General features: G+C 36.6%; 226 protein-coding genes, 6 tRNA genes, 4 pseudogenes, 2 riboswitches and 3 other annotated features (1 of these 241 cut by a window edge). Of the genes and pseudogenes, 58 read left to right on the forward strand and 178 right to left on the reverse strand.

Annotated elements, in window-relative coordinates; genetic code table 11:
* The 12 genes from MOK21_RS14630 to MOK21_RS14685 all read right to left on the reverse strand — a co-directional run.
* Positions 1-289: hypothetical protein (locus tag MOK21_RS14630; RefSeq protein WP_249074734.1), on the reverse strand; the 289-nt coding region annotated here is incomplete at its 3' end.
* 17 nt (positions 290-306) lie between these two features.
* A complete protein-coding gene (locus MOK21_RS14635) occupies positions 307-612 on the reverse strand; it encodes a late competence development ComFB family protein (RefSeq protein WP_249074735.1) in 306 nt (101 codons plus the stop codon).
* A 154-nt stretch (positions 613-766) separates the two neighbouring features.
* Positions 767-2,893, reverse strand: a complete 2,127-nt coding sequence (locus MOK21_RS14640; protein ID WP_249074736.1) for a heavy metal translocating P-type ATPase — start codon at positions 2,891-2,893, stop codon at positions 767-769.
* The gene (locus MOK21_RS14645) at positions 2,874-3,245 is read right to left on the reverse strand and encodes an ArsR/SmtB family transcription factor (RefSeq protein WP_249074737.1); all 372 of its coding nucleotides are present in this window, start codon (positions 3,243-3,245) and stop codon (positions 2,874-2,876) included. The genes MOK21_RS14640 and MOK21_RS14645 overlap by 20 nt, the downstream gene beginning before the upstream one ends.
* 541 nt (positions 3,246-3,786) lie before the next feature.
* Positions 3,787-4,887: a hypothetical protein gene (locus MOK21_RS14650; protein ID WP_249074738.1), complete on the reverse strand. Its 1,101-nt coding sequence runs from the start codon at positions 4,885-4,887 to the stop codon at positions 3,787-3,789.
* Positions 4,884-5,759 carry an ATP-binding cassette domain-containing protein gene (locus tag MOK21_RS14655; RefSeq protein ID WP_249074739.1) on the reverse strand — a complete coding sequence of 292 codons (876 nt, stop codon included), beginning with the start codon at positions 5,757-5,759 and terminating at the stop codon, positions 4,884-4,886. The genes MOK21_RS14650 and MOK21_RS14655 overlap by 4 nt, the downstream gene beginning before the upstream one ends.
* Positions 5,752-6,516 (reverse strand): hypothetical protein, encoded by a 765-nt coding sequence (locus MOK21_RS14660; protein WP_249074740.1) that lies wholly within the window; start codon positions 6,514-6,516, stop codon positions 5,752-5,754. Before MOK21_RS14660 ends, MOK21_RS14655 begins: the two co-directional genes overlap by 8 nt.
* Positions 6,503-7,063, reverse strand: coding sequence for an RNA polymerase sigma factor (locus tag MOK21_RS14665; protein WP_249074741.1), 561 nt, complete (start codon positions 7,061-7,063; stop codon positions 6,503-6,505). Before MOK21_RS14665 ends, MOK21_RS14660 begins: the two co-directional genes overlap by 14 nt.
* A gap of 128 nt (positions 7,064-7,191) precedes the next feature.
* Positions 7,192-9,555: a penicillin acylase family protein gene (locus MOK21_RS14670; protein ID WP_249074742.1), complete on the reverse strand. Its 2,364-nt coding sequence runs from the start codon at positions 9,553-9,555 to the stop codon at positions 7,192-7,194.
* A gap of 774 nt (positions 9,556-10,329) precedes the next feature.
* Entirely contained in the window at positions 10,330-11,085 is a 756-nt protein-coding gene (locus tag MOK21_RS14675; RefSeq protein ID WP_249074743.1) for an exodeoxyribonuclease III, read from the reverse strand.
* A gap of 55 nt (positions 11,086-11,140) precedes the next feature.
* A complete protein-coding gene (gene murB, locus MOK21_RS14680) occupies positions 11,141-12,055 on the reverse strand; it encodes a UDP-N-acetylmuramate dehydrogenase (protein WP_249074744.1) in 915 nt (304 codons plus the stop codon).
* 204 nt (positions 12,056-12,259) lie between these two features.
* Positions 12,260-12,565: a winged helix-turn-helix transcriptional regulator gene (locus tag MOK21_RS14685; RefSeq protein ID WP_249074745.1), complete on the reverse strand. Its 306-nt coding sequence runs from the start codon at positions 12,563-12,565 to the stop codon at positions 12,260-12,262.
* 659 nt (positions 12,566-13,224) lie between these two features.
* Between MOK21_RS14685 and MOK21_RS24010 the strand changes: the two genes are divergently transcribed.
* Together MOK21_RS24010 and MOK21_RS14690 are read left to right on the forward strand one after the other, a co-directional pair.
* Positions 13,225-13,329, forward strand: a complete 105-nt coding sequence (locus MOK21_RS24010; RefSeq protein ID WP_374110181.1) for a hypothetical protein — start codon at positions 13,225-13,227, stop codon at positions 13,327-13,329.
* Positions 13,330-13,491: 162 nt separating this feature from the next.
* Positions 13,492-13,860 carry a DUF2500 domain-containing protein gene (locus MOK21_RS14690; RefSeq protein ID WP_249074746.1) on the forward strand — a complete coding sequence of 123 codons (369 nt, stop codon included), beginning with the start codon at positions 13,492-13,494 and terminating at the stop codon, positions 13,858-13,860.
* Positions 13,861-13,890: 30 nt separating this feature from the next.
* On the opposite strand, the gene MOK21_RS14695 is transcribed toward MOK21_RS14690, so the two are convergent.
* From MOK21_RS14695 to MOK21_RS14705, 3 genes are all read right to left on the reverse strand, one after another.
* Positions 13,891-16,251, reverse strand: a complete 2,361-nt coding sequence (locus MOK21_RS14695; protein WP_249074747.1) for a bifunctional 2',3'-cyclic-nucleotide 2'-phosphodiesterase/3'-nucleotidase — start codon at positions 16,249-16,251, stop codon at positions 13,891-13,893.
* 301 nt (positions 16,252-16,552) lie between these two features.
* Positions 16,553-17,176 (reverse strand): FMN-dependent NADH-azoreductase, encoded by a 624-nt coding sequence (locus tag MOK21_RS14700; RefSeq protein WP_249074748.1) that lies wholly within the window; start codon positions 17,174-17,176, stop codon positions 16,553-16,555.
* A gap of 609 nt (positions 17,177-17,785) precedes the next feature.
* The gene (locus MOK21_RS14705; protein WP_249074749.1) at positions 17,786-18,493 is read right to left on the reverse strand and encodes a DsbA family oxidoreductase; all 708 of its coding nucleotides are present in this window, start codon (positions 18,491-18,493) and stop codon (positions 17,786-17,788) included.
* Between the two features lie 126 nt (positions 18,494-18,619).
* Between MOK21_RS14705 and MOK21_RS14710 the strand changes: the two genes are divergently transcribed.
* Complete coding sequence (locus MOK21_RS14710) at positions 18,620-19,999, forward strand: FAD-dependent oxidoreductase (RefSeq protein WP_249074750.1); 1,380 nt, start codon at positions 18,620-18,622, stop codon at positions 19,997-19,999.
* Positions 20,000-20,037: 38 nt separating this feature from the next.
* Here MOK21_RS14710 and MOK21_RS14715 read toward each other — a convergent pair whose 3' ends face one another.
* Positions 20,038-20,964: a manganese-dependent inorganic pyrophosphatase gene (locus MOK21_RS14715; RefSeq protein WP_249074751.1), complete on the reverse strand. Its 927-nt coding sequence runs from the start codon at positions 20,962-20,964 to the stop codon at positions 20,038-20,040.
* Between the two features lie 499 nt (positions 20,965-21,463).
* Between MOK21_RS14715 and MOK21_RS14720 the strand changes: the two genes are divergently transcribed.
* Entirely contained in the window at positions 21,464-22,267 is an 804-nt protein-coding gene (locus MOK21_RS14720; RefSeq protein ID WP_249074752.1) for a GNAT family N-acetyltransferase, read from the forward strand.
* A 93-nt stretch (positions 22,268-22,360) separates the two neighbouring features.
* Here the strand turns inward: MOK21_RS14720 and MOK21_RS14725 are convergent, their stop codons facing one another.
* Positions 22,361-23,227 (reverse strand): MurR/RpiR family transcriptional regulator, encoded by an 867-nt coding sequence (locus tag MOK21_RS14725; protein WP_249074753.1) that lies wholly within the window; start codon positions 23,225-23,227, stop codon positions 22,361-22,363.
* Between the two features lie 545 nt (positions 23,228-23,772).
* Positions 23,773-25,002, reverse strand: coding sequence for an MFS transporter (locus MOK21_RS14730; RefSeq protein ID WP_249074754.1), 1,230 nt, complete (start codon positions 25,000-25,002; stop codon positions 23,773-23,775).
* Between the two features lie 204 nt (positions 25,003-25,206).
* Between MOK21_RS14730 and thrC the strand changes: the two genes are divergently transcribed.
* The 3 genes from thrC to MOK21_RS14745 are packed head-to-tail and all read left to right on the forward strand — an operon-like array spanning position 25,207 to position 27,884.
* Positions 25,207-26,259, forward strand: a complete 1,053-nt coding sequence (gene thrC, locus MOK21_RS14735) for a threonine synthase (RefSeq protein WP_249074755.1) — start codon at positions 25,207-25,209, stop codon at positions 26,257-26,259.
* Positions 26,256-27,170, forward strand: coding sequence for a homoserine kinase (gene thrB, locus MOK21_RS14740; RefSeq protein WP_249074756.1), 915 nt, complete (start codon positions 26,256-26,258; stop codon positions 27,168-27,170). Before thrC ends, thrB begins: the two co-directional genes overlap by 4 nt.
* A gap of 27 nt (positions 27,171-27,197) precedes the next feature.
* Positions 27,198-27,884, forward strand: a complete 687-nt coding sequence (locus tag MOK21_RS14745; protein WP_249074757.1) for an MtnX-like HAD-IB family phosphatase — start codon at positions 27,198-27,200, stop codon at positions 27,882-27,884.
* A 137-nt stretch (positions 27,885-28,021) separates the two neighbouring features.
* On the opposite strand, the gene MOK21_RS14750 is transcribed toward MOK21_RS14745, so the two are convergent.
* The 6 genes from MOK21_RS14750 to MOK21_RS14775 all read right to left on the reverse strand — a co-directional run bounded on the left by MOK21_RS14750 (position 28,022) and on the right by MOK21_RS14775 (position 34,232).
* Positions 28,022-28,633, reverse strand: coding sequence for a phosphatase PAP2 family protein (locus MOK21_RS14750; protein ID WP_249074758.1), 612 nt, complete (start codon positions 28,631-28,633; stop codon positions 28,022-28,024).
* Between the two features lie 299 nt (positions 28,634-28,932).
* The gene (locus MOK21_RS14755; protein WP_249074759.1) at positions 28,933-29,832 is read right to left on the reverse strand and encodes a hypothetical protein; all 900 of its coding nucleotides are present in this window, start codon (positions 29,830-29,832) and stop codon (positions 28,933-28,935) included.
* Positions 29,833-30,267: 435 nt separating this feature from the next.
* Positions 30,268-30,882 carry a response regulator gene (locus tag MOK21_RS14760; protein ID WP_249074948.1) on the reverse strand — a complete coding sequence of 205 codons (615 nt, stop codon included), beginning with the start codon at positions 30,880-30,882 and terminating at the stop codon, positions 30,268-30,270.
* The gene (locus tag MOK21_RS14765) at positions 30,866-33,124 is read right to left on the reverse strand and encodes a sensor histidine kinase (protein ID WP_249074949.1); all 2,259 of its coding nucleotides are present in this window, start codon (positions 33,122-33,124) and stop codon (positions 30,866-30,868) included. The genes MOK21_RS14760 and MOK21_RS14765 overlap by 17 nt, the downstream gene beginning before the upstream one ends.
* 35 nt (positions 33,125-33,159) lie before the next feature.
* Positions 33,160-33,318, reverse strand: coding sequence for a competence pheromone ComX (comX, locus tag MOK21_RS14770; RefSeq protein ID WP_249074760.1), 159 nt, complete (start codon positions 33,316-33,318; stop codon positions 33,160-33,162).
* Positions 33,319-33,329: 11 nt separating this feature from the next.
* Positions 33,330-34,232 (reverse strand): polyprenyl synthetase family protein, encoded by a 903-nt coding sequence (locus tag MOK21_RS14775; protein ID WP_249074761.1) that lies wholly within the window; start codon positions 34,230-34,232, stop codon positions 33,330-33,332.
* A 404-nt stretch (positions 34,233-34,636) separates the two neighbouring features.
* On the opposite strand from MOK21_RS14775, the gene MOK21_RS14780 reads away from it, so the two are divergent.
* Positions 34,637-35,185 (forward strand): hypothetical protein, encoded by a 549-nt coding sequence (locus MOK21_RS14780; protein ID WP_249074762.1) that lies wholly within the window; start codon positions 34,637-34,639, stop codon positions 35,183-35,185.
* Between the two features lie 138 nt (positions 35,186-35,323).
* Here MOK21_RS14780 and MOK21_RS14785 read toward each other — a convergent pair whose 3' ends face one another.
* From MOK21_RS14785 to putP, 12 genes are all read right to left on the reverse strand, one after another.
* Entirely contained in the window at positions 35,324-35,638 is a 315-nt protein-coding gene (locus MOK21_RS14785; RefSeq protein WP_249074763.1) for an antibiotic biosynthesis monooxygenase family protein, read from the reverse strand.
* 1 nt (position 35,639) lies between these two features.
* Entirely contained in the window at positions 35,640-36,650 is a 1,011-nt protein-coding gene (locus MOK21_RS14790) for a siderophore ABC transporter substrate-binding protein (protein ID WP_249074764.1), read from the reverse strand.
* A 64-nt stretch (positions 36,651-36,714) separates the two neighbouring features.
* Positions 36,715-37,476, reverse strand: a complete 762-nt coding sequence (locus MOK21_RS14795) for an iron ABC transporter ATP-binding protein (protein WP_249074765.1) — start codon at positions 37,474-37,476, stop codon at positions 36,715-36,717.
* The gene (locus MOK21_RS14800; RefSeq protein ID WP_249074766.1) at positions 37,473-38,426 is read right to left on the reverse strand and encodes an iron chelate uptake ABC transporter family permease subunit; all 954 of its coding nucleotides are present in this window, start codon (positions 38,424-38,426) and stop codon (positions 37,473-37,475) included. The genes MOK21_RS14795 and MOK21_RS14800 overlap by 4 nt, the downstream gene beginning before the upstream one ends.
* On the reverse strand, positions 38,419-39,369 hold the full coding sequence (locus MOK21_RS14805; RefSeq protein ID WP_249074767.1) for an ABC transporter permease: 951 nt from the start codon (positions 39,367-39,369) through the stop codon (positions 38,419-38,421). Before MOK21_RS14805 ends, MOK21_RS14800 begins: the two co-directional genes overlap by 8 nt.
* A gap of 315 nt (positions 39,370-39,684) precedes the next feature.
* The gene (locus MOK21_RS14810; RefSeq protein ID WP_249074768.1) at positions 39,685-40,737 is read right to left on the reverse strand and encodes a YkvI family membrane protein; all 1,053 of its coding nucleotides are present in this window, start codon (positions 40,735-40,737) and stop codon (positions 39,685-39,687) included.
* A gap of 91 nt (positions 40,738-40,828) precedes the next feature.
* Positions 40,829-41,935 carry an o-succinylbenzoate synthase gene (gene menC, locus MOK21_RS14815; RefSeq protein ID WP_249074769.1) on the reverse strand — a complete coding sequence of 369 codons (1,107 nt, stop codon included), beginning with the start codon at positions 41,933-41,935 and terminating at the stop codon, positions 40,829-40,831.
* A 22-nt stretch (positions 41,936-41,957) separates the two neighbouring features.
* Complete coding sequence (locus MOK21_RS14820) at positions 41,958-42,782, reverse strand: GNAT family N-acetyltransferase (protein WP_249074770.1); 825 nt, start codon at positions 42,780-42,782, stop codon at positions 41,958-41,960.
* Positions 42,782-43,927, reverse strand: coding sequence for a M20 peptidase aminoacylase family protein (locus tag MOK21_RS14825; protein ID WP_249074771.1), 1,146 nt, complete (start codon positions 43,925-43,927; stop codon positions 42,782-42,784). The genes MOK21_RS14820 and MOK21_RS14825 overlap by 1 nt, the downstream gene beginning before the upstream one ends.
* A 197-nt stretch (positions 43,928-44,124) precedes the next feature.
* The gene (locus MOK21_RS14830) at positions 44,125-45,612 is read right to left on the reverse strand and encodes a peptide MFS transporter (RefSeq protein WP_249074772.1); all 1,488 of its coding nucleotides are present in this window, start codon (positions 45,610-45,612) and stop codon (positions 44,125-44,127) included.
* A gap of 407 nt (positions 45,613-46,019) precedes the next feature.
* Positions 46,020-47,306: a GTPase HflX gene (hflX, locus tag MOK21_RS14835; RefSeq protein WP_249074773.1), complete on the reverse strand. Its 1,287-nt coding sequence runs from the start codon at positions 47,304-47,306 to the stop codon at positions 46,020-46,022.
* Between the two features lie 133 nt (positions 47,307-47,439).
* A complete protein-coding gene (putP, locus tag MOK21_RS14840; protein ID WP_249074774.1) occupies positions 47,440-48,930 on the reverse strand; it encodes a sodium/proline symporter PutP in 1,491 nt (496 codons plus the stop codon).
* Between the two features lie 183 nt (positions 48,931-49,113).
* On the opposite strand from putP, the gene MOK21_RS14845 reads away from it, so the two are divergent.
* Positions 49,114-50,274 carry a class I SAM-dependent methyltransferase gene (locus MOK21_RS14845; protein ID WP_249074775.1) on the forward strand — a complete coding sequence of 387 codons (1,161 nt, stop codon included), beginning with the start codon at positions 49,114-49,116 and terminating at the stop codon, positions 50,272-50,274.
* 115 nt (positions 50,275-50,389) lie between these two features.
* Here MOK21_RS14845 and MOK21_RS14850 read toward each other — a convergent pair whose 3' ends face one another.
* Together MOK21_RS14850 and MOK21_RS14855 are read right to left on the reverse strand one after the other, a co-directional pair.
* Positions 50,390-51,706, reverse strand: a complete 1,317-nt coding sequence (locus tag MOK21_RS14850; protein WP_249074776.1) for an ABC transporter permease — start codon at positions 51,704-51,706, stop codon at positions 50,390-50,392.
* Position 51,707: 1 nt separating this feature from the next.
* Positions 51,708-52,394 carry an ABC transporter ATP-binding protein gene (locus MOK21_RS14855; protein WP_249074777.1) on the reverse strand — a complete coding sequence of 229 codons (687 nt, stop codon included), beginning with the start codon at positions 52,392-52,394 and terminating at the stop codon, positions 51,708-51,710.
* Positions 52,395-53,012: 618 nt separating this feature from the next.
* On the opposite strand from MOK21_RS14855, the gene MOK21_RS14860 reads away from it, so the two are divergent.
* The 3 genes from MOK21_RS14860 (at position 53,013) to MOK21_RS14870 (ending at position 56,894) form a co-directional block, all read left to right on the forward strand.
* Positions 53,013-53,633, forward strand: a complete 621-nt coding sequence (locus MOK21_RS14860) for a DUF47 domain-containing protein (RefSeq protein ID WP_249074778.1) — start codon at positions 53,013-53,015, stop codon at positions 53,631-53,633.
* Positions 53,634-53,653: 20 nt separating this feature from the next.
* Positions 53,654-54,670 carry an inorganic phosphate transporter gene (locus MOK21_RS14865; RefSeq protein WP_249074779.1) on the forward strand — a complete coding sequence of 339 codons (1,017 nt, stop codon included), beginning with the start codon at positions 53,654-53,656 and terminating at the stop codon, positions 54,668-54,670.
* 112 nt (positions 54,671-54,782) lie between these two features.
* Positions 54,783-56,894, forward strand: coding sequence for an MMPL family transporter (locus MOK21_RS14870; RefSeq protein WP_249074780.1), 2,112 nt, complete (start codon positions 54,783-54,785; stop codon positions 56,892-56,894).
* A 52-nt stretch (positions 56,895-56,946) separates the two neighbouring features.
* On the opposite strand, the gene MOK21_RS14875 is transcribed toward MOK21_RS14870, so the two are convergent.
* The 35 genes from MOK21_RS14875 to MOK21_RS15045 form a co-directional block, all read right to left on the reverse strand.
* Entirely contained in the window at positions 56,947-57,558 is a 612-nt protein-coding gene (locus MOK21_RS14875; RefSeq protein WP_249074781.1) for an alpha/beta hydrolase, read from the reverse strand.
* A gap of 18 nt (positions 57,559-57,576) precedes the next feature.
* Positions 57,577-57,768 carry a hypothetical protein gene (locus MOK21_RS14880; RefSeq protein WP_197143811.1) on the reverse strand — a complete coding sequence of 64 codons (192 nt, stop codon included), beginning with the start codon at positions 57,766-57,768 and terminating at the stop codon, positions 57,577-57,579.
* Between the two features lie 22 nt (positions 57,769-57,790).
* Positions 57,791-58,255: a P-loop NTPase family protein gene (locus tag MOK21_RS14885; protein WP_249074782.1), complete on the reverse strand. Its 465-nt coding sequence runs from the start codon at positions 58,253-58,255 to the stop codon at positions 57,791-57,793.
* 812 nt (positions 58,256-59,067) lie between these two features.
* Positions 59,068-59,691 (reverse strand): NUDIX hydrolase, encoded by a 624-nt coding sequence (locus MOK21_RS14890; protein ID WP_249074783.1) that lies wholly within the window; start codon positions 59,689-59,691, stop codon positions 59,068-59,070.
* An 11-nt stretch (positions 59,692-59,702) separates the two neighbouring features.
* Positions 59,703-60,791 (reverse strand): AI-2E family transporter, encoded by a 1,089-nt coding sequence (locus MOK21_RS14895; protein WP_249074784.1) that lies wholly within the window; start codon positions 60,789-60,791, stop codon positions 59,703-59,705.
* A gap of 234 nt (positions 60,792-61,025) precedes the next feature.
* Positions 61,026-62,723 (reverse strand): M3 family oligoendopeptidase, encoded by a 1,698-nt coding sequence (locus MOK21_RS14900; protein ID WP_249074785.1) that lies wholly within the window; start codon positions 62,721-62,723, stop codon positions 61,026-61,028.
* A gap of 74 nt (positions 62,724-62,797) precedes the next feature.
* Entirely contained in the window at positions 62,798-63,373 is a 576-nt protein-coding gene (locus MOK21_RS14905) for a YdcF family protein (protein ID WP_249074786.1), read from the reverse strand.
* 86 nt (positions 63,374-63,459) lie between these two features.
* Entirely contained in the window at positions 63,460-65,202 is a 1,743-nt protein-coding gene (locus MOK21_RS14910; protein WP_249074787.1) for a methyl-accepting chemotaxis protein, read from the reverse strand.
* A gap of 366 nt (positions 65,203-65,568) precedes the next feature.
* Complete coding sequence (locus MOK21_RS14915; protein ID WP_249074788.1) at positions 65,569-66,288, reverse strand: YebC/PmpR family DNA-binding transcriptional regulator; 720 nt, start codon at positions 66,286-66,288, stop codon at positions 65,569-65,571.
* Positions 66,289-66,764: 476 nt separating this feature from the next.
* A complete protein-coding gene (locus MOK21_RS14920) occupies positions 66,765-67,229 on the reverse strand; it encodes a low molecular weight protein-tyrosine-phosphatase (RefSeq protein WP_249074789.1) in 465 nt (154 codons plus the stop codon).
* 154 nt (positions 67,230-67,383) lie between these two features.
* A complete protein-coding gene (locus MOK21_RS14925; protein WP_249074790.1) occupies positions 67,384-67,992 on the reverse strand; it encodes a lysophospholipid acyltransferase family protein in 609 nt (202 codons plus the stop codon).
* Positions 67,993-68,071: 79 nt separating this feature from the next.
* The gene (locus MOK21_RS14930) at positions 68,072-68,908 is read right to left on the reverse strand and encodes a putative RNA methyltransferase (RefSeq protein ID WP_249074791.1); all 837 of its coding nucleotides are present in this window, start codon (positions 68,906-68,908) and stop codon (positions 68,072-68,074) included.
* Positions 68,908-70,266 (reverse strand): MATE family efflux transporter, encoded by a 1,359-nt coding sequence (locus MOK21_RS14935; RefSeq protein WP_249074950.1) that lies wholly within the window; start codon positions 70,264-70,266, stop codon positions 68,908-68,910. The genes MOK21_RS14930 and MOK21_RS14935 overlap by 1 nt, the downstream gene beginning before the upstream one ends.
* A gap of 368 nt (positions 70,267-70,634) precedes the next feature.
* The gene (locus MOK21_RS14940; RefSeq protein ID WP_249074792.1) at positions 70,635-71,402 is read right to left on the reverse strand and encodes a tyrosine-protein phosphatase; all 768 of its coding nucleotides are present in this window, start codon (positions 71,400-71,402) and stop codon (positions 70,635-70,637) included.
* A gap of 322 nt (positions 71,403-71,724) precedes the next feature.
* Positions 71,725-72,684 carry an ABC transporter substrate-binding protein gene (locus MOK21_RS14945; RefSeq protein ID WP_249074793.1) on the reverse strand — a complete coding sequence of 320 codons (960 nt, stop codon included), beginning with the start codon at positions 72,682-72,684 and terminating at the stop codon, positions 71,725-71,727.
* Between the two features lies 1 nt (position 72,685).
* Positions 72,686-73,228 carry a hypothetical protein gene (locus MOK21_RS14950; RefSeq protein WP_249074794.1) on the reverse strand — a complete coding sequence of 181 codons (543 nt, stop codon included), beginning with the start codon at positions 73,226-73,228 and terminating at the stop codon, positions 72,686-72,688.
* A gap of 198 nt (positions 73,229-73,426) precedes the next feature.
* A riboswitch (cobalamin riboswitch) is annotated at positions 73,427-73,634 on the reverse strand.
* Between the two features lie 226 nt (positions 73,635-73,860).
* Positions 73,861-74,409, reverse strand: coding sequence for a hypothetical protein (locus MOK21_RS14955; protein ID WP_249074795.1), 549 nt, complete (start codon positions 74,407-74,409; stop codon positions 73,861-73,863).
* A gap of 483 nt (positions 74,410-74,892) precedes the next feature.
* Entirely contained in the window at positions 74,893-76,122 is a 1,230-nt protein-coding gene (locus tag MOK21_RS14960) for a C40 family peptidase (RefSeq protein ID WP_374110184.1), read from the reverse strand.
* Between the two features lie 379 nt (positions 76,123-76,501).
* Positions 76,502-78,490 carry an ABC1 kinase family protein gene (locus MOK21_RS14965; RefSeq protein ID WP_249074797.1) on the reverse strand — a complete coding sequence of 663 codons (1,989 nt, stop codon included), beginning with the start codon at positions 78,488-78,490 and terminating at the stop codon, positions 76,502-76,504.
* 611 nt (positions 78,491-79,101) lie between these two features.
* Positions 79,102-80,046, reverse strand: a complete 945-nt coding sequence (locus MOK21_RS14970) for a c-type cytochrome (protein ID WP_249074798.1) — start codon at positions 80,044-80,046, stop codon at positions 79,102-79,104.
* 297 nt (positions 80,047-80,343) lie between these two features.
* Positions 80,344-81,048 carry a DsbA family oxidoreductase gene (locus MOK21_RS14975; protein ID WP_249074799.1) on the reverse strand — a complete coding sequence of 235 codons (705 nt, stop codon included), beginning with the start codon at positions 81,046-81,048 and terminating at the stop codon, positions 80,344-80,346.
* A 13-nt stretch (positions 81,049-81,061) separates the two neighbouring features.
* Entirely contained in the window at positions 81,062-81,838 is a 777-nt protein-coding gene (locus MOK21_RS14980; RefSeq protein WP_249074800.1) for a sulfite exporter TauE/SafE family protein, read from the reverse strand.
* A gap of 139 nt (positions 81,839-81,977) precedes the next feature.
* Positions 81,978-82,205 carry a sulfurtransferase TusA family protein gene (locus MOK21_RS14985; protein ID WP_249074801.1) on the reverse strand — a complete coding sequence of 76 codons (228 nt, stop codon included), beginning with the start codon at positions 82,203-82,205 and terminating at the stop codon, positions 81,978-81,980.
* Positions 82,206-82,412: 207 nt separating this feature from the next.
* On the reverse strand, positions 82,413-83,540 hold the full coding sequence (locus MOK21_RS14990) for an MBL fold metallo-hydrolase (RefSeq protein WP_249074802.1): 1,128 nt from the start codon (positions 83,538-83,540) through the stop codon (positions 82,413-82,415).
* Positions 83,541-83,628: 88 nt separating this feature from the next.
* Positions 83,629-84,024, reverse strand: a complete 396-nt coding sequence (locus MOK21_RS14995; protein ID WP_249074803.1) for a DsrE/DsrF/DrsH-like family protein — start codon at positions 84,022-84,024, stop codon at positions 83,629-83,631.
* Positions 84,025-84,036: 12 nt separating this feature from the next.
* Positions 84,037-84,591: a sulfurtransferase TusA family protein gene (locus MOK21_RS15000; RefSeq protein WP_249074804.1), complete on the reverse strand. Its 555-nt coding sequence runs from the start codon at positions 84,589-84,591 to the stop codon at positions 84,037-84,039.
* A gap of 64 nt (positions 84,592-84,655) precedes the next feature.
* Complete coding sequence (locus MOK21_RS15005) at positions 84,656-84,952, reverse strand: rhodanese-like domain-containing protein (RefSeq protein ID WP_249074805.1); 297 nt, start codon at positions 84,950-84,952, stop codon at positions 84,656-84,658.
* A 12-nt stretch (positions 84,953-84,964) separates the two neighbouring features.
* Positions 84,965-85,255, reverse strand: a complete 291-nt coding sequence (locus MOK21_RS15010; protein ID WP_374110193.1) for a rhodanese-like domain-containing protein — start codon at positions 85,253-85,255, stop codon at positions 84,965-84,967.
* Between the two features lie 94 nt (positions 85,256-85,349).
* A complete protein-coding gene (locus MOK21_RS15015) occupies positions 85,350-85,610 on the reverse strand; it encodes a metal-sensitive transcriptional regulator (RefSeq protein ID WP_249074807.1) in 261 nt (86 codons plus the stop codon).
* A 294-nt stretch (positions 85,611-85,904) separates the two neighbouring features.
* Positions 85,905-86,129, reverse strand: coding sequence for a sulfurtransferase TusA family protein (locus MOK21_RS15020; RefSeq protein WP_249074808.1), 225 nt, complete (start codon positions 86,127-86,129; stop codon positions 85,905-85,907).
* An 18-nt stretch (positions 86,130-86,147) separates the two neighbouring features.
* Positions 86,148-87,209, reverse strand: coding sequence for a YeeE/YedE family protein (locus tag MOK21_RS15025; RefSeq protein ID WP_249074809.1), 1,062 nt, complete (start codon positions 87,207-87,209; stop codon positions 86,148-86,150).
* A 408-nt stretch (positions 87,210-87,617) separates the two neighbouring features.
* The gene (locus MOK21_RS15030) at positions 87,618-88,670 is read right to left on the reverse strand and encodes an LLM class flavin-dependent oxidoreductase (protein ID WP_249074810.1); all 1,053 of its coding nucleotides are present in this window, start codon (positions 88,668-88,670) and stop codon (positions 87,618-87,620) included.
* A gap of 7 nt (positions 88,671-88,677) precedes the next feature.
* Positions 88,678-89,730: an LLM class flavin-dependent oxidoreductase gene (locus MOK21_RS15035; RefSeq protein WP_249074811.1), complete on the reverse strand. Its 1,053-nt coding sequence runs from the start codon at positions 89,728-89,730 to the stop codon at positions 88,678-88,680.
* A gap of 16 nt (positions 89,731-89,746) precedes the next feature.
* A complete protein-coding gene (locus MOK21_RS15040; RefSeq protein ID WP_249074812.1) occupies positions 89,747-91,162 on the reverse strand; it encodes a 4-hydroxyphenylacetate 3-hydroxylase N-terminal domain-containing protein in 1,416 nt (471 codons plus the stop codon).
* Positions 91,125-92,594: a 4-hydroxyphenylacetate 3-hydroxylase family protein gene (locus MOK21_RS15045; protein WP_249074813.1), complete on the reverse strand. Its 1,470-nt coding sequence runs from the start codon at positions 92,592-92,594 to the stop codon at positions 91,125-91,127. The genes MOK21_RS15040 and MOK21_RS15045 overlap by 38 nt, the downstream gene beginning before the upstream one ends.
* A gap of 550 nt (positions 92,595-93,144) precedes the next feature.
* Here MOK21_RS15045 and MOK21_RS15050 point away from each other — a divergent pair.
* The gene (locus MOK21_RS15050) at positions 93,145-93,978 is read left to right on the forward strand and encodes a MetQ/NlpA family ABC transporter substrate-binding protein (RefSeq protein ID WP_249074814.1); all 834 of its coding nucleotides are present in this window, start codon (positions 93,145-93,147) and stop codon (positions 93,976-93,978) included.
* A gap of 67 nt (positions 93,979-94,045) precedes the next feature.
* Here the strand turns inward: MOK21_RS15050 and hmpA are convergent, their stop codons facing one another.
* Positions 94,046-95,212 (reverse strand): NO-inducible flavohemoprotein, encoded by a 1,167-nt coding sequence (hmpA, locus tag MOK21_RS15055; protein ID WP_249074815.1) that lies wholly within the window; start codon positions 95,210-95,212, stop codon positions 94,046-94,048.
* A 191-nt stretch (positions 95,213-95,403) separates the two neighbouring features.
* On the opposite strand from hmpA, the gene MOK21_RS15060 reads away from it, so the two are divergent.
* Positions 95,404-95,841 carry an Rrf2 family transcriptional regulator gene (locus MOK21_RS15060; protein ID WP_249074816.1) on the forward strand — a complete coding sequence of 146 codons (438 nt, stop codon included), beginning with the start codon at positions 95,404-95,406 and terminating at the stop codon, positions 95,839-95,841.
* A gap of 50 nt (positions 95,842-95,891) precedes the next feature.
* On the opposite strand, the gene MOK21_RS15065 is transcribed toward MOK21_RS15060, so the two are convergent.
* The 5 genes from MOK21_RS15065 to MOK21_RS15085 all read right to left on the reverse strand — a co-directional run bounded on the left by MOK21_RS15065 (position 95,892) and on the right by MOK21_RS15085 (position 99,497).
* Positions 95,892-96,872, reverse strand: coding sequence for a GNAT family N-acetyltransferase (locus MOK21_RS15065; RefSeq protein ID WP_249074817.1), 981 nt, complete (start codon positions 96,870-96,872; stop codon positions 95,892-95,894).
* Positions 96,873-96,939: 67 nt separating this feature from the next.
* A complete protein-coding gene (locus MOK21_RS15070) occupies positions 96,940-97,317 on the reverse strand; it encodes a VOC family protein (RefSeq protein ID WP_249074818.1) in 378 nt (125 codons plus the stop codon).
* The gene (locus tag MOK21_RS15075) at positions 97,314-97,751 is read right to left on the reverse strand and encodes a DUF1801 domain-containing protein (protein WP_249074819.1); all 438 of its coding nucleotides are present in this window, start codon (positions 97,749-97,751) and stop codon (positions 97,314-97,316) included. The genes MOK21_RS15070 and MOK21_RS15075 overlap by 4 nt, the downstream gene beginning before the upstream one ends.
* Positions 97,752-98,216: 465 nt before the next feature.
* Positions 98,217-98,873 (reverse strand): YdeI/OmpD-associated family protein, encoded by a 657-nt coding sequence (locus MOK21_RS15080; RefSeq protein ID WP_249074820.1) that lies wholly within the window; start codon positions 98,871-98,873, stop codon positions 98,217-98,219.
* 129 nt (positions 98,874-99,002) lie between these two features.
* Positions 99,003-99,497 (reverse strand): DUF1648 domain-containing protein, encoded by a 495-nt coding sequence (locus MOK21_RS15085; protein WP_249074821.1) that lies wholly within the window; start codon positions 99,495-99,497, stop codon positions 99,003-99,005.
* A 313-nt stretch (positions 99,498-99,810) separates the two neighbouring features.
* Here MOK21_RS15085 and MOK21_RS15090 point away from each other — a divergent pair, with 313 nt between their 5' ends.
* Together MOK21_RS15090 and MOK21_RS15095 are read left to right on the forward strand one after the other, a co-directional pair.
* Complete coding sequence (locus MOK21_RS15090; protein ID WP_249074822.1) at positions 99,811-101,505, forward strand: methyl-accepting chemotaxis protein; 1,695 nt, start codon at positions 99,811-99,813, stop codon at positions 101,503-101,505.
* 344 nt (positions 101,506-101,849) lie between these two features.
* Positions 101,850-102,085: a binding site (T-box leader), on the forward strand.
* 119 nt (positions 102,086-102,204) lie between these two features.
* Positions 102,205-103,776 (forward strand): 2-isopropylmalate synthase, encoded by a 1,572-nt coding sequence (locus tag MOK21_RS15095; RefSeq protein ID WP_249074823.1) that lies wholly within the window; start codon positions 102,205-102,207, stop codon positions 103,774-103,776.
* A gap of 49 nt (positions 103,777-103,825) precedes the next feature.
* Here the strand turns inward: MOK21_RS15095 and metG are convergent, their stop codons facing one another.
* From metG to rsgA, 8 genes and pseudogenes are all read right to left on the reverse strand, one after another.
* Positions 103,826-105,460, reverse strand: a complete 1,635-nt coding sequence (metG, locus tag MOK21_RS15100) for a methionine--tRNA ligase (protein WP_249074824.1) — start codon at positions 105,458-105,460, stop codon at positions 103,826-103,828.
* A 113-nt stretch (positions 105,461-105,573) separates the two neighbouring features.
* Positions 105,574-105,840 (reverse strand) — a binding site (T-box leader).
* A 101-nt stretch (positions 105,841-105,941) separates the two neighbouring features.
* Positions 105,942-106,589 carry an NIF family HAD-type phosphatase gene (locus MOK21_RS15105; protein WP_249074825.1) on the reverse strand — a complete coding sequence of 216 codons (648 nt, stop codon included), beginning with the start codon at positions 106,587-106,589 and terminating at the stop codon, positions 105,942-105,944.
* A 113-nt stretch (positions 106,590-106,702) separates the two neighbouring features.
* Positions 106,703-107,002, reverse strand: a complete 300-nt coding sequence (locus tag MOK21_RS15110) for a hypothetical protein (RefSeq protein WP_249074826.1) — start codon at positions 107,000-107,002, stop codon at positions 106,703-106,705.
* Positions 107,003-107,117: 115 nt separating this feature from the next.
* Positions 107,118-108,146: a DUF4179 domain-containing protein gene (locus MOK21_RS15115; protein ID WP_249074827.1), complete on the reverse strand. Its 1,029-nt coding sequence runs from the start codon at positions 108,144-108,146 to the stop codon at positions 107,118-107,120.
* Positions 108,139-108,672, reverse strand: a complete 534-nt coding sequence (locus tag MOK21_RS15120) for a sigma-70 family RNA polymerase sigma factor (protein WP_249074828.1) — start codon at positions 108,670-108,672, stop codon at positions 108,139-108,141. Before MOK21_RS15120 ends, MOK21_RS15115 begins: the two co-directional genes overlap by 8 nt.
* 80 nt (positions 108,673-108,752) lie before the next feature.
* Positions 108,753-109,105, reverse strand: a pseudogene (locus tag MOK21_RS15125) (recombinase family protein); the annotation flags it as partial.
* 53 nt (positions 109,106-109,158) lie between these two features.
* Positions 109,159-109,578: pseudogene (gene fosB, locus MOK21_RS15130) on the reverse strand (metallothiol transferase FosB); the annotation flags it as partial.
* A 143-nt stretch (positions 109,579-109,721) separates the two neighbouring features.
* Entirely contained in the window at positions 109,722-110,795 is a 1,074-nt protein-coding gene (rsgA, locus tag MOK21_RS15135; RefSeq protein ID WP_249074829.1) for a ribosome small subunit-dependent GTPase A, read from the reverse strand.
* A gap of 461 nt (positions 110,796-111,256) precedes the next feature.
* On the opposite strand from rsgA, the gene MOK21_RS15140 reads away from it, so the two are divergent.
* Together MOK21_RS15140 and MOK21_RS15145 are read left to right on the forward strand one after the other, a co-directional pair.
* Positions 111,257-112,339 (forward strand): type III polyketide synthase, encoded by a 1,083-nt coding sequence (locus MOK21_RS15140; protein ID WP_249074830.1) that lies wholly within the window; start codon positions 111,257-111,259, stop codon positions 112,337-112,339.
* 1 nt (position 112,340) lies between these two features.
* Positions 112,341-112,883, forward strand: coding sequence for an isoprenylcysteine carboxyl methyltransferase family protein (locus tag MOK21_RS15145; protein WP_249074831.1), 543 nt, complete (start codon positions 112,341-112,343; stop codon positions 112,881-112,883).
* Positions 112,884-113,014: 131 nt separating this feature from the next.
* Here MOK21_RS15145 and MOK21_RS15150 read toward each other — a convergent pair whose 3' ends face one another.
* The 4 genes from MOK21_RS15150 to MOK21_RS15165 form a co-directional block, all read right to left on the reverse strand.
* On the reverse strand, positions 113,015-113,818 hold the full coding sequence (locus MOK21_RS15150) for a hypothetical protein (RefSeq protein ID WP_249074832.1): 804 nt from the start codon (positions 113,816-113,818) through the stop codon (positions 113,015-113,017).
* A 14-nt stretch (positions 113,819-113,832) separates the two neighbouring features.
* Entirely contained in the window at positions 113,833-114,129 is a 297-nt protein-coding gene (locus MOK21_RS15155; RefSeq protein ID WP_249074833.1) for a hypothetical protein, read from the reverse strand.
* Positions 114,122-114,697, reverse strand: a complete 576-nt coding sequence (locus tag MOK21_RS15160) for a hypothetical protein (protein WP_249074834.1) — start codon at positions 114,695-114,697, stop codon at positions 114,122-114,124. The genes MOK21_RS15155 and MOK21_RS15160 overlap by 8 nt, the downstream gene beginning before the upstream one ends.
* 134 nt (positions 114,698-114,831) lie before the next feature.
* Positions 114,832-115,470 (reverse strand): BMQ_0737 family morphogenetic spore coat protein, encoded by a 639-nt coding sequence (locus MOK21_RS15165; RefSeq protein ID WP_249074835.1) that lies wholly within the window; start codon positions 115,468-115,470, stop codon positions 114,832-114,834.
* Positions 115,471-115,865: 395 nt separating this feature from the next.
* Here MOK21_RS15165 and MOK21_RS15170 point away from each other — a divergent pair, with 395 nt between their 5' ends.
* Positions 115,866-117,062 carry a hypothetical protein gene (locus MOK21_RS15170; RefSeq protein ID WP_249074836.1) on the forward strand — a complete coding sequence of 399 codons (1,197 nt, stop codon included), beginning with the start codon at positions 115,866-115,868 and terminating at the stop codon, positions 117,060-117,062.
* A gap of 498 nt (positions 117,063-117,560) precedes the next feature.
* Positions 117,561-118,175, forward strand: a complete 615-nt coding sequence (locus MOK21_RS15175; RefSeq protein ID WP_249074837.1) for an exosporium glycoprotein BclB-related protein — start codon at positions 117,561-117,563, stop codon at positions 118,173-118,175.
* A gap of 146 nt (positions 118,176-118,321) precedes the next feature.
* On the opposite strand, the gene MOK21_RS15180 is transcribed toward MOK21_RS15175, so the two are convergent.
* The 12 genes and pseudogenes from MOK21_RS15180 to MOK21_RS24015 all read right to left on the reverse strand — a co-directional run.
* Entirely contained in the window at positions 118,322-118,834 is a 513-nt protein-coding gene (locus MOK21_RS15180; protein ID WP_249074838.1) for a YfiT family bacillithiol transferase, read from the reverse strand.
* Between the two features lie 151 nt (positions 118,835-118,985).
* Positions 118,986-119,468 (reverse strand): hypothetical protein, encoded by a 483-nt coding sequence (locus MOK21_RS15185; RefSeq protein WP_249074839.1) that lies wholly within the window; start codon positions 119,466-119,468, stop codon positions 118,986-118,988.
* Between the two features lie 73 nt (positions 119,469-119,541).
* A complete protein-coding gene (locus MOK21_RS15190; protein ID WP_249074951.1) occupies positions 119,542-120,192 on the reverse strand; it encodes a hypothetical protein in 651 nt (216 codons plus the stop codon).
* 6 nt (positions 120,193-120,198) lie between these two features.
* Complete coding sequence (locus tag MOK21_RS15195; protein WP_249074840.1) at positions 120,199-120,672, reverse strand: GNAT family N-acetyltransferase; 474 nt, start codon at positions 120,670-120,672, stop codon at positions 120,199-120,201.
* A gap of 94 nt (positions 120,673-120,766) precedes the next feature.
* Positions 120,767-121,546: an alpha/beta hydrolase gene (locus MOK21_RS15200; protein WP_249074841.1), complete on the reverse strand. Its 780-nt coding sequence runs from the start codon at positions 121,544-121,546 to the stop codon at positions 120,767-120,769.
* On the reverse strand, positions 121,543-122,325 hold the full coding sequence (locus MOK21_RS15205) for an ABC transporter ATP-binding protein (protein ID WP_249074952.1): 783 nt from the start codon (positions 122,323-122,325) through the stop codon (positions 121,543-121,545). The genes MOK21_RS15200 and MOK21_RS15205 overlap by 4 nt, the downstream gene beginning before the upstream one ends.
* A gap of 29 nt (positions 122,326-122,354) precedes the next feature.
* Positions 122,355-123,386, reverse strand: a complete 1,032-nt coding sequence (locus MOK21_RS15210) for a FecCD family ABC transporter permease (RefSeq protein WP_308221936.1) — start codon at positions 123,384-123,386, stop codon at positions 122,355-122,357.
* Entirely contained in the window at positions 123,379-124,386 is a 1,008-nt protein-coding gene (locus tag MOK21_RS15215) for a FecCD family ABC transporter permease (RefSeq protein WP_249074842.1), read from the reverse strand. The genes MOK21_RS15210 and MOK21_RS15215 overlap by 8 nt, the downstream gene beginning before the upstream one ends.
* A gap of 90 nt (positions 124,387-124,476) precedes the next feature.
* On the reverse strand, positions 124,477-125,451 hold the full coding sequence (locus MOK21_RS15220; RefSeq protein WP_249074843.1) for an ABC transporter substrate-binding protein: 975 nt from the start codon (positions 125,449-125,451) through the stop codon (positions 124,477-124,479).
* Positions 125,452-125,671: 220 nt separating this feature from the next.
* Positions 125,672-126,502 (reverse strand): AraC family transcriptional regulator, encoded by an 831-nt coding sequence (locus tag MOK21_RS15225; protein ID WP_249074844.1) that lies wholly within the window; start codon positions 126,500-126,502, stop codon positions 125,672-125,674.
* A gap of 13 nt (positions 126,503-126,515) precedes the next feature.
* Positions 126,516-126,980: a DinB family protein gene (locus MOK21_RS15230; RefSeq protein WP_249074845.1), complete on the reverse strand. Its 465-nt coding sequence runs from the start codon at positions 126,978-126,980 to the stop codon at positions 126,516-126,518.
* A gap of 84 nt (positions 126,981-127,064) precedes the next feature.
* Positions 127,065-127,235 (reverse strand): annotated as a pseudogene (locus tag MOK21_RS24015) (nucleotidyltransferase family protein); the annotation flags it as partial.
* Between the two features lie 246 nt (positions 127,236-127,481).
* Between MOK21_RS24015 and MOK21_RS15240 the strand changes: the two are divergent.
* Positions 127,482-128,234, forward strand: coding sequence for a sulfite exporter TauE/SafE family protein (locus MOK21_RS15240; RefSeq protein WP_374110195.1), 753 nt, complete (start codon positions 127,482-127,484; stop codon positions 128,232-128,234).
* Here the strand turns inward: MOK21_RS15240 and MOK21_RS15245 are convergent.
* Together MOK21_RS15245 and MOK21_RS15250 are read right to left on the reverse strand one after the other, a co-directional pair.
* Positions 128,231-128,590 (reverse strand): YybH family protein, encoded by a 360-nt coding sequence (locus MOK21_RS15245; RefSeq protein WP_249074847.1) that lies wholly within the window; start codon positions 128,588-128,590, stop codon positions 128,231-128,233. The two genes, MOK21_RS15240 and MOK21_RS15245, sit on opposite strands and share 4 nt — an antisense overlap.
* 27 nt (positions 128,591-128,617) lie before the next feature.
* On the reverse strand, positions 128,618-129,598 hold the full coding sequence (locus tag MOK21_RS15250; RefSeq protein WP_249074848.1) for a proline dehydrogenase family protein: 981 nt from the start codon (positions 129,596-129,598) through the stop codon (positions 128,618-128,620).
* Between the two features lie 113 nt (positions 129,599-129,711).
* Between MOK21_RS15250 and pdxR (MOK21_RS15255) the strand changes: the two genes are divergently transcribed.
* A complete protein-coding gene (gene pdxR / locus MOK21_RS15255; protein WP_249074849.1) occupies positions 129,712-131,109 on the forward strand; it encodes a MocR-like pyridoxine biosynthesis transcription factor PdxR in 1,398 nt (465 codons plus the stop codon).
* A 16-nt stretch (positions 131,110-131,125) separates the two neighbouring features.
* Positions 131,126-131,617 (forward strand): SRPBCC family protein, encoded by a 492-nt coding sequence (locus tag MOK21_RS15260; protein ID WP_249074850.1) that lies wholly within the window; start codon positions 131,126-131,128, stop codon positions 131,615-131,617.
* A gap of 265 nt (positions 131,618-131,882) precedes the next feature.
* Here MOK21_RS15260 and MOK21_RS15265 read toward each other — a convergent pair whose 3' ends face one another.
* Positions 131,883-132,713: a hypothetical protein gene (locus MOK21_RS15265; protein WP_249074851.1), complete on the reverse strand. Its 831-nt coding sequence runs from the start codon at positions 132,711-132,713 to the stop codon at positions 131,883-131,885.
* Positions 132,714-133,012: 299 nt separating this feature from the next.
* Positions 133,013-133,486: a transporter gene (locus MOK21_RS15270; protein WP_249074852.1), complete on the reverse strand. Its 474-nt coding sequence runs from the start codon at positions 133,484-133,486 to the stop codon at positions 133,013-133,015.
* Positions 133,487-133,649: 163 nt separating this feature from the next.
* On the opposite strand from MOK21_RS15270, the gene MOK21_RS15275 reads away from it, so the two are divergent.
* Complete coding sequence (locus tag MOK21_RS15275; protein WP_249074853.1) at positions 133,650-134,510, forward strand: endo alpha-1,4 polygalactosaminidase; 861 nt, start codon at positions 133,650-133,652, stop codon at positions 134,508-134,510.
* Between the two features lie 78 nt (positions 134,511-134,588).
* On the opposite strand, the gene MOK21_RS15280 is transcribed toward MOK21_RS15275, so the two are convergent.
* The gene (locus tag MOK21_RS15280) at positions 134,589-135,101 is read right to left on the reverse strand and encodes a DNA-deoxyinosine glycosylase (RefSeq protein ID WP_249074854.1); all 513 of its coding nucleotides are present in this window, start codon (positions 135,099-135,101) and stop codon (positions 134,589-134,591) included.
* A 246-nt stretch (positions 135,102-135,347) separates the two neighbouring features.
* Between MOK21_RS15280 and MOK21_RS15285 the strand changes: the two genes are divergently transcribed.
* From MOK21_RS15285 to MOK21_RS15295, 3 genes are all read left to right on the forward strand, one after another.
* Positions 135,348-136,934, forward strand: a complete 1,587-nt coding sequence (locus MOK21_RS15285) for an ATP-binding protein (RefSeq protein ID WP_249074855.1) — start codon at positions 135,348-135,350, stop codon at positions 136,932-136,934.
* Positions 136,903-137,616 (forward strand): response regulator, encoded by a 714-nt coding sequence (locus MOK21_RS15290; RefSeq protein ID WP_249074856.1) that lies wholly within the window; start codon positions 136,903-136,905, stop codon positions 137,614-137,616. The genes MOK21_RS15285 and MOK21_RS15290 overlap by 32 nt, the downstream gene beginning before the upstream one ends.
* A 105-nt stretch (positions 137,617-137,721) precedes the next feature.
* The gene (locus MOK21_RS15295) at positions 137,722-139,044 is read left to right on the forward strand and encodes a CitMHS family transporter (RefSeq protein ID WP_249074857.1); all 1,323 of its coding nucleotides are present in this window, start codon (positions 137,722-137,724) and stop codon (positions 139,042-139,044) included.
* 144 nt (positions 139,045-139,188) lie between these two features.
* On the opposite strand, the gene MOK21_RS15300 is transcribed toward MOK21_RS15295, so the two are convergent.
* Positions 139,189-139,980, reverse strand: a complete 792-nt coding sequence (locus tag MOK21_RS15300) for a DUF2268 domain-containing putative Zn-dependent protease (RefSeq protein WP_249074858.1) — start codon at positions 139,978-139,980, stop codon at positions 139,189-139,191.
* Positions 139,981-140,087: 107 nt separating this feature from the next.
* Here MOK21_RS15300 and MOK21_RS15305 point away from each other — a divergent pair, with 107 nt between their 5' ends.
* Positions 140,088-140,342: a hypothetical protein gene (locus MOK21_RS15305; protein ID WP_249074859.1), complete on the forward strand. Its 255-nt coding sequence runs from the start codon at positions 140,088-140,090 to the stop codon at positions 140,340-140,342.
* Positions 140,343-140,439: 97 nt separating this feature from the next.
* On the opposite strand, the gene MOK21_RS15310 is transcribed toward MOK21_RS15305, so the two are convergent.
* On the reverse strand, positions 140,440-141,177 hold the full coding sequence (locus MOK21_RS15310) for a polysaccharide deacetylase family protein (RefSeq protein ID WP_249074860.1): 738 nt from the start codon (positions 141,175-141,177) through the stop codon (positions 140,440-140,442).
* Positions 141,178-141,479: 302 nt separating this feature from the next.
* Here MOK21_RS15310 and MOK21_RS23795 point away from each other — a divergent pair, with 302 nt between their 5' ends.
* The 3 genes from MOK21_RS23795 (at position 141,480) to MOK21_RS15320 (ending at position 142,796) form a co-directional block, all read left to right on the forward strand.
* Positions 141,480-141,602, forward strand: coding sequence for a hypothetical protein (locus MOK21_RS23795; protein WP_256469487.1), 123 nt, complete (start codon positions 141,480-141,482; stop codon positions 141,600-141,602).
* Between the two features lie 162 nt (positions 141,603-141,764).
* Positions 141,765-142,067 carry a YunC family protein gene (locus tag MOK21_RS15315; protein WP_249074861.1) on the forward strand — a complete coding sequence of 101 codons (303 nt, stop codon included), beginning with the start codon at positions 141,765-141,767 and terminating at the stop codon, positions 142,065-142,067.
* A 105-nt stretch (positions 142,068-142,172) separates the two neighbouring features.
* On the forward strand, positions 142,173-142,796 hold the full coding sequence (locus MOK21_RS15320; protein WP_249074862.1) for a DUF2238 domain-containing protein: 624 nt from the start codon (positions 142,173-142,175) through the stop codon (positions 142,794-142,796).
* Between the two features lie 66 nt (positions 142,797-142,862).
* On the opposite strand, the gene MOK21_RS15325 is transcribed toward MOK21_RS15320, so the two are convergent.
* From MOK21_RS15325 to MOK21_RS15345, 5 genes are all read right to left on the reverse strand, one after another.
* The gene (locus tag MOK21_RS15325) at positions 142,863-143,510 is read right to left on the reverse strand and encodes a uridine kinase family protein (RefSeq protein ID WP_249074863.1); all 648 of its coding nucleotides are present in this window, start codon (positions 143,508-143,510) and stop codon (positions 142,863-142,865) included.
* 84 nt (positions 143,511-143,594) lie between these two features.
* Positions 143,595-144,140 carry a histidine phosphatase family protein gene (locus MOK21_RS15330; protein WP_249074864.1) on the reverse strand — a complete coding sequence of 182 codons (546 nt, stop codon included), beginning with the start codon at positions 144,138-144,140 and terminating at the stop codon, positions 143,595-143,597.
* Positions 144,141-144,451: 311 nt separating this feature from the next.
* The gene (locus tag MOK21_RS15335) at positions 144,452-145,312 is read right to left on the reverse strand and encodes a DUF4097 family beta strand repeat-containing protein (RefSeq protein WP_249074865.1); all 861 of its coding nucleotides are present in this window, start codon (positions 145,310-145,312) and stop codon (positions 144,452-144,454) included.
* Between the two features lie 22 nt (positions 145,313-145,334).
* Positions 145,335-146,033: an ABC transporter permease gene (locus MOK21_RS15340; protein WP_249074866.1), complete on the reverse strand. Its 699-nt coding sequence runs from the start codon at positions 146,031-146,033 to the stop codon at positions 145,335-145,337.
* Positions 146,026-146,949, reverse strand: a complete 924-nt coding sequence (locus tag MOK21_RS15345) for an ABC transporter ATP-binding protein (protein WP_249074867.1) — start codon at positions 146,947-146,949, stop codon at positions 146,026-146,028. The genes MOK21_RS15340 and MOK21_RS15345 overlap by 8 nt, the downstream gene beginning before the upstream one ends.
* 159 nt (positions 146,950-147,108) lie before the next feature.
* Between MOK21_RS15345 and MOK21_RS15350 the strand changes: the two genes are divergently transcribed.
* From MOK21_RS15350 to MOK21_RS15360, 3 genes are all read left to right on the forward strand, one after another.
* The gene (locus MOK21_RS15350; protein WP_249074868.1) at positions 147,109-147,834 is read left to right on the forward strand and encodes a response regulator transcription factor; all 726 of its coding nucleotides are present in this window, start codon (positions 147,109-147,111) and stop codon (positions 147,832-147,834) included.
* On the forward strand, positions 147,825-148,919 hold the full coding sequence (locus tag MOK21_RS15355) for a sensor histidine kinase (RefSeq protein WP_249074869.1): 1,095 nt from the start codon (positions 147,825-147,827) through the stop codon (positions 148,917-148,919). Before MOK21_RS15350 ends, MOK21_RS15355 begins: the two co-directional genes overlap by 10 nt.
* A gap of 244 nt (positions 148,920-149,163) precedes the next feature.
* Positions 149,164-149,409 carry a group-specific protein gene (locus MOK21_RS15360; RefSeq protein ID WP_249074870.1) on the forward strand — a complete coding sequence of 82 codons (246 nt, stop codon included), beginning with the start codon at positions 149,164-149,166 and terminating at the stop codon, positions 149,407-149,409.
* A gap of 45 nt (positions 149,410-149,454) precedes the next feature.
* Here the strand turns inward: MOK21_RS15360 and MOK21_RS15365 are convergent, their stop codons facing one another.
* The 8 genes from MOK21_RS15365 to MOK21_RS15400 all read right to left on the reverse strand — a co-directional run bounded on the left by MOK21_RS15365 (position 149,455) and on the right by MOK21_RS15400 (position 156,572).
* Positions 149,455-149,613: a DUF1540 domain-containing protein gene (locus MOK21_RS15365; protein ID WP_082172635.1), complete on the reverse strand. Its 159-nt coding sequence runs from the start codon at positions 149,611-149,613 to the stop codon at positions 149,455-149,457.
* A 139-nt stretch (positions 149,614-149,752) separates the two neighbouring features.
* The gene (locus MOK21_RS15370; RefSeq protein WP_249074871.1) at positions 149,753-151,015 is read right to left on the reverse strand and encodes an erythromycin esterase family protein; all 1,263 of its coding nucleotides are present in this window, start codon (positions 151,013-151,015) and stop codon (positions 149,753-149,755) included.
* A 135-nt stretch (positions 151,016-151,150) separates the two neighbouring features.
* Positions 151,151-151,888 (reverse strand): ABC transporter permease, encoded by a 738-nt coding sequence (locus MOK21_RS15375; RefSeq protein ID WP_249074872.1) that lies wholly within the window; start codon positions 151,886-151,888, stop codon positions 151,151-151,153.
* On the reverse strand, positions 151,888-152,598 hold the full coding sequence (locus tag MOK21_RS15380; protein ID WP_249074873.1) for an ABC transporter permease: 711 nt from the start codon (positions 152,596-152,598) through the stop codon (positions 151,888-151,890). The genes MOK21_RS15375 and MOK21_RS15380 overlap by 1 nt, the downstream gene beginning before the upstream one ends.
* Positions 152,595-153,506, reverse strand: a complete 912-nt coding sequence (locus tag MOK21_RS15385; RefSeq protein ID WP_249074874.1) for an ABC transporter ATP-binding protein — start codon at positions 153,504-153,506, stop codon at positions 152,595-152,597. Before MOK21_RS15385 ends, MOK21_RS15380 begins: the two co-directional genes overlap by 4 nt.
* 321 nt (positions 153,507-153,827) lie before the next feature.
* The gene (locus MOK21_RS15390) at positions 153,828-155,180 is read right to left on the reverse strand and encodes a HAMP domain-containing sensor histidine kinase (protein ID WP_249074875.1); all 1,353 of its coding nucleotides are present in this window, start codon (positions 155,178-155,180) and stop codon (positions 153,828-153,830) included.
* Positions 155,177-155,845: a response regulator transcription factor gene (locus MOK21_RS15395; protein ID WP_249074876.1), complete on the reverse strand. Its 669-nt coding sequence runs from the start codon at positions 155,843-155,845 to the stop codon at positions 155,177-155,179. Before MOK21_RS15395 ends, MOK21_RS15390 begins: the two co-directional genes overlap by 4 nt.
* A 280-nt stretch (positions 155,846-156,125) precedes the next feature.
* A complete protein-coding gene (locus MOK21_RS15400) occupies positions 156,126-156,572 on the reverse strand; it encodes a VOC family protein (protein ID WP_249074877.1) in 447 nt (148 codons plus the stop codon).
* A 279-nt stretch (positions 156,573-156,851) separates the two neighbouring features.
* Between MOK21_RS15400 and MOK21_RS15405 the strand changes: the two genes are divergently transcribed.
* Positions 156,852-157,697 (forward strand): aldo/keto reductase, encoded by an 846-nt coding sequence (locus MOK21_RS15405; protein ID WP_249074878.1) that lies wholly within the window; start codon positions 156,852-156,854, stop codon positions 157,695-157,697.
* Positions 157,698-157,766: 69 nt separating this feature from the next.
* Here MOK21_RS15405 and MOK21_RS15410 read toward each other — a convergent pair whose 3' ends face one another.
* Positions 157,767-158,150, reverse strand: coding sequence for a winged helix-turn-helix transcriptional regulator (locus MOK21_RS15410; RefSeq protein ID WP_197143893.1), 384 nt, complete (start codon positions 158,148-158,150; stop codon positions 157,767-157,769).
* A gap of 110 nt (positions 158,151-158,260) precedes the next feature.
* Between MOK21_RS15410 and MOK21_RS15415 the strand changes: the two genes are divergently transcribed.
* Complete coding sequence (locus tag MOK21_RS15415; protein ID WP_249074879.1) at positions 158,261-159,445, forward strand: MFS transporter; 1,185 nt, start codon at positions 158,261-158,263, stop codon at positions 159,443-159,445.
* Between the two features lie 49 nt (positions 159,446-159,494).
* Here MOK21_RS15415 and MOK21_RS15420 read toward each other — a convergent pair whose 3' ends face one another.
* On the reverse strand, positions 159,495-160,046 hold the full coding sequence (locus tag MOK21_RS15420; protein WP_249074880.1) for an SMI1/KNR4 family protein: 552 nt from the start codon (positions 160,044-160,046) through the stop codon (positions 159,495-159,497).
* 144 nt (positions 160,047-160,190) lie between these two features.
* On the opposite strand from MOK21_RS15420, the gene MOK21_RS15425 reads away from it, so the two are divergent.
* Both MOK21_RS15425 and MOK21_RS15430 read left to right on the forward strand, forming a co-directional pair.
* Positions 160,191-160,589: a YuzC family spore coat inner layer protein gene (locus tag MOK21_RS15425; RefSeq protein WP_249074881.1), complete on the forward strand. Its 399-nt coding sequence runs from the start codon at positions 160,191-160,193 to the stop codon at positions 160,587-160,589.
* 143 nt (positions 160,590-160,732) lie between these two features.
* Positions 160,733-160,837, forward strand: a riboswitch (SAM riboswitch).
* A gap of 110 nt (positions 160,838-160,947) precedes the next feature.
* Positions 160,948-161,685, forward strand: a complete 738-nt coding sequence (locus MOK21_RS15430; protein WP_249074882.1) for a cyclase family protein — start codon at positions 160,948-160,950, stop codon at positions 161,683-161,685.
* 55 nt (positions 161,686-161,740) lie between these two features.
* Here the strand turns inward: MOK21_RS15430 and MOK21_RS15435 are convergent, their stop codons facing one another.
* The gene (locus tag MOK21_RS15435; RefSeq protein ID WP_249074883.1) at positions 161,741-162,337 is read right to left on the reverse strand and encodes a DedA family protein; all 597 of its coding nucleotides are present in this window, start codon (positions 162,335-162,337) and stop codon (positions 161,741-161,743) included.
* A gap of 147 nt (positions 162,338-162,484) precedes the next feature.
* Complete coding sequence (locus tag MOK21_RS15440) at positions 162,485-163,258, reverse strand: Cof-type HAD-IIB family hydrolase (RefSeq protein WP_249074884.1); 774 nt, start codon at positions 163,256-163,258, stop codon at positions 162,485-162,487.
* Between the two features lie 601 nt (positions 163,259-163,859).
* On the opposite strand from MOK21_RS15440, the gene MOK21_RS15445 reads away from it, so the two are divergent.
* The 3 genes from MOK21_RS15445 (at position 163,860) to MOK21_RS15455 (ending at position 166,537) form a co-directional block, all read left to right on the forward strand.
* On the forward strand, positions 163,860-164,555 hold the full coding sequence (locus MOK21_RS15445; RefSeq protein WP_249074885.1) for a DUF2225 domain-containing protein: 696 nt from the start codon (positions 163,860-163,862) through the stop codon (positions 164,553-164,555).
* A gap of 23 nt (positions 164,556-164,578) precedes the next feature.
* Entirely contained in the window at positions 164,579-164,932 is a 354-nt protein-coding gene (locus MOK21_RS15450; RefSeq protein ID WP_249074886.1) for a hypothetical protein, read from the forward strand.
* A 180-nt stretch (positions 164,933-165,112) separates the two neighbouring features.
* Positions 165,113-166,537, forward strand: coding sequence for an erythromycin esterase family protein (locus tag MOK21_RS15455; RefSeq protein WP_249074887.1), 1,425 nt, complete (start codon positions 165,113-165,115; stop codon positions 166,535-166,537).
* Between the two features lie 56 nt (positions 166,538-166,593).
* On the opposite strand, the gene MOK21_RS15460 is transcribed toward MOK21_RS15455, so the two are convergent.
* From MOK21_RS15460 to MOK21_RS15470, 3 genes are all read right to left on the reverse strand, one after another.
* Complete coding sequence (locus MOK21_RS15460; RefSeq protein WP_249074888.1) at positions 166,594-167,769, reverse strand: DUF4272 domain-containing protein; 1,176 nt, start codon at positions 167,767-167,769, stop codon at positions 166,594-166,596.
* A gap of 17 nt (positions 167,770-167,786) precedes the next feature.
* On the reverse strand, positions 167,787-169,061 hold the full coding sequence (locus MOK21_RS15465) for an SMI1/KNR4 family protein (protein ID WP_249074889.1): 1,275 nt from the start codon (positions 169,059-169,061) through the stop codon (positions 167,787-167,789).
* Positions 169,062-169,473: 412 nt separating this feature from the next.
* A complete protein-coding gene (locus MOK21_RS15470; RefSeq protein WP_249074890.1) occupies positions 169,474-170,304 on the reverse strand; it encodes a MerR family transcriptional regulator in 831 nt (276 codons plus the stop codon).
* 99 nt (positions 170,305-170,403) lie between these two features.
* Here MOK21_RS15470 and MOK21_RS15475 point away from each other — a divergent pair, with 99 nt between their 5' ends.
* Both MOK21_RS15475 and MOK21_RS15480 read left to right on the forward strand, forming a co-directional pair.
* Entirely contained in the window at positions 170,404-170,871 is a 468-nt protein-coding gene (locus MOK21_RS15475; protein ID WP_249074891.1) for a GNAT family N-acetyltransferase, read from the forward strand.
* Positions 170,858-172,189, forward strand: coding sequence for an MATE family efflux transporter (locus MOK21_RS15480; protein WP_249074892.1), 1,332 nt, complete (start codon positions 170,858-170,860; stop codon positions 172,187-172,189). The genes MOK21_RS15475 and MOK21_RS15480 overlap by 14 nt, the downstream gene beginning before the upstream one ends.
* A 119-nt stretch (positions 172,190-172,308) precedes the next feature.
* Here the strand turns inward: MOK21_RS15480 and MOK21_RS15485 are convergent, their stop codons facing one another.
* Positions 172,309-173,361, reverse strand: coding sequence for an AI-2E family transporter (locus MOK21_RS15485; RefSeq protein WP_249074893.1), 1,053 nt, complete (start codon positions 173,359-173,361; stop codon positions 172,309-172,311).
* 928 nt (positions 173,362-174,289) lie between these two features.
* Entirely contained in the window at positions 174,290-175,690 is a 1,401-nt protein-coding gene (locus MOK21_RS15490; RefSeq protein ID WP_249074894.1) for an amino acid permease, read from the reverse strand.
* Between the two features lie 390 nt (positions 175,691-176,080).
* Between MOK21_RS15490 and MOK21_RS15495 the strand changes: the two genes are divergently transcribed.
* Together MOK21_RS15495 and MOK21_RS15500 are read left to right on the forward strand one after the other, a co-directional pair.
* Positions 176,081-176,839 (forward strand): IclR family transcriptional regulator, encoded by a 759-nt coding sequence (locus MOK21_RS15495; RefSeq protein ID WP_249074895.1) that lies wholly within the window; start codon positions 176,081-176,083, stop codon positions 176,837-176,839.
* A 126-nt stretch (positions 176,840-176,965) separates the two neighbouring features.
* Positions 176,966-177,901: an aldo/keto reductase gene (locus MOK21_RS15500; protein WP_249074896.1), complete on the forward strand. Its 936-nt coding sequence runs from the start codon at positions 176,966-176,968 to the stop codon at positions 177,899-177,901.
* A gap of 45 nt (positions 177,902-177,946) precedes the next feature.
* Here the strand turns inward: MOK21_RS15500 and MOK21_RS15505 are convergent, their stop codons facing one another.
* The 5 genes and pseudogenes from MOK21_RS15505 to MOK21_RS15520 form a co-directional block, all read right to left on the reverse strand.
* Positions 177,947-178,555 carry a flavin reductase family protein gene (locus tag MOK21_RS15505; RefSeq protein WP_249074897.1) on the reverse strand — a complete coding sequence of 203 codons (609 nt, stop codon included), beginning with the start codon at positions 178,553-178,555 and terminating at the stop codon, positions 177,947-177,949.
* A 14-nt stretch (positions 178,556-178,569) separates the two neighbouring features.
* Positions 178,570-179,508, reverse strand: coding sequence for a ring-cleaving dioxygenase (locus tag MOK21_RS15510; RefSeq protein WP_249074898.1), 939 nt, complete (start codon positions 179,506-179,508; stop codon positions 178,570-178,572).
* Positions 179,509-179,581: 73 nt separating this feature from the next.
* Positions 179,582-180,175, reverse strand: a complete 594-nt coding sequence (locus MOK21_RS15515; RefSeq protein ID WP_249074899.1) for an NADPH-dependent FMN reductase — start codon at positions 180,173-180,175, stop codon at positions 179,582-179,584.
* 477 nt (positions 180,176-180,652) lie between these two features.
* Positions 180,653-180,829 (reverse strand): annotated as a pseudogene (locus MOK21_RS24060) (YunG family protein); the annotation flags it as partial.
* Positions 180,830-180,897: 68 nt separating this feature from the next.
* The gene (locus tag MOK21_RS15520) at positions 180,898-181,422 is read right to left on the reverse strand and encodes a GNAT family N-acetyltransferase (RefSeq protein WP_249074900.1); all 525 of its coding nucleotides are present in this window, start codon (positions 181,420-181,422) and stop codon (positions 180,898-180,900) included.
* Positions 181,423-181,641: 219 nt separating this feature from the next.
* Here MOK21_RS15520 and MOK21_RS15525 point away from each other — a divergent pair, with 219 nt between their 5' ends.
* Positions 181,642-183,108 carry a serine hydrolase gene (locus MOK21_RS15525; RefSeq protein ID WP_249074954.1) on the forward strand — a complete coding sequence of 489 codons (1,467 nt, stop codon included), beginning with the start codon at positions 181,642-181,644 and terminating at the stop codon, positions 183,106-183,108.
* 43 nt (positions 183,109-183,151) lie between these two features.
* On the opposite strand, the gene MOK21_RS15530 is transcribed toward MOK21_RS15525, so the two are convergent.
* The 3 genes from MOK21_RS15530 to MOK21_RS15540 all read right to left on the reverse strand — a co-directional run bounded on the left by MOK21_RS15530 (position 183,152) and on the right by MOK21_RS15540 (position 184,691).
* Positions 183,152-183,715, reverse strand: a complete 564-nt coding sequence (locus MOK21_RS15530) for a cupin domain-containing protein (RefSeq protein WP_249074901.1) — start codon at positions 183,713-183,715, stop codon at positions 183,152-183,154.
* Between the two features lie 109 nt (positions 183,716-183,824).
* A complete protein-coding gene (locus MOK21_RS15535) occupies positions 183,825-184,040 on the reverse strand; it encodes a helix-turn-helix domain-containing protein (protein WP_249074902.1) in 216 nt (71 codons plus the stop codon).
* A gap of 12 nt (positions 184,041-184,052) precedes the next feature.
* Entirely contained in the window at positions 184,053-184,691 is a 639-nt protein-coding gene (locus MOK21_RS15540) for a DUF2975 domain-containing protein (RefSeq protein ID WP_249074903.1), read from the reverse strand.
* A gap of 311 nt (positions 184,692-185,002) precedes the next feature.
* On the opposite strand from MOK21_RS15540, the gene MOK21_RS15545 reads away from it, so the two are divergent.
* Entirely contained in the window at positions 185,003-185,842 is an 840-nt protein-coding gene (locus MOK21_RS15545) for a YitT family protein (protein ID WP_249074904.1), read from the forward strand.
* A gap of 349 nt (positions 185,843-186,191) precedes the next feature.
* Here the strand turns inward: MOK21_RS15545 and MOK21_RS15550 are convergent, their stop codons facing one another.
* Both MOK21_RS15550 and pdxR (MOK21_RS15555) read right to left on the reverse strand, forming a co-directional pair.
* On the reverse strand, positions 186,192-187,100 hold the full coding sequence (locus MOK21_RS15550; protein WP_249074905.1) for a D-alanine--D-alanine ligase: 909 nt from the start codon (positions 187,098-187,100) through the stop codon (positions 186,192-186,194).
* Positions 187,101-187,104: 4 nt separating this feature from the next.
* Positions 187,105-188,553: a MocR-like pyridoxine biosynthesis transcription factor PdxR gene (gene pdxR, locus MOK21_RS15555; RefSeq protein WP_249074906.1), complete on the reverse strand. Its 1,449-nt coding sequence runs from the start codon at positions 188,551-188,553 to the stop codon at positions 187,105-187,107.
* Between the two features lie 395 nt (positions 188,554-188,948).
* Between pdxR (MOK21_RS15555) and MOK21_RS15560 the strand changes: the two genes are divergently transcribed.
* From MOK21_RS15560 to MOK21_RS15570, 3 genes are all read left to right on the forward strand, one after another.
* Positions 188,949-190,046 (forward strand): ABC transporter ATP-binding protein, encoded by a 1,098-nt coding sequence (locus MOK21_RS15560; protein WP_249074907.1) that lies wholly within the window; start codon positions 188,949-188,951, stop codon positions 190,044-190,046.
* Between the two features lie 262 nt (positions 190,047-190,308).
* Positions 190,309-191,085, forward strand: coding sequence for an ABC transporter ATP-binding protein (locus MOK21_RS15565; RefSeq protein WP_249074908.1), 777 nt, complete (start codon positions 190,309-190,311; stop codon positions 191,083-191,085).
* A gap of 2 nt (positions 191,086-191,087) precedes the next feature.
* Positions 191,088-192,722 (forward strand): hypothetical protein, encoded by a 1,635-nt coding sequence (locus MOK21_RS15570; protein WP_249074909.1) that lies wholly within the window; start codon positions 191,088-191,090, stop codon positions 192,720-192,722.
* Positions 192,723-192,795: 73 nt separating this feature from the next.
* Here the strand turns inward: MOK21_RS15570 and MOK21_RS15575 are convergent, their stop codons facing one another.
* From MOK21_RS15575 to MOK21_RS15630, 12 genes are all read right to left on the reverse strand, one after another.
* Positions 192,796-193,467, reverse strand: a complete 672-nt coding sequence (locus MOK21_RS15575) for an ABC-2 transporter permease (RefSeq protein WP_249074910.1) — start codon at positions 193,465-193,467, stop codon at positions 192,796-192,798.
* 52 nt (positions 193,468-193,519) lie between these two features.
* Positions 193,520-193,897, reverse strand: coding sequence for a GntR family transcriptional regulator (locus MOK21_RS15580; RefSeq protein ID WP_249074911.1), 378 nt, complete (start codon positions 193,895-193,897; stop codon positions 193,520-193,522).
* 258 nt (positions 193,898-194,155) lie between these two features.
* Complete coding sequence (locus tag MOK21_RS15585) at positions 194,156-194,479, reverse strand: YfzA family protein (protein ID WP_249074912.1); 324 nt, start codon at positions 194,477-194,479, stop codon at positions 194,156-194,158.
* Positions 194,480-194,573: 94 nt separating this feature from the next.
* Positions 194,574-195,188: an ABC-2 transporter permease gene (locus MOK21_RS15590; RefSeq protein ID WP_249074913.1), complete on the reverse strand. Its 615-nt coding sequence runs from the start codon at positions 195,186-195,188 to the stop codon at positions 194,574-194,576.
* Between the two features lie 4 nt (positions 195,189-195,192).
* Complete coding sequence (locus MOK21_RS15595) at positions 195,193-196,050, reverse strand: ABC transporter ATP-binding protein (RefSeq protein WP_249074914.1); 858 nt, start codon at positions 196,048-196,050, stop codon at positions 195,193-195,195.
* 275 nt (positions 196,051-196,325) lie between these two features.
* Complete coding sequence (locus tag MOK21_RS15600; protein WP_249074915.1) at positions 196,326-197,270, reverse strand: alpha/beta hydrolase; 945 nt, start codon at positions 197,268-197,270, stop codon at positions 196,326-196,328.
* Between the two features lie 83 nt (positions 197,271-197,353).
* Positions 197,354-197,857, reverse strand: a complete 504-nt coding sequence (locus MOK21_RS15605; RefSeq protein ID WP_249074916.1) for a GNAT family N-acetyltransferase — start codon at positions 197,855-197,857, stop codon at positions 197,354-197,356.
* A 112-nt stretch (positions 197,858-197,969) separates the two neighbouring features.
* Positions 197,970-198,233, reverse strand: coding sequence for a hypothetical protein (locus MOK21_RS15610; RefSeq protein ID WP_249074917.1), 264 nt, complete (start codon positions 198,231-198,233; stop codon positions 197,970-197,972).
* Positions 198,234-198,498: 265 nt separating this feature from the next.
* Positions 198,499-199,074, reverse strand: coding sequence for a GNAT family N-acetyltransferase (locus tag MOK21_RS15615; protein WP_249074918.1), 576 nt, complete (start codon positions 199,072-199,074; stop codon positions 198,499-198,501).
* Between the two features lie 148 nt (positions 199,075-199,222).
* Positions 199,223-199,504: a CD3324 family protein gene (locus tag MOK21_RS15620; RefSeq protein ID WP_249074919.1), complete on the reverse strand. Its 282-nt coding sequence runs from the start codon at positions 199,502-199,504 to the stop codon at positions 199,223-199,225.
* A gap of 472 nt (positions 199,505-199,976) precedes the next feature.
* Entirely contained in the window at positions 199,977-200,996 is a 1,020-nt protein-coding gene (locus MOK21_RS15625) for a DUF4179 domain-containing protein (protein ID WP_249074920.1), read from the reverse strand.
* Positions 200,993-201,511, reverse strand: coding sequence for an RNA polymerase sigma factor (locus tag MOK21_RS15630; protein ID WP_249074921.1), 519 nt, complete (start codon positions 201,509-201,511; stop codon positions 200,993-200,995). The genes MOK21_RS15625 and MOK21_RS15630 overlap by 4 nt, the downstream gene beginning before the upstream one ends.
* 368 nt (positions 201,512-201,879) lie before the next feature.
* Between MOK21_RS15630 and MOK21_RS15635 the strand changes: the two genes are divergently transcribed.
* On the forward strand, positions 201,880-203,544 hold the full coding sequence (locus MOK21_RS15635) for a methyl-accepting chemotaxis protein (RefSeq protein ID WP_249074922.1): 1,665 nt from the start codon (positions 201,880-201,882) through the stop codon (positions 203,542-203,544).
* Between the two features lie 52 nt (positions 203,545-203,596).
* Here the strand turns inward: MOK21_RS15635 and MOK21_RS15640 are convergent, their stop codons facing one another.
* The 6 genes from MOK21_RS15640 to tlp form a co-directional block, all read right to left on the reverse strand.
* On the reverse strand, positions 203,597-205,369 hold the full coding sequence (locus MOK21_RS15640; RefSeq protein WP_249074923.1) for an oleate hydratase: 1,773 nt from the start codon (positions 205,367-205,369) through the stop codon (positions 203,597-203,599).
* Positions 205,370-205,738: 369 nt separating this feature from the next.
* Positions 205,739-206,953 carry a tyrosine--tRNA ligase gene (gene tyrS / locus MOK21_RS15645; RefSeq protein WP_249074924.1) on the reverse strand — a complete coding sequence of 405 codons (1,215 nt, stop codon included), beginning with the start codon at positions 206,951-206,953 and terminating at the stop codon, positions 205,739-205,741.
* Positions 206,954-207,026: 73 nt separating this feature from the next.
* Positions 207,027-207,268 (reverse strand) — a binding site (T-box leader).
* A gap of 180 nt (positions 207,269-207,448) precedes the next feature.
* On the reverse strand, positions 207,449-208,132 hold the full coding sequence (locus MOK21_RS15650; RefSeq protein ID WP_249074925.1) for a DUF554 domain-containing protein: 684 nt from the start codon (positions 208,130-208,132) through the stop codon (positions 207,449-207,451).
* A 63-nt stretch (positions 208,133-208,195) separates the two neighbouring features.
* On the reverse strand, positions 208,196-209,014 hold the full coding sequence (locus MOK21_RS15655) for a MerR family transcriptional regulator (protein ID WP_249074926.1): 819 nt from the start codon (positions 209,012-209,014) through the stop codon (positions 208,196-208,198).
* 173 nt (positions 209,015-209,187) lie between these two features.
* Positions 209,188-210,627: an MDR family MFS transporter gene (locus tag MOK21_RS15660; RefSeq protein ID WP_249074927.1), complete on the reverse strand. Its 1,440-nt coding sequence runs from the start codon at positions 210,625-210,627 to the stop codon at positions 209,188-209,190.
* Positions 210,628-211,178: 551 nt separating this feature from the next.
* On the reverse strand, positions 211,179-211,415 hold the full coding sequence (tlp, locus tag MOK21_RS15665; protein WP_249074928.1) for a small acid-soluble spore protein Tlp: 237 nt from the start codon (positions 211,413-211,415) through the stop codon (positions 211,179-211,181).
* Between the two features lie 589 nt (positions 211,416-212,004).
* On the opposite strand from tlp, the gene MOK21_RS15670 reads away from it, so the two are divergent.
* Positions 212,005-212,985 (forward strand): collagen-like triple helix repeat-containing protein, encoded by a 981-nt coding sequence (locus MOK21_RS15670; protein WP_283164722.1) that lies wholly within the window; start codon positions 212,005-212,007, stop codon positions 212,983-212,985.
* 242 nt (positions 212,986-213,227) lie between these two features.
* Here the strand turns inward: MOK21_RS15670 and MOK21_RS15675 are convergent, their stop codons facing one another.
* The 4 genes from MOK21_RS15675 to MOK21_RS15690 all read right to left on the reverse strand — a co-directional run bounded on the left by MOK21_RS15675 (position 213,228) and on the right by MOK21_RS15690 (position 215,695).
* Entirely contained in the window at positions 213,228-213,692 is a 465-nt protein-coding gene (locus tag MOK21_RS15675) for a DinB family protein (RefSeq protein WP_249074930.1), read from the reverse strand.
* Positions 213,693-213,720: 28 nt separating this feature from the next.
* Positions 213,721-214,275 (reverse strand): HPP family protein, encoded by a 555-nt coding sequence (locus tag MOK21_RS15680; protein ID WP_249074931.1) that lies wholly within the window; start codon positions 214,273-214,275, stop codon positions 213,721-213,723.
* 121 nt (positions 214,276-214,396) lie between these two features.
* Complete coding sequence (locus MOK21_RS15685) at positions 214,397-214,981, reverse strand: CGNR zinc finger domain-containing protein (protein WP_249074932.1); 585 nt, start codon at positions 214,979-214,981, stop codon at positions 214,397-214,399.
* Positions 214,982-215,446: 465 nt separating this feature from the next.
* On the reverse strand, positions 215,447-215,695 hold the full coding sequence (locus tag MOK21_RS15690; RefSeq protein WP_249074933.1) for a LapA family protein: 249 nt from the start codon (positions 215,693-215,695) through the stop codon (positions 215,447-215,449).
* 377 nt (positions 215,696-216,072) lie between these two features.
* Between MOK21_RS15690 and MOK21_RS15695 the strand changes: the two genes are divergently transcribed.
* The 3 genes from MOK21_RS15695 to MOK21_RS15705 all read left to right on the forward strand — a co-directional run bounded on the left by MOK21_RS15695 (position 216,073) and on the right by MOK21_RS15705 (position 219,087).
* Positions 216,073-216,720, forward strand: coding sequence for a response regulator transcription factor (locus MOK21_RS15695; RefSeq protein ID WP_249074934.1), 648 nt, complete (start codon positions 216,073-216,075; stop codon positions 216,718-216,720).
* Positions 216,721-216,722: 2 nt separating this feature from the next.
* On the forward strand, positions 216,723-218,120 hold the full coding sequence (locus tag MOK21_RS15700; RefSeq protein WP_249074935.1) for a sensor histidine kinase: 1,398 nt from the start codon (positions 216,723-216,725) through the stop codon (positions 218,118-218,120).
* An 85-nt stretch (positions 218,121-218,205) separates the two neighbouring features.
* A complete protein-coding gene (locus tag MOK21_RS15705) occupies positions 218,206-219,087 on the forward strand; it encodes a hypothetical protein (RefSeq protein WP_249074936.1) in 882 nt (293 codons plus the stop codon).
* Between the two features lie 227 nt (positions 219,088-219,314).
* On the opposite strand, the gene glmS is transcribed toward MOK21_RS15705, so the two are convergent.
* Positions 219,315-221,117, reverse strand: a complete 1,803-nt coding sequence (gene glmS, locus MOK21_RS15710; protein WP_249074937.1) for a glutamine--fructose-6-phosphate transaminase (isomerizing) — start codon at positions 221,115-221,117, stop codon at positions 219,315-219,317.
* A gap of 704 nt (positions 221,118-221,821) precedes the next feature.
* On the opposite strand from glmS, the gene MOK21_RS15715 reads away from it, so the two are divergent.
* Together MOK21_RS15715 and MOK21_RS15720 are read left to right on the forward strand one after the other, a co-directional pair.
* Positions 221,822-222,163, forward strand: a complete 342-nt coding sequence (locus MOK21_RS15715) for a PadR family transcriptional regulator (protein WP_249074938.1) — start codon at positions 221,822-221,824, stop codon at positions 222,161-222,163.
* The gene (locus tag MOK21_RS15720) at positions 222,153-222,725 is read left to right on the forward strand and encodes a hypothetical protein (protein WP_249074939.1); all 573 of its coding nucleotides are present in this window, start codon (positions 222,153-222,155) and stop codon (positions 222,723-222,725) included. The genes MOK21_RS15715 and MOK21_RS15720 overlap by 11 nt, the downstream gene beginning before the upstream one ends.
* A gap of 45 nt (positions 222,726-222,770) precedes the next feature.
* On the opposite strand, the gene MOK21_RS15725 is transcribed toward MOK21_RS15720, so the two are convergent.
* The 13 genes from MOK21_RS15725 to MOK21_RS15785 form a co-directional block, all read right to left on the reverse strand.
* On the reverse strand, positions 222,771-223,292 hold the full coding sequence (locus MOK21_RS15725; RefSeq protein WP_249074940.1) for a type 1 glutamine amidotransferase domain-containing protein: 522 nt from the start codon (positions 223,290-223,292) through the stop codon (positions 222,771-222,773).
* 203 nt (positions 223,293-223,495) lie between these two features.
* On the reverse strand, positions 223,496-224,848 hold the full coding sequence (gene glmM / locus MOK21_RS15730; protein ID WP_249074941.1) for a phosphoglucosamine mutase: 1,353 nt from the start codon (positions 224,846-224,848) through the stop codon (positions 223,496-223,498).
* A gap of 298 nt (positions 224,849-225,146) precedes the next feature.
* Complete coding sequence (locus MOK21_RS15735) at positions 225,147-226,232, reverse strand: CdaR family protein (protein WP_249074942.1); 1,086 nt, start codon at positions 226,230-226,232, stop codon at positions 225,147-225,149.
* On the reverse strand, positions 226,225-227,061 hold the full coding sequence (gene cdaA, locus MOK21_RS15740; RefSeq protein ID WP_249074943.1) for a diadenylate cyclase CdaA: 837 nt from the start codon (positions 227,059-227,061) through the stop codon (positions 226,225-226,227). The genes MOK21_RS15735 and cdaA overlap by 8 nt, the downstream gene beginning before the upstream one ends.
* Before the next feature lie 149 nt (positions 227,062-227,210).
* A complete protein-coding gene (locus MOK21_RS15745; protein ID WP_249074944.1) occupies positions 227,211-227,837 on the reverse strand; it encodes an anti-sigma factor family protein in 627 nt (208 codons plus the stop codon).
* Between the two features lie 13 nt (positions 227,838-227,850).
* Positions 227,851-228,414, reverse strand: a complete 564-nt coding sequence (sigW, locus tag MOK21_RS15750) for an RNA polymerase sigma factor SigW (RefSeq protein ID WP_249074945.1) — start codon at positions 228,412-228,414, stop codon at positions 227,851-227,853.
* Between the two features lie 133 nt (positions 228,415-228,547).
* The gene (gene rocF, locus MOK21_RS15755) at positions 228,548-229,453 is read right to left on the reverse strand and encodes an arginase (protein WP_249074946.1); all 906 of its coding nucleotides are present in this window, start codon (positions 229,451-229,453) and stop codon (positions 228,548-228,550) included.
* Positions 229,454-229,637: 184 nt separating this feature from the next.
* Positions 229,638-229,710 (reverse strand) — tRNA-Lys (locus MOK21_RS15760).
* Between the two features lie 10 nt (positions 229,711-229,720).
* Positions 229,721-229,795 (reverse strand) — tRNA-Gln (locus tag MOK21_RS15765).
* A 16-nt stretch (positions 229,796-229,811) separates the two neighbouring features.
* Positions 229,812-229,895 (reverse strand) — tRNA-Tyr (locus MOK21_RS15770).
* A 14-nt stretch (positions 229,896-229,909) separates the two neighbouring features.
* Positions 229,910-229,985 (reverse strand) — tRNA-Val (locus MOK21_RS15775).
* A gap of 73 nt (positions 229,986-230,058) precedes the next feature.
* Positions 230,059-230,133 (reverse strand) — tRNA-Glu (locus MOK21_RS15780).
* Between the two features lie 118 nt (positions 230,134-230,251).
* Positions 230,252-230,328 (reverse strand) — tRNA-Asn (locus MOK21_RS15785).
* Between the two features lie 269 nt (positions 230,329-230,597).
* Between MOK21_RS15785 and mbcS the strand changes: the two genes are divergently transcribed.
* Positions 230,598-230,686, forward strand: the 5' portion of a protein-coding gene (gene mbcS, locus MOK21_RS15790) for an acyl-CoA synthetase MbcS (RefSeq protein ID WP_249074947.1). 1,489 nt of this gene lie beyond the right edge of the window; the window shows 89 of its 1,578 coding nt (coding positions 1-89); its start codon is at positions 230,598-230,600; the stop codon falls past the right edge of the window.

Genomic DNA, 230,686 nt, shown 5'->3' on the forward strand with positions numbered 1-230,686 from the left:
TTGTAGCTGACGCTTCGCTTTCGCTACAGAAAACATTTGCTGCTGTCGCTTCGCTTTCGCGCAGATAAAACATTTGTAGCTGACGCTTCGCTTTCGCTACAGAAAACATTTGCTGCTGCCGCTTCGCTTTCGCGCAGAGCAGAGCTTCCTGGGGGCGTCCAGTCTCAACTCTAATCAACCACATTTCATAGCGTGTATTTTTTGGCATTTTTTTTATTATGATAAAACGAGACATAATAAATACTTTATTAATAAAAAGCTTAATTTGATTGACAATTTTGTTTTTCAAAACGTGAAGAACCAACTTCATATAGAAGTTGGTTCTTCCTTATGTCGAGGATACTTATTTACCACATGTAATGCATGAATAATCTCTTTATTGATTTGTTCGATACTATCAGGAGTATTCATCATTTTAAATGCTTCATCTCGGGCTTCCATAGATGTAACATACTTGCTAGGCAATGCATTTAGTGTAAGTGCCACTGTGTCAAGTTCACAGATTTCACATTTACAAAATGTTTGATATTCCGGTCCTCGTAGTAGAAAACTTACTAAACCACGCACAATTTCCTCTGTAACATTTACTAAAATAGGATCTGACATATTCAAACCTTCGCCTCATTTATATTTAATTGTTACATTAATTCCTGAAACCATAATAACGTTAACAAAGCTTTTTTTCAAGAATCGAGTAGCACCTATATCAACTACTATCTCTAGCTCCTTAGAATGAATAAATCCCTTCCTCCTGAATAAATCTTATTCACCATTTCTTAGTTTTGATTAATCGTAATGAGTTAAACACAACTAGTAATGTAGCACCCATATCTGCAAAGATTGCAATCCACAATGTTAGCCATCCTGGGATTACGAGTAATAGGGCAACTAATTTTAGAGCTAGGGCAAATATAATGTTCTCTTTAATGATGCGTAATGTTTTTCTACTTAAACCAATTGTATAAGGAAGCTTCGTTAAATCATCACTCATTAATGCAATATCTGCAGTTTCCAGTGCTGCATCCGTACCAGCACCTCCCATTGCAATGCCGACATTGGCTGAGGCAAGTGCCGGTGCATCATTGACACCATCTCCTACCATCGCCACTGCACCAAACTGTGCACGTAAATCTTTAATGGCCATTAGCTTTTCAGCTGGTAATAAACTTGCTCTCACATCTGTCATATTTAAAGACGTCGCAATTGCCTGTGCAGTTGGTTCTGCATCACCTGTTAGCATCACTTTATGCTTCACTTTTAAACCATTTAATTTATTTAACACATCGTTACTTTCTGGACGCAATTGATCAGCAATGCCAATCATCCCAATAAACTGATCATTACTAACAGCTGCTACAACTGTTTTACCCTGTTGTTGAAGTTTTTTAACCTGTTTGTTTATCATTTCATCAACAGTCGTTAATGTAGCAATCCATTTTAAGCTTCCCACATAGATTGTTTGACCGTCGACCGTCGCATAAGCACCCTTGCCTGTTACGGATTGAAAGTCTGTTGGTATTAGATCAGTTAAATTTTTATCATGTAATGCCTGTAAAATAGCTTTAGCTAATGGATGCTGTGATTGCTTTTCAACGGCCGCTACTAGTTGTAAAACATAATCCTCAGACATCTCCTGCGCTGTAATAACATCCGTTACAGCGGGTTGACCTTTTGTAAGTGTACCTGTCTTATCAAATGCTATTGCTTCAATATGACCAAGTTGCTCTAAATGAATGCCGCCCTTAATAAGAACGCCTTGTCTAGCAGCATTCCCAATTGCTGTTACAATAGCCACTGGTGTAGAAACGACTAATGCACATGGACACCCTACAACAAGGACAGCTAATCCTTGGTAAATCCAATGTTGCCAATCACCTATAAATAAAGGTGGTATAACCGCTACAAGTAAAGCAATAATCATAATTGCAGGCGTGTAATATTTCGCAAATCGATCCACAAACTGCTGTGAAGGTGCTTTTTCTGCCTGTGCTTCTTCAACAAGATGAATGATTTTTGCAATTGTTGTGTCCTCTACTCGCTTCGTCACACGAACCTCTAGGGCACCTTCTTCATTTAAAGTTCCGGCAAATACTTCGTCATCAATTGTTTTACTAACCGGAATTGATTCACCTGTAATCGCCGCCTGATTCACTGCCGACAATCCACTAATAACAATTCCGTCCATCGCAATCTTCTGACCTGGTTTAACAATTAGAATGTCACCAATTTCTATCTCCTCAGTCGGCAGCTCCATTTCGTGGAAATGCTCCCCATGTGCTCGTTTTATCGTGGCTGTCGGTGGAGCTATATCCATTAGCTGACGAATGGATTGTCGCGCCTTATCCATTGAATACGCTTCAAGTGCTTCACTTACTGCGAATAAAAAGACAACTACCGCTGCTTCTTCCCATTCTCCTATAATGGCTGCACCTAATACCGCAATGGTCATCAGCGTCTTCATATCAAATTCAAAGCGTGCTAAATTGCGGAAACCAGTTTTAAAAATTCCTATTCCACCAACTAAAATCGCGATAATAAACATCCCAATAGTTAGCGGATCCGTTTCACTACGCATTGCTCCAAACACATACCCGAGTACTACGAATAACAAAGAGATTCCCGCTAAAATATTTTCTGTTTTCCGATAAAAAGGTGTTGATTTTTCAATTGTTCTTGCAGTTGATTGGGATACCTTTATGCCATCGAAGGCACCTGCTTCTTCAAGTTGATCAACATCAATGCTGCCCACGACTGTTATTTTTGAAGCACCAAAATTCACTTGTGCATCCCGAACCTCTGGAATAGCTTTCACGTTTTTTTCAAACTTTGCTGCACAGCTAGCACAGGATAAGTTTTGTAGCCTATATTCTTGTTTAGTTGGAGTCGCTGCCATTTCCAATCCCCTCTTTCACATGTTCGTAAGCAACCGTTACAATTTGATACACATGTTCATCAGCTAAAGAGTAGTACATTTGCTTTCCTTTTCGATATGACTTCGCTAAGTTATTATCTTTTAAATATCGTAAATGATGCGATGCTGTTGCTACTGACGATCCGATAATGGAGGCAACATCGCAAACACATAATTCATCTTCGACCGTTAAGGCATACGCAATTTTAAGTCTTGTTTCATCAGATAATGCCTTTAAAAACTTTGCTACTCCTGATAGATCAGGCATTTGTTGTTGAACCTTAATGACCGCTTCTTCATGAACTTGTGTTATCTCGCATACTTCTTTTGGCATTTCCTCACCTCATTCAAATGTTCGTTTGATTGTTTTCACTATAACATAATATTCCATCTTATTCAAACAAATATTTGAATGTAAATGATTTATATCACAAATTTAAAAAATGTCTTTATATCAATGATGCCCCAGCATAATTGATTGTTATTTGCGATGCAGTAAAAAAATCGTATTTCCTTTTTAGAAAATACGATTTTTTATATTGTTTGAAAAATTATTGCTAACTAAGATTATAGTGTCATTAAAACAACAAATGGGTTTGTCTGTGCGAAAGCGAAGCGGCAGCAGCAAATGGGTTTGTCTGTGCGAAAGCGAAGCGGCAGCAGCAAATGGTTTTGTCCTGCGCGAAAGCGAAGTATTAGCAACAGGTGTGCAATCGCTTCACTGTTATAAGTCTTTTCTGTTTGATCACTGTGAGTAGCAATAGTGTTAGCTCTACGCTTGGTTGGAGTAGACTTGAACGGAAACCACCCTCATCTAAAGGAACCACAAAGAATATCTTAATCATTCTAAATAAAATAGGTTGATATTGCCTAACTCATATATATCGCCATTTCTTATTGTATATTTTTAAAAATACTATAGAGCTAATTATAATTACTAAAAGCAGTCCTAAGGCAATAAAAGGAGCTAGAATCACTTTGTTACTTATTTGCAGATAATAAAATGCTTCGAATAAACGTTTTGTTTGCATGATATATGGGATTGTATAAATGAATAGTTTAGCAATCCATCCTCTCTCCGCTAGCAAATTTAATAAATTTACAATTAGAAATGGCAAAAAGAATATAGCCATTGAAAATAAAAAGCTTATAAAGCTAGCTTTTACAACAGAGGAGATTGACAAACAAATTATCGAAAAACATATACTTCCCAAAAGTAGAAATAATAGCTGAATTAGCAGAAACTCGAATAATGTCAATGTGTATGGCGACATAGACAAACTAGAATGAAACTGTATCGGAGAATTAAAACCTTCTGCTATATACATCCAATAGTTTACGTGACTACCCGTTCTATATATATTAAAAATCACACTAAAAATCACTGTTCCAATATAAATAACCATTGTGTAAAGAAGTGTCACTACCAATTTTGCTTGCACCAATTTGCATCTTCCAAATTTTGATGTTAATGTATATTGAATCATACCCGTCTGTTGGTCACGAGCAAATAGATTATACAATCCAACTATTAATAATATTCCAATTGCTATTAACCCTTCACCGCCTAGAAATTCAGATAAAAATATTGGATACTCTGTCTTCTCTATATACATAGTATTTACCTGCTCACGCATCGTAATTTCTTTTTCTAATGCGGACGTCTGAGGTCGTGCTTTCAATTGATTTATGATTGTAGATTGCTTATCCATCAGCGTCTGTGCTTCATCTATTCTATAAAAGACATTCACTTCAGGGCCTATTTCGAATTCTTTAGTAGCTAAAATTTCCCGTGCTTCTTGGATATCCTTTTCTGTTATTGGATTCTGAATTTCTTCAAATGCATTAAGTTCTTCAATAGACATATTAAAATATGTTTTACTAATCCAAAGTAAAGATAGGATAGCCACTAACATAATATAAATGAGTTTTTGCTGCCAAAGTAATTTCCATTCCCACCAAATAAGCTGTTTCACGTTGATTGCCCCTCACTAAAATAATATAAATATAAATCTTCTAATGTCGGTTCCTTCATAACTGCTTGAGGTAATGGCTTTTTATGGTGATATAAGCGTACTCGAATTCGACCACCATGCTTTTCAATTGCTCCAACTTTGTACTGTTCTTCAATATAAATTAGCTCTTCGGGTAAAATATCAACTTCCCATACTTGTTTGGCTAATTTCTTAAGAACATTCTCCGGTTCATCTAACTGCTCCAAACAACCATTGTTTAAAATACACACATAATCTGTTAAGCCTTCTAGGTCACTAGCTATATGTGTAGTATAAAGAATAATGCGATTTACAGATAAATTAGCAATTAGAGACCTAAATCTAATTCTTTCTTTAGGGTCTAATCCAGCGGTTGGTTCATCCAAAATCAATAATTGGGGGTCATTTAACATCGCTTGCGCAATCCCTACACGTTGTTTCATTCCTCCAGATAAATTTTTTATCTTTTGATAGCGATCGTCATATAAATTAACTTGCTTTAGCCAGTACTCTACTTTCTCCTTTAAAGCATGATTAGCGATGCCCTTTAATGTGCCAATATACATCAGAAAATCATAAACCTTCATATTTGGATAAAATGGAACATGCTGTGGTACATATCCTATTGCATCACGATAACTCTCTCCTAATAACTCAATAGGTTGACCATTCCAATAAACAGCTCCTTTTGTAGGCTTGATTAAATTTAAAATAATACGCATTAAGGTCGTTTTACCAGAGCCGTTTGCTCCTAAAAAACTATAGACACCCGGTTTAAATATCATAGATATATTATCTAATACTTGCTTTGTTTTATAATTTTTATAGATGGATTTTAAACATAGTTCATTCAAGACTTGATGCCTCCTTGTATTTCCAAATTACTTTCATCATTATGGTTAATAGAAAAACAAAAACACAAAGATGAATAGTTATATCCATTTCAATCCATAATCGTAATAAATTTTGTTGCACTATTAATAATATTGAAAGCAATAGCCAAAAAGGCCCTATAATATAAACATTGTTCCAATGAATAGGTGTATATAATGAAATGATTAGTAGGAAAATAGCTACTAGCATTGCTGGAATAAGCCATACGATAAGCAATGTAACTAAATGTTTGATGGATAAAAATCCACTGACGAAAACGATTGGTGCAACAGCAATAAAATGTAATCCTAATGCAATTAACAGCCGTACAATAAATAATTGCCCTGTTCCGTATTTAAAAGTCCATTCAAGCTCGTTCATCCCAAAAGTTTTCGTTTTAAAGCATTCAGTTAAACAAACAACTATGGATAAAGGTGATAATAAAAAGATCACCTGAATTGTCATCTCAATTGATGCTTGTATACCCATCCATAAACCGAACAGTAAAATTAGAAATTGTAATGAAATAACAAGACGATTTGTGACTGTCCACTCTACTCTCAATTTTTTTAATAAAGACGGTTGTTTAACTTGATCTTCCTTATCAAGTAAAGTACCTATAAACTGAATTGTTTCTTCTATTCTTTTCTCATTCGGTGTCGGAACTGGGAATGTATCTAAATTGACTTCTACATCTTTCTTAACTTTTGTCATATTTTCATCATTAAACGATGTCATCCTCAGACTCCCTCCTTACCATACCTGCTAATTTTTTTAATCCTTGCGTGACACGTGATTTGACAGTATTTTCATTTGTTTGGGTTATTTGTGCGATTTCTCCATATTTATAACCGTGATAGTACTTTAAAATAATCGCTTCGCTTTGTTGTTCCGGTAAAATTCTTAATGCATTTTGGATTTCTTGAGATTGTTCTTTTATTTCGTAAATTTGAATAATATTCTTTTTTTCATCAATGATACGACCTTCCTCTATTTGTTCTTCCTGCTTGCGATTTTGAGCTATTTTAGAGCGTGTATAGTCTCTAACCTGATTTAAAGCTATTGTAATTAACCATTTTCTAAATTGATTTCTATATTCGTATAGTTTGATAGACTTGATCATCTTTACAAAAACTTCTTGTGTTAAGTCATAGGCAAGTTCTTGACTTTGCAATCTACGATAAATAAAGGAATATATTTCATGATAATAACGCCTGATTAATGTATCGAGAGCTGCTTTGCTATTATGTTGTTGAATCTCCATAATTAATTCATCATCTGACATCTCCTTACCCCCTTTCAACTAGAAGAACGAAGTGTGTAAATAAATAGTTTTAAATCTATTAAAACAAAAAACTCCTTTCTATATGAAAATAGAAAGGAATTTTAGTTGTTCACGTGTATAAAATTTTCCTATCGTGCTTTTAATCGTAAAGTTTTACCTTTAATATCTTCTTTCCTTACAAACGTTTGATGATAATCTCCGTTAGCCCAATCCATTACTTGATCTTGATACCAAGCAGATTTTACATGCCCACTTTGACCTGGGCCAACGATATGATAGGCTGAGCTTAAATCTCCAGCATCTACTACAAAGCGCCATGAGGCTCCGTGATTAACATTTCCAGCTAAATCATTATCAGCAGCTTGAACAGTAACCTTGGAACCACCAATAGGAACTTTTTTCGCATTAAAATATGCTGATAGAATTGGCGAAGCTTTACCTAATGTATGGTCAAAGGTAAGTTGATGGAAATCACCCCATTGCCATTTCGATACGTTTTTTCCGAACTGGTCTTCTAGTTGTGCGATTGTGAGCTCTAACGCCTTGTAAACTGTTTTATCGACTCCACCCTGCTCCTCAATCCATACGCTCTTCTTACCTGCATAAGCTGTACGTAAAAGCTGATCTGTAATATTAAATTTACCATACATTAATTCATACATATCTTCTGGCATCTGATCCTTAAATAACACTTCTTGTAACTTAACCATTAATGTATGGAACACTAATGGTGCCCCAGAATCCTTTGCATCTACCATATCCCAATTCTCTAATAATTTAATAACATCTTTATATTTCCCATCCCGATCTTGTGCTTTTATCGACGTTAATAAATCTGGTAAAAACTCACGGGCATATAGGTTGTGCTGATCCATTTGTAAATTCATCATGTCTTCCACTGTTAAAGAATCATTCGCCTCTAACACTTCCCTAATCCGTTCAAAACGATAAGGCTGTGCCCAGAAGTCTGTTATATGATACGGATATTCTTCCCCAATGACTTCATTATTTGCTGTTGCTAAAAAACCTTCATCTGGGTTTACTACTGTCGGAAGCTTATCCCACGGGATAAAGCCCTCCCAGCCATAGTCACTAGAATCACCAGGTACTGGTAATTGCCCGTCTCCTTTTTTCCGAATGGGAATTTGACCATTCGCTTTATAAGCAATCGTGCCATCCTTTGATGCAAAGACAAAGTTTTGCGCTGGTGCCTTAAAATCTTCTAATGCTTTTTCAAATTCATTCCAAGATGTTGCTTTATTAAAGCCTAGTAGTGCACGTAGCTCTGTCGTTGGTTGCAATGCCGTCCACTGCATCGAAAATTGTGCTGTCGGCTCAGTATCTTTAAAAGCTAAATCTGTCATGATTGGGCCGTGACGTGTAACAACGACTTCAAAATCTACCGTTTCGCCATCCTTTACCTTAATCGGTTCATTACGTACCTTTGCTTGCTCCCACTTACCATCATAGCGGAACTGTGTGGGATCATCTGGGTTTGGTATTTCAATATATAGATCCTGTACATCGGGCCCAACATTCGTTACCCCCCATGCAACGTTATCATTGTGGCCTAAAATAATACCTGGAACACCTGCAAAAATTACACCACTAACATTTTGTTCAGGAGATTGTAGATGCATTTGATACCAAATGGATGGTGTGCTTAACCCTAAATGCGGATCATCCGCTAAAATCGGCGTACCGTTTTTTGTTTTCTTCCCCGATACAACCCAGTTATTACTACCGTTAAATTCATTTGGTAAAAGGTCTGCATTAAAACGCCCTGCCACGGCTACTGGGTTTTCTTTATTTGCCTCTATTATAGATGAAGCGTTTTCAGGATATTTTATAAATAATTCTTTAGCTTTTTCTTCGTCAAAGTTTTGTAAAGCCCAATGACGGAACGCAAGCGTATTCCAGTTACCCCCTAAGTCATAAGCCATATATTTACCAATAGTAAGAGAGTCTACAACCGACCACTCCTCTGGTTCGTATCCTAGTAATGCAAACTCATAGCTTAATGTATTATTATTCTTTGCCTGCTCAATAAAAGCATTGACGCCATCTGCAAACCACTCAAGCACCTGCCTACTTTCTGCATCGTAAGTAGATAATGATTGTTCAGCAGCATCACGCAGGCTAAATGTTCGGAAAAATTTATCAGTATCAATCGTTGCCTCACCGATTATTTCCGACAAACGACCGCTAGCTTGTCTTCGCGCTAAATCCATTTGAAACAGTCGATCTTGCGCTTGAACATAGCCTTGTGCACGATACAAGTCTGCATCAGTCTTAGCAAAAATATGAGGAATACCTTTGTCATCCCTTGTGACAGTAACATCCTTTTCTAGCACATTCACCGAAAGCTCTCCATCAATTACTGGTTTCGATTTATTCATAAACCATGTAAATCCGATAAATACGACAAGAGCTACTACAGCTAAAAATCCTACTATAGCCAGTAGCCATTTTTTCCACGTTAACTTTCTCACAATCCCAACCCCCTTCTTTTGCAATATATTCTTCTACCCACTTGTCAAATCCTTTTAAAGACTCGAAATTTAATGGTAATTGCGTTGCAGTATATAAAAAAATCGTATTTCCTTATAGAAAATACGACTCTTTTACGTTGTTGAAAAACTATTGTATCAATTAAAATATGGCTCTTCGGCAAAGTGAAAGTGAGTAGTTGATTTCCGTTGCGGCTGGGCGCTTTCCTAGGGGCGTCCGATGAGCCGCTTCACTCGCGTTGCTCGCTCCAGGGTCTCATTTGTGACGCTGATCCCCAAGGAGTCGCCCAGCCTCCACTCCAATCAACCACTTTACTTAGCATATATTTCTTACCATATCACTCTAAATTATAGTGACAAAACGGAAACTTTAGCAAAATGTTTTCTCTGTGCCAAGCATAGCGCTAATAAAGCGACAGCAATGGCAGATGTACACTCTGTTTGGTTTGATTATGATGAGTAACCATATCGTTCACTTTTAAAATAAAATTCAAAGTTCTACGCTATTGTTGATTGGAGTGGAAGGCTACTCGACTCCCGTGGGAAAGCGAGACAGGCGAGACCCTGAGGCCAACACGATGTTGGTCACGAAGGCATTGTCACAGGACGTGACGCACTTAGCCTTCGTTCCGTTAGCGGAGGAAGCGGCTCGGCGCTCGCCCACAGGAAAGCGAGTAGCCTGGAACGGAAATCACCTCATTTAAAGTGCCATAATATTCGCAAAGGTTTCCTTGACCATTTTATTGTTCATAGATACTAATTATTAAGCTGTAATTCGATTGGACAATGATCACTGCCCATAATTTGTGAGTGGATATTTGCTTCATTAATGTTGTTCTTTAGCCTCTCAGAAACAATAAAGTAGTCAATACGCCATCCAATATTACGCTCGCGTACTTTATTCATATAAGACCACCATGTATAGTGATCTGTTGCATCTGGATGCTTGTAGCGGAATGAATCTACAAAACCACTTGCCAATAGCTCTGTCATTTTTGCACGTTCTTCATATGTAAAACCTGAATTACCAACATTCGATTTTGCATTTTTCAAATCAATTTCCATATGTGCGACGTTTAAATCACCACAATAAACTATAGGTTTTTTGGAATCTAGCTCTTTTAAATATAGCGCTAATCGATTCTCCCAATCTAAACGAAGAGGTAATCTAGCTAAATCACGCTGTGAATTCGGAGTATAAACATTTACTAAATAAAAATCTTCATACTCTAGTGTAATAATTCTTCCCTCTTCCTGCGATTCATCCTCACCAACGCCATAACGTACTGAAAGCGGGGTATGTTTTGTAAAGACGGCTGTACCTGAATAGCCTTTCTTCTGTGCATAATTCCAATATTGCTCATATCCTTCAAGTGAAATCTTCACTTGTTCTGCCTGACACTTTGTTTCTTGAATACAGAAAAAATCTGCATCTACCTGATTAAAGAAATCTAAAAACCCTTTACCTAAGCAGGCACGAATTCCATTAACATTCCATGATATAAACTTCATTCTCTGTTTCACTCCTCAAAAAACGCCCTTCACCATTAGCGAAGGGCGTAGCATTTTATAAGTCATCACCAACGATTTTTACTTCTGTTTCTAAATCGATGCCATACTTTTCTTTAACTACTCGTTGTACCATTTGAATTGTTGCAATATAATCAGTAGCCGTTGCATTACCTTTATTAACAATAAAGCCTGCATGCTTCGTTGATACCTCTGCATCACCTACGCCTTTTCCTTGTAAACCACTATCCTGAATAAGCTTGCCTGCAAAGTGACCTGGTGGGCGCTTAAAAACACTCCCAGCAGATGGGAATTCTAACGGCTGCTTAGATTCTCGCTGAAACGTTAAATCAGCAATTTTTGCATCTATTTCTTGTTGCACACCTTTAGCTAATTGAAATTCGGATGACAATACATAATACCCTTTCTTGGCAATGATACTTTGACGATAACCGAGTTCAAGATCTTCTTTCGATAAAATTAACATTTCGCCTTCTTTTGTTAACACTTTCGAAGAAATAATAATATCCTTAATTTCTCCGCCATATGCACCTGCATTCATTGCCATAGCTCCACCAACTGAGCCAGGGATACCACATGCAAATTCGAAACCTGTTAATGATGCTGCCGCTGCCAGTTTCGATACATCCTTAATAAGGGCACCACTTTGCGCGTAAACATGGTCTCCATTAATGCGAATCTCATCTAAAAATGAAAATGTAACAACGATCCCTCGATGACCGCCGTCACGAACGACCATATTCGATCCATTACCTAACATTAATAAAGGTATATTATTCTTATGGGCATAGCGAATAACTGTTGCTGCCTCTTCCTCTGTTTCAACGAGAACGAAAACATCCGCTTTACCGCCTAATTTTGTCATAGTATATTGCTGTAATGATTCATCTAACTTAATATTGGCTGGATTAACGCTCTGTGCTAAATCCGCCACCCATTGTTCTTTTGTCATGAGAGCTATTTCCTTTCTAACGTCCTTCTTACTATACACTAGTATGGATTTAGAACTCTAATTTGACAAGTAAAATGAAGGTTATTTTTTATCTCACCTTAACAAACTCCCCATACAGAGATAATGAATATATTAACGAAAATTAGTATTACATATGGCCGTTGACGATCCATTTATCAAAATTCCGAAATAGACCACATACTTTTAAAGCCAGTTTGTTGCCCATGATTCGATATTGTGGATTGCTCCCTCTAATGCCCGCCCTTTTTCCGTTAAAGAATACTCAACACGCACTGGTACCTCTGAATATACTTTTCGTTCAACAAGCCCTTCTTTTTCAAGCTCTTTTAAACGTTCGGATAATAAACGACCACTCACAGGTAATGCAGATTCAATCTCATTAAAGCGCTGTGGCCCGTCTAATAATTGATATAAAATTAGCCCTGTCCAGCGTTTTCCGATTAAATCCATTGCTTTAGCTAAACGAGGACATAAATTTGTCTCACTCATTTTTTTCACCTCTTATGTACTCTATTGTAACGATTATTTTAAAAAAAGTAAATTTAGAGTAACTTATTTACTTTAAGTAATTTATTTACGATTATTCATTTGATTACTAAATACAATTTTAACGTATTTTTTCATTCCTGGTATTTCTTTTGATTCAACATCTTATAAAAGCTTATGATGGCATAAAAAATTAACCACGGCTGCTCGATTAGAGAGTAGTCATGATAACTTAATATTTAATGAAAATGGCCACTTACTTCTATATAGATGCACATGATTTTATTATTATGACAACTTCTATTGTTGACCCTTTGTAGAAGAAAAGATTACATACTATTATTACATTATTTCAGCTAACCTGACTTTCATTGAAAGATTCACAAAATAAACTTGTACCAATGTAATATTCCCCCATTTTTTCTAAAAACTCATTGAATATCTGAATTTTTTACTTTATCATTCGTGTAAGATCTGTTTTAGGGTGGTTTTCCAAAGTAACGTTTGATTATAGTCATTCAACTATTGGCTTTTCTGTACGACATATAATACGGTGTATTTGAATCGAACACTTCAGAAATAGCCGTGTCAGATATTGAACAAATGGAGGTTTCAGAAATATCATTCATAATCGCTGTTGCTAGGAAAACATTGATCGTGATGTGCAACTTGTATCTATTGATTTTTTTGACGCGGACATTTATCCAAAAATTTCATTTACATCTACATATATTAGGAAATTAGCAGGGAATAGTGTAAATCCATAGGCGCAAGAAGATACATGGATTCATGCTAAGACACAGATTGAATTTAGTTTATAACACTCTCCTAAAACAGATGGTGTATTAATTAGTGTTGTAATTGATGTTATGGTGGATTTTGAAATATAACAACTTCAATTACAATATTTCGTAGATTGGAGGACTTTTATGGTTGGGTTTGATGAATTCTCTTTTGCAAATTCTTTTATTTCAATAATGTTTTTTATCGTCTTCGGTATTATAGCATTTACTATTATTAAAGGTATCTTTCAATGGTCGAAAAACAACAATGAACCATTATTAACAGTACCCGCTAAAGTCGTAACAAAACGTTCGAATACAAGTGGAGGTTCTGGTAACTCTAGTGCCCATACATCGTACTATGTAACGTTCGAAGTACAAAGTGGCGATCGTCTAGAATTAAAAATGAATGGGCATAATTATGGACAGCTTGCAGATGGTGACTATGGCTTATTAACATTTCAAGGAACACGTTATCATACATTTGAGCGACACAAAAAGGAGAGCAGCGTTTAACAACGCACTCTCCTTTTTAACATTTCATGATTACTTAATTAAATATTTACCAAAGCCGCCTTCAGTATCTCCTAAATATTCGATATTACTACCTGCAGGAATAACTTTCTGTGCATCCTTAGCTGAATTGTAAATAATTTTCGTATTTGCTGGGAACGGTACAAATGACCAATTGTTATCCGCAGCAGGATTAATTGTTTTGTTTTCAATAACGTAATCAATTACAGCTTGGCGATTTTCATAAGCATAGTTAGTGATGTTAGAGCCATCTGCATTTTTAAACGTGGCACCATAAGAACCACCAACGCGATAATTGTTTGAAATGATGATAAATTCTTGGTTTAGATCGATTGCTTTACCGTTGTATTGCACATTTTTAATACGATTCGCTTTTTCGTCTACTAAAATACCTCGACTATCGTATTTCGCTGGTGATGTTACATCGATTTGATATGTTAAGCCATCTAACACATCAAAATTGTAAGAACGTGCTTCTTGATCAATAATATTTTGTTCATCCGTTTTATTCGGATCAATTGTTGCAAAAATACCAGCAGCCATTTCTAACCATTCGATTGCTTGTGCACCTGTTACCTTAATCGTTGCAACCGTATTATCGTAAACATAAATATCTGCCATATTTTTAATTGCAAGCGGACCTACAGGAATGTTTGTATAATCTGTAGGGTTGTTACGAGAGCCTGCTTTGAATGGAGCACCAGCAGAAAGCAATGGTGTGTTTTCATCAGCAGTACCTTTTAATTCTTTTTCAATAAACCATTTTTGAGCTTGTGTCACAATTTGAATAGACGGATCATCTTGCACCATTGAGAAATAACTATGGATTGGTGCAGTAGTCTCACCAACAGGCTGACGAATATACTTTAACGTACCCTCATGTGCTTCTTTAATTGCATTTAATACTGTTTTAGAAGGTTGTAAGCCTTCTTGTTTGATAGAGCGAAGAGAACCTTGTCCATTCACCACAACCCATTTAGAGCCTTGTTGCTCTAGTTTTAAATCAATGACTCCAAGATAGCTGCCATAGCTTCCTGCCATTACAGTAGGTACACCGTTAATCGTCCCTTTTTCTTGATCAACGTTTTTTAGGTTTTTATAGTCACCTGGGAAAGTTAAATGAGAGTGACCTGTAATTAAAGCGTCAACCCCTTCAATCTCAGAGATTTGGTATCCAACATTTTCGGCACCTTTTTCGTAAGTATCTTCACCAATACCAGAGTGTGAAAGTACTACAATTACATCTGCGCCTGCTTTTTGCATTTCTGGTACAATTTCTTTTACTGCGTCAACCGGTTCCTGCATTTCTACTTTTCCTGCTAAATGGATAGCATCCCATTCAACAATTTTAGTAGGTACGATACCTGTAACACCAACTTTAAGTGTGTGCTTTTTACCTGTATTGTCTACAACCTCTTTATCAAGAATTACATAAGGTGTGTACATACGCTTTTTTGTTTTAGCGTCGTATGTGTTTGCATTTACGACAGGGTATTTTGCATCATTTAAAACTTCATCTAAAAACTCTAAACCATAGTTGAACTCGTGGTTCCCTAAAGTTCCACCATCATATTTCAATGCATTAAGTGCTGCAATAGCTGGATGAACTTCTCCTGGCTTTAAAATATTTTCTGATGCTTTATAAGAGCCTAATGGCGTTCCTTGAATTAAATCACCATTATCAAAAAGTAGTGTGTTCGGGTTCTCAGTACGTGCTTGTTCAATTAATGTTGCAGTGTTTGCTAAACCTAGGTCAGCAGATTCTTTATCTAAGAAATAATTATAATTTGCAAGGTTTGTATGAATATCTGTTGTTCCTAAAATTTGAAGATCTACATTAGTTGTAGATGTTGGTAATTTATATTCAGCTACAAAGCGTTTAATAATACTTTGCATTTGTTCAGTTGTTACATAGTCACGAGGACGAATTGTGTTATCCTCAAAACCTTGTAATATATTTGCAGCAACAGCATTTGCTAAATCTTGCTTATGTGTTGTTGCAACTTGATTTGCATCTTTAAACTTGTCTAATACAGAAAGTGGAGCGTTTTCACTGACTAATCCACGAGCAGAAATGACAAATGCTTGTTGACGTGTCAATTTATCATTTGGATCAAACAATGTGGCAGTTTTACCTTTAATAAGCTTCAATTCTACTGCCTTTTCTACATACGGGGCTAAATCCTTAGAGACGTCTGTGAAGGCAATTTTGGAGCCATCACCTAGCTCTACATTTAAGCTTTCTACTAATTCTTTCACGTAATCCCCACGTGTCACACCGCTTGATGCAGCATTTGCGGATAGTCCAAATGGTAACACTGTGAATAGAACTAGTAACAACGCTAAGAATTTAGTAACTAATTTCTTATTCATGAAACACCCTCCTTATAATTCTAATATTTTCCTACGTTTTCTATTATATTATACTAAATCTTTTATTAACTGAACGAATAGTCCTAATTGTATGTATTTTTAAATGAATAACAAAATACTTTACCGTAAAATGATAGAATATTATTTCATAACTATTTCACATAACGGGATGTTATTAAATGTAAATCGGAAATATGCGCATAATATCAATATTTCAGATCTCTGATCATTACATACCTCTATAGAAAAAAATAAAAAAGTTCCCTCAAATTAGAGAGAACTTTTAATAAATACTACTTTATTATGCATTTACAGTTTGTAAAGACTGAGCTACTTTCTTAACTGCTTCTAGGCCATTTGCAATAATCTCTTGTGCTTTATCTTGAGACGCGTTATGACCTTCAATGATCACTTCTTCAATAATTTCCATACCAAACATACCAACAACATTTTTGATATAATTAACTGACATTTCTATTGATTGTGCTTCTGGTGTAGAGTAGTAACCACCGCGAGCATTTAAAATAACTACTTTTTTGTCACCCATTAAGCCTTCTAATTGACCGTTTTCATTATATTTAAATGTATAACCAGCTTGGAATACATAGTCGATGAAAGTTTGTAATTTCGCTGGGATTGTTAAGTTCCAAAGTGGGAAAGCAAATACAACAACATTAGCTGCAGTTAAAGCATCCATAGCTTTTTGTTTTGCTGCTAAAAGACGTGATTCAACGTCAGTTAACGCTTCACCGTTTTGAACTTTACCAAAAGCATTGAAAAGATCTTGACCGAAATAAGGCATATCTTCTGCGAATACGTCAAACGTTGTTACATCTACGCCTTGTACATTTTCCATAAATGTGTCATACATTTTTGTTGAAATACCATCTGGACGGTTGTTAGCTTTTACTACTAATACATTCATTATATAAATTCTCCCTTAAAATCAAAGTTTATTATCTCGAATTCAAGATATATAAGTATATTAAAAAACTTTGTATGAAAAGTCAACGTTCGTATACTCAGACTTTTGACTGAAATGCAGGTGATTCCATTAAAATATATCACATCATAACTTAGAAATGATTTCCGTTCCGACTGGGCGCTTTGTAGCTGGCGCTTCGCTTTCGCGCAGAGCTTCCTGGGGGCGTCCGCTGAGCCGCTTGGGCCAACAGATGTTTTTTTGCGCGAAAGCGTAGTGTTAACGGAGCGGCAGCAGAGGGTTATGTTTGTGCGAAAGCGGAGCGGCAGCAACAGCAGGATGTTGGTCACGAAGGCGTTATCACAGGATGTGATGCCCTTAGCCTTCGTTCCCCTATCGCTAATCCCCAAGGAGTCGCCCAGTCTCCACTCCAACCAACTTACATACTTGCATACGTTTTAACAAAGCTCATCCCTTACTTTTGGTAATGAGCTAATAAAGCATATGTGTTAGTTTGTTAGTGTTGTTATACTGATCGGGTCCATCAGCAATCTGATCACCTTTGCTTCAAAAGAGATCAGGTCCAATATTCTTAACTTTTCTCCAACAAAATTAAAACTTACAACTATCGTCGGTACAAACCCCACCATCTTCAGAGCCTGCCATCTTTAATCCTGGTTGTAAGCCCTCTTCCTCTGCAACTTTACGTAAAGTTTCTTCAAATACTTCTTGAGGTTGTGCCCCAGAAATACCATACTTACGATTTAACACAAAGAATGGTACCCCTCTTACGCCAAGCTGTAGCCCTTCTTGTATGTCAGTCTCTACATCTACTTTAAAATCGTCGTTAGAAAGAACCTTTGCAACTTCTTCGCGATTCAGACCTACTTGCTCAGCAATATCGATTAATACATCATCCTGGCCAATACGCTTTGCTTCTATAAAATAATTATATAATAGCGCTTCAACAAGCTTTGAAACATCCCCTTGTTGTTCTGCCCATTTCACTAGACGATGCGCTTTTAATGTATTTTCCTCCATTAAATGATCAAAGTTATATTCTAGACCAACTTCTTTTGCGCGGGCAGCAACACCTTGTGTCATTTCCTTCGCTTTTTCTAGCGACATTCCATACTTTTTCGCCAATGCTTCATACGTGGACACATTTGTATCCACAGGTGTTGTTGGGTCAAGTTGATAGCTTTTATAAACGAGCTCCACCTGCCCAGCAAAACCTGTATCCTGAATCGCCTGCTCTAGTTGCTTTTTACCAATATAACAAAATGGACATACATAATCTGACCAGATTTCAATTTTCATAAGTAGTCACGCTCCTTTTGCTACATTGTAGCGATAATAATTACTGGAAGGCAATTTTTTAGCTTCATTGCATAAATTTTCAAATCAATCTACATACTGAACGTAAAAACAATGTGAGGGTTATGTATGACACAATCTCTTTGGCTCGGAACAATTGATCCTGTCTCGTTACCATCTCTTCCTGCATCAACAACTTGTGATGTATGTATTATTGGTGGCGGCTTGACAGGACTATATACAGCCTATATTTTAGCAAAATCAGGTGTAGATGTAGTCTTGCTTGAAGCAAATTCCCATATCGGTCATGGTACGACCGGTAATTCAACCGGAAAATTAACCGCTCAACACAGCTTAGTTTATGCCAACCTTATTGAAAAACTTACTGTAGACGAGGCACGCCTCTATTATCGGCTCAACCAAATTGCTGTTGAAAAAGCATTACAGATACTCCCTAAAAAAAGCATTCAGCAAGTAGATTCATTGCTTTATTGCCAAACAAAAGAAGGCTATGCCCAATTATTAAAAGAATGGAATGCCTATAAAGTATTAAATATTAAGGCTAATTTAACATCTGACACAGAGCTTCCCTTTCCGATTACAAAAGCGCTTAACATGTCCCAGCAAGCACAAATACATCCTGTAGAAGTTTGTAATTTCCTTGTAAAAGAAGCATTAGCAATGGGCGCAAAACTCTATACGAATACCCGTGTTCAACAATTAAACATACCTCAGAATAGCTTACATACCGCAAATGATATGTCGGTTCAATACAACAAGCTTATTTTGTGCACACATTATCCAATCGAAGCCTTTAGAGGTCTACATCTTTTTAAACTTTCTAACAGTCGCTCCTATATGGTTGCTAGCAAAATTACTGATACACTACAAGGTCAATATCTATGCGTAGATAATCCTACTCGCTCAATTCGGACTGCTACCATTAATGACGAGCATTATTTAGTGTTAGGTGGAGCTAATCATATTGCAGGGGAAACAACTAATACGGAGCCCTATTATGAGGCCATTCAAAATGAAATGAAGGCGCATTTCGATCAGGAGCCCATCTATCGCTGGTCAGCGCAGGACATTGAAACACCTGATATGGTCCCGTATGTTGGCAGGATTACACCGTCCTTGCCTAATGTTTTCATTGCAACAGGCTATCGAAAATGGGGGATTTCCAATTCTTTTGTAGCGGGAGATATACTATCATCCCTCATAACAGGAGCAGGGAATGAGGATGGTGCAATTCCTCTGTATTCTCCAACACGTACAAAATTCGGAGCTCAGTTTATGCAGATGCTAAAGGTAGGTGGCTTTGTAGCCAAAGAGTTCGTGACAGGTTATGTGAAACATGCAAATACACCGACTTGCACGCATTTAGGCTGCAAAACAAAATGGAATAAAGCCGATGAAACTTGGGATTGCCCTTGTCATGGCTCTCGCTTTAATGCCAAAGGTGAAGTTCTTGAAGGTCCTGCTGTCCACCCTTTAAAACTAGATTAAAAAAAGAGGTTGCCTTTTTCAGGACAACCTCTTTTTCATTATTTTAATGCATCAGTTAAAACTGGAACGATTTGTTTTTTACGAGATACAACACCTGGTAAAAGAACGCGATTATTCACTAGCTCTGCGCCAAATCCTTTTGCTGCAGCCTCCGCTACTTGTCCAATTGCAACAGCTGTTGAATCATTGTTTAAAATATCTGTTACAACAAAGAAGAATAAATCTAAGCCGTTTTCCGCTACATTTTTATTTAATAAAATTTCTAATTCCTCTTGGCGGCCAAGCACGTCGTTAATATCAACAGCGTTTACTTGAGCTACTACAGATTTATATTCACCGAACTGGAATTCTTTTGCATCTAATGATAAAAGATCTTCCAATGATTTATCTGAAAGGTCAGCACCTGCTTTAAGCATTGCTAATCCGTATTCTGCAGCATCAACACCTGCAATTTTCGCTAGTTCCTCCCCAGCTTTTACATCTTGCTCTGTGCAAGTTGGAGATTTAAATAATAATGTATCCGAAACGATAGCAGAAAGCATTAATCCAGCAATGTTTGCAGGAATTGCTACGCCATGTTCTTTAAAGATTTTGTTTAAAATTGTTGCCGTACAGCCTACAGGTTCTGCACGGTAGTATAGTGGATCAGCCGTTTGGAAGTTTGCAATACGGTGATGATCAATCACTTCTGCAATTTGTACTTCTTCAATGCCATCAGCAGATTGCTGGAATTCATTGTGGTCTACAAGAATTACTTTTTCTGCTTCTCCAACTACTGATGAAATTAATCGAGGTGCCTCGAAGCCAAATTTATCTAAAGCAAATTGTGTTTCGTTATTTACCTCTCCAAGGCGCACCGCCTCAGCATCAACGCCAATTTGTTGTTTTAAATATGCATATACAATTGCAGATGTAATTGTGTCTGTATCTGGGTTTTTATGACCAAAAACTAAAACTTTACTCATTGAATTTATTCCTCCTAAATAGCAATAACATTTATATTTTATTTTATCATACCTTATGATCAAACATATATAAATTGAAAGTTTATCTATAAAGGATCTATGCGAATTCATAACTAAAATCTACTATTCTAAAATAACTGTATCTTCTTATAGTACTCCTTTACCTATACTAAAGAAGCTAATTTTTGCAGATCACAAAACTTGGAAAATTATGAGTGTTGAATGGAGTGAAGATTTCTTGGAGGTCATAACGCCAGGAAAACGCCCAGTCGAAATGGAAATCAACCAAACATTATGATAATAACCCAAAGTTTTTTAATATATTTATCTACTTGAATCGCCCTATTTTTAACATTTAATAATAACAATGTATAGTTTGCTAAAAATATTTACCATAAATAGATATATAGTTGTGTTTTTATATTTAAGAAACCATAATTTTATGCTATCATCAGGTAGTCTATATATATACTAGGATATACAGGAAATGGGGATTACGATGACAAAGAAGATGGAAAAAAAGTATATTCCTTTAGCAAATTATTTTGATATAGCTACACAACAAGAAATTACTTTATCTTTTAGCGAACTCGAAAATATCATGGGACAAGCCTTACCAAATGCAGCTTATTTGAATAGGAGCTGGTGGAAAAAGACAAAGCCCCCTCTCTCTCACTTTTTGTCATGGACAAATGCAGGCTACTATGTCATTGATGTTAAACTTGGTACCAAAGTAACTTTCTCGCGCACACAAATTAAGACTACAAGTAATAATATTTCTAAAAATGATGAAAACCCACCTGCATACATAATTCGAGCAATTGAAGCATCAGATGCTAGATCATTTATTCATTTGCAAGAAGAAATTTTCCAACAGACGGACTTCATGTACAACATGAAAAACGAATTAGACCTTACAGTTCAACAGCTTCGTAAAGATTTAGGCTATTGGAAACAATTAAAAAACCGTACGATTTTACTTTGTATATTAAATGGCATTTTTGCTGGTTATGCCGTTATTCATGGATATAAACACTCTAAAACTAAGCATGTTGCATCAGTCCGCATAGCTGTTAAGGATGAGCATCAACGACAAGGTATCGGTTCAGAGTTGTTGAAGGCGGCTGAACGCTGGTCTAAACAGCGGGATATTTCGCGCTTAGAAGCATCTGTTATGGAGCATAATGAAAGTGCTTTAAATTTGTTTAAAAAACTAGGTTTTCAGCAGGAAGGTATCCGACAAAATGCCATTAAATTAAATGATACCTTTATTAACGAATATAGCTTAAGTAAAATTTTATAAGTTTCTTTTTCAAGGATGTCTAAAACTTATTTGGACATCTTTTTATGTTAATGTTATAGATCAATATCTTACGTGTTCTGCCCGATGCAAATTTTAGAAAACTTGCTTTTCTCTTGCTGAGTCTAAAAATAACAAGTTATTTTCTACTTGCTCATATGATTGCTGATATTTTTCATATTGTACTTTATCCTGGCTGACCATTTCCTCAATTAGCGCATGTAAAAACGAAAACAATACTGGAATAACGTCCAATGAAGATTGCTTTTTCAGACCAAGTGTAAATAACGCACTTGCATATTCCCGAATAGACGACAACGCCGAACCAGTGATAGCAATAATTTTAGCCTTTTTCTTCTTGGCAATTTCTACAATCGTTTGAATGTCGTTTGAATGCTTGTCCCATGAAAAAACTATTAAAGTCGTTTGCTCCCCCATACTGTTAATTTGTTGTACAATATCGTCGGATTCTGGTCGAAGTTGTTTTACATTTGGACGTAAAGTTTTCATTGTAGACGATAACCAATTTGCAATGGACGATGCTTGGCGGGTACCTAAAATATAAACGTTTTCCGCTTCATGCATCCATTTTGAGCTTTTTTGAAGCATATTATCGTTAATCAAATCAATCGTAGCTTGAATATTTTGAATATCACGCTCCATCACCTTACCGAAACTTGAGATATTCCGCTTACTTGAAAAGTATGTAGGTTGAATACTCACACCATCATTTTGAGTCATTAAATAACTTCTAACCTTGTCTTGAAGCTCTACATAGCCCGATAAATCCAGCGCATAACAAAAACGGATAACTGTTGATTCACTAACATTAGCCTGTCTACCAACTTCTGCAGCTCCGTTACCAATTATAACTGTAGGGTTATTCATAACAAATTGTGCAACTTTACGCTGCCCCTTCGAAAGCCTAACAAATCTTCTTTCTATTTCTTCATTTATATTCATTTCTAACAACCTTTCTTTCAATGAAATTATCACGAATGGCGATTGTTTCCTACTGACTCTAATTCGGATCAATTATGCCTTGGCATAATTACGTCCGGAATCGGCTATGTTAGACCGAGTTCCTCTATTTCAGGCGGGTATTTGGACACCTGCTAAAAGAAGTTAAAAATACAGTATCACGATTACAATCTGAATACAATGACTTTTCTGAAAAATCTTCAATGCTTTAACTTGCTAATGCGATAGTTCAAAATAAAAAACATAACATCGTTCCATTTTTAATTTCGATGGTTGATTTCCGTTGCGACTAACGCTTTCGATGAGGCTCGCTCTAGAATCTCGTAGTAGCATTGTATTTCCCAATGAGTCCTTAAACTACGCTCCTCAACTTTTCCACATGATGTACAGCAACGAACCTTATTGATTAATGATTTTAACAGATTTTTAAAAATATTTGTATAAAAATTAATAATTTCTAATTTTTATGTATATTAATTAGAAAAATGCCTTGGATTATCATTCATCCAAGACATTTTTAATTTTTGTTAATCTAATTCCATTTGTTTCGTTTCTTTACCTAGAAATATTACCCCAACAACACCGATAATAATCGCTCCACAGAAAATAGCAAAGATAAAGCCGATATCATAACCCGCTGTCAATAAAGTGCCGACTAACAAAGGTCCAAAAATACCCCCGATGCGCCCAACAGCTGCTGCCATTCCAGCACCCGTTCCACGAATAATGGCTGGATACTGCTCTGGTGTATAAGCATAAAGTGCACCCCATGCCCCTAAGTTAAAGAACGATAAAAACATCCCAGATATTAATAGTACTACTATTGTTTCCGCATTACCAAAAATGAAAGCACTTACAGCTGTACCAATTAAATAAGAAACAAGTACAAATTTTCGCCCGAATTTTTCAATAAACCATGCAGCGGTAAAATAGCCCGGTAGCTGCGCAAGCGTCATAATGAGAACATATTTAAAGCTCGTAATCATATCAAAGCCCTTACCAACCATGACACTTGGTAGCCATAAAAACATACCGTAATATGAGAAAACAACTGTAAACCATAACACCCATAACATAAGTGTCGAGCGTGCATATTTTTTTGACCATACTTCTCGAATATTTTGCCTAACACTTCGTTTCTTAGACTCAGCCTTTACTGCAAATTGTGGTGAATCTGGTAAGTGCCAGCGAAGATAAATTGCATAAATTGCTGGAATTGCGGTTAACAACAATGCACTACGCCATCCCCATGATGGAATAACAAAATACGAAATCAATGCTGCGATTAACCAACCTGCCGCCCAGAAGCTTTCCAGTAATACAACAACTCGCCCACGCTCTTTAGCTTCTACACTCTCAGAAACTAACGTCGATGCGACAGGTAATTCTCCACCTAGTCCCATGCCTACTAAAAAGCGTAGTGTCATAAAAGCGGCTAATGTAGTGGTAAATGCAGACAAGCCACTTGCAATCGAAAATAATACAAGCGTCCACATAAAAATTTGCTTACGTCCCACTTTATCGGCAAGCACGCCGAAAACAAGAGCTCCTACAGCCATCCCAATGGAGTTTATGCTACCTATCCAGCCTGATTGACTTGGCGTTAATCCCCAATCGACTGCTAATGCTGCAATTACGAATGATAATATCCCTACGTCCATTGCATCGAAAAGCCAGCCTACTCCTGCTACCCCCAAAAGCTTATTACGAGAAATAGATTGTTGAAACTTATTTGTTGTTACTGTATTTATTGTCATCTTAATCACCTGTCTTTACACTTGACTTTACATTACATATTTACTATACAGTTGTTTCAAGAAAGTGACAAGCGAAATTTAAATTACCGAATTGTTTCGACAATTTCTGAAATGCTATTGAAAATATGGGGTCATTTGCGTTAAAATGTCTTTTATACAAAAACAACTGTTCTTTCTATAAGAACAAAAGGAGATTGTAACGTTATGTGGAAAGGCCTAATTGAAGAATATAAACAATTTTTACCCGTAACAGAAAATACACCCGCTCTAACTTTAAACGAAGGCAATACGCCTCTTATACATTTAGTTAATCTATCTAAAAAACTTGGCATTGAGCTCTATGGGAAAATTGAAGGCGCAAATCCAACCGGTTCATTTAAAGATCGTGGTATGGTGTTTGCCGTTGCAAAAGCGATTGAAGATGGCAGCAAATGCGTTATTTGCGCTTCAACTGGTAACACATCAGCTGCAGCCGCGGCTTATGCAACACGTGCTGGAATCCAGTCCATAGTTGTTATCCCTAAAGGAAAAGTGGCCCTAGGAAAGCTAGCCCAAGCGACAATGTACGGTGCAAAGATTATCGAAATCGACGGTAATTTTGATGATGCATTAAATATTGTTCGTCAAGTTAGCGAAACAACTCCAGTAGCACTTGTAAACTCCGTGAATCCATTCCGTATTGAGGGACAAAAAACAGCATCATTTGAAATTGTAGATGCTTTAGGAAAAGCTCCAGACTATCTTTGCATTCCAGTTGGTAACGCAGGTAACATTACTGCGTACTGGAAAGGCTTTAAAGAATACGATGCAGCAAAAGGCTCTGGTTTACCAAAAATGTTTGGCTTCGAGGCTGAAGGTGCAGCAGCAATTGTAACAGGTGAACCTATTGCTAATCCTGAAACAGTGGCGACAGCTATTCGTATCGGTAATCCTGCAAGTTGGAAATTTGCAGAAGCAGCTCGCGATGAATCTGGTGGAATCATTGATTCGGTTACAGACGAAGAAATTTTGGCTGCTTACAAATTAATTGCTGGTACTGAAGGAATTTTCGTTGAACCAGGCTCAGCTGCCTCATTAGCAGGCGTTATTAAATCAGTTGAAAACGGCAAGATTGCAAAGGGCTCTAAAGTTGTAACAATTTTCACAGGTAATGGATTGAAAGATCCTGATACTGCCATGAATGTCTCAACTGTAGATGTTGTCTCACTTAAAAACGATGAGGAAGAAATTCGAACATATATCGAGGGCGTACTATGAGTAATATGTGGGAAATCACGGTTCCCGGGAGCACAGCCAATCTTGGCCCTGGCTTTGATTCAATAGGGCTTGGCTTAGCCCTTTACTTAAAGCTAACCGTGTCTTTACAGGATAGTTGGGAAATTATCCACCTCGATGATAATGGTCCTAAAGAGTTTGAGCTGGAAGAGCACTTACTATACGTAATTGCTAAAAAAATTGCGGATCAATATGGCAAGCAACTACCTGCCTGCCGTGTTGAAATGGCAAGTGAGCTTCCATTAGCCCGTGGTTTGGGGAGCAGTGCAGCGGTCATCGTTGCAGGAATTGAACTAGCAAATCAAGTCTGTAACCTAGGTTTAACTGTACAGGATAAACTCAATTTGTCCTCCCAAATCGAAGGACATCCAGATAATGCAAGTGCCTCAGTATTAGGGGGATTAACAATTTCTTCGATGGATGAAAATGGAGTAGTTGATACATGTCATGTCAATGATCTAGATGCTTCCTTTGTTGTGTTTGTGCCTGATGTCGAACTAAAAACGAGTGAATCCCGTTCTGTTTTACCAGAACAATTTGACCGTACATATGCAGTAAGGGCCTCTGCAAACGCAAATATGCTAGCAGCATCATTAATGGTTCAAGATTTTAAACGGGCAGGTCGTTATATGGAAGCTGATTTATTCCATGAACCTTTCCGTGCTAATTTAATACCACAATATACAGAAATTCATGCAGCAGCAAAGGCCAATGGGGCATTTGGAACAGCTTTAAGTGGGGCGGGACCAACACTGATTTCTATCATCCCTACTGCTATTGCGCAAGATTTCGTAAATGCCATGAAAAATCAATTTCCAGAGCACGACATTATCTTAACAAAAGCCGATGAATACGGTGTACAGGTAAAATTTGGACGTCTACTACAAAAGTAGACGTTTTTTCTTGAAGGGGGAAGTAGCTTGAAACCAATTATTTTCTGTGATTTTGATGGTACTATAACAGAAACAGATAATATCGTCTCACTAATGACTGAATTCGTTCCAGAGGAATCTGAAAAAATTGCTAAGGCAATGATGGAACAAACTATGACCTTTAAAGATGGCGTTTCAGCAATGTTTGGCCTATTATCGACTAAACAAAAAGATGCTGTTATTCAATATTTATTGGATACAGCCATTATACGGGAAGGCTTTGGTGATTTCGTTCGTTTCGCACAAGAGCACCATATTCCGTTTTATATTGTTAGTGGGGGTGTCGACTTTTTCATTGAGCCCATCTTAAAGAAATACGGGCCATTTTCTGATATATATTGTAACAGTGCTGATTTTTCCGGACAGCAAATAAAGCTCGTCTTTCCAAATGGCTGTGATGAAGAATGTACAAAATTTGAGACACAGGGTTGTGGTTGCTGCAAGCCAAGCGTTATGCGAAAGGTTTCACAGAGCCATCATTTTAAAATTGTGATTGGAGATTCACTTTCTGATTTTGAAGCAGCAAAACAGGCAGATTTAGTACTTGCGAGAGATCATCTTATAAATTGCTGTCAAGACCTTCATCTCCCTTATGAACCCTTTGAAACTTTCTATGATTGCTTAGAAATTATAAAAAACCTTATGGAAGCAGACAAGGCTGTTGTTTCAATATAATTGAACCAATTAAAGACATAAAGCTCATCACCATACCGTGTGTGATGAGCCAGAAATAAGGGCTATGTTCACATAGTGACGCCCTTATTTCTACATAAGAAAAGGAACCATCTTCAATTAGATGGCCCCCTCCAAGTTCATGATTTATTTAGCGCTTTAAAAAGTCTCTTTCGACGTTCATACCAAATAACACAAATGATAAACCACGAATAACCCATACTCCATCCAGCCAGTACATCTGACGCGAAATGGCGGGCCCCAGCAACTCGAGACAAACCAATAAGTACAGTTAAAACAATTGCCCCAAGCCAAAGCAATGTCTTACGACCCTTGCTATTGTTCTCTGAAAAAATATAGGCTATTGTAAATAAATACAAGATGCCGGTCATAGCATGTCCAGAAGGAAAGCTAAACGATGTTAATTGTTCTTCGATCTCAGGTCTTGTTCGATGCACCCATTTTTTCAATAATTGATTAAGTACATTCCCACCTGCAATGGTTAACAAAACAAATAATATTCCTCGGTTATTTTTTACCTTCCACGCTAAATACACTATTAAAACGATAGCTACAGACACTACAAATGCCGGTTCTCCTATATAGTGAAAAAATTCTATTAAACGATTCCCGAACAATAAATCTGCCATTTTCGTATCAAAAGTACTGATTAATTCACTTTGAAAAGTGACTCGTAACACAAAAAAGATAATGACCGTTAATATCGCTAAGGGATAAGCCCATTTTTTCATATACTACTTCACCCCAAAACTATACGCCGTTTTATGTTTCACATCATATCATATTTAAGTCAGCTAGAGGTAAATTTACTTTTTATCGACGCGTAATTTATGCAAGTAAAGAAGTTAGGTAAATCCCGATTGGTAAAACTTTATCTAACCCAATATGCCCCCTCTTTCTTGGGGTATAACAAATGATTCTTCTGGTTTATTAAAATAATTTGAAAGAGCTAATGCAACGATAAATAAGATGGCAATGATAGGTATTATTTTTCTAAACAAAATATACACTTCCTCATCTTCAATTAGAATTATTTTAATAACACTGGGTCGAATAACCAATCTTTCGGACCGAAGTTTTTATCCTTCTCTCCTCGTACCTCACGAGATATATTATTTTTAATAATTAATTCTCTAAATTTTCTGCTGAACAAAGTCTTTCGATATAAGTAACTTCCATCATGGCTCCATTCTGCAGATAAAAAAACGTCACTTTTTATATTGGTTAAATCTTCGCGATTATAAATATCAGGACCATTGATTACCCCGCTTAAGCCACAACAGCATGGAGGCTGTTCTGTTGCAAAATACAATTTAACTCTTTCAGTGCTACTCTTTGGCAATACTTGTGTCGGTATAATTTGAAAAGCTTTTTGCTTCCCGTCTTCTGGTCCTTGATGAATAACCTCTAAAAGTTCATAGCCTTTAATATTCTCTTGCTTCATTAATGTTACTAATTCCTGTGAAGCTACCCAATATCCGCTCACATGAACTAGATGTCGATCTTTCATTTCTGTTGTATCTATCACTAATGGTGAAAGTTGCTCTTTTGCCATTAGTCCGCAGTGCTGGCAATGGGTGCTGATAGAAAATAAAGTTCCTCGATCCTCTATAAACATATCAGGTGAATTACCTGTTGAGTTTAATGTGAACAACTGGGCTTGTTCATATTCACTATCTGAAAAGTCGAAATAAAAACGTTCTCCGATAGAAACAATTCCTAATTCATTTTCCAATGATTTATAAAGTGCTGCTACATGTTCATATGTAACATCTTCATTTAATGTAAAAATAGGATTAAACGAAGCCTTTAATTTTCTCTTTCTTATTTCAGGCGCACCGATAAAAATACCATGGCGATTATACACATTAATGACTTGATCTCGACTAGATTCATCTATAGAAAATAAATTTTCAAGTTCTACTTTCAAAATACACGCCTACCTTTATATAAAGTTTTATGGTGAAGTATGTTGACTAGCTAGTAACTTTAAAAAAATCTACAATCTCTACTTTATTCATAGATAGTCAGGCTCTTATCTTAAACGAAATCTCTTGTATAGTATTACTTACTATAGCAAATCTACTTAACCACGATTATCTTAAGCGTACCAGTACTTACACCGACATTTCAATGTTGTATTTACGCCAATTTTTTGGCGGTCTTAGACTTAATTTTTGGCGTGATTTGGCGGACATAAAAAAACACCGCCATTTTTTGGCGGTGTTACAACGAAAAGATAGGTATTTAGATTTATAATTTAGTTATAATTAACTAAGTCAAAATATGGAATCATAAAACCACCTAAACTCTCCCTTTTTATTGAAAAATATACCAACGGAAATAAGTATAACATATAGATAATCTATAGTAAATTCATTCTTTCTGCAAGATTTACAGCCTCTGTTCGCGAATCTACATTCAACAAAGAAAATAGCTGAGTTAAATATCTTTCGGTTGTTCGTTGAGGAATATTTAATTCTATAGCAATCGCTTTATTCGTATGTCCTTCCGCAATGAGTCTTAAAATTTTCTTTTCTTTTTCATTTAAGTGAATATCGAGTTTTGCATCCTGCAATTTAAATTTATTATCGAGAAAATCCAAGAAATTTTGAGGTAACACAATTTCACCATGTGCAATGGCTCGAACAGTTCGTAAAATTTGTTCCTTAGATGCTGTTTTAGCTAAAATCCCTTCTATTTTCCGTTCTAAAATAAGTGGATAATAATCAGTAATATCATCACCAGTATAAAGAATAATTGAAGCATTTGACTGGATAGCTTTAATGTTACGTGCTAAATTAATACCGTTTTCTAACGGCATATTTATATCAATTAAGTAGATATCATATGGTTTATTTTTAATTCTCTGGATGACATGCGTCGCGTTACTTTCTGTATCAACTATAATATCTTCATTTTCTTGAAATAAATTTTTCGTCCCCTCTAACACAATAGGGTGATCATCCACTATGAGCATCGTAATCAAGTGTATCACTTCCTTCTTTTACTGTAATTCTAATAGACATTCCTGCATTAACCTGTGAATCGATGTAAAACTGCCCGTTAAAGGCTTTTACACGCTCTTGCATACCTTGAATTCCCATCGATTCTCCGACAATAATATCATCAATTTTACAGCCTACACCATCATCCTTGTAGATGATTTCAAAACCATAGTCCGTTTCCTGTAAACGAATTTCAACAGTTGTTGCATAGGAATGTTTTAAAGCATTGTTGAGTAATTCTTGAAATAGTCGATAAATCATTAAATTCATACGTTCATCCTCTAAATAAAGACGATCTATCGTATAAATTAATGTAAAACCAGCTCTTTCTATTACTTTACGAATTAATTTTTCTAACGCAGCATTTAGCCCTAATGTATCTAATAATGGGGGCTTTAAATTTTCACAATAAGCTCTTAAATCATGTAAAGACATAATCATCTGCTGATGAATTTTCTCAAGTTTTTGCTGAATATCAGTTGTATCTTTCGCATTGACTAGAACATCTACCTCTCGGGCAATATGGAGTTGCTCCTGCAAATTGGTATCATGTAATTCTTGAGCTAATTGATATTTTTCCTCTTCAAATCTTAACCATAATAATTTGCTTAACCAAGGTAGTTGACTATCATCTGCTTGCCTCATATGTTTTAGTTCCTCTAACAGCTCTTCTACCATCTTTGTATTTTCAATAAAATTGTTTACATACAATAAGAGCAATTCAAGCCATAGAAGCTCTTCATCTTTTAAATGAATCGAATTTTTATGTCCCAATACTAAGGCTCTTTTATAATGAGCATCTTGATGGAGGAAGGCTAAGTAGACTTTGTCAATTCTCCGTATTTCTCCTAATTTTAAATCCTCTATTAACGCTGGATTAATTGAAAGTCTTCCCTCAACCGTTGAAGTAAATTGATTTGTGTCATAGTTATAGGTTAATACAAATACATGCTCTAGCTCAAGATGTAGAGAAACCTCTTGAGCAAACTTCTCTAAAAGCTCATCTATTTTAATCGTTTTACCAATCCTATCTACAGCAGTGTATAGCTGATGTATATAATCCCCTTTTGTCGAAAATAAGATTTTTCGTTTTCGATAATCGACTTTCTCTTTTATGTAAAAAAGAACAACTAACGATGTAAAAGTAAAGAAAGAAACACCTGTCATTACGGATATAGTTAAATACTTTCCTGCAATCCAATACAATCCAACTACAAACCATAAAGTAAAAATCAATGAAAAGATTACATAATAACGTAATCTAGTAATATGATATTCAATATCAAATAATCGTTCTGCTACCTGTGTAAAGATAAAGCTAAAAGGAATAAGCAATAAAAATAAAGAGCAGATTTCACCTGACAGAATAAACGTATCAAAAAAAATTTTAGGGAGTGAATATAAAAAAAGAAATGGCAGAAACGGTATCAATATACTACTTAACAATATTTTCAACTGAGGTGATTTATATTTGAAATAGCTTAGTAATAAAATACCAAGAATAATAATAAGGAGAATGAAGAAAAGGACTAACACTGCTTCAGATAGACAATAATAAGAAGCGGGATAGAAAGTAATAATACAGCCCAGTGAAAAAGCGATTACAGGGCATATATAGAAGAATTTGATATTGTTTGTAAACAGCCAATTGATTTTTACAAACGAATAATACTCTCTTAAAAAATGTAATAATAGGACTAAACACAATACCATACTACTACGATTTACTATTATCCCTATTCCATTTACTCTACTAGATACTCCACTGCTTACATAAGCCAATGAAACAGTTAACATAAAAAAAATAAGTAAGTTAGCAGCCTTTGTGTTTTTTTGATTAAAATGTAGATATATAGTAATGAAAAGAGTTAAAAAATAATAACAAGCTGGAAATAGTAATATATAGTAAAGTTGGTGAGGGATATCTAAATGCTTAATATGTATATCTTCTATTTCTCCATTTGGCTTCATTATCGTTATTTTATTACCAGCTACTATTGTAGATTTATATTTCAATTGATTTAAATGATCCATTGACACATCATCTACGCTTAAAATAACATCAGATGGTGAAATACTTCCCCACTCTTTCCACTCTTTATAGTAAGGTTGCGTTACTCCCCACTTACCATTCTCTTCTTCCACCTCAATTTCCAATAATGGCCTACTATAATTCGCATAATTCAGATACATACCAATCACTAAATAGAGCATTATAGCAGGCCAAAATAACTTACTACCCAATGGTTTTATAACCAAGCTGTACTTTCCAACTCTACTTCACTACTAAACGCATCTAAAATTGCTTTTTGTTCTAAAGATGAAATTCCAATCAATGCTGCTTTTTTTGCTTTTAATAGAGCAACTAAGTCTGGGTTTTTTTCTAGATATTGAATTACATTCATCATACATATCTTCCTCATTTCATTAGTTTTTTTAAGTAATCTTTACCTGCTTCATTTATAGCTACATTTTCAAGAGTATTGAATGCTTTTAACTTGAAAACATTTTTAATTGTAATGGCATAACGTATTGCACCACCATTTGTCAACTCGTTTTCAGTAGCATTATTATCCAAAAATGCAACTATATCATCATTATAATAGTTGATAACAGATTTTGAAACATCATTTTTCTGTGATAAAAGATAAATAATAGGCAATGAATATCTTTTATTTAGCAAATCATTTTTAGGTCCCCAAGTTTTTAAACTTTGAATATCGTTTTTAATTTGTTGGATAATTCCTATATATTTCCCATACTCCTCTACTTCAGAAGATATCTCTCCCTTTGCAAGTACTTCACCTATTAAGCAACCCATCGCTGTTAAAGAACCCGACTTTTGTTCAATCATTTGTAAATATGATTGCTCATCTCTACAAGTATTGAGTAAATCTAGTTGCTGACCGTTTATACTGCGCATTGCATAATCTTCTAGTATTTGAATAGCCATACTTTTGTGTTCAAAGGAAGTCTCACGTATAATTCTGGAAGCCATAACTAGCATAGCTAAAGCAACATTTAATGATAATTCAGGTGTTTTACACCAACTGTAATCTGAATCCTTATCCTGCACGTCATCGATAATATCAAAGGATAAAATTAAAAGTTCAATAGCAGCGGCAACTTTATAGATGTCCTCATTCCAACAATCTGCAAATGCTTCATAATGACAATAACATAGCTTGCCAAACGAATAGCCAACTGCCTTTTTTTCTTCCTTAAAAGCTTTAAGCATGGACCGTAATTCATGGCTTATTAATGTCTCGTTCTCAATTAGAATGTCCAATGATTCATTAATTTGTTGGTCAATTTCCTGCAATAGTCCTCTCCTCCCCCTAAACATGTTATTAAATAGTATACAGATTAATGGGAAATAATACTAGACACCAAAATCGAAAGGGAATATTTTACATCAAATTATTTAACGATAATACCGCCAAAAAATGGCGGTATTTATAGTAAGCACGCCATTTTTTTGGCGTAAATTCACCATTGAAATGGCGTCCTTACTGATGATACGCTTAAATAAGCTAAGATAAATTCAAGTCGAAAAGTTCATAGCTGAAAATAAGAAATAGAAACGTGACCGTATATCATTTAGTGAAAAGAAGGTTGCGCGACTTCTTGGACATAAATTCCCCTACGTTACGTGATGCGCCAAATTATATAGGAAGTAATTAAATCTATTACAAGGAAATTCTCGACATACTGGGAGTGATTGAAATGAAACATGAAGTAAATGCAGAAAACATTTTAATACTTACAGCTAATTTCTCCTGTACAATTTCTATGTCTAAAGGAGAAATCACCATAAAAAAACCTTCGAAAGAACAGCTACATATTGAGCAACTAATTATCGATGCCGAGCAACAGGCTTATAAAGAAACTTTAGCTGAGTATAAAAGCAAATCAACATTTTCAAATTTTATTTGCAATATCCCTGGATTTGAGGAAACTTTTCAGCAAAAGCTAGACAATTTTATTGAACCATATGGAATTATAAGAGTCTCTGAAGAAAGTCAGTCTTTATTGCCTTTAGTAAGTCCAAGTACCTCTTCACCTATAATCTATACGTCACCAAACTTTAGCATTATAAATGCAAGAGGCAATTGCTCTAGCACTTCATCTATCGGAAATGCTGTAAAAGACATAAATTACTTACTCAAACGATCGACTACCACTTTTTCCGGGGTTTCCATTAACGAAAATGGTATTTCCCTCAATATTACTACGGCATTTAATGCTTGGAATAAAGCAACCATTAAACACTAAAAACAAAAACCGATTGGGTATGGCACTATGATAGATTTGTGCCTCTCCCTTCTTCCTTTTAAGGAATAATGTGAATCCTTCATCTTCTACTCATAAGAAAAAAGGTGTCTCAAATGATCTTTGAGACACCTTCAATGATTAACCTTTTACATAATAAACTTCTTGTCCGCTTTCGATAATGTGGTCAGGCTTCGGCTTACCAGCATTTGCTTTATGACCAGCGATATGTTCAGGACTCTTCTCCCAATTTTTCCAGGCCTCTTCTGATTCCCAACGAACCACAATTAGCACTTCCTCATCACCACGTCGTACTTTTTTGACAAGTACCTGTTTATCAATAAAGCCCGGTTGTTTTTCAAGCAATGTTGGACCATCTATCTTGGCGCCAAAACGCTCTACTACTTTATCGGAATTACCTTCCGTAACGACAATACGTTTAATTTGTACAAACATATTATTTAAACACCTTTAAAACATCGTCAACTTTTTGAGTTTCAGAAGTTAAACCGCCACCAGATAAATACCAAACTTGTGGATCTAAATAAACGATTTTTCCGTTTTTCGCAGCGTTAGTAGCCCCAACGATTTCGTTTTCAATTGCAGCTTTTGTGCCAGACTCACCTTCTGGATTTACAGCAGCATCACGGTCAACTACGAATAAAACATCTGGGTTTGTGTCACGTACATATTCAAAGCTTACATTGTCGCCATGTGTATCAACTTTAATTTTTTCATCAGCAGCTTTTACACCATACACATCATGGATCACACCGAAACGTGAACCAGGACCATATGCAGATAATGAACCTTCATTAGCTAGAACGATTAATGCTTTTTCTTTAGCTGAAGCTGTTTTAGCTTTAACTTCCTCTACTTTTGTTTCGTATGCAGCAAATGCATCAGCTGCTTCCTTTTCTTTACCAAAAATCTTACCAGCTAATTCAGTTTTTTCTTTGAATGATTCCATAAAGTTTTTATCATCTACACCTACAAATACAGTTGGTGCAATTTTAGATAACTCATCGTAAGCTGATGCTTGACGACCAGAGATGAAAATAATATCTGGATTCATATTAGAGATTACATCAAAATCAGGCTCTTTTAAAGCACCAACATTTTTGTAAGATGAATCAGTATATTTGCTTAAATATTTTGGAACAGATTTTTGTGGAACACCTGCAACTTTAACACCTAGAGCATCTAAAGTATCAAGGAAACCATAGTCAAATACAACAATATTTTCAGGAACTTTATCAAGCGTTACTTCTTTAAATGTATTTTCCCCGTTTTTGATAGCAGGAATTGTAAGTGGATAAGCTGTAGCTTCTTCTTTTTGCTCCTCAGCAGGCTTGTTATCAGTTGAAGAATCCTTCTCTTCTTTTTTCGCTTCGTCCTTAGAACCGCAAGCAGCTAATACTAATAGCATCATCGCCATTAATACAGTAAGTAGTTTCCAATTTTTCATTGCAAAATTGCTCCTTTAAAATTTATTTTTATAGTCTAGACGGCAGTACCATCTATTGTTATTTTCACGAGTTGAAATACACACAAATGCGACAACCATTCTGTTCTTGAACAGGAATATCCATATCATAGATTTCCTTAAGCGCATCAGGGTTGATGATGTCATTTGTTGGGCCATCTTTGACCACACGTCCATTTTTTAATGCGACAATATGATCCGAGTATACTGATGCAAAGTTAATATCATGCAACACGATGACCACAGTTTTCCCTAGCTCATCAACGAGCTTACGCAAAATTTTCATAATCTGCACAGAGTGCTTCATATCCAAATTGTTGAGCGGCTCATCTAGTAAAATATAGTCTGTGTCCTGTGCAATAACCATCGCGATAAATGCACGTTGACGTTGACCACCAGATAGTTCATCCAAATAACTGTGCTGAATATCCTCTAAATTCATATATTGAATTGCTTCGTCTACCTTTAGCTCATCCTCAGGCTTTAAATTCCCTTTCGAATAAGGAAAGCGCCCAAATGAAACAAGCTCACGAATTGTTAGGCGTACATTCATATAGTTTGACTGTTTTAAAATTGATACACGCTTTGCAAAATCGTCTGATTTCCAACGTTTCACATCTGACTTATCGAGTAATACTTCTCCAGTATCTGCATTAAGTAAACGACTTACCATTGAAAGCAATGTTGATTTACCTGCACCATTCGGTCCGATAAAAGACGTAATTTTCCCTGGTGCCACGTCGACACTGACATCTTGAATGACCGGTTTTTTTCCAAAAAACTTGGAGATTTCTTTTACTTGGATCATCCTGCTGACCTACTTTCCTTCAATAATAAGTAGATGAAGTACACGCCACCTACGAAGTTTATAATAACGCTAAGTGTTGTATCGAAATTAAAAATACGTTCGACCATCCACTGTCCACCGACTAAAGCTACAATACTCATTACACAAGAACCTGCGATGATCACAGAGTGCTTGTACGTCTTGAAAAATTGATACGATAAATTTGCCACGATTAAGCCAAAGAACGTAATAGGCCCAACAAGAGCCGTAGACACGGCAATTAATACCGAAGAAACAATGAGCATGCGCTGTACAAGCTTATCATATGGTACCCCTAGGTTAATTGCTGTATCACGTCCAAGAGACATTACGTCTAATTGGTTTATATGACGCCAACCATAAATAAAGGTAATGATGATGACAACAGCTGCAAGCCATACTAAATCCGAATTGACATTGTTGAAGCTTGCAAACATTTTACTTTGTAAGCTTAAAAATTCATTCGGGTCTATCAATACTTGGAAGAATGTTGTTACACTTCCTAAAAACGTTCCGACAATCATACCGACAAGCAGTAAGAAATAAATCGGACGTTTCCCTTCTTTGAACAATACACGATAAAAAATTAATGCAAAGAGAATCATAGCTACAACAGCTAACAAGAAATTGTATTTCGCATTAATAACGAATATCGACATTGAGCCAAAGAAGTAAAAAATAAATGTTTGAACCATCATATATAATGCATCAAGTCCCATTACACTTGGCGTTAAAATACGGTTATGTGTAATCGTTTGGAAAACTACAGTTGAATAAGCAATCGCAATCCCCGTTAACGACATCGCTACCACTTTAGTAAGGCGACGTGGGAACGAATAATGGTAGTTACCATTAAGTTCATAAAATACATACAGTAAAATAGATGCTACTGCCAAACCTAGTAAAATCAACATTTTTGTACGGTTACGCATATGCCTTCCCCCTAAACAACATAATTAGGAAGATCGCACTTCCGATGACACCGACAGTCATACTAATCGGAATTTCATAAGGGAAAATAAGGACACGCCCTATAATGTCGCAGAATAATAAGAACGACATACCTAGTAATGCTGTATGAGGCAATGTCTTAGCAAGGTTATCCCCTTTGAATAGCGAAATGATATTTGGAATGATTAAACCAAGGAACGGTATCACACCAACTGTTAGCACCACTGTCGTCGAAATAAGTGCTACTAACACTAAACCTAAATTCACAATGAATTTATAGGAAAGACCCAGATTTTTCGCAAAATCCTCACCCATTCCTGCCACTGTGAAGCGATTCGCATAAATGTAAGCTAAAATCAGCACGGGTACACTTATGTATAAAAGCTCATAACGACCTTTCATCATTAATGAGAAATCTCCCTGTAACCATGCAGAAATGTTTTGGATAATATCCGCCTTATACGCAAAGAACGTTGTAATGGATGAAAGGATATTCCCAAACATTAAGCCAATAAGCGGTATAAAGATCGCATCTTTAAACTTTATTCGATTTAATATTTGCATAAATAATAATGTGCCGGCTAAAGCAAATATGAAAGCGAAAGAAATTTTTTGAAAGTACGTGACATTCGTGAAAAACATCATCGAAATCAGTATCCCCAATTTTGTAGCATCTAACGTACCTGCTGTCGTTGGTGATACGAACTTATTCCTACTTAAGCTTTGCATAATTAAACCAGCAATACTCATACCTGCACCTGCTAACAAGATTGCTACAAGTCTCGGTATACGACTAATAAAAAATAGTCTAGTTTTTTCTGATTCGAAGTCTAATAGATCACTCGGTTTGATATCAATTACTCCGATAAATAGTGAAACTATAGACAGTACAACAGTTGCTGTTAAAAGATATCTTTTTTTCATTGTAATCCCCGGTAGATTCATTTTTTGCTCGTAACATTCATTGAAAATGATTATCATTACTCACGATTCTCATTATAAGCTCGTTTTCATTCTCAGTCAACCTTCAATTGAGAATTATTCTCGTTTTATTTGAAAATCCTTAAAAATGAGCATTATCAACGAAATATCTATGTTTAGAGTTACTTCCGAAGTTCAATGTCTCTCCATTTTTCACACAAATAAAAAGGTAATTGAGAATAAAAACCTAATTTTTTCTCAATCACCTTATTACATCAATTGTGCCGCGACATTCATTAGAGGCTATCACTACTTTAGTTACGTTATACGAAAGCCTTTAAGCCATGTGAAAATAATTAAAACTATTAATATAAAACCGACATAGCCCATCACTGCATATAGCTTGGCTACAAGCATCGTAAAACCAGCAAGACTTGCTAAAAAGCCTAGACCACCGATAAATACGGCAGTTACTTTAAAACTAGCCTTATTAGGTTTTAAAAATCTCACCATAAATGAATAGAACATCCCCACCGCTGTATTATAAATCATCCCTAATAAGGAAAAAGACATCAGCAGACCAATTAAAGGATGAATTTCATTTGCTAAAGCGAGCATGGGTATATCTATGCCGACGATGACATTCATTTTTGCCAGAAGAGACAGGTTAATAAGTAGAATTAAAGCTCCAAGCAAAATCCCACCGATAATACCTCCCATTCCTGCCACTTTTTCATTGCGAATAGCTCCACACATAACCGTTAAAAGTGAAAAACACACCCCAATATTAAAAGACAAATACAGTAACGCAGTAACCCACCAGCTTTTAGAACTTACTTGTGCTTGCTGCGCAATAACAGCTTGTTCGACAAAGGTTAAATCCATCGTTGCTAATGAATAGATCGCTATTATCGAGACAATGGCTAGCAGATAGGGTGTAGCTATAGCAATAACGTTTATGATACTCTTCACATCCATCATCACAGTCGCTATAGTAAGTACTATCATACAAATGCTCCCAAGCCAAACTGGTAGTCCAAACATTTGATGAAGCGTAGCACCTGCTCCCGCAAACATAATTACTGCAACACCGAATAAGAAGAGCGACAGTAAAATATCCATGACAAAGCCTACAACCGTATTTCCAGAAATTTGATAAATTAAATCCTTGTGCGATGTCGTACGCAATCTTGAGCTAATTTGAGCAATGCACATTCCTACTAGAGCAAATCCAACTGTAGCAATAAGTGCACCGTAAATTCCATGAAAGCCATAGCTCGTAAAATATAGTACAATTTCCTGTCCTGATGCAAATCCCGCACCGACGATAATTCCTACATAGGCACCACCGATTTGCAAACTTTTTTTCAATCAGTTCTCTCCCTATTTATTCTATTATTCAACTTATTTACATCGTAGACATTTTCTCAAAAGTCATCCTCAACTATTGTTGATGAACCTATTATTGATAAACCTTTGTGCTGATTGTTAACTTATCAATTACCTTCATATTAAGTGTATATCCAATTCCAGCCTTTTGTGGCACATGAATATAACCATCTTCTACAATTACTTCAGGTGTAATGATGTCCTCATACCAATAATGACTTGAGCCGGCAGTATCCCCAGGCAACACAAAATTAGAGAGCGACGTTAATGCAATATTATGCGCTCGTCCGATTCCTGCCTCTAACATACCACCACACCAAACAGGAATATTATTTTCCTTGCATAAATCATGAATTCTTCTAGCTTCTGTTAAACCGCCCACACGCCCTATTTTTATGTTCATAACACCACAACTTCCAAGTTCTATCGCTTTTCGAGCATCTTCAAAGGAGGTAATACTTTCATCTAAGCAAATAGGCGTCTTTAACTTTCGCTGCAGCTTAGCATGATCGACAATATCATCTACAGCTAATGGCTGCTCAATCATTAATAGATTAAATGCATCCAGTTGCTGCAGTACATCCATATCGTTCAATGAATATGCCGAATTAGCATCTACCATCAATGGCAGGTCCGGCATTTCAGCTCGAATAGCTCGAATAACTTCTACATCATGGCCAGGCTTAATTTTCACTTTTACTCGTTTATAGCCTTTTTTTACATGACCTTTTAATAAATCAATTAATGCTTCTGTAGAAGATTGAATACCTACGCTAACACCTACCTCTATTTTCTCCTTATTTCCGCCTAAGGCTTTCGCAAGTGATTGTTTCGTTTGTTGTGCATAAATATCCCATACGGCTCCTTCAATAGAGGATTTCGCCATGCAATTACGACGAATTGAAGAAAACAAAACACTGATCTCATCTGGATGCTCAACCTCTTTATGTAACAAGATGGGGATTAAGAAGTCTTCAAGCATATGCCATGTTGTTTTTAATGTCTCCTCTGTATACCAAGGCGCTACAAAGGCAACAGCTTCTCCCCATCCTTTCGTTCCCGATTGATCTATCGCTTCTATTAATAGAAGTTCTTTTTCATCAATTGTGCCAAAACTCGTTGTAAACGGTGCTTTCATAGGCATTTTTATATGTCTAACTGTAATCTGTTCTAGTTTCACAAGATTTCACTCCTTAGCCTTATTATAAAGCTAATAAGGAGCGTCTGACTAATAGATAGCTATGCACATATTCCTTATTCTTTTGCATTCGAACAATAGCATAATTTTGTTCAAACAATGTCGCTAAAATAGTACGAATTTTATAACGCCAGTCCTCCGCAAGCTTAGGACTCTCTATTTTCATCTTTTGTAAATATTGAGGAATAGGCAATAAATAAGCGTCCTTATAATATATTTGTTCACGCTGAAATTCACCGTCAATATCAAGTACGGGTAAGCCATCTACCGTTAAAGACCACGGTACAATTTCTTCAGCTTCTTCTTCCAGTTCATCTAAGGAATCTTCTACTCTATCTTGTTCAATCCACCATTCTGCAACAATTCGATCTGAAGGTAGCCCATCGTTAAAATCATCTTTAAGCGGACCATAATAATTATTTTCATACTGAAAACTAAAGGCATTAAGCTTCAAAAATGATAAATTAGCCATACACGCTTCTAGCGGATCAAATAACCAAATCACAAGCTGAAACCCATGTTCTTTTGCATATTCCTGTTGAGCATGCTTTAATAATTCACCTACACCTTGTTCACGATATGTTTTCTCCACTCCAATCATGTGCGAGAGTAAATACATTTTTCCATGTCGATACCCAACAAAGCAGTAATTAAAGCCAATCAGCTTTTCGTCTAAATATGCCCCAAGAACTAAACCACCATTTTGTACAGCTGCTAATAATTGATGCGAGGGAATAGCCTGACTTCCCCAAATACGTTCGTTCAAAATTTGTACTTCTGCAATCTCTGTAGGTGCCATTATTTTTTGAATACGTACTCTCTCTAACATTATGCTGATCCCTCCTTTGTATTCCCCGACTCTAATGCTAACAATACCGCTCTTGTCAGGATTTCAACCCCTGTTACAAGCCTCGCCTGCTTAAATCTCATCTTTGGATGATGTAGTCCTGGTGTTACCCCACAACCGAGACCTAGCATCGTAGATTTTAAATGTGGACGTTGAACAGCATAGTGATGGAAATCTTCACCTCCAGGTGTATGAACTGGCTTTCTTAAATTCGACAATCCGGCAGCTTGCACGATAGCCTGCTCCATAATATATTGAGCAGTTGAGTCTACCTCAGCAGCTACTACATTGGCAACAGTACGTAATTCAATCTGCACTTTATGCAAGACCTTGGAAGAATCAATAACCCTTTTTACTCCTTGCGCAAGTGTATCCATTACATCGTTTCGTTGCGCTCGTATATCAATGGTGAACGATGCACTTCCAGGAATAATATTGCCGGATTCTCCTCCTGCATGGAATTTTGTCATCTTAATTGATACAGGAACCATTGGATCTGTATGAAGCGTTCTTAAATCTTCGATAATAGTTGCTCCTACTTCAATGGCGTTCACGCCGAGATGTGGTCTTGCTGCATGGGCATCTTCTCCAATAATTTCCCCCTCAAGTAATCGAGAGGCCCCATGGTGCAACGCGGCACAATATGTACCGTCTTCAAGCTCATGGACAGGTCTTACATGAACACCAAATAAAAAGTCCAAATCATCAATGATTCCCTCTTTTAAAACAGATAAAGCACCTGTTCCTTTTTCTTCAGCAGGTTGAAAAATCACACGAATTGTACCGTTAAATGATGGAGCAAGCTCTTTCAAAAGTAATAGAGCACCGATTGCCATCGTCATATGTCCGTCATGACCACAGGAATGATTCGCACGAAATTCACCATCTACTTCTTGCCATAGCGCATCAATGTCCGTACGCAAGCCAACTTTAGGATGACCATTTCCTACGTCAACATAAAGTCCTGTACTGTTTTTAAAGCGTATTGGTGAAAAACCTTCACGTGTAAGTAAATCAACAATATAATTCGTTGTTTCTACCTCATGCCAGCTTATTTCTGGATGCGTGTGCAAATACGTGAAAATCTCCATTAACCTTGGCCTCAAACGACTCAAAGTTTCTTTCATAGCATCCAACCCCTTTAATTTTCATACTATTAAGATTATTATAAAGGAAAATAAAAACTTTTCTACACAGAAACGTCCCGTATTCAGCAAATTAAACACATGTTACATGATGAGCAGACTACCAACAAAATATCTCTTCATACAAAAAAAGATGCAAGTACAGTTAGTTGAATAACTGTTCTTGCATCTTTTGATGATTAATTAATACCTCGCATAGCTTTTGAAATAATTGGCGAAAGTACTAATATTATTATCCCGAAAACAATGGATAATGAGCCTAAGAAACCGAAGTACGTGAATTCGCTTACAACTTCATAGACTTTTACAAGTTGTGCGTTGATTGCTTGTGCTGCCGCACTTGTTAAAAACCAAAGTGACATCGTTTGCGCAGCAAAAGCCTTCGGAGCCAATTTTGTAGTAACTGACAATCCTACTGGCGATAATAATAACTCCCCAACTACAACTAAAAAGAATGATATTACTAACCACCATGGACTTACTAAATCTGTACCACCAGATAAATACGCTGGTAGCATCATCACTAAGAATGATAATCCCGCAAAGAATAATGCATAAGCGAATTTACGCGGTGTAGATGGTTGCTTATCTCCCCATTTCATCCATAACATAGCAAATAATGGAGCCATCGTAACGACGAATAAAGGGTTTAACGATTGGAACCAAGAAGATTGAATATGAAAACTACCAATATCCAATCGTGTACGACTATCTGCATACGTTGCTAAAATAGTTGCCCCTTGTTCTTGGATTGCCCAAAACATTACTGCCGATAAAAACAATGGAATGTAAGCGAGTACGCGAGACTTCTCATCCTTTGTTGTTTTCTCACTGCGATACATATAAATAAAGAACACCGTTGGAATTACAATACCTAGCGTCGTAATAATGAAACCAAAAACATTCATTGTTAGTACGCCAGTTTTGATACCAATAGCCCCAGCAATAATAATAAGTAGCGCTATAATTCCAAATCGTGTAAAGACTTTTTTTCGTTCTTCAGGTAGTAACGGGTTGTTTACCTGTAACCCTGCTAAGCCTAAATATTTTTTTCCTGTTAATTTAAAAATAATTAAACCAATAAACATCCCTAACCCTGCTATACCGAAGCCTAGGTGGAAATTATACTTTTGTCCAATTGTTCCGACAATTAATGGTGCAAGGAATGATCCCATATTAATACTCATATAGAAAATCGAAAAACCTGCATCACGACGGCTATCTGTATCAGCATACATATCTCCGACAATACTTGAAACGTTCGGTTTTAATAAACCTGTCCCAATGACAATGAAGAACATTGAAGCAAACAACATGCCTACGCCACCAGGTAACGCTAGCAGGAAATGCCCAAACATTATGAACACGCCACCATAAAAAATGGTTCTACGTGTGCCCAATAATCGGTCAGCAATCCAACCACCGATAATCCCTGACATGTAAACCAATGATCCGTAGATAGCCATAATGGAGTTCGCTGTTCCACGATCCAGGCCTAAGCCGCCTTCATGCAATTCATAGTACATAAAGAAAATCAGAATTGCTCGCATACCGTAGTATGAGAATCGTTCCCAAAATTCTGTGAAAAATAATGTAAAGAGCCCTTTAGGGTGTCCAACAAAGCCATTTTGAGGGACGGATTTTACAATTTCATCTTTAGTAGACATAAAAATATCCTCTCCCGATTTCATTATTCAATAATAATATTATTACCCAATAGTACAGATAAAAACTTTATTTCATCATACTAAAGTGTTTTAAAAACTTTTTCAAGAGTTTTAAAAAATGTTGGAATTTTACACCTTTTCTTTAAATTCAGAATGATTTTTATAGAATTATAGCAAACCTGTTGATATTCCTAACTTTTCTCACTATTTGATATCAACTAAATTACAAACCACCATAAAATTATTCTAAAATATTTTATAGTCAGATTATTTATTTTATTAACAAATAAGCTAGCTTTATCTATAATTTCATTCACAACGATATAAATTCGCTTTTTCCATTACAAAAAAGCACGCTAGAAATAAGGAATGCTTCTAGCATGCTTTTAGAACAATGATGTGATTGATTATTTTATTACATATTGTTGGAATTTTGCGTAATCCGAATCTTTTACCTCTATTGTTAAAAGCGTACCATGTTCTTCATACGCTGTTTCATAGACAGAGGCATTTTCATTTAAATAAGAGACGATATTCCCTTGTTCGTACGGAATAAGCATTTTACAAGTTACATAATCAGAGAAAATATGCTGACGTATCATTTGCAACAATTCCTCTAATCCAGTCCCTTCCTTTGCTGAAATCCAAATATTATCACCGCTAATAACAGGATATGAAACGTTTGCTATATCCGCTTTATTATACACATAAATTGTCGGAATCCCTTCAACACCAACTGCTTTAAGCGTTTCATTTGTTACGTCCATCATAAAGCCGTGCTCAGAATTGGAAACATCTACAACATGAAGCAATAAGTCGGCATCACGAGCCTCTTCCAATGTTGAGCGGAATGCCTTCACTAGATGATGCGGTAATTTGCTAACAAAACCAACTGTATCTGTTAATAAAAATGTCTTTTTATCAGGTAACTCTATTTGACGGACAGATGTTTCAAGTGTGGCAAAAAGCATATCCTTCTCAAACACTTGTTTATGATCTTCCTGCCCTATTTTCGTAAGTAGCTGATTCATAATCGTTGACTTACCAGCGTTCGTATAGCCAACAATGGAAACGACAGGGACGGCATTTTTACGTCGTTGTTTACGCTGCGTCTCTCGTTGTTCCTTTACATGCTCTAGGTCCTTCTTTATTTTCGCAATTTGATCCTCAATTTTCCGACGGTCTAGCTCAAGCTTTGTCTCACCGGCACCACGGTTTTTAAAGCCACCACCAGTACCGCCACCTTGACGACTAAGAGAAGCATGCAAGCCAACCAAACGAGGTAGCATATATTGCAATTGCGCTAACTCAACTTGCATCTGTGCTTCACTTGTTTTAGCACGACGTCCAAAAATATCTAAAATCAACATCGTTCTATCAATAACCTTTGTCTCTAAATCACGCTCTAAATTACGGATTTGCGAAGGTGATAATTCATCATTAAAAATCACTAAATTTGCTTGTGCTTCGTCATAAAAGTTTTTTATTTCTTCAATTTTACCAGTACCAACATAATGAGATGGCGTAATGCGCTCTAAATTTTGTGTGACAACGCCAACGACTTCTACATTTAAAGCTTCAGCTAAATTCTTTAACTCCTCCATTGAATAATCAAAATGCTGATCATTCCGTAGATTTACGCCAACTAAAATAGCTTTTTCCAACAATATATCTACTTCTTTAATTCTATCCATCCACAAACCTCCCACCGACACTTTGGTGCTACTACGACAAATTTTCTTCATCTTACCATATAATGTCCTAATTCGTGTCGTTTAACATAGATATCGTAAAAAATGCGCCTTCTATGTAAAAGGCGCACTTCATTCATTTACTACGTTCTTCTTTCAGCAATACTTCAGTACGATCGAACTCGTCTTCAATATCTTTATTCGGTTTATATGTCAAAATACTGACAATAACCGCAACGATTAAGCATACTATGAAGCCTGGAACAATCTCGTATAATGTATCAGCTAAGAATTTTATTTTCCCCCAAGCAAAGGCAGTTGCAGCACCAGCTACCATTCCACTGAGTGCTCCGTAATTCGTTAATTTTCTCCAATATAGGGACAGCAATATGACAGGACCAAACGCTGCACCGAAGCCAGCCCAAGCAAAGCCCACTAAGTCTAGAATAGAACTATCTGGATTCCATGCTAAAATCCCTGCGATAATAGCTACAACTAAAACAGAGACACGGCCTACAAAGACATAATGCTTATCATCTGCTGTTTTATTAAATAAAGCTTTATAAATATCTTCCACAAGTGCTGACGAAGTAACAATTAATTGCGATGATATTGTACTCATTACTGCGGCTAGAATGGCAGCTAGCATTATTCCTGCAATGAATGGGTGGAATAAAATTTGACCAAGTACAATAAATACTGTCTCAGCGTCTTTTAGCTCACCTGCATGTTGCTCATAATAAGCCACACCTACTAAAGCTGTCCCAATCGCTCCGAATAAACTCAACATCATCCAGCCAATACCGATGCGACGAGCTTGCTTTGTTTCTTTTACTGAGCTAATAGCCATAAAGCGCACGATTATATGCGGTTGTCCAAAATAACCTAGCCCCCATGCAAGTGATGAAATAATGACTGCAGCAGTTGCATTTGAAGACAATAAGTTCAGATGGTCAGGATTTACAGCTTTAATGGATGCTATCGTATCTCCAATTCCACCTGTTAAAGACAATCCAAATAACGGTACAGCAATAAGTGCTATAAACATAATGAGACCTTGTAAAAAGTCTGTATAACTAACTGCTAAGAATCCCCCAAACAATGTATATGCCACAACAACAGCAGATACAATTAATAAGCCGGTATGGTATTCATAGCCAAAGGAACTATCAAAAAATTTGCCTCCTGCAACCATTCCTGAAGAAACATAAAATGTAAAGAAGATTAAAATAATAATACCTGAAGCAATCCTAATTAGCTTTGTGCTGTCACGTAAACGATTATCTAAATAACTCGGTATAGTAATAGAGTCATTAGAAACTTGTGTATAGACACGTAGTCTCGGTGCTACTAATAGCCAATTCAAATAGGCACCAATTGTTAAACCAATGGCGATCCAAGCCTTGGAAAGTCCAGCTAAATAAATCGCACCCGGTAAACCCATTAACAGCCAACCAGACATATCTGCTGCCCCTGCGCTCAGTGCTGTAACAGCAGGACCTAGCGAACGCCCACCGAGCATGTAATCCGTTAAATTTGATGTTTTCACAAAAGCATACCAACCGATTCCTAGCATGGCGATCATGTAAATAATAATCGCAAGTAATTGATACATGTTTGCAGACATATTTTTCCCCCTTATTTCCCCTTTAGTCTTTTTATTAAAAATTCACTATAATTAAAATACCACAAATATACATGATAACCTATAATTATTCAAAGAGTGATGTCTAAAATTTATAATAGCATCGGACTTCATAAAGTGTGTTAAACTAGTGCCATCTATAACACGATAAAGAAGGCGAAATGTATGACATTTGAAGAAATGAAAGCTCAGCTTATGGAGCGGATTTTACAACAACAACTCGTTACTGCTACAATCAGTCAACCACGTATGAAATCAAACGAAGTAAAACGTATAAAGCTAAAACCTTTATTACTTAAGGATGCTTACCATATACAAGTTGAATATCAATTTGAACGTATTTTAAAACACGAAAATGTTCTATTAGAAAGTTTCCCTGAGAAGCTAGAAGCAATTTTTAACGATTACCGTCAAGCTCATGTTGATTTCATTGATGAAAAAGTACAAGTGCAGCTATCAAAAAAGAACAAAGTACTGTGGAAATCCGATAAATCCTCAACGCCAAAGCAAGTCAATTTAGCTCATAATCGCAAGAAGAACTATTTACTGGCTGAGGATAAGCCCTACCCATTTTTAATTCGTCTTGGGGTACAAACAGAAGAAGGAAAAATAAAAAAACAAAAATACGATAAGTTTAAGCAAATCAACCGTTTCATTGAATTTATTGACGATGCTTTAACCCACTTACCAAAGGATCGTCAGGTTCGTATTTTAGATTTCGGTTCAGGCAAATCCTATTTAACATTCGCCTTGTACCATTATTTAAAAATCGAAAAAGGCTTAGACATTCGTGTCACTGGTTTGGATTTAAAGAAGGAAGTCATTGAGGAATGCTCACAAATCGCACAGGATTTAGGCTATGATCAACTCGAATTTCTAGTAGGAGATATTAATGATTATAATGATGAGTCTGCCGTGGACATGGTGGTAACTCTCCACGCCTGTGATGTTGCCACTGATATGGCATTAGCGCGCGCTGTGAAATGGGGAGCAAGTGTTATTTTAAGTGTCCCTTGTTGCCAGCATGAGCTAAATCGCCAGCTTAACACACCAGCACTTGATATCATGCTTCAACACGGTCTCGTACGCGAACGTTTTGCAGCGCTCGCAACAGATGCCATCAGAGCAGAAATTTTATCACTTGTTGGCTATGAGGCACAATTGCTAGAGTTTATAGATATGGAAAACACACCAAAAAACATTTTAATACGAGCCTATCGAACAGGTAAAAAACCAAACTCTGAACAGCGCTCTAACTATGATGCGTTTTTAAAGTTACTAAATGCCAAGCCATTTTTAGCGAATGAGTTACAAGCTTACCTATAAAATGCCGCGATATTTGTGAGCGTTGCGCGGGTATTCACCCTCCTTTCGCGGGTATTTCTGAATTTGCTTAATCAAATTAAAAAGGTGGTCCAATACTTCTGGACCACCCTTTCTATTACAGTTCTTGTCGTAATGCTTGAATAACATCGATTTTTGTGGCTTTTCGTGCTGGACGATAGCCTGAAATCATCGCTACACCAATACTAATCGCTGATGCAATAAGAACAAGCTGCCAAGGAATAAGTGAAAATATAATGTCATTTTTACTAAACGCATCTTCACCTGTTGCTGCTTCTAAAATTAAAGGCAATGTAGCATTTGCTACAAAGCTAATAACATAAGAAATAGCCACGGCTATCAAAGTCCCAATAATACCAATGAACGTACTTTCCATTAAGAACAAGCGTTGAATAAGTTTCGGACTCGCTCCAATCGCCTTTAAAACACCAATTTCACGAGTACGCTCTGTAACAGCCATCGTCATAGTATTGAAAATGCCAATCGACGCGATCAAGACAGCAATTGTCCCTACAAATATTAAACCGATTTTTAAAACTAGGAAAAATACATTCATTTGATCCAATTGCTCCGTTACAGAAAAAACACTATAGCCTTTGTCTTTTAGTTTGTCTAATATCGGTTTTACATTTTCCATGCTATCAGCAAAAATATTAAACTCTGAATAAAACATGTCATCCTCTTTAACATCTGTTGCTGCTAAAGTTGTAGCTAGCATTGGCTTTTGCTCTGTGTCCATATAAATAGAATTATTAATCATCCAATCATAAGATGGCTTCTTCATCACACCGACAATCGTATATTTCGTTTTCTTTGTTTCTTTTGCCCCATCAATACGTGGCATTAATGCTAACTCGATCTCTTTACCAATTAATGAGTCCTTATAACCTTCCTCACTACCATTATAAAAAGTGCCTTCCGCTTCAGCTTTTTTATTTTTTTCTTCAATAATTTTGCGCTCAGCATCATTTACTAATGATTGAGCAAAATGATAACCTACAATAATTTCGTTTGGCTTTGTTGGATACTTCCCTTTCTCAAGCTTGCCGTTTACTTGCTCAAAATTATGCATATTCGCAACGTATAATTCAGAGTCTGTATCACGATCCTCAAAAAATGAATGGGCTGATGCATTAACAGTAATCGTTTCAAGTATTGTTTCCACATGTTCTATATTTTTTATTTCATTGATTTGTTCCTCTGTAAATTGATCATTACCATGCACTTGAATTTTCGTAACTTTTTCATCCGATAATATTTCATTGCGTATGGAATCCTGAAGCCCAAACCCAACTGATGCGAGGACAATCAAAAATGCACAGCCCATAGTTGCGGCCAGCACCGTCATAAACACACGTAATTTATTTTTCTTTATATGCTGTGTCACAAAATCTAGTTGATCTTTAAATAACATACTATGCTTCCTCCTTTACAAGTTCCCCATCGTACATGCGAAAACGTCGATGTGCTATTGTTGCTACTTCCTCGTCGTGCGTGATAATGACAAATGTTAAACCAAGCTCACGGTTTAGGCTTTGAATGAGCAGCAATATATCTTGCTCCGTTTCCGAGTCAAGACTTCCTGTCGGCTCATCTGCCAACAAGATAGGTGGATTTGTAATTAGAGCTCTTGCAATACTAACACGCTGTTGCTGACCACCCGATAATTCATTTGGGTAATGGTCTGCTACATCTGTTAAACCAACCTTGTCCATTAATTTTTTCACTTTTTCAGTACGCATAGCTTTCCTGATACCCTGTAACTTCAATGGTAGTTCAATGTTTTCAAACGCCGTTAAGCCTGGCATCAGTTGGAAGTTTTGAAAGATAAATCCGAACTGTTGTAAACGAAAAGCTGCACTTTCTGCTTCAGTGAGATGCGCTGTTTCCATTCCGTTTACCTTAATAGATCCTTGTTCAGATTTCATAAATCCAGCTAATATTTGTAATAAGGTTGATTTACCGGAGCCACTTTTACCTACAATCGCGACAATCTCTCCTTTTTTCACCTCAAAGTTGACACCTTTTAATACTGGAACATGCTTTTCCTTGCCTTTCTTTCCGATTAAAAATGTATGTTGTAAATTTTCGACTTGAATCATTGTTAAATAAACGCCCCTTTCACATTCTCTAGATTCATCACCATAACGTGGGTTGATTTCCGTTCCGACTGGGCGCGTCCGATGAGCCGCTTCACTCGCGCTGCTCGCTTCAGGGTTTCATCTGTGACGCTAATCCCCAAGGAGTCGCCCAGTCTCCACTCCAATCAACTTCCATATATGGATATGTTTTTAACAAATATCATCCTAAACTTATGGTGATGAGCCATTCTTTCTCCATTGTAGTAAAGAATTCTTAATAAAGTTGAAGGATAAAAATGAAGATATTCTTAAGAAAAGGGAAAACTATGCGCAAAATGATTCCTTTACATTCCCTTTACAATTCTGACATATAAGTTATTCAAAATTTTATGTCTCCATAGTATTCTTTTGTAGTAAACAGAAAGTAGAAATCTCTATAAAACCTATATTTAAAGCATTTTTCTGTATTAATAAAAACAAACACAGAGGTTCCATTATTATTTTGTGAGCAAATTGTATATTACAGGATTGTAAAGTTTTCTGTAGAATTGAAGAATTTTGTGTAGATAAATTAAAGATTTTGTTATGATAGTAAAGTTTAGAGGCCAATTTATTTATATCCAGGAGGATTCGATTTACATGCTTAACTCAAAAAAACAAGACCCTTTCTTTATAGCTTTACATAAAATTGCTGAAAATATGAGAGAGGCCGTACATTACGCAAATGATTTTCGTATTAACAGTGTAGCTGACCTAAAAGAGATTAGCATTACGATGAAAAATTACGAAACAGCTGGTGATAAGCTCATTCATGAACTAATCGTGATGCTAAACAAATCATTTATGACACCTATCGAACGCGAAGACATTTTAGAATTTGCCATTCGTATGGACGACGTATTAGATGGTACGGAGCATTGTATCGCTCATTTTGAAATGTTCTCTCTAACTGAGGTTGATGAATCCATGCGTACTTTCTTAGGCTATATTTCAAAAAGTGCTGATGAAATTGTAAAAGCAACAGAAGAGTTAAAGAAAAAGAATCTAATTGGCATGCGCCCACACTCAATTCTTATTAAAGATTACGAGCGTGAATGTGATGAAGTTCAACGTTCGTCCATTAAACAACTGTTTTTAAATGAAAAAGATCCAATTCGACTTATTAAATATAAAGATATATATGAACAACTTGAAGATATCGCTGATCATTGTCAAAACGTTGCAAATACTATGGAAACAATTATCATGCGTAACGCGTAATTAGGAGATGGGCACTTACAATGAACACAATCATTATATTAACCGTACTGGTCGTTATCTTTGCCCTAACATTTGACTTTATCAATGGCTTCCATGATACAGCAAATGCTATTGCAACTTCAGTTTCCACTAGAGCATTGAAACCCCGTGTAGCTATCATGATGGCTGCAACGATGAACTTTATCGGAGCGATTACCTTCGTTGGAGTTGCAAAGGCTCTAACAAAAGACATTGTCGATCCATTCTCTTTAAATGCCTTTGAAGGAGACACGACAGGCTCAGTCGTTATTTTAGCAGCATTAATCTCCGCTATTATTTGGAACTTACTAACATGGTATTTTGGTATTCCATCGAGTTCTTCCCACACTCTGATTGGGTCCATCGCTGGTGCAGCAATTGCATCTGCTGGCTTCGGAGTGCTAAACTATGGCGGTTTCACTAAAATCATTATGGCCTTAGTGCTTTCACCAATCCTTGCGATTTGCGCTGGCTTTATTATGATGACACTGTTTAAATTATGGTTTAAAAACTTAAATTTATATCGTACGAATAAAGGTTTCCGGACGATGCAAATTTTCACTGCCGCCATTCAATCTTTTACACACGGTACTAATGATGCCCAAAAAGCAATGGGAATTATGACGATGGCGTTAATCGCAGGTGGTTTGCATTCAGGAGATGAAATTCCATTCTGGGTACGAGCTGCAGCAGCAACTGCAATGGGGCTTGGTACTTCTATCGGAGGCTATAAAATTATTAAAACAGTCGGCGGTAAAATCATGAAAATTCGCCCTGTAAACGGAGTTGCAGCAGATTTAGCATCTGCATCCGTAATCTTCGGTGCTACATTAATTCACCTACCAGTATCCACAACACACGTTATTTCTTCCTCTATCATGGGTGTTGGCTCTGCACAACGTGTACGTGGTGTAAACTGGGGTATGGCCCGTAAAATTGTCACTACTTGGGTTATTACAATGCCAATATCTGCAGTTATGGCAGCTATTATTTACTTTTTATTATCGTTATTCTTTTAACTTCGCATACTAAGACTCCTGTTCCTTATTTGGGACAGGAGTTTTTGCATTGTCACACGACAAAATGTGCCACATCCTTTACACTATCTTTAAAAGGAGGATAGTACCTACTATGAAAAATTTTTCATCTTTTATTACAACCCACGCAAAAGCTATCGTAACCTTATGGTTCGTCATTTTTATTACCATGGCTATGTTTGCCATACAACTCCCAAGTAAGCTTCACGGAGATGGTTTTTTTGTTAAAGGCGATCACACCTATGTAACAAATGAGCTTGCAAAAACATTTGATTTGCCTTCCGATACAATTTTGGTCGTCTTCAATCCAGCTGACGATAAGAAAATTCAAGATACATTAAAAAAATTAGAAAAAGTTAAGGAGATTCATTCAGTCCAGTCACCACTTAATGACGCTTCTTTACAAAAGAATGGTATAGCTTATGCAATGGTTCATATTAAAAATAATGTTGATGGTCTACCTGATGTTGTGAAAGACATCCGCTCATTAATAGAGGATGACGGTGTGAACATTACAGGCGGGCCTGTTATTTCAGCAGACATCAATACAGCCAGTCAAAAGGATTTAGCATCAGCGGAAGCAATAGGCTTACCAATCGCTATCATAGTGCTATTACTTGCTTTCGGTACTGTCGTAGCCTCCATCTTACCTATCATTATCGGCATTGTTACTGTTGGTACTGCGTTTGGAATTTTGACTTTATTTAGCGGTAATATAAATTTATCAATTTTTGTGTTAAATATCGTGCCCATGCTTGGACTTGCATTAAGCATTGATTTTGCCTTGTTGTTTATAAACCGGTATCGCGAAGAACGTGCCCACACATCCATTGTACAAGCAATTCAAACGGCGATACAGACAGCTGGCCGTTCTATCATCTTTTCTGCTGCTTGTGTCATGATCGGCTTAGGCGCCATGATTGTCATTGACGTCGAAATTTTCCACAATATCGCTCTAGGAGGCGCAATTGTTGTATTCCTTGCAGTGCTTTCTGGTTTAACATTGCTACCTGCTACAATGATGCTATTAGGAGATCGCCTAGATAAATGGCGAGTTTTACGTGTAAAACCTGCTGGAGCAAATCGTTGGCGTGGCTTTGCTGGTTTTGTCATGAAACATCCAGTTGCCATCGTCATTGTGGCATTACTTTTACTAGGTATTGGTATGATTCCATTGAAGGATATTAAACTTACCATTCCTCAAGTGGATTCATTACCGACAAAATATGATGCTCGTGCTGCTTATGATCAGTTAGACGAAACGTTTGGACTTGGTGATACCTCAACTTTATATTTATTAGCAGAACGTAAGGAAGGCTGGGAAGATCGTAAGGCAAGAGAGCTTATTTTTAATATTCAAGAACAATTACTTGATGACCCTTTAGTGAGTCATGTATCAACCATTTATACGACGGCTAACATTAAGTCCCCTGAGGAACTGACGGCTTCTTTGAAAATCCCTCAAGCGGCAGAACAATTAAAACCAATACTAAATACATTTTCTAAAGATAAACAACTCTTTATCCCAATTACATTGGATGCAGCTGGTTCATCAAGTACTGCTCAACAATTCGCTCGAACATGGAAAGATAAGGATTTAGGTGTCAACTTTGCTCTCGGAGGTCATGCGAAATTCAATCAAGAAATTTTCGATGAAATTGCCAATAAAATTGTCTTGGCCGTATCCGTTATTATCATTTCTACTTTCTTAATTTTAATGCTCGCTTTCCGCTCTATTTTAATTCCACTGAAAGCGATTATTATGAATATCATTGGACTTTCATCCGCTTTCGGTATTCTCGTCTATATTTTCCAATACGGACATTTTGGGATTGAAGCCGGTACCATTGTCCTTATTATCCCGGTAATTGTATTTTGTCTTGTATTCGGCTTAAGTATGGATTATGAAGTCTTTTTAATATCACGCATTCAAGAGGAATATCAAAAAGGCGCGGATAATACACGTGCTACGATTGATGGTCTAACTTCTACAAGTCGTATCATTACGTCAGCAGCGCTTATTATGATTGTAATAACAGGGGCGTTCGCTTTTACAGATGTGATGCCAGTGAAGCAAATTGGGGTTGGTATCGCTATTGCAGTTGCCCTTGACGCAACGATTATTCGTCTCATGCTCGTTCCAAGTCTTATGAAGCTCTTTGGGGACTGGAATTGGTGGCTTCCCTTCGCGAAGAAGCAAAAATAAAAAAATCCGCAACCTCCCGTGAGCTCTTCACTCAAAGGTTGCGGATTTTCCCTTATTTTGAATAAATACGGTCGTACCATTCTTTTGCAGCTTCTACCTCAGGCATTGTTAGCTGATGACCGTAATTAAACCATGCAGTTGTCACATCGGCCCCAGCTGACGTTAAAAGTCCCTCTAATTCTTCAGATTCCTGAGCAGTACACATTGGATCATTCGTTCCAGCACCGATAAAGACAGGGATTGAAGAAAGTGTAGGCAATTTAATATCACGTCTAGGTACCATCGGATGATGCAGTATTGCACCTGCTAAAGCATCCTCATAATGGAATAATAGGCTAGCAGCAATATTCGCGCCATTAGAATAGCCGATAGCAACCACTCGATTACGGTCAAAGCTATACTGCTGTGCTGCCTCTAATAAAAAGTCATTTAATTCCTTCGTGCGGAAAATTAAATCCTCTATATCAAAAACACCTTCCGCTAAACGACGGAAAAAGCGTGGCATACCATTTTCGAGTACATTTCCACGGACACTTAAAATGCTTGCTGTCTCATCAATTTCCTTCGCAAGACCAATTAAGCTTTGTTCATTTCCACCCGTACCATGTAACAGTAAAAAAGTTGGTTTTGTTTCATCTGTTCCTTTATAAAAAACGTGCTGCATTGACAGTCCACCTCTCAATTATCTTGAATTCGAGATAATTGTAGCCTGTGGCAAAATTAAATTCAAGCTCTTTGACTTATTAATTTCTCGATTTTCACTATTTGGCTGTTCCTTATGATCTTTATAAAATTTTGTGATCGTAAATACTGAAAATAAACAAGCAGCTAGAACAACAACAATAACTATTCCCACTAATTTTTTCCCATTCATTCGTTAGTATCCCCCGAATTACTTATTTCTTTTTACGAAAACCTTCTTCAAGTAAATATTCTTTCGCAGCATCATGTGTACCAAAGGCTTCCTCTAAATTGTCTCCATGATAAACATTCCAAGAACGTTGCTCAAAGGCTAGCATTAATTGAGCACCCTCACGATTTTGCCATATCTCTTCGATTGGCCCTTGCTCCTCTACTTCTTCTGATAAATATTGAATGGCATCTTCAATAATTTCGCGAAGCTGTTGTTCATCATAGTCACGAATATTGACTAGGCCTTTATCATTTGCTTCTTCCTCATAGCGCAATAAATCACCAACAAAGACGAAGCCGTTGCCATTTGGGTGTAGCTTTTCCACAACAATGGTCTTTTCGTAAAGGCTATCCATAAAGTGATAATTTAAGCGTTTTAATGAAATTTCCTTCTTTGTCAGTTCAGGAAATGAGTCGATGATTGCTTGCTTTTGTTCAAATGTTAGCATATAAAAATGCTCCTTTTCTATTCAATATCTCTTTTAGTATAACTTATTCTTCCTGTTATATTGAAGTAAAATAGATAGTACTAAAAGTAAAGTTTGATGTCCATAACGTGTGGATTGATTTCCGTTCCGACTGGGCGCTTTCCTGGGGGCGTCCGATGAGCCGCTTCGCTTCGCTGCAGGGTCTCATCTGTGACGCTAATCCCCAAGGAGTCGCCCAGTTTCCACTCCAATCAACTTATTCGCATAGCATACGTTTTAACAAAATGTCATCCCTAAATTAAGACGAGAGACCCAAATTAGAAAATCACATCAATATAACGTAGCAGGCGTTATCACAGGATGTGATGTTTTTAGCCTTCGTTCCTCTATCGCTAATCCCCGAGGAGTGGCCCAATCTCCACTCCAATCAACTTATTTGCGTAGCATATGTTTTAACAAAATGTCATCCCTAAATTACGATGAGAGACCCAAATTAGAAAATTACAGCACTATAACGCAGAGTTGATTTCCGTTCCAACTGGACGCTTCCCTGAGGCGTCCGGCCAACAGATGTTTTTGCGCGAAAGCGTAGAGGCAGCGGCACCGAGGTAGGACACAACTTATATACATGACATACTCTTTAACAAAATTAATGATGAGACAAGAAATCAGAGCCTAATCATTTTCCCTATAAAGTAAATAAAATAATCCGCTTAAAACTCCCTGTGGAAAAAGCAAGAGCACACCGATATGGCTCATACCTTGTCCACAGAAAGCGAAGCGGATTTTATCTTTGAATTCTTATGGCGTGCTTTTCAGTCACCCTCCACAATTCATAACGTTTTATTAAAGATTTTATCTTTTGCAAACTGTATAACATGTGCAACGTATAGTTCACGGTAAGGGACGAATTGCGCTGTACTTACCGGGCGTACAATTTTCACCCGTTGACCATCAGGGAAATATTCATAGCCTTCAATATTCAAAGTAGCTGTTTCTCCTAAAAAGAATGCCTCTGCTTCGTCAAGCTTTGCACGAACTACCCCTGACACTTCCTCATACTGCAATTCAAATGATTCCCAATCGTGTTTGAATGGATAAATAAAAACATGACAAAATTCATTGTCAATCATGTTTTCTGAAACAATACTACAAGATGTCATGCCCATTTTAACAACATCGTGTACATCGACATCGAGTCCTAATTCTTCCTTCACTTCACGAATTCCCGATTCTACTGTCTCTATGGCTAATAGATGCCCCGCTGCTGTAATATCGAGCAAGCCAGGGTAGTCCTTTTTTTGAGCACTACGGATTTGGAAATAAATATAGTCCTCATTGACAAGCCAACAGTGGAATGTTTCATGCCATAGTCCTTTTTGATGTACCTCTGCTCTCGTTGCTGTCCCAATCTGTTCATGCTGTTCATTAAAAACTTTCACAATTTCTTGTTCCATTTTTTCGACTCCTAAACTGACTTCGTAGCCTTTTTCTTAATGACATTACGTTCATCATAAATATTGGATGCGATCACTTTCAATACTGCATAAAATGGTACAGCAATGATAATACCGATAAAGCCTGCAATATTACCTGCTGCTAAAATAACTGTAATAACTGTTAACGGATGTATATCTAGACTTTTCCCCATTACATTAGGCGTTATAAAGTTACTATCAATTTGCTGTGCCACGAGTGTGACTACTGACACCCATATGACTAACACCGGATCCTGAACAACAGCCACGATTAGTGCTGGTGTAAAGGCGATCCAAGGTCCAATAAACGGAATCATATTCATAAAGAAAGCAAATATAACGAGTAGCAACGAATATTCTAGACCTATAATTAAATACCCGACATACATAATGAGCGCTAGTAAAAAACTAATTTGCAGCTGTCCTTGAATATAGCTACGTAAAACATCGTCAATCTCACTTAACGTCTTTTTCACCCATTCTCGACGTTCACCACTGAAATATTTATAAATCGATGGTGCAAATTTTTCATGATCCTTCAACATAAAAATAAAGAAAAATGGAATTAAAATAGCTAATAAAGATACTGATACAACTGATTGTAAAAACGAAACTAGCCCCTTACTTGCCACAACGGCAATATGCTGCGTAGAATTTGCCATATTGTCGATAAAATCTTTTAACTGTGGTGGGAAGTTATCCTTGTTTTTAAACATTTTAAACACATAATCAGCTGCATCTTGAATACCAGCACTAATCTGTGGTACATTTTTCACTAAATTATTTACCTGCACGGCAATCGGATTACCAACAATCCAACCAAAGCCACCAACAAGCGCTATTAGTCCAATGACGATCGTTAATATACTTGCCCATCTCGGAAATTTACGCTTCTCTAAAAACCTTTGAATCGGCTCCGTAACATAATACAACACACCGCCAAGCAATAAAGGTACAAAAATAGCCTTTAAAATAATCACTAGCGGCGAAAAGATCCAATGAATCTCTATAAAATATTTAATAACTAGTAGTGCAAGTAAAATCCCTACCCCTACTTGAAACCAAACTTTCCTCGTCACTTTCTTCACTTCCTTTTATCACAGTTACTGAAAATACTACTTATATATTCACCATTTCGCAAGTATCCTATTAGCTATCGACAAAATAAAAGAGTTTTTGAAACTAAAAAAATTCGCAACCCTCCAACAGGCAATCCCTTGAGCCCTCAAATGCTAAAGCATCTGAAGAGGCTCACACAGCTTGCCTTCCACAGGAGTGTCGCAAATTTCGCTAATGTAATAAAATGTAATAGTTTATAATTTTGTATCTTCTATTGAATTTAAGTAATCTTCAATATCACCAATAACCGATTCAACACAACCGTCCTCAAATGGCGAAATTAAGCCTGCTTCTTTTACAAGCTTCGTAAAGGACATTGAACCTCCTAAACCACATAAATGAATATAGTCCTTCCAGGCAGCTTCAAATTCTTCACGCGAACGTTTCCAGAATTGGAATGCACAAATTTGCGCTAATGTGTAATCGATATAATAGAACGGACTTGAATAAATATGAGCTTGACGTTGCCATATACCGCCAGCTTCTAAATAGCTGTTATGATCATAGTCACGGTGTGGTAAATATGTCTCCTCAATTTTTTTCCACGCAGCTTTACGCTCTGCTGGTGTCATATTCGGATTTTCATAGATTACATGCTGGAACTCATCCACTGCAACACCGTAAGGAAGGAATAATAAACCACTACTTAAATGTGTGAATTTATATTTTTCTGTATCTTCCTTAAAGAATAGCTCCATCCATGGCCATGTGAAAAATTCCATACTCATCGAATGAATTTCACAAGATTCATATGTTGGCCATAAATATTCCGGGATTCCAATGTTCCGACTTGAATAGACTTGGAAAGCATGCCCTGCTTCATGTGTTAACACGTCGATATCGCCGGAAGTACCATTAAAGTTCGAGAAGATGAATGGTGAATGATAGTTTTCGATAAACGTACAATAACCGCCACTCTCTTTTCCTTTCTTTGCCACTAAGTCCATTAATTCATGGTCAATCATAAAGTTGAAGAATTCACCAGTCTCTGGTGATAACTCTTCATACATTTTTTTACCGTTTGCAACAATCCATTCCGGATCGCCTTTTGGTGTAGCATTTCCTGTTACAAAGTTGAATGCTTCATCATAGAACTTAAAATCAGAAATACCAATACGCTTTGCCTGACGTTCATATAATTTTGTTGCAATCGGTACGATTAAATCACGAACTTGGTCACGGAATTTCTTTACCATATCTGCATTATAATCAATGCGATTCATACGAATATAACCAAGCTCAACATAGTTTTTATAACCTAATTTAACGGCAATTTCATGACGCACCTTCACAAGTTCATCATATAGTCGATCAAATTCCCCTTCATGCTCGGCAAAAAAGCCAAAACGTGCATCCGTTGCTGCCTTACGCATTTCACGATCAGTAGACTCTGCATATGGGCCAAGCTGAGCAAGCGTTAATGTTTCACCATTAAAGTCAATTTGCGCTGAGGCAACTAGTTTATTATATTCTGAAACAAGCTTGTTCTCCTTTTGCATTAGATCAATGACTACAGGTGAAAAGCCCTTAATTTGATACGTCGCTAAATCAAATAATTGCTGACCCCATTTTTCTTCTAACTGCTCACGGAATGGTGAAGCGATGAGTGCTTTATAATATTCTGTTGTTACCTCTTCCAACTCTGGCCCAACCTCGTCAAAATAATCGCGTTCTGCATGATAAAACTCATCATTAGTATCGATAGAAGCACGAATGTACACTAAGTTCGCCATCGTAGCATAGTCATTACTCAATTCGTTTAATTTCTCAATTATTTCACTTTGCTCGTCCATCGTTTGTGCATTTTTAAATTGGTCAATTAAAGATAATTGTTGCTCCTTCATTGCCTCGATATTCGGACGGCTGTACGCATAGTCTTTAAACGTTTTCATAGAAATCCCCTCTTTCTGTCATATACCCCGTTATGTTTCTATTATATGCCAAATCTATATTATTAAGAAATAAATTAATAGCCAAATATATATGTTTTTAATAATGCTGCCTTTTCCCGTAGCGTTAACTTCAATTCCACCGATTTTGGCGTTTTTGCCGCAACGACATCTACTTCAAAACCTAAAGATTCAGCTAAAAATTTTGCACGCTTTAAATGAAAATCATTAGAGAGAATCGTAATTTTCTTCATTTCCTTAGGTAAAAGTTCTTTAGAAAATAATAAGTTCTCATAAGTCGAAGTAGATTGGTCTTCTACTACTATTCTATCAGTCTCAATGCCATTGTCCTGTAGGTATTTAAGCATTACAGAAGCCTCAGTACGATCCTCGTCTTCCCCTTTTCCACCTGATACAATTACTTTTACATGAGGATACTTTTTTAAATACTTTACAGCCTCCTCTAATCTATTTTGCAAAGAAAGCGATGGAATTCCACCCGGCTTTACCTTTGCCCCCAGGACAATCATGTATGCAGCTGTTCCATCTGCAGCTGGCTGGACACCTTGTCTAATCTCCTCACCGAGCCAAATATAAACAACAATGCCCATAGCAAGTAGTATAATCCCTAACCTCGTTACCCATTTCTTCATGATTCACCTCCCCTTTACCAATTATTAACGTAAGGTAAAGAAAAAGGATGCTTGTACTAGAATTACTGTACAAACATCCTGATTGATTATCTTAATACAAAGCGCTTAATAGATTCCTGTAACGCCGTTATTTCATCTGTTAAATCACTAGAAGATTCACTAACAAGCTGAATGGCACGTTGTTGTTCATCAACAGATGCCGTTACCTCCTCTGATGCAGCAGCATTTTTCTCACTAATCATCGCAATACTTTCGATAGATCGCATAATATAATCCTTTGAGCTATTCAAGTGTTCTACTCCCTCAGTCATTTCCCCAATGACTGAAATAATTTTCTCTACGGACAATTCTATTTCCTTAAATGATGCCTCTGTTACGGCAACCGAATCATTTTGCTCACGAACAATAACGTTTGTTTTCTTCATTTCATCGTTCACTAAATTCGTTTCGCTTTCAATCCCCTTTAAGGTTGTATGCACTAGCTCAGTTGCTACAGATGTTTGATCTGCTAGCTTACGTACCTCCTCTGCAACAACCGCAAAGCCCTTGCCATGCTCACCAGCTCTAGCTGCCTCTATAGATGCATTCAATGCAAGTAGATTCGTCTGATCAGAAATTTCGGTAATGGTACCGACAATACCCTCAATTTCCCTTACTTTCACAATTAAGCTATTAAATACAGCATGCACATTATTAATCAATTCTGAAGACTCGTGTGATTTCTCTTTTAAGCCATTTAAATTTATAAGCCCCTCTTGATTTGTTCGCTTCATATGTCGAGATGCATCAAGCATTACTTCATTTTTGTTATGCAATCCTTCAATCTGCTGGGCGAAATCGATGGTTGTTTTATTCGTATCCTCAGCATCTGAAGCTTGCTTTACTGCACCATCTGAGACCTCATTTATCGCTTTTACAATTGTATCTCCATAAGCGTTAGTTTCCTCTGCCACAGATGTTAAATTTGACGACGTCGACTGAATTTCTACAATAGCTTCCTCTACATCTGTAATTAATGTTTTCAGTTGATCAACCATTTCATTAAAGCCTTCATTTAATTGACCGATCTCATCTGTGCGTTGTAGATGTTCAATTTCCACAGTTAAATTCCCCTTTGCTACCTCCCGCACACGTTTTGATAACTTTTTAACAGGTAAAGCTAAGTGTCTTGAAACCATGATGACAACTACAGCACCTATAATAATGGCACCTAATAATGTAATACCAATAACGAGTAATAGTGAATTAGCTTCTTTATTAAAGTCTTGCATATATGTACCTGACACAACGATCCATCCCCAATTAGGATCCTTTGCAGAATAAATTATTTTATCAGCTAATACATCTTGACCCGGTAGCTCAAACTCATATTGTGTATACCCTCCACCAGCAAGTGCCTTTTCAGTCACTTCTCGAATAAAATAATTGCCACTACTATCTTGATCGTTCCATAGGCTGTCCCCTTCCCGAGTCGGATGGGTAGTTAATGTTCCTTTATCATCTAAAACATATATGTATCCATACTCCCCCAAGTCTCCAGGATAATTAATCGGCCTCTTTCCTTCACTATCCTTTGGTCCTAGAAACGCCTCCCGCACTCGCTCCTGTGCGACTTCTAAAGAAATGTCGCCCCTCTTAACACTCTCATTCGTAAGCTCAATTAATTGCAAAGAAGATTCAACACTATTTTTAATAACTTGTTTGCCAATATCCTCCATACCTTTTTTTGCTTTTTCATAACTGACTAAACCTATGACTAAGCTAGGCACAATTAAAAGCGCTAATGAAATAATAATTAATTTCCCCTGTATCGAACGTGTAAACTTCATGCTTTAGCCCCCCTTTTTTCTCTTCGTTCGCATGACTATTAATCTATATTATGTAATGATTTGAAATTTTTCACAATGGGTAAATCGTAATTTATGTATGAATTATTCGACTTTTTACCCAAATATACTTTATTTCCTAATTTCCATTCCACTTAGCAATTTTTTGAAGGCGTTAGAAATAGGCTATTATACACATTTCAATCATGAAGAAAAAACTATCTTTCTACAAGGATATACCTTATAGAAAAATAGTTTTTTGATTTTTATCGCAAAGCACTTATGTCTCGGCATAAGTGCGTCCGTAATCTGCTTTGCAAGAAGTTAAAAACCAGTAGCTTAATTTGCTACTGGTTTCATATGTTTATATTATTCGCCTAAATCTGCGTTATGATAAACGTTTTGGACATCCTCTAAATCTTCTAGTGCATCAATTAGTTTTTCAAATTTCGCAATGTCGTCACCAGTTAATGCTACTTCTGTTTGTGGAAGCATTGAAAGCTCTGCTACTGTAAATTCTTGAATACCAGCAGCTTTAAGTGCTTCTTGTGCAGCAAAGAATTGGTCTGGCTCTGCATAAATAATGACAGCCTCATCTTCTTCTAAAATATCACGAGCATCAATATCTGCTTCCATTAAGATTTCAAGAACCTCATCTGCTGACTTACCTTCTAAACCGATAACTGCTGTTGAATCGAACATGTAGGCAACAGATCCACTGACACCCATATTCCCATTGTTTTTACCAAACGCTGCACGTACATCAGAAGCAGTACGATTCACATTGTTTGTTAAGGCATCAACAATTAGCATAGTGCCGGCTGGTCCAAAACCTTCGTAACGTAATTCGTCGAAGTTTTCATCGCCGCCGCCTTTCGCTTTATCAATTGCTTTTTCAATAATATGTTTAGGAACACTGTATGTTTTTGCTCGCTCAAGAACAACTTTAAGTGCACGGTTTGATTCTGGATCTGGCTCGCCTGATTTAGCTGCCACATAAATTTCACGGCCAAATTTTGCATTGATACGGCTTGTGCTTTGGTCCTTAGACGCTTTCTTTTCTTTAATATTGTTCCACTTACGACCCATAGTTTCCACTCTCTTTCAATGTTGAAGTTTATAAAAATCATAGATGCGCAGCTGCACATCTGTTAATGGTAATGAAATACGTATCGTATCTTTACTCTGCAAATAATAACACAAATGATGCTTGCAAAGCTAGATATACCAATGTTTAAGGTCGGTTTTTGAAGAATAAAGTAAAAAATCAGATCATCACCATAATGTGGGGTTGATTTCCGTTCCGGCTGGGCGCTTTGTTGCTGTCGCTTCGCTTTCGCACAGATAAAACATTGCCGCTGACGCTTCGCTTTCGCGCAGAAAACATTTGCCGCTGACGCTTCGCTTTCGCGCAGAGCAAAGCTTCCTGGGGGCGTCCGATGAGCCGCTGATCCCCAAGGAGTCGCCTAGCCTCCACTCCAATCAACTTATTTGCATAGCATCAGTTCTAAATGTCATCCACACGTTATGGCGATCATCAAAAAAATTGTTTCAGTTGAGCCACTTTACAATTGTTTTTCTACTTTGATTTTTTCTAACAATGCCCGACACCCTTCTAAAACTAGATCATAGGTCTCCTGAAAATCTCCTGTATAGTACGGATCAGGTACGTCTTTTCTATGGTCAGTTAAATCTAAAAAGCGGAAAATCTTTGGAGAATTGGGATTGCCAAGCATCGTTCGGATATTACGTATGTTGCTTTCATCCATTCCAATAATGTAATCAAATTTTTCAAAGTCCGCCTTTTGTAATTGTCGGCCCTGCATCCCTTTTGTTGAGATGCCATACTCTTTTAGCTTATCTTGTGTTCCCCTGTGTGGAGGTTCGCCAATATGCCAAGAGCTTGTAGCTGCCGAATCTACTTCGACTTTATGACTTAAATGCTCTCTTTCTACTAAATCACGCATGACCGCTTCAGCCATTGGTGATCGACATATATTCCCCAAACATACAAAAAGTACTCGAATCATTTTATATCCTCCTACAACAAAGCACTCAAAATCAACTTGATTCTAAGTGCTTCTTAGTTGTCTCACATACTACTGACAGAATCTTACTTCAAAGGATGTGAAAGCTTTTGTTTGTGTTCCTCACTAGGAGTTGTCCTACGCATGATGTTTCACTTTATTTCTTTGCCGCTGCAACTCGCTTCTCTAAATCTTCGGTTAATGCTACTAACTCATGCTCAAGGCGATGTGTAAATTCCTCGCGCCCTTCTTTACCTTTACCCGTTACATAAAATGGCTCACCATAAATTAAATAACCTTTTCCACGTTTAAAGACATCCCCAGCATTACGTGCACCCACGTAAGCAGCCGGGACAATTTGCACTTTGGCTAACTGTGCTATCGTAATTGCACCTTGCTTTAAATCTGAACCTTCCGCATTTCGCGTACCAGAAGGGAATATCCCAACAACTTTCCCTTCTTTCAATAACTGCGAAGGAATCTTAATAACGCTCGGTCCCGGATTTTCACGGTCAACCGGAAAAGCATTTAATCGCTCTATTAGCCAGCCAAGACCTTTTATATCAAACAATTGCTTTTTAGCCATAAAGTGAATTTCTCGAGGATATACTGCAACACCAAGATTTAAAATATCGACATAGCCCGTGTGTGTACATGCAATAATAAACCCACCTTCCTTCGGTAAGTTTTGCTCTTCATATACACGCGCTTTTGAACCCGTTAATTTCAAAATCACTTTGACAACATTTGCTATAAATTTATACACTGTTTCATTCCTACCTTATTCAATAGTTATTCTCATTGTAATCGAAAAGACCAGTATATCGCAATTGCATGTAAAATAATTAAACCTTTCCCACTAATATATCAACATCAATCGTAATTTCTTCTAACTGGATATCGGTTTCCTCTTTTTTATGCCAGCCCATCGGTGTCATTTCAAGCAATGCTGGTACAAGCTCTGTAGCTAACGGTACCGTATAAGTTATGCGTTCCACACTAACCTCAGCAAAGCTTTCTTTAAAGCGAGCAACTATTTGTTCATTCGAATACGACTCCTTAGTAGAATCTGCATATAATTGCGCTCGAAGCTCCTGTAGATACCCGCTTTGAGGTACAACCTTAATAACACAACCATTCTGAGTTAATAGACGTTTAAATTCTTCGTAATTGGCAGGCGATAAAATATTTAATATAGCATCAAAGCTTGATTTGGCAAATGGGCTTTTCGCTAAATCACCAACACACCAAATTTGCTCTGGATAATGTCGGGCTGCAGCAAGTATGCCTTCCTTCGCTATATCAATACCAATGCCAATACAGTTATCTTGTTTATGCTCCATAATACGGGCTAAATGCGAACCCTCGCCACACCCTGTATCTAGAACGGTTTCTGCATTAGCCATTAGCTCGCCGATTTTATCTTCTACTACATCATAGATACCACTATCGATAACTGCTTTTCGAGATTCAAAGAGATCTTTACTGTACTTCGAAACAGCACCATGTGTCAGCATATTGACATAGCCCTGCTTGGCAATATCAAAAGAATGATTTGAGGAACAAACTAATCTACCTTGCTCAAAAACATCCATTGACTCCTGACAAATTGGACAAGCAAAAATCTTCATATTTTTAGTCATTAAGGCTGCCCCTGCAGCTCTTTTAGAAAGTGCCCCCATTAATTTACCTCCTTCTGTTCTGTAGGTGAAACAAGTGCAAAACGCTCCCACTTACGACTTTTCCATCTAAAGTATACGATAATGGCCCGCATCCATTCATCTGCCGAAATCGCCAGCCAAATACCTACTAACCCCCAATCCAACACGAAGACAAACAAGTACCCGAGTGGGAGGCTCATACATACCATTGATAAGAAACCAATTTTCACTGGGAATCTTGCATCCCCTGAGGCACGCAACGAGTTTATAACGACAATATTCATCGTGCGCCCTGTTTCAAGTAAAATACTTAACGCTAGGACAGATGCCCCGATAGCTATGACCTCTGGATTATCAGTAAAAACGTGCATAAGTTGCTTACGAAATATTGTCACAACCGCAACCATAGTTATCGTAAAGGCAAAAGCTGCACGGACACTTATCCAAAGCTGACGGTACGCTTGATCTTTCTTACCAGCACCAACATTTCGCCCAATAATTATAGCTGTGCCTGTCCCGATTGCAATCGCAAATAAATACGTAAACATCGAAATATTCATGGCATATTGTCTTGCTGCCAGTGTTTCTGCGCCTAAATAGGTTGCATAATAAAGGAAGACAATCTGACAGAACTGATAAAGTACCTGCTCAAATGCTGACGGTAAACCTATATTTAATATTTTTCGAACATATTCCTTTGAAAACTCGAAGTAATATTCTAGCTTCACTCTTACTTCCATGACTTGATACAACAGCCAGAAAAACACAACAACTGCTAATCCCCTACTGACAACCGAGGAAATAGCCGCACCTTTTACACCTAACTCCGGCATTCCTAAGTTACCAAAGATTAAACCGTAATTTAAGATAACGTGTAGCACATTCATCCCTAGTGATACATACATCGTTTGCTTTGTCCATCCATGTACACGGATAATCGCGGCTAGCGCATTTATAATCGCCTGTAAAAAAATAAAGCTTCCTATAATTATTAAATAGCTTTGAGCGTATTTAAGCACTTCTCCCTGCAAGTTCATCATGGACATTAAATGACTTGAAAAGAAGAAAAATAAGATACTCATCAGTAATCCAACGACCAAATTCATCGTTACTGCTAAAGCGGAAATCTTCGCAGCCTCAAAAAAGCGCCTTGAACCTAAATATTGAGATACAACAATGGAAGCACCATTACCCACTACCTCAAGTATTAAAATTGCAATATGAATATATTGATTGGCCGCACCAACCCCTGATACAGCATTATCTGATAAAGCACTGAGCATAAAAGTATCGGCTAGTCCCATTAACATAAATAAAAATACTTCTAAAAATATAGGCCATGTTAAATGGAATAAACTTAACTTATTTGTTTCTTTTATATCACTTTCTCTTAATGCATCTCCCAATACTTTTCACTTCTCCTATACGCTTCATAAAGATTTTGCGGGCAGTCAGTCGGCAAGCTGCCAATTTTGACGGACCTCTTTCCGTCACCCTGCCTTTTCAATCAGCTGCTTCGACCCGTTCATTCGTCGCTCTGACTTCTTTCCGCCACGTCGGCCCCGTTCTAAACGCTGCAGCTCAGAATTGGACTTGTCCTTATAAGGTGAACGTTTTGTTCCTGACGCTGCGCTTTCGGTACAGATTAACACATGACAAAAATATATAGTATCTTACTATAGATCTTTAGGCTACTATAATACGGCAAAAAAATCCCTCTCACAATTTTATGTGAAAGGGCTTCTTATCATTTTAAGCAATAGTCCTGTAATTGCTTACGTTTTTCTATCGTTAAGTCAAACTCTTGCTCTAAAAAAGCGATCTTAGAGCCATATCGGTTGTCCATTGCATCAAATGCCGCTTGTAAATAGTCCTCACGGGCAGACATCAATGCGTAAAATTGCTGTAATTCTCGATCGTTATAATCTTGCTGAATGGTCTGAGCCATTCGTTCTACTAAGGGACTTAAATGTACGTTTGTATCTAAATAGTCCTCCATTATCGTTTCCTCAGGTACATCTAAAGCAAGTAAAATAAGTGCACTACCAATACCTGTTCGATCCTTCCCGACCGCACAATGATGAACAAGGCCTAAGTTTTCAGGATGTTGAATCGTTGCCATTAACCTTTTAAATGAGTCATTGTTAAAAGGCATTTGTGCATAAAATTCTCGGAACATCTCTGTGCTTACAACTTTATAAAAATCCTTTCCACCAGTGTTTGTAGGCATCTCAAAAGCATGATTTCCCTTCGCTGGAATTTGAATATACTCAGCTTGTGTGAATACCGGATTTGGATTATTTTGAGCCTCATGATTGTCTCGATAATCAAAAATTGTTTTCACACCTAGTGTTTCAAATAGCTCCTTATCCGCTTTCGTCATTTTACCAAGTGCTGCTGAGCGATAAATCAAACCATTCTTAACTACGCGCCCATCCCTCGACTTATAACCACCCATATCACGAAAATTATAAACTGCCTCAAACGGAATAATCTTCATATCAAACTGTTTCACTCACCGCACCTCTTCCTATTAGCAAGCATACTTAGTTCTATTTTATAGAACAATTCGATATAATACCAATTTTCGCACTAGGGAATGTCATACACTAATTCGAGCGATGAGGAGGGGGTGACCGTGATCACTTTTCTACGCTTCACCTGATCACTTTTCCTGCAAAGCGGAGCAGTTTCCCACTCCACCCGATCACTTTTCCTTCAAAGCAGGGTAGGGCCAAAGAATCTTCATAGTAAATCACTCACTACCAGAAAATTATCCAGCAAAAAAAGCTGCCCTCGATAAAGGACAGCTCCAAAATACTATTTTTCAATATCAATTATTTAAATAACTCAGGGTATACAGCTTTTGCTATTAACTCAACAGCTTCACCAATACGTGGACCTGGACGGTTGGAAACATCAGTATCTATATAGTAAACTGCTTTATTTTGAATAGCCGTGATTGTATTCCATCCATCACGAGAAAGAATTTCTGCAGCTGGGTCTTTCGCATAGTTTACTGTTGTTAATATAACATCTGGGTTTTTCGCAATAACATCTTCCTCAGATACCTTTGCCCAGCTTTGGAGGTTATCAAAAACGTTTTTAACATTCGCAGCATTTAAAATCTCTTGTTGGAATGTACCAGAACCAGCCGTATATATGTCTGGCTTCGGACTAATTTCTAGGTAAATATTTTTTGGCGTTTTCACATCTTTAACTTTCGCTTGGACTTCCGCAATTTTAGCTTTAATATCTTCATTTAATTTGTCGCCTTTATTTTCGATTCCCATCACCGTTGCGATTTGTTGGATATCACCGTAAACATCATCAAATGAAGTAGCTGATTGAATGGCAAACACTTTAATACCTGCATCCTCGAGACCTTTTAATGCCGTTAACGTTTCTTCATTTCCAGTTGTATAGGCAATAACTACATCTGGCTTTAACGTTAAAATACGCTCACTATTGAATTTTACGGAATCAGAAACACGCTCAATTTTTTGAGCTTCTTCTGGATACGTATCAAATTCTGTTGCACCAACGATTTTATCGCCAACGCCTAGAGCAAATAAAATTTCTGTATTACTCGGTTGCAACGAAACAATAGTTTTAGGTACTGCAGCAAACTCTACTTCTACGCCACGGTCATCCTTAACTTTATAACTTGTTTTCTCGACTTGTTGATCTTCTTTAGAAACGGTCTTTTTATTAGTATCCTCTTTCGTACCACAGCCAACTAATACAAGTGCCAGCATCAATACTGAAAGCCATTGCAGCTTTAACATTTTCTTCATTTCATTGATTCTCCTTTTTCTTTTTCATCGGGTATGACTTACTAATAAACGGTATTTCAGCAATACCAGCATGCTGATTCATATAGACAGCCATTACAAAAAAGACATTGGCCAGTAATCCTAAGTAATCAAAGAGAATAGCTGGTACTTCTCGTTCTTCAGATACTTTGTGCAAAACACGATATGATTTTTTCGCTTCACTGCGGCATAAATGTAATGCAGTAGCAGCCTCTGTTCCTTGAGGTAATACAAAGTTTTGTATTTCATCCTTAACATGACTAACATAGAAATCATAGCGATTACTTAGCCAAGTCAAATCATCTGCGGTTACTGCTAATTTACCTCGGACAGAGCCATTTACATGGTAAGCCATTGGCAAAATGGTAAGTAAATCATCTGATACTACTTTTACATTTTCCTTTTTCACCGCCGCCAAAGCGACACCAATATGTGTAGTAAGGCTATCCGTTCGAATTTCAAAATCTACTGTGGATGCCTGTTCACGCATAAATGGATAACAAGAATAACGTGCATCTTTTTTCAAATCTAAGTCCCCGCTTTCCTTCGTGAAAAACTCTTACTTATAACATCCGTGAATCTCATCAGATGCATTAATAAGTGCACATAAAAAAACGTTGTTTCCACTCCTAAGGAAACAACGAAAATAACATAAAATAGTGTCGCGTAGACACATCAAAGCCTATGTATTTGCCGCATATTCTCCTAGCTTCCGAAGAGTTATCTATACGTTCAAACAAAGGTCGGTCTCCTGGCTTGTACAGTTCACTACATTATAATCACGTCGTGAGTCATAAAAAGCCTTCCCATTAAATAGTTCAACAGTGGCATATTTTTATGATTTCTGTACTTACAGTTGCGGAAACAGCTCCGGATTTTCACCGAATTCCCGATTATGCTATAGTTCAGCACCCTTATTCTGCAAGAATTATTCACTTGTTATGCAGTTTAACATAGATTGATAGGAAAAAATAGCTGTGGAATTAGAATAAACAAATACGATGAATAAAATCATGTAGGTATCTTTATGCACACAAATATTTTTGATTGCCTTCAGAGACATTTCCCATACTCGTGCTGGTATTTGTTTTGATACATATAATGAATTGCTTAATTTTTAACGAAAGAATCTGTACAAAAAATAGCCATTCCAAACGTTTAACGGATGGCATTCTTATACTTCATTTTGCTTTTTGCATCTTCCTCTTCTTCTATTAAACGTCGGGCAATCTCTAGTAATTTTGGGTCATTCGTTGCATCGAATAGCTTTTTAAAAGATACAATAATATCATAACGTATCAATGTCGGGTGCTTTTCATCAAGGCATATTTGAAATCTTTTCGCCAAATATGAAACGACTAAATCTCTTTGTACCTGCCCTGCTAAACCTATTCTCCAAATCGCCTGCAAAGTATGCCTCGCCGTTCCTGTTTCTTCATCATAAGTTATTGCCCAAATCTTTAAGAAATCTTCTAACACTCTTTCTTCAGGGTCACTTTTTGCTGCTAATGCGCATAAAAATTGTGCAGCACTTGCACGGACATGTCCATTTTTAGATGTAAGAGCCTGAACAAGTTGTTCCCAAACTGAATATGTCCAGTCAACTGGTTCCTGCATAATTTTCATTAATTCTTCGTATGATTTATATTGAATATCTCGGTCATGCTCTGTTAAATTACTAAAAAGTTGCAAAATCTCTTTTTCCATGATTCATCCCTACCTTTATTGTTTCAGAACGTAAAAAATGGTGAACTTGCAAGTGTTATCTTAATTTCTATCATTTGTTACTTTAGTGCTACAAAACTAAAGTCTCAAATAATTTAATTTTTTAGGATAGCTTCATAACTGTATATTTCAAAATTATCAGAAATGAGGTTCAAGATGCAAGAAATCATTTCCGGTTACGGGAAAAACACATAATCCTTTTAATAACCATGTCTATAGTAGTAAATATATCAACTTATGTAAATTTATTCATCCTAGATGTTATTTTACTCATTATTCGTCGAGTAGTCGAGCCTAATTTATCGGATAGCCCTATCCTTGCGTGATTTATCAGTTAGCTTTTACGGGCTACACTCCAAATAATAAAAAAAGGTTATCTTTGTAAATGACTTACAAAGATAACCTTTTCGTGTTTTAAATCGTCTATATAATAGTAGGGCTCAGTAAATCTCTTTTGCTGAAAAATTAAATACGACCGAAGCCTACTAAATATTGCTTCCACCAATCAAGTGATTCGATAACAACACCTCTATTTTGAGCATCGATCATCGTGTTGTTGCCTAAGTAAATACCTACATGCGCGATACCTGAACCATAGCTGAAGAATACTAGGTCACCTACACGTGCCTCACTTGCTGAAATACGTTGTGTTGCTAAATATTGTTGTGATGCTGTACGTGGTAAAGATACGCCTGCTTGTTTATAAGACCATTGTACAAGACCTGAACAGTCAAATCCTGTCGATGGGTTACTTCCGCCCCAAACATAGCTACGACCTAGGAATTGCTTCGCAGTTGAAATAGCATCACCTGAAGATGCAGTGCCTGATCCAGAACCAATAGTTACTTGTGGTGATTTTTCATTGTTCTCTTTGCCACTATTGCTACTATTGTTAGCGTTGCTAGTATTTCTATTATTGTTCACGTTGTTATTTGCATTGTTGTTACCGTTGTTGTTTGTTGCTTGTACAACTGGAGTGGCTGCTTGAAGTGCACGTAAACGAGCTGCTTCTTCCTCTGCTGCTTTACGTTCTGCTTCTAAACGTTCTTCTTCTTGTTTCGTTGCAATTTGTGCCTTTAATGCAAGAGATTTCGCTTCGTTTTCAGCTTTTTTCACTTCCATTTCGCTTTCCTTTTGTTGAAGCTCTTGGAATTGCTTTTGAAGCTCTTTTTGTTTTTCATTTAATGTTGTTTTTTGTTTCTCTAAGTCAGCCTTGTCTGCTTCTTGTTGATCAACTAATTCTTGGTCAGCATCCATTAATGTTTTTACCGCTACGACACGGTCCATTAAATCTGCAAAGCTTTTTGATTCAAGAACAGCGTTTAAATAAACACCTACAGTAGTATCTTGAGCTTGGTATGCAGCCATACGATCACTTAAAATCGCTGAACGTTGCTCAATACGTTTTTTAGTATCTACAATATTTGCATCAACTTCTTTAATATCCGCCTGTACTTTGTTAAATACTTTTACTTTTTCATCGATTTCTTTTTCTAGTTTAGTTAATTCTTCTTGTAGCTTTTTAACTTCTTTATCTATTTTAGCCTTCTTATCAATCATTTGTTGAGATGTTTCTTCTGCGTGCACTACTGTTGGTTGAACTGTATTAAATAATAAGCCGCCAGCTAGTGCTAATGCTAGCACCATCGACTTACGCCATTTATTGCGCTTACCCACGTTATTCTTTCCCTTCACTAGTCAATTTCGTTCTTAGAATTTTAATGTAATCATTGGAACGATTTCTTTTATTTATCTTATATTTTATTAGCCTTTTAAAGTTTAGCACTATCAGCATAACTTTTATACTATTTCACGCCTTTTTAATCGTATAGTAAAACTCGAAACATTCTTGTAATATTCATGTAAATTCTAATATATTCTACAAAATTACGTTTTATTCTACACGACAACGTTTTTAACTGCTTTACCATTAGACCCACTATCTTCTTTGTAATATTTTTGTAATATTTCTAAGGAACGTTTTCACAATAAAAATAGGTAAAGGAACATGTCCCCTACCTAAAAATAATGTATATCCATAAACAAAGATTGATTTTCACTGCTAGCGGCACTTCTATTGCTTCATAGAACGTAGCGCTTGGATAGAAAGCCGTACTAAGAGAATGGCACATAAAAATAACCCCAAGTATGCAGCTGTATTTAAGTAAACAGCATACGTATCCTGAATGAATTGTGAGATGGCTAAAAGTGCTACCGAAATAATACCAAAGGTAATACCAACGAGCAGCAGGACGAAACGGGAAAATAGATTGGTTATAAAACGAGCATTATCCTCATCCGAAAAAACATCGTGATGTAAAATAATTTTTCCACTTTCTACCCGTTGAATAAGTTGGTCGATTCGTCTTGGCATTTTGCGCAATGTCGGTATAAGCATTGACAATTCTTCCTGTAAACGTTCCTTTGCGGCCATTGGTTCTTTAAATGGCTTCAGGAAGGATGCTCGCATATAGACAGATGAAAATTCTTTCGCTTCTGTAAAAATATCAAAACTTGGGTCAATCACCCGTAATGTTCCATCTAATGTTACTAAGGAACGTAGTGCTAAAGCTACTGCAGGGTAGAAAGCAAGACCGAAATCACGAACAACCGTAAATAACGCATGTATTAATTCCTCTGTTGGAATCCGATCAACGTAAGAGATTTTCAAGAGAATTTGATCTATAGCTTGCTCCATCTTTGCACGTTCTGCATGATCAGCATTTTCAACCATTAATGTTAGGCCGTCATATAAAATACTTGAATCATTTAGCTGAATTCCCATTAAAAATTGCTTTAAGCCCTCTTGTTGTGTAGCCCCCAAACGGCCAACAGCTCCAAAATCCAGCAGTATCGGTTTGCCATCCATCTCATCAATTTGAATATTCCCCGGATGCGGATCTGCATGAAATATACCTGAAAGAAGCGCCTGCTCAAAGAAGGAATATAACACAGTCCGTGCAAACTGCTTACGATCACACTCTAATTGGTTAAATGCAGCCGTAGCATTGGCAACACTTTTCCCTCGTACGTATTCCATGACAATAATATTTTCCTGACAATATTCTATATAGATTTTAGGAATCCTCACCTTATAATCGCTTTTGGCAAGTGCATTCGTCACCTGTAATGTATTACGAGCCTCAATATCTAAATGGGTTTCCTCACGTAACCCATCTGCAAATCCTTTAGCAAGCTCTCGAAAACCAAGTGATTCAGCCCATGTAGACTTAGTTGAAAGCCAGTTGGCAAATTCCTCTAAAATATCAAGATCGTCTCGCATAATCCCCTTCACTTCTGGACGCAGTAGCTTGACCACGACTTCATCAAAATTTTTCAATCGTGCCTTATGTACTTGTCCAATGGAGGCTGCTGCAATAGGCTCCATTTGAAAGCTTGTAAATATTTCATTCATAGGCTTTGGAAGTGAATTTTCTAATATTTGTGTTACCTGCTCTGACGGTAAAGGCTTCACACTATCCTGTAGTTTCTCTAACTCGGCAATAAAGATAGGCGAAAATAGTTCCTTACGAGTAGAAAGTACCTGACCAAATTTAATAAATATCCCACCACATTGCTCCAAAGTTACTCTTAAAGCAACGGCAAGCTCTTTTTCATTTTCTCGTTGTCTTGCGTATTTAATCGTTTGAACAACGCCATTTGTCACAGCTATTTTTAACACCTGACGCAAGCGCTTTTGTTGTCGCCAGTAGCTTCGAAGGCGCATGAAAAAATTTTTTTGCCCATTACGACGATCCCTGGCCCTAATACCACTTGAATCGAAAAGCTCAAAAACGAGATAGAGCAACATCGAAATTAGTAGCATGCAACCAATCCAAATAAGTGTACTGACCTCTGTCACAGTTTGCATCACCGGTTCGTACAAAAAATCTGTATGACGTAAATAAGTGTACCAGTAAACAAAGGACGTTAGCGTCACACTAATAACGACAGAAAGAATCCTACGTATAAAATTTATATTTGAACCAATTAATCGACCACTTACAATATAAATAAGCCCTGATACAACAATGATTTGAATGAAAAACTTCAAATAAATCAATAGCGTCACCTCCGATGCCATTTCCTAATACTGCTAGTATAACAAATCTAAGGCTCATCACCCTAACGCGAAATTCATCTCCATTCCGACTGCATTCTTTACTTTTAGTGATAACCAAATCGGGGTACTTAATTTCTTTTACGCCTAGGTTTATCCCCAAAATTTCGTCTATTTGTTCACTTTTTTAGTATTTATCCACTTACAATGATTTTTACTCAGTCATTTTTGTCGATAAAATACCTAACATGGTATATCACCTAATTAAACTGATAGTTATCCACAATTTTATTTATCACCAATACAAGAAAACCTTTATTTTATCCACAATATACCCATATATGTATACGACAAGAAAAAGATGTGCTTACACATGCGTAAAAAATATTTAGCAATCAGTGGTGTCGATGGTTGTGTCTCGTGAACAAGTGAGATTATCATGTTTGAAAAAGGATAATAGTTTCTCTAATGTCTTTAATGTCGATGGTTCCTTCCTTGGTATTTGCTTGTATGAATAATTCACAGATACGACAACTAACAGAGATAAAATTGTCACGGCCTATAATTATAAATAACACAAAAGGGATGCCGTAAGTTTCAGCATCCCTTTTCTATTAATTAGTAGAAAGCACTTTCTCCCAATCTATTGTGTTATTTTTAACTTGTTCCCGTTTTTCTTTATTCATAATATCATTAGGTCTTCCGCCTTTCGGCCAATCTTTATTATGATTTGCCCATTCAGGTCGATCCTGCGATAAAATAAAGGCTGCTAAATCAGCGGCATCTTGATCTGTCAAAGTACCCGCTGCACCGACTGGCATATTATGTTTGATGTAGCCAGCCATTTTAGACATTCTTGCCATCCCCGCTCCATCATTGAATGATTTTTCACCCCACAATGCCGGGCCTGTATTAGCACCATTGCCTGAGCCATCAGCTGCGTGACAAGCGATACAAGACTGAGCATATACTTCCTCACCATTCTTAACATCTGGTATAGGAATGTCCTTCATAGTACTTGTACCCACCCATTCACGTTCTGCTCCGATCGGTACACCTTCTGAAATATAGGCGAAGTACGAAACCATCGCTTCTAGCTCTTTGCTATTCATGTCGAATTTCTTACCGTTCATACTGCGAACCATACATCCATTAATACGCTCCTCAATCGTTACAATATCACCAGAGCGCGCGATATATTGGGGATAATCCGCCATAACGCCTACTAACGACGATACTTGCTCATCGTAACCTGCCCCTGCATGACAGCTTGTGCAAGACAATTGATTCCCAACATATTCTTCTGCAGCAACATGTGTATTATTGACAAGCTCATAACCATATAATATTGCTTCCTTCATTGGCCCATCTGGTACTTCTTCAATACTTGGTGGCGCATAGACAACTGACTGAGCAGCTGCTGTTGTCGGTATTTTTGTTTGTTCAGCGGCTTCTTTGCTTTCTGCATCCCCTAAAATTTTGTCGCTAATGGCTGCTCCTACAAAAAGTGTACCTGCTAACAGCACCGTCCCCGCTACTCCCGCTACTATAGGTTTCATCTATAATACCCCCCTTTGTATAATCACCTATATTTTAGCAAAATAGCATGTTTTCCGATGTGAAATTTCTCACACCTCGCGTAAATAGAACCATTTAGAGGATAAAATTATGAATTCTTTTGTTCTATTACACATCAATCGAGACTTAATACCTCTTGCAGTATGTACTATTTCCTGACCTAATTAATTTTGCCTTAGCGTAATGCTAGCTACTACTTTACTAAAACATCTACTGCAACACTTGGCTTTCGCGTAAATAAAAATGCCGAGCACAGCATCGCACTCGGCATTCCCCCCTTATAATTTACATTCACCATCAGCACAAATAGCTTCACCATCACCCGTCATCCTTAAAACCGGCTGAATACCCGCTATCTCTGCCGCTTGATGTAAAGTTCGTACAAAAACCTCATTTGGCTCCGCACCTTTAATACCATAACGATTTTCAAACACAAAGAACGGCACACTTTGTACACCTAGTTGTTGGGCGTCATATCGATCTTTGTCTAAAGCTTCACTGAAGTCGTTTGACGCCAGAACACCTTTTGCTTTTTCAACATCTAAGCCTAAATTTTCAATGACTTCTAACAAGAACATATCATCGTTTAAGTCTTTTCCTTCCGTAAAGTAACCTCTCATAAGCTCTTCCGTATAGATTGACTCTTTACCAAACTGTCTTACCCACTTTGCTAATCGATGAGCTTTTTCGGTATGAGCCGTTTTCATATCTTCAAAATTGTAATGTAAGCCAGTCGCTTCGGCCCGTACCGCTATGCCCTTAGTCATTTCCTTTACTTCTTCTAATGTAGCGTTAAATTTCGCAACCATACCCTCATATAAAGTTGGCGCATCTTTCTTAGGCGTATCCGGACCAATTTGGTATGCTTTGTATTCAATTTCTACCTTTCCCGAATAACCCGCTAAATTAATAGCACGTTCCAATTCCCGTTTGCCAATATAGCAGAAAGGACATGTAAAGTCCGAAAAAATCTCAATTTTCATCTACTAATGCCTCCTACAATATAGTCATCCAAATTTTAATAGCGGTCGCCAATATAAGAACCGCTAAAATAACTTGCAAAATTTTTGTATTTACATTTTTACCCGCTTTTACACCTAATGGGGCAGCAATTAGACTAGCTATAATCATAATGATTGCAGGATAGTAATTAACTTGTCCCGTCATCAATTTTCCGACTGTCCCGCCTATTGAGGATATAAAGGTAATCGCGAGGCTTGTAGCTATTGTCATACGTGTCGGGATACCTAATACGACTAGCATAATAGGTACTAACAAGAATCCACCAGCCGCTCCAACAATCCCCGATCCAATACCAACGATAAACGCTAATATGGCCGCTATCGGTTTATTGAACGTTACCTCATCTAAAGGCTTGTCGTCAATCTGCTTCTTAGGAATAAACATCATCACTGCAGCAATTAACGCTAATACACCATACACGATGTTAACGCCCACTTCAGATAAAAATTTGGAGCCAAAACTACCAACAAAACTTCCTACTAATACGGCAGCACCCATATATATAATCAGTGATTTATTTAAATAACCACCTTTTCGATATGCCCATACCCCAGCCATAGAGGCAAATAACACTTCAACCGCACTAATACCTGATACTTCATGTGCGGAAAATGCTGCAAAACCAAGTAAAGGTGGGATATATAATAACATTGGATATTTTATAATGGCTCCGCCAATTCCTAGCATTCCTGATACAAATGAACCTACAAAGCCAATTAAAAATATTGTAATCATCCATGCTACATCCATACTTTTCCTTCTTTCCGTTACTTTTAAGGATATAAAGTTCTTAGCCTGAGCTCCTCTATTTCACTGGATGTACGGACACCCACTAAAATAAGTTAAATGAAAGGAGGGCTGTTCTACCTTCAAACAACCCTCACCAGTTTTAAGCTTTTTGAATAAAGAACGTAATAACACCAGCGTCTTCAGCTTTGTCTAAAATGATATGACCACCGGCTTTGGCCCAAGCAGGGATGTCCGCTAAAGCTCCCTTATCTGTTACCTGAACCTCTAAAATTTCCCCAGAAGCTAATGTATCTATAGCTTTTTTTGTTTTCACTATAGGCATTGGACAAGATAAACCTTTTGCATCTAGTTGTAAAGTTGATTTCATATTTTTTCTCCTTTGGAACGGCAAAGGTTGTAAGCGATTTTGCCTGTTCTGTATTTTTTACACTTTACGAAGGATGAGCGCCTTCGCTTCGCGCTATTAACACGCTGTAAGCATGTATAGTTATTGCATCTTACCATTGGGAGTTTTCTTCATCCCCCAAGAATTATTAGTATTCACCGAACTTTTACGAGTACGGGATAGACAACTCTATCGAACTGCACAACGATTCGGACCAATTTCCATCTCTGTTTGCTCTTCCTGCGTTGGCGTAATCTTACCCATATTTACTTGACGAATATCTTGATATGCATTTGGCTGTGGAGGCAAATGCTCTGTCACAACGCTTCTGAACTCTGCTTCATCCTTAATATTTAAACCGTGATTTTCCGCAAATAATTGTCCAAGATGTTTTGCTACAGTTCCATCTTCATTTAATTCATCAATGATCATAAAATGAGCTGGTAAAACAATTAGATCATTCGATAATTCTCTGTATCGTTTATAAAGTGTTTCGCGTAAATCACCAACCCAGTCTTCTGCAAGACCCGCTAAATCAGGGCGTCCAATTGAATCAATAAATAATATATCTCCAGTCAATAAATACTTGCTGTCCACAACAAATGACGTTGAACCAATTGTATGACCTGGCGAATAAATTGCTCCTACGTCAATTTTGGATGCACCAACTTGTACAGTTGTTCCATCAAGTAAAGGTGTATAATCAAACACAACCTCTTCTGCATCTTTCGGCGGTAAATAATACGTCGCACCAGTAGTAGCAGCTATATGTCGGCCACCAGAAATATGATCCGCATGCAAATGTGTATCGAACACATATTTAATGTTTACGTTTTTCTCTTCCGCAAAGCTTGTGAATGTGTCCGTAAAACGTACAGCATCAATAATTGCTGCTTCACCCTCAGAGATGACCATATAAGAAAGGCAACCTTTCCCTAAACGTACAAATTGATAAAGCTCTCCACCACCTGTTAAATCTCCAACTTTAATCGGTTCTAAATATTCACTCCACGTTTTCATCCCACCAGCTAAATAAGCCCCTGTACGACCTGCTTCGGATAACATCTCAGCTACCATTAGCGATGATCCTTCTTTCGCACAAACGACTAACACATCCTTATCGGTTGGGATCTTCGGTAAAATATCCTCAACGCCATCTAATAGCTCAAAATACGGAATATTAAGGTATTCAAATTTATGACCATCGATTTTCCAATCCTCGAATGCATCAGCATTTCGAACATCTAAAATAAATAATTCTTCATTATTAATTACTTTTTTCGCTACTTCTGCTGCGCTCCATTTTAGAACTGACACTTCCGTTACCCCCAAAGGTATTATTTCGTTGATTTTTTTAGCGGAAAGGATTGTCCTCTCCGCCTATATAGTGACTCATTCATTTTAATTAGAATGTTAGTGACGGTGCTGCATCTTTTGCAAACTCTAAGAACGTTACAGCTCCCCCAACCTCGACACCTTCAATAAAATCATCTGTCGTTAAACCCATTACATCCATCGTCATTTGACAAGCGATCATTTTCACACCTAATTCCAGCGCCATCTCCACTAATTGCGGAATTGCTGGTACATTAGCTTTAGCAAACCCTTCTGCAAAATGCTCAGCGCCCGCAGGCATAGGTAATGCATGCATTCCTTGTTTATGAATTAAATTTAACCCTTCGAATGTAAAGAAGATCGCTACTTCTTTCTCTGTTGCGGCCGCTGCCGTCGCAATATTGAACACCTTATACGCATCGAAAAGACCACCGTTACTTGCAATTATCGCTACTTTATTTGACATAATAAATTCCTCCTAAATGTTTTTTGTTAAATTCCCTGTCCAGGAAGTCATCCCCGGCAAAACGTTAAATACCTTTGTAAAACCATGTGCCGTAAGCTTTTGAGCAGCTAAATCACTACGCTTCCCTGTCCGACATACGACATAAATCTCTTGCTCTTTATCAAGCTCACCAATACGCGCTTCCAATTCACCCATAGGGATAGACTTCGCACCCTCGATGTGGCCAAAAGCAAACTCTGCCTCCTCACGAACATCGAGAATGAGACCTTCTCTCTTCATAGCCTCATCTAACTCAATTATTTGCTCAAATGCTTGCTCATCCATCGTGTCGTCTGAGCATTTACGAATGTAATGCTTCAGCACACTTCCTTCTTCCACTGTCCCAATATATTGATGCCCCACAGATTCGGCCCATGCAGCAATATCCGCCTTTGAACCTTTATCTGTCGCTGATACTTCTAAAATTTGGCCATCTACTAAGTCTGCAATTGCCTTTCTTGTTTTAACAATCGGCATAGGACAAGAAAGCCCCTTAGCATCTAGCTGAAAATCTGCTTTAATACTCATAACTTCCCCCTTCATACCTATATGGGTATTATTTTTTCTAAAAAAATATAGCAAGAGTTATAGGCTACTTTACTTCGCCTTCCCAAGCTAGCATGCCTCCAACCATATTGGAAACATCGAAGCCTTGGCTTTCCAAAAACTGAGTAGCACTACCACTACGACCACCTGATCGACAAACCATAATATATGATTCATCTTTATTTAGTTCGTGCATACGAAATTCAAGTAAACCAAGTGGAATATGAATAATGCCAGGAATATGCCCTACTTCCACTTCATCAACTTCACGCACGTCGATTAAATTCAATGACTGACCCTGCTCGAAAGCTTGTTGTACTTCCTTAGCTGAAATTTCCTTCATGCTATTCTCCTCCTAATACGCGCTCATGCCACCGCGGACATTTGTCACACGCTCAAATCCTCGTTTTTTTAATTGCTTACACGCTTGACTACTACGCATCCCACTTTGACAAATGACCACTATCTCTTTATCTTTAGGTAATTTATCGAAACTTGAACCAAGAGGGATATTTTTGAATTGTGGAATGTTACGACCTTTATATTCAGCTGGTGTTCGCACATCAACAAATACTTTGTCTTTTTCATTCAAGATGTTTTTTAATTGCGCTGTCGAGATTGTTCGTACTCCTTTTGCCGGTTTCATGCGCCAAATAAAAAATGCCACTACAACAGCAAGCAAAATCCATGTTCCCAATTAACATAGCCTCCTTCCATATACTATTAAGGGTATATAAAATTTATCTGCTTTTCACGACTAAATCCATCGCTTCTTGGATAGCTGTATTCACTTTTTCAGCATCTCCTTCAGCAGTCGTTACACATTCTAATAAATTTTCACTAACAATCACTCCAATAGTTCGATCAACCGCAGAACGCACGGCAGATAGCTGTGTAATCACATCTTTACAGTTTTTTTCTTCTTCCATCATGCGTAAAACACCACGCAATTGACCTTCTATTCGTTTCACTCGATTAGCTGTTTTTGTACCGTAAGCCATACTATTCACGCCTCCCTTCAAAACGATTGATTGAACTTGCTTACGAGATTCATATTATACCCCATTAGGTATAATGTCAACATCGAAGCTCTAACTTTTTTTAATCAAATACACCTCGACATCATTGCGTCGGAAATCGGAAAGAAGTTAAACATCGCTACATTGTTAATTCCCCTTATATCAACATTTCATCCCCGTTAATTTCTGGTTTTATCCCAATCTTCACCTCTCTTTTATAAAAAAAAACGAGAAATTCGACGATTCTATCATCGAATTTCTCGTTATATTGAAGACTTATTTCTTTTTAATAGTAATGGTCCAAGCAGCTTCGCCAACTTGTTCATACTCTGTTACCTCGTGCCCCTCTTCAGCAGCCCACCGAGGAATGGATTCTGTTCCTTGTGTGCAATCAAATTGCACTTCTAATTCATCGCCTGAATTTAAATCTTTTATAGCTTCTTTTGCTTCTACTAAAGGAAATGGACAAACCATCCCCATTACTTCTAATGTTTTTTTCATATGAAAACACTCCTTTTTTTAGGCTGTTACTACGTGCGTAGCCTGCTTCGCTTTTTTACTTGGTCGTACAAACACAAAGTAAGATGCTGTCCATGTACCTAAAATCATAAACCCTAATGAAATCCACCCTTGCCAAGTCATCATTGCTGTCATCACCAAGCCATTACCAATCGAGCAACCTCCCGCTAAACCTGCTCCGAATCCCATCATAAGTCCACCACATAAGCTGTTAATCGCCGTTTTTGTATCTGGAATACGGAATCTAAATTCGCCGCTCATTTTTGCTGCGAATAATGATCCTAAGAAAATTCCTAGTACTAGGAAAACACCCCAGTTGATGAAGCTAATTTCCCCCGTCACTAAAAATTGCAAAATATTAGCAGATGGTGTTGTAACGCCTAGCCCGCCTATGCGCCCAGTAGCAACACTTAATGGCCATGCTAAAGTTGCAATCACACCTATAATTGTTGCAGTGATAAATGGATGCCAACGTTTTTCAAATAAAATATGTGCTAATCCCGTTTTTTTCGGCTTTAACCCTGGGATTTTCAATCGTGGTTTCTTTAACTCACGGTATATGATACATGCAACTATTACTACGAAAATCGTTATAATCAACCAGTTGTTTACGCCAATTGTCTCGGCAATAGAATTAGTTTCTACGCTCGTTTCTTTCATAGCCTTATCTAAGGGCAACAATACACCTGACTTCATCATTGCCGCTACGAGCATATAACCAGCTAATGCAATCCAACTACCAATTAAACCTTCTCCTGCCCGATACCAAGTGCCTGTTGCACAACCACCAGCGAAAATAATGCCAATTCCAAAAATAAATGAACCTACAATAACGGCTACGATTGGTAAAGAACCAGCACTAAATTCAAATACCTTTAGACTAATTAAGGTGTATACACCCACACTTTGAATTGCTATTGCAATAAGTAATGCGTAAAACATACGATTATCCTTCGTCAAAAACATATCGCGGAAGCCACCAGTTAAGCAAAAACGACCACGCTGCATAACAAATCCAAGTAAAGCTCCACAAATAAGTCCTGTAATAACCATTTGGACCATCCACAATTCCCCTTTCAATACCCTAGTATTCTTATAAGTTATATTACCACTTGTTTTACTAAGAATTCAATTACTTTTTTAAAACTGCGAAAAATCTAATAACTCTTTCGTGCCTATGCACACAAAAAAACCTTGCTACAAGTGCAGATAACTGCTGCTTATAACAAGGGCTCATATGTTTATTTATTTTATTTTGCTGACTGTATTGCTGGACTAAAGAATTCATAATGAATTTTTTTGCCCTTCACATCAATCTCATGTAAATTTTTAATTTCTTTGTAAAGGTTTCTATAGATTGTTTTCGTTTTTTTCACAGTATAATTTCAAAGGAATTGTACGCTCTGCACAAATAAAAGTATGCTTTATAACACCCCCTATTTTGTATTTTGCCTATAGAATTACAATGTTTTAATGGTTAAAAATACTGTGATTTAGTTTTGTGCTAACATGTTTATGAAATTCCGGTAATTCCTTTAACGGTTCTTTAAATGTAATTAGTACCTTTTCAATACCGATGCTACTTAATTCTTGTAATTTAGCAATTACTTCATCATAACTACCGATTAACCCAGTACGAAAACCTTCATTATTAGCTACAAAATCACTTAACTGAGTGGCATTTTTCCACATCCCTAACGTTTCTTTGCGATTCTGGAACTGCAGGATCGCTTCTTCATCGGCATGGTCAATAATAGATTGAAATTCTCGGAACGCTTCTTCAGAAGTTTTACGGGCAATCACAAATGCATTAACAGCAAATTTTATCGTCCGACCCTTTCTTTTCGCAATCTCAGTTACATTTTCAATCTGTTTTTGCAACTCTACAATCGGAGCTCCGTTCATAAAATAAACATCACTGTGTACGCCTGCCATAACTTGAGCGTCTTCTGAATTACCACCTTGATAAATTGAAGGATATGGCTTTTGAATTGGTTTTGGTGTAAGCGTAGCATTTTTTATTGTATAGAAATCGCCCTCATAGCTAAAGTTATCTTGTGACCAAAGACCTTTCAATACCTCTAAATACTCTGTTGAACGTCGATACCGATCTTCATGGTTGATCCACTCAATACCGAAGGTTTCTTGCTCTTTTTTAAACCAACCACTCACTAAATTAATATGAAATCTCCCATTTGAAATGACGTCTATTGTTGAACCTATTTTGGCTAAAGTTGCTGGATGGATGAACCCAGGCAAAACAGCTGCTATAAAGTGAATATTTTTCGTTTCAGCAAATAACGCTGCCGCAATCGTTAGGGCATCCAGCTGCCCTTCTTCAGCACTATCATTACCACCAATATTACCCATATATCGGATCGGAAATAAAACAGCATTTATATCTAACTTTTCAGCTAATTTTATCAATGTTTTATTGTACTCAAAGCTTCCTTCTGTATTTTGCTCTATCCTAGAACGTAAAAATCCACCTGCTAAATTTGAGCCCCAAATAACAAATTCCATTTAATGATCACTCCATTTTTTCAAATAATGGTAATACCTTTTCTCCGAAAATTTCCGCTTCCTCTTTATGAGGGAAGCCTGATAAAATAAAGTGCCTTACGCCGATATCAATATACGCTTGCAACCCTGCTTTTACTTGCTCCGGTGTACCAACAATGGCGGTTCCTGCACCTTTTCGAATTTTCCCGATACCTGCCCAACTGTATTGATCAAATCGCTCGTTTTCAGCAGTAAGGACATTCATTCTTTTTTGAGCCACTGAATCTACCGTTTCATAATATCGATTAAGATTCGATTGTACAGGATTTTCAATTTTACTAATAATGTTATAAGCAGCATCCCAAGCCTCTTGTTCTGTATCCCGTACAACTATATGAATTCGAATACCGTACTCTAATTGACGATTATACTTTTTAGCTCGTCTTTCAACATCTTGAATTTGCTCCTGAATGCTCGCAATTGGCTCCCCCCATTGTAAATAAACATCTGCAGCTTTAGCAGCTATTTCCTTAGCCACATCGGAAGAACCTCCAAAATAAATAGGAATACCTTTTTCTTGATAGAGAGTAGGAATCAACTTTCCTTCAGTTACATTAAAAAACTCGCCATCATGATGAAACGATTCTCCTCGCCATGTTTCTTTCACTACAGTTAAAAATTCATCTGTACGTTCATAGCGTTGTTGGTGTGATAAATAGTCGCCGTCTTGTGCTAGCTCTTTTTCTGAACCGCCCGTTACAACATTAACCAACACTCTTCCCTTCGAAAATTGATCTAAAGTTGCTGCCATTTTAGATGCAACTGTCGGTGAAACAAAGCCGGGTCTAAATGCAATTAACGGTTTTATATGCTTTGTCTGATGAACGATCGCAGACCCTACAAGCCAAGAATCTAAATAAGGAATACCTGTTGGAATCAAAATCCCTTCAAATCCTGCTTTTTCTGCAGTTTGAGCTATATCTACTAAATACTCAAAGGTCGGCTCTCTTTCAGGCTGCTTTAACCCTAAATACCTGCCGTCTCCATTTGTAGGAGCAAACCAATAAAAATGTGGTTTCATAGTCCTCTCTCCTTACCTAATTAAATTCTTCAACTAGCTTTAACAATCGTTCCTTTTCACTGTAATTTTGATATTGCGCTGCAAAGGTACGAACAGGATCACCTGAATAAAAACGTTCATATAATTCGTGACGCGCTCCAAGTTGACTACCTATTAAATCCCAAGCTAGTTTAATAAATTTGGTTCTTGCAAATGCACTTGTATGTGTACCTCCATAATACGCCTGTAACTTGTCGCCTATTGGCCCATTGATTTCTTCAATAGTAGACGGCACTTGCAGTAATCCGCTTGCTCCAATTTGCTGTAATATTTCCAAAGCACGTGGATAATAACGTGTACCTAAATTTCGGGCAGTCGTTAAAAATCGTTGTTTAGGTAGATATATTCCATTGTGTTCGATAGCTTCATATTCAGCTGCATTTAATAAGCCCTTTATAGTTTCTAACTGTATGATTAACTCACTCAACTTCTCTTTCACATGTAAAAACTCCGTCGCTCCAGCTGTTTCCGCTAGTGCGTTGCCAATTGAGACGACCGATTCTAATTTACTAATCAGGCGTACAACCGTTTGATGCTGACTTAACAAAGATGATGCCGTTTCAATTCGTAGCTTCCAAGCTAATTCAGGATCTTCTGCTACCAACACCCTATCCCAAGGGATTAGAACATTATCAAAAATTAAGACAGCATCCATTTCATCAAAACGAGAGCTTAAAGGGTGGTTGTTTGTATCAGTTGAAGCAAACGATTCTCGACATACCATATGTAGCCCTTGAGCTGAAGTTGGAACATAAAATACATTTGCCATTGGTGCTTCCTCTAATCCTCGCTTATGATAAGAAGTTATGAGCAGTTCATCCACATATGGTGCTGCTGTAGCAATTGTTTTAGCACCACTCACAAAAATACCTTCTTCATTTTTAGTAACTACACGTAATTTCCCATGCTCTATCTCTTCAGCAGATTTTGAACGGTTTTTTTGCGGGTCATGTGCTGCTACCGTTGATAATAAATCTAAATCACGTGCCGCTTCGTATAGTTTTTCAAGCTTTGTTGCAATGCCCGGTGACAAAACATCTAATTGTTGTCTACTTGCATACCAACCTACTAACTGCGAACGAGAATATTCGGATAAACGGCTCATTACGCCAAATGTTTCATCTACCCAACATTTATAAGCTAAACTTTTCCTTTTCAAATCATTGATTGATGTTGGAACTAAAAAAGATAAATGGGCGTTTGCACCTTTTTCTGTTTCATACGTTAAAATCGATTTTGTCGGCTCCACTGTTTGTAAATTTAATAAATGCTGTATTGTTTGAACAATCCCTTTAAAGGCATTATGGTTTTCTAAATTATTAACAATCTCCCCATCTAACCAAACTGTTCGCCCATTATTCAACCTCTGCAAATACGGAATCGGCGTATTCATCTTCGTTTACCTCCCTTTCAACTAAATTATTCAAAAAATGATTTAACTTATTTTTTAAATAGGACTTATCATAAGTTTCATACTGCAATGCATAAACGCGAATTGGATCCCCTGTATAAAACCGTTCGTATAAATCATGACGTGAGCCGAGTTGACTGCCAATAAGCTCCCACCCAATTCTAAATAACTTTTCTTTTGTTCGTGCATCCACCTTTGCCCCTTTATAGTATTTAGAGAATAATGGGTATAGTTCATGGTTTTCTGGAATTGGAAATGACGATAATTGAATAAAGCCTCCTGCACCAATCTGCTTTAAAATATCTAGAGCACGGCCATAGAAATGGGTACCTAAATTTCTTGCTGTTTGTAGTGGCGTAATATTAGGCAAATAAACATTCTGCTCATTTAGAAGCCCTTCTTTTTCTGATGAAATTAATAAAGCTTCAATACTATCAATTTGTGTATAAAGTTCCCCTATTTTTTCTTGAACATGTAGAAAGTAATCTGCACCAATTGATTGAGCTATTGCTGTTGTAACTCCAGCAATAAATTCTAATTTTGATAGTAAACGAACCACCGTTTGATGCTGTGCTAGCGCATCGATTTGCTGATGCTGATGAGCTTTCAACACGCCCTCAGGTGAACCTTTAATAAGCACCCTATCCCACGGAATTAAAACATCGTCAAATAATAAAACAGCGTCCATTTCATCGAATCTTGAACTTAATTTATGATGCTCTTTATTTGAAGCAAATGATTCTCGACAAACAATTTGTAGCCCAGGTAAATTTAATGGCACAATAAACATATTTGCTTGTGCTATTTGATTTGATGATAATTTTTGCGGAGAGGTAACAATGACATCATGTGCATACGGAGCACCAGTTGCAATCATTTTAGCCCCTCGTACAACTACCCCCTCCTCGGTCTCCCGTATAATATGCAATAATGCGTCTTCATCTTGCTCTTCTGCTGGTTTCGAACGATCAATTTGAGGATCCAAAATTGCAGTAGTAACAATTCGCCGTTCATCTCTAGCTAACTCATAATATTTCGTTATTTTTTCAACAAATCCAACATCATATTGCGCAAACTGATGACGATCCAAATAGTATCCGGTAATTAGAGAATTAGCATAATCAGATAAACGACTCATCACTCCATATGTTTTATTCGACCATAGAGCAAATGCTTTTTTACGCTTTATTAAGTCCTCATAGCTACGTGGAATATAAAATGCACTATGAACAAATCGATTACTTTTCGGACTTTTAAAGCCTGCAATGCTTTGTTTCTTCTCATCATCTAGAAGTGCTAATAAATTTGTGATAGTTACTAATGTTCCCGTAAAAGCAGGATGAGTTGTTACGTCCACTTTTACTCCGTCTAGCCACACACTTCTTCCATCTTTCAAACTTCCACTAAAAGACATTTATTATCTCCAACTCCTTTTCATGAACACAAAAAACTCCCACCAAATCTCCTTCGCAAATCTTTGCTTAAGACATCAATGAGAGCTCCATTTTTATGGTCACTATGAATATTTTTTAGGCTAAAAACAAAATCGGAGCTTTCAGTTCTAAAACTAAAGCTCCGATTTTTTCAGTCGCCACATTATATAAATTAATTTACATATTAAACCAAACAAAACCGATAAGTCAAGTATATTTTAAAAAATCAATTAATCAATGATGCCTCGACATAATTGAGTCCGCCGCATTCATCTCTCCACCTATAGAAGTGGGAGACTTCTGTTACCTGTCTCTTCGCTTTCGCTACCAAAACACTTACTGAAAGAAGTTAAAAACTTATTGATTTATAAAAAGCGTTTGCTATAATCCCACTAATCCAATTGGTATTAAAATAATTACTGACCGGAATCACCGGAGGCGTGTAAACAATTGTCGTTTACGCGTTTTTTTATTGCTTATATTTAGTAGTCAGTGTCAATATTACTTTTTTAGATAATGGAGGATAAAATAATGAAACAATTTCTTTTCCTTTTAAGTACTATGCTATTGATATTAGTGTTAGCAGCTTGTAATTCAAACGGAACTGCACAAGATACATCAAATATAACAATTAAAATAGGTTTTACACCCGGTCCATACAGCGACCAATTTCAATACGGTATTGCACCGATACTAAAAGAAAAAGGATACACAATTGAAACAATTGAATTCAGTAATATCGTCCAGCCTAATATCGCTTTAGGTGATGGCTCAATTGATGCTAATATTTTTCAGCACACGGCCTATTTGGAAAACTTTAAAAAAGAGAAGCATTTAGATTTGACAGAAATACTTAAAGTTCCTACTGCACCAATGGGGGTCTATTCAGATCGTTTTGATTCTATCAACAGTTTAGAGAAAAATAAAGAATATACAGTAGCAATTCCTAATGATCCAGATAATATTGCACGTGCTCTACGAATCTTAGACGATCTTGGATGGATTGAACTAAAAGAAGGTTATTCATCCACTACAGTGAGTAAACAAGATATCAGTAAATATGTATACACTATTGATTTCGTCGAAATGGAGCAAGCACAATTGCCACGTTCACTGCCTGACGTAGATTTTGCACTTGTAAATGGTAACTTTATTTTGTCATCTGGAAGAAAACTATCATCGAACTTAGCATTAGAGAACCCAACCTTCGAATACCAAAACCTATTAGCAGTTCGTACTGAGGATAAAGATAAAAAATTTGTAAAGGATTTAATTGAAGCATATCATTCTGCAGCTTTTCAAAAATTTATTGAATCTAATAAAGCCTACGAAGGATTTCATCGACCAGATTATTTTAAAAACTAATTCTTTATGAAATTAAAAAGATGACGTGCTTTTAAATAAAAGCACGTCACCCATAATTTTGAAAATCTTATTTTACTAATTTCATGGCTGGACCAAAGAATTCATAATGAATTTTTTCGTCTTTTACGCCAATCTCATGTAAATTTTCAATGACAGCTTCCATAAAGCCAACAGGTCCACATACGTAAACATCTGCATTATCGGCTACTTTTTCAGCTAATAATTCTTTTGAGATTTTCTTATTTTCATCCGAATATAATGCTGTGTATGTTGCATTTGGTAGTACATTTAATTTCTTTTGAATGTCATCGCTAAACGCTACAACTTTTTCATTGCGTGCGCACTGGATGAAGCTCACTTCATTTGTTGCATCATCTTTTAGTGATTGTAACATACTGTTTAATGGTGTTACACCGATACCACCGCTGATAAATGTAATCGGAGCAGTAGTTTCTTCTAAGACAAATAGTCCTGCTGGAGAACTTACATCTACTAAATCTCCCACTTCTAATACATCGTGAATAAAGTTAGATACTTTACCATTTGGCGTATGATCGCTTTCACGTTTCACTGAAATGCGATAGCCGTCTTCTGCACTTGCTTGTGAAAGTGTATATTGACGATTCATTAAATATTCTTTGCCTGGCACTTTTACACGGATACTGATATATTGACCTGGCTCATAAGCTGGTAGATTTGAACCATCTTCATTTTCAAAGTAAATAGATGTAACAAGGTCACTTTCTACTACTTTTTTCGCCACTTTTAATGGTTTAAATAAGCGCCATCCACCATTACGTTCAGCTTTTTGATATAGCTCTTCTTCTACTTGAATGAAGATGTCTGCAATTATGCCATATGCTTCAGCCCAAGCATTAATAATATCATCTGTCGCTGCATCACCAAGCACTTCTTTAATCGCTTTTAATAAGTTTTCTCCAACAATTGGATAATGCTCAGGTAAAATACCTAGACTACGGTGTTTATGAGCAATTAACATCACCGCTGGTAAAATAGCTTCTAAATTTTCAATATGAACCGCAGCAGCATAAACTGTGTTTGCTAACGCTGTTTGTTGACGACCTTTTTCTTGATTTGTATGGTTAAAAATATTTAATAATTCTGGATGAGCTTCAAACAGATTTTTGTAAAACGTTTTAGTAATCTCCACTCCATGAACTTCTAATACCGGAACTGTTGCTTTAATAATTTGTACTGTTTCTTGTTTTAACATATCGCTAACCATCCTTTCGTGATTACAATATAGCGCTTTGTTTTTTTAAAAGCAATATATTAAATACATCTTTAACAAAATGGACATAATTAATGTATTTTAAATACATCTTTAAAAAAACATTGGAAATTATAATACTTTAAAGTAAAAATGCTATAATTATTTTGAACTATAGAAAGTAGGGTGTTCTTATGCGCTTAACTTTATACACAGACTATTCCCTTCGAACACTCATATATTTGGGTGCAAAGGAAGATGGCCAATTATCAACTATCCAAGAAATTTCAAATGCTTATAATATATCGAAAAACCATTTAATGAAGGTGACACACCAGCTTGGATTATTGGGCTATATTGAAACGATTCGAGGACGTGGAGGTGGAATTCGCCTAGCGATTGATCCAAAGACTATTACAATTGGCGAAATCGTACGTCATACAGAAGAGGATTTTCATCTTGTCGAATGCTTTGACAAAGAAAATAATCTATGCAAAATTGCGCCAGAATGTCAGCTAAAAGGCGTTTTGTATGAAGCATTACAAGCTTATTTAACAGTCTTAGATCGCTATACGCTTGATGATTTTTTACATTCGAAAGAAAAGTTGATGGCACTGTTGCTTGGCGAATAAAAATACCCGCACAACTCAAGTTGGACGGGTATTTTTATGTTTATATTATGTTACAATGCCTTTGAAAAGAAAATCATATCGAGTGCGCGAATTCCATTTTCGTAAATTGGCTCTGGATAATTACTGAAAAAATCTTTTTCAATCGCTTCCATACGAAAACCTGCTTTTTGATAAAATGCAATATTATCAATACTAGAATTTGCCGTTCCGACGATTATCGTTTGATAGCCTTGAGATAGACAATTTGTTGTTATATGTTTTAGTGCTTCCTTCCCAAGCCCTTTACCTTGATACTTCGGTACGATTGCAATATTTTTTAACTCTACTGTCGTATCATTCTGCGCAAGAAGTAAAGCCACACCCGCTAACTGCTCACCACATTTAATCTCATATAGTTCACCGTCATTTAAATATTTTCGAACAGCTTCTTCACTTTCATCAGCTAATAATAAGTGTGGTAAATAGTCTTCCCTCTGACCTTCCACTTTCTTTAAGGATGTACGATATTGAACAAAATCCTTACGCTCAAAAACATTTAAAACACAAGGCTGCTTTTCTTTAACCTCTAGCCACGAATGCTCCTGCGGAAAATCAGTCTCAACTCCTAGTCTAATAAAAGGCAACTTTTCCTGTGCCTTTTGTGAGCGAATATTAACTTTTCTAGCTCCTGCAAAAACACGTTCTAGCCCTAGCTCAAAGAATGCAATATCTAAAATTGCAATTTTTGATTGAAGATTATAGCCTTTTCCCCAAAATTCATAGCCTAGCCATGAACCAATATGACAGCTCTTTTTATTGTGGTCAATAAACATTAACGCCGTCACACCAATAAGTTGTCCTTCCTCATCTAAAATAACACGAGGAACTGTCTTTCCAGCTTCTTCATCCACACATTCACGTTTAATAAAATTAATAGTATCTTCCACTTTACCGGCAGGTAGCCCTAGTGCATCTCGAACCTGTGGCATGGAAGACAGTGCATGCATTGCTTCAGCATATTTTATATCATGTCTTACTAAAGTTACTGCCATATTCTATTCCCCTTTTTACTGATAATGGCGTTATTTAATCCATTTATATATATATTTCTTTTGATAGTCAATTATACGTTAGTTGCCAGGATACACCGAAGCGATCCTGAATCCAGGCAAATTTCTTAGAAAATCCATAATTATCAAGTGGCATCAACGTCTGTCCACCCTCTAAAATTTGTGTAACAAGACTATCGATTTCTTCTACAGACTCACATTCCACAAAAATAGAAGTTGACGGTGTAAATGTAAAGTTATGCTGTATTACACTGTCATTCACCATCATTTTCAAACCCTTTAAATGAAGAATAGCCATCGCAACATGGTGTGAGTTTTCCATATAAGTTAAGCTTTCTACCTGTAACTCCGGAAACCATTGTTGATATTGCTGAATAGCTTCTTTAGCTTGTCCCTGAAACATTAAAAATGTAGTGGCACTTTTCATTTATTTAACTCCCCTTCATATTTTATTATCCATTGTGCTGGTGTCATTTTCGAAACAAGCTCTCCAATTAATTCATATGGGATATTTTTAGTATTTGTAAAACGAATACAGCTTTTCCCCATGTTAAGCTTTGTCGGTACTCGTTTCGCATATTCCTCCTGGAACCACGAGAGTAATGCTTGATCTGCATAAATACCCATATGATAAACCGCAATATGACGTTTTTGTGCAGCTAAGCTTATAAAGGGTAAAGGAGTATTCGGTGTAACATGGTAGCCCTTCGGATAAGTAGATAACGGGACAACGTAGCTTATCATGTCATAAATCATACTTTCTTCAAAACCCTCTGGCAAATTGCTTGCTACTACATCTACAAGTTTGGCAAAACCCTCCTGCCATTTTTCATCTACTTGCTCAATATAAGTGTTTTTCATACTCTGTCCCCTTTTCAACATAGTATTATTGCTGTTATAGAAGGGTCGTTCCATAACGTAGAATTGATTTCCGTTACGATTAGGCGCTTTGTAGCTGCCGCTTTGCTTTCGCTACAGAAAACATTTGTTGCTGACGCTTCGCTTTCGCACAGATAAAACATTGCCGCTGACGCTTCGCTTTCGCGCAGAGCAGAGCTTCCTGGGGGCGTCCGATGAGCCGCTTGGGCCAACACGAGGTTGGTCACGTAGGCGTTATCACAGGATGTAATGTTCTTAGCCTTCGTTCCCCTATCGCTGATCCCCAAGGAGTCGCCTAGTCTACACTCCAATCAACTTAAATTTCATACTAAAAAACACCCCTAATTTTTTCACAATGCTGCGTAATGTGTAGCATAATCATAGGATCGCCAATTTCCATGAATATTGCATCACTAAAAGAAATCAATAAAGTCTCTTTGTTGTTGTTTATGCTTTACCTTCTGCCTTTGCTTTTCGGTATAGTTCCTTTGTTTTGTAGCCTAATCTAATAATTTCACGCATCTCCTCTAAACGTGCAACTTGCGTCTCTTCCTTTTTCGCACTATAGATATAACGGGCCCAATCCTTTTGATACCCCGGTGTTAATCCATTATAAAATGTTAAGTCATCCGGATTTTCAGCAAGTGCATCACACAACTGAGGAATCATGCCTTCATAGTCACTAACGCATTGACTACTTGCTGTTTTCTTCTTGCCACGCCCCTTACTATCTCTCTTTATGCTTACTATAGAAAAAGTCTCATCCAATGACATAAGACTTGCAAATTTATAATCACTGCCAACAATGTATTTTTCTTCGTCCACTTGAATGGCTGGGAAAATTTCATCACGATGAATAAACTGTTCATATTTTTTATTTCCTTTTTTCGGATAAACAAAAAATAAATAACCCTGCTCCACAAGCATGTTTAACTTTAGTACATTTTGCAAATACATAACCATTTCATCAATAGTAAACACAAAAGCAATGATTCGATCATGGGGTGCATTGCCTATTTGCGATATTCCCTCTAGTATCATCTCCTTTGGTTGATTATGAATCCAAATGGATAGTCCATCCTTAAGTTTAAATTTCTTTTGCATAGTTTTGACACCTCTTCTACTTATCCATACAATTTTCTCTTAGTTTTGATAGTATAGCTGATTTAGTGAAATTTTCGTACAAAAAAAACGCTCAAATATTCTCGAGCGTTTAGTTTATATTGAAATAAGCTACTTTATTTTGGTACGCGCTACTATTCCTTTAATAATCGGAATGGCTGTTCCAATTAGCACTATCGGTAGGAACCACCAACCAATACTCTCTACCCCACCAAGTGCAATACGGACCATTTGGATTGATATAGCTGCAAATAAAATGAGGCAGAGGTTTTTTATTTCATTTAATATTTTTCGGCTATTTAAATAAAATGCCTCTACATTACTTTCATTTAAGCGTACTGGGTAATTATGCATATGCGGAGCCCTTTCAAGAACCCCCAGAAAAATCCATAGAAATATTCCGATAAAAGGCATGATGAGTACCTCTATTTTTGAACCCCAGCGATTAACTTCTCCTGCACCATTAAAGTGAACTGGAATCTCCTCGGGTAGTTTGCCCCACATAACCAAAATATAAAGAATGGACAGTACAAATACCCCACCGCCGATATAGTCCCAAACCTTTTCATATCTTGTTTTTGGCAATTTTAAAACAGGTCTATACATCTTCACACATCCTTGCTTATTCCTTTATTAATAATTTTACGTTACTACAGTTCAATTAGTTTCAAATTTATGCAAATTGTCACAATTGTTTGAGATATGCAGGTAATTTTCCACTTTCAAATACAGGAAAATAGCAATTTATTATACTTTTTTTATCATGCAATCTACAACTAATTACCTTATTATTCCTAATGTATATAGTTCAAATACTCATAATACTTTGTAAAATTCATATAATCTGATATAAATGGTATATACATATTTCATTTTTTTGTAACAATTCTACTAAATTACTGCGAAAGGAACGACAACTATGCGATTTACGATTTATAAGAAGTTAGTACTCGGTTTTTTTATTGTTATTTTAGTGTTAGTTGGAATAATCGGCGTAAATTTCAAACAGCTTGATTCTGTTAACAAATCATATCGTGTGTTACTCGAGGAACAAATAACTAAATCTATGAATATTCAAGAGCTACGTGCAATTGCTAAACAAGAACTTGTAAGTATGAGAGGCTATCTTTTACTTGGGGACAAGCAAAATTTCCAAAGTAATACGGCGTCACGTGAAGAATTTAAAAAGAAATATGATGAGTTAATGGCATCATTCGATTCTCAAAAATCTATTGAATTATTAGAGGCAATCAAAAAAAGTGAACAAGATGTACAAAAGTTCGCAGATCGAATGTTTTCATTAAAAGCTGCAGGAGAAACTGAGCAATATGAAAAGCTTGATGGCTCACAAGGCCGCCTCATTAATAAACAATTCGATCAACGCGTAGCTAATCTTGCTGACTACCAAGATGAATATATAAAAGGGAAAATCGCTGCTACATCAAAAGAAATACAATCCATTAAATTTCAAATGATTATTCTTGGCATCTTTGCTGTTGTCATTAGTCTGATAATTGCCATGGTCATGGGAAGCCTTATTTCCCGCCCTATCAAAGGTATGGCAAAGACTGCGAAAAAGATTGCTGAGGGTGATTTAACAACTGAGCAAATTCACATTAAAAACCGTGATGAAGTAGGTGATTTAGCACTCGCCTTTAATCAAATGGCGGTAAATTTAAAGGACCTTATTTCAAATGTACGTCATAACACCGTGCAAGTAAGTGGGGCTGCTGCTGAATTAACCGCAAGTGCCGAGCAAACCATCCAAGCGACAGAACAAATCACTTCCTCTATACAAGAAGTTGCAAGTGGCTCTGAGGCTCAAGGCAAAAATGCAACTGAAAGCTCAATAGCTATGAAATCTATGACGAAAGGCATTCAACAATTGGCTGCGACGACAGCTGCCGTTTCAGAGCTTGCTATAGAAACAAATACGGAGGCTAATAAAGGAAATGAATCGCTTCACCGCGTTATTACACAGATGGACACAATTAATTCAGCGGTTTTAGAATCTGCTAGCGTTGTAAAAAATTTAGAAAACCATTCTGTTGAAATTGGAAATATTATTGGTCTCATCACGGATATCGCCGAGCAAACAAATTTACTAGCACTTAATGCTGCAATTGAGGCAGCACGTGCAGGAGATCATGGTCGTGGCTTTGCAGTAGTTGCAGGTGAAGTGAAAAAATTAGCTGAGCAATCTAAGAAATCCGCTGAACAAATTGCTACTTTGATTTCAGAAATCCAACACAATACAAACCATGCCGTAACCGTTATGGATACTGGTACGCAAGAGGTACAAGTGGGTATGCAAGTTGTAAAAGTAGCTGAGGAAGGCTTCTCAAAAATCGTTGAACTGATTGAACAAGTATCTGGGCAAATTCAAGAAGCAACAACAGTTTCAGAGGAAATGTCATCAAGTGCAGAACAAATTTATGCATCCTTCGATGAAATTGCAACAATCGCAAAGATGTCCTCTTCAAATCTGCAAAGTGTAGCTTCTGCTTCTGAGGAACAACTAGCGACTATTGAGGAAGTTGCCGCTTCCGCTGCCACACTATCAAACATGGCCGAGGAATTACAAACGCAAGTTTCGCGTTTTACAGTGGATTAAGGAATTAATTATCATAACGTGGGGTTGATTTCCGTTCCGGCTGGGCGCTTTCCTGGGGGCGTCCGATAAGCCGCTTCGCTTCGCTGCAGGGTCTTATCTGTGACGCTGATCCCCAAGGAGTCACCCAGCCTCCACTCCAATCAACCTAGATACATGGCATACGTTTTAACAATACCATCCCCAAATTTGAGATATTAGCCAAAAACAAGAGAGTTTTTTATTATTATCAAATGGTTGACTTCATTATAAATTATTGATCCACTAAAATAGATAGAAAAAAAATAATTTTTAGAATATTGTTGACATTCAGCCGTTATCCAAGTATCATTGCTTTCAACAACACATTGTAGGCCAAGATTGGAAATAGTAGAAATGCAGTGTACTTGTAGAGAGTCGGTGGTTGGTGCAAACCGATAGGCACACATTTTGAACTCGTCCATGAGCCACTCCCTGAACTTCAAGTAAGGGACGTCGGTTTCCCCCGTTAACGGGATAGACAGTGATAGCTGTCGATAAGGGGACTTTTTCTGTAAAGAGAAGGTCAATTAGAGTGGTACCGCGAGCATAACTCGTCTCTATATTTTTATATAGAGGCGAGTTTTTTTGTTTCCAAAAAGTTTATTAGCCTAGGTGTGGATTATGTCTCTAACAGAGACACTATCAATATATTGACAACTACAACAAAAGGAGTGTTTGAAAATGGGAAGAAAAATTTGGGTGTTTGATACAACTTTACGTGACGGCGAGCAAGTGCCTGGTGCAAAACTGAATTTATACGAAAAAGTAGAGATTGCACAGCAACTCAAAAAATTAGGCGTCGATATTATCGAGGCTGGTTTCCCGGCTTCATCACAAGGAGATTTTGATGCAGTTAAAGCTGTCGCACAAAAAGTCGGGCATACAAGTGATATTATGATTACTGCTTTAGCACGTGCTGTACAATCAGATATTGATGCAGTATATAACGCTGTAAAATACGCTGAAAATCCGATGATTCATATGGTGCTTGGTACTTCTGATATTCATGTTGAGAAAAAATTTAGCAAATCCAAGGATCAGATTCTACAAATTGGCGTTGATGCAGTAAAATATGCAAAAACGCTTCTACCACAAGTCCAATATTCAACAGAAGATGCATCTCGTTCTGATTTCGAGTATCTTTGGAAAACAATCGAAGCCGTGATGAAAGCTGGTGCAACAATGATTAATGTACCTGACACAGTCGGCTTTGCAGAACCAGAAGAATTCGGAGCGATGATTTATAAACTAAATGAGCGTATGAAAAACCTAAACGATAGCGTTTTGTTGAGTGTTCATTGCCATAATGATCTGGGTATGGCTACTGCGAACACACTAGCTGCGATTAAAAACGGTGCAGATAAAGTAGAATGTACAATTAACGGCATTGGCGAACGCGCAGGAAATGCAGCATTAGAGGAAGTCGTCATGGCGTTGAAAACACGTAGCTCTGTTTACAATGCTGAGACACGTATTAACACAAGAGAAATTATGAATACGTCTCGTCTTGTTTCAAGCTTCATGGGCTTAGACGTACAAGTAAACAAAGCGATTACTGGGGATAATGCTTTTGCCCATTCCTCTGGTATTCACCAAGACGGCCTTCTTAAATCTCGTGATGCCTATGAAATTGTACATCCAGAAGATGTCGGTCTTGACGATATGGAGTTAGTCCTTACAGCTCGCTCTGGGCGTCATGCGGTGAAAAATGCCCTTGAGAAACTTGGATTTTCCAATCTTTCAACGGATGAATTTGAAGGAATCTTCGAAGGCTTCTTAAAGCTTGCTGATGCAAAGAAAGAAGTTTACGATCACGATTTATATGTCATTGTGGAAAGCTATTATGAAAAGCATGATGCGAACAATGCTAATGCCACTCATTACAGTGATCAATTCTTTGACTTTGATGATTTACAAGTCGTCAGCAACGCAAGCTTCCCTTCAGCAAGTGTGAAAATACGTAAAGGTGGCGAGATATTTAAAGCAAGCGCTGTTGGCTCTGGCCCAATTGATGCCCTTTATTCAGCCATCGCAGACATTACAAATATAGATGTAAAACTTGTAGAGTATAATATCAATAGTGTTTCCCGTGGTAAAGAAGCGCTTGGTAAAGTAAAAATTACAATTGAGCATGGCGGTGAAAAATATATCGCCAAAGCTGCGGATACAGATATTTTGAAAGCAAGTGCGCTAGCTTATATTAATGCGATCAATAGTATCGTTGTTGCTAAATTAACGCCTGTTATGAACTAAATAGTCGAAAGCAGTATGGCCCAATAGTGTCATACTGCTTTCATTTTTCCTATCGACTGCCCTCTACTAACTTTCGATATTCCTCTTCAATTAATTCAACATCAAGACGCTCAAACAGTGGCGTCACCTCGCTAATACTTGTTGGTAAGTCCACTTGTTCACGCCACTTCACTTCGTTGATTCCTAACATTTTTCTTACCTTCTCAGCTGAAAACGGTAAAAAAGGATGTAACAGTTGTCCAAGATTAGCGATAATATAAACACACGTGGCTAGTGTCCGATTGCCAGCTTCCACTTTGTCTTTCACTTGTAGCCACGGCTGCTGCTCGTCAAAATATCGATTAGCCGCACGTATATATTCAAAAATAGCTTCTAAAGCTTGTTTAAAATAACCCGCTTCTATATGGATCCCGACATCACCAAACAACTGAATCGTACGTTTTCGAATAGTATCATCTACCTCTGCATGGGGTACTTGGCTAGCAAACGATTTCTCTAAAAACTTCAATGTACGATTGACAAAATTACCATAAGCACCGAGTAATTCACCATTATGACTATAAATAAATTCTCGCCATGAGAAATCAGTATCACGATTTTCTGGCGCATTTATTGTTAAAAAATAACGAAGAGAATCGGCATCGTATCGACTCAAAATATAAGGTACCCATACCGCCCAGTTTTGGCTCGTTGATAATTTTCGTTTTTCTAATGTCAAATATTCGTTTGATACAATATGTGTAGGTAAGGCCTTTGCTCCTATCCCCATCAGAATAGCTGGCCATATCACTGTATGAAACGGGATGTTATCCTTACCATGAACGTAATATGAAATCGTTTCTTCATTCCACAAATCTTCAATTGCTATATTATGCTGCTTCGCCCATTCAATACTCGCTGTTAAGTAACCTGCTACAGCTTCAATCCACACATATATTTTTTTGCCTTCAAAACCTGGTACTGGCACATCTATTCCATTTGGTAAATCCCTTGTTACAGCTCGGTCCGGAACACCTTCTGCTAAGTAACGCTCTGTTAAACCTAAGGCATTGTCTCGCCAGCGTTTTTCTGCCTTCGCCTCTGCTAAATAAGTCTCCAGTCTCCCTTGAAACTGACTAAAAGCAAAATAAAAATGCTCTGTCTCCCTGATTATTGGCTCATTCCCACAAATTTTACAGCGTTTATCGATTAAATCGAGCGGATCTAAAATTGTCGAGCAATTATCACATTGGTCACCTCGCGCTTTCGCACCACAGTTCGGACAAACCCCTTCTACAAATCGGTCAGGCAAAAACTGCTTGTCTGTTTCACAGTATGCTTGTTCAATTTTCTTTTTATATAAAAAATTATTCGCTAGCAGCTGTAAAAAAATTGTCTGAACAGATTCATGATGGTGCTGCGCATCTGTTCGCGTATACAAATCATAGGTAAATCCTAAATCATTGAAGCATCTTGAAAATTCTTCATGATAATGATTAGCAATTGCTTCCGTTGTCGTATTTTCCTGTGCAGCCCGAATGGAGATCGGTGTACCATTACAATCACTTCCCGAAACATATAAAACCTTCTCGCCCTTTTGTCGGTAATATCTAGCCAAAATATCACCTGGTAATAATGCGGCGACATGCCCTAAATGCAAAGAACCATTTGCATATGGCCACGCGCCTCCAATAATAATTGTCATCCTAAGTTGCTCCCCTCGAAAAAATTAAAAAGTGTAAGGCGTGCCGATAAAAATCTATATCCCTCTCATCTGCACACCTAAAAAGTGTATAAAAAAACGCCCTAATCAAAATTGATTAGGACGAGTATACCCGTGTTACCACCTATATTTACAAATAGCTCACACTATTTGCCTCCATCAGTGCGTCTCATTTCAAATTTCAATGAGAGATACTGCCGCTGTTGTAACGAGTGCCCATCTCGTCGTAATCTACTCGCAAATTTGCTTTCGGTACGAAGCTCAAAGGTCATTTTCAAAAGGGGGCATTTACCTCATTTCCACCAACAGAGGCTCTCTATATAATGCTTATCCAATTTACTTTTCCTTATCAGTGCTTTTACTATAGATTTCCACCATTTTACTCTTTCTGCTGTTGAATTGCAATGCATGTCGATAAAACGAAAAAGTTGGGTGATAATCAGAAAATGTCGTCGATAAAATTTTATCCTAGCTTTAAACCAGGTAATTCTTTTAAACGATCAATCACTATGTCCGCTTTTTGTAATTCTGTTTCCTGCGCAAAGTCGAAACGTACACCAACTGAAAGCAACTGATTATCTTGAGCTGCCCGAATATCCGAAGAACGATCACCTACAACTGCTCCACGTTGAATGGCATTTTCCTCGATGACCTTCTTCACTAAATCAGATTTATGACCACTCGAAACAGACTGAATACTATATGTACCTTTGATAAAACGCTGTAATTGATAGGTCTCTACTATTGCTTGTAAATACTCTGTTTGTCCATTACTCGCGATGAATAACTCATAGTTTTCTGCTAAAGTAGCAAGTGTTTGCTCTGCATGTGGATACAATGCGCCCTGGCCATTACGTATTTGTTCAATAAGCTTAACATGGAATAAGGCATTACTTTCTTCACGTATCTCTAGCGTATACATAGGACATAACGTTTCCCAGACAACAGGTAATGGAACACCCATAATTTCGCGGTATTTCTCAATTGGTGTTTCTCCCTGCCACAAACCCTTTGCACGTAGAACATCGAACGTTGCCGATAACGCTGGCTCTAAAATTAGGTTTGTTTGAAATAAAGTACCATCCATATCAAAAATAATAGCTTTTTTCACAAAATCACCCCTTCTAATGTTATGAACGCTTTCTACTCTTTTATTGTTTCTCTTTAATGCCATTAAAATTTTATGCTCCCTTCAGTTCCTAAAACTAAAGGGGATCATAACTTTTAAGGCTCTAGGGGTACTACCATTTCTAATTCCTTCATTTCCTCCCAATAACACTGCTCATTCGTCTTACCTGGTTTAAGTGTAAAAGATTTCGGCATTTTCTCCATAGGAGGCAGCTCTAGAATAATATGATGTCTATTATCCTTGGTCGCACCCATTTGTATATTCTCGTGTAACTCTCCTTCACTATCAGTTACCTTAAACTCAAAAAATGGCCATTTATCATTTCTATCTAATTGGTCAGGAAAATGCAGGTTTACAACGTTAAGGAAATTTAATGTGAAAAAGCCGGATTCCAATAGCTATGGAATCCAGCTTTCATGACGACTTTTAATTAAACTCGTTATTCAACTATCGCGTGTTCGTTAGCTTAAGGTACTTCCGCGATATGAGTAAACGAAGCAAACGAGGTCATTATTTACTTTTATTTAAAGGAACGACTAATTCTAATGCCTTTATTTCTTCACTATATCCTTCACTATTTTGTCGACTTGGCTTGAGTGTAAATGATTTTGGTATCGTATCCATTGGAGGCAGTGTCAGTACCATATGATGACCATAGTTCCCAACTGCCATGCCTGATTGTAGTTTCAGTTTATCATATACCTGACCATTATCATCGACTACAGAGAAATCAAACCATGGCCAAGTATCGTTTTTATCCATTTCAGCAGGGTAATCAATCGTTAGGTCTATTCTGGTTGATAGCGGTGAAAAGGTTACTTTATCCGCTGTTAACTTATAAACTTCATCTACCGTTTTAGTTGTAACCTTTGGATAAAACTCAAACACATCGCCTTTTATTTTTTCAAGTGGGAAAGCCACCTTCAACTTGCCCTCATAGCCAAATAAGTTATCTCCATGGACCTCAATCTCAATGTTATCGCCAAATTCATTAAATTGAGAGAAGGTAAATTGATGATGTTCAATTATTGTTTTCGAGTTTAAGTCGTCCTGACCTGTTGAACCAATCGCTGGTTTAATTTCTTGTTGTCCATTAATTGTTATATAGCTAAAGCCGGCCTTTTCTTCCTTCATCGAAAGTTCTTTTTGACCTGTGTAAACTACTGTTACGATTAGCCGGTTGCCATCATAAGCTGCTTCTTTTACAGTCATCGTTAAGCCGTTTTTACTATCTTGTTTATCAATTACTGTCGTAAGTTGATCGTGTTCAATTTTCTCTGAGGCAATGTCTCTAAAATCTTTATAAATTGGACCAATTAGGGGGATATTTGATAAGGCTTCCGCCATGCCTGTTGAAACAAATCCAGAACCAAGCAAAGATAGACATAACCCACATGCAACCAAGATTGACTGTTTTATGGTTCTTCCTACTTTTCTTTTTTTCTTAGCTTGAAAAATAGCCGTCTTCTCCCTTGCCATTAGCTTTTCAACAGGTACATTAATGTTGTCGAAAGATCGATTGAATTTGTCTTTATTCATAAAGATAGCCCTCCTTTAAAATGGGTCTTAGCTCTTTTTTCGCTCGATTTAAGTGTGATTTCACGGTTCCCTCCGGATAATTCATGATGGTGGCAATTTCCTTAATGGACAGATCGTGATAATACCTCAACAAAATAATGGTCTTAACAGTAGGATTTAAGAATTTAAAGGCTTCTGATAAATCCATTGAATGCATGATAAAATCAACATTTTCAGAAGCGATTAATTCAGTAAAGATTTCCTCATTATCTGTAGTAAAATGGCGGGACTCTTTACGAATAAAATCAATGGATTTAAATACTAGAATTTTTGTAATCCAACTCGAAAAACTTTCAGGCTTTTTTAATGTCTTTATGGAAATATAGGCTGTATAAATTGTTTCCTGATAGACATCAAGAGCATCTTGTTCATTTCTAACATATGCATAGGCTGTTCGGTACAGCTTTTGTCGAACAGAACCAATCAGTTGTTCAAATGCTTCATCATCACCTTTTTTTGCTTTTTTCACTAATTTTGCTAGATCCATTTTGGTTCTCCTCTCCGTTACACAAAAAAGTCGAATGAGGAAGTAAATCGGTTGCAAAATAATTAAATGTATTAAAATTGTTATCCATTATCTTTTTCCATTTCCTTTAGCCTACGATAAAATGCCGCCTGGCTGATTCTTGTAATTGCACATATCTTCTTTACAGTTTAATGGTAGTTTTACGTAATTCAATGGCATGATTCATACCTTGATGCTTTTCTGTATATTTTTTAACCCTTCCTCGATATTCCCCCTTTTGTTTGGCCAATTTAATTCCTGAACGTTGCTTCTCTTTAATCATTTCTCGATCAAGTTCACTAAAGGCTGCCATTACCGTTAAAAAGAATTTACCAGTTGGTGTTCTGGTATCTATTCCTAAGTTTAAAATAACAAAGTGTATATCTCTTTCTCTAAGTTGTTCAACACGTTGCAAAAAAAAATAGATGTCCTCCTTTTTACAGATAGAGACACCCATTTTTCTATTTTAATCAAAAAACTCCATATGCATTTTTCCTTCTTATAATAATCCAATCGTTCCTGTAAAGTTCCTGTATGAAATTCGAATTTATGACCATCTGGATCTGTGAAGTAAATTGATTTTTTATCTCGTACATCTCGTTGTCTGCCTTCCAAAATAGTTACATTAAGTTGGATTAGCTTCTCATACATGTTGTCAAAATCGTCCTCCTGAATCGAAAACGCTATATGTGTATAGGATTGATGTATTTCATTACGAGGAATATCCTTTTCAACATTAAGTGCAAGCCACAGCCCATTTACATCAAAATAGGCTGTGCTTCTACCTTTCACTAATAATTTTGCATCAAAAACCTTTTCATAGAACACGATGGATTCCTCTAAATTTGAGACTGAAAATAATAAATGATTTATGTTTTGGATTGTCATGCGTGTGTCCCCCGACTATGAAATCGCTGATAAAAGTGTGATTATCGCTGATAAACTTTTGAAAATCGCTGATAAAGTGTCATTTGCGCTGATAAAGCTTTCAATATCGCTGATATCTCGCTCACCCTCATTCCAAGTTGCGTTTAATTTGATTTTTTCCCTTTCCTTCCTTTCGCAATTTGCTTTGATTTGCGTTGCTCATTTAATTTTGCTTGTGCATTTGCTTTTCGTTCGATAAAAGCAAGCTCCCTTTGCAATTTAAAGTAACTTTGGAGACGTCCTTGTTCAAGCGCACCATCTGTAATGGCTTGCTGTACAGCACAATGAGGCTCCTTCTGATGTTTACAATCCCTGTAGCGACAGGCTGCAGAAAGTTCCTCTATATCTTGAAAACTAGAGGATAGGCTATCACTCTGATCCCACAATTGTAACTCTCGCATTCCAGGCGTATCAATTAAACAGCCGCCGCCTGACAATAGAACTAACTCTCGATGTGTGGTTGTATGGCGCCCCTTCGCATCATCTTCACGAATACCTGAAACTTTCATAAGCTCCTCACCACTAAGAGCATTTGTTAATGTGGATTTCCCAGCACCAGAAGAGCCGAGCAATGCTCCTGTCACACCTTCTGTAAATAGCGCACGAATATCTTCTAAGCCCTCACCTGACAGAGCACTAGTCACAAAAATATCCACACCGAACGCTACAGACTCAACCTCACTTATCTTACTTGAAACATCTTCACAGAGATCAGCCTTCGTCAAGACAACGATTGGCTTCGAACCCGAATCCCACGCTGCTACTAAATAACGTTCTAAACGGCGAATATTAAAATCAGCATTTAAACTCATCACTAGAAGCACGATATCCACGTTCGATGCTACAATCTGTTCTTGTATTTCCAGCCCCGCTGCCTTGCGGGAAAACACTGATTTTCGTGTAAATAATTTATGAATAATCGCCTTGTCCTCACCCGGCATTTTCTCAACTAGCACCCAATCCCCAACTGCCGGGAAATCCTCACGCGCTAATGATGTATACGCGTAATGTCCAGCGATCGTTGCCAGCCACTCTCCTTCTTCAGCCAGTACACGATAGGAATGCTTATGCTCTAAGGTAACCCTTGCCGGTACACAATTCGCCAGCTTAGCCTCCCGTTTAAATCCAATCATTTGCTCTTCAAAATATGTTGAAAATCCTAAAGTTGTTAAATTCAATTCGTCTTCCTCCTAAATGTGCATATCATTTGTCATCAATCGTTAAAAACATAAAAAACCTTGTCTCTGCGCAATTCGGCAGTTACAAGGTTTCACAGGCACATTTAAGAGCATATACAAATCACCACTATTGTGATCTACAATGCGTGGTCAAATAATATATTTTAGGCGTGTGAAATTGAACAAACCGAATTGCTGTTCGTTAAAAGCGGCTCTATTCATCATGTCACATCACCTACTTCCGATTTTGTTAGTTTCAATATAACGAAATATTCAGTAACTGTCAATATAAGGACTACCACCAAAATTTATGGTTGATTTCCGTTCCGACTTACTTACATAGTATATGTTTTAACAAATGTCATCCACGAGTGATGCGCCCAATGTAATCTAACAAGCATTTATCTCCCACCTCCCTGCATACAATAAACAAGACCACTATTGGCAAAGGAGATGTTGAATTGTCAAAAATCATTTCGATCAGTACATACAAGCCACCGTACACATTACAACAGACAAATGCAGAGGAGCTAACGAAGGAGCTATTTCATGCAAAAATCCCTAAATTAGAACGCTACTTAAAAGTGTTTGAGAATGGTGGTATTGCAACACGTCATTTTTGTGTGCCACCTGAATGGCATCGCACTGATCATTCCTTTGAGGAACGTAACAATTTATATATTGAGCTAGCTACACAATATAGCGTTGACGTTATTCAAGCTTGTTTACAAAATGAAGCGTTTTTACAATCACCGATTTCTCCTAAAGATATTGATGCCATTATTTTTGTGAGTAGCACAGGCATTTCCACACCAAGTATTGATGCACGGGTTATGAATCAACTTCCTTTTTCAGACAGGCTTAAGCGTATTCCACTTTGGGGGCTTGGCTGCGCTGGTGGTGCGGCCGGTGTTAGTAGAGCCTATGATTTTTGTCGTGCCCATCCGGAAGCAAAAGTTCTTGTCGTTTGTGTTGAGCTTTGTAGTCTAACCTTTCAGCCAAATGATTTTTCAAAAAGTAATTTAATCGGTGCCTCTCTTTTTGCAGATGGGGCAGCATGTATACTCGTCTGTGGAGATGAAGTGAATATCGACGTTAAAAAATCAATCCCTACTATTATTGGAACCGGCTCTAAGTGGATGCCGGATTCAGAAAATGTTATGGGGTGGAATATTAAAAATAATGGTCTACATGTCGTTTTTCAGAAGAGTATTCCTGCCATCATCACCAATTGGCTCGGCCCATTCATTGAACAATTTTTATTGGAACATGAACTTTACAGTGAACAGCTCAATCATTTCATTGCACATCCTGGCGGTAAAAAAGTGTTAACAGCTTATGAAGATACTCTCTATCTAGCTCCCCAAAAAACCGACATTTCTCGGGAAATATTAAAATATCATGGAAATATGTCGTCTCCTACGGTGCTATATGTATTAGAGCAATTTATGTTAAACGAAGGACAAGTAAAGGATAATGGTTTGCTCGTCGCTCTCGGCCCTGGCTTCTGTGCAGAAGCTGTATTACTTAAATGGAGGGAGTAGCATGATTGTTTACATTATTTTAATCCTAGTCATTCTACAAAGATTGACAGAGGTTTTCATTGCAAAACGCAATGAAAATTGGATGCTTTCGCAAGGGGCATATGAAGTTGGCTCCTCTCATTATCCATATATGGTTTCTTTGCATGTCGGTTTTTTCCTATTTTTAATTATTGAAGTAGTTACTAATCACAAAAGTGTATCGCCTTTATTTCCGATATTGTTCTTATTATTTATTGCCGTTCAAGCTTTACGTATTTGGTGTATTCGGTCGTTAGGGTCCTTTTGGAACACAAAAATACTCATATTGCCTAATGCAAAAGTGGTACGGAAAGGTCCTTACACATTTATGCGTCATCCTAATTACGCCGTTGTTTGCTTAGAAATTATTCTACTGCCTTTAATGTTTCAAGCATACTTCACAGCATTTTGCTTTACACTTTTAAATGTGACCATGCTGTCCGTGCGTATTCCAGTTGAGGAAAAAGCTTTACGGGATGCGACGAATTATAATCATGTATTTCAAAAGAAGATTTCGGAATCCTAGCCGAAATCTTCTTTGTTATTCAATGCAGAAAAAAATTTCCTTCGTTTGAAGAGAGTTGCCTGTATTCCCTCATAACATAAATGGCTGTTTCAAAAGTTCTTTACTTTCGAAACAGCCCTCACCAAATTAATTTATTTCGTTTTATGAACATTTATTTCTAAAGTTAGCTCGTTCAATTTATGCTCTAATTCACCAAGCAAACGTAACTTATGATTCAATTGCTTCTCAAATTCAATTGATTGGGCCAATACCTTATTCACTTGGGTATCTAAGTGTGAAAGAACCCCTGCATTCAAGATCGTTTTCCCACCTCGTGAAAAGTTTTGTTTTTTCATATCCGCTAATTCTTCTGATAATTTTTCTATCTCTCTGCTTTTTCCTTCTATTTCTTTGGCCAAATGCTTATGAAGGTCTTCTGAATTAGCTTGCTCTATACGGGATCTTTCAAAGGCTTCAATGATAGTCTTCATTTGTTGGCTTATATCTTTTGTAAAATCATTTAACTTATTTTCAAAGACATCCACTATAGTCTCATACTTAGCATCTAAATTTGTAGAATGTAATTCATCTTTAGTGAATTTTAATTTTTCCTTCATTAGCTTATTTTCTACACGCAATTCTTCTAATTCTTTTAATAAACCCTCTATAGAAGCAAGTTGTTTTTTCTTTTGGATTTCCCTTGCTTGTATATCATCATAGTAAGTTTTCATTTTTCTTTCATGGTCTCTCTTCTGCTTTAAAACCTCCATCGAAAGCTCTTTTTTCTGCTTTGTTAATTCAACATTTTCTCGCTCTAGTCTCAGTACTAGTGAATAATAATCACTATCTCTTAGCCTTTTAACTTCATTTTTATATTTCGCTAATTCCGCTCTTAAAAAAATGATCATCTGCTGAAGTTGAATAGGATCATTGTTATTAACAATATCATTATCCACACTTGCACCTCCTATCACGACAAACTTTTAAGTAAACGAATGACCTCTTCAAATTGCTCCTTACTCTCCTCTAACATTTCATCAAGCTGCTTAATAAGCTTCATTTCTAATTCTTCATCGTCAATTTCTTCAGCTTTGCTCTTTTCTCCAGATAGTAAATAGGCAAGAAGTAGATTCAACGTGCCTTTTTCAAGATAAGCGAAGCTATTATTTTCCACACTATTTTTGGTAGGTAGATTCGCAAGCTGTTCCTTCATTAGTTGATGGACAACATTATCTATTTTTTGATTTATATTTTCAGACTCACTCATTTTCATCCTCCTGTGTATGACTAATTCCATTGAGATTAATAGGATTTAAGACAACAGCACCATCTTTTAGCTGATCACAATATGTAAAACCCATGATACTTCCCGAATAAGAAAAATTATGACCCCATTTGATTTGAAAGTTAGGGAATGAAAGTGTTTCGTTTGGCTCTAATGTTGTTTTCCCTATAGGTCTAAGCCAGAATTCCTCCTTGCTTGATTGATCATTGATTCGCTCCCAGCTACTGTTTCCTTTTAAATTCGGTGCAAAATGTTCATAGACATACCTTCCAGAGAAAGAGAATGGAGAGTCTTCAGGCAGTTTTATACATAGATACGGATTTGTTATAGGCTGACTACCTATATTGCGAATATGATAAGAGCCCAAGCATAAGCTTTCCTCATCAGGATGATAAGAAATATTGAACGAGGATGTGAAATAACTAATGATGTTGACACTATCCGGAATAATAAGCTTCTCAACCGTTTTTTTAATTTCATGAACATAAAAATCCGTTTGTTCTTTTAGTTCATTTATTTTTCCTTCAACACGATCGATGCGAGTAATCATAATCAGTACCCCCTTACTAATAGTATTTAATTAATCAAAGTAAACTCAATATGTGACAACTTCGTCCTTTCATAAAAAAAAAGAGAGGATTAACCTCTCTTTACAATATGACTTTCTTCTATGTGTTAGTACTATTAACCGACAGGTGGGAATATAGCAGGGCACTGCTGTGGGCGAACTACACCCGGACATGCGAATGGTAATTCTGCTCTTGGCTCGCAGAAAGTCGCTAAGAATTCCACAGTTACTGGGAATGTAGACTGAATACTTTGGCAAACTGAAACTGTAATTGTTAATGCAGAAAACGTAATTGTGCCTGCTCCTGCTGTTAATGTTCCTGTTGTACACACGAAACAATCTAAATCTGTGAATAAAATTTCTACATCTGTCCCTGTTGGTGCACATAATGTAACTTGTTCGCAACGAGAAAGCGGAATAGTATTGCTTGTGAACATAGTGCCGTTTGGTAAGCAAACAACTATTGTAAGAATAAAGTTCTTTTGAATAGTTAAATTTTGAAGACAAACAGTTGAACCATCAATGGAGAATTGTCGATTCTCACGGTTCAAGATAACAATAGGATTAGTTGTTGCTGGAACTACCTTACATGTAGCTACTGCGCCTGTTAAATCAGTAGTTGCCGTTACTCCTGGAAAAGTAATTGGTCCAGTTGGAGAAAAATCAAACGACATTTCCTTTACAATCCAGTCGAATACCTTATCGACGTTGATACAAATTAGTTCCTGCGCCTGGGATGGCATATTCTCTAGCATCCTTTTGACACCTCCATAAATTTTTTATCTTTCGTTTGTATCATATGTTTTTTAGCTATAAGTGTATGGGCTAACAAATATTTTTACTTTGATTTTTAATCAATTATGCTTCGTCACAATTGTGCTCGGAATCAGCTTTGTACTTAGGCCAGCATGTGAAAGCGAAGCGACAGCAACACGGTGTTGGTTGAACAGTAGCTTAAATCCGCATTCATCTCACCACCTATAGAGGAAGACTGCAGCTGAAAGAATTTAAAATACTCCAGTTTGTAACGTTTCTGCTTTCATCTTCTCTTATATAAGAGAAACTAAAATATTCGAAAGGACCGGTATATTTGTAACAGAAAGTAAATATTTTTAATAAAATATTAATGGACTGAAAGGGGTGAAATGCAATGGAAGATTCAAAATTGTACGCCACTCAAGACATTGAAAAATTGAAGCAAAAGGTAGAAGCATACAAAGACACGTTAACTTCATTAAAAATAGGAACTCCACTTGAAGATTACTTATTTATGAAAATGGATTTTGATGAGATTAAAACGCAAATGGCACTTTTAGAAGAGCTAACGGAAACAATAGATGATAAGCAAGAAAACCCACAAATTAAAGGCTATGAGGAACAGATAAAACTTCTGTCGGCACAAATTGATTCCCTGAATCAAACGATTGAGGACATGAATCGAGAAATACTAATGGTATTAAACAAACTACTCACGATTGAAAATACCGAAGCTACTACCACTCCATCTAAAACGGAAAACACATCTAAATTTTTCGCTAACATAGCACAAAGAGATTCGATCATTACAGAAACAGCAAGCCAATCAGCGACTGCATCAACACAACCATCTTATAAAATGCTACAAAGTCTGGCAGGTAAAGCAACAAATACGCAATTAGATGTAAATAATAGTAAACCTTCTACTCACAACGGAAATCAAAGAGATGTACCCGAGGAACGCCATTTTAATCAACAATACTTTCAATCAATAAATACTTATCCAAGCCAAATATATAACGGCTTATATAGAAATACCTCAACCGAATCCACATTCCATTTTAAACACGCTACGAGTACACAGGAAATTCCAGTTAATATGAATGAACCTACCTTACCACCTGACGATGACGCAACTCCTGAGAATTACAGAAAAAAAAATACGGCTGTCACTCTAGATGAAATGAACTCTGAAATAACACATGAGGCTGATCATCATAAAGCATTTGAAAATGTTAATGAATCTGTCATTCTTGAAGCAGCTGAAACCGTTAATGAGTCTGTCATTCTTGAAACAGCTAAAAATGTTAATGAGTCTGTCATTCTTGAAGCGGTTGAAACGGTTGATGAGACTGCCACTCTTGAAACTGCTAAAGTGGTTAACGAGCAAGAGGACACACATAAATCACCTATTTTAAAAAGTGATGAATGTGATAAAATTTTCGAACCTACATTAGGGGAAGTATATGAAACCCAAGCACAAATTGAAGAAGTAAACAAGCAACCCGAGCTAAAAGAAGAATCTTCTGAAGAAAGCCAGAAAAAAGATAAGGGTTCTTTGTTTTTCAATTTCTTTCGAAAATGGAGTTAGTTTAAAGTTGTGGTGTACAGAGTCTATGGAGATTTTACGATAAATCCGTCCAATACGTATGAAAATACATATTGGACTTTTTTTCTGTTCAAATCAATTATGCCCGAGCATAATGCGTCTGGAATCGGCTTTGTGCTTAGCCTGGTAAATTTTTTTGTGCGAAAGCGTAGCGACAGCAACAGATGTTGTTTGTGCGAAAGCGTAGTGTAACGTAGCGACAGCAACAGATGGCTTTTGTGCGAAAGCGTAGCGGCAGCAACAGATAAATTGCTACAGGACGTGCCATTCTTAGACTGAGTCCCCCTATTTCAGCAGGTTTTAGACACCTATTGATATAAGTTAACCAATTTAGCCGGACATCAATTTCATTACGAATACTTGCCATTAACAATCTCTAAAGAATCATCAATATCTTCGCATATAAAAATTGCAATAGAGTTAATTGCCCTCACCCTATAAGCTTAGCTGAATAGAATAATGAAGAAAGGGGGTGTAAAAATGTGTATGAATTGTATGAATTCAGCGTGCAGCGGCTGCGCAAATCAAAATAATCAGTGTACTGCACTTGGTCCTTTTGAAGCTATAGAGGCTGCATGTATTACGACTCCACCAGCAACAGGCTCTATCATCCCATTCGCATCAGGAATAGTTCCTGTTGTTTTAACATCAGTCCTTGGTGGCGCGATCGGTACAGTAAGTCTGGTAGGATTCGGTACGTCTATTCCAGGGGTGACTCTTACTGGTACAAATATAGATTTAACAGCCGCTACAGGAACAGAAGCCTTTTCAGTTCCACGTGCTGGTACTATTACATCTATTTCTGCATCATTGTCTGCAACAGTTGCTGTAACCCTTACAGGAACAGCAACAGTCAGAGCACAAATTTACCGCGCGGTAGCGGGAAGTAATGTTTTCAGCCCTACAACAGCATTTGTTGATTTAGCTCCAGCTCTGTCAACAATAGCAGTAGGTACTATTACATTTGGTACTGCAAACGTTGCACCAGTGCCAGTAGCTGCTGGTGATCGCTTATTAATGGTGTTCTCTATTACTTCCTCAGGGATTGTTGCTTCTGTTACTGGTAACGCAAGTGCAGGAATTAATATTGTGTAAAAAATTATGTTCGTAAGTTAGATTAAAGCTACCATATAATATCATTATCCGTATAACAGACGATATTTCTTGAAAAAACAATTTCAAAAGTAGGTGATTTTCTCCTAAACGGAAAATCACCTACTTTTCGTTCTAACATATATTTTTCATTTCGCCAAAGCAATTTGAATATGAGCAAGATGATGCTTCCCGTGCCAAGCATATAAGGCTACGGCTTTTTCAAGCGTCATTAATCCTAAATCAGGATGGTTAAATGCTCGTTGTAATTGCTCTGCTGTTAAGCTTTCCAGCAAATAAACCCAGCGTGCATGCAAGCCATCAATCACTTTATAAGATGCCGAAACTGGCATTTCTGAATCCGGAAGCTGTGCCCATTCCACTTCGTCATAAGGTTTAATTGTCGGAGTATCCTCTGTCAAAGCTAGCTTAAAACGGATATAGCTATTCATATGACTATCTGCAATATGGTGGACAAGCTGCGTAACCGTCCAGCCATTTTCTCGGTAGGATTTCGTTAATGCTTGTTCACTTGCCCCGTTAAGTGCCTCTGCTAGATGTGTCGGTAATAGACGAATATCCTCTATCCATTCCTTTATTTGCTGCGCTGTCACTACTTCCGGAAATTGAAATTGTCCAATTGGATATCGTAAATCGGTCATGTAGCTATCCTCCATTTCTATTTTCTTACTTTTTATATTACCAATTTTATATTTTTCACGCTATTCACATTCATTCTTTAAAGTAAAACCCTCATTTTGTAAGAATTTCAGCTTACAAAACGAGGGTCACATTATGTTGAATATGGACTTTTTATTCAGTAACGTCATAAATTAACGTATCAAAATAGCTCCCATTTGTATAAAGTAAAATTGCCCATTCTCCAGGCTTCGGGATTATTACACTTGAAGGTGCATGAGCATCTGCACCATTAACAGGTCCGCCAAGCCCTATAGTCCAACCATCTACTAAAATAGGATGCACTGTTTTAGAATCTTTATGATACCCGACAATTGTTAACTTAGTATCATGACCTTCTTCAATTCCCCAAATATGCCACATCCATTTTTGAGTGTTTAAACTCGGCATATCGACACCAATAACACCTGATTTATTTGCATTACCGATAATACCTCTCTCTCCAAATTCAGCTGCCTTTTGGCCCCAATCAATTGATTTAAAGTCACTTTCTTGCACAAAGTCAGGTAAATCATTTGGTAGAGCAATCGTTTTCTCGCTCATTGTACAGCCTACCAACAATAACAACAATGTTACCATAAGTACCCATCGCCTCATTACTACACTCCCTACAAGTTATAGTTATTTCCTATGAAACGAATGTATTGCACAAATTGTTACGCTTGAACTATTATTCTATAGATTTCATCACAAATTTAACTAACGACTTTAGTGGATGGATAATCGTTAAAGTTGACTCTTTTTCGAATTGCCTTGCAGCCTCAACCATTGAAAGCTGCGCAACTGAAATGTGCCGCTGCCCCCCTGCTACATCATGAAGAGTTTGTACAACAGCATTATTATATGCATCCTTTTTTCCCTGAATAATGAGCTCAAACGTGTTGTCGATAACTTTAACTTCAGCATGAATGGATTTTTCATGTAGTAAAGCATATTGCTGAAGTCTGTTCATCGTACCTTCTACGGTTTCAGGATTTGTAAAGAGAATCGTTTGAAGCTGATTTTCCTCACATAACATTTCAAAGAAAGGCTCATCAATTTTCATAATCGGAATAGAAAGTTCTAGCTGTTCTTCCTCTAACAATGCAATATAATTCGTACACGTTATTAAGATGGCGTCCATATCACAACTTTCCATCCACTCAAGTTGCTCTTTCACCTTAAAGAATAATCCACCAGTCCCTTTTGAAACTTTTTGTATAAGACCTGGATCCACAAAATGGACTAGCTCTACCTTCTCGATATTTTGAAATGCCTGTTCTATATATTCAATATTTGAATAGTGTGCATGTAAACAGCCAAGTTTTTTCCTCAAGAGCAGTTCCCCCTAATTCATAAGCTGTTTTTCCATTGTCGCTACAGAAAGAGAGAAACCGTTACGATTTTCTTCCTCACTTTCTTTTGTGACAATATATCCCAACGATGAATATAACTCAATATTTCTTGGTACACTCATACGTACTTTACATTCACTAATTGTTTTTCCTTTCATGCGTGCGAATTGCTCAAGCTCGGCAATTAATGCCTTAGCCACTCCTTGTCCCTGCTTTCCTGGAATTACAGATAATCTAAAAAAATAAATTTTTTGAGTGCTAAGGGTAAATCTCACCATCGCAACTGGTTGTTCATCAATATATCCGATGAAGGCATGCTCTCCATTTTTCATCGCCTGTTCAATCGATGCAATCGTTTCACTTAATGCACTTGATGGTGGTGTTGCATGTTCATACTCTTTAAAGGCCTGTAGCATAACGTTATGAATTACTGAGGCATCCTCTACTTGTGCTAAAATAATGTTCATCTGTCAACCCTCCCTTTGTGATTAAAAATACATTATAATGTATTTTTAATCACAAATAAACCGCATTACTATAAAATAATGCGGTCACTACTAATTATTTTTTGTTCACAAAACGTATTGCTCTACTCATAATAGTTGGCACGATTGAAGCATGATTTTCCTCCAACGCTTCATAGAAGGATATATCCATGATTTTCTGTAATTTATTCGCAATTTGTTGCGCATCATCCACCATAAAAGTTTCAAGTTCTCCCACACCGATAAATAATTTTTCATAAGCATATGGTCGCTCTTTTATAAATGTTGCGGCATAACTGAATAGTTCATGCTCATTCCACCAGATAGAGGGGCTAATCGCTATATAACGTTGGAAGGTTGATTGATGATGGAATAATTGCCAAAGTACAAAGTAACCTGCTAACGAATGCCCAAAAAGTGATTGTTGCTGCATATTTACAGGGAATTGAGCCTGAATACTCGGCTTTAATTCCTCCTCTAAAAATGTACTAAAATTCTCTGCTCCCCCATGTTTCTCATAGCCCTTACCGTTAAATCTTGCAGGATACGTATATGTTTCGGCTTGTCCTGTAAAATCATAAAATCTCCGTTCATGCATATCCGCATCGTGCCCAACACCTACAACAATAGTTGGCAAAACACCCGTTTTAAGTGCATTGCGACTTTGTAGGCGGACCACTTCCTTTACAAGATGGAAATAAGACGATCCATCTAATACGTATAAGACTGGAAAACCTCCTTCTGGTACTTCTCCATTCGGTACATAGATTTTTACTGTATACGTATAATCCGTAAACTTCGATTCAATTTGTTGCGTCACATAATCAAGTACTTTCACGATTTTCTCCTCAATCATTTGTCAATCTCCTTCATAACATCATAGCCATAACAAACTGGTGTTTTCGTAACTGGATCTTGCATAATACGTGCATTAATATTGAAGACGTTGCGCATAACCTCTGCACATAAAATTTCCTCAGGTGTTCCAGTTTTCATAACAGCCCCCTGTCGCATTGCGATTAAATAATCCGAATATCGAGCAGCGTGATTAATGTCGTGCAATACCATAACAATCGTACAACGATGCCGCTCATTTAAGCTTTTTACAATTTCTAGCACCTCTAACTGATGCGCCATATCTAAATAAGTTGTCGGTTCGTCCAATAACAAAATATTCGTTTCTTGGGCTAAAGCCATCGCCAGCCATACACGTTGGCGTTGACCTCCAGAAAGCTGAGCAAGCTCTCGATTTCTGTACCCCGTCGTATTTGTCACATTTAAGGCCCATTCAATCATTTCCTCATCCTTCTTTGTTAAGCGATTTACATTATTACGATGCGGATAACGACCATAAGCAATAAGCTCCTCAACCTTTAACTGACCTGGTGCAATAGGTGTCTGTGATAGGATAGCTAGCTTTTTAGCGATTTCCTTCGTCGATAAATTTTGCATGTTTTGATCCTGTAAATAGACCGTTCCCTGCTGCTTCTTTAATATACGACCAATCGTTTTTAATAATGTAGATTTTCCACATCCATTAGGGCCAATAATAGTCGTAACCTTTCCTTCTTCTATTGATAAATTCAAGCCTTCGAACACACGAACCTGCTCATAGCCAGAGGCCAAATTTTCCATTCTAAATGCCGTTTGCACACGATTTCCTCCTATGCCTTCGATTTCACTAGTAAATATAAGAAATACGGAATCCCGATAATTGAGACAACAATTCCGACTGCCAGCTCAGACGGCGCAAATACTGTTTTTCCTATAAAATCAGCTACAATAAGCAACCCCGCACCTATCAATGCACTTACTGGCATGACATAACGATGTTGTATACCAACAAGCTGTTTAGCAATATGTGGTGCCATTAATCCAATAAAACCGATACTACCCGATACCGATACGCAAGCACTGACTAAACCGACGCTTGCCAATAACAGCTTCATTTTCTCCTTTTCTACCGCTATCCCTAAGCTAGTAATACTATCCTCTTCTAATTGAAAATAATCGAGCAAATATGATTTCCGGTAAACGTAAAAGCCTAATAAAATAAGCCACGGTAGCATAGTCACAACAAAAATCCAGTTTGCATTATAAATAGAGCCTGCCATCCAAACTGCAGCACCTTCAAAATCCTGAGCATTCATTTTCAATGATAAAAATAATGACAATGCCCCGAAGCCACTATTAATTGCAATCCCTGTTAAAATTAGTCGTTGCATATCTAAATGGCCATTTTTCAGAGCAAACGAGAAAATTAACACAGCAGCCATCGCCCCACCAACAAACCCAAAAACCGGCATCATCAAAATGGAGAACCAGCTACTCATATCTGCAGATGTGAGACGTAATTGAAAGAAAAACATAAATATGACCACTGCTGCTCCGGCACCAGCATTGATCCCTAAAATCCCAGGGTCCGCTAGCCCATTACGCGTAATACCTTGTAGCACAACCCCCGCCATCCCTAAGCCAATACCGACTAATGCTGCTATAACAATACGTGGTAAACGGAATTCAAAAATGACTAGATCAAATTTCGGGTTCGGCTCGATGCGTAGCAATGTTTTTAAGACATCCATCACCGACATATCAAAGACACCATTTGTAAGATGGAGATAGCTGGCGCCAAAAATAAATAGCATGAGTATAGAAACAGTCATAACGAATACGCTGGAGGTTTTTTTACGCACGTTGTTCACCTCCGTGTTTACGAACTAAATATAAGAAGAATGGAACACCAACCAACGCCGTTAATACGCCGATTGGAGTTTCGAATGGATAATTAACAAAGCGACTGAGTACATCACAGAGCGCTAAGAAAAATGCACCTATTGCAGCTGCACAAGGAATGATAAAACGGTAATCGACTCCAACAAGGAAACGTGTAATATGAGGTATGACTAACCCTACAAAGGCTATCTTTCCTACAAGTGCAACTGCCGTTCCTGTTAAACACACAACCGCAAGCATACTAATAATTTTCACCGCTTTGGTTTTTTGCCCAAGTCCAATTGCGATATCTTCGCCTAATGAAGTGATCGTAATAGCCTTAGCTGATAATAACGCAAGAACTAAACCAATTAGCCCAAATGGAATAGCTAGCATGAGCATATCCATATCCACCATATGTACTTTTGTGTTGTACCAAACACTTACCGTTTGTGATACTTGGAAATACATCGCAATGGCTGTAGCAATACTACTTAAAAACGTACCAATGACCGTCCCAATAATGGCGAGCCTTACTGGTGATAAACCATTTCGAATTAAAGAGCCAAAACCAAAGACAATCCCAGCTCCTAATGCTGAACCGAGCATTGAAAGTAGAATCATTTGGTAATTAGGAAGCCCCGGGAAAAAGACGATTGCCAACGTAATCATAAATGCCGAACCATCATTAACGCCCATTAATGATGGGGACGCTAAATAGTTTCGTGTAATACCTTGCATCACTGCCCCCGCTACTGCTAAAAATGCTCCCACCAGTAATACTGCGGCAATTCTAGGAATACGCCCAGTTCGTATAATTTGGTGGTCAACATTTGAAGAGTCGAATGCAGTAATGGCCTGCCATACCGTTGTTGCGCTAATGTCTTTTGTGCCGTACATAACGGATACTAATGCCACAATCGCAATTAGAATTGGAGAAGCCGCTACTATTGAAAATGCCACCATGTTTGTTTTTTTCAACTTCCACACCTTTTTCTATTTGAACTTACTTTATAAAAGGCTGGTAATAGCCTGGTGACTCCACCACATCTACTACCAGCCTGTTCAAACTTATTTAAGTAATTTTTCAGCTGCGATATCTAAGAATTTCACCTTAGACCATGCTGTACCACCTTGTGCTAAAGGTTCAATGGCATTCACGAAAACCTGATTGTTTTGTGATGCTTTTAAGCTTGCAAAGATTGGATTCTTTTGTAACTCTTCTAATGCTTTTGGTGCATCGGCATTTTCTGATTCCTCGAATTGAAGAAAAATAGCATCAGGATTAACCTTTGCTAATGTTTCAAGCGATAGTTCAGCCTGTGCCTTGGCAGTTTTTAAAACCTCTGGTATCGGCGCCCCTAAATCTTCATATAGAACAGGGTTTAAGTAAACGCCAGCAGGATAGATATACATGATGCCTCCACGTACTCGAATCACTAGAATTTGCTTGTCCGCTAATTGCTCTTTAGATTTCACTTGAGAATCAGCAACCTTCGCTTCATAATCAGCAATAATTTTTTTAGCCTCATCTTCTTTGCCTGAAAGCTGTGCAAGTAATGTTAAATTCTCTTTCCAATTTGTAGAGACATGTGAATACGGAATCATTGTTTGAATTTTATTGAGCTTTTCAGCCATTTCCTCAGGGTATTTTGAGGAACCTAAAATAATATCTGGATTAAGTTTAAGAATGGCTTCAGTATTCGGTGTCATTTTATTGCCAACAAGCTCAGCACCTTCTAATTCAGACGCAAGATAAGCTGGAATTTTCCCTCCGATATCAAGCACACCAACAGGCTTGATGCCGAGCATTGCCGCATCTTCCATAGACTCTAAGCTTGCAGCTACTATATTTTTAACATCTGCTGCAAGTTCATATTTTTCGCCTAAGTATGTAATCGTTTGTGTTTTCGCTTGATTTTCTGTTGCACTAGTTTCAGCTACATTATTTGTAGATGTAGAAGACTCTTCTGATTTATCTGTTCCACACGCAGCCAAAGATAGCGCTAATAGCGCAGGTGCACACATTTTAAAATATTTATTCATAGCTATTCTCTCCTAACGAAACTCGAATATATTGATAATGATAATCATTTTCATTTATAAGTCAATAGTGTTTATTAATTTAATTGATATTCATTATCATTTACGGATACTATCCTAACAAAGAGAAAACCCGTTGTGAATGGACGATATCACGAATCACATGGACTTTTGCCGATTTCGGACTAAAAAAAAGCCGCTTCTTCTTTCAAGAAACAACTTTTTATAAGTATTTAGCTTCCTCAAGCATTGTTTTTCGATATGTTGTCGGGGACATTCCAGTACATTTTTTAAATACTCGACTGAAATAAAAGCAATCTACATAACCTACACATTCTGCTATTTCCGTTACTGGAGAATCGTCATATTTCAGTAACTCCTTCGATCGTCGAATGCGATACTCTGTTAAGTAAACGCTAGGATTCATCCCTGTATGCTGTTCAAACAGATAGGCAAACCTACGACGCTCTACACCAAATTCTTCAGCAATTTTCGAAACAGAAAGTTGCGTAGCATAATTTTCATGTATATACTGTAAAGCTTGTTCCATCTGATCACTTGCCGTATCGAGCACCTTCACTTTTGCAGACATAAGAATGGCTTCCAAAAGATTCATAAACAGCGTCTTTGCTTTAAGTACTGACATATTTCCTGGCATTGCTTGGCTTTCTATTAGCTGCTGTACATAATTAATTATTTTCGTATGATAGCCTGTATTGATTAAAAAGTGCTGAGTTGATAATGGATATAAAATTGCCTCTTCGGGAGAAAGTTGATAATGAACAACTGCATATTCCCATCCCTTATCATCAGCAGCTTTAATTTCGATTGGCATTTGTGGTCCTGCATGTACGACCATACCCGGTACCATTGTATAAGGGGTACCACTAAAGCTAAATATAGCACTACCAGCAAGCGGCACAACCAATCCACACTTCCCAGGGGCCGTTGTTCGTCCTTTATCTACTTGACCTGGCTCCATTTTGTTCGTAAAAACATCCGTAAATTTTACAGACGCGTGTGCATAGTAATCAATTAAATGTTTGATGTCCATTGTCTTATAGCCTCTACATTCTTAAAAACTCTCGAACTTGTGAAAAATGATGTAAATCGTGATCTACTAAACTAGCAAAATAACGGTGAAGGGTTAATTCAGAAGCGCCTATTGTAAAGGGCTGCTGCCATTGCTGATCCACAATTTGATAAAGCGCATCAATTAGTTGACGTCTCTGACGGATAAAATCGGCTATCGTTTCTTCTTTACTTTGTGCACGACTATTCCTTGCTGCATTAGTATTCATCTCTTCTACATCTGGCCCTTTTGGCAAGCTTTCCTTTGTAAAAAGAAACGGTAAACGTTGATTTAACACAAATGCATCCCACGGTGTAAGATGACCAATTATCTCTGCAACCGACCATTTCCCTGGCTCTATAGGGGTACGCCATTGTTCTTCAGTTATGTCTGCTAAACTTTCTACAAATACGATTGATCTTTCATAATGCGAGATTATTTGATGTTTATGGTCATACAAATTCAACAGCTCCTTCGCCTCATTTTAGTAGAAAATCTGTAATTTCGGCCAAAATCCTATAAACTAATTACTTAATTTCTGAGATGCAGCTAACTCAAGTATTCCAGTTACAAGCCATACACCGATAGCCGTTGGGATCTCAGGAAAATGTGCTATTTCATCCATCAATGACTGATAAGGTGTACAATTATTCACTACATGCATCCTTGCTTGATTCTTCACAGACCAAGACACAATCGGTAAATAATTCTTCAATGTTCATACTACTTCTCATTATTCTCTAAAGAATTCATTTATCAAAATATATCACATCAATATCTTATCTTTTCTACGGTTTTTAAAATACCCATCAGCAATCATACGTTTATAAGTTTTATTTATAAAAAACTAAAAATAATATATTAGATTTATAAATAATGTAGCAATACCCTGTAACTAACAACGTTAAAGGAGACGCTTATGAAAAAATCTTTTATTTTGATTGTGACCCTTGCCATTGTAATGGGGCTTTTTTATACAAAACTTTCACTGAAGCTCATCAGTATCGGAATTATTGCCGCATTTATAGGTACCCTTGCTGGAGGTGCTGGGCTAATTACGATCCCTGCTATGATGCTTATTGGTATACCTATTCAAACAGGCATTGCTACGAATAAATTTTCTTCGGGCATTGCAGCGTTGTCGAGCATCTTTTATCTTCTTTATCATAAAGAGCTTCGTCTAGCATCTATCATGAAATATGTTGCTGTAGCCATTGCTGGAGGCGTTTGTGGAGCATTCCTAACAGTATCCATCTCAGAAAAAACAATGAATATTATTGCATGTATTCTACTTGTCTTTGCCTTATTAATAACGATAAAGAATAAAGAATGGACGGCTAACTCAGAAGAAAATGATGCTAAACACAGCAATAAATTATGGCAGCCATTTTTAATAGCGATCTATGATGGTGGCTTTGGACCAGGCTCTTCCACCTTCAGCATACTACATTTTTTACGCTACCATTACACCTACATAAAGGCTGTACAGCTCACACGTGTACTTATTTTCGGGAGCTGTACAGGGGCATTTATAGTGTTTTACCAAACTGGCTTTATTCAATGGGAGTATGCAATAGCGATGGCAATGGGCTCTATTATCGGCTCTCAGCTCGGACTTTTGATTCTACCGAAAATCCCGATAAAAGTAGCTAAAATACTACTAATACTCATCATTTCATTATTACTTATTCAAGTAACAGTAAAATTAATTTAACTACTTAAATGTTCGTGGATTAACTTCCATTCATTGTTTAGGACCGTAAAAATATTTGTTGCTCTTCCGCTACCTGATACAAATTTTCCGTTATGATAGCCTTCATAGTGGTATGTATAAATGCAGGTAGCTGATCTTTCATCAACCGTAAGCCACTGGACATCGGTAGCCGAATAAACTTCTTCCTTTATCAAATCCCATGCATTATTGAAATAGGCTCCTATTTCTTCTAAGGTTATACATGTTTTATCGGTAAACCAATACACTGCTTGCGGATGCAAAATTTCTTTTACATTATTAAAATCATGGGAATTTGTAGCTGTAATATAGCGCTCTAAAGCTTGTTGATACTTCATAGTAATCCACTCCTTTTTTAACTACTGTTAACTGAAATTATACTCTCCATAAAGGGGATTCGAAGTATTCACTTGTTTAAAATTAATAATGTCTGCTACTGCCAAAAATAGATTTTCCGGATATTCAGCAAGACGATGACATAAATATAAATACCACTCTCTCCCATACGTAAGATAAACCTTACAACAATAGCCCTTCGCTTTTAATTGATGAATCAAATCTGGCCGTATGCCATAAAGCATCTCTATCTCAACATTTGATTGATTAAAATATTGCCTTTGTTCCATTTCTTGAATCAATACTTCATCATGCGTAGCTATCGAGATTGGATGATTAGCATTAATCAACTGCTCTACATAATAAAGAAAACGTTCATTCAGTTCATCTGATCTTTTTAGCGCAACGTCAGCCAGTTCCTGGAAAGCACCTTTAACAAGCCGTATTTTCCCTGGGTATTGAATGAGCTGCTGTATATCCTCCTCTGTACGATAGAGATGCACTTGTAGTGTAATCCCGACATTGGAATATTGGTTAGCTATTTTTTTATAAATGTCGAGAATATCGCTCGTTTTTGATGACTCCTCCATACTAATCATTAAAGTAATTTCATATTGTTGTGCTTTTTGAGCAAGCTCTATCAAGTGTTGATAAGCAAGTTCTGCGCTGATAGAAAGACCAATATGAGACAAATCAAACGAGACGGTTTGTTTCATTGACGAAGCACCCATACTCTCAATAAGTTGCAAAAATTCATCTTTGGCCTTTTGGCATTCCAACAAATCCGCTGTATTTTCCCCCAACAATTCAAGGGATATTTGATAATCATTGCCGATACATTCCATGGCCACCCGAAGAGCATCCTGTCTCTTTTCACCCGTGACATATCGTTTTGCCGCTTTCCATAATAATGGATAGAGTTCTGTTGACTGTTGAACAGTATGTTTCATCCGCTCATCTCTCGCTGCCGATTTTAATGCTTGAACCACTAATTCTTCTGCTTTATTCATCTTTATTCCTCCTTTAGCTATTTTCCAGTACTTTAACATGATAAAATTGGTAGCATAAGAGCCACTTTATAGAATTTTTCAAAGTACCACTTTAACTAGGAGGCGAAACAAAGTTGTTATGGATACCAATCGACCGTTCTTCAGATATACCTCTAAACCGGCAAGTTTATCAGCAAATTCGGGAAAACATATTAAATGGCCATCTTCACGCAGGTGAAAGGCTAGCATCAACACGTAAGCTTTGTGTCGAGCTTAAGGTTTCAAGAAATGTCATATTGGAAGCTTACGATCAATTGTTAGCAGAGGGGTTTTTAATGGCACGAAGAGGATCTGGTACCTTTGTTGCAGAAGGAGCTTTTTTAACGCAGCATGAGGCACCATTTTTATTTGAAGTCGATGAAAAAAAGGTGAAAAATCATATTATTAATTTCCGTTCAGGTATTCCAGCTTTGGATCTATTCCCTCGTAAAACATGGGCTAAGCTATCACATCAACTGTGGAATGATATTGAATCAACTAATTTTGGATATGATTCCCCAGAAGGTCGTTTAGAATTAAGACAAATGCTGGCACACTACTTATTAAGAACTAGAGGTGTTAACTGTCACCCAGAACAAATTATTATTACATCAGGTGCTACACAAGCAATGACCCTTGTTTCAAGGTTGCTTTTAACGCCTAAGGATATAGCCATTATGGAAGATCCTATTACGAATGATATTCAAACCATTTTTAAATCTTCAGGTGCCTCTATTTATCCAATAACCGTAGATGAAGATGGCATGAAGACATCCTTAATACCAGAAAATTTGCACCCTAAATTTGTCTTCCTGACTCCATCTCATCAATTCCCATTAGGAGGTACGCTACCCATACAGCGCAGAATCCAATTAATCAATTTCGCTAGGAGGAATGATTGCTTTTTAGTTGAAGATGATTATGATAGTGAGTTTCGCTATGAAGGTCCGCCTGTCAGCTCTTTACAAGGCTTAGATCCAGAACGTGTATTTTATATCGGCTCTTTTAGTAAAATCCTCTCTCCAGCATTACGAATAGGTTACATCGTTCTTCCAACTCATCTAATTGAAAAATGTCGACAACTGAAATGGTTTACCGATTTACACACACCATCATTAGATCAGCTTATTCTCGCTCATTTTATTAAGGAAGGCTACTTAGAACGACATATTGCAAAAATGAAGAAGTTTTATAAAAACCAGCGAGATTTTCTTATCCAATGTTTGCAAACAACCTTTTCAAATAAAGTGAAAATTTCCGGTTACTCTACTGGTTTACATTTAATTGCTGAATTAGAGGATATTCATTTTTCAAAAGAGGTATTGTTTAAAATCGAGCAGTATGGTGTAAAGGTATACCCTGTAGAGGATCATACGATAGAGAAAGGGAACTATAATAATCGGATTATTTTAGGGTATGGACATTTAAAGAAGGATGAGATAGAAAAAGGCGTGACAAGATTATTTCAAGCAGTTTATGATGAGGAAAAATAACTAAGGGGGATATCAAATGCTCGCTACTATTCAAAAACAACAGAATAACTATGTCGTTAAATTTAACCGTCCTCTGTCACATTCAGTTGAAGCTGTTTGGGCAGTATTAACGGAGAATGAAAAACTTCAAAAATGGATGAACAATTTAGAAATCATAGATCTTCGAAAAAACGGTAAAATCCGTTTTAATATGAATGATGGAACAGATGCATCTATGGAAATAACGATTACAGACTATGTTGAGTCGGAAGTACTTGAATTTGATTGGGGCAAAGATACAGTAAGATTTGAATTATCTCCTACTAGTAGCGGCTCCATATTAGTATTAGTTGAATCGATTCGTGAGCTAACTGAGCATACGCCTAAAGATTTAGCAGGTTGGCATGTATGCTTAAACCTGCTTTCGGACTTATTGAATGGAACTGTACATGAAGCATTCCCGATGGAGGAATGGCAAAAATGGTTTGCAGAGTATAAGCAACTTGTGGATGACGTAGAAAAAATTTAAGCATTTCACAAATAAACTTCTAAGGTGTGAATTTAATGCCCTAGGAGTTTATTTGTGTTGATCAATGGTGCGGTATTTAAATGAGGTTGATTTCGTTCCATGTTACTTGCTTTCGCACGGATAATAATACTATTGCTGCCGCTTCATCTGCACTTCGCTTTTGCATTTTTCACTATAAATTAGCATGCGAGAGGATACATGCCCTGTGAAATGGTTGATCTTCGTTACGACTGGGCGACTCATCGATATAGTACTTAAAATATGATTAATGATAAAAAGCTGTAGCAATTTCAAGTGCTTTTAGTGGCTCCTTGATTGAATCCAGTGTATAGACAAGTTTGCCCTCCTGCCATACGATTAAATTCCCTGATTTATAAACATCTAAATGGGCAAAACCGTTCTGCTTCGGAATAGGCAGCATATGTGTTTCTAAAAATTGTACTGCCTGCTTAGCAAGCTTCACACCCGCCTCTGGATTTTCTGTTCTTGTATGTGTCGCTATTGCCCATCTTCCCTCATTCCAACCAGTCCATAAAGAGCCAACACCTGCATCCTGGTAACCTTTAATGTTGTATCCAAGATCAACTTCTTGACCGCCATTTTTGCTATAGTTCTCAAAGGAAATTTGCTCATTTGCTTCGTCTGTATTTTTATATTGCTTCACGGAGAGCCGAGCAATAACCGTCGCTCTACCTGGTTGTTTCAGTTGCCTATCATTGATGGTTATATACTCTTTGCTTTCCAAAAATACTATTTCAACTTGGTTAGCTTCAGACTTCGTTATTGCGGTTAAAAATGTACCTTTTGTGATTGGAAGCCTTGTTGGTAAAGTTATCGATATATTCGTTTTGAGCTGGTCCTTAATATTTATTAGTGCCCCAGTCGGTGTATTAGATGCTACTGTGTTTTCATTATTTGTTTTGGGTGGTTCCTGTTGATGTTCATGTGATTGTTGTTCTTTTTGTGGCTTGCTCGGCACATTAGCTTGTTGTTCTTCTTGTGGCTGATCCGGCACGTTAGGTTTTTCATCTTTATCAGAACATGCACTTACTATACTGACACTTAAAAGCATGCAGATAAAAAGGATTTTTTTCATGGCATAGCCCTCCTTTATTTCTTTTTCCCCGCCAGTAATCAACTGGGACTTTTTGTTATTTAAGCTCCCACCTATTTTCTATCACCCTTCTTAAGAAAATGGTATGTGTTTTTTCTAATTTTACTCCCTTGAAGGTAAGTTTGGTGGATAAAAAAATCCCTCCAAGTAATTTGGAAGGATTAGTCGCAAAAATATCATACACAATTAAGTTTATGCACATAGTTTCGTTTATGTTCCATTACTAAGCAAGCTATTTCCACTATCTGCATCTAAACAAGGACGAGTAGATATACGCTTAATTACCATCTCGAACATTCATACGAGAGAATATTTCTTCTTGCAATAGTTTGGAAGCGCCAACCACTTCTACTACTCCATCGGAACCCTGTAATAAACTCTCTTCCTACAGAAGTTAGGAAAAACCAAAAGCCTGATCCATTAAACATCCATATATACGTATTTCTAAATAGGCAAGATTGAATACCACTTGTACCTATTCCCCAAGATGGCATCGCTGGCGTAAAGCTAGGCGGTGGACCAAGAGGCATTTGACCTGCTGGCGGTGGACCGAAACTAGGTGGTCCAAATGGTGGTGGCGGACCAAAACTTGGTGGTCTAGTTGAAGGCGGTGGACCAAAGCTAGGCGGACCAAACGACGGTGGTGGGCCAAAACCTGGCGGACCAAACGATGGTGGTGCTCCAACACCAGGCAATCCGAATGACGGTTCGAATCCAGGCTCTGGAAGTGGCATTATTTCTTCATATGGATACATGCTAAACCCCTCCTTTTACATAACTCAATATATGTAAGAGGGCTAATAACCGTTGAGCAATTGCCTATTAACTTAGTATTTAGTCGTCCTAAGCTGCATTCGTATTTCCACACCCAATATCGTATAATAAAGGGTATATATTCCAATAAAAAGGGGGGTACTTATGCGAAAAATATTTTTACTAATTACTACAATTCTATTGTCCTTTGGGATCTGGCTATTTTTCAACTCTACATCTCCTTCTGCAGAATCAACAAGTATTCAAAACAAGCTAGCTGCTGTTACAAAATACAAATATTATTTAGATAAAGGGAACGATAAGATTGGAAAGGAAATGGCTAAAGAAGATTTGGTCATTGTGGAGCCTATCGAAATGCAGCAGAAGTATATTAAACAGGCTCAAAAAAATGGAACATTAATTTATGGCTATATTAATGCAATGGAAGCAGACAAATGGAATATAGAGTTCTATAGCCAATTGAAAGAAGAGGATTTTTATAAAGACGAGCACGGAGAAAAGATGTATTTCTCTGAATGGGATTCGTATTTAATGGATATGACATCTAAACACTATCAAGCGCTTTTACTAGAAGAAATTCAAAAACAAATTGTTCAAAAAGGGTTGGATGGTGTGTTTTTAGATACTGTTGGCAATATCGACTCCTACTTACCCGAAAAAGAACAGGGCGCGCAAAATGAAGCAATGCTTGCCTTTATAAAAAACATAAAGCAGCAGTATAACAACTTGTCGGTTGCTCAAAATTGGGGCTTTCAAACATTAGCTGATTATACAGCACCATATATCGATTTTGTTATGTGGGAAAACTTTTCGTATGATGTAGTCGGAGAAGATGAATGGGCATTTGACAAGATGCAGCAATTAGTTCAAATCCGAGAAAAGGTCGGTACTCAGGTGATGACAATCGGATTTGACGACGAAGAGAAAAGTCGGGCCTTAGCTGAAAAATATCATTTAAAATTCTTTTATAGCCCAGCAGGATCTTACTACAACACATGGCAGTAATATCATCCTCATCTATTAAATAATGCTTACAATCCTCTCCGGCAAGCAACACTAATCGGTGGGGATTTTATCATGTAATTATCTAGACAAATAAGAGTACATTACTCGCCAATCCTCAATCTTTTCTTCAAAGGATTTAATATTCTTCCCTGGTATTGGGCTAGTCGAAGGCATTTTTTGATATGCTCGACCATCTAAAACTTCAAGCCCAATATGCTTTTTAAAAACCTCAAACGCTTTTGCGCCATTAAAAAGCACCAACTCAATAGTAGGATAATGTTCAAAAAGCATTTTAAAATCATTCGGTTTCTCATTACGAATAGTTGCATCTAAGCTTCCTTTACGCTCGCACGATTCTATTGTATCCCAAAGACCAATATGGTGGTTCTTTAGCAATTGTAATCTTTCTCCATAATCCTGAGGAATATCTACTTCTAAGATTTCCCCAATAATCTGCCAAAAGTGATTGCGTGGGTTACCATAATATTGCTGCTTCTCTAATGATTGCTTCCCAGGCATTGAGCCTACGATTAGCACCTTTGTTGATCCATCAATAACTGGTGGTAATACATTTTTAAGTTCATTTGACATGATAGTCCCTCCTTCCTTATATTGTAGCGGAAAATTTGCTTCTATGTCATTGAAGGGCATAATCCCAATGGGCGCTTTCCTAAGAAAGGGTCTTTCTCTATTTGTTGGATATTTGTGATAGACTAAATCAAATGCACTCTTTTTAAGATGTTTTTGTCAACATGCTGTCACTTTAATAAATGACGAGTATTTTAAACTACATAGAGGTGAAATATGAGAAGTTGGTTCCAGTCTCTTACAGCTAGAATGATTTTTTTAATAAGTATTCTGATCCTTTTAATATGTGGACTGTTTATGTATTTTTTGCAGGAACATATTCGGGATACGACAGAAAAAGAGATGGGAGTAGAAGCATTAAATATTGCAAAAACCCTCGCATCTATGGAAGAAATCATTACGGCTTTCGATAAAGAAAATCCAAGTGAAATCATCCAGCCCATCGTCGAACCTTTAAGAAAAGAAATTGGCGCAGCATATATTGTCGTTGGAAATTCTGAAGGAATTCGTTATTCACATCCTTTCAAAGATAAAATTGGAGAAAAAATGGTTGGTGGAGACAATGATGCTGCATTGCTAGATAGACAAGCTTATATTTCTAAAACTATAGGATCATTAGGTGAATCAATTCGAGGGAAAGCCCCTATCATATTAGACAATAAAATTATCGGTGTTGTATCTGTCGGTTTTTTAACAGAAAATATCGATACAATCATTGAAAGTTATGTCCACAAATGGATCAAATACACCGCAATTATCCTTTTCATAGGCATATTAGGTGCAGTAGCTATTTCTGTTTATATCAAAAAATTATTGTTTAATATGGAACCTATTCAAATTGCTAAATTATATCAACAAAACAAGGTCATTTTAGAAACAACGGCAGAAGGTATACTGGCAGTCGATCACTTTAATCAAATTACTACCATTAATAAAAGTGCTTATGAAATGCTAGATTCAGCTCACCATAAGCCTCTTTCAGATTGGATGGGTACAAAAATTGAAGATATTTTCACGCCTAAAATTGTTGCAGAGAAAAACATTCATAATTTAGAGCTACCGCTTGATGAGCATATTATCATTTTAAATAAAGCACCTTTGGTTGAAAAGAAAAGGAAGATTGGCTCGTTATACACCTTTAGAAAAAAAGTAGATATACAAAAAATCACAGACGAATTAAAACAGATGAAGCAGTATGCAAATGTTCAACGGGCCTATACTCATGAATTTGCAAATAAGCTTCATATCATTTTAGGTTTACTTGTTCATAAACATTATCATGAAGCAATTGAATTTATTAAAGAAGAACGAAACATCCAGCTCAAAAATCAAGCTTTTTTAACTAGCAATGTGACTACCCCTCTTCTACTTGCCTTAATTCAGGGGAAAATTGCCGAAGCTGCAGAACTGGGGATTACACTCGAGCTAAAGGAGATTTCTTCATCTATCGAATTATCTAAACAACAAGAAAATGCTATCCTAACAGCTCTTGGTAATGTACTTCAAAACGCTATTGAAACTTTAAAAAGCTGGGAATCCTCGGATAAAGTGATTCAACTATCCATCAACAATTATAAAAATCATTATTTATTTGAGATCCAAGACAATGGACCAGGTATTGATAACAATATTTACGATGAAATTTTCACAAAAGGGGTATCTACTAAAGAAGGGTTAGACCGTGGACATGGACTTGCTATAAGCAAGAAAGCCCTTCAGGAGATAAACGGGGAAATTTTATTAGATTCAGGTGATTTATCAGGAGCCTGTTTTTTAATTATAGTTCCTAAAGGAGACATTGAGAATGACAACATTAAAAAGTGTATGGATTATTGAAGATGACTTTAGAGTAGCAAAAATTCACGCAGATTATGTTCATAATATAGAAGGTTTTATCGTCACTGAAAATTTACGTACAGGAAAAGAAACGATTGAAAAGCTGAAAACAACTTCTAGCTTGCCAGACATTATATTAACAGATTTATATATTCCTGATGTTGAAGGTAGCTCATTAGTAAGCCATTTACGCCACCTCTATCCATCTATAAAAATCATCGTAATCTCAGCAGCGACAGAAATAAATTTAATAAAGAATATAGTAGACTTAGGCATTCTAGATTATTTAATAAAACCCTTTGAAGAGCACCGACTTCAACGTGCATTTCAAAAATATTTGCAGGAACTTCGATTATTTCAACAAAGCAAAAATGTCACTCAAAATGACCTTGATTCATTATTTTATAGTGAATCAAACAATAAAATAGAAGATGAAGAACCTTTTGTAAAAGGTATTGATTTGCACACATTACAAATTGTTAAAAGCCTATTTGAAGATCACCAAACCCAAGAGCTCACAGCCTCACAATTAAGCGAACTCATTGGTTCTAGTCGTTCAACTGCTCGACGTTATTTAGAATATTTAGTGGGCGAGCAGTTTTTACAGACAAAACTAATTTACGGAACTGTTGGAAGACCTGAACGAAAATATGTATTTCATGGAACTTATGAACAAAACTAATTGTATGTTCTTTATTTAACATATGACTATATTATTTTCCTCTCTTTAGCACTGTGATATTTTTTTAATAATCTGAATGATTAATCACAAAGGGAGGAAATTTTTTTGAGTCTAAGTTTAATCGGATTTATCACAATTATTATTATTGTTGCTCTACTTATTAGTGGTCGAGTATCACCACTTGTAGCAATGGTGATACCACCTATCGTAGCAGCGTTTATAGCTGGCTTTAATTTCGATGAATTAGGGGAATTCTTTAATTCTGGATTAAGCTCTGTGATGAGCGTAGCTGTTATGTTTATCTTTGCTATTATTTTCTTTGGTATTATGCAGGATGTAGGATTATTCGAACCATTAATCAATAAAATGATTGCGCTTTCAAAAGGAAATATTATTGTCGTTGCCGTAATAACAGTAATAATTGCTGTAGTAGCGCAACTAGATGGATCTGGAGCTTCAACATTTTTAATTACAATTCCAGCATTATTGCCTTTATATTTACGTTTACGCATGAATCCATATCTATTGCTGTTATTAGTTGGGGGATCTGCAGCAGTAATTAATATGATTCCTTGGGGTGGTCCATTAGGTCGTGTTGCCTCGGTTTTAGAGACAGATGTAACGGAACTTTGGTATCCTCTAATCACTATTCAGATCATAGGTGTCGTGTTAATGTTAGCTTTAGCGGTGTTCCTTGGTTTTAGAGAAAAGCGCCGTATTCTGAAACAATATGGTACCCTTGACTTCACAAATGATGATCACACTATTACACAAGGTGTTGTTTCATCAGAAGTAGACACAAGCTTACAACGACCAAAACTTTTGTGGGTTAATGCAATTATTACGATTCTTGTTATCGGCGTTTTAGTTGCAGGTATTTTACCAGCGGGATTAGCCTTTTTAATTGGTGTGGCTATCGCCTTGCCAATCAACTATCGTTCTCCTAAAGAACAAATGGAACGCGTACGAGCACATGCACCAAATGCCTTAACAATGGCGTCTATCATCATTGCCGCTGGATTATTCTTAGGCATACTTAATGGTACCGGGATGTTAACTGCGATTGCCAACAATGCTGTAAATATTTTACCGTCTGGTCTATCATCTTATTTACATATCATTATTGGGATATTGGGCGTACCATTTGATTTATTACTAAGTACGGATGCATATTACTTCGCGTTATTCCCTGTAGTTGAACAGATTGGTCTATCTTTCGATATTGATTCTCTTTCGACTGCCTATGCAATGATTATTGGTAATATTGTAGGTACATTTGTATCGCCACTTGCCCCTGCTGTTTGGTTAGCTTTAGGCTTATCAGGATTAGAAATGGGGAAACACTTAAAGTACTCTTTCTTCTGGATGTGGGGATTGAGCATTACTTTACTATTCATTGCTGTAGCATTAGGAATTATTGCTATCTAAATTATTTAGAGTACCAGTTGTCGTAAATTTTTCGACAACTGGTTATTTTATATCATCGTAACGTAGGATTGATTTCCGTTCCGACTGGGCTCAATTAAGTGTCTTCCCCTTCTTTTCACCGGTGAAACTTTACATAGACATTGATTATAAAGGAAAATCAGAGCCAGCGAGAATTTCCTTCGAGCTTTTTACATGCAGTTTATTGGATGAATAATTTTTTATATATGTCCTTACTATTTCATAACCAATGCAATACCCTATCCATTGAGGAAGCTTTCCACCATATAAAAACTCAACATGATTATTTAATCCTTGATTATTAATTTGAGGCAAAAAATGTTCCTCCCAAATTTTTAACATCTCATCCAATGAATAATATTTCAACCATGGTGCTAACCATTTATCACCATAAATCTCCTCCACTGCACATTCAGCTAACCCCTCTAAAATTAATGAATCTAATAAAGTCACTTCGTCTAAAGATTTATTTAAATAGTGCAGACGGCAAACATGATTATACTCATGTGTAAATAACGCTTTAAGCTCCTGCTTTTCAAGCTCTTCTATATATAAAAACAGAGCATTTGGATAGGCAACGCCGTTTTTCTTAGTAATCGCTTGCTCCTGTGTGATCGGAAAAATATAGATTGGTATATTGGGACCGCTCCATTTCTCCTTTAAATAGATAAATTCCTTCTGGACTACTTCCCAAACGTTTTGTTTTTTTAACTTGTGAATGTCTATTTTTTCATGTGACTGAAATAGCCCCTGTTGTTGTAGTTCAAATTGTATTTCATCTGGAGATCCACCAATAAAAATCTCTACTAAACGACTGCAAAGAATAGTGCGTTGTAAGTCTTCAAGATTTTTACTGTTATCAAGTTTTTGACTAACTATTAATTCATTCAACCACTCATCTGTTGGTATTACTGACATACATTCCCCCCTTACTATAGCTTATGACGGAAGTAGACAATCGGCTAGTGATACTGTTTGTAACCGCATATATTAGCTTGTAAGGAAGTCGAAAGGAGGGATAGTTTGTGAATCCAGCTGATACTTATAATCTTTGTTGTCAATATCATGGTAAACGTGTAAGAATTACAGAAACATGTGGCAGAGTACATTATGGAGAAATAACTAGGGTGGATAGAAGACAGGTGTGGATTCTACCTGATAGACGATTTGGCGGTTATGGTTTAGGTTATTGGGGGTGGGGACCAGGAGCAGGTTTTGGAGTTGGTATCGCACTTGGGACAGTTGCCGGAATTGCCTTAGCACCACTATTATTTTGGTAATATTGAAATGACTAATTATACTATCCGCTGCGCAATGACAGACTCTGTCATGGAGAAAAAATAAGCCATTTCAATCTAATGAGATGGCTTATTTTCCTTATTGCACTTGCTCTTGTTGCTGCTTGCTTTTAATCAACTCGGATATTGTGACAAATGTATAACCTTGTTTTTTAAGTTCTGGCAAAATTTCTTCCAGTGCCTTAATAGTCTGCGCGCGATTGCCGCCTCCATCATGGAACAGAATAACATCTCCAGGCTTCGATCCCTTCAGCACTTTTTGGGAAATTTTATTAACCCCCGGCTGTTTCCAATCTTGAGTATCCTGATGCCAAGACCACATAACTACTTTGTAGCCATCCTTAACAGCGGCATTAATCATTTGATCATTATAGTAACCACCTACAGGACGGAACAAAACTGGTGCAAATCCAGTAATACCATAAATTATTTCCTTCGTCTTACGAAGTTGTCCCTTTAATTCAGCTACGGAAGCTTTAAACGGATGTGAATACGTATGATTGGCCAGCTCATGCCCTTCTGAATAAGATCGTAAAACAAGGTCTGGATATTTTTCTGCATTTTTCCCAATAATAAAAAACGTCGCCTTTGCATCATACTTTGCCAATAAATCTAAAATAGCTGCAGTATATTTTGGATGAGGTCCATCGTCAAAGGTTAGGGCAATTATTTTGTCTTTTGTGTTAATGTCCCATACAACTTCCCCTGTCTCCTCATAGTAAGGTCGACCTTTATCCGCATAAGTTGTTAACCCTGTAGAAAATACCGAAATGATTAAAAAACAAAGGGATAAAACCAATACATATTTACGTGTCATAAGCATCACCTCCCAAGTTCAAATTCACATAACTCCGTCAACTTACTATTTACGAATTACAATGAATTATACTTGTATAGGTTTGGCTGTTTTCTCCTCAAAACAATCTCCAAAAATCAATTTATGCATAAAAATTCCCTGTTATATTTTGAACGAAATGTGAAAACACTCACATAGTACTTTATTTTTTCGCAGAATGATGTAAAATAAAAGACACAACTGATATATAACAATGAGAGAAAATACCGATTTATCCTCTTGTTGTTATAGTACAAACAAAACAACAAAGGGGATTTTTCATTATGTGGATTATTACAGTTTTTGAACAAAATACTTATCGTATGTTCGAGTATAAAACTAAAAACGAGGCAACAGTTGCATTAAAAAACTTCAAACAAACAGCGATGCTTTCTTATACAAAATAATTAAAAGAATCAACTCTTGATGTAACGGAGTTGATTCTTTTATTTTGTAGAATACTAGTTGAGAGGCGCTGTTCGTTTTTGGTAGCAAATAATTTTTAATAAAAATGTCGAACACCTTTTTATCTATTGCCATATGTATATAGAGAAAAGGGGTGATTTCGGATGGTAACAATTGAGCCTATTATGATTAAAGGCCATTTTTTCACTGCGATCATTGTGCAATTACCAAAAACAACACTGCTGACAATTTCAAATGATACGGGCTACATTATGTGCGGGGCTTTAGATGTTGGTCTATTAAATGATCGCTTGGCAGACCGGAAAATTATTGCCGGTCGAGCAGTTGGTGTAAAAACAATTGATGAGCTATTGACGGCTCCATTAGAGTCCGTGACATATGAGGCGCATCAGTTAGGTATTACTGAGGGAATGTCTGGTGTAGAGGCTTTATTAAAAATGGTATAACAAGTTTTTACAAAGCGTCAGTGATTACGACTGAACGCTTTTTTACTGTCTTATGTATAAGCTATTTACGCTATCCTCATACTTTAGACAAAAGGAGTGTTCGTTTTGGATAAAAATAAACATCGAAAAATACATGTAATTTTGCTGTTCATAGTACTTATCATTTTCATATGGTCTGTCATAAAACCAGCATCCTATTTGGATTGGCTTGCAGAAGTAAGTCCTGCTGTCGTTGCAATTATTATTGTAGTCGCTATTTATAACAAGTTTCGCTTTACTACATTTTCTTATATTATTATTGCCATTTTATCCATTCTTACATTTATTGGTGGGCACTATACTTATTCGGAGGTACCTCTTTTTAACTGGATTAAAGAGGAGTTTCACTTAAAACGAAATGACTATGATCGATTTGGACATTTCCTAAAAGGTTTAATGGCCATTGTCATAAGGGAAATATTAATAAGAAAAACCCCACTAGTAAAAGGAGCATGGTTAACAGGCATCACAATAAGTATTATGCTTGCTATTGCTGCTCTTTATGAAATAATTGAATGGCTCAGTACAAAATTTTCAAAAGGTAGTAACGTAGCCAAAGATTTTTTAGGCATGCAGGGAGATCGCTGGGATGCACAATGGGACATGCTTTCGGCTTTTCTAGGGACAATTTTGACTTTACTACTATTTACAAAATTACATGATAAATTGTTAAAAAAACTCAAAAGGTAAAAAAGTTTCTTCTATAGTAAACAGTAAGGTGAGCCTTCTGCCTGGATAACATGAATTATTTATAGGTTAAAATTCAAATGTATTTTTTTCTAGATGTACTGTTTCATCTAAAGTTTTAAAAATGATATCAAAATGCTGACTATACGAATGCATATACAATTCATATTGAATTCTACGCTCTTCATGCGATTGCATTAAATAATTGATATCTGCTCCCCTTTCAAGTACATCACGGCTCGACCTTCTTTTAATTTCCGTATCATTATCTGTATAAAAATAAATTTTTAAATCAAATAATTTTGGATTAATAAATGCCACACTCATTCCCTCAACAATGGTTACTTTAGTTTTTGAAGAAATAAACGCACTTTTCATATAATGCGTATCAATTGTCAATAAATCTAGACCCTCTCTAACCATCTGAATATCTCTATCCAAAGAAGGTAAATGATGCGCCGCCGGATGGCAAGCGGTCATTTTAAAATGATGCTGTTCGTTTCGATAAGTATAGTCGATAATTGCATGCTTTCGTATATCCGAACTAACAATATACGGGTCTGTGTTCATATAATTCACTTCATCTTCGTTTAAACAGTTAATAAGCTTATTGGCGAACGTTGTTTTTCCTGCAGCACCATGTCCAGAAATACCGATAACAGTTGGTTTATCTCTCTTGTTGATCCAAGTAGCAATCTCTTGCAATAACTTATCCATCTTTCTCCCCCTGCTACTTCGCCCTTTTAATATTCAAATTAACTTTACAGCTCTAAATTTAGCTCATCACTTAACTTTAAATCTTTATTTTCCCCATATACGTTCTACAGTCACTTCATGATCCTTAACACTTAGCTGAAAAACATCTGGATTACTTAGATGAGTCCAAAATCGAAAGTCAACATCATTATTATAATTTTTCAAAAGTAAAGTAATTATATTTCCATGACTAACGATAATTGTATGTTCGGACTCACTTTTGATAGTTTCCTCAACGACGTTAACGATACGTTCCATTGCTTCGTTACTTGATTCGCCATTGTCAAATTTTAAATCCATATCCGTAAAAGTCGCTTGAAGCTTTGCATGCCAATCCGGTAAATTTCTTGTACTTAAAATGCGTTCTGCAAGGCGTTCGTCAATTTCAATATTTATATTTACCCTTTTACTTAGCCGTTCTATTGTTTGAATTGCTCGTAAAAAGGGACTAGCAATAATTCGATCAATTTTTTTGTCAGCAAAAAACTCAGCTAAAACTTCAGCTTGATGAAAGCCAAGCTCTGTTAAAGAGGCATCCGACGATTGTCCTTGGGCTTCGCAATGCCTTATTACATATATATGTTTGACCATTTCTAACCTCCTAGAGGAAATATGAAGAACCGACATCATTGTTAATCTCTGCACTTTCATAACTTCCGAACGCCATCGTCTCCCGCTTTGCCCCTCCTTTTCTAGTAAGCTCAATTTTAGTATGAATGTTTCATCAACAATGAAAATGGTATCACCTTTTACAAGCTTCAGGGTTTACATATTCATCTTTTTCTAAATTAAATGAAATTGTCTGATACTGGTGATCTCCATTTTGTCCTGTAAATAAATCTATAATATGCTCTGCTAATTTTGAAAAAGTTCTCGTCTTTAATCTCCCAGATTATAAGTTTTCATTTTACAGTTATTATACCTTCCTTACTAATTAATTCCAATTTGTTTGATACATCGCCAATTTTACCTTTCTTTAAAGTATCCGTATGTTTTTCTTTCTGATACCCTTCTAAATTAACATCTATGTCAGAGGATTCGCTGTTCGCCATAAGCCCTAATGATTTCGGTGCCTCTTTGTATGATATAGTTATATCTCCTGAAGCAGTTTCTACAAATAGTGATTTTCCTTCGCTGATTTCCTTCATAAGAACCTCACCGCCAGTCGAAGTAATTTTCATTTTTGGACTATTAACTCTAGTCATATAGCTATCACCGTTTGTAGCAGCTATTGTTAATTCGTTTAAAGTACTGTCTACGATGCTCAATTCACCATCTTTTGATGTGATTGTCCCTTTATTAGCCGTTAACCCCTTAATAATTTTAGCGCCAGAATCCGTTGAAACCGATAATTCTTCTGTTTCAATATTGTTAATTTTGATATCACCATAGCTGTTTTTTAAAGCAATCCTATCCACAGCATTTTTAGGGATATAAATGTGAATGGTATCTTTTTTTCCAAAGCTAAAATTTTTCATAACTCCTTCTTCATTGTCTTGTTGAAGTACTTTTACTTTATTTCCGTCTTTCTTAACTTCAATAGGATTGTTTTGTTGCTTCTCTTCAAATTCAATTGTTAGTTTTTCAGATTCTGTATTTTCTAATGCTATATTCCAGGACTCTATGTTTAGTTCTAGTTCTTCAATTTGCTCAATATCAAAGGACTGTTCTTCATTAACGCTCTTTTCTCCATTGATTTTAAGAGTGAAGAATATTCCTCCTAACACAATAACGAATATCAATGCTATGATTGCTTTTTTCACTTTTCATCCTCATTTCTTATTTTTAAGTTAAATCTACTTTGTCGACGTTATAGTAGGACAGATAGCCGATAATAAGCCCTAATAGACACATTATTATGGGGACAATGATAAATTGAGATAAACTTGTAGATGTATCCCCATTTGAAACCGTTGCATTAATAAGGAATCCAATTAAAACAGCTGATGTGATGGTTGTAGCTGTTGATTTTTTTCGCATGCCAAAATACAAAGGAATTAAGCTTACCCCAGCCATCATAAAAGCAATAATAAAAGTAGACGGGATTGTAGCTACCATCTCCTGAATCTTTACAGGCGTATCAAATAAGTTCATCATTGGATTGAAGACATAAACAGCGATATTGATCGTAAAGGTTGCAATCAACATGCTGAAGAAACAAAATCCGAAAACTAGAGACAGCTTAGCAAAAATAATTTTTTTCCTTTTCAATGGATACGTAAATAATAATTGAACCGTCTTATTTTTGTATTCATCTATGACTAAACGAGATAAAATGACACTCGCAAAAATGATAAAAACAATGCGAATTAAAATATTTGTTAAAGACATAAAATCTGTATAATCCTGAAACATCCGTTCATCCCCGGAACCCACGGCCATCAGTGCAACTGCCGCAAAAATTCCAACAATACAAATGACTAAGCCTTTAAAATAGCTAGTTATATGATTCTTTTTCCATTCAAGCCTTAAAAGTTTAAGCAATTTGATTCCCTCCATTAATAAGATTTAAGAAATACTCCTCTAAATGCTGTTGCTGTTTTTCAATGCCATTGACAGCAATGTCATTTAAAATAAGTTCCTTATTAATTTGAGATTGAGAAATGTCATGATCAAAAATTCGAATACAATGCTCATTGATCATTTCATATTTTCGGATACCTAACTTGTCCTCTAACACATGAATTGTTTTTTTCACATCGTCTATTTTAATCTCCAAGTACTCCATATTCTCTTTTCGAATATCCTCCATTTTTACCTCTTTCAATAATTGCCCCTGATGAAGGATACCGATTGTATCTGCTATTGATTCTACTTCTGACACGATATGACTTGATATCAAAATAGTGATTCCATGCTCTTCTTTTAATTGTAGTAAAAGCTCACGTATATCTTTAATCCCTATAGGATCAAGACCATTAATCGGCTCATCCAGAATTAGAATCTCTGGTTTCGTAACAATTGCCCGTGCGATGCCCAATCTTTGCTTCATCCCTAGCGAAAATTCATGTATTTTTTTATTTTCCACTCCATCCAGACCTACAATATCTAGTGCCTTTTTTACAGCTCCTTTTTCATAAACACCAACATACTCGCAGTGAAGCTCTAAATTTTCCTTTGCTGTCAGCCTTTCGTAAAACTCTGGGTATTCGATAATACTGCCTATTTTGCTTAAGTACTGATAGGAAGTAGGAGAAATGGATTGATTACATATTTTAATGTCACCTGAAGTTGGTTTTACTAAATTTAAAATCATCTTCATGATTGTTGTTTTACCAGCTCCATTCGGACCTAAAAACCCATAAATCTCTCCCTTCTTAACATTCATATTGACATTCGAGACCGTTTCGACTCCTTTAAAGCTCTTCGTTAATTGCTGTATTTGAATAACAGTTTCCATGTTGTGTACTCCTTACAATTTTGATTTCGTTACATTAATCTTAATAAGCGAAAGTAAAAACAAAGTAAACTCGATGGAAAATGACAGTAATTTTTTCAAGAGAGTAAGGATATGTAGATCAGAAGCTGTTATGATGAGATTGAAAAGAGGGGGATAAAAATGGAAACTTCCGAAAGAATTCTAATCGTAGATGATGAGATTGGGATATTAAAATTATTAGAAATTACGTTACGAAAAGAAAACTTTATAAATATTGATACTGCCTCAACGGGAAAAAGTACACTACAGCTTGTAAAGGACAATCAATACGATGTTATTTTGCTCGATATTATGCTACCAGATATTAGTGGCTTTGAGCTTTGTACGGAAATACGGAAACATACGAATACACCCATCATTTTTGTCAGTGCTCGCTCTACTGATTTTGATAAATTAACGGGATTGGGTATTGGCGGAGATGATTATATTACAAAGCCTTTTAATCCTTTAGAGGTCGTCGCTCGAATAAAAGTCATCCTTCGACGTCAAAAAATGTATGAAAGTTCTCAACAACAGCAGACTACAAAATTTGATTTCGGTTATTTTGCTCTTAATCCTGAATCCGCTACATTAACCGTTCACAATCAGCTTGTCGAATGTACAGCTAAAGAGCTTGAGTTGCTACACTTCTTTTGTAAAAACCCAAATCGTATTTTTACCACTTCACAGCTTTATGAATTCGTGTGGGGAAATGATGTATATGGTGAGGAGAAAACCGTAACGATTCATATTTCAAAGCTAAGGAAAAAGCTTGGCGATGATACGCGTAAACCTAGAATAATTGTGAATTTAAGGGGCATTGGCTATAAATTCATTCCACCAAAAGAGGATTCACTATGCGAATAAACACTCGATTTACGTTGCATCTTGCAATGGGGATTATTCTGTGGATACTTTTGAGTGGTATTTGTATTGTGATCGGGCTCGAAGGTATTCTCCCACTCTTTAAAAAATCTGTTAGTGAAGCTTATCAGAGTCTACTAGTCGCATGGATTTTCGGATTTAGCACTCTTGCTTGTATTGCTGTATTCGGTTGGTATTTTGGTGGTCCTCTTGGTTTTATCATGTCTTGGATTTATCAGCTCTCACAGGAAAACTACAAACAACCTGTTGGACTATCTAAAATCTATACACGCAAAGGAAAGCTCCGTATGCGTTATATGTTATATCAAGAGGTACTTCAACACCTACAATCCTTATCAGGAAAATTAAAAGCTGCTGAAACAGAACGTGAAAAGGTGGAACAAGCAAAACAAGAATGGATTGCTGGTATTTCACATGATTTAAAAACGCCATTAACGTATATTACAGGCTACTCTACCCTACTATTAAACGATCAATACAATTGGTCCAAGGAGGAAGCCCGTTCCTTTATTCAAGAGATTGCAGATAAAGGCAAGCATATGGAGGAACTTATTCAAGATTTAAGTCTCGTCATTCAGTTTAATACTACAGAAGGTCAGTTACCCTTGCACAAAACCAAGCAGGATATTGTGGATTTCACAAAGAGAATCGTTGCTACTATAAGCAACAATCCACAGGCCAATGACTATATATTGCACTTTAAAACTGATACATCCGTTATAAACACTGACTTTGATACGAAATTCATGCAACGCATTTTACAAAACATTCTTATGAATGCCGTTATCCACAATCCACCTAATACAGATATTTATACACAGATTTTTGATAGAACAGAGCATGTAGAAATTCACATTGTGGATAATGGCATAGGGATGTCTCAACACATGATGGAGAATATATTCCAACAATATTATCGTGGAACCACTACAGAATCTTCATCTGAAGGTACTGGACTAGGTATGGCGATCGTTTCTAAGCTCGTTCAAGCTCATAATGGCACTATCTCAGTACAGAGCGAACCTTCTAATGGAACAACGTTTATTGTTACATTACCCAAAGGATAATATGGGAATTGAACATTTTTGGACGCCTCCTGAGTAGTTGGTTGATGGACCCGAGCAGTTTTTTGGTGAACCTGATCACTTTTGAGACAAACCCGATCACTTTCGGAGCGGACCTGATCACTTTTGAGCGGACCTGAGCAATTTTCTGAAGGATCCAATCACTTTACCAGAGCCATTCATGAAATCGTATTGTTTTACATATATTTAAGCATCATAAATTAGCTCACTCAATAAGGAGGATTTCATGCAATCTGAAAAATTGCGACTAAGAAATATTCAACACCTTGCTCATGAAATTACAGATGAAATGAATAGAGGTGGCGAACTTACTCACTTAGAAACATTGATTCCTGTTATTGATAATTTATCTCGTGCCATTGGCGATTTAACAGATTCCTATGGACAGTATTCATTAGATTATGTAGAGGAAAAAGTGAAAAATGCTCATACACTTCTGTTTAACAAAGAAAAAATAAATGTCTATTTATAAAGATGGGAAAAGGGTAACCGTTTGATATGGTTACCCTTAAATACTTTAATGTGTTTCAGGATTGAATGTTTTGCAATCTGTTTCTTCACTATTTGATGCCTGTTGTCCCTTTTGACTTACAACATAGATTTTTTCTGCACCACATCTGTTTCCAGAGTTCCAAAATGTACAGTTATTGACTTCACATAGAATTTCTTGTGCCATCGTTTCCACACCTCCTCTTTTGTTATCATTAACAAAAGCGAGGTATTTTAATACTTATTTATAGAACCCAATCCGTATAAGTCATGTTGTAATGAAACGGAAATGCTCCTACAGCATCTTCTATTGCATGAGTATATTGTTATTCCATAACCTTTGTTGGTGTAGCCTCTTGAACAATTATCATGCCATCATATGCCTCAGCAGGAGTCATTTTAATTGTATAAAGCATCTGCGTGAACTTGTACCAGAAGCTAAAATCATCTCCGATATTACCCATTCGTTGTTTTTTAGCCACGATGTCCGCTAACTCCTGAGATTCATTTGCCTTTTTAAAGTCTACATAAAAAATATTTTCCTTCACTTCGCTAAAAGCATCTATTAATGCATTATGGTGCTCAATTGTATATTCTTTTCTTTCGCCAGATCCATTTTGTGCCTGGAACGTATTGTTAACAAAGTCAGTCCCAATGGCAAAGTACGCATCTTTATATACTTCGTCTAAATAGTGGCCCATAGATTTATATCCTGCCACATTTGCAGAAGTTTTTTCTATATGGCCATTATGAGCAGACATGAGTACTTTATCATGACCTTGAGCCGCTTCAAAATCAACAATCCATTGTAAGTTGTTTGCTAAATATTCATCACGAAGACTCATATAATTACCGTCATTTAAAAATAATTGCGTCCGTTGCTTCATGATTTGTGCATATTGAGCAGCAAATAAATAAGTTTCTTTCGACGATTGTTTTTCATAAGCGTCTTTATTTGTTTGTAAATCCTTTATGATGGCATCAATACTTTTGTCCAACTCTTCTAGCTGACTACTTGATAAATCCCTCATTGTTTTATTCGTCACATCTTTTAACTGTGCCTTATATTTCTTTGCAGCTTCACTATTAACTACTTCGTAATATGCTAATAACCCTTTTTTACTATAATCATAGCGTTGCATATCGTTTCCATAAAAATAAATTTTATCTTTCTCATCTGCAGTCTCATTATAATCATGCATCCACTGAACAAACTCAATCATTTGCTCTGTTTTATAGATCCCATAATCCAAAGCTTTTACCGCTTCCTTAGCTGTGCCAGTACCATTTAAAATAAACTGATTTATTTGCTGAGCGCCACCAAAATCACCTTCTAAAACAAAAACACGAACATTTTCATTTTTTATTAGAGCCTGAAATACATCCTTCTTTAATGTTTGGAATTCAACGTTTCCATGTGTCGCTTCTCCAAATCCGATTACTTTCACATCATTTGGAATATCGATATCTTCAACCGCGGATGTATATTTTGCGGCATCCTTCACAGCTTCTCCCTTTCCGCATCCCGCTAAAGATACTAAAAGAAATAGTGCCGAAATTAATAAAAAACTCCTTTTAACAAATACCATTTAAAAAAATCTCCCTTTATCTATAAAAAAGTTATCCCGCGTTAACGGGCAGTAGTTCACGTTTTAGAAGGCGTATTAGGATTAACTGACCTTAATCAGTGGGTTGAAATATCTTCCCACTGATTAAAGTTCACTTTACACAGCTTTTCGTTGGAAATATAAATACCCTCCAAGGAAAAACAGTACGAAGCCTCCTCCTACAACTGTTAATAATTGCTCCCAAGGCACGAAGAATACATCACCTGTATTACCACCTATATTCATCATCAAGAAGGGCTGCCCCCATGGATAGTAAGGTCCAAAACGTGCTGAGTTGACTGCTAATATAGACGGTAAAGTAAATACAACATTTACTGCAAATGGAGCAGCAAAACTTTTAAACATGATGGACAGCCATAGCTGCAAAGCGACTAATGGCAATGTCGCTAGCCATCCACCAAAAATACTCTTCCATACAATTTCCATTGGGAAAGGATCTGAGTAGCCTTTCAAAAGACCTACTGCATATATAGAACATAAATATAGTATCTGCATCACCAGCACAAGAAGCATAATTAAAGCATATTTTGCGACAAATACTTTCCCTCTTGTCACAGGTAGTGCTAAAAGTTGTTTCCAGCCGCCAGATTGATGCTCGTATCTACAAATAAGACTTGCAAATACTCCTGAAATTAAAGGCAGAAATAATAATGCATAGAGTAAATTCATAGAGATTAAAGAAATATACCATTCATTAATTTCAGCATCTGATAAAATATTATTTGAATTCATTGATAACCCTATAAAAAGTCCGATCATTGGTCCCGCGAAAATGATTGGCACCACTTTTGATTTACGTAATTTATACCATTCAGCGCTCAGTATAGACCCCATTACTTTACATCCCTTCTAGCAAAATCTATCATTCCGATAATATACAGTAAAATACCAATGCCTACGCCAAGCATGACATTAATAACGGGCTCATCCCAATGATTCATTAAAGATGGCCATTTCCAAATCATCCAATCTGGCAATACATAAGAGGAATAGGCAAAAATCACGCCGAAAATACCTACAGTGATCGGAATCCCCTGATTCTGACAAACGCTTGCAATCCAAAGCTGCAGTGCCAATATTGGTAACGAAGCAAAATATGGATAATAAGCAAATTTAGCAAGTTCCGCATATGGTATGCTATCTCCTAAGTCTAAAAACACTCCATAGGCCATTGTCATTAGCATTAAAATCGTGGAAGACATAAACAATAAAATAGCTAGAACAGTGAATTTTGATAAATACACCGTTAATTTTGATACCGGTAGAGCAATTAATTGTTTCCAAGCATTCGTTTCATTTTCAATACTTGCCATAAACGAAGTTAAAATGGCAATCCCTAAAACGATAGCAAGTGGAGTAAAAGAATGAACATTTAATAAGTAGTAGCCCCAATCGTCCTCGCTTTGCTCTAGCAAATAGTCCTTCCTTAAACCGTAATTCACCATTTGCATCGCAACAACACCTATTGGTCCTAAAGCTGTTAAAAACCATAATCCTTTGCGTTTAATTTTCAAAAAGTCAGAAGTTAACAGTTTCCCTATCATAGCGCATGCTCTCCTGTTGTCATTTGAAGGAAAATCTCCTCTAAAGATCGTTTCTCTTCCTCTACTCGATAAACCGAAACGCCTTCTTGTACAAGAATTTGTACAATATGCGCTACCTTTTCGTCTGAGCATTCATCAAATAAAATGAGGTCATCCTTATGTTCTGCTTTAATGCCATTTGCCACTAATGAACGCCAGCCCTTTTCACCATCGCTCACTTTAATGACTACCTTCGGCTGAGCAAATCTACGCATTGCTTCAATTGAATCTTGGAAAATCATTTTACCCTTTGTGACAATACCCACTTGTGTAGCCATCTGATCAATCTCAGATAATAGATGGCTTGAAATAATAATCGTCATTCCATATTCTTCAGGCAGTCGTTTAATCAAATTACGAATTTCGATAATACCAGAAGGATCAAGACCATTCGTTGGCTCATCTAAAATAAGTAATTCAGGATTATTTAGTAAAGATGCCGCTATACCTAAACGTTGCTTCATCCCAAGGGAAAAGCCCTTTACTTTTTTATCTGCGGCATCCTTTAAACGAACAATATCTAATACTTCATCGATACGTGATTTCGGTACACCTAAAATTTTTCTTAATGCTTCTAAATTTTCATAAGCTGTTAAATGCGGATAGTAGGAAGGGTTCTCTACTAATGAACCAACCTTTGCTAAAATATTCATTCGTTCCTTCATTAAATCTTTTTGGAAGATTTTAATGGTCCCAGAAGATGGTTTCATTAACCCAAGCAGCATACGAATTGTCGTCGTTTTTCCCGCTCCATTCGGTCCTAAAAATCCATATATTTCACCTTTGCGTATTTTTAAATTTATATTTGATACAGCTTGCTCTTTACCAAAACTCTTTGATAAATTTTCTGTTTGTACGATATATTCCATTGTCCTCACCTCTGTAATTATCATAAGTAATGAAGGTTAAAAACAGGTAAGGTTCAAGGTTAAATTTTGTTTAAAAAAGCTATTTACCATAACATGGGGTTGATTTCCGTTCCGGCTGGGCGCTTTGTAGCTGACGCTTCGTTTTCGCTACAGATCATTAAAAAGAAAATAACAATTCCATTGCCTTACTATAAAGTATTGCTCCATTCTACTTTTCCAAGAAGTCTGTAAAAATAAAAAAACAGCATGCCATAAACTTTACTGGCATACTGTTAGGCAATTATGAAGTGAAGCATGCCTTAACATGCTTCACGAATTATTCTATTTGTAGTGTTTAATTTTAATCTTGGTTCCGGATTCGCTGGACTCAATATCCCAGTCTAAATTCATGCCCTTCACCATAATATCGACAATAGATAAGCCAATACCAGCACCTTTGGCATTGGATTCATTTTTCATTCCATTTCCGTGATCCTTTATGATAAATGCATCATAACGCTCCGTTGATTCGGTTTCCACACCAACATATTTCCCGCTACTTGCATGACGTAATATATTTTGAAATAAATTATCGACTATACGTCCAAGCCAAATCGGATCCACTTGCCATTCATTTTTCTCAAATGGATCTAGCTCAATATCGATTTCAAAGCCTTCCTTTTCAAACACCGGATACCATGTAGTCATCTGCTCACGTACGAAACGTATAATGTTAATTTCTTTCGCTTCAAATTTATATTTACTAGCCATCAGCAGTGTATAAGACATTAAATTTTCTATTAAAGTATCAATATTAACAATCGACGTTTCCATTGCCTTAATGGCTTGTTTTCCATCCTCTGATAATACTTCTTTACTTATTGAATACGATTGCGCCCGTATTTTCGTTAATGGTGTTCGTAAATCATGCGATAAATTAGCAATCAATTCACGTCTCAACTGTTCTTCCTTCTGCTCACGATTCTTACTCTCCCTAAGCTCACACACCATACGATTAAAGCTTTGTTCAAGCTGACCGATCTCATCTTTCTTTTTGACCTTCGTTTCAATAGGTAAGCCATCTACATCACGAATTTCCATTGCTTCCTGCAGGTGCAATAGTCGCTTTCGAATCCCTCTGAAGAATAAAAAAGATATAGCAATGAAAAATATGATAATCGCAATAGTGCCAGCAATTACAAGGTACCCATACTGTTCATAAACATTTCTAAGAGGTGGATTAAACACTTCTCTAGGAATTTCAAAAACGATAAATCCATTCGATTCGTCCTGTCCTAAAAAAGCTATAACTGTAAATGGATCTTCCCCATAATGTTCTTTTATAAACTTTGTTGTAAATGCTGGCGTCCATTCTGATGGTAGGTGCTCCTTTACGTCCACTTTTGTCCGTAATGTACCATCTTCACTTACCCAAAACATGGATGATTTAGGGTACTGACCCTTCCAATCCTTAAAATGCTGTGCAATTGTATCCTCTGTGAAATTTTTGATACTCTTAGCTTCTGTAAGCCATTTCTCTTCTACTTCGCTTTCCCTGAGAACTTCACTTGAAAAACCAGTTTTTCCTATTCCAAACATAAAAACGGCAATTGCAAAGTATGATAATTGAACAATAGAAATCGCTAAAAAAATAATTACCATATACTTAGCTAATAAAGATCGGAAAAATTTCATTGTTTCACCCTATATCCAATACCACGTATAGTTTCAATAATTGTCGGCTTGGCTGGATTTATCTCTATTTTTTCTCTTAAGTATCGAATATGCACCATTAATGTTTTATCGCCTTCTATGTAACTTTCACCCCAAACCCCTTCATAAAGCTGTTCCTTCGTTAAAATTTGATTTAAATGGCGAATAAAATACTGTAATAAATAGAATTGCTTACCGGTTAATTGAATTTCTTCATCGGTTTGCTTGTTGATAATTCGCATCTCTTTCGTATAAATTTTTAAATGCTGCAGATCTAATACATCATCATTTTTTTGATATCTTCTTAGTAAAACCTCCACACGAGCTATAAGTTCATCTGGATGGAATGGCTTTGTTAAATAATCATCTGCGAAGTTAAGGCCCTCTATTTTATCCTCTACAGCAGTTCGTGCTGACAACATTAAAATTGGGATTTCTTTATTTTCTCGCTTAATTCTTTTACCAATTGAAAAGCCATCTAAGCCTGGCAGCATCACATCCAATATAGCGATATCCTTAAAAGCTATATGCTGATCGACCTCTTCCCCGGATTCGAGCCATGTAACCTCGTAGCCTCTTTCCGTTAAATCCTTTGTTACCCATTGGCCAATCTCTTTTTCGTCTTCTATGTACAATATGTTATACAAAATGGTAACCCTCCCAATCTAGATTATTTATTTGAAATAAATGTTATTTAGAGCGTATTCGTATTATACGATTTCATCGGTTTGCACTCAATCATTGTCAGTAAAATGAGAGAGTCATTGAATAAATCACATCTAAAGCTCGGTTTGTCGATAAAATTAAAAAGGTTAGGTGATAAAACTAAAAAGTTGGACGATAAATTTTAAAAGTTGGGTAATAAAATCAAAAAGTTGGGCGATAACAATAAAAACGTATTTGGATTCCCCAAATACGTCTATCTTATTAATTATTTGTCATAATCAACATATCATTATCATCAAACTGCCACATGTCCCCATAAGCAACTTCCCAATAGTAGCCGTTTGGGTCTTGGAAATAGCCGCTATAGCCTCCCCAGAATACAATTTCTGGTTCCTTGACGATGTTAGCTCCGGCCTGTTTAGCTAAATCAAACACTTGATCAACTTCTTCTTTCGACTTTCCGTTATAAGCAAGCGTAACCCCGTTAAAGCCATTGCCGATAGCCGGTGGATTTGCCTCGTTTATATCTTTTACTAACCGATCAATCGGAAACAGTGAAATTTTTGTCCCACCATTATTAAAGAAAATAACATCTGGATTTGTTTCTTCACCATAAACAATGACTTCAAATCCCAGACCCTCTCGATAAAATTTAAGAGACTCGACCATATCTTTTACACCCAACGTAATTAAATTTAAACGATTCATCCCACTCTCTCCTTTATAAAAGATTCAATTACTTATTCTATTTCAGGCATTGAGTCACCTTCTACAAACTATAAATATTTACTTTATCCATTAATTTTAATTAATATAAAAGACCAAACAACGTAAACTAATAAAAATTTCTTACAGTGAACCATTGATATCTCACAAAAGTAACCTCTACGTTTCTATGAAACTAAAAAGTGCGTACTTTTTTTTGCAATAGCATGGAAGCATAATAAGAAAGCAGCAAAGCACAAACGAAAATTGGAGGACAGAAAAATGATTAATCATTTACAAGATAAAATTACATTAAATAACGGCTTACAAATGCCTGGTATGGGTCTAGGTGTATTCCAAGTACCGAATGATGTTACAGCAGAGATGGTAAAAAATGCGATTGAGGTTGGTTACCGTAGCATCGATACTGCCGCTATTTATGGAAATGAAGCAGGTGTTGGTGAAGGTATTCGTCAGGCACTAGCAACTACTGGTTTAAAACGTGAGGATTTATTTATTACATCTAAAGTATGGAACGATGGCTTGAGCTATGAAGAGACAATCGCTGCATACGATGACAGCTTAGAAAAATTAGGGCTAGATTATTTAGACCTTTACCTTATTCATTGGCCAGGTAAAAATAAATTTGCAGAAGCTTGGAGAGCACTCGAAGATTTATACGAGCAAGGGAAAATTAAAGCTATTGGGGTATGTAACTTCCAAGTATCGCACTTACAGGATCTTCTTAAAATTGCTCGTATCAAACCAGTTATTAACCAAGTGGAACTCCATCCACGATTACAACAAACTGAGGTACGTTCATTCTGCGAAGAGCACAATATTCAAGTAGAAGCTTGGGCACCATTAATGCAAGGTGGACTTCTTGATAATGAAACTATTTCAAAAATAGCTGAAAAATACGGGAAATCAAATCCTCAAGTGATCTTACGTTGGGATATTCAAAATGGTATCGTTACAATTCCAAAATCTGTGCGCAAAGAACGTATGATTCAAAACGCTGATATTTTTGATTTCACACTAACTGATGAAGAGATGGCAATCATTAACGCCATGAATCTAGATCAACGCGTTGGACCAAACCCAGATGAATTTGATTTTGTCATGTAAATGTTAGCTATATAAACGTGAAAGAGACTGTCTTATTTTCTTCTCTTAGACAGTCTCTTTCCAATCTATTTAAGATGTATGCTTTATGGCGATATCTTCATCACGTTGCATGATCAGTACATCTTCACCTTGATCTTGTAACATTTCGATATGTTTTTCACCCCAAGTGCAAAGCATGTTCAGCACAGGGTCCATCTCTTGACCATAAGGTGTTAGCGAATATTCAACTTTTGGCGGTACTTGATTGAAAACCTTACGATTAATTAATCCAGACTGCTCTAATTCACGCAATTGGCTTGTTAGCATTTTTTGTGAAATGCCTGGAATTAATCGGCGAAATTCATTCGTACGAATCTTACCATGGTGGTTAAGATGACAAAGAATAATAGGTTTCCATTTGCCCCCAATGACCTCAAGAGTGGCTTCGACACCAATATTATAAACTTTTTTCATTGTGAACCCCCTGTAATATTCAAAAGTAACTAAAAGTACCCTATACAACTTTAAGGTATGTATGAATATTACTATATACTATAAAAAAAATCAAAGGAGATAGTAATAGAATGAAAGATACAAAAGTGCCGAATGCCAAACTAACATTACTCGCACTTGCGATTAGTGCATTTGGTATCGGCTCTACAGAATTTATAAGCGTTGGATTACTTCCATTAATTACAGAAGATTTTGATATAACATTGAGTACTGCGGGTTTAACCGTATCCATATATGCATTAGGTGTAACTATTGGGGCACCGCTTTTAACAGCCTTAACATCGCGCCTTAGTCGCAAAAATGTGTTGCTGCTCGTTATGGTATTGTTTATTATCGGTAATTTACTTGCAGCTATAGCACCCTCATTCTCATTACTACTTACTGGGCGTGTAATTTCAGCATTAGCACATGGTGTGTTTATGTCCATTGCATCTGTTATCGCTGCAGATGTTGTGGCACCGAATAAACGAGCAAGTGCAATAGCTTTCATGTTCACTGGACTAACATTAGCAACTGTGACTGGTGTCCCACTAGGAACTTTTATCGGACAAGTAACAGATTGGCGAATGTCGTTCATTTTCATTGTCGTTATTGGTATTATCGGATTAATTAGTAATGCTCTGCTTGTACCTAGTCAATTATCGAAAGGGAATCCAATATCCATTCGTGATATAGGGAAAGTATTAGGAAATATAAGAATGCTATTAATTCTCTTTATTACTGCAATTGGATATGGTGGCGCATTCGTAGTATACACTTATGTTTCTCCTATTTTAGAGCAGTATATGGGCTACTCACCGAAAGCAATAGTCGTGATTTTAGTTGTATACGGTATTTGTGTTGCCATCGGTAATACATTAGGTGGTCGTTTTGCGAATAATAACCCTTTACGTTCGATCTTTATTATCTTTATAGGCCTAGCATTAGCACTACTCGGCATCGACTTCTTTTTAGAATCATCAATCGTTGGGTTAATAATGGTCTTTATGATGGGGCTATTTATGTTTATGAATGTACCGGGATTACAACTTTATGCCGTTCAGCTTTCAGAAAAATATATACCATCAGCTATTTCAATGGCTTCAGCATTAAATATTTCGGCCTTTAACATTGGTATTTTTCTAGGATCATATATTGGCGGAATCATCGTTCGCCACCAATCATTAGCGTATACTCCTATATACGGATTCGGCATGGTGATGCTTGCCGCAGCTACTACGTTACTATGGTTAATCTTTGATAGAAACAAAAAATAAATACGTTGCTTGTGAGGAAGGTGCTGTCTAAAACGCCCCTTCCTTTTTGCTATTTATTAGATTCAAGGAAAGTATCATCAAAATATGCCTTGAAATTTGGATACAGATAGTCTAATGACGATTGAATATCGGCAGCATCATCAAATAAAATTTCATGTTCAATTTCATATATTGCACAATTGTCTTCATCAGCATTATTATTTAAATCAATACAAATTATTTTTCCATACTCTGTATCCCATGAAAATGGTAGGTATCCTAAACTACATAATGTTGGATTAAACATATCCCTTACGTTATTTAAAGGGTCCTCTATACTTTGGTCAGGTATTACACCAAAATAATGGTGATACGTTGAAATAAAAGCTTTATACCATTCGGGAAAATGAAGTCCGAACTCTTTTTCTAAAGCTTGAATATCTTCCTCCGTTACAGTTGAAGGAATCATTCTCCACACAGACCACTCACCGTCGATATCAACTACCTTCATTTCTTCAGGTACATCTGGGCACATCCATCTACAAAACCCTTCTTCAGACACCTGATTATAACGTTCATAGTAAACTTCAAAACCATTTTTTATGTATGCACGAATATCCACCTTAACAACTCCTTTTGAAGAAGAATAATAAACCGTTGAACTGAGCCCCTTTTCGCTCAAGCTTTTCAAAGCGGTAGCCATTAACACCTAATGTCTCCGTTATACATAAGATAATGTATCAGCTATAGGATAGGAGGAAGTTAGTTGTATTACAATCCTTATCCATATTTTGTCTATCCTAATTATTATCCAACATGGGTAATGGCAAATCAACCAACTACTCAACATTCTAGATATCTAGCAATGCCAACAAATAGAAGCCCATTTCCACCCATCAATACAAATAAGTTGAAGACTTCAGCGAAACGGATTAAGACTATTATGCAGCAGGCACAATTACTTACGGATAAAATTGATGAGTCAGAGCAATTTGCACATGATCTTATAGACGCAGCACAACAATCCAATAAAACAGAAGTTGAAAAGTTAATTGCGTCAACAGGCATTACAATAAAATTTGAAACAACCTATACACCAGATGGATTACGTATAATATTTACTGAGAGCAGTTGTTGTAAGCTAACATTATTGTTGGGTTGGTGAAGAGTTGGCCCCTTGAAGCGGGCCTCTTTTTTCGCAGAATGAATGCAAACTTTTAACCTTGTATCCCTATTGAACTTGTAAACAATAAAAAGATATGCTAAAGTGTTTGTAAGTTTTATTTCTGAAAATTCTTATATCGCATTTTCTTATCAAGAGAGACGGAGGGATTGGCCCTATGAAGTCTCAGCAACCAGCCTATAGGTATGGTGCTAATTCCAATTGGCAAAATTCGGCCTTGAAGATGAGAACACTTACTGCAGTTACTTTGCACAAGAGTCCTCTTCATGGAGGGCTCTTTTTTATTTGCTATCAAGCAAAACATAGCACCCAAAATTTCAAAAGAAAGCGAGAAAATATTATGGCAAACGAACTTTTACAAGCAATTCAACTATTGAAATCGAAAGAATGGGTAGATTTAACACATACATTTGGTCCAAATTCTCCTCATTTCTTTATGTTTGATGATGCAAAATTTGAAACATTATTTTCCCATGATGATGGGTTCTTTGCACAGCAATTCACGTTCCCTGGGCAATACGGCACACATATCGACCCACCTATCCATTTTGTGCGAGATACACGCTATTTAGAGGAATTAGAGCTAAAAGAATTAGTGCTACCACTCATCGTTATTGATAAATCGAAGGAAGCCGAAATGAATAACGATTACACGTTAAGTGTTCAAGATGTTCTTGATTTTGAAGCTGAGTATGGAGAAATTGAAGCAGGTACCTTTGTAGCCCTGCGTACTGATTGGAGTAAACGTTGGCCAGATAAAGAGTCTTTCAGCAACAAGGACGGTGATGGTCATAATCATATCCCTGGCTGGGGATTAGAAACGTTACAGTTTTTATTCAACGAGCGCAAAGTAAGTGCTATCGGTCACGAAACTTTTGATACGGATTCAGCAGCGGATTTTCGTACAAATGGTAAGTTAGACGGTGAATATTTTGTGCTTGAGCAAGATACTTACCAAATTGAACTGATGACCAATTTAGACAAGCTACCTCCAAAAGGCGCTGTTATTTTTAATATTGTACCAAAGCCTGAAAAAGCATCTGGATTCCCTGTCCGTTCATTTGCTATATTACCTTAAAATAGCAATAGGTCTGATTCGATGAATATTGAATCAGACCTATCTTACCTTTTATTTATTTCGGTGAATTCCTTCTTTTGAAAACTACATAAACGATCAACATCATTAGTATGAACAATACTATAAGATAAATGCTGTAGCGAGATAAATATACCCCAACATAATGCCATTTCTCTCCCAGTACTTTACCTAAAGTAATAAACGTAAATGTCCATATAGTTGCTCCCGTATAGGCAAAGAAAGCAAATTTTTTATAAGAATAATTATTAATAGCTGCAATATATGCTGTAAGATGACGCACACCAGGAATAAAATATCCTATTAATAATAATCCCGGCCCTATTTTTGCAAATAACTGTTTAGTAAAATCAATTTTCTGCTCAGTAATATGAATTTTCGAACCGTATTTTTGTAATAAAGGTAGTCCGAATCTATAGCCTATATAGTAGCTCAGGGTAATTCCCCCTACCGCACCTACAATAGCGCTGATTAAAGCGGGGATATGCGCCAGAGTTTCACGATATACACTATACCCTACATATGTCAAAAATATCTCATCAGGAAGTGGCAGCCCAACAATCCCTCCAACTAGGATAAGAATGATGCCAAAATATCCGTAATGCTCAATAAGAGATTGCACGTGATGCGCCATAAATCCATCCCACCTAAAGCGTAATAATTTTTTATAGTTAGCTTTATCATAACTCAATAGAGACAACATTATGAGTGTTATGGTTTCAATCCAATTTTCTCCACGCAACTATACCTTGGCATCATTGCGTCAGAAATCGGAAAGGCGTTAAATTATTTGTAGCTCACGAAGAGCATAATCAATACCACCCTCAGTTGATTTCTTTGTTACATAATTAGCCACATTTTTTAATGCTTCACTACCGTTACCCATTGCAATACCAAAGCCAACCTGCTCCAGCATATCGATATCATTATCTCCATCGCCAAAAGCAAGTGCATCCTCAGGACTCAAGTCGAAATAATCTAGGACAGCTTGGATAGCAATAGATTTAGAAACATCATGTTGCAAAACATTTGTAATATAAGGATGCCACCTTTTAAATAATACATGGGGAAATGTTGAAGTATACTTTTTCTCAATATCCTCATCACCATATAAACACATTAAATACACCTCTTGCGTAACGATAGCTTCATTGATAACAGGAAACTCTTGCAAAGATAATGTTTCTTGCATGGCTTTTAAGGTCTCTTTTTCTCGGACGTTATTCATTGATAATTGTTCTGTAAAAAACGATAGACTTTGTTTATTTTCATCAGCAAAAGCTTTTACGGCCTGGACAATTTCTTGTGCAACAGGTATTTTATGTATGACTTGATCTTGGTGCTTAGCATATGCACCATTCGCTGTAATAAACGTCTCTATTCCTACATTTCTTAAATCCTGGCACATCGATAAAGGTCTTCCTGTAGCTGCAACAATATGAATTCCTTTACTCTTTAATTGTTGAATAGCGTTCCTTGTACTTTCTTCCATACAACCATCTTCATAATTAACAAGCGTACCATCTACGTCAAAGAATACAATTTTATAATCCATCGTTCGCTCCTCCTTAGCGTTTCACATAATTTTCACCAAGCGTGTGGTTGATTTCCGTTCCGGCTGGGCGCTTTATAGCTGCCGCTTCGCTTTCGCTGATCTCCAAGGAGTCGCCCAGCCTCCACCCTAATCAACTTATACACAGGATACATATTAATAACATAGATCTTCTTCATTTTGGGGATGAATCTAAATAGAAAACACTAAATTCTGATACAGGATTCTTTTGTCGGCCAATATCTGTCTCCAATCGACACATTTGTAATTTTAATTTTACATTAAGTAACATCTTTATACTAAAATTCACTATAGGTATTATTACTTATATCAGTAAAATTAGTTACTATTTAATTTAACATTAATTGGACAAACTAAAATAAATGTATAACTTGCTACAACTGCACCGATAAATACTATTACGGGTACATATAGAAATTTAAATAACAAAGAAAGTAATGGACATATTTATTTTAATAATGCTAAAGGAGTATACCAAAGAACATAGAATTGTTAATATAAAAGATAATTAATTAAATACATTGAACGATTCTATCCATCGTATAAATAGAACAAAAGAAACGATGCAAAGGAGTTTATTCTTATGGCATTTAACATTTACTACTATGAAAGTAGTGTAGATTGCAAGTTTTGCAAAAAGCATTTTACTACATATAAAGTACGCCCTAATCGATATAAAATTATCGAAGAACAAACAGACTTCATGCCTGTTTATGAGGGTTTAAACCCGTTATTGTATGAGGTTGCTGTTTGTCCACATTGTGGCTATGCTTACCACAAATCTATGACAAGAACGTATGGACCTTTTCTGCTTCTTATTGATGAATTGTATATAAAAGAGCTACAAAAACCAATGGATATGTGCAAGGAACGTACGATTGATGATGCCATTGTAAGCCTTAAATTAGCTTATCTTGTTTCAAGAGCATCTATGGAAGAGTCGCTTCTTATGGCCAATTTCGCACTAAAAATAGCCTGGCTATATCGCTTAAAAAATGATCATGAGTCGGAATTGCGCTACCTCTTCGCTGCAAGAGATTTTTACAGCAAATCTTTTGCATCCAATCAAGAGGGCGGAGAGAGAATTCAATATTTACATGCCGAATTAAGCCTTCGACTTGGAGATATTGCAGAGGCGAAAAAAGGATTTTCTCGATTAATTGCAGATCGACATGTTTCCAATAAATATCGGAAACTAGCACGAAATCGCTGGGAAAACTATAAATATGACGAGCAACCTAACAATATACATGAAAGTATAGAAGAAGTTATCAATTGAAGTAGACGAGGAGAGTAATAAACATGCAGCTATTTGCAAAAAGGATTGATGTGAGAGAAGAAGATATTTTTTCAGAACTACACCATTTTTTACTGAGAAAAAATAATCGTTATTTAACGAACGACGAGGTAGTTGCATTAACTGGGGTTTCATCAGACCTACTCTATAAATGGGTAAAGGCAGGAAAATTGAAAAAATCAATTTTCCCTAATTTAGGCGCACCTTGTGAACGCTGTGGACAAATTACTCAGGCAAAAATCTGTGTCAGCTGCTCCTCAACCATCGTTAGTACATTAAAACAAGAGGAAAAGGATCGTGCATGGTTCAATCAAATACAGCGGAAAAACCAAAGAGCTAGCGCGTATCACTATAAATAAAACTATCAACATCTTCAAATTTACTTAAGCTTTGGAGATGTTTTTTTGCCTACCCCTATTCGAATCACCTAGAATAATGACATTCACCCAAATTTAAATAAAATTTAAACAAAGTCCCTCTTTACTTTAAACTTAATTACTTATAATTGGTTTTAACATATAACGAAGGACTGATAGAGAATGACAAAAGGTAAGAAGCGTAAGGTTTTATTATCATTAAGCATTGCACTAACAAGCTTTGTAACTTTCAACGGGGTTTCAAATGCATCCGTAGCAGTTCCAGCGATAGAAGAACGCGTAGCTTTCGATAACAAATTAGAGGTTAAGGCAGCTCGCACATCCAATGAAACACTTCAGGATTGGAAAAAGTGGACAAACGACCATGCCTACAGCTTAACATCCATTCAGCCTGAAGCAGTTGGTAAACAAAATATACCATCTACTAAATTTGAAGATTTAGAGATGCTAAAGCCTTTATTGCATGATAAGCGCATCGTTTTTTTAGGGGAAAGTTCACATGGTACAGCCGAATTTAGCCTAGCAAAAACACGTTTAATTCAATTTTTACACCAAGAGATGGGCTACAATGTCCTAGCTTTCGAAAGCGGTATGGGGGATGCTATGAATGCTCAAGGACAAATTGATAAACAAATAGCGAAACAAACGATGAAGGATGCTATTTATCCTGTATGGTGGTCAAAAGAAACACTAACGTTATTCGAATATGCTAAAAAAACACAGAAAACAGATAAACCATTAAAATTGACTGGCTTTGATATTCTACAGCAAAATGTATTTACGAACGGTGACTGGCTACAAAATAGTCAACTAGCGAAACAGTTCGGTGAAGTAGAGGAGCAACTTGCAGACTGGACCTACGGTAAGGATTTAAAGGGCTATCAAAAGGTAAAACCAAGCATTATTAAAGTATATAAGCAAGTGAAATCACAAGTACAGCTTAAAGAAAAAGAGTTAAAGGCAGCTTATCCGAGCGAACCACATATTGTAAAGCTTATGGAACGTACTTTAGCTGACCGTATCCGTTTTGCAGAAGAATATGTAGAATTATCAATTCAATCCAACATTGAAGTAGAACAAAATAAATACGATTCTTATTTTAAAACAATGGAATGGCGTGACCAATCGATGATGGAAAACCTACTTTGGTTAGCAGAGGAGATTTATCCAACTGAAAAATTCATCGTCTGGGCGCATAATGACCATATTCGTAAAGCACAATCCGAAGTAATGGGTTCTCCATATCCTGTAAAATTACTGGGTGAACGTCTACCAGACATCTACAAGAAATATAGCTATGTGCTTGGCCTTTATATGACTAGTGGGGAAACAGCAAACAATATGGGTGAGCCTATGGCCGTTTTACCGACAGTGAAAGGCTCAATCGAGGATATTGTTTCATCTTCAAATAAACCTTACACATTTATCGACATGCGAAACCGTCAAAATGAGCGAGGCAACTCATGGATGTTTGAACCACGTTTATCTTATAGCTGGGGAATGATTCAGGAAAGTCTTGTTCCACGCGATCAATATGATGGTCTTCTTTTGATTGATAAAGTAAGTAAACCTCATTATATTAAATAAAAATGTAAAAATAGCAAACTAGTTTCTACTTCTAGTTTGCTATTTTTCCTTTATATTCAAGTATCCATCGATATGTTATCCCATTCTTCACTTCGATGCCCTATCATCCAGAACAACCCTCTGCGTCTTTCCATGACGATGCTTTCATTCATCCCAGCAGGAGCCGCTTGGTCTTTTATGCGACTATCTACACAAGCCCACTGGTATCTGTAAATCTTGTCGGCTTCATCCAATATCTCTTTCTGACTACGCATGACCGTTTGAAGATAAAATTGTTCAAACGTTTCACAGTTAGAAACAACTTGAATGGCGTACTCGCAATCACATACTTCATCAGGGAAATCAAGCTTTTCAACAAGGCCAAGTGCCCAAATAAGCGTCCAATAAGCCTCATATTGCCACGAAATATTAATGGCTTCTTGCACAGCTGGTTCTGAAGCTTGTAAAAAGTCTCTTTCATTGCTAGTTAGAAAGTCTTCCACTTTATATGTGCGTAACATATTGATGAAAAAGTCTCGCGATTCTTCTATATTTCCCCCTTGCGCTACATCACAGGCAAATTGAATGACAATTAACAAGGCTACAGCTCTTCTAGCAATGTCTTCTTGGGTTTTAAACTGACAATCTTCAATTGGTGGGAGCTGAGGGAGTGAAGTTGTAAATGGAATAGCTCTTTCCTTTAAATAGGCTATCGTGTTATTTTTTCTTTGCTCGCCTTCTTCTGATGTCACCTCTTCCCCCATAATCTTTCGTGTACACGCATGAGGTCTAAATTTGGATGGACCTGATTGCCCCTCAGGATAAACAATAACGGCCCCTTCATCGTCTAGTAAAGTGCCATCAGGTAGAAAGCCAATCCCCCCTATATTTGATAGCAGGTTTGTAAATAACTGCATCTGTTCTTCATTGATCTCTTTTTCCGATTCAATCGCAATCACTGTGTTTAAAACAGTGATTTGCGTTAACACTAATTCTTTTAAATGGTCATCTTCAAAAGGAATGTTATCGTAATAGCCCATCATTCCAGGAATATTATTAGCGAAGTAGTCTGGATTTGTATCTTCAGACATGACTCTAATGATTAATTTATACTTTTTAAACAGCGCCTTGGATTTTATTAAATACTCATTATCATCTTTATCGATGGCAAAGCCTTTCGCGAAAACATCTGAAATTTTAACTTCAATATCATCGATGTCGTTCTTAGATGCAAATATTGTGAAATAGTTCAATTTTCTCTCCCCTTTATTCACCAACTATCTAAGCCTTCAAGAGCTTGGCTAAATAGCTGTTTATTTTTTCGTAGTATTTCGTTTTCCTTCCAAAAAGCAAGCAATTGTCCCCAATTATCTTTATCTACACACGTTGTCGGTACAATTTCTCGCTGCATCATTTGATATACCGCCCGTATCGCGGTAAGCCTTTCTACTTCACTGCCACTCAACCACTCAAATAACGTCTCTGCACTTGGCTGTGATTCTGCTAAAAGTTCACCCCATCCATCTACTGGGAATGAAACATAAGGCTTCATCCAAGCTATCGTTTTCGGATTATGAAAATGGCGTAGCCGGTGTAAAGTAGTATAGGCATCAACTGCCTTTTTTTCGATATCTTGAAGAACAAGAGATAAACCTTCTTCTGCTGGTAGACAATACGCTGTTAAATAATCTCGAATCCGACTAGGGATATCATTTCTGTCACTCCAGAGTGTCCTTACCCAATCACTTGCCTCAACCGCACAAATCTCTACTAACACTTCACTCCATGCTTCTTTATAGGCTGGTGGCAGAGATTGTTCAATTTTATGTCGGAGTGCATCATACACCTTACTAGAATCAAACTGTGCAAATGCTTCCTTAACGCTACCTTTCAGTCCATGCATCGATACATATATTAATAAGGAATCCAAGTTTGACATTGCTTGGCTCAGGGTTAGTGTGAAATATTGTTCGAGCCACTTTAGCCATAATTCAGAGCTAGTCAGGCTCAAATCCAACCCATCCTCACTACAAAACTGTCGATGCTGTCCACAATCCGCACCTATACATCCTAAAGCTGTAGCCCGCTCCACATAAATAGTAAAACGCTTGGCAAGTAGGTCGAATTCATCTTCCTCGTGACTCCAATACCAAACGGAACCATCCTCAATTCTAATAAGAAGGGCATCACCGTTGCCAGCTGTGTGAAACTGTAAATATAGTTGTTCATCTAGATTTTCACCGTCACCGCCGAAATCAGGAAATTCCAGATCCTCCAAGCTCCAGCCAAAATCACCTGAAGGCGTCTCCCCTAGCTCAATAGGCAGTAGGGCTTCGTCTGGCAAAGACCAATACATCCCCACTTGTCGCGAACAATGTAGCAATAAATCGCGGAACTCTGAAGGTATACGAACGCCAAGTCGTTCCTCTACTTTTGATAGCTCTTGCTCTGAAGCTACAGGCGCTATTTCAAGTGGATGCACCCAAGCTCCTTGCTGTTCAAGCTGCTTTAATATGTACGCCCATCGTTCAATCCATTTTTGCAATACGATCCCTCCGCGTTAAGAAAAGTACTCTATACATAGTGAGTTATGTTCACTTTAGATCCGAAAAGCTTCCTTGCTCAACCACTTGTGCCTCTTCTTTACCAATTAAAATACTTCCGCATAATAAGCTACATAATTTTAACTAAGCACCACTTTCCTGAGTCGCCTAGTCGGAGCAGAAATCAACTTAAATATGGTATATATTTTAACAAATGTCATCCACAACTTTTGGCAATCAGCCTATTTTATGTATAAATACCTTTTTTGCTCTCACCAAAAACTTAAAAGTTATGATAAATTACCCTACCTTTTCTAGATCCTTTTTCGTTAATATTACTATTAGTCATTTTGACCATTAAAAATATCCCTTTATAGAACCTCTGAATGATGCTACAAAGAGATAGTTTACTTATCACGTATCTTTTTTTATTTCTATCATAATTTTCGTTACATAATCCTCTTCACGATTTTTAATCACGGCATCATAAATATATTCCTCATAAACGTACTGCCCTAGTTCAAAGCCTTTTTCCCGCATGACCTTAAATAATCGCTCGTAAGATTCTCCCAGTGTAGCGGACGTTCCTATATGGTATCCAACAATAAAATCCCCTTCAATCGCCCTGAAATAAGGATGACCTTCTTGTGGATGCGGCTGCTCTATATACAAATAACTATAGTTATCATAATTTCCTGCTAATACTTGCTCTCTTCTTGTCATGCCTCCAATGGGATAACCTGTATCCAATTGAGAGCGATCTAATTCATCAATAAAGTCGGAAACAGCATGTGTAAACTGTTCTTCCGTCGAATCCTCGATATTTTTACTTAAATACAATGTCGCTTCTGGAAGATGTTCAATCGTAATGCTGTCAAAATCAAGGTTTAAAGCTGCTTTTGTTAAGTCGATTTTTACATCAATAATGCTTTCAATCATCTCCAGCTCTCGACGTTTTCTCGCTACAATTTCCTTCTGCTGATACATCAAGTCCAAGAAATTTTCAGGTGATTTTTCTGCCATATATTTTTGAATATCCTTTAAAGACATACCGACAGCCTTTAATAGCTCAATCACACTGAAAAATTCATATTGTGCAATGGAATAATAACGGTAATCTTTATTGTCCTTCATAATGGGTGATAATAAACCGATTTGATCGTAGTAAATTAACGTTTGTTTATTTACCTTACAAATTTTAGCGAATTCACCAGTTGTGAAATATTTCACATTTTTATTAAACATTTTTAAGTTTCTCTCCTTGACTGTATAGTTACTATATACATTAAATTGTAGCTATTCACAAACAATTATGCCACAGCATAAAAGAAAGGTTTTGACATTATGTTCACGGAAATTCGTGACATTACAGCTTTAAACAAAGAAGAAATATTAGCATTACGCATCGCTGATAGTCAGCAAGATTTTATTGAAAGTACACAGCAATGCTTAGCGGAGGCAGAAACAGATACACGCTTTATACCTATTGGATTGTATAAGGAAGATATGGCAGTTGGCTTCGCTATGTACGGTGTGTTCCCACACAAGGACAATACACAACGTGTTTGGTTAGATCGCTATTTCATTGATGAGCGTTATCAGCAAAAAGGATTGGGAAAATACTTTTTACGGCAGCTTATTAATTATTTAGTCGCTAAATACAACTGTCAAAATATATATTTAAGTGTTTATGACAACAATACAGTAGCTGTTGAACTATATAAAAAATTTGGCTTCATCTTTAACGGTGAGCTAGATGACAAAGGCGAAAAGGTGATGGTAAAGGAGGTACATGCTCATGACTACCATTAATCCAATTGAAACAAGACCACTTAAACCCTTGTTTTTATCATACTTATTTCCGGCTATGATTGGGATGTTGCTGATGTCGGTGAATATTTTAGTGGATGGTATTTTCGTTAGTCACGGGGTTGGACCAACCGCTTTAGCAGGAGTAAATATCGCGGTACCCATTTTCTCGATTTTACTATCTATTTCCCTTTGGATCGGTATGGGTGGAGCAACACTATTTTCAATCTCTCTCGGTGAGGGCAATAAAAAACGAGCACACCAGCTCTTTACATTAGCATTTACAACAATGGTTGTTATCGTTATAACACTGATTCTAATACTTTTATTAAACTTAAAGGAAATCGCCTATATATTTGGGGCAAGTGATGCTACCTTTCCTTATGTTCAAGAGTACTTACATGTTATTTTGATTTTCGGTGTGTTCTATACAATTGAAAACTTACTAAGTATTTTTATTCGAAATGATGGCAACCCCAAGCTTGCAATGATGGGCTTAATCACTACATCTGTGTTAAACATTATTTTAAACTACATCTTTATTTTCGTGCTCAATTACGGCGTAACTGGCTGTGCCCTAGCTACAGCACTCTCCACAATAATCGGTATGTCAGTGCTTTGCCTTCACTTTTATCGAAAGCAATCCGAATTAAAATTTGTACGTAAATTTTTCAGCTTATCTGATGTAAAGAAAATGTTCGCTATCGGATTGCCAAGCTTTATCGTTGAAGCCTCTGTCGCTGTTATGGTTATTTTATATAATGTGACATTTTTACACTATTTGGGCTCAGATGGAGTTACCGCCTACGCGATGGTAAACTATATTCATACTGTCCTATTAACAGTATTTCTTGGTATTGGCATGGCCCTACAACCCCTTGTTAGTTATCACCACGGTGCGAGATTAATAGAGAGATTAACAGCGTTATTGAAAATCGGTATAGCCACTGCATTTGTCCTAGGTTTCATTACTGTCATAATTGCTACGTTATTCCCTTCGCAGCTAATAGCATTATTTGGTGATAGTACATTCGAAATTCGCAATATGGCAGCACAAGGCTTCGTACACTTTGCAATTGGGTATGTATTCCTTGGAGTGAACATGGTATTTGCGGAATTCTTCCAATCAATTGAAAGAATACGTCTTGCAACAACTATTATGTTACTTCGAAGTATTATATTGTTCATCCCCGCTCTGTTACTATTGCCAAAATTCTTTGGCCCACAGGCTATTTGGTGGACATTCCCTGTTGCAGAAGGCATTACCGCATTGTTAATTTTTATATTTATGAAGAACAAACCACATGCAATTTCACTATAAAGAAGTTACCCCCCTTTCAAATCGAAAGGGGGGTAACTGTTTTCCAACGAAATTCCAAACTTCCTAAGAAAAAAACAAAAAGGAATCATACACAACTTGATTCCTTTATGAATGAAATTTTATTCAATCTTTGGGTCATCTTGTATGTCCGTTGCCTGTTGCAGTTCATCATCTAAGGACATTACCCCGAGAATATCGAGAAGGAACATGAACAAAGGAATACCAATAATTAATCCCCATACACCCAGAAAATGCTCTGAGAAGAGAATGACGATGAAGGTATAGAAAATCGGAAGATTCGTCTTAGCAGACATCAACTTTGGATTTAAGAAGTAGGCCTCCATAGCATGTAATACCATAACGATAACCAGGATATAGACAATATACATTGGTCCGCCGATACTGTATGCAATGATCGTTAGAGGAATCAAGGACATGATGACTCCTGCAACTGGCACTAATCCCAGTATAAAAAGCATAATCCCCAGCGCAATTAAATGTGGGAAGCCCATAATGTATAAAGCAATAACAGATAAAACACAGTTGACAGCGGCAATAATGAACTGCGCCTCAATCACTTTACCGAAAGAACGGATGAATATCTTTGAGAAATAATGTAGTTCATCGTATAGATGGCTCATTTTACTATCTTTAAATTTTGCCGTAAACTCTATAATACGTTTTTTCTCAAGTAAAATAAACAAGCTCAAAATTAGTGCGATAAATATATGCAAAATGATTTTACCGATATTCGTCAGATTTTTCAGCGTGAGGTCTACACCCTGCTCTAAATATTTACCCAGTTCAATCTTCTCAAAGGTAGGAGCTAAATACCTTGCAATCTCGTTATCATTTGGATTGAGACTAAAGCTAGCAATAAGATCAAAGAGCTGTGTAATTTGTTGGGTCACGATAGGCAAATACTTGTAGATAATTGCAACAATACCTGCAAGAAGTAAAAGATAGAGGGTAACTGTCACAGCCTTCTCGCCCATCCGTACGTACTTTCGAATCTCTTTTGTTGTCTTCGTGGTAAGTTGATTCATCAAGTAAGTAATGATGAACGTAAGAAGAATAAGATTGATCATACTTCGCAACATATATAGTGCAAAAGCGATCCCAGCTAGGATTATAAACCGTTTAAAACCATGGCTTCGAAAGAAATTACTCATGTATTCACTCCTTCTACAATACGGCTTTGCTGCCTTTACTGCCTGGGTTTCGCTATCAAATGAACATAAGCAATTAATAAATTGATGTAAAACATTACGTATCATTCTTATGTAGATGCCCCCTTCATTGGATTATTATTCCCATCAATACTTAGAATAAGACTTAAATGCTTGCACTTTATAAGTCTCATAAGAATTTAATGAATCCAAGGAGCGAAAAGAATATTATGCCTTATCATATTAATAACAATTTTTTTGAAAGCCGTATCAGCGTTACAAGCCTTAATTCTATTAGTCTATTATAAACCTATGAACACCATGATAGCCAATGTAAGTTCTTTTGTAATGGTACTAAAAATATAATTTTTTTCTTTTGTTTCAGCTCATCACCAAAATATTCACATACTTCCTTAAGTATGCTTCTCAATAGCTCTGAGCCTCCTTCGTTTCCATGTGCTTTCATTTGAAAAAATACTTTTGAATCAAGAACAAATTTTGGTATTACTCCTTAGTTTCAGTATGATATTCTTATAAAAATTTTAAACTAACAATAATAGAAAAGATGGAAAACGATGTGACTGCACCTGAAGAGCCATTAGCTCAACTGAAGTTGGAATCGGAAAATATATAGAGGAATCTTGAAAGCCCACATATTCAAGATTTAACAAAGATCATTTGATTGGGGAAATAAAAACTGTTCAGAGAAAAGAAATAATACAGGAACTCTTAGCAATCACCTTTCGTGTTTGAAATTGACAACTGGATAGATAAGGTAATTCATTCTTATAATATGTTGAAATTAAGGAGAATGTGCATTCAGACCTGTAAGATTAGCAAAATTCACCTACATCAAAAAAAGTGCGAAAAACCAACGTTTCAAAATTGGTTTCTCGCACTTTTAAAATTTTGTCCAAGCACTTTATCTCATTTATAGATCTTCATTTTTAGTGTTTATTTTAGCATGCTTGTATCCATAGCTTATGTAAATAATTATACCTATTGCTAACCAAATCATAAAGCGCACTATAGTGAATACCGGCAGACTAAAAATTAATACAATACATCCTCCAATACCTACAGTTGCTACAAGCCATAACGCTGGCACTTTGAATACACGTGGTTGATCTGGTCGTGTATAGCGAAGAACAACAACACTAACTGTCGTTAAAGCAAAAGCAGTTAAACCTCCGATGTTGGCAAATTCCGCCAATTCCCCAATTGATAAAAATCCTGATAAGAGAATACCTGTTCCAACCACGATTAAAGTTGATAATACAGGAACTCCTGTTTTTTTATTTGTTTGTGCAATACGATCTGGTAGAAGCCCATCACGGCTCATTGCAAACAGCACGCGTGTTGCACTTGTTGTGTTGGCAATCATCGTAGCAAGCAATCCAAAAATAACTGATACTGCGATGATAGCGCCTCCCCACTGAATACCAACAGATTGCAGTGCATAAACTGTAGGATTTGGAACATCCAATTCAGGGAATGGTACAATACCTGTTAATACTAGTGCAACAAATGCATATATAAGCGTTAATACACTCAGACCACCAATTAAAGCTTTTGGTATTGTTTTTTGTGGATTTTTTACTTCTTCCAGAACAGTTGTTACACCATCAAATCCAGTAAAGGCAAAGAACACTAATGCCGCTCCCGCCATGACACCTGACCAGCCAAACGGTGTAAATGGCGTCCAGTTTACAGGGTTAACATGAAAAGCCCCGATAGCAAGGAATAAGACAATCGCGCCGACTTTTGCCATTGTAAATAACATGTTTGATCGGCCAACGTTTTTAATCCCACTCATTGCAATCCAAGCTACAATAAGCCAACCAACCACAGCAGGTAGATTCACAACCCCACCATGAGCAATATCCTTTGTTAAAACGCCTGGCAAGTGAATTCCTACAGATTGTAAAAACGAATCTACGTAGCCACTCCAACCAACTGCGACTGTACTAGAAATAACGATAAATTCCAATAATAAATCCCAACCGATGATCCAAGCAATAATTTCACCTAACGCAATATAAGAATAGGTGTAAGCGCTCCCTGCGACGGGCGCCATTGCTGCGAATTCGACATAGGCTAATCCCACTGCAATTGTTACAAGACCCCCAATTAAGAAAGAAACAACGACACCAGGACCTGCATGTAGAGCAGCTGTAGTACCTGGCAATACAAAAATTCCGGCCCCTATTGTCGCTCCTAGTACATACAATAATAACTGTAACGACCCTAATTCACGCTTTAGTTTAAAACGTTCGACTTCAGTTATTTTATTGGCTTGTTCGATTGACTTTCTTCGTAAAAAATTCGCCATAATAACCACTCCATTTCCAACAAAAAAGGTAATAACTTTCATTTTTATTCATTTTTATCAATAATCAGTATATTAGCTATATTTTCGAACTGAGTCAACAATTAGATTAGTATAGCAATTTCTCTTTTACTAGAAAATGAGTAAATCGACGCACTCTTTATAATTATTTATGCCCCTACCTAATTGTAGAGTTGCCTTGCTTTCGCTCAGATAAACAATGCGTTCGAAATCGGCTTTATGCTTAGGACAGCATGGTCAAGGATTTTAAGCTAACATCCTATATAAACTCCTTTCTGATTTCTTAACATCCCAGAGGCTTTAAATTCTAGTAAATCAAAATTAAAGATGATATTGTACAAGCTATAAATCTAGAAGTTTGGAGAGGACAAAATGGATTCCTATGAAGTATCGACATTAAAAAAGGGCCTTTTGATTTTGGATGTATTACGTCAAAAGCATTCTCTTACATTAACTGAAATTACCGAAGAATTATCAATGAATAAGACATCCGTTTTTCGCATGCTTTATACGCTAGAAAAAATGAATTATGTTATTCACTACAAAAAGTTTTATCAATTAAATCCGCATATTTTTAGGGATGAGCACTTGTATTGGCACAAAGATATCCAATGGACGTCTCTCGTAGCGCCCTATCAATTAGCCCGCCAAGAAAAAATAACTACTTATATTGCTATTTTGGAAGATTGTGAGATGGCGATAAAAAATGTGATTAGTGAGCCATTTGAACATCCTACTTTTCATGCAATCGATACTCGGACACCTATGCATTCAAGCGCACTCGGAAAAGTAGTTTTAGCTCATCTGTCACCTAAAAAACAACGTGAAATATTAAATAGTATTGAACTTAATACATTCACAACAAAAACCTTCTATGATTATGGTCTGTTGATTCCTCATTTACAGGTCATTAAAGCACAGGGATATGCTGTTGATAATGAAGAAACGAATGTAGGTAAATGTTGTATTGCAGTTCCGATTTATGTGAATGAAGAAGTCATCGGTGCCATTGCTTTGCATGGTGCAACGAATCAAATAAAGAAATCTGCCATAAGGTCGTTTGTAAAAAAATTAGAAGAGACTAGTCAGCAATTGACGAAAGAAATCAATTACCTATTAACATCATGTTAAAAATTAATTGGTTTTGTATTTGCAATTAAAACGCTCTTGTTTCTATATATGAAACGATAACTATGTATGTTGGTAAAATAACTTTTTTATTCTATTCTGATTACAGAAAACAGAGGAGGTAGGAATATGAAATTTCATACATTAAAAAAAACGACTATCAAAATTTCTGAAATTGGCCTTGGGACGAATGCTGTAGGTGGCCATAACTTATATGAAAACTTGGATGAACAAAATGGGAAGGAACTAGTCTCGGCTGCACTTGACTTAGGGATAACTTTTTTTGATACAGCAGATATATATGGGAAAGGGCGTTCAGAAGAACTTGTTGGTGAAGTATTAAAAAACTACTCAAGGGAAGATTTCGTTTTAGCAACAAAAGGTGGTAGACATTGGTTTGAGGATGGTTCAGTAAAAACAAATAATCATCCGCAATTTTTACGAAGCGCACTTGAAAATAGCTTGAATCGACTACAGATGGATTATGTAGACCTTTATTATTTACACTTCCCAGACAACGAGACCCCTCTTGCGGAGGCGATTGGTGAATTATCTCGCTTAAAAGAAGAAGGAAAGATCCGAGCAATAGGTATTTCTAATGTAACACTAGATCAACTTATAGAAGCTAATGTGCACAATGATATTTCAGTATTACAATCTTCGTACAATATGTTAAATCGTTCTTCAGAACAAGATTTATTGCCATACTGTGTAAAAAATGATATTTCTTTTGTTCCATACGGTCCACTTGCATACGGCCTACTTGGCGGAAAGTATACAAAAAACTTTAAGTTAGGTACCGGAGATTGGCGAATTTCGGATCCTTTATTCCAAGGCGAATTATTTGAACAAACTTTAGCAAAAGTGGATGCATTAAAGGGAATTGCAGAGGAAAAACAAACGACATTACCAAATCTTGCGCTTGCTTGGTTATTAGCTCAAGATGGCGTTGATGCCGTTATCCCAGGCGGGAAACAGAAGAGCCAGGTAGCTACCAACGTGAAAGCAAGCGATGTCCTATTAACAAACGAAGAGTTAGTGAATATAGAAAGAGTTTTAGCATAAAATAAAAATGCGAAAATGCTGTTATATCAACATTTTCGCATTTTTTTATTCTGGACGTTCTATCGCAAATATATCACCAATCTTTGCGTAATTCGAACCAGCTAATCTACTAACGGCTTTTAGTTCTCTTGGATCAATTCGCCCTTCATTATAAATGGCCTCATCTATATGATATTGTACGACTTCACCAATAAACAAATCGCCTGTCTGCTCGTCCCCATTCATTAAAGGAATTGCCTGTACTAAACGGCATTCCATTCGAACCTTTGCCTCTTGAATACCCGGTACAGATATAAGCTGGCTATCGGCTAATGTAAATTGAGCTCGATCAATTTCGCTTTCTGTTACAGGTAAGGAAGCGGCTGTTTCATTCACCTGCTTCACATTATCCTCATCTACAATATGCACAACAAATTGTTGCTGATGATGGATATGGCGAGCAGTATCTTTTAAGCGCCCATTTGGTCTTTGAACCGCCAGAGAAATCATCGGTGGATTTGATGACACAATATTAAAGAAACTAAAAGGTGCGCCATTGATGACCCCTTGCTCTGACTTGGTCGTAACAAAAGCAATTGGTCTCGGAATAATGCTACCAATTAATAATTTATAGTTTTCACGCTCAGTATTTTTTGTAGGATCAATCGAAATCAAACGACTCATCCTCCTTAATCAAGCACACGCACTTCAATCGGAATTAATGTTCTTTCTAATTGTTCACGATGCTGTTCGTATTGAGCTGGTAACATTAATTGGCTACCCATAGTTTCAGGTGTTTCATCATGAGCGAATCCAGGTGGATCTGTCGCAATTTCAAATAAAATCTCACCAGGTTCACGGAAATAAATCGCATTAAAATAATTACGATCTTTCACTTCAGTTACATGTTGTCCATGATTCATGACATACTCTTGCCATTCTAGATGATCCGCATTATCCTGGGCTCTCCAGGCAATATGATGAACCGTTCCGACTCCCATTTGACCACGCATACCAGGAACAACTTTTAAATCTACCGTATTGCCGATATCTGCGCTGGATTTATAACGAGTATACTCGCCTTCCGTTGCTACTTCCTCAAGCCCCATGACTTCAGTTAAGACCTTTGCCGTTTCTTCAGGGTGACTCGAATAAAGTGTTGCACCACCAAATCCTTTAATCGCCACCTCAGGAGTTACTTCGCCAAATGTCCATTCATTCCATTCACCTTCCGCACGTGCCACTAATTCAATATGAAGTCCGTGTGGATCATCAAATTGTATTACTTGTTCACCAAAGCGTTCAGCTTTTTGGAATGGAATAGCGAATTTCGCAAGTCGATTAATCCAAAAAGGTAGTGCTCCCTCTGGTACAACATACGTAGTGACACCAACTTGACCATCACCAATGCGACCTTGATAAGCATCTGCCCATGGGAAGAATGTAATAATTGTCCCCGGTTTACCACCTTTGTTACCGAAGTAAAGATGATATGTGCCTGGGTCATCGAAGTTTACTGTTTGTTTAACTAAACGTAAACCTAATACACCCGCATAAAAATCAATATTTTCTTGTGGATGCCCTACAATGGCAGTGATATGGTGAATACCCGCAGTATGTTTTTTCATGTTAACAGTCCCTTTCATGATAAATGTATTTCTCACCTATACTTTATCCAATAACGTTCTACCTCAATCTTGATTAACGAATTGTATATAAAGCTTTTGACCAAGGAATTAATTGATCTAACATTTGGTTAACAGAATCTGTTTGTACTTCTTTTGGTTTGAAGTCAGTACCATTTTCAAAGTCTGTGAATAGTGACAATGCTGGATGTACACGTACATCTGCAATTAAAAGTTCACCCATAATACCACGTAAATGTTCAGCTGCACGTGCACCACCTACAGAACCATACGATACAATACCTGCAGCTTTGTTATTCCATTCTACACGTAAATAATCTAGTGCATTTTTGAGAGCACCTGTAATAGAGTGATTGTACTCTTGTACGATAAATACAAATCCATCTTGTTTTGTAACAATTTCTGACCAAGCTTGAGCGCCTGAAGCGTCTTGTCCTGGTTCACCTAGTAAAGGTAATTTGTAATCTGCAATATCAATAATTGTATAGTTAGCATCGCCTCGTTGATCTGCGATTTCTTTTACCCATTGTGCTACTTGTGGACTAACACGACCTTCACGTGTTGATCCGATAATAATCCCGATATTTAATTCTGCCATTGTTTTTTCCTCCTCTTTTTTTGAAGCAAATAATTTATTTAAAAAACCCATTATGATTACCTCCTTATGATGAAAAGTAAAACTTTTCTACATGGATTAAAAGGTTCGAATTCATTTATCTTGAATTTAGTTATCTTGAATTCGAGATAATAATAACACGACGGTTTAATTTACGTCAACAAGTTTGTTTAATGTTTTAAAAAAAGCAGAGATGTTATCATAAAAACATCTCTGCTTTGCTTAATTAATATAGCTCATCACTATAACGAGTGGTTGATTTCCGTTCCGACTGGGCGCTTTCCTGGGGGCGTCCGATGAGCCGCTTCACTCGCGTTGCTCGCTCCAGGGTCTCATCTGTGACGCTGATCCCCCAAGGAGTCGCCCAGTCTCCACTCCAATCAACTTATTTTACATCACATATACCATCCCCAACTTTTGGTGAGTAGCTTTAAATTCAAAAATAAACAAAGGTGGATTTTCATCTGGAATAACACTTTCGCTCCCTAGCTCTTTCTTAAATTTGTTCGAAAATTGTTCTTGTGTAAAATCCTTTCTTTCCCCATTTAGGATATTATAGAAATGCCAACCTTCATCAAGCCACGTTTTATAGATTTCGCCTCTAAGAATATTATTTACAACTAATGCTGTGACTCCGCATTGGCCTTTTGCAGGATTATCTATACTCCATTTTGAGCTAGATTGAATGGACCAGGATTTTTTAAAGCTCTTAACACTTCATTTTCTGTATACATTCTTCAGCGTCCTTTTCTACCTTAATATGGGATGTCATCGATTTTAATAGGCGTTGTTCTACCTAAAAGCCAATCATCTTTGATTGCACCATAAACAATACTATCTGTTACAGTACCATCTGCGTTCTCCCAAGCATTTCTTAAATAGCCCTCTTTTACAAAGCCAGCTTTCGCAAAACATTTCCTCATTCCTATATTATCAACTCTCGTATAACCTTCGATACGAATCTTATCTTTTTCTCCAAACAGGTAATCTTGTAACCAACGGAGGATTTTTACTCCGTATCCTTTTCCTCTATAACGCGTATCTAAACGGATATCGAATAACGGGATCGTATCACTTATATCATGAATGATAATAATCCCGACCTTTTCTTCATTATCAATTAGCCAATGTGTTTCCCGATCGCTATGATAGTATCCTTCTGCATACGCTTTTCGAACGGATTCTTCTTTTAAATTTTGATCGGTATGATAAATCCACTTATTTTGAGTTAATAATTCTACCAAATTTTCTATTTCATCTTCGAATAGTTTATAGTCCAATTCGTATAATCTCCCGAAAGTTTTGATTTTGAAGTGTAAAAGGGAAGTCATCATATGCAAAACATCATATACTGCTTTTAAAAACAATGTTCTTTCGAATAGTATACACAACAAATATCATATACTATGAAAAAGTGTATATTTTTGTTAAATTTAATTTTTGGATTAAAGGTCATGATTATGAAAGAAAAATTTCGGAGGAAATAGGTGAAAACAACAATGAAAAAAAGTTCCCTTTATAAAACTATATTAATATGTTTAATATTAATTCCACTCTATCTATTTCAACCAGTCTCACAAATCTCCGCAAAAGAAGCAGGACGAGACATTAAGAGTACTATAGATAAGTATGTTGAAAAATTTTTAGAAGAGCAGCGAATTCCAGGGGCATCTATTGCTATTGTTCATAAAAATGATATCTATTATTCCAAATCGTGGGGCGTAACCGGAGAATCTAAAGAAAAGGTAACTGCTGAAACTCCATTTGTAGTCGGCTCTATTAGTAAATCATTGACAGGCTTAGGCATCATGAGGCTGGTTGATGCAGGCATCATTCAATTAGATGACCCCGTGCAAAAGTATATGCCGTGGTTTACCCTGCAAGATCAACAAGCCGCTTCTCAAATAACAATTAAACAGTTACTTACGCAAACAAGTGGGATAAGCACTTATTCTGGCTTAGCTATATCGGACAAGGAATCGAAAGATTTAAGTGCTATAAAGGACAATGTAGAAAGCTTATCGAATGTGAAGCTGACTGCTGCTCCTGGAGAAAAACATCAGTATAGTAATGCTAACTTTTCTATTCTTGGCGCTCTCATCGAAGAAGTGACCCATCAAACATTTTCTGAATTTATGGAGGAACAAGTTTTTTCTCCATTAGGGATGAAAAATGCAGCCGCTAATAGTAGCATGGCCTATGAAAAAGGATACTTATCTGGCTATCAATCATGGCTCGGTCACCCTGTAAAAAGTGCAGTCACATATGATAATGGTGGGACACCATATGGATATATTACTGCAAGTGCATCAGATATGGTGCAGTATATTAATCTTCTAAGTCAACATGAGCATAACAATTTTTTGAGCAAAAATGCGATAAACCTTTATATATCGCCATTGGTTCAAACTAGTAAGTATCGATATTACGGCCTAGGTGTACGAATCTCATATCCAGAATCTAAAGAAGAGATGATATGGCATTCCGGTTCAAATCCTGACGCACGCTCAGAAGTATTTTATCTACCTGAAACCGATTGGGGCGGTGTGATTCTCACTAATAAAAGTCATATATTAGAGGAAGAGTCACTTCTATACTTGAAACAAGGGATTATCGATATTTTAAAAGGAAAAGAGCCCGTTGACGCACCTCCATATAAACCAACATTTCAAGTCATAACAATTGCTATAATATGTTTACTTTTTGTGATGTTTATCTATCTTCTATTAAAGGTTAAAACGAGTAAAAGAAGAGTGTCGGGTATATTCGGTTTTTTACTTTTAGTTTTGGCCATAATCACCATTCCATTATTAAGCTATAACACAGAAACACCTTGGCACACTATTCGATATTTTGCTCCTGATATTGCATTTTTGGCCATAGCCCTGGTGACCCTTTTATCATTGAATGGCTTATTATCTATATATATTTCGGTTAAACGACGACAAAAAAGACAACTTCTCTAAGTAGGAGTTGTCTTTTGTATGATCGGGAAAAAGGTTATATTGATTATTCATTGCCCTGACCATAGTCCGCTTCCGAGGCCATAGCGTCTGTTTTCGTAACATGTACCGTACCGAACGGATGGTTTGGAGGAGCGTATATTGAATAAAGTTTTAGTGGCACATTCCCTGTATTCGTGACGTTATGCCATGTTCCAGCAGGCACTACTACAGCATAATTTTCATTGACCTTTCTTTCATAGTTTAAATTATTTTTACTTGGGCCCATTTGAGCAAGTCCCTCACCCTCTTCAATATATAACAATTGATCAACATTTGGGTGTACTTCTAAACCGATATTATCACCAACATTAATACTCATTAACGTAATCTGCAAATTTTTTCCCGTCCACAGAGCCGTACGATAAGTATCGTTTTGCTTCGCTGCACCTTCAAGATTGATGACAAGTGGCTGAGCCCCATAATCTTTTAATTCCATTCTTCCACCATCGGAAAAACGGGAAGGTTCCACTCTGTTCGCATACCCTACCTGATAAGGAGGTGGCCAATAAACAAGTTGCTCTCCATAGTTATACATAGGCACGTTTCCGTAATAAGGAATGTAGTACATTTTCTCAATCCCCTCACACATTATAAGGTTATCCTATGCAACTTGTTCTAGAAATGTACTTATACGTACTTCCATCCTATATACTGCTAAAATTAAACAATATAATTTTTTACTCAAAAGTATCCTCAGCATACTCTAAAATATCACCAGGTTGGCAATCTAATGCTTTACAAATTGCATTTAACGTAGAAAAACGTATTGCCTTTACCTTCCCCGTTTTTAAATTCGATAAATTGACAATCGATATATCTACTGCTTCCGCAAGCTCACTTAATTGCATTTTCCTATCTGCCAATACACGATCCAATCTCACGATAATCGTCAATTTCTTCACTTCCTATACTGTTGCATCATACTCTTCTTGCAAAAAAGAGCCATATCTAAATATCCTACCAATTGTCCAAACTATAAAACTACATAGTAGTATGCTCCAATTTATATCAAAAAATCTAAAAGATACGGTTTGAATCCATTCAATATTGTCTAATTCATGATTATTTATAAGCATATGTAGTACCGTTGAAACTAGGTATGCTTGAACCGTATTACTTAAAACACTTAAAATTAACAAACTATATCCCACTAACTCTATTCTTTTACTATTTCTGAGAGTAAATACATCCCCAACAATTGCCGATTTAACAAACTTCCATAATAAAATAAAAATTGACAGAACAATCAACGTAAAGATCATCAAAAGTAACATTAATACGATTGCTTCACTTTTATCATAAATAAAATTACTCATTACATCTTTATTAAGAAAAACAGTCATTCCATTAAAATTAAAAGAAATGTCAATGTTAGAATCTAAAACCCATTTAATAATCTTCTCACCCGAGACTGTTAATGCTACAACGAATAAACCAAAGAGTACTAAAACACATGATGATATGATGCTTATAGTAGCGATTAATAATACATTTAATATTCTCAAACTCATCTTCATAGTACGAATTGCTAAAGATTGATCCATAACTGCTGCTAACACTCCTTATCATTTGTTTTAAAGATATCCCTTCCCCCAATTCACATCCTCTTTTTAAAACAACTCTAACGGTCTAATTTTAAGTTCGGATATAGTATATATTATAAGCTGATTTCAGCTTGATTCCACATAACTGTTTAATAGCAGCGATTATTTTCAATTCGACTTTTTCTCTAATAAAGGACATACTAACAAGTATAGATTTATCATAAACGAACATTCCAAAAAGTATATAAAATGTCTAGAACTTGATATAGTATGTATTTAGGAAAAAATCAATTTGTTGTGGTGGTGTATATATGAAGAAGTTCAGTATGGATTTTTTAATGCTTACGGTCGGAGCGCTGTTATTTGCACTGGCGGTAAACTTATTTGTTATACCTAATGATTTAGGTGAAGGTGGCGTAACGGGTGTAACAATCATCTTCTATTATTTGTTTGGATGGTCGCCAAGTATTGTGAGCCTTTTGTTAAACGCAGCTTTATTGGTAGTCGGCTATAAATTTTTAAGTAGACAAACAACTATTTATACGATTATTGCCGTTTCCCTCCATTCACTGTTTTTACATTTAACAGAGTCTTGGTCAATTTCTTCAAATGAAATTATCGTGAATACTATTTTTGGTGGCGTGTTCGCTGGAGTTGGCATAGGCTTAATTATAAGAGTTGGTGGAACAACAGCAGGTTCCACAATCTTAGCTAGAATGACGAACAAATATTTAGGCTGGAGTATTAGTTACGGTTTATTGTTTTTTGATTTAATTGTAGCTTTTTCATCGTACTTTATTATCGGGGCAGAAGCATTAATGCTTACTATTATTATGCTGTATGTTGGAACAAAGGTGATGGAGTTTGTTATTGAAGGTGTAAACCCGAAAAAGGCCGTTACGATTATTTCGAAAAAGCCAGAAGAGATTGCCAGTCATGTGAACGGTTTTATGAATCGAGGCGTGACGGTTCTATCAGGCCATGGCTATTACACGAAGGAACAAAAAGAAATTCTGTATATTGTTATTAGTAAACAAGAAGTTGTAAAACTAAAGAAAATTGTCAAAGAAATAGACAAGGATGCCTTTATTGCCATTCATGATGTACGAGATGTCTTTGGACATGGATTTATTGAATTGTCTAAAGCTTAATTAGGCCACTGAGAAACACCTTTTGTTGAAAATGAGTTTAATCTCTTATCAACATAAAGGTGTTTTTTTCAATGCTATTTTTAGACTCATACTTATCCAATTTGATTATCACCACCATAACGAGTGGTTGATTTCCGTTCCGACTGGGCGCTTTCCTGGGGGCGTCCGATGAGCCGCTTCGCTTCGCTGCAGGGTCTCGGGCCAACAGGATGTTGGTCACGAAGGCGTTATCACAGGACGTGATGCATTTAGCCTTCGTTCCACTATATCGCTGGTCCCCAAGGAGTCGCCCAGTCTCCACTCCAATCAACTTATATGCATGGTTCATTCTAAATTAATGATGAAGCCTTTATTCCCTAATCCGTAAGGAAGTTTCAATTATCCTATCTAAAAGCTTTGTATAAGTTATTCCTGCCGCGGAAGCACTTTTTGGGAGTAAGCTGTTTTTTGTCATCCCTGGCAAAGTGTTAACTTCCATTACATATGGGATTTCATCCTTGATCATCATATCGATTCGGGCATAAACACTACACTTTAATGCTTTATAGCAACCTTTTGCGGCTTCAGCAACTCGTTCATGTATTGCCGGTGGAAGTTCTACAATCTCCTCTATCGTAGCGGCATCCTCATATTTCGCCTTATAGTCAAAGAACTGCGCTGTATGTTGAATCGAAATGATTGGAAATAGCTCGCCGTCCAAAATGGAGCATGTTATTTCTTCACCCTTTATATATTTCTCAATAATGATTTCAGAATCCCATTTGAATACTTCCTCAACCGATCTTAGTAAGGCATCTCTATCATCAACTATTTTTACTCCTACACTGGAGCCACCCGAATTAGGCTTTACGACTAATGGATATCCCATTCTGTCTAGTTCATCCAACTGAAGCTCCTCGCTATTCGAAAGATGAAGCCAATCCGGTGTTTCAATGCCGTCATAACGTAGAATTTTTTTTGAAATATTTTTATCCATGCAAATACTGCTTGAAAGTATACCACTTCCCGTATATGGAACACCCATAGTCTCTAGTACACCTTGAATTGTGCCATCCTCTCCAAATTTCCCATGTAGCGCTAATAAAGCAATATCGATATCTTTCACCTTTTCAATAAGCTCTGCCGTGTTATTTTCATTTAGTTTAATAGCTACCGCTTCGTATTTACTTTTATCTAAATGAGCGATCATTTCTTCCCCTGTCATGATAGAGACTTGCTTTTCCGAGGAAACGCCCCCCATAATAACGCCAACTTTCATATGTTCAACTCCCCATTTCATTTTTCAAAGTATCACCAATAATCTTAATACCACGCACAATATCCTCTTCTTTTAGCCGAGAAAATCCTAAGCGAAATGTGTTACTGCCCTCGCCATTGCTGTAAAAAACGTCACCAGGATAAAAAACAACTCCCCTTTGATAGCACTTTTCCAATAGTGCACGGGCATTCATTCCATCTTCTAGCTCAATAAAAAGATGAAGTCCACCATCTCCAGTCATTCTTTTGAAAGGAATATATTGTTTGCAGGCTTGACGAGCTAACTCATATTTTTTCTTATAAACGAACTTTGCTTTTTTTAAGTATTTTTCAAAATACCCATCCTGTAAATATTGATAAAGCACAGCTTGATCTAGCGTCGATGTATGAATTGTACGTGCTCTTTTCATACTTTCCAGACAGTGGATGAGTTCCTTATCGGCTAATATCCAGCCAACTCTTAAGCCTGGAAAAAGTATTTTAGAAAAGCTACTAATATAAATAACATTGTTACCATCGCCAATAAAAGTCATTAGTGGTGCTAAATGCGCGCCTGAATAACGTAATTCCTCATTAAATCCATCCTCCACAATCGGAATTTGATATTGTGAAAAAAGCCTAATAATTTCAGTTCTTTTTTCGGAGGAGGTAACAATGCCTGTCGGATTATGGTAAGACGGGATTAAGTAAGCAAAATCAAATTCCTTTTTCGATAAACTTTTCTCAACTTGTTCAATATCGATACCGTCATCTTTCATGTCGATTCCGTGGATGTCAAATCCATGTAAGCGAAAAAGCTTTAATGCTGCATGATGAGTAGGATTTTCGCAAATAACACGTCCAGACTTTTTCGCTAAGGAAGATAACAGAATATCTAATCCTTCGGTAAAGCCATTCGTAATCAAAATATCCTTATTGGAAATATTTATCCCCTTCATTTCCATATAGTGAAGGAGGTACTCGATTAAAGGTTTATAGCCCTTTGCATATCCATAATTCAAAACGATATCTCCTTCAAGGGACATCCGGGTCAGAAAGGCTCTTTTAAAATTTTCAACATCAAAAAGCTTTTCTTCAGGGGCAACACTATTGAAGGAAATCATCCCTTTTTCCCAGTGGTTATCTTGTTTCATTAAATCTAATTCATCTGCTAACAAGGTAACGTTATTAAGCCTCTCCTTCCAATTAAATTCGATAGATGAAGCTTTCAACGTTTCGACTTTCCCTACAAAATTCCCTTTTCCTTTCACTGCATAGATGATGCCCTCTTGTTCTAAATCTGCATATGCATTCAGTACAGTATTTCTACTGACCGATAATAATTTACTAAGTTCACGGGTAGATGGAAGCTTCTGATGCTCCAGCAAGTGTCCCCTCATAATCATTTCTTTCAAATAATCTTTTAATTGAATATAAACCGGGCGATCATCGATAAGCTTAAAATCATTAAACACTTTCTGTACCCCCTTGCTTTATTTTTGCATAATCGCATCTAACTCAAAAGGTCCACAGTATAGGGATTTTCCCTTCCTTGTGGTATGGCTTCTAACTCACAAAAAATGCAATCCTTCAAAATGAAGAATTGCGCCTATTATAACTGAGGATTAAAAATACATTTATTTGAATAACGAAAAATAGTCTATCTATTAATTATATGGGATAGCCCTCCAAAAATGTTATCAATCTTTCTACCTCTCCTTCTATTCGTTTTGATACTTCCTAATGTTCATTGAAATACAAAATGTTACACTGAAAATGCTAGTATTTCTGCGTAAATGGCTGCACCGCACTTCAACAACAAAAATAAGAATATTCCCTAGAAAAAAAATGAACAAAGGGGACTATGAACATGGAAAAAATCATACTAAAAAATATTGTTAAAACATACGATGGCTGCGTAAAAGCTATATCTGATTTTAATTTAACTATTCAAGATCGCGAGTTTATTGTACTTGTTGGTCCTTCTGGTTGTGGGAAATCTACAATGTTGAGGATGATTGCCGGCTTAGAAGAAATCTCGTCTGGTGATTTTTTAATTGATGGCAAGAAAATGAACAATGTACCATCTAAGGAACGGGATATTGCTATGGTTTTTCAAAACTACGCACTATATCCGCATATGACCGTCTATGATAATATGGCCTTTGGCTTAAAGCTTCGTAAGTTTTCTAAGCAGGAGATTAAAGAGCGAGTTCATAACGCAGCCGGGATTCTCGATTTAGAAAAGTATTTAGATCGCAAACCGAAAGCTCTGTCAGGCGGGCAGAGACAACGTGTAGCACTTGGTCGAGCAATCGTCCGTGATGCAAATATTTTCTTAATGGATGAGCCTTTGTCCAATTTAGATGCAAAGCTTCGCGTACAAATGCGTGCTGAAATTACAAAACTTCACCAACGCTTAAAAACGACTACGATTTATGTAACACATGATCAGACAGAAGCGATGACAATGGCAACTCGTCTCGTTGTCATGAAAGATGGGTTAATTCAACAAATCGGGACACCTGAAGAAGTATATGAAACACCAGAGAACAAATTTGTTGGCGACTTTATAGGCTCACCATCAATGAACTTCTTTAAGGGTACTTTGCAAGAAAACGGGATTCAGATTGATGATTTGACCCTAGCTATCCCAACAGAAAAAAGTAAATTACTAAAAGAACGAGGCTATTTACACAAGGAGCTGTTTCTTGGCATTCGCCCTGAGCATATTTATGAAAAATCATCTGTAAATCACGAGCCGTTCTTCACAGCAGTTGATGCAACTATCGAAGTATCCGAATTAACAGGTGCTGAGCTAATGTTACATGCCCAATTAAATGGTCAGCCTTATATTGCACGGGTGAACTCCGATACAAAGATTACACAGGGCCAAGTCGCTCATCTACTATTTGACATGTCGCGTGCGCATTTCTTTGACTTAGAAACAGAAACACGCATTCAATAAGGAGCAATAGTATCTGTTGAACTATTACGGGGTTACTCCTCCGCGCTTTCGCGTGATGTTGAGTTAGGCTTTTAAGTAAATCGGTGAAATATATGGATATTTTCTCTAAATCAATTACACTAAACATAAGATTAAGTGAAACTTCAATCTGCAAGGAATTTTTTCATTCTCCCGATTAGCCTTCACTAATCGGGATTTTAAGGGTTATCGGTACAGATAAACTACTGCCTGCACTGCGGGATAAACAGAAAGGGGCTGCAACATGGAAGAAATCTTGACGATTACGAATTTGACGAAGAGTTATGGTAACAAGGAAATATTGAAAGGCATCGATTTACACGTCTCAAGAGGAGAAATAATTGGTTATATCGGTCCGAATGGCGCAGGTAAAAGTACAACCGTCAAAATCATTTTAGGGATAGAAGGCGATTACAGTGGAGAAGTTAAGCTTTTCGGAGAGAATATCAGCCAAGACAGCATTGAATATAAAAGGAAAATTGGCTATGTACCTGAAATAGCAGATGTTTATGATAATTTAACTGGTTATGAGTATTTAACCTTCATCGGCCAGCTTTATGGCCTTGAATTCGAAGTCGCTGCTGATAAATCAAAATCCTTAATGACATTGTTCGGTGTTGGAGAAGCCTATCATGCAAGAATATCTTCCTACTCAAAAGGGATGCGGCAAAAGCTATTAATTATCGCTAGTCTTATACATAATCCCGATTTGTTATTTTTAGATGAACCAATCAACGGATTAGATGCGAACAGTGTGATGATCTTCAAAGAAATTTTGATTCAACTAGCTGCCCAAGGTAAAACCATATTTTATTCCTCTCATATCATGGATGTTGTCGAAAAAATCAGTAGTCGTATCATCCTGCTGAATGATGGAAAAATCGCTGCCGATGGGACATTTGCCCAACTACAGGCAGACAATACTGAAGGGACTCTGGAGAAGATTTTCAACCAACTAACAGGCTTCCATGATCATCAGGAGATTGGTGAGAAATTCGTTTCTATTGTACAAGAGGTATGACTATGAAAGATTTCAAAGTTCTACAACAGCTTGATAAGATTCAATTTATTTTTGTGAAAATGGGCGTTGATTACGACAGCATGAGAAAGATCCTCCATATTAAACTAACAATGGATGAGCGTAAAGTACCAACAATATTTAATCAATCAGCAAATAAAAACAAGGAAGAGCAAAAATATAGCTACATTAAATCTTTATGGATTTACGTTTTAATTGGACTTATGCTCATTCCTTTTATGGGATTTGGTCAAAACTATCTTTTCCAGATGAGTATTGCTTATGCCATGATTATTTTTATCATCATGACGACATTGATTTCTGATTTTTCTTCGGTACTTTTAGATGTACGGGACAGAAGTATCCTATCGACCAAGCCGATTTCTGCTAAAACAATTAATGCAGCCAAGTTCATGCATATATTCATTTACTTGACGTATTTGACTATTGCATTTACTGCCATCCCCCTTATGGTGGGACTATATCAACAAGGGTTTGTATTCTTTATTTTAACTGTGCTCTTACTAGTTTTAATTAATATTTTTATTGTTGTATTAACCGCTATTTTATATATAGCTATTTTAAGATTCTTTGATGGTGAAAAGCTAAAAGATATCATCAATTATGTACAAATCGGCTTATCGTTAATGTTGATGATTGGCTATCAAGTTCTTATTAGGTCCTTTGAATTTGTTAATTTTGATATGGCAGTAGTGTTTCATTGGTGGAGTATTTTTCTAATCCCTATGTGGTTTGCCGCTCCTTATGAGCTACTGCTAAACGGTAACAATTCTATATTTACAGTGGTCTTCAGTATATTTGCTATCGTTATGCCACTCATCTCGATATGGCTTTATTTAAAACTAATTCCAACCTTTGAACGTAATCTTCAAAAACTATTAAACACAAGCAAATCTAAAAAAGAAAAGAACAATCGACTTAAAACGCTTTGGTTAACAATCATTTGTAGAACTAAAGAAGAAAGAGCTTTCTATCGCTTCGCCTCTCTTATGATGAAGCAGGAGCGAGAATTCAAACTAAAAGTATATCCATCTTTAGGCTATTCTTTTGTTATTCCATTTATTTTTATGTTTTCTTTTTCAAGGTCCGAAACGGTTGATTATGCCATTAGCATGAGCTATTTAAATATTTATTTTAGTATGCTAATTATTCCATCCGCTGTACTTTTGCTCGGACATTCGGGAAAATATAAAGCAGCTTGGATCTATAAAGTCTTTCCTATCAAAGACTATACAGATTTAAAAAAAGGTAGCTTAAAAGCATTTCTGATTAAGTTGTATATTCCATTGTATATTGTTCTAAGCATCATTTTCTGCTTCATTTTTGGTACGAGAATTATCCCAGATTTGCTAATTGTTTTAGTAGCAAGCTGCATATACACCGTCATTTGTTACATCGGCATGGGAAGCAAGATTCCTTTCACAAAGCCATATAATGAAGTTGGCGATGCTCAGAGCTGGAAAACGCTTATATTGCTTATCCCATTAGGTGCTCTAGCGGCACTGCATTACTTCCTGACTACTCATACTACTTATGGGGCAATCATTTACTTAATCGCGTTAGTCATCGCGAATTTCGTACTATGGAGGCTTGCGTTTAAGCGTATGAAAACGGCTTGAGCCTATGCTCAAGCCGTTTTATTATGATCAATAATGCCTTGCGGAATCGGTTTTGTACTTTGGCATGCAGAAGTTAAAAAGCTTTTCTCTCATATATATAAATAGATAGTAGCCACGACCCAATATATAAAATAATAACCGTAATGCAAGCTACAAAATACATTTGCGTTTCTTGTAACGTCAAGAACTTTCGTGCTAGTTCTCTTAAGATATCATTTATAGGAACTAGTAAACTAATTGTTAACATATAGATACCAAATAAAACACCTAAAGCAATCAATAAATAATGCGTTTTAAATTTATAGGCGATTGGAAACATGAATGATATAGCGACCATAACTAGCCCCATAATAAGCAACATCTCTTTCCATATAAAAAGACCCCCTTTTCCATGTATGAGGAAATCCCCCGTATAAATCATGAAAATAAATATTGTTGTAAATATTAGTGAACCTATATATTTTGAACTGACAATTTCCTTTCTGGTATATGGTAGAGAATTGAGCAGCATATTAGCGTTGTCTTTTTCATCGTAAGCGAAAGTATTTAGTATAAATATTACACTATAAAGAATTCCCAAAGGTATTAGGGAGGGTACACCTGCAAATAAATAGATTATTAAAGTAGCAATGTAAAATAAAATTATTTTCTTTTGTATTAAAACATCCTTAAGTATAAGGTTAATCATCCAATTACCATCCTTTTTCCAATAATACAAACTATCTTCGCGTGTAGGCTTTATCATAATAATCGGATCTCCGAATATGTTCGTCCCACGATTTTTGTAGCTGTCTCCATCACTCATCCTCTGAATACAATAGCGTGAGCATTTCTTTGAGCTCTGATAAGCCAATGTTCATTTCTTTAGCATTTTGAATGGCAATCAACAGATTTTCTTCAACTACCTTTATTTTTCTTTCCCTCATCATTTCCTTATTTTGTTCAGAGATGAACGAACCTTTTCCAACAATCGAATAAATAAACCCATTTTTCTCTAGCTCTTCATAAGCGCGTTTTGTTGTAATTACGCTAATTTCTAGATCCTTTGCAAGCTGGCGCATAGACGGCAATGACTGCCCTTCTTGTAGGTCACCTGTTAAAATAAGCTTTTTGATTTGAGCATAAATCTGCTCATAAATCGGCTCTTTTGAACTGTTTGAAATAATAATTTGCATGCAAATACCTCTTCTTTATTTTTATGTGATCAGTACAGAAGACGATGGTTATTCCGTTAGCATGAACCTTTAGAATTTTTATTACGAAAATTATCTCGGTTTATTAAATATGTTAACAACAGACAGCTTGTATACTGTCATTTGTTACATCGGCATCGGAAGCCAAGGTCGGCTATACTCAGATTTTATTATATGGGACTTTTTGTTTAAGCGTACTTAAACAGCTTGAGCCTACATCAATGGGCTCAAGCTGTTTTCTCAAAGATTGTTGCTTTTACTTTTGGAAGTCTTGGTGAAAAAAATATCTATTATTGCATTTATTATTCCTGGCACAAGAAGTATTAGACAAAAAAAGACAGTAAATAAATTAAAATGTGATGTGTCATAAAAAGAAAACCACTCATTGAAAATTGGGGATTTTGCAATTCTTCCGAATAGAGTTCCATCAATGTCTTTCAAATTAGGTATCCAGCCTGTTACTTCAAATGTAATAAATATTAGCTGTGACAATAAAAATGAACCAATAAGAGATACCCACGATTTTTTCGAAAATGGATATGGATTTTTTTGTTTATCAGACAAGTTATATCCCCCTCTAATTGTTATTACTCCCAAACATATAAAGTAACCTGCTCAGTTAGTTGAAGAGCTATAATCGTTACGAAAACAGTCTATTTCAAAAAACCTTTCTCGTATAAATACGAATAGATAGTAGCCACGATCCAACATATAAAATAATGATTGTAAGGATAGCTACAAAATACATTTGCGTTTCTTGTAAAGTCATGAACTTTTGTATCGATTCTCTTAATGTAACATTCAGACTAGGGGATAAAAATTTAATGATTAAAATATATATTCCAAATAAAGCACCTACAGCAATCATTAAAGATTGCGTTTTAAATTTATAAAAGATTGGCAGTATAAATGACAAAGCGACCATAACAAGACCGATAATTAGCAATATATCTTTCCATAAAAACAATACCTCTTTTCCATTTAAGAAAAAATCACCTATAGAAGTAATGAATATAATTAGTGACGTATATACCAATGCACCTATATACTTCGAACTAACGATTTCCTTTCTCGTATATGGTAGCGAATTAAGCAAAATATTAGCGTTATCTTTTTCATCATAAGCAAAGGTCTGAGTGATAAAAGCCATACTATATAAGAATCCTATCTTTACTAGGGACACCTCTATAAATAAATAAAGTATAATTGTAGCAATGTATATTAAAATTATTTTCTTTTGAATTAAAACATCCTTAAGTATTAGATTAACCATCCCATTACCATCCTTTTTTCGTATAGTACATAATATCTTCAAGCGTTGGTTTTTCCATAATGACAGAATCCCCAAATATGTTCGCCACACGATTTTTATCCGCAGTTAATGCCTCAAAGCCTGTGTTCGATTTTCGGATGGCAACAAACTCTCGTTCCGTTTCCTGATCCAATAAATTCAATGTCCCTTTGACAATGGCATATTCTTCTTCAATCTTGTAAAATTCCTTCGTGAATATATGCTCACCATTATGAACAAAGGTAATATAATCTGCAATTCGATCTAGATCTGTTGTTATATGTGTCGAGAAGAAAATCGTTTTATCTTCATCTTGCATTAATTCATGTAAAATATTTAGTAACTCTCTACGAAATATCGGATCAAGACCGGCAGTAGGTTCATCCATAATTATTAATTCTGCATGATGAGCTAAAGCTATGGCTAACGAAGCTTTCATCTTCATCCCCTTCGAAAAGGTCTTCATATTTTTATTCAATGGTAGTTCGAACTGATTAACATAACGTTGAAAGGCTTCATCATCCCAGTTTTTATAGGCCGGTTTAATAATCCTTTTCATATCCTTTAACGTTACGTTTTCATAAAAGACATTTTCATCATAGACAAAGCCAATACGTTCCTTTATTTCTTTTTCATGTTTTTTATAATTCATCCCAAACACTGAAACAGTACCACTATCTTGCCTTAGTAAATTCATAATCAGCTTGATTGTTGTAGATTTCCCTGCACCATTTCCCCCGATAAATCCAGTTACAAAGCCCTTTTTTACGTTGATAGAGAAATCCTTTATCTGAAATCCCTTAAAAGATTTATGAACATGCTGTAATTCAATGACATTTTCCATCTTTCATCCTCCGTATGCAATAATGTAAGCATTTCCTTGAGCTCTTTCAGGAAAATACTCCGCTTCCGAAATATTGTGTATATACTTTATATACAATATATACACAATAAACATATTTTGCAAGTGGAAATTAAATTTAATGTTTTTTATAAAAAAAGGGTCATAAGTTTTGTCAGGAATTAAAGGGCAAGTATTTATTGAGTAAAGGAAAAGTCTACCGTCAATTTGAATGACAGTAGACTTTTGAAATTGTACATAATTTGAATAGTGTAAGATTAAAGATCTTCTATATATTTTTCTGATTCATCAGCTATTCGCTTAAATTCAATATCATGAATATAGTGTGAGCAATCTAATTTTATGAATGTGCCGTCATTATGCTTACTAATGAAATCTCTTTGAAATTCATTCCACTCCTCTTCATTCCAGCCTGTCCCTTGACCATTTGAAAGGAACAACAGCATAGGAACATTTGGTATTCCAGCCGCTCCTACCTTTTCAGCATTTGCCTGAATAGACTTAATTTCATTCAACATATTTTTAGTTACCGTTCTACGATAAAAAATCACTTTATACAATTCTTTTTCCTCATCGGTTAAAGTCCCATATTTTATGGCATCACTTTCAGAAATGCCCGGAATCCACCTAGTTATACCAATATTCGCAGCAAAGGCACTTACATGAACTAGAGGCATATTTAGATCATAATCTTTATATGTAGCAGGAACAGCCATATCCAACCCTATAATTGCTTTTACTTCATTCGGGTAGACTTGTGCCCAATACAATGCTTCAATACCAGACATAGAATGGGGAAATAAAATATATGGTCCTTCAACACCTGATTTTAATAGAGCTTCTCTTGTTTCTTGTAAAATTGTATCAATATCACGGTCAGAATCTGAGATGTCACTAAAGCCATAGCCTGCCTTTTCAACGACAACGATTTTATAGTTATCGCTTAACAGAGAAAATAATGATTTAAAATCTAAAACAGGTGAACTTGTGCCTCCTCCAGACATAAATACAAGCGTTTCTTCTCCATTCCCTTCTGTATACACATGCATTTGATGACCATTCACTTCTACCATTTTCCCTGGTGGCGTAAATAATTGATCTTCCTTTGATAATTGGTTGTGATGAATAATATAACTTGTCGTAATGATTAACAAAAGTATCGCTATAATAATTGAAAAAAGTATCAAGATTCGTTTAAACACCGTCTTTCAACTACCCCTCACAAGGTTTTTACTATCCACCAAAAACAAATTAACAAACTCCCCCAACAACATTTGTATAGCTTTTAGAGTTCCAACATGTAATCGATAAACCGCATCTTTTGACCATTCATTTCGAACTCATCACCACTTGTACACACTTGTTTAAAACCGTTTTTTTCAAGAACCTTTTGAGAGGCAATATTATTTGTCGTTGTTTTTGCTTTAATCTTTTTTACACTGACCTCTGTTTCTAAAAGTAGCTTTAAGGCTTTCGCCCCTATTCCTTTTCCACCATATTCTTTACCTACTCTATAGCCGACTTCTGCTGTATTGTTCGCTGTATCTATATCTACTAAATTAATTCTTCCAACAATATTGCCTGCGTTATCCCTTATTAAGTAAAATTTCGATTTCTCTTCTTCTTGTTCAGCTAAAAGCTTTCTATGCTTTATGTTAAACGTTTCAAACTTATAATAATCTTCCCCACGACTTGGTACCATTTGTTCAAAAAATAGTCTATTATTCTTTTCAAACTCTAATAATTCTTCCGCGTCACATTCTTGTAAGCTATTAATTGATATTTCCAACCTAATCCATCCCCTCGTTCTTTAAAATACGTCACAAAACCAATATTTGAAAACTTAAAGTATATTGACACTAAGAAAAATCACCCCTCTAAGTCCTTCAATCGATCTATATCTACTGTCTTGATTGTTTAGGGAAAATATAAAAATAACAAACGAAACCAATGATCATTGCGGGTAGTAAAGCAATCCCTATATTTTGTACAAATGCACTTGCGAACACTTTAAAAACCTCAATAACGTCCTTAGATACAATGTTTTGATACTGTTCTGCATTTGCCAAACCTCTGATTATTAAGGTTACAATAAAAATAATGATATAACTAATTAAGCTATATTTAATACTTTTTAGTTTGAAATTTAAAGTATTTTTCTCCATTTCATCACCCTTTTCTTACCTTAATTTATGGTAATTATCACATATTGGAATTTATATTAACAGGAATTTTTGAAATAGAGGAAAATAGAAACTATATAAAAGTGCGACAAAAATCACTAAATAGGTTTTTGTCGCACTTATAAATCATATTAACAATCCGTTTCATAAATACTTTCTACAAATATCACAAAGCATATTCACCATAGTATCCCTATCATTCTCGATTGCCAGGATTATTATGATCCATTTGAAATTACTATAAAACTTATATATTCTTCTCCAAAAACTCTGTATGCAACAAACTATAGATCAACATATCTTTACATTCTCCTGTCACACTATGACATTCAAACTGTCTTAAGCAGCCTTCTTCTTTAAAGTTGAATTTCGACAATAACTTCTTTGAAGCTCTGTTTTCTTCTGTAACGATTGCCTGTATTCTTACTAAGCCTAACTGATTAAATCCTATTGATAATACTTCTTTAATAGCTTCCGACATAATACCACGGTGCCAATATTCTTCAGATAATTCATAACCAATTTCAGCTCGTTTGCCTGCAAATTCGCTCAGAAAAATAGTACCAATAATTTCATCCGTTTCTTTGTTAGCAATAGCAAAACGAATAATCCAACCTTCATCATAGCCTTTGTTCCAAAAGTTAATTACTTCATAACTTCTTTCTAAAGTCTCTGGCCCATTCCAATCAAGATAACGATAAACATTTTCATTTGAATAATAATTGAATAACGCAGGAGCATCCTCCAACTTCAACTTTCTTAATGTAATGCGTTCAGTTTGTACTGTTGGAAAAGAGGTTCCTAATAATTTCGTAAAGTTCATTTTTTCACTCCTATTTTTTGAATGAATAAACTAATGATGAAAGTTCAAAAGAAGCTGATTAGATTATAGCTGACCTGCATTACCTAAAAAAACCTCATACATATTTCATAAAAGAAAATAAGCCAATGTGGTCAAAAACCACACTAGCTTATTCGATTCTTCTTCTTTTCTCTTTTAGTACAATTCTTTGAATACTCTTTGAAGACAAATAATATTTTTCACCTAAAGTAGCGGTGTCCGCTCCTGATAGATAATCGTTATAAATATTGAAATTTCTTACATCCAATTCTTTTCTCGTAGCAGTATTGGATCCCCAATCCTTCTTATGTTCTGCTCTCCGCGGTATATAAATATATTCACCATCGACATATTCTTGTATTAACTCTAACAACTCTGCTGGTAGAATATGCTTTGCTTTTTTATAGCTCATATTTGCACTCCTAAATGTTAATATTTTTTAGGAAGAGCAAAGGCTATTTTTTTATCTTATATTGCAATAGCCTTTGCTATGCAAAAAAAGTATACCTTCTCATCAAACAATCCCCCCTTGTATTTTTGTGATTTCAATCCATAATATACCATAAAAGGCTCATCACCAAAACGTGTGGTTGATTTCCGTTCCGGCTGGGCGCTTTCCTGGGGGCGTCCGATGAGCCGCTTCACTCGCGTTGCTCACTCCAGGGTCTCGGGCCAACATGATGTTGGTCACGAAGGCGTTATCACAGGATGTGATGGTTTTAGCCTTCGTTCCTCTATTGCTAATCCCCAAGGAGTCGCCAGCCTCCACTCCAATCAACTTATATACATAGAATACGTTTTAACTAATGTCATCCCATAACTTTCGGTGATGACCCATATTGTCAAAAAAAACAAATTGGTTTTATAGATTCCTATATGCTCTACTATTCTTTACTTATTAATTTTAATTTTTCATAGCCCTTTATATTTAAGCTTATTTGTTTTTCTTTATTCCAAATACTATAAGGGTAAACTAAGTTAACAACGGTTTTCCCATCTTTCATTTCGATATTGGCTCCTCGTGCATAAAAGGACTCTCCCTTTTCATTTGTTAATGCCCATTCAAAAAATTGATTTTCATCCTCATAAATATTTGCATCGACCATTAGAGATACATGCATAGAGCCATTCGTAAGGGTTGCTGATTGAAGTTCAATACCTTCAACAGCTTTTTCCGCTTCAAATGATTGTGTTACAACCTTCGTTGGTGTTAATGTAAATGGCCATTCTCCATTAATAGTGACAATCCCTTTCTTTTCTGTATAGAAATGAATTGTTTCAATTACTAATTGAGCGTTATCTAGAGAAGGCCATGCCCGGTCATTCGACTGTAATATTTGTTCTAAAATTATAGATTGGTCGGTTCCTTTCAGCATTTGCTCCTCAATATTACCCGTAAAACCTTTTGAAGCAAGGGGCTTTGCATCTGAAACAAGGGCATCAATTTCTTTTCCTTTAGAATCGTATATACGATATTCAATTTCCATATGCTGAATATCTCTTAAATCCATGTTCCTTGGTAAAATCTCAAACTGTAGCCCTACACGGTAGGCATCAGCAAATGTATTTTCAAGTGTAACCGTAATATCTTGTGAATTTTGCGATACCCCAACATATTGTACTTCTCCATTTTGACTAGCAAGTTCAATCCCAGCATTCTCCTGGAAACCTAGGAATGCTTTTAGTTTAGCCATTGCTGTATCATTAGACAAAATCACACCTGAAGCGAGCACTGCACATGCAGCCGCAGCTGAAATAGGCTTCAGCCAACGTTTTTTTGTCTTTTTCTTTGTTTTAGAGCGAATCTCTGTATAGGAACGCTCAAAAGCTTTTTGCACAATTTCCGGTAGTTCTTGTTTTCTATTCATTTCCTCATGTAAACGATCATCTAATGATTTTTTCATAGCAACTGTGCCCCCTCAACATAATAATTATTTTTCAGATATTGCTTCGCTCTAGAAATCCTCGACTTAATCGTCCCTTCTGATTCATGAAGAAATACACTAATTTCTTTTGTCGTGAGTCCGTTCACATAATAAAGTGTTAAAGCAATGCGATAGTTCTCATCAAGACTCTCTAATGCTTCATCGAGCTCAAGTGAAATTTGATCTTGGTGTCGGAGTTCATGCATTGTCGTTACATCTAGTGGTACAGTACGCTGATCCTGCTTTATAAAGCGATAGCAGTTATTTAAAAGAATTCGACAAATCCATGTATTAAAATATTTTGCTTCTTTTAGAGAATCTATTTTTTCATAAGCTGTCAAAATCGTATCTTGTAGAAGATCTGCAATATCCTCATCTTTCAAACCAAGTCGTTTGGCTGTCCGATAAAGTATCATTTCGTATTGACAGATTAATTGTATAAACGCTTCTCCATCGCCCTTCTTTGCTTTTTTTACAAGAAACTCGGATTGCATGTCATCACCTCTTTTTTCTCTTTCATATCGTTAGAGCATTTTGATGGATCGTTAGTTGCACTGATTTATTATTTATAGTACTAAAAAGCAACCGACGAAATAAAAGTCGGTTGCTACTTAAATTGTAAATGGCAGGATATTTAAAACAACTGGTGCTGTTTTCTTTCCCCAATTAGGTATTTCAACTCTTTTCAAACCTCTATAAAAAAACCGAAAAACAAAGGACTTTTATACCTCAATTCGACACACATTAAGTAATAAGTCTGTCAATTTATTATTGACATTCATGTTTTATTGCATAATACTATACTTAAAATTCGAGTTTTTATAGGCATAAAGTTCCAATAAAACTCAAAGGAGGGAACTATTTGAAAAGCAAAAGTATTAAGCGACGATTATTGTTTTTTACATTAAGTTTGTTGTTATTGTCCTCTGTACTCAATTCCGCATTAAGTGTATGGATTGTCGGCAAAAATAGTAAAGAGGTTCTAATTGAGAAAGCTAATGAACAGGTCTATGAAATCGCCAAGCAAGCAGAAACTATATTAAACTCTGAGAGTGATCCCATCTCATCTTTACAAGATTTTGTAGAATTAAAAGCAAAACAAGAGAATGTAACGTATGCTATTGTCATTGATACGAATGTAAAAGCTGTGGCACATAGTGATACGGGGAAATTGGGTAAATCGTATAAGGATACATATACAATCGACGGTGCTAAACACGGAAAGAAACAATTTACAAGATGGTATGCTGAAGTTCAAGGTATATGGACATATGACATCATGGAGCCTATCTATAAAGATGGAGAGCTTTATGGAGTGATTGATATTGGGGTGCCTGAAAGCGGCATTCAATCTATTACAAACTCTGTATTAATATACCAGATTATTACTGGCATAGTGAGTTTTATTATTATAGGTGCTTTAATGTGGTGGATTATTGGTCGCATTGTTGCTGCCATTAAAAATCTAGAAAATATTATTCATCAAACTACAAGCTTAGATTTTACCGCAAATCCAAAGTTAGAGAAGCTATTACACCATCAAGATGAAATCGGTTTGATGGCAAAAGGCATCTCTGGTATGCAATCGGCATTAAAGAATGTTACCGTCAACATTCATAATACTAGCACCGAGTTATCAGATTCCTCAAAGATTCTTATTCAAGTAGCAGAAGATACGGTACGTACAACAGACGAGATTAGCTCAGCTATTAATGAAATAGCAAAAGCTACAGAAGAGCAGGCTCATGATACAGAACAAAGTGCAGAACAATTAAATCAACTTTCTGGAAATATTGATCGTGTTATTGAGCGCACTGAGAAGATTGCTTCCATGACAGATGATATTGATCAGTTAAGTAATGAAGGTGTAGAAACGATCAACCAACTGTCTATTTGGTCAGAAAAGAACCGTGATTCTTCTCAACAAGTAAGTAACATCGTTCAAGAAGTAAATAAAACTTCATCTGATATATCAAGTATTGTCAATACAATTACAGAGATCGCAACGCAAACTAATCTATTGGCTCTAAATGCTTCCATTGAGTCAGCTCGAGTAGGTGAAGCAGGTAAAGGTTTCGCGGTTGTTGCAGATGAAATTCGAAAATTATCGGAACAGACATCTATAGCCACGGAAGATATTAAACATAAAATCTCTGCCATTCAGGCTATTTCTAAAAGTGCTGTGCAGGAAATTAGTACAAGCCTTAGCATCGTCGAACAAAATGTAAAAGCTACAAATGATACTAGCGAAATCTTCCATACAATAAAGGTAGCACTAGATCAAACAAGTGAAGTGGCACAAGAGGTAAAACATTTATCTCATGAGATGAATGAGCGCAAGGAGCAAATCGTTAGTGCAGTTCAAAACATATCCGCTTCTGCAGTAGAAACCTCAGCCGGAGCAGAACAAGTTTCGGCATCCGCAAATGAACAGCTTAAAGGCATTGAAACTGTTTCTGAAAAAGCGAAGGATCTAACCGTTATGGTCGATGCTTTAAGAGATGAAATGAAAAAATTCACTATTTAACTGAACAAAAAAAGCTGATTCAATTATGAATCAGCTTTTTTAGTATATATCTTTAGATCAATTTACTGTCTTTAAGTAAATCATAGATGATCGTGTCTTTCGTTTTATGAATACCAAATTTACCTATTTGTTTTAAGATAAATGGAGCATCAACATCCGTTAATTTTTTACCATCCAGTAAGCGAGCTGTTGAAGATAACAATGTACGAATATCATAAGTCGATGCAAATACTTCTGGAACGCCTCGATCGATATCTAATAATTGATAAACAGCTTCCATCGCTGTTCTTACTGAATATTCAGTTGTGAATACAGTATCTCTTTCTGTTTCACTAAAGTTCCCAATGAAGGCTAAGTTAGTAGATCCATTAGGTACAACTAAAGGACGATCTCCCTTCGCTCTAGGCATGAAGTAAGAAGTTATATATGGCATATAACATGGAATTGTATTACAAGAATTTTGCGCCAAATCCGGTATTTCGTCTACAGGCACACCCATATGGTACAACCACTCTTGCGCGATCTCACTACCAGAGCATTCAGTAATACTTTTCTTAATAAAATCACCTGGTTTATTAGATAGTAAACCATAAATCCAAACGACTAATTGGTCTTTTGGTTGATCTTTAAAATGCGGTTGTCGGTTTAATGTATAGCTTAGCATCCAATTAGAATCTGTAGCCGTTACAATACCACCAGTAACTACCTTACCTGCATATGGATCTCTTTTACTGATTTTTTCAATATATGGAGCAACTCGATCATCCAATGTAGTTAGTGTTGCTGAAACAAACCAACTTTCTTCTGGCAGATCATCGCAGAACTTCTCTGGTCTACCAAACTCAGCGTCTTGAGAAGCGATGTTTTTCCAAAGTGACCAGCTACCGCCTAAATCAGTGCTTACAGGGGCAGGCGTATTATTGTCACCATAAGTTGTACTCTCCGTAATACTACCATTTGTCACAAACACTAATTCATTTTCTGTTAGCTCAATATTCTTTTTCACACCATCTTGTTTTAACACTAAAGTGTGAGCTACTTTTTTGTCGCCAACTTTATCAACTAAAACATTCTCTACAACTGTATTAAATTGGAAATCAACATTATGGCTTTCCAAATATTTAATCATAGGAAGTACTAACGATTCGTACTGGTTATATTTTGTAAATTTCAATGCAGATAAATCAGGTAAGCCCCCAACATGATGAATGAAACGCATAATATAGCGACGCATTTCCATTGCTGAATGCCATTTTTCAAAAGCAAACATCGTAGACCAATATAGCCAGAAATTCGATTCAAAGAACTCTTCAGAGAAAACATCTGTAATTTTCACATCGTCTAATTTCTCTTCAGGCGTAAAGAAAAGTTTAATCATTTCTTCAGACGCTTTATCAGATAATGTAAACTTGCCATCATCCTCAAGTCTTTGTCCTCTATTTTCAATCAATCTACATTTTGAATAGTTAGGATCCTCTTTATTTAACCAATAAAATTCATCTAAAACAGAAGCGTTTTCTATTTCTAATGATGGGATTGAACGGAACAGGTCCCATAAGCACTCAAAATGATCTTCCATTTCACGACCACCACGAATAATGAAACCTCTAGTAGGATTTAAAATACCATCAAGACTTCCCCCTGAGATATCTAGCTCTTCAAGAATATGAATATTTTCACCTTTCATTTGACCATCACGAATTAAAAAACATGCGGCTGACAGTGAAGCTAGCCCCGAACCAACAAGGTACGCTGATTTCTCATCAACACCCACAGGTTTTTTAGGACGTGCGAAAGCCTCATAATTACCATTACTGTAATACATAATACCGCCTCCATAAACTATTATCGTGATATAGCATACCATTAATTTGCATAGCAATGGTAAAATGAGAGAGAAATTAACAAAAAATTCAATTTTAGTGTTGGAATGTTGAAAAGCATATCCTTCTAATTTGACATGACATCTTATTGTATTTTTATACCAAAATCTTTTATGGCAAGGAACTTACACTACATGAAAAGTAGATTCTTCTTATAGCAATTACACTTGAAGGCACTTGGATTAATTGCATAATTCTCCTTCTATCATAGTAACCATGTGGCTATTCTAAACGGTTTAACGTATAAAATTTTGGAGACATCCTTGCATAATTATTATATTGGAAAACTAAAAGGAAAAGAAAAAGGACATTTATTTTATAAATCGTACAAATCGTTTCTTCCCAATTTGCAAAACTTCTTCATTCATTACTATTCTATCAGTATCCTCTACTGTAAGTTTTTCACCATTTAAAGAAACGCCATTTTGTTTCATTAATCGTATAAATTCACTTTTACTTCGAATATAATCATTGGCAATTAATGCTGGAATAATATCTAGTACAGATTCTTTTCCTATTTCGATTAACATGGAGGGGATGTTATCCGGGATTTTTTTCTTTTGAAATGCTATTTCAAAATATTGCTCCGCTTCCTTCATAGATTCTTCCCCATGATATAAAGTAGTAATAATTTCTGCTAACTCTAGTTTGATATCTCGCGGATTTTCGCCTTTTAATAATCGTTTTTCTATTTCTTTTATCACTTTAGGATGCTCATCTGTTGCAAGTTCAAAGTATTTAATAATTAATGCATCAGGTACTTCCATTACTTTTTTGAACATTACTTCTGGTGCTTCATTTACGCCAATATAATTCCCTAAACTTTTACTCATTTTTTCAACACCATCTAAACCTTCTAATAACGGCATAAAAATGGCAATTTGTTTCTCCAGCCCTAAATGCTTTTGTAATGTACGTCCCATTAAAATATTAAACGTTTGGTCAGTACCGCCTAATTCAATATCAGCAAAAATTTCAACTGAATCATATGCTTGCATTAATGGATAGAAAAATTCATGAATGCCAATTGGTACTTGACTGTTATAGCGTTTTTGGAAATCATCACGTTCTAAAATACGCGCTACAGAAGTCGTCGCAGCTAATTTGATCACTTCCTCAAATGTTAAAGTTGATAACCACTCACTATTAAAACGTACAGTGGTCTTTTCCTTATCTAAAATTTTAAAAATTTGCTCACAATATGTTTTAGCATTTTCTTTTACAATTTCATCAGTTAGTGCAACGCGCCCCTTGGCTTTTCCTGTCGGGTCTCCTATACGACCAGTAAAATCACCAATAATAATGACAACTTGATGACCTAAGTCTTGCATTTGTTTAATTTTCCGTAGCACAACAGCATGCCCTAAATGAATGTCTGGCGCAGAAGGATCTAAACCAAGCTTAATCGTTAAAGGCTTTTGTTCCTTAAAAGAATGGTCTAATTTTGCTAATAACTCTTCTTCATTAACAATCTTTTCTACACCCTTTTGAATAATTTGTAATTGTTCCTCTGGTTTTAAAAACATACAATACAACTCCTTACTATTGAATTGATATTGCAAGTTCTATAAGAGCAAAAAACGCCCTTTAGGAATCAACCTAAAGGACGTGTATGAACGTGTTACCACCTTAATTTAAGAGTTATTCACATAACCCTTCTCAATAGGTACGGCTAAATAGCGATACCTTTGCATTGATCACGGATGCAACCCCGTCGTAGCCTACTAAAGTTCGGTACGCAGCTCCAAGATGTATTCATTTTAACTTTCCTTGCGCCTCTCATCGACCGGCTACTTTCTGTAAGTTCCATTAAAATTACTCGTTCTCTTCAACGCTTTTACTCTTATACTCCAAATCGTTATCAACAATTTTTCGTTATGCAAATCTTGTTAAATATTATAGTCCCTTTATTTGAATTGTCAATAAATTATTTTTCAACCATTATAACGTGGGGTTGATTTCCGCTCCGGCTGGGCTGCCGCTTCGTTTACACTCCGCTTTCTTGCAATATCTCATTAAAATTATAAATGGGCTAAGTGAATAATCAAAAATACTATAGGAGGAATCATTAATGATGGCAGAAGATTTAACGTATTAAATTTCTTGATCCCTAAAATACTTAAACCTGAAGCTAATATTAATATACCCCCTACAATAGTCACTTCATTTAGAAGATCATTACTTAAAGAATTCTCCATTAATATCGCAATTAAATAAATAGAACCTTGCCATACAAATAATACTATCCCTGCAACAGCTATCCCAATACCAAAGGTGGAAGCTAAAACAATCGAAGTAATTCCATCCAACATACCGTTTGCAAGCAAATATGTATAGTCTCCCTTTAACGCAGCCTCAACAGGACCCAAAATTGATAAAGTTCCAATACAAAATAATAAGATAGCAGTCGATAACCCTTCAGCTAAATTACCCTTAGAGTACTTATTTACTAATGCATTAAATCTTGTTTCTAACTTTAGTTTTTGACCTAGTAAACCTCCTATAGCTAAACTTACAATAAAAAGCACTGGATATTTGCTTGAAGGTAAATGTTGTACTAGTGCATTTATTCCTAATCCCATAGCTACTAGCCCCATAGCCTGCATTAAAATATTATGATATTCATCTTTTATCCCCTTTTTAAAGATGCTTCCCACAATACTCCCGACTATTATCATCATTGTATTAAATATTGTTCCAATCATAATCATTTCTCCTATTAGATAATACTTTTAACCCAAAATATAAACCCTCCTGCAAGGGGAGGGTCAACATTTTATTGGTATTTGTATTTCTGTTAGGTAATCTTCTTTACTTCCTGAAATATAGTCATTAATTATCGTTCTTTCAATAGAATCCCCGATAACTTGGAACCCTTTATCTTGAATACAATTTAGTAAGGATTTATAACTTCCGAGGGAATTGTTATGATTTCCGTTATAATAAATACAGGCATACTTACCTTCTGGAAGAGTTGTCACTAAAGGACTTTGAATATCATCTTCCTCGACTAAAATAAATATCGAGTTATATTCATTGAACTTGTTATTTAATATATTATCTATACTTACCGTAAGACCCACTCCTCCAATAAATATAGAAGAATTCATATTAGATAAATTTTTCAATTGTTGCAGAGAAACTTCCAGCTGAGGTTCTGAACTGATTTTTTCCATCAACCTTACAATTTTCCTCGCTTTAAATGTTTCTATAGATACAACTCCTAATTCTTTTATTTCTCGTGCTTCATTAATATCCTTAATTCGATTTTGAAATCTACGGTTTACTTGTTCTAATTCCATAATTTTAATTTCAGTTAATTCTTTTTGTTTCTTTAACAAATCCAAAAAACCATTAATATCTCTATGTTCCAGGTGACCTTTGATTTCTTTTAAAGAAAAACCTAACTCCTTTAAATAAAGAATTGTGTTTAGTTGTTCAAATTGTTCGGTTGAATAGTATCTATATCCGTTCTTTACGTCAATTTGAATAGGCTTTAATATTCCAATTTCATCATAATGTCTTAAAGTCTTTATAGTTGTATTATGAAGCTTAGCCATTTCCCCTATTGAAAATCGATTCTCCATTTAAATCTTCCTTTAATCATAAGTTATGTTAATTTTATCTTATCACAATTCAGTTCAGTGACCGTTATTAGCAGAACAAAAAAGCAGCTCTGCCTCTGGAACAACACATCTTCAAACAAAATAAAAATAAGCTATAAAGAAAAATTTCTTCATAGCTTATTTATATATTTTTTTTATTGTTCACTAATTTGTGTGGATGGTTTTAATAAAAGCCAAACAATTACTAAAGTTGCTAGTGCTAATATAAAAGTACCCATATAAATAAAATGTACACTTGAAGCTAATGCTTCTTGTGACTCAGTTACTACGTTTGCTGTCGTTTCTCCATGTCCACTAGAAGATACAAGATCAAGGTTTTTAATACCACGTGCATGAATCATCGTGTTAAACATCGCGCCGAAAACTGCCGCTCCTAATGTTTGGCTAAACGTATTGATAAATGTGTTTAAGCCAATTGCCGTCCCGCGCGTATGATTTGGAACTGCCGCTTGAATTGTTACCATGTAGATCGGTGTAATAAGCCCCATTCCTAAGCCGAATAATCCAACTGCAACATAAATAAGGAATGCTGGTGAATCTGTTGACAATGTAAATAGTGAAAAAGCAGCTACTGAAAGAACGCTAGCTCCCAATAGAATGATTTGTTTCGTATTTAATTTACCCACTAATTTACCAGAAAAAATAGTACCAAATGTCCACATTACAGGTAGTGGCATTAAAATGAGTCCGGCGTCTGTCGCATTTTTCCCTAATACACCCTGGCTCCAAATCGGAAGATACATTGTAATACTAATAAGCATTGCACCAGAAATAAGTGTTAGTATGTTTATAGTAGATAATGTACGGTTAGAGAACAGTGCTAGTGGAATTAATGGCTCCGGAGACTTTCTCTCAATGAATAAGAAAATAATGAATGAAATAGCTGCAAAGATTAAGAGGCCAACAATCGTCATGTCCCCCCAGTTTTGCTTACTACTACCTGTTAATAAAGCGTATAGAAGAGCGATTGTACTCAATGAAAATACTGTTGCACCAAGATAATCAATATGATGCTTAGCAGGTTTAATAGATTCTTTATAATAAATTGTAATCATTAAGCACGCGATAATTCCAAATGGAACATTTAAGAAGAAGATGTAGCGCCAAGAAAGGGAATCCACTAAAAATCCACCAACTAATGGTCCGATCACACCCGAGATACCCCAAACAGCACTAATCCACCCTTGTGCTTTTGCCCGGTCTTTCACTTCGCTATATAAATCACCAATGATTGTCATTGTTATTGGCATAATGGCACCTGCACCTAAACCTTGAAGAGCACGAAAGACGATGAGCTGTTCCATCGACGTAACGACGCCACAAAGTGCAGAGCCGACTAAAAATATAGTAGCCCCGATCAGTAAAACTTTTTTCCGGCCAAATAAATCAGCCAGTTTCCCGTAAATTGGCGTCGAAACAGCTGTGGCAAGCATATAAATTGCATATACCCAACTAACAAGTTCGACGCCTGACAAATCATTCGTTATACGGGGAATGGCTGTACTAATAATTGTTCCTTCTACAGCAGAAAGAAATGTCATTAACATTAATGATAAAATAACTTTTTTTCTCATATTTACCCTCTCATCACCAAAGCGTGTGGTTGATATCCGTTCCTACTGGGCACTTTAAGACTTCCACTTCGCTTTCGCTACAAAGCCAAGCTTCTAGGGAGCGTCCAGTCTGCACGCCAATCAACTTATTATATAGTATATTTTTCAACACATGTCTTCCATAACTTTTGGAGATGTGCTCTTTACTTCTTAAACAGTTAAAATTATTCAATATGTAACTACGTATTTTTCATTAATTATCCACGAATAACTGTATATCTTCTAAAGCTTCACAATGAAATCTCAAACATAATTTCTCCCTCTTAAATGTACTTCAACTAATCAACCATAGCTAGTACAAAAAGCAATCGTTCTAATTGAACAATCGCCACAAGAAAAAGTTATATTGTTCTTCATTAACCTTCTTGATAAATGGCTCATTATCAATATTCCACAAGACAAGCACTAATTTTAACACAAATATCCAGTAAAAAACCACCTCAAAATCGCTAATAAGGTGGTTTTTATCAATTCTATATAGTTCTGAAGATGTGAAGAGAAAATAAAGTAATTCACACTTCTCCTTTTTTACGTGCTGCCATTTCATCTTTCATTTCTTCTTTTAAACCTTCAATTGACTGTTGACGTCGCTTATTTTTTTCTTTAATCATTTCACTTTGCATAGGGTCTGCAAATTCCAAACTAATTTCCGCTTCATGAAGTTTTTCTTCCGTGTTCTTAACGATATCACGAATTCGTTCAACATTATTGGATCTATCATCTGGTTTCGATTGTCTTGAATTAGCCATGGTAACCTCCTAAAATTTCGACATTAACATTAGGTTGTATTTTTTTTATGTTTATATGTACACTAATTTTTACCAAAAAGTTCTTTTACTCTTTTAGGCACGATAAGCACTGGAGAAAGGCTAACAGTGTTCTTACTATGTGAGTAGACTCTAGAAGCAACCAGCCATGGAAGCGAATACCTAAACATCTTGAAAATTATAAGATAATTTTCATGAACCTTTATCATACTCAAACAAAAAGAAGCGAGTTCGGAATTACTATCTTCCAAATTCGCTTTATTCTTTATCACATCAAACCATATATTTTTATTTATAAATCGATAAGTAAACCAAGTAACCACAAATTCCTGCTCCGCAGTCAATGATAAAATATATACGCTCTTAAAGTGAAAATATTAATTTCAGGGCTCTTCGTGTCCGACTCTAGGGAGATTCAATACTTTGGTATGTATTTGTAAAAATAGCTTCTTTAAGGGTTGAAAGCTCATACCGTTAACGAGAAAAAATCATATTCTGCATTATACGACTAAAAGGAGGGAGACCTCTCTATTAGATCGATAAATTCAAAGACTTTGAAAATCGAGAAAGGATGAAGACAGTGTCGCAAGCAAATATTCCTAATATAACCCCTAACATTACTATTACTAGAGATGACGCCTTGAACCTCTTATTAGCTTCTATAGCAATTGAAGAATTAGGGCTAGGACACATTATTAATGCCGAAGCGGAGAAAATCCAGTACGCTGTTGGTACGCTGCCAGGACTTTCGGTTCCGGCGACCCTCAATGAATTGCTGCAGGTTAATTCAAGTGTTCAAACTACCATGCAAGGATTAATTAAGAAAGAACTGCTCCTTCAATCTAAACTGGAAAACATCTTGTCTGCTTCTTCTGCAGCAGGCCAAACTGGTGCGACTGGGGCTACAGGGTCAACGGGAGCTACAGGGCCATCTGGTGCGACTGGGGCTACAGGGCTAACGGGAGCCACAGGACCATCTGGTGCGACTGGGGCTACAGGGCTAACGGGAGCCACAGGGCCATCTGCTGCGACTGGGGCTACAGGGCTAACGGGAGCCACAGGACCATCTGGTGCGACTGGGGCTACAGGGCCAACGGGAGCCACAGGAGCTACAGGAGCTACAGGCAGTACGGTTACAGCCAACAACATCAAGGTAGGAAGCTTCATTCAGCAAGTAATTACACCAGGGTCACCTTATGTGTTTGATTCAACAATAAATAGCAATGGAATCGGTATTACACATACACCTGGATCACCAAATATCAATCTAAGTCCGAACAGCGTCTATTGGATCGATAGCTATTTGGAAGGGTTTGAGACGCCAACTGGCGGTATCGGATTCGCGCTTCGCCTGAACGGGGTTCCTCTTTTTGGGAGTCATGTTGGTAACGGAGGCGCTGTTGGGGTCGATGCACAACTCTCCGGTGCATACATTCTGAATACTGGACCCGGTGTTAACGTTCTTCAGATGTTCAATGATGATAACACAAATACTACGACTGCTAGTAACGGTACGCTTGGCGCTTCATTGACAATTATGCAGATCGGTTAACGTATCAGTCTATGAAGACAATATCGCAAACGAAAATTATATCGACCCATAGGGAAAAATACCTCACAACCCACATTTTACGTTAACTTAAAAGACCCCGTTTTGAAAAAAGATTGATCAAAACAGGGTCTTTATTTGCGAAACATTGCACAACTTTTGTAAAAAAGATTGATCATTTTCTCTGGATCAATCTTAAACTAAACTTTTATTATACAATGTAGAGATAACTTAGATTTCACAATTTAAATCATTCTTTTGATTGATTTAATTGCATCGAAATGCATTCCTTCATGATATAGACAAAAGCTAATTAATTCCTTCACCTTTGATAGGAAAAGACCTGTAGAAGTAGTATAAGGGATTATCTCATCCTCTAAACGGCCTTCTAAATTATGCTCAATTCTGTCTAATTGATTTCTTAGCAACTGAATTAATTCATGGATAGTTGGCAACTCTTGATTTTCCCATTCAGTAGGCTTAGTACCCGAACCAAACAATTCCATAAAATAATTTGGTAATTGAGTTTCCTCTTCTGTAATTTGGAAACCGAACTTTTCTTGTATCACATAGATATGACCTAAATTCCATTTAATATTGTTATTAAAACCTTTTGGTATTAATAGTGATTCTTCGTCTTTCATTCCTAAAACTTGACTTAGTGTACTTTCTCGAACAAATCTCAATTGCTTGAAAATATAGTGGTCCACTTAAATTCCTCCCATATAGATAATTAATCTATATCCAAAATGTTGGATAATTTCTGTTCCTACGCATGTTATTGATTAACAATGCAAAAAACACAATAATGATGGAGCCAATTAACACAGGGGAAATTAAATAATTCCAACTATGTACTCCAAACATAACAACAAGTGGATCTGCTCCTGCTGGCGGATGTGTAGTTTTCGTTAATATCATCATTGCAATCGCTAAACCAACTGAAAAAGCAATCGCCCACGGTTCATTACCAAATAGATGATATACAAATAGACCAATGAATGTTGAAACAAAATGACCACCAATTACATTTCTAGGTTGTGATAGTGGTGCGTTCCAAACACCAAATACTAACACACAACTTGCGCCGAACGGAGCCATTAACCATTCAGTAGAAGTCATATTAGTTAAATAAATTAAAGTAACGATTGTTAGAAATCCGCCAGTTAATCCCGTAAAGGAGTCTTTTACATTAACTTGCAATGGACTTCTTCCTTTTCCCTTCATCTTCGATAGGTACCGATCACTGATTAATTTCTTGTCTCCACGATTGATGGCCGTTTCACTACTCATTTTTATCGCCCCCATATTTACAATTTATTCTACATTAACAAAACTAACCTGTAAATATAAATTTGGAGGGTTAGTTTAAATTAGCAAAAATAAAAGAACCAACTCTCAAAAAGTTGATTCTTTAGTTATCCTCTAATTTTCGATGTTGAAATCTTGCCGCTTTTTTTCTATTTCCACATATTTTCATGGAACACCATTTACGTCTCCCATTCACATCTATAAACAATAGAACACACTCTGGATTTGAGCATCTCTTGAGAAAAGTAAGTTTATTTTCTTCGATTAAACTTAATACATCAAAAGCAATTATTGATAAAAGTACATCCTCAATCTCTCCAATCGGGAAAGGGATTAATTTATGTTCTGTCAGTTTATATGTAAAAGGTGCTTTTTCAATTTTCTTTTCTAGAAAAGTGATAAAACTATTCGAAATGTGATGTTGTTCTGCAATGGCTTCAAATTCTTTTCTTATAACCTTCCGCATTTCTAAAATATTTGATGTTACTTGGCTCAATCGTTCCTTAATTTTTATAAACAGTGGCTCATTCCAAAACGAATTATCTTCTTTTACCGCATAGAGCCAATCCAATATATCTTCATCATTGATAAATAGATCATATCGTTGTCCCCATCTTACTACCTCAGTATTTACTAAATCTAATGAAATATTTCCCGATAAGAGTGGGAATTTATTTGTTTCTTGCATACGATTCTCGCTCATTTCATTGTTAAATTTTTCAACCACTTAAGCGATTAAAAATAAGTTATATGTTAATTATATTTTATTTAACCCAAAAAATAAAAAATGCTCCTTTAGGAATTAAACATAGGCAGTTCGCCTTTGTTTTAAACTAACATTCAGCACAATGATTCCCCATTGTCGCGCAGAAACACTAAACACCGAAGGCCGTCCCCATTACGATAAAAATGAACGGTATATCTATTTTGATTAACGTTCCAAATCTAACATAACCATTCTCTTTTTTCTTTAATAATTGAGCTTGCTTCCCAATAGTTACTACCTCAGAGCTATCAACAAATTTATTTGTATACAGAGTTTTAATTTTCTAACCTTAAATACAAAAAAACGCCCTAATTTTTAGGACGGGATTAAAATTATTGATATAAAATACTTAACTATTTTAGGACTCTTAGAAAAATGGATCAACATTTAAGAATGCTGATCTATTTCCCCTCCTGCCTTTTTCAAAGCTCTTTGAAGTTGATAAATTTTCATCATACTAATTAATCCAACTAATAGGGCTCCCAATAAGACTGAACCAATAATGACGAGGATTAATGGCCATTCAGCTTTTCCAAATAAATAATTAACTGTTACCTGGTCAACATTGATCACTGAAAAAATCGCGATAATTAAGACCACAATTATTGCTAATATTAAGTTCCATTGCCTTTTCATAATCCACCTCATTCTTTGTTATTTAATTAATCTACCTTCACTATTATAGAATCCGGATTGGCTTAGGACAATCACTATTTCTTTGTAAGGAAATACCCTCTTTTAAACGATTCTAATCTTTATTACCATGAAACATCCAAATTTAAAAAAGCATCCGTTCGCTTCTTTTATTCTCAGCGAACGGATGTGAATTGCTAGTATTTAAACCATTGTTTTTGCCAAATGACTTTATTATAACGCTCCATACCGGCAACTATTCATTCCTTCGTTTACGTTTGAGAATAGGTCGCTGATTTTGACAACCACTACTTTTGGTGAAGAATCGATTTTACAACTCTATTACATTAAAATGCTATGCTAATGATGAGGTGATTCTAGTGGCAACCATTTTAATTGTCGAAGATGAAATTCCAATCAATGAGCTTATTAAAAGAAATCTCCAATCAGTTGGACATAGATGTATTTCTGCTTTTGATGGAATGGAAGCGATTGATGAGCTTGCACAGCAAAAAATAGATCTTGTATTGTTGGATATTATGCTTCCAGAGATTGATGGATATGAGGTATTTCAGCAGATTCACGGGACCCCTACTATTTTTTTAACAGCTCGAAGCAGTCTGTCAGATAAGGTAAAGGGGCTGACTCTCGGAGCTGACGATTATCTTGTTAAGCCATTTGATATGCTGGAGCTGTTGGCGCGAGTAGAAGCATTATTAAGACGCACGAACAAAGAAACAAGAAATTTTAAATTAGATGGTGTGGAAGTCGATTTTAAAAGCAGACAAGTATTCCTTCATAAAAATCTAGTTGAATGTACACCGAGGGAATTTGATTTGCTGGAGGTATTGGTAAATAACCGCAATATTGCATTATCACGAGACAAGCTACTTGAGCTTGCTTGGGGCTATGATTATATAGGGGATACAAGAACAGTAGATGTTCATATTCAAAAGCTAAGAAAGAAATTAAAACTGGAATCAAGAATTAAAACTGTCTATAAAATGGGCTATCGTTTGGAAGTGTAAATATGAAAATAAAGACTTTTTTATTCACATTTATCCTTTTTCTTTTATTTTTTTACAGCGGAATTTTACTCATTTCATCAATGACGCTTATAAACAATCTAGAAAGTTCTAAAGATCGCAGTCTACGAGAGCATTATTTTATCGCAACGTCGTATGCAAAGGATTTAAACGCATTAGAAAATAGAGATGTTTCTATCGATAGTGGAGTGGAGTCTCTTTATCGCTCTTATTTTAATTTTTATAGCAAACAAAAAGTGATATTGACTATTTCAAAGGAGAACAAGCGTCTGTATGCAAATTTAACAGAAGAGTCTTACAATCTTCCTGAAATTTCCGAAAATATTAAAGTGAGTGAAAGGCTCGTTTCAATTGAAAAGCTCGAAGATAAGGACTACGTCAGAGTGGTTGGTACTCTGCCAGCACCATATGATTCCTATACACTTGCCTATTATTATAATGTATCTGACGTTATTTCTTCATGGTACAAAATGACGGTTACGCTGTTTTTGATTGGGATGCTTATTTGTGGATTGCTTGCAGTATGTTTATTATTTGTACTAAACCGTGTGTTTAAGCCATTGCAGCTCATTTCGTCTACTTCTAAAAGTATTGCAAATGGACAATATGGAAATCGAATTGAGGTTAAAGGAGATGATGAACTCGCTGAAATGGCTCAGAGTTTCAATCATATGGCTGAAGAAATTCAAAGTCAGATGCAGCAACTGGCTATTGCGGCGGAACAGAAGCAGCAGTTTGTAGATAACTTAGCCCACGAACTTAGAACACCCTTAACATCGATTTATGGCTATGCAGAATATATTCAGAAGATCGTTCGTACTGAAGAAGATAGGATATTTGCAACAAATTATATTATGTCTGAATGCCGCAGATTGCAAAATATTTCCGTTTTATTATTAGAGATGGCAACTCTTCGCACAAGCGAAAGTGAACGAAAAAAAATTGAAATGAGCGAGCTAATTCGTGATGTTGAGCAATCTTTATCTATGAAAGCAAAGGAAAAACAAATTGAGATTTCCTATGAGCATCATTTTAATACACTGTTTTGTGACGCAGATCTCATGCATATTCTGCTAGTTAATTTAATCGATAATGCACTCAAAGCTTCTAGTTCAGGTGGATTGATTACACTAAATGCATATATAGAGAATGAACATAAGGTAATTGTCGTTCAAGATAATGGAAAAGGAATGTCAAAGGAGCATCTTAATCATATAACAGAAGCATTTTACCGAGTAGACTCTTCTCGAAGTCGCTCTGCTGGAGGTGCAGGATTAGGTTTAACGCTTTGTAAGCAAATTGCAGTTAACCATCATGCAGAGTTAAGTTTTTCATCGGAAATCGGGAAGGGAACAACAGCCAAATTAACTTTTACAAGTTAATAATAAGTTCATGATAGTTTGATAACCTACTGTTTATACAATTATAACTGTGATCACACTTATTAAAATGAAAAGGAGATTGAATATGGCTAAAAAAAGTGAAATGAAAAATCTTGTACTTGGAACTGTAGGAGCATTAGCTATGACGACAATGGTCTTTAGTGGTATTAATCACACAGTTAAGGCAGCAGAACTTGGTAAAACGCAGACGGTCCCTACTAGCTACAATGTTTCTTATGCAGAAATCGGAAGTAAAAGCGTACCGCAAGATTATGTGAAGAAAGATTATAAAGTAAAGTTAGTTGGAGAAGACAAACCGACAGTAAACGACATGAAGATGAAAGAGGCAGCAGAGCTTGCGAGTCAAAATCTGTGGAAGGTTTTCAAACTTGATTTAAATGGTAAAACAGTGGAAATGACATATAACCCAGTAAATAATGAGACACAGCAACGTGCTACATGGGAAGCCAACATTAAAATCAATGATATGCTGTCATATGCCTTTCAATTAGATGCAGTAACAGGTGAAAATCATTTGATAGCAAAGTGGGTTTACCATAAAGCGAAAATTAATGCAGGCATGGATAAAAATCTATTAAAGAATAATCAGGAATATCAAATTTTAGCAAAAGAGGCAGTAGAAAAATATCAATTATTATCTGGTAAAATAACAGCTGTTGAGTATAGCGGACAAGGGTACTCAGAAGATAGACAAGGAGGTAAAAATGCGGACATTTCCTTCCGTGTAAAGTCTGATAAAGGTGAAGCTGTGCAAATCAGTTTCTCTAGACATAATAAAGAACTTCTTCAAGTGGGCTATGATAGCTGGATGAAGGAAACTGAGCGACATGAAAAGAAAATAGAACAAGAATTAAAAGAACTCAATAAATCGGATTTAACTATTACAAATGAGCAGCTAAAGAAATCTGAAGAAGAAGGACCGGTTCTCTTAGAAATGAGAAACTAATTGACATAGTTTAAATAAAGGAAAACGTTTTATAGAAAGATAATAATAGTAGTGCTATCGTAATTTGATATAAATACGATAGCACTATAAGATTTTAATGTTATTACCTATTATTCAGAAAAATAGTTTAATTATGATCCATTACCAAAAAGAGCCTTTACTACGTAGAATGTAGTAAGGCTCTTTTCTTTTTTAATCAAAATTCAATACTCAACATAAATAGCGTATTATTCAACAGTCACCGATTTAGCCAAGTTACGTGGTTTATCCACATCACAGCGGCGGTGTAGTGCTGCGTAGTAACTAATTAATTGTAATGGCACTACCGATACAAGTGGTGTTAGGTATTCATGAACTTGAGGGATTACTAAACGGTCACCGTCTTCATCTACGCCAGCCATAGCAATAATGCATGGGTATGCTCCACGTGCAGCTACCTCTTTGACGTTACCACGGATGTTCAATCCTACTTCTGCTTGTGTAACTAGGGCAAACACTGGTGTACCTTCTTCGATTAAGGCAATTGTACCGTGTTTTAGCTCGCCACCTGCGAAGCCTTCTGCTTGGATGTAAGAGATTTCTTTTAACTTTAAGGCACCTTCAAGGCTTACATAGAAGTCTATGTTACGGCCGATGAAGAATGCGTTGCGTGCGATTTTTAAGTAATCCTCTGCGATATCCTCTAATACATCTTTTGAATCGATAATTGTTTGGATACCATTTGCTGCAATCGCAAGTTCTTGTTTTAAATCAAATTCTAAGCCTTTGCCATTAGCTTTCGCCGTTACATATGCTGTTACAGCAAGTACAGCTACTTGCGCTACATATGCTTTTGTAGAAGCTACTGCAATTTCTGGACCTGCATGTAATAACAGTGTATGGTCCGCTTCACGTGATAGCGTAGAACCAGGTACGTTTGTAATTGTTAATGTTGGATAACCAAGCTCTTTAATTTTCACAAGTACTTGACGACTATCTGCTGTTTCACCTGATTGTGTAATAAAGATAAACAATGGTTTTTCTGAAAGTAATGGCATATTGTAGCCGAACTCACTTGAAATATGAACTTCTACTGGGATACCAGCCATTTTTTCGAAATATTGCTTACCGATTAAGCCTGCATGATAGCTTGTGCCGGCTGCAATAATATATAGACGGTCTGCCGCTTGTAATGCTTTTAAAATATCAGCATCAATTGTTAATTCGCCATTCTCACCTTCGTATGCTTGAATGATTTTACGAATAACTGTTGGCTGCTCATCCATTTCTTTTAACATATAGTGAGGGTAAGTACCTTTTTCAATATCGCTCATATCAAGCTCTGCTGTGTATGGTGCACGCTCTACTAATGAACCGTCTAACTTTGTAATTTCAACGCTAGCCTTGTGTACGATTACGACTTCTTTATCGTGTAGCTCTACATATTGATCTGTTACTTGTAGCATCGCCATCGCATCTGAAGCTACAACATTAAAGCCTTCACCAATACCTACTAAAAGTGGAGATTTGTTTTTCGCAACGAAAATTGTATCAGCCGCTTCAGCATCTAAAAGAGCTAATGCGTAAGAGCCGTGTAATAAAGATAACGTTTTACGGAACGCTTCAGCCGTGCTTAAACCTTCTTTCACAAATAGCTCAACTAATTGCACGATGACTTCTGTGTCTGTATCAGATTTCATCGGAATACCTTTTAAATAAGTTTTTTGTAATAAATGATAGTTTTCAATAACTCCGTTGTGTACTAGCGTAAAACGACCTGATGCACTTTGATGAGGGTGTGCATTTAAGCGATTTGGTACACCATGAGTTGCCCAACGTGTATGACCAATACCCACTTTTGCAGCAACGTCCTCGTCCACTGCCTCACGTAAATCTGCAATACGTCCCTTTTCTTTGAAGACTGTTACACCCTCTTCGTTACGCACTGCAATACCTGCTGAGTCATAGCCACGGTACTCTAGTTTCTCTAAACCTTTTAATAAGATTTCCTTTGCATCTGTTTCACCAATATATCCTACAATTCCACACATAAATTTCTTATCCTCCGATATCGTCAATTTGACGCAATGACAAACTAGACCTCAACCTATCGAAATTTTTGTGAATGTAACTGCTTTGCTAATGAAAATTAGCATGCCATACATGCACAGTGTTAACACTCATTCAGTCATCTGAATAGTAACCATTCGATACGTGAGGTTTCTCTATTTATCTATTGCTTTAACTATACCTTCTCCATTTTCTGTACATTCAATCACTCAAATGCTTTCAAAATGGAAAGTGACAATCGGGTATGTCGATCGGGAGGCATCCGCCGAATTCTCGATAAACCTCCACCTCGTCTGCTGAAGATAGTTTCGTCCAATTTCTTCAGCTCAGGCGCTATAATTGTTTTCCGATTTTGCGCTTTTCTTCCCTCCTTATGCGCTCTCGTTAAATGATAAGGTCGGACCTCATATTCAACTTCTCCATCATACTCAATCATATGCTGTACGTCAAATTTTCGTTATAAAAAACACCTATTTATCCTACTTTTTAATGACAAAAAGTAGACAAACTATCTGCTATAAAACAATATTTTGAAATTCCCAATAAAAATATGATGCAATCTTCCTTGGGTTAGCAACACGGTTATCCCATTTTTTTATCACTTGACAAAGTCACTACTTAGCAATACTATATACAGTACTTAGCAACACTTAGTACAGGTAAAGCTAAGCCCGGGGGTGAGTTCATGGATAATCTGAGTGAAATGCTCAAAGGAGTTTTAGAAGGTATTGTATTAGAAATTATTAGCCGTGGTGAAATCTATGGTTATGAGATTGTCAAACATCTCACGCAAATGGGGTTCGAGGGCATAGCTGAGGGAACTGTTTATGCGTTACTTATGCGGTTAGAAAGAAATCGTCTTGTCAATATTGTCAAAAAGCCATCTGAAATGGGTCCACCAAGAAAATTCTATACGCTTAATGAACAAGGGAAAGAGAAACTGATGTCCTTCTGGGCTAAATGGGATTTTTTAAGTAGTCGTATTGAAATTTTAAGAGATAATGGAGGGAACAAACATGAGCTTTAGTCGTGAAATACAGGATAGAATGAATCGTTTTGCGAAAGAACAATCTCAGAATTATTTGCAGGACGCTGAAATGACTTATATTGAAAAGCTGCGAAAAAAAAGTGGGCAAACTAAACGTAAGGTCGACAAGCACCTTTCCAAATTTAAAGGGCGTTCCGATCAGGGGCGAGAAGCGCAAGACGACATGATACTCTATATGAGTGATTATATGAATGATTTAATGTCACAGGGGTTAACGGAGCAGGAAGCTTTTAATAAGGCCAGTGAGGAATTGCAATTCGCCAGTAACTCTGAGCAATCAGAGGATTTAAATGAGCGCTTCAAGCAATATTACGAAAATCGTGATCCCGCAGATTATGAGGCAATCGGGTTGTTTTATGGCGGCTTCCTGTTTTTAGGATTAGGTATCGGAGGATTAACTGGTTTTCTAACTGGCGGTGGCTACGAAGCTTTTTTAGATAAAGGCTGGATCGACACTGCAATCGGTGCCGGTGTTGGCATTATCATTGGTATCGGACTTGGGCAAATTACCAATGCTATTATAGCGTTAAAAAAGAAGTAATTTATAGATAAAAGGCACAGGTAAATTCACTTGTGCCTTTTAAACTTAGCCTTCTTCATTCTCTAATAATTTCACAATTTCCCGATTAAATGCTGGTAGATCCTCTGGTGTACGACTTGTTACTAATTGTTTTTGACAAACAAACACTTCCTCGTCATGGAATATTGCACCTGCATTTTCTAAATCTACTCGAATCGATTTGTAGCCAGTTGCGTCACGACCATTTAATGTTTTTGCTGTAATGAGTAATTGAGGACCATGACAAATAGCAAAGGTTGGCTTCATCTCATCCATAAATTCTTTGACAAATGCCACAATACGATCATCTACACGTAGTATATCAGGAGAAAAACCGCCTGGGATGAATAATGCATCGAATTCAGAAGCATTTACCTCATCGATATCTTTATCGATTTTTACTTTCTCTCCATGCTTACCTTCTACCTCAATGCCTGCCGTCGTATCAATCGTTATTAGTTCATGACCTGCCGCTTCTAATGCTCCTTTAGGACTTGTATATTCAGCGTCCTCAAACATATTGGTAATCACTGTAGCAATTTTAGCCATTGCGATTCAACACTCCTTGTAATTGTGACTCTGTACTACTGTTCCCATTCGTTTCAAAAACATTCATTTCGTCGGTGAGCTTTCAATATTTAAAGAACAAAGGAGTCTATCCACGACTTTCGCTTTTATCCATTCTAATAAAAAAACTCGACCTCCTTTCAAAGGAAATCGAGTTGATCATTATCGCCTTGGCGTAATTGTAGTTATTCTGTTAAGCCCATTTCAGCACGGACTACATCTGCAATACGCTCTACGTAACGCTCGCAGTCCCCTTCTGTAGCTGCTTCCACCATTACTCGTACAAGTGGCTCAGTACCAGATGGACGCACTAACACGCGACCGTTACCAGCCATATCTGCTTCTACCTCAGCAATCACTGCAGCAACTTTTGCATTTTCCGTCACAGCATGCTTGTCTGTTACACGTACGTTCACTAAACGTTGTGGGAAGATTTTCATTTCAGCAGCAAGCTCTGACAGTTTTTTACCTGTAGCTTTCATAATGTTAACAAGCTGAATACCTGTTAATAAGCCATCACCAGTTGTGTTAAAGTCTAGGAAAACAATATGACCCGATTGCTCGCCGCCTAGATTATAATCATTGGCACGCATTTCTTCCACGACATAACGATCACCTACAGCTGTCTGTACACTATGCATTTCGTTATCTTCAACAGCTTTATAGAAGCCCATATTACTCATAACCGTTGAAACGATTGTTTGCTTTTTCAAGCGACCAACTGTATTTAAATGCTTACCAATGATGAACATAATTTGATCACCATCAACAATTTTACCGTTTTCATCTACTGCGATTAAACGGTCACCATCGCCATCGAATGCTAAACCAACATCAGCACCCTTTTCTGCTACAAATTTAGCTAATTCCTCTGGATGTGTTGAACCGACACCGTCATTAATATTTAAGCCTGTTGGTGAAGCACCCATCGTTGAGATATCCGCTTCTAAATCCGCAAATAAGTGTGTAGCTAGTGAAGACGTAGCGCCATGTGCACAATCTAATGCTACGTGGATGCCATCAAATTCTTCAGTCACTGTTTGTTTTAAGTATTGAATATATTTTTGACCACCCTCGAAGTAGTCGCTTACAGAACCTAAATCTGCTCCGATTGGACGCGGCAATGTATCTTCTTGTGCATCTAATATTGCTTCGATTTCGGCTTCTTGCGCATCTGTTAGCTTAAAGCCATCAGGACCGAAAAATTTAATACCATTGTCAGCCACTGGGTTATGTGATGCTGAAATCATAACGCCTGCATTTGCGCTCATAATTCGAGTAAGGTAAGCCACACCTGGTGTTGAAATAACACCAAGACGCATTACCTCTACGCCGATCGATAAAAGACCAGCTACAAGTGCACCTTCAAGCATTTCACCTGAAATACGTGTGTCGCGACCGATTAAAACCTTTGGACGGTCAGTTGCATCCTTCGTTAAAACGTAGCCACCTACGCGGCCAAGCTTAAATGCAAACTCCGGTGTTAATTCACTATTCGCGACGCCACGGACGCCATCTGTTCCAAAATATTTACCCATTTTAATTATTCTCTCCTTCAATGCAAGACGGTTGTCACGCTTGTCTACAACGACAACTAGACCGCTCATCTGCTTACTTTTGGAAAAGTCTATTTTCGTTCATTCTCTGGTAACTATTAATTATGCCCCTATGTAAATTTATCTGAACTAGTAAAACAGCGCAGATAAATTGGCTAGAGTATTTTGATTTTAGCCTGGGCAACTTTTCTCGTACTGTTTCAAATCTGAAAATGAATAACCTTACCGATAGAGAACGAACTCTCTACTGAATCAAAATAAAATTATAGTCAGTTATTGTTTAAGAATCAATATCTTCTGTTTTCTCCGCAGGCGGCGTGTCGTCCTCAGAAGGCGTTTTCGATTCCTCCGAAGTTGGCGGAGGAGTAGGTGGAGGTGCAGGAGTGGTAGTTGTTGTTGTTGTTGTCGTTGTTGTTTTTTCCTGCTCTACCTTCGTAATATCCGCTTTCACTTTAATTTTTGAATCAGATATTTTTGTCACACCTTCTGGCAATTTCACTTCAAATTCATAAGTTTTTGATTCTGTAATTTTTGATAAATCAACCTCTAATGGTATTGCAGTTAAAGCATCTATGATAGATTTTTTACCGTATACTCTCACCTTTGTAGGACTAATTGTTAATTGGTTGACGGTAATACTATTCGCCGCTTTCCCTATTTCCTTAAGCACAACAGGCAATTCTCTACTGTAAGCTCCAATATCTACTTGTACCTTCACCGTTGCCGGTTCAATTGTCACATCTAACTTATTTAAATCGCGATCTAATACTTTAACCTCCGCTACTTGTGAGAACGGTTCTCTTAAGCCTTGTTCACCCGTAACAGTAGCTTTTACATAACTAATGTTTTCAATGGCACTTTTGGCACCTGTAACATACACCGTAGCTGGATTAGAAGACATGCTATTTAAAATATATCCTTCTTCAATTAAACGCGTATTTAGCTCAGGGTCAACACGAAACTCCTGCGTGACTTTTTCCTCAATGTTTACCTTAATAGTTGCTGGGTCTAATGTAACTTGTAACTTATCCGAAATATTTTCGTATTGTAGTCTAACATTATGCTCACCTATGAGTAATTTACTCAAATCCGCAAATATAGAAAAATCTCTAGAAGTTTGAGCTTTTAAAGCGAGTGGCGTTGGACCTTTTATCGTAACGTTCACCGTCTTTGGTATCCCTGTTACAATAAGATTCTTATCGTCATAAAAAACATCTACTGGCACATCGCGAATTACTACTGTTTGCTCATTCAATATTGATTTATTTTTAGGAGATAATTCGGTACGAACAGAGAAAAATAACAAAAAGGCTAGAAATAGTGCAACGATTCGTAAAACCCAAGGGCTATCCATCATTTTATCCATTCTTTTTCCCCCTCCAAGTTAACTTAGAGGCTGCATCTGACTCCTGTGCTAATCCGAACCACATTTTACGTAACAGTTCTTCGAATTCCTCTAGAGAAAGATTTCGATGAAGATTACCATTCATTGTAAGACTAATGGCACCGGTTTCTTCCGATACAACAATAGTAATGGCATCTGTCACTTCACTTAAGCCGAGTGCAGCTCGATGGCGCGTCCCAAGCTCTTTAGAGATAAACGGACTCTCAGAAAGCGGTAAATAACAAGCCGCTGCTGAGATTTTATCTTTCTGCATAATAACTGCTCCATCATGCAGTGGCGTATTCGGTATAAAAATGTTGATAAGTAGCTCCGATGATATCTCAGCATTTAGTCCTATGCCCGTTTCTATATATTCATTTAGACCAGTTTCTTTTTCAATAGAAATTAACGCCCCTATACGACGTTTGGCCATATAACTAACTGATTTCTTCATCGCCTCAATAAGCCTTGTCTGTTCTTCCTCAACTTGATTAATTGAACGTTGGAATAACTTCCCTCTACCAATTTGTTCAAGACCACGTCTTATTTCCGGTTGGAAAATGATAATAATCGCCAAGAAACCGAAATCGATAACTTGTTGTAACATCCATCCTAACGTTTCTAACCCTAAAAACTCTGTAGCAAGGCGCGCAATAATAATTACGAAAATTCCCTTTAATAATTGGACAGCCTTCGTACCTTTAATGAGGGTTAAAATTTTATAAACAACGTACCATACGAGCAGTACATCTAATAAGTTAATAACAATATTCACAGGTGTTAAATTAGCGAAATGTTCGATAATTTGCACGTGGCATCCCCCACTTTTCATTGCGAATCCATACACATTTAAGTATAGCACATTCTTATCAAATGTAACTTTTTTCAATTAAAAAGTCTACTCAAAAGAGTAGACCGTTCAGCCTCTCACGTGCACTATCTATTAGGACGTATAGAGTGTTATTTAGTTGCTTGTTTCTCCTCGAATGTCACAGCAGACTTAACTGAATTTTTAATCGTATACCAGAGCCATTCGAATACTTCGTCAATTTCTTCTATTTTTCCTGAAACAACTGCCGAAGATGCCATATACTGTCCGTTAATAACGGTAACATTGCCATCCACTTCACCCTCAACAATTAAATCACCATTTTTAACAACAATGTCGCCCTTTACAACTTCTCCCTCTGGCACAATAACCGTTTGACCTTCAACAACTAGGTTCGGTTGTTTAGTCACAGAGAAATGTTGGTCATCCATAAAACTACCTAGTAAAGTTGCACTCATAAATAAACAAAACACTGCTGCTGCCACAAAGAGTGGATGTCGGCGAATCCACTTCTGCATACCTACACGACTTTTAGGTTTCGGTAAACGAGCCATCACAGCTTCTTCAAAACGCGGAGGTGGTGTAATGTGGGAAGCACTCTTCACAAAGGCGATTGTTTCACTTAATTCCTGCATCAACTGTTTACAATCACTGCATGTATGCAAATGTCGTTTTAACTCTTGCTCATGCTCACGACTAATGTCACCATCTAAATAATCATGGATATAGTCTATTATATGCTCTGGACAAGTATTCATGACGCTTCCCCTCCTACAGATTGTTTAATTGCTTACGTAATGCTTCACGTCCGCGGTGAATCCTCGTTTTCACCGTTCCAAGAGGCATATCTAAAATCTCGCTAATTTCTTGTAATGATAATTCTTCAATATATTTCAATACTATAACTGAACGGTATTTATCCGGCAAACGTCCAATCTCATATTGAATGCGATCTTGCAGTTCCAGTTTCTCTATCTGTTCCTCTGGTAGCTGGTCATCTGCTGCGATCTGCGAATACATATCAAGCCCTTCTGTACCAGCTACTTCCGCATCTAAATAGTAATCCGGCTTTTTCTTCCGGATACGGTCTATACAAAGGTTTGTCGCTATGCGATAAAGCCACGTCGAAAATTTTCTTTTCTGATCAAAAGTATGCAAGTTCATATAGGCACGAACAAATGCCTCTTGTGCAATGTCCTCAGATTCTTGCTTGTTCCCCAACATCCTATAGCATACTTGATACAGTTTGTGCTGATAGAGACTCACAATATCTGCAAATGCGTTTTGATCGCCTTTAAGCACTTGTTTTATTTTCTTGTTTACTAACGCATCCATTGTGTCGATTTCTCCACCTTTACAACTGTCTTATACTATACGACCCATCGATAAGAAAAGTTTCATTTTGTTATTAATTATAACAAAAGATTTTTATACAATGTGGCAATAGGTAATTTTTTGTCAAATTTCTTTAAACGAGCGTTTCTCCAAATAAAGATCCCATCAATGCTACTGCAACATCAGCTGTTCTATTCTTTTCATCTAAAATCGGATTAACCTCAACGAATTCAGCAGATGTTAGCATACCTGATTCCTGAAGCATTTCCATCGCCAAATGGCTTTCTCGATACGTAATACCACCAGGTACAGGTGTCCCAACTCCAGGAGTATAAAGAGGATCTAACCCATCTAAATCAAGTGATAAATGCAAACCATCTATATTGCGCTCTCTTAAATAGGCAAGTGCATCTTCCATTACTCTTGTCATTCCAAGACGATCTACCTCGTGCATTGTATACACCTTAATCCCTTGCTGTCTAATTAATTCACGTTCTCCTGGGTCTACAGAACGTGCTCCAATAATAATGACGTTTTCAGGTTTAATTTTCGGTACATCATTACGAATTTTCACTAACCGTTCATGTCCAAGTCCAATGCTAACAGCTAGCGGCATACCATGTATATTACCAGACGGTGTCGTATCAGGTGTATTTAGGTCCGCATGCGCATCAAACCAAATAACGCCTAAATTTTTATAATGCTCACCAAGCCCTGCAAGTGTACCAATAGCAATACTATGGTCGCCACCAAGTACAAGCGGAAACGCCTTGTGCTCAATCGCTTCATTTACACTATTAGCCAAGGATGTACTTACATCAATAACTTCCTCTAAATTAAGTAGTTGTTTATCAACAACAGTACCTTCTATTTTTTGACTAACACGTATATCCCCTTGATCATGTACTGCATGTCCGATTGCCTCTAAGCGCTCCACAACACCTGCGTAACGAATAGCACTTGGCCCCATATCTACCCCTCTACGAGTTTGCCCATAATCAGTCGGTACTCCAATAATAGCAATATTTAGTTTATTCATTTTTTCATACCCCCTTTAAGTTGTAAGACTATTGTAAAGCCTATATCCTACCTGGCTCAACTCAACATTTTCGTGAATATTTATACAATTAAAAAAGGTATAAAAAAATCTCCTGCTGTTTTCAGCAAGAGATTAGTATCTGTAGTTAATGTTACACTTTTGAATATACTTTATTCTATAAAAGTGAGCCATGAAGGACTCGAACCTTCGACCCTCTGATTAAAAGTCAGATGCTCTACCAACTGAGCTAATGGCTCAAAATAAAAATGGCTGGGGTACTAGGATTCGAACCTAGGCATGACGGAATCAAAATCCGTTGCCTTACCGCTTGGCTATACCCCAATCATTAAAATAAAACTGGTGGAGGGGGACGGATTCGAACCGCCGAACCCTAAGGAGCGGATTTACAGTCCGCCGCGTTTAGCCACTTCGCTACCCCTCCGAAATAACACATTATGGTGGAGGATGACGGGCTCGAACCGCCGACCCTCTGCTTGTAAGGCAGATGCTCTCCCAGCTGAGCTAATCCTCCATAAAAACAGGTGTTCATTTCTTCACAGTTTATTTTCTTTTTAAGCCTTTGCATTACTACAATGCTTTAAAAATGGTGACCCCTACGGGATTCGAACCCGTGTTACCGCCGTGAAAGGGCGGTGTCTTAACCACTTGACCAAGGGGCCATTTTTTAAATGTCTTAAACAAGACAAGAATTATGATAACATTTATTACTGTTCAATGCAATACTTATTTTATAACTTTTTATATGTATAACATCAACTTTAAAAATGAGCAAAAAAATGGCTCCGAAGGCAGGACTCGAACCTGCGACAACCTGATTAACAGTCAGGTGCTACTACCAACTGAGCTACTTCGGAACAATACTATTCAATTCGGTTTTTTTAAAACCTCTTAAGTACATTTATTATTATAGCAAGCATTATAATTTATGCAATACTTTTTGTGAAAATTTTAATATTTTTTATCTAAGCATTCCTGATCATTACCTAAAAACCTAATAGTTCTCTATAAAATCTAATATTTCTATTTTATGCGTAGAATATTCTTGCTGTATATTATTGTAATTGTTAAAATGAGAATAGTTTTATGAATTTTCTATTAAATTTGTTTGGGGAGGAATGTTCACATGGCAACAAACGATTTAATTGCACCAGAATTCTATAATATTACAGAGGAATTGGAGAAATTCTCTCAAGATAGTAATCGTCAAGCAAT

Source organism: Lysinibacillus sp. BPa_S21 (assembly GCF_023337795.1).
In the GTDB taxonomy this organism is placed as follows: domain Bacteria; phylum Bacillota; class Bacilli; order Bacillales_A; family Planococcaceae; genus Lysinibacillus.

Excerpts from the sequence above, each read along its gene's own strand:
- MOK21_RS14640 (WP_249074736.1), bottom strand. The coding sequence starts at position 2,893 with ATGGCAGCGACTCCAACTAAACAAGAATATAGGCTACAAAACTTATCC.
- MOK21_RS14645 (WP_249074737.1), bottom strand. The coding sequence starts at position 3,245 with ATGCCAAAAGAAGTATGCGAGATAACACAAGTTCATGAAGAAGCGGTC.
- MOK21_RS14660 (WP_249074740.1), bottom strand. The coding sequence starts at position 6,516 with ATGACATCGTTTAATGATGAAAATATGACAAAAGTTAAGAAAGATGTA.
- MOK21_RS14665 (WP_249074741.1), bottom strand. The coding sequence starts at position 7,063 with ATGTCAGATGATGAATTAATTATGGAGATTCAACAACATAATAGCAAA.
- MOK21_RS14675 (WP_249074743.1), bottom strand. The coding sequence starts at position 11,085 with ATGAAGTTTATATCATGGAATGTTAATGGAATTCGTGCCTGCTTAGGT.
- murB (WP_249074744.1), bottom strand. The coding sequence starts at position 12,055 with ATGACAAAAGAACAATGGGTGGCGGATTTAGCACAGAGCGTTAATCCA.
- MOK21_RS14685 (WP_249074745.1), bottom strand. The coding sequence starts at position 12,565 with ATGAGTGAGACAAATTTATGTCCTCGTTTAGCTAAAGCAATGGATTTA.
- MOK21_RS14690 (WP_249074746.1), top strand. The coding sequence starts at position 13,492 with ATGGTTGGGTTTGATGAATTCTCTTTTGCAAATTCTTTTATTTCAATA.
- MOK21_RS14695 (WP_249074747.1), bottom strand. The coding sequence starts at position 16,251 with ATGAATAAGAAATTAGTTACTAAATTCTTAGCGTTGTTACTAGTTCTA.
- MOK21_RS14700 (WP_249074748.1), bottom strand. The coding sequence starts at position 17,176 with ATGAATGTATTAGTAGTAAAAGCTAACAACCGTCCAGATGGTATTTCA.
- MOK21_RS14705 (WP_249074749.1), bottom strand. The coding sequence starts at position 18,493 with ATGAAAATTGAAATCTGGTCAGATTATGTATGTCCATTTTGTTATATT.
- MOK21_RS14710 (WP_249074750.1), top strand. The coding sequence starts at position 18,620 with ATGACACAATCTCTTTGGCTCGGAACAATTGATCCTGTCTCGTTACCA.
- MOK21_RS14715 (WP_249074751.1), bottom strand. The coding sequence starts at position 20,964 with ATGAGTAAAGTTTTAGTTTTTGGTCATAAAAACCCAGATACAGACACA.
- MOK21_RS14720 (WP_249074752.1), top strand. The coding sequence starts at position 21,464 with ATGACAAAGAAGATGGAAAAAAAGTATATTCCTTTAGCAAATTATTTT.
- MOK21_RS14725 (WP_249074753.1), bottom strand. The coding sequence starts at position 23,227 with ATGAATATAAATGAAGAAATAGAAAGAAGATTTGTTAGGCTTTCGAAG.
- MOK21_RS14730 (WP_249074754.1), bottom strand. The coding sequence starts at position 25,002 with ATGACAATAAATACAGTAACAACAAATAAGTTTCAACAATCTATTTCT.
- thrC (WP_249074755.1), top strand. The coding sequence starts at position 25,207 with ATGTGGAAAGGCCTAATTGAAGAATATAAACAATTTTTACCCGTAACA.
- thrB (WP_249074756.1), top strand. The coding sequence starts at position 26,256 with ATGAGTAATATGTGGGAAATCACGGTTCCCGGGAGCACAGCCAATCTT.
- MOK21_RS14750 (WP_249074758.1), bottom strand. The coding sequence starts at position 28,633 with ATGAAAAAATGGGCTTATCCCTTAGCGATATTAACGGTCATTATCTTT.
- MOK21_RS14760 (WP_249074948.1), bottom strand. The coding sequence starts at position 30,882 with ATGCTCATAGTGGATGATCACCCTATTGTGTTAGAGGGGACGAAAAAT.
- MOK21_RS14765 (WP_249074949.1), bottom strand. The coding sequence starts at position 33,124 with ATGCTCTATTTAGTGATTGGTATGTATCTGAATTATGCGAATTATAGT.
- comX (WP_249074760.1), bottom strand. The coding sequence starts at position 33,318 with ATGATGAATGTAATTCAATATCTAGAAAAAAACCCAGACTTAGTTGCT.
- MOK21_RS14780 (WP_249074762.1), top strand. The coding sequence starts at position 34,637 with ATGAAACATGAAGTAAATGCAGAAAACATTTTAATACTTACAGCTAAT.
- MOK21_RS14785 (WP_249074763.1), bottom strand. The coding sequence starts at position 35,638 with ATGTTTGTACAAATTAAACGTATTGTCGTTACGGAAGGTAATTCCGAT.
- MOK21_RS14790 (WP_249074764.1), bottom strand. The coding sequence starts at position 36,650 with ATGAAAAATTGGAAACTACTTACTGTATTAATGGCGATGATGCTATTA.
- MOK21_RS14795 (WP_249074765.1), bottom strand. The coding sequence starts at position 37,476 with ATGATCCAAGTAAAAGAAATCTCCAAGTTTTTTGGAAAAAAACCGGTC.
- MOK21_RS14800 (WP_249074766.1), bottom strand. The coding sequence starts at position 38,426 with ATGCGTAACCGTACAAAAATGTTGATTTTACTAGGTTTGGCAGTAGCA.
- MOK21_RS14805 (WP_249074767.1), bottom strand. The coding sequence starts at position 39,369 with ATGAAAAAAAGATATCTTTTAACAGCAACTGTTGTACTGTCTATAGTT.
- MOK21_RS14820 (WP_249074770.1), bottom strand. The coding sequence starts at position 42,782 with ATGTTAGAGAGAGTACGTATTCAAAAAATAATGGCACCTACAGAGATT.
- MOK21_RS14825 (WP_249074771.1), bottom strand. The coding sequence starts at position 43,927 with ATGAAAGAAACTTTGAGTCGTTTGAGGCCAAGGTTAATGGAGATTTTC.
- MOK21_RS14830 (WP_249074772.1), bottom strand. The coding sequence starts at position 45,612 with ATGTCTACTAAAGATGAAATTGTAAAATCCGTCCCTCAAAATGGCTTT.
- hflX (WP_249074773.1), bottom strand. The coding sequence starts at position 47,306 with ATGGATAGAATTAAAGAAGTAGATATATTGTTGGAAAAAGCTATTTTA.
- putP (WP_249074774.1), bottom strand. The coding sequence starts at position 48,930 with ATGTCTGCAAACATGTATCAATTACTTGCGATTATTATTTACATGATC.
- MOK21_RS14845 (WP_249074775.1), top strand. The coding sequence starts at position 49,114 with ATGACATTTGAAGAAATGAAAGCTCAGCTTATGGAGCGGATTTTACAA.
- MOK21_RS14850 (WP_249074776.1), bottom strand. The coding sequence starts at position 51,706 with ATGTTATTTAAAGATCAACTAGATTTTGTGACACAGCATATAAAGAAA.
- MOK21_RS14855 (WP_249074777.1), bottom strand. The coding sequence starts at position 52,394 with ATGATTCAAGTCGAAAATTTACAACATACATTTTTAATCGGAAAGAAA.
- MOK21_RS14860 (WP_249074778.1), top strand. The coding sequence starts at position 53,013 with ATGCTTAACTCAAAAAAACAAGACCCTTTCTTTATAGCTTTACATAAA.
- MOK21_RS14865 (WP_249074779.1), top strand. The coding sequence starts at position 53,654 with ATGAACACAATCATTATATTAACCGTACTGGTCGTTATCTTTGCCCTA.
- MOK21_RS14870 (WP_249074780.1), top strand. The coding sequence starts at position 54,783 with ATGAAAAATTTTTCATCTTTTATTACAACCCACGCAAAAGCTATCGTA.
- MOK21_RS14875 (WP_249074781.1), bottom strand. The coding sequence starts at position 57,558 with ATGCAGCACGTTTTTTATAAAGGAACAGATGAAACAAAACCAACTTTT.
- MOK21_RS14880 (WP_197143811.1), bottom strand. The coding sequence starts at position 57,768 with ATGAATGGGAAAAAATTAGTGGGAATAGTTATTGTTGTTGTTCTAGCT.
- MOK21_RS14885 (WP_249074782.1), bottom strand. The coding sequence starts at position 58,255 with ATGCTAACATTTGAACAAAAGCAAGCAATCATCGACTCATTTCCTGAA.
- MOK21_RS14890 (WP_249074783.1), bottom strand. The coding sequence starts at position 59,691 with ATGGAACAAGAAATTGTGAAAGTTTTTAATGAACAGCATGAACAGATT.
- MOK21_RS14900 (WP_249074785.1), bottom strand. The coding sequence starts at position 62,723 with ATGAAAACGTTTAAAGACTATGCGTACAGCCGTCCGAATATCGAGGCA.
- MOK21_RS14905 (WP_249074786.1), bottom strand. The coding sequence starts at position 63,373 with ATGAAGAAATGGGTAACGAGGTTAGGGATTATACTACTTGCTATGGGC.
- MOK21_RS14910 (WP_249074787.1), bottom strand. The coding sequence starts at position 65,202 with ATGAAGTTTACACGTTCGATACAGGGGAAATTAATTATTATTTCATTA.
- MOK21_RS14915 (WP_249074788.1), bottom strand. The coding sequence starts at position 66,288 with ATGGGTCGTAAGTGGAACAATATTAAAGAAAAGAAAGCGTCTAAGGAC.
- MOK21_RS14920 (WP_249074789.1), bottom strand. The coding sequence starts at position 67,229 with ATGATTCGAGTACTTTTTGTATGTTTGGGGAATATATGTCGATCACCA.
- MOK21_RS14930 (WP_249074791.1), bottom strand. The coding sequence starts at position 68,908 with ATGGGGGCACTTTCTAAAAGAGCTGCAGGGGCAGCCTTAATGACTAAA.
- MOK21_RS14945 (WP_249074793.1), bottom strand. The coding sequence starts at position 72,684 with ATGAAGAAAATGTTAAAGCTGCAATGGCTTTCAGTATTGATGCTGGCA.
- MOK21_RS14955 (WP_249074795.1), bottom strand. The coding sequence starts at position 74,409 with ATGGAAAAAGAGATTTTGCAACTTTTTAGTAATTTAACAGAGCATGAC.
- MOK21_RS14970 (WP_249074798.1), bottom strand. The coding sequence starts at position 80,046 with ATGAAACCTATAGTAGCGGGAGTAGCGGGGACGGTGCTGTTAGCAGGT.
- MOK21_RS14975 (WP_249074799.1), bottom strand. The coding sequence starts at position 81,048 with ATGAAAATTGAGATTTTTTCGGACTTTACATGTCCTTTCTGCTATATT.
- MOK21_RS14980 (WP_249074800.1), bottom strand. The coding sequence starts at position 81,838 with ATGGATGTAGCATGGATGATTACAATATTTTTAATTGGCTTTGTAGGT.
- MOK21_RS14985 (WP_249074801.1), bottom strand. The coding sequence starts at position 82,205 with ATGAAATCAACTTTACAACTAGATGCAAAAGGTTTATCTTGTCCAATG.
- MOK21_RS14995 (WP_249074803.1), bottom strand. The coding sequence starts at position 84,024 with ATGTCAAATAAAGTAGCGATAATTGCAAGTAACGGTGGTCTTTTCGAT.
- MOK21_RS15000 (WP_249074804.1), bottom strand. The coding sequence starts at position 84,591 with ATGAGTATTAAAGCAGATTTTCAGCTAGATGCTAAGGGGCTTTCTTGT.
- MOK21_RS15005 (WP_249074805.1), bottom strand. The coding sequence starts at position 84,952 with ATGAAGGAAATTTCAGCTAAGGAAGTACAACAAGCTTTCGAGCAGGGT.
- MOK21_RS15010 (WP_374110193.1), bottom strand. The coding sequence starts at position 85,255 with ATGAAACCGGCAAAAGGAGTACGAACAATCTCGACAGCGCAATTAAAA.
- MOK21_RS15015 (WP_249074807.1), bottom strand. The coding sequence starts at position 85,610 with ATGGCTTACGGTACAAAAACAGCTAATCGAGTGAAACGAATAGAAGGT.
- MOK21_RS15020 (WP_249074808.1), bottom strand. The coding sequence starts at position 86,129 with ATGAAAAAAACATTAGAAGTAATGGGGATGGTTTGTCCATTTCCTTTA.
- MOK21_RS15025 (WP_249074809.1), bottom strand. The coding sequence starts at position 87,209 with ATGGTCCAAATGGTTATTACAGGACTTATTTGTGGAGCTTTACTTGGA.
- MOK21_RS15030 (WP_249074810.1), bottom strand. The coding sequence starts at position 88,670 with ATGGAATTTGTTATTTGGGGCTCAAATTTAGCAGGTGGATTTTTACGT.
- MOK21_RS15035 (WP_249074811.1), bottom strand. The coding sequence starts at position 89,730 with ATGAAACCACATTTTTATTGGTTTGCTCCTACAAATGGAGACGGCAGG.
- MOK21_RS15040 (WP_249074812.1), bottom strand. The coding sequence starts at position 91,162 with ATGAATACGCCGATTCCGTATTTGCAGAGGTTGAATAATGGGCGAACA.
- MOK21_RS15045 (WP_249074813.1), bottom strand. The coding sequence starts at position 92,594 with ATGTCTTTTAGTGGAAGTTTGAAAGATGGAAGAAGTGTGTGGCTAGAC.
- MOK21_RS15050 (WP_249074814.1), top strand. The coding sequence starts at position 93,145 with ATGAAACAATTTCTTTTCCTTTTAAGTACTATGCTATTGATATTAGTG.
- hmpA (WP_249074815.1), bottom strand. The coding sequence starts at position 95,212 with ATGTTAAAACAAGAAACAGTACAAATTATTAAAGCAACAGTTCCGGTA.
- MOK21_RS15060 (WP_249074816.1), top strand. The coding sequence starts at position 95,404 with ATGCGCTTAACTTTATACACAGACTATTCCCTTCGAACACTCATATAT.
- MOK21_RS15065 (WP_249074817.1), bottom strand. The coding sequence starts at position 96,872 with ATGGCAGTAACTTTAGTAAGACATGATATAAAATATGCTGAAGCAATG.
- MOK21_RS15070 (WP_249074818.1), bottom strand. The coding sequence starts at position 97,317 with ATGAAAAGTGCCACTACATTTTTAATGTTTCAGGGACAAGCTAAAGAA.
- MOK21_RS15075 (WP_249074819.1), bottom strand. The coding sequence starts at position 97,751 with ATGAAAAACACTTATATTGAGCAAGTAGATGAAAAATGGCAGGAGGGT.
- MOK21_RS15080 (WP_249074820.1), bottom strand. The coding sequence starts at position 98,873 with ATGCAAAAGAAATTTAAACTTAAGGATGGACTATCCATTTGGATTCAT.
- MOK21_RS15085 (WP_249074821.1), bottom strand. The coding sequence starts at position 99,497 with ATGTATAGACCTGTTTTAAAATTGCCAAAAACAAGATATGAAAAGGTT.
- MOK21_RS15090 (WP_249074822.1), top strand. The coding sequence starts at position 99,811 with ATGCGATTTACGATTTATAAGAAGTTAGTACTCGGTTTTTTTATTGTT.
- MOK21_RS15095 (WP_249074823.1), top strand. The coding sequence starts at position 102,205 with ATGGGAAGAAAAATTTGGGTGTTTGATACAACTTTACGTGACGGCGAG.
- metG (WP_249074824.1), bottom strand. The coding sequence starts at position 105,460 with ATGACAATTATTATTGGAGGCGCGTGGCCATATGCAAATGGTTCTTTG.
- MOK21_RS15115 (WP_249074827.1), bottom strand. The coding sequence starts at position 108,146 with ATGAATAAAGACAAATTCAATCGATCTTTCGACAACATTAATGTACCT.
- MOK21_RS15120 (WP_249074828.1), bottom strand. The coding sequence starts at position 108,672 with ATGGATCTAGCAAAATTAGTGAAAAAAGCAAAAAAAGGTGATGATGAA.
- MOK21_RS15145 (WP_249074831.1), top strand. The coding sequence starts at position 112,341 with ATGATTGTTTACATTATTTTAATCCTAGTCATTCTACAAAGATTGACA.
- MOK21_RS15155 (WP_249074833.1), bottom strand. The coding sequence starts at position 114,129 with ATGAGTGAGTCTGAAAATATAAATCAAAAAATAGATAATGTTGTCCAT.
- MOK21_RS15160 (WP_249074834.1), bottom strand. The coding sequence starts at position 114,697 with ATGATTACTCGCATCGATCGTGTTGAAGGAAAAATAAATGAACTAAAA.
- MOK21_RS15165 (WP_249074835.1), bottom strand. The coding sequence starts at position 115,470 with ATGCTAGAGAATATGCCATCCCAGGCGCAGGAACTAATTTGTATCAAC.
- MOK21_RS15170 (WP_249074836.1), top strand. The coding sequence starts at position 115,866 with ATGGAAGATTCAAAATTGTACGCCACTCAAGACATTGAAAAATTGAAG.
- MOK21_RS15175 (WP_249074837.1), top strand. The coding sequence starts at position 117,561 with ATGTGTATGAATTGTATGAATTCAGCGTGCAGCGGCTGCGCAAATCAA.
- MOK21_RS15180 (WP_249074838.1), bottom strand. The coding sequence starts at position 118,834 with ATGACCGATTTACGATATCCAATTGGACAATTTCAATTTCCGGAAGTA.
- MOK21_RS15185 (WP_249074839.1), bottom strand. The coding sequence starts at position 119,468 with ATGAGGCGATGGGTACTTATGGTAACATTGTTGTTATTGTTGGTAGGC.
- MOK21_RS15195 (WP_249074840.1), bottom strand. The coding sequence starts at position 120,672 with ATGAACATTATTTTAGCACAAGTAGAGGATGCCTCAGTAATTCATAAC.
- MOK21_RS15200 (WP_249074841.1), bottom strand. The coding sequence starts at position 121,546 with ATGATTGAGGAGAAAATCGTGAAAGTACTTGATTATGTGACGCAACAA.
- MOK21_RS15205 (WP_249074952.1), bottom strand. The coding sequence starts at position 122,325 with ATGGAAAATTTGGCCTCTGGCTATGAGCAGGTTCGTGTGTTCGAAGGC.
- MOK21_RS15220 (WP_249074843.1), bottom strand. The coding sequence starts at position 125,451 with ATGAATAAATATTTTAAAATGTGTGCACCTGCGCTATTAGCGCTATCT.
- MOK21_RS15225 (WP_249074844.1), bottom strand. The coding sequence starts at position 126,502 with ATGGACATCAAACATTTAATTGATTACTATGCACACGCGTCTGTAAAA.
- MOK21_RS15240 (WP_374110195.1), top strand. The coding sequence starts at position 127,482 with ATGGGGCTTTTTTATACAAAACTTTCACTGAAGCTCATCAGTATCGGA.
- MOK21_RS15245 (WP_249074847.1), bottom strand. The coding sequence starts at position 128,590 with ATGAAGTATCAACAAGCTTTAGAGCGCTATATTACAGCTACAAATTCC.
- MOK21_RS15250 (WP_249074848.1), bottom strand. The coding sequence starts at position 129,598 with ATGAATAAAGCAGAAGAATTAGTGGTTCAAGCATTAAAATCGGCAGCG.
- MOK21_RS15260 (WP_249074850.1), top strand. The coding sequence starts at position 131,126 with ATGCTCGCTACTATTCAAAAACAACAGAATAACTATGTCGTTAAATTT.
- MOK21_RS15265 (WP_249074851.1), bottom strand. The coding sequence starts at position 132,713 with ATGAAAAAAATCCTTTTTATCTGCATGCTTTTAAGTGTCAGTATAGTA.
- MOK21_RS15270 (WP_249074852.1), bottom strand. The coding sequence starts at position 133,486 with ATGTATCCATATGAAGAAATAATGCCACTTCCAGAGCCTGGATTCGAA.
- MOK21_RS15275 (WP_249074853.1), top strand. The coding sequence starts at position 133,650 with ATGCGAAAAATATTTTTACTAATTACTACAATTCTATTGTCCTTTGGG.
- MOK21_RS15280 (WP_249074854.1), bottom strand. The coding sequence starts at position 135,101 with ATGTCAAATGAACTTAAAAATGTATTACCACCAGTTATTGATGGATCA.
- MOK21_RS15285 (WP_249074855.1), top strand. The coding sequence starts at position 135,348 with ATGATTTTTTTAATAAGTATTCTGATCCTTTTAATATGTGGACTGTTT.
- MOK21_RS15290 (WP_249074856.1), top strand. The coding sequence starts at position 136,903 with ATGACAACATTAAAAAGTGTATGGATTATTGAAGATGACTTTAGAGTA.
- MOK21_RS15300 (WP_249074858.1), bottom strand. The coding sequence starts at position 139,980 with ATGTCAGTAATACCAACAGATGAGTGGTTGAATGAATTAATAGTTAGT.
- MOK21_RS15310 (WP_249074860.1), bottom strand. The coding sequence starts at position 141,177 with ATGACACGTAAATATGTATTGGTTTTATCCCTTTGTTTTTTAATCATT.
- MOK21_RS23795 (WP_256469487.1), top strand. The coding sequence starts at position 141,480 with ATGTGGATTATTACAGTTTTTGAACAAAATACTTATCGTATGTTCGAG.
- MOK21_RS15315 (WP_249074861.1), top strand. The coding sequence starts at position 141,765 with ATGGTAACAATTGAGCCTATTATGATTAAAGGCCATTTTTTCACTGCG.
- MOK21_RS15325 (WP_249074863.1), bottom strand. The coding sequence starts at position 143,510 with ATGGATAAGTTATTGCAAGAGATTGCTACTTGGATCAACAAGAGAGAT.
- MOK21_RS15330 (WP_249074864.1), bottom strand. The coding sequence starts at position 144,140 with ATGGTCAAACATATATATGTAATAAGGCATTGCGAAGCCCAAGGACAA.
- MOK21_RS15345 (WP_249074867.1), bottom strand. The coding sequence starts at position 146,949 with ATGGAAACTGTTATTCAAATACAGCAATTAACGAAGAGCTTTAAAGGA.
- MOK21_RS15350 (WP_249074868.1), top strand. The coding sequence starts at position 147,109 with ATGGAAACTTCCGAAAGAATTCTAATCGTAGATGATGAGATTGGGATA.
- MOK21_RS15355 (WP_249074869.1), top strand. The coding sequence starts at position 147,825 with ATGCGAATAAACACTCGATTTACGTTGCATCTTGCAATGGGGATTATT.
- MOK21_RS15360 (WP_249074870.1), top strand. The coding sequence starts at position 149,164 with ATGCAATCTGAAAAATTGCGACTAAGAAATATTCAACACCTTGCTCAT.
- MOK21_RS15365 (WP_082172635.1), bottom strand. The coding sequence starts at position 149,613 with ATGGCACAAGAAATTCTATGTGAAGTCAATAACTGTACATTTTGGAAC.
- MOK21_RS15370 (WP_249074871.1), bottom strand. The coding sequence starts at position 151,015 with ATGGTATTTGTTAAAAGGAGTTTTTTATTAATTTCGGCACTATTTCTT.
- MOK21_RS15375 (WP_249074872.1), bottom strand. The coding sequence starts at position 151,888 with ATGGGGTCTATACTGAGCGCTGAATGGTATAAATTACGTAAATCAAAA.
- MOK21_RS15380 (WP_249074873.1), bottom strand. The coding sequence starts at position 152,598 with ATGATAGGGAAACTGTTAACTTCTGACTTTTTGAAAATTAAACGCAAA.
- MOK21_RS15385 (WP_249074874.1), bottom strand. The coding sequence starts at position 153,506 with ATGGAATATATCGTACAAACAGAAAATTTATCAAAGAGTTTTGGTAAA.
- MOK21_RS15390 (WP_249074875.1), bottom strand. The coding sequence starts at position 155,180 with ATGAAATTTTTCCGATCTTTATTAGCTAAGTATATGGTAATTATTTTT.
- MOK21_RS15400 (WP_249074877.1), bottom strand. The coding sequence starts at position 156,572 with ATGAATCGTTTAAATTTAATTACGTTGGGTGTAAAAGATATGGTCGAG.
- MOK21_RS15405 (WP_249074878.1), top strand. The coding sequence starts at position 156,852 with ATGATTAATCATTTACAAGATAAAATTACATTAAATAACGGCTTACAA.
- MOK21_RS15410 (WP_197143893.1), bottom strand. The coding sequence starts at position 158,150 with ATGAAAAAAGTTTATAATATTGGTGTCGAAGCCACTCTTGAGGTCATT.
- MOK21_RS15415 (WP_249074879.1), top strand. The coding sequence starts at position 158,261 with ATGAAAGATACAAAAGTGCCGAATGCCAAACTAACATTACTCGCACTT.
- MOK21_RS15430 (WP_249074882.1), top strand. The coding sequence starts at position 160,948 with ATGGCAAACGAACTTTTACAAGCAATTCAACTATTGAAATCGAAAGAA.
- MOK21_RS15435 (WP_249074883.1), bottom strand. The coding sequence starts at position 162,337 with ATGGCGCATCACGTGCAATCTCTTATTGAGCATTACGGATATTTTGGC.
- MOK21_RS15440 (WP_249074884.1), bottom strand. The coding sequence starts at position 163,258 with ATGGATTATAAAATTGTATTCTTTGACGTAGATGGTACGCTTGTTAAT.
- MOK21_RS15445 (WP_249074885.1), top strand. The coding sequence starts at position 163,860 with ATGGCATTTAACATTTACTACTATGAAAGTAGTGTAGATTGCAAGTTT.
- MOK21_RS15450 (WP_249074886.1), top strand. The coding sequence starts at position 164,579 with ATGCAGCTATTTGCAAAAAGGATTGATGTGAGAGAAGAAGATATTTTT.
- MOK21_RS15455 (WP_249074887.1), top strand. The coding sequence starts at position 165,113 with ATGACAAAAGGTAAGAAGCGTAAGGTTTTATTATCATTAAGCATTGCA.
- MOK21_RS15470 (WP_249074890.1), bottom strand. The coding sequence starts at position 170,304 with ATGTTTAATAAAAATGTGAAATATTTCACAACTGGTGAATTCGCTAAA.
- MOK21_RS15475 (WP_249074891.1), top strand. The coding sequence starts at position 170,404 with ATGTTCACGGAAATTCGTGACATTACAGCTTTAAACAAAGAAGAAATA.
- MOK21_RS15480 (WP_249074892.1), top strand. The coding sequence starts at position 170,858 with ATGACTACCATTAATCCAATTGAAACAAGACCACTTAAACCCTTGTTT.
- MOK21_RS15485 (WP_249074893.1), bottom strand. The coding sequence starts at position 173,361 with ATGAGTAATTTCTTTCGAAGCCATGGTTTTAAACGGTTTATAATCCTA.
- MOK21_RS15490 (WP_249074894.1), bottom strand. The coding sequence starts at position 175,690 with ATGGCGAATTTTTTACGAAGAAAGTCAATCGAACAAGCCAATAAAATA.
- MOK21_RS15495 (WP_249074895.1), top strand. The coding sequence starts at position 176,081 with ATGGATTCCTATGAAGTATCGACATTAAAAAAGGGCCTTTTGATTTTG.
- MOK21_RS15500 (WP_249074896.1), top strand. The coding sequence starts at position 176,966 with ATGAAATTTCATACATTAAAAAAAACGACTATCAAAATTTCTGAAATT.
- MOK21_RS15510 (WP_249074898.1), bottom strand. The coding sequence starts at position 179,508 with ATGAAAAAACATACTGCGGGTATTCACCATATCACTGCCATTGTAGGG.
- MOK21_RS15515 (WP_249074899.1), bottom strand. The coding sequence starts at position 180,175 with ATGGGTTTTTTAAATAAATTATTTGCTTCAAAAAAAGAGGAGGAAAAA.
- MOK21_RS15525 (WP_249074954.1), top strand. The coding sequence starts at position 181,642 with ATGAAAAAAAGTTCCCTTTATAAAACTATATTAATATGTTTAATATTA.
- MOK21_RS15530 (WP_249074901.1), bottom strand. The coding sequence starts at position 183,715 with ATGTACTACATTCCTTATTACGGAAACGTGCCTATGTATAACTATGGA.
- MOK21_RS15540 (WP_249074903.1), bottom strand. The coding sequence starts at position 184,691 with ATGGATCAATCTTTAGCAATTCGTACTATGAAGATGAGTTTGAGAATA.
- MOK21_RS15545 (WP_249074904.1), top strand. The coding sequence starts at position 185,003 with ATGAAGAAGTTCAGTATGGATTTTTTAATGCTTACGGTCGGAGCGCTG.
- MOK21_RS15550 (WP_249074905.1), bottom strand. The coding sequence starts at position 187,100 with ATGAAAGTTGGCGTTATTATGGGGGGCGTTTCCTCGGAAAAGCAAGTC.
- MOK21_RS15560 (WP_249074907.1), top strand. The coding sequence starts at position 188,949 with ATGGAAAAAATCATACTAAAAAATATTGTTAAAACATACGATGGCTGC.
- MOK21_RS15565 (WP_249074908.1), top strand. The coding sequence starts at position 190,309 with ATGGAAGAAATCTTGACGATTACGAATTTGACGAAGAGTTATGGTAAC.
- MOK21_RS15570 (WP_249074909.1), top strand. The coding sequence starts at position 191,088 with ATGAAAGATTTCAAAGTTCTACAACAGCTTGATAAGATTCAATTTATT.
- MOK21_RS15575 (WP_249074910.1), bottom strand. The coding sequence starts at position 193,467 with ATGATAAAGCCTACACGCGAAGATAGTTTGTATTATTGGAAAAAGGAT.
- MOK21_RS15580 (WP_249074911.1), bottom strand. The coding sequence starts at position 193,897 with ATGCAAATTATTATTTCAAACAGTTCAAAAGAGCCGATTTATGAGCAG.
- MOK21_RS15590 (WP_249074913.1), bottom strand. The coding sequence starts at position 195,188 with ATGGTTAATCTAATACTTAAGGATGTTTTAATTCAAAAGAAAATAATT.
- MOK21_RS15595 (WP_249074914.1), bottom strand. The coding sequence starts at position 196,050 with ATGGAAAATGTCATTGAATTACAGCATGTTCATAAATCTTTTAAGGGA.
- MOK21_RS15610 (WP_249074917.1), bottom strand. The coding sequence starts at position 198,233 with ATGGAGAAAAATACTTTAAATTTCAAACTAAAAAGTATTAAATATAGC.
- MOK21_RS15615 (WP_249074918.1), bottom strand. The coding sequence starts at position 199,074 with ATGAACTTTACGAAATTATTAGGAACCTCTTTTCCAACAGTACAAACT.
- MOK21_RS15620 (WP_249074919.1), bottom strand. The coding sequence starts at position 199,504 with ATGAGCTATAAAAAAGCAAAGCATATTCTACCAGCAGAGTTGTTAGAG.
- MOK21_RS15625 (WP_249074920.1), bottom strand. The coding sequence starts at position 200,996 with ATGAAAAAATCATTAGATGATCGTTTACATGAGGAAATGAATAGAAAA.
- MOK21_RS15630 (WP_249074921.1), bottom strand. The coding sequence starts at position 201,511 with ATGCAATCCGAGTTTCTTGTAAAAAAAGCAAAGAAGGGCGATGGAGAA.
- MOK21_RS15640 (WP_249074923.1), bottom strand. The coding sequence starts at position 205,369 with ATGTATTACAGTAATGGTAATTATGAGGCTTTCGCACGTCCTAAAAAA.
- tyrS (WP_249074924.1), bottom strand. The coding sequence starts at position 206,953 with ATGTTTTTAAAACCAGAGGAACAATTACAAATTATTCAAAAGGGTGTA.
- MOK21_RS15650 (WP_249074925.1), bottom strand. The coding sequence starts at position 208,132 with ATGATTGGAACAATATTTAATACAATGATGATAATAGTCGGGAGTATT.
- MOK21_RS15655 (WP_249074926.1), bottom strand. The coding sequence starts at position 209,014 with ATGGAGAATCGATTTTCAATAGGGGAAATGGCTAAGCTTCATAATACA.
- MOK21_RS15660 (WP_249074927.1), bottom strand. The coding sequence starts at position 210,627 with ATGAGAAAAAAAGTTATTTTATCATTAATGTTAATGACATTTCTTTCT.
- tlp (WP_249074928.1), bottom strand. The coding sequence starts at position 211,415 with ATGGCTAATTCAAGACAATCGAAACCAGATGATAGATCCAATAATGTT.
- MOK21_RS15670 (WP_283164722.1), top strand. The coding sequence starts at position 212,005 with ATGAAGACAGTGTCGCAAGCAAATATTCCTAATATAACCCCTAACATT.
- MOK21_RS15680 (WP_249074931.1), bottom strand. The coding sequence starts at position 214,275 with ATGAGTAGTGAAACGGCCATCAATCGTGGAGACAAGAAATTAATCAGT.
- MOK21_RS15685 (WP_249074932.1), bottom strand. The coding sequence starts at position 214,981 with ATGCAAGAAACAAATAAATTCCCACTCTTATCGGGAAATATTTCATTA.
- MOK21_RS15690 (WP_249074933.1), bottom strand. The coding sequence starts at position 215,695 with ATGAAAAGGCAATGGAACTTAATATTAGCAATAATTGTGGTCTTAATT.
- MOK21_RS15700 (WP_249074935.1), top strand. The coding sequence starts at position 216,723 with ATGAAAATAAAGACTTTTTTATTCACATTTATCCTTTTTCTTTTATTT.
- MOK21_RS15705 (WP_249074936.1), top strand. The coding sequence starts at position 218,206 with ATGGCTAAAAAAAGTGAAATGAAAAATCTTGTACTTGGAACTGTAGGA.
- glmS (WP_249074937.1), bottom strand. The coding sequence starts at position 221,117 with ATGTGTGGAATTGTAGGATATATTGGTGAAACAGATGCAAAGGAAATC.
- MOK21_RS15715 (WP_249074938.1), top strand. The coding sequence starts at position 221,822 with ATGGATAATCTGAGTGAAATGCTCAAAGGAGTTTTAGAAGGTATTGTA.
- MOK21_RS15720 (WP_249074939.1), top strand. The coding sequence starts at position 222,153 with ATGAGCTTTAGTCGTGAAATACAGGATAGAATGAATCGTTTTGCGAAA.
- MOK21_RS15725 (WP_249074940.1), bottom strand. The coding sequence starts at position 223,292 with ATGGCTAAAATTGCTACAGTGATTACCAATATGTTTGAGGACGCTGAA.
- glmM (WP_249074941.1), bottom strand. The coding sequence starts at position 224,848 with ATGGGTAAATATTTTGGAACAGATGGCGTCCGTGGCGTCGCGAATAGT.
- MOK21_RS15735 (WP_249074942.1), bottom strand. The coding sequence starts at position 226,232 with ATGGATAAAATGATGGATAGCCCTTGGGTTTTACGAATCGTTGCACTA.
- MOK21_RS15745 (WP_249074944.1), bottom strand. The coding sequence starts at position 227,837 with ATGAATACTTGTCCAGAGCATATAATAGACTATATCCATGATTATTTA.
- sigW (WP_249074945.1), bottom strand. The coding sequence starts at position 228,414 with ATGGATGCGTTAGTAAACAAGAAAATAAAACAAGTGCTTAAAGGCGAT.
- rocF (WP_249074946.1), bottom strand. The coding sequence starts at position 229,453 with ATGAATAAACTAAATATTGCTATTATTGGAGTACCGACTGATTATGGG.